At 47.5% G+C, this 227,737-nt stretch carries 215 protein-coding genes, 1 tRNA gene and 1 other RNA gene (1 of these 217 only partly in view); 126 read left to right on the forward strand and 91 right to left on the reverse strand.

Annotation, left to right across the window (positions count from 1 at the left end):
- From P2W84_RS02825 to P2W84_RS02855, 7 genes are all read left to right on the forward strand, one after another.
- Positions 1-213, forward strand: partial view of a FecR family protein gene (locus tag P2W84_RS02825; protein ID WP_276088587.1) — the end only. Its footprint begins 984 nt before the window's first position; only the last 213 of its 1,197 coding nucleotides appear in the window; its start codon lies off the left edge, out of view; the stop codon is at positions 211-213.
- Between the two features lie 186 nt (positions 214-399).
- Positions 400-3,837, forward strand: coding sequence for a SusC/RagA family TonB-linked outer membrane protein (locus tag P2W84_RS02830; protein ID WP_276088588.1), 3,438 nt, complete (start codon positions 400-402; stop codon positions 3,835-3,837).
- A gap of 9 nt (positions 3,838-3,846) precedes the next feature.
- Positions 3,847-5,340: a RagB/SusD family nutrient uptake outer membrane protein gene (locus P2W84_RS02835; RefSeq protein ID WP_276088589.1), complete on the forward strand. Its 1,494-nt coding sequence runs from the start codon at positions 3,847-3,849 to the stop codon at positions 5,338-5,340.
- An 11-nt stretch (positions 5,341-5,351) separates the two neighbouring features.
- Positions 5,352-6,206 carry a DUF4843 domain-containing protein gene (locus P2W84_RS02840; RefSeq protein WP_276088590.1) on the forward strand — a complete coding sequence of 285 codons (855 nt, stop codon included), beginning with the start codon at positions 5,352-5,354 and terminating at the stop codon, positions 6,204-6,206.
- A gap of 11 nt (positions 6,207-6,217) precedes the next feature.
- Positions 6,218-7,651: a PKD-like family lipoprotein gene (locus P2W84_RS02845; protein WP_276088591.1), complete on the forward strand. Its 1,434-nt coding sequence runs from the start codon at positions 6,218-6,220 to the stop codon at positions 7,649-7,651.
- A 16-nt stretch (positions 7,652-7,667) separates the two neighbouring features.
- Positions 7,668-8,807, forward strand: a complete 1,140-nt coding sequence (locus P2W84_RS02850; RefSeq protein WP_276088592.1) for a TlpA disulfide reductase family protein — start codon at positions 7,668-7,670, stop codon at positions 8,805-8,807.
- Between the two features lie 178 nt (positions 8,808-8,985).
- Positions 8,986-9,681 carry a hypothetical protein gene (locus P2W84_RS02855; RefSeq protein ID WP_276088593.1) on the forward strand — a complete coding sequence of 232 codons (696 nt, stop codon included), beginning with the start codon at positions 8,986-8,988 and terminating at the stop codon, positions 9,679-9,681.
- Positions 9,682-9,683: 2 nt separating this feature from the next.
- Here P2W84_RS02855 and map read toward each other — a convergent pair whose 3' ends face one another.
- Complete coding sequence (gene map, locus P2W84_RS02860; protein WP_276088594.1) at positions 9,684-10,448, reverse strand: type I methionyl aminopeptidase; 765 nt, start codon at positions 10,446-10,448, stop codon at positions 9,684-9,686.
- A gap of 130 nt (positions 10,449-10,578) precedes the next feature.
- Here map and P2W84_RS02865 point away from each other — a divergent pair, with 130 nt between their 5' ends.
- From P2W84_RS02865 to P2W84_RS02900, 8 genes are all read left to right on the forward strand, one after another.
- Complete coding sequence (locus P2W84_RS02865; protein WP_276088595.1) at positions 10,579-12,981, forward strand: heavy metal translocating P-type ATPase metal-binding domain-containing protein; 2,403 nt, start codon at positions 10,579-10,581, stop codon at positions 12,979-12,981.
- Positions 12,978-13,172 (forward strand): cbb3-type cytochrome oxidase assembly protein CcoS, encoded by a 195-nt coding sequence (gene ccoS, locus P2W84_RS02870; RefSeq protein ID WP_276088596.1) that lies wholly within the window; start codon positions 12,978-12,980, stop codon positions 13,170-13,172. Before P2W84_RS02865 ends, ccoS begins: the two co-directional genes overlap by 4 nt.
- A gap of 63 nt (positions 13,173-13,235) precedes the next feature.
- Positions 13,236-15,347: a cytochrome-c oxidase, cbb3-type subunit I gene (gene ccoN / locus P2W84_RS02875; RefSeq protein WP_276088597.1), complete on the forward strand. Its 2,112-nt coding sequence runs from the start codon at positions 13,236-13,238 to the stop codon at positions 15,345-15,347.
- 18 nt (positions 15,348-15,365) lie between these two features.
- Positions 15,366-15,536, forward strand: coding sequence for a hypothetical protein (locus tag P2W84_RS02880; RefSeq protein WP_276088598.1), 171 nt, complete (start codon positions 15,366-15,368; stop codon positions 15,534-15,536).
- A complete protein-coding gene (locus tag P2W84_RS02885) occupies positions 15,529-16,320 on the forward strand; it encodes a cbb3-type cytochrome c oxidase N-terminal domain-containing protein (RefSeq protein WP_276088599.1) in 792 nt (263 codons plus the stop codon). Before P2W84_RS02880 ends, P2W84_RS02885 begins: the two co-directional genes overlap by 8 nt.
- A gap of 17 nt (positions 16,321-16,337) precedes the next feature.
- Positions 16,338-17,678, forward strand: coding sequence for a cytochrome c oxidase accessory protein CcoG (gene ccoG, locus P2W84_RS02890; protein WP_276088600.1), 1,341 nt, complete (start codon positions 16,338-16,340; stop codon positions 17,676-17,678).
- A 3-nt stretch (positions 17,679-17,681) separates the two neighbouring features.
- Positions 17,682-18,107: a FixH family protein gene (locus P2W84_RS02895; protein ID WP_276088601.1), complete on the forward strand. Its 426-nt coding sequence runs from the start codon at positions 17,682-17,684 to the stop codon at positions 18,105-18,107.
- On the forward strand, positions 18,104-18,787 hold the full coding sequence (locus P2W84_RS02900) for a sulfite exporter TauE/SafE family protein (RefSeq protein WP_276088602.1): 684 nt from the start codon (positions 18,104-18,106) through the stop codon (positions 18,785-18,787). The genes P2W84_RS02895 and P2W84_RS02900 overlap by 4 nt, the downstream gene beginning before the upstream one ends.
- Before the next feature lies 1 nt (position 18,788).
- On the opposite strand, the gene hemN is transcribed toward P2W84_RS02900, so the two are convergent.
- From hemN to P2W84_RS02920, 4 genes are all read right to left on the reverse strand, one after another.
- Complete coding sequence (hemN, locus tag P2W84_RS02905; protein WP_346348946.1) at positions 18,789-20,153, reverse strand: oxygen-independent coproporphyrinogen III oxidase; 1,365 nt, start codon at positions 20,151-20,153, stop codon at positions 18,789-18,791.
- Positions 20,137-20,601 (reverse strand): lactate dehydrogenase, encoded by a 465-nt coding sequence (locus tag P2W84_RS02910; RefSeq protein ID WP_276088603.1) that lies wholly within the window; start codon positions 20,599-20,601, stop codon positions 20,137-20,139. The genes hemN and P2W84_RS02910 overlap by 17 nt, the downstream gene beginning before the upstream one ends.
- Before the next feature lie 81 nt (positions 20,602-20,682).
- Complete coding sequence (locus tag P2W84_RS02915; RefSeq protein WP_276088604.1) at positions 20,683-21,744, reverse strand: response regulator; 1,062 nt, start codon at positions 21,742-21,744, stop codon at positions 20,683-20,685.
- Between the two features lie 22 nt (positions 21,745-21,766).
- Positions 21,767-22,963, reverse strand: a complete 1,197-nt coding sequence (locus tag P2W84_RS02920; RefSeq protein WP_276088605.1) for a PAS domain-containing sensor histidine kinase — start codon at positions 22,961-22,963, stop codon at positions 21,767-21,769.
- 141 nt (positions 22,964-23,104) lie between these two features.
- Here P2W84_RS02920 and P2W84_RS02925 point away from each other — a divergent pair, with 141 nt between their 5' ends.
- The gene (locus P2W84_RS02925) at positions 23,105-24,898 is read left to right on the forward strand and encodes a hypothetical protein (RefSeq protein WP_276088606.1); all 1,794 of its coding nucleotides are present in this window, start codon (positions 23,105-23,107) and stop codon (positions 24,896-24,898) included.
- Here P2W84_RS02925 and P2W84_RS02930 read toward each other — a convergent pair.
- A complete protein-coding gene (locus P2W84_RS02930; RefSeq protein WP_276088607.1) occupies positions 24,847-26,109 on the reverse strand; it encodes a prephenate dehydrogenase in 1,263 nt (420 codons plus the stop codon). The genes P2W84_RS02925 and P2W84_RS02930 overlap by 52 nt on opposite strands.
- A gap of 61 nt (positions 26,110-26,170) precedes the next feature.
- Positions 26,171-27,016 (reverse strand): OmpA family protein, encoded by an 846-nt coding sequence (locus P2W84_RS02935; RefSeq protein ID WP_276088608.1) that lies wholly within the window; start codon positions 27,014-27,016, stop codon positions 26,171-26,173.
- 225 nt (positions 27,017-27,241) lie between these two features.
- On the opposite strand from P2W84_RS02935, the gene P2W84_RS02940 reads away from it, so the two are divergent.
- Positions 27,242-27,553, forward strand: coding sequence for a hypothetical protein (locus tag P2W84_RS02940; RefSeq protein ID WP_276088609.1), 312 nt, complete (start codon positions 27,242-27,244; stop codon positions 27,551-27,553).
- A 126-nt stretch (positions 27,554-27,679) separates the two neighbouring features.
- On the opposite strand, the gene guaB is transcribed toward P2W84_RS02940, so the two are convergent.
- From guaB to P2W84_RS02955, 3 genes are all read right to left on the reverse strand, one after another.
- Positions 27,680-29,155 (reverse strand): IMP dehydrogenase, encoded by a 1,476-nt coding sequence (gene guaB, locus P2W84_RS02945; protein ID WP_276088610.1) that lies wholly within the window; start codon positions 29,153-29,155, stop codon positions 27,680-27,682.
- Positions 29,156-29,307: 152 nt separating this feature from the next.
- Positions 29,308-29,604, reverse strand: coding sequence for a SelT/SelW/SelH family protein (locus tag P2W84_RS02950; protein ID WP_276088611.1), 297 nt, complete (start codon positions 29,602-29,604; stop codon positions 29,308-29,310).
- A gap of 27 nt (positions 29,605-29,631) precedes the next feature.
- Entirely contained in the window at positions 29,632-31,140 is a 1,509-nt protein-coding gene (locus P2W84_RS02955; RefSeq protein WP_276088612.1) for a family 43 glycosylhydrolase, read from the reverse strand.
- Positions 31,141-31,222: 82 nt separating this feature from the next.
- On the opposite strand from P2W84_RS02955, the gene P2W84_RS02960 reads away from it, so the two are divergent.
- Both P2W84_RS02960 and P2W84_RS02965 read left to right on the forward strand, forming a co-directional pair.
- A complete protein-coding gene (locus P2W84_RS02960; protein ID WP_276088613.1) occupies positions 31,223-33,130 on the forward strand; it encodes an AAA domain-containing protein in 1,908 nt (635 codons plus the stop codon).
- A 34-nt stretch (positions 33,131-33,164) separates the two neighbouring features.
- Positions 33,165-33,896 carry a head GIN domain-containing protein gene (locus P2W84_RS02965; RefSeq protein WP_276088614.1) on the forward strand — a complete coding sequence of 244 codons (732 nt, stop codon included), beginning with the start codon at positions 33,165-33,167 and terminating at the stop codon, positions 33,894-33,896.
- Positions 33,897-33,931: 35 nt separating this feature from the next.
- On the opposite strand, the gene P2W84_RS02970 is transcribed toward P2W84_RS02965, so the two are convergent.
- From P2W84_RS02970 to P2W84_RS02990, 5 genes are read right to left on the reverse strand one after another with little or no spacing between them, the layout of a single operon-like run.
- Positions 33,932-34,942, reverse strand: a complete 1,011-nt coding sequence (locus P2W84_RS02970) for a PfkB family carbohydrate kinase (protein WP_276088615.1) — start codon at positions 34,940-34,942, stop codon at positions 33,932-33,934.
- Between the two features lies 1 nt (position 34,943).
- Positions 34,944-35,516, reverse strand: a complete 573-nt coding sequence (locus P2W84_RS02975) for a D-lyxose/D-mannose family sugar isomerase (protein ID WP_276088616.1) — start codon at positions 35,514-35,516, stop codon at positions 34,944-34,946.
- 14 nt (positions 35,517-35,530) lie between these two features.
- On the reverse strand, positions 35,531-36,667 hold the full coding sequence (locus P2W84_RS02980; RefSeq protein ID WP_276088617.1) for a Gfo/Idh/MocA family oxidoreductase: 1,137 nt from the start codon (positions 36,665-36,667) through the stop codon (positions 35,531-35,533).
- Between the two features lie 37 nt (positions 36,668-36,704).
- Positions 36,705-37,532: a hypothetical protein gene (locus P2W84_RS02985; RefSeq protein ID WP_276088618.1), complete on the reverse strand. Its 828-nt coding sequence runs from the start codon at positions 37,530-37,532 to the stop codon at positions 36,705-36,707.
- A 51-nt stretch (positions 37,533-37,583) separates the two neighbouring features.
- Positions 37,584-39,479, reverse strand: a complete 1,896-nt coding sequence (locus tag P2W84_RS02990) for a GxGYxYP domain-containing protein (protein ID WP_276088619.1) — start codon at positions 39,477-39,479, stop codon at positions 37,584-37,586.
- 130 nt (positions 39,480-39,609) lie between these two features.
- Here P2W84_RS02990 and P2W84_RS02995 point away from each other — a divergent pair, with 130 nt between their 5' ends.
- The 4 genes from P2W84_RS02995 (at position 39,610) to P2W84_RS03010 (ending at position 42,545) form a co-directional block, all read left to right on the forward strand.
- The gene (locus P2W84_RS02995; RefSeq protein WP_276088620.1) at positions 39,610-40,326 is read left to right on the forward strand and encodes a GntR family transcriptional regulator; all 717 of its coding nucleotides are present in this window, start codon (positions 39,610-39,612) and stop codon (positions 40,324-40,326) included.
- Between the two features lie 93 nt (positions 40,327-40,419).
- On the forward strand, positions 40,420-40,845 hold the full coding sequence (locus P2W84_RS03000) for an SRPBCC family protein (protein ID WP_276088621.1): 426 nt from the start codon (positions 40,420-40,422) through the stop codon (positions 40,843-40,845).
- A 96-nt stretch (positions 40,846-40,941) separates the two neighbouring features.
- On the forward strand, positions 40,942-41,406 hold the full coding sequence (locus P2W84_RS03005; RefSeq protein WP_276088622.1) for a nucleoside triphosphate pyrophosphohydrolase family protein: 465 nt from the start codon (positions 40,942-40,944) through the stop codon (positions 41,404-41,406).
- 74 nt (positions 41,407-41,480) lie between these two features.
- Entirely contained in the window at positions 41,481-42,545 is a 1,065-nt protein-coding gene (locus tag P2W84_RS03010) for a DUF3500 domain-containing protein (RefSeq protein WP_276088623.1), read from the forward strand.
- Here the strand turns inward: P2W84_RS03010 and surE are convergent.
- Positions 42,521-43,252 carry a 5'/3'-nucleotidase SurE gene (gene surE, locus P2W84_RS03015; protein WP_276088624.1) on the reverse strand — a complete coding sequence of 244 codons (732 nt, stop codon included), beginning with the start codon at positions 43,250-43,252 and terminating at the stop codon, positions 42,521-42,523. The two genes, P2W84_RS03010 and surE, sit on opposite strands and share 25 nt — an antisense overlap.
- A 56-nt stretch (positions 43,253-43,308) precedes the next feature.
- Between surE and P2W84_RS03020 the strand changes: the two genes are divergently transcribed.
- The 3 genes from P2W84_RS03020 to P2W84_RS03030 all read left to right on the forward strand — a co-directional run bounded on the left by P2W84_RS03020 (position 43,309) and on the right by P2W84_RS03030 (position 48,272).
- Positions 43,309-44,226 carry a diacylglycerol kinase family protein gene (locus P2W84_RS03020; protein WP_276088625.1) on the forward strand — a complete coding sequence of 306 codons (918 nt, stop codon included), beginning with the start codon at positions 43,309-43,311 and terminating at the stop codon, positions 44,224-44,226.
- Positions 44,227-44,314: 88 nt separating this feature from the next.
- Positions 44,315-46,210, forward strand: a complete 1,896-nt coding sequence (locus P2W84_RS03025) for a DUF3857 domain-containing protein (RefSeq protein ID WP_276088626.1) — start codon at positions 44,315-44,317, stop codon at positions 46,208-46,210.
- Positions 46,211-46,250: 40 nt separating this feature from the next.
- Entirely contained in the window at positions 46,251-48,272 is a 2,022-nt protein-coding gene (locus P2W84_RS03030; protein ID WP_276088627.1) for a DUF3858 domain-containing protein, read from the forward strand.
- A gap of 19 nt (positions 48,273-48,291) precedes the next feature.
- Here the strand turns inward: P2W84_RS03030 and P2W84_RS03035 are convergent, their stop codons facing one another.
- Complete coding sequence (locus P2W84_RS03035; protein ID WP_276088628.1) at positions 48,292-49,566, reverse strand: pitrilysin family protein; 1,275 nt, start codon at positions 49,564-49,566, stop codon at positions 48,292-48,294.
- Complete coding sequence (locus tag P2W84_RS03040; RefSeq protein WP_276088629.1) at positions 49,559-50,803, reverse strand: pitrilysin family protein; 1,245 nt, start codon at positions 50,801-50,803, stop codon at positions 49,559-49,561. The genes P2W84_RS03035 and P2W84_RS03040 overlap by 8 nt, the downstream gene beginning before the upstream one ends.
- Before the next feature lie 42 nt (positions 50,804-50,845).
- On the opposite strand from P2W84_RS03040, the gene mqnC reads away from it, so the two are divergent.
- Positions 50,846-51,970: a cyclic dehypoxanthinyl futalosine synthase gene (gene mqnC, locus P2W84_RS03045; RefSeq protein WP_276088630.1), complete on the forward strand. Its 1,125-nt coding sequence runs from the start codon at positions 50,846-50,848 to the stop codon at positions 51,968-51,970.
- A gap of 20 nt (positions 51,971-51,990) precedes the next feature.
- Here the strand turns inward: mqnC and P2W84_RS03050 are convergent, their stop codons facing one another.
- From P2W84_RS03050 to P2W84_RS03060, 3 genes are all read right to left on the reverse strand, one after another.
- Positions 51,991-52,278, reverse strand: coding sequence for a hypothetical protein (locus P2W84_RS03050; protein WP_346348945.1), 288 nt, complete (start codon positions 52,276-52,278; stop codon positions 51,991-51,993).
- 280 nt (positions 52,279-52,558) lie between these two features.
- A complete protein-coding gene (locus P2W84_RS03055) occupies positions 52,559-53,410 on the reverse strand; it encodes a ferritin-like domain-containing protein (protein ID WP_276088631.1) in 852 nt (283 codons plus the stop codon).
- Between the two features lie 20 nt (positions 53,411-53,430).
- Positions 53,431-54,147 (reverse strand): ferritin-like domain-containing protein, encoded by a 717-nt coding sequence (locus tag P2W84_RS03060; protein ID WP_276088632.1) that lies wholly within the window; start codon positions 54,145-54,147, stop codon positions 53,431-53,433.
- A 154-nt stretch (positions 54,148-54,301) separates the two neighbouring features.
- Between P2W84_RS03060 and P2W84_RS03065 the strand changes: the two genes are divergently transcribed.
- From P2W84_RS03065 to P2W84_RS03080, 4 genes are all read left to right on the forward strand, one after another.
- Positions 54,302-55,063 carry a LytTR family DNA-binding domain-containing protein gene (locus P2W84_RS03065; protein WP_276088633.1) on the forward strand — a complete coding sequence of 254 codons (762 nt, stop codon included), beginning with the start codon at positions 54,302-54,304 and terminating at the stop codon, positions 55,061-55,063.
- Positions 55,064-58,009, forward strand: a complete 2,946-nt coding sequence (locus P2W84_RS03070; RefSeq protein WP_276088634.1) for a two-component regulator propeller domain-containing protein — start codon at positions 55,064-55,066, stop codon at positions 58,007-58,009. It begins immediately after the preceding gene.
- Positions 58,010-58,330: 321 nt separating this feature from the next.
- Positions 58,331-58,513 carry a hypothetical protein gene (locus P2W84_RS03075; RefSeq protein WP_276088635.1) on the forward strand — a complete coding sequence of 61 codons (183 nt, stop codon included), beginning with the start codon at positions 58,331-58,333 and terminating at the stop codon, positions 58,511-58,513.
- A gap of 84 nt (positions 58,514-58,597) precedes the next feature.
- Positions 58,598-59,716 carry a GNAT family N-acetyltransferase gene (locus P2W84_RS03080; protein WP_276088636.1) on the forward strand — a complete coding sequence of 373 codons (1,119 nt, stop codon included), beginning with the start codon at positions 58,598-58,600 and terminating at the stop codon, positions 59,714-59,716.
- Positions 59,717-59,729: 13 nt separating this feature from the next.
- Here P2W84_RS03080 and P2W84_RS03085 read toward each other — a convergent pair whose 3' ends face one another.
- From P2W84_RS03085 to P2W84_RS03110, 6 genes are all read right to left on the reverse strand, one after another.
- Entirely contained in the window at positions 59,730-60,059 is a 330-nt protein-coding gene (locus tag P2W84_RS03085) for a helix-turn-helix transcriptional regulator (protein ID WP_276088637.1), read from the reverse strand.
- 31 nt (positions 60,060-60,090) lie between these two features.
- Positions 60,091-61,452, reverse strand: coding sequence for a Mur ligase family protein (locus P2W84_RS03090; protein ID WP_276088638.1), 1,362 nt, complete (start codon positions 61,450-61,452; stop codon positions 60,091-60,093).
- A gap of 8 nt (positions 61,453-61,460) precedes the next feature.
- Positions 61,461-62,306 (reverse strand): 50S ribosomal protein L11 methyltransferase, encoded by an 846-nt coding sequence (gene prmA / locus P2W84_RS03095; RefSeq protein WP_276088639.1) that lies wholly within the window; start codon positions 62,304-62,306, stop codon positions 61,461-61,463.
- Positions 62,306-63,067 (reverse strand): triose-phosphate isomerase, encoded by a 762-nt coding sequence (gene tpiA / locus P2W84_RS03100; RefSeq protein WP_276088640.1) that lies wholly within the window; start codon positions 63,065-63,067, stop codon positions 62,306-62,308. Before tpiA ends, prmA begins: the two co-directional genes overlap by 1 nt.
- 11 nt (positions 63,068-63,078) lie before the next feature.
- Positions 63,079-64,248 (reverse strand): putative sugar nucleotidyl transferase, encoded by a 1,170-nt coding sequence (locus P2W84_RS03105; protein WP_276088641.1) that lies wholly within the window; start codon positions 64,246-64,248, stop codon positions 63,079-63,081.
- A 67-nt stretch (positions 64,249-64,315) separates the two neighbouring features.
- The gene (locus P2W84_RS03110) at positions 64,316-64,564 is read right to left on the reverse strand and encodes a type B 50S ribosomal protein L31 (protein WP_276088642.1); all 249 of its coding nucleotides are present in this window, start codon (positions 64,562-64,564) and stop codon (positions 64,316-64,318) included.
- A gap of 734 nt (positions 64,565-65,298) precedes the next feature.
- Between P2W84_RS03110 and P2W84_RS03115 the strand changes: the two genes are divergently transcribed.
- Positions 65,299-65,478, forward strand: a complete 180-nt coding sequence (locus P2W84_RS03115; protein WP_276088643.1) for a hypothetical protein — start codon at positions 65,299-65,301, stop codon at positions 65,476-65,478.
- A 116-nt stretch (positions 65,479-65,594) separates the two neighbouring features.
- Positions 65,595-66,071, forward strand: coding sequence for a hypothetical protein (locus P2W84_RS03120; RefSeq protein WP_276088644.1), 477 nt, complete (start codon positions 65,595-65,597; stop codon positions 66,069-66,071).
- 600 nt (positions 66,072-66,671) lie between these two features.
- Here the strand turns inward: P2W84_RS03120 and P2W84_RS03125 are convergent.
- From P2W84_RS03125 to mutT, 3 genes are all read right to left on the reverse strand, one after another.
- Positions 66,672-67,034, reverse strand: a complete 363-nt coding sequence (locus P2W84_RS03125) for a VOC family protein (RefSeq protein ID WP_276088645.1) — start codon at positions 67,032-67,034, stop codon at positions 66,672-66,674.
- A 69-nt stretch (positions 67,035-67,103) separates the two neighbouring features.
- Positions 67,104-67,673, reverse strand: coding sequence for a Crp/Fnr family transcriptional regulator (locus P2W84_RS03130; protein WP_276088646.1), 570 nt, complete (start codon positions 67,671-67,673; stop codon positions 67,104-67,106).
- A 120-nt stretch (positions 67,674-67,793) separates the two neighbouring features.
- Complete coding sequence (gene mutT / locus P2W84_RS03135) at positions 67,794-68,177, reverse strand: 8-oxo-dGTP diphosphatase MutT (protein WP_276088647.1); 384 nt, start codon at positions 68,175-68,177, stop codon at positions 67,794-67,796.
- Positions 68,178-68,215: 38 nt separating this feature from the next.
- Between mutT and P2W84_RS03140 the strand changes: the two genes are divergently transcribed.
- Complete coding sequence (locus tag P2W84_RS03140; protein WP_276088648.1) at positions 68,216-68,467, forward strand: PD-(D/E)XK nuclease family transposase; 252 nt, start codon at positions 68,216-68,218, stop codon at positions 68,465-68,467.
- A 47-nt stretch (positions 68,468-68,514) separates the two neighbouring features.
- Here P2W84_RS03140 and P2W84_RS03145 read toward each other — a convergent pair whose 3' ends face one another.
- Positions 68,515-68,940, reverse strand: coding sequence for a DUF2147 domain-containing protein (locus tag P2W84_RS03145; RefSeq protein WP_276088649.1), 426 nt, complete (start codon positions 68,938-68,940; stop codon positions 68,515-68,517).
- Positions 68,941-69,085: 145 nt separating this feature from the next.
- On the opposite strand from P2W84_RS03145, the gene P2W84_RS03150 reads away from it, so the two are divergent.
- The 11 genes from P2W84_RS03150 (at position 69,086) to P2W84_RS03200 (ending at position 81,958) form a co-directional block, all read left to right on the forward strand.
- On the forward strand, positions 69,086-70,333 hold the full coding sequence (locus P2W84_RS03150) for a sodium:proton antiporter (protein WP_276088650.1): 1,248 nt from the start codon (positions 69,086-69,088) through the stop codon (positions 70,331-70,333).
- A gap of 160 nt (positions 70,334-70,493) precedes the next feature.
- Positions 70,494-73,757 (forward strand): glycosyl hydrolase, encoded by a 3,264-nt coding sequence (locus P2W84_RS03155; protein WP_276088651.1) that lies wholly within the window; start codon positions 70,494-70,496, stop codon positions 73,755-73,757.
- A gap of 92 nt (positions 73,758-73,849) precedes the next feature.
- Positions 73,850-74,482, forward strand: a complete 633-nt coding sequence (locus P2W84_RS03160) for an alpha-ketoglutarate-dependent dioxygenase AlkB (RefSeq protein WP_276088652.1) — start codon at positions 73,850-73,852, stop codon at positions 74,480-74,482.
- Positions 74,483-74,599: 117 nt separating this feature from the next.
- Positions 74,600-75,232, forward strand: a complete 633-nt coding sequence (locus tag P2W84_RS03165) for an HXXEE domain-containing protein (RefSeq protein WP_276088653.1) — start codon at positions 74,600-74,602, stop codon at positions 75,230-75,232.
- Between the two features lie 28 nt (positions 75,233-75,260).
- The gene (locus P2W84_RS03170) at positions 75,261-75,482 is read left to right on the forward strand and encodes a hypothetical protein (protein WP_276088654.1); all 222 of its coding nucleotides are present in this window, start codon (positions 75,261-75,263) and stop codon (positions 75,480-75,482) included.
- Between the two features lie 285 nt (positions 75,483-75,767).
- Positions 75,768-76,979: an IscS subfamily cysteine desulfurase gene (locus tag P2W84_RS03175; RefSeq protein ID WP_276088655.1), complete on the forward strand. Its 1,212-nt coding sequence runs from the start codon at positions 75,768-75,770 to the stop codon at positions 76,977-76,979.
- Positions 76,980-77,007: 28 nt separating this feature from the next.
- Positions 77,008-77,421, forward strand: a complete 414-nt coding sequence (iscU, locus tag P2W84_RS03180; RefSeq protein WP_276088656.1) for a Fe-S cluster assembly scaffold IscU — start codon at positions 77,008-77,010, stop codon at positions 77,419-77,421.
- A gap of 33 nt (positions 77,422-77,454) precedes the next feature.
- Complete coding sequence (locus P2W84_RS03185) at positions 77,455-77,781, forward strand: iron-sulfur cluster assembly accessory protein (protein ID WP_276088657.1); 327 nt, start codon at positions 77,455-77,457, stop codon at positions 77,779-77,781.
- Between the two features lie 141 nt (positions 77,782-77,922).
- Positions 77,923-79,836, forward strand: a complete 1,914-nt coding sequence (locus tag P2W84_RS03190) for a long-chain fatty acid--CoA ligase (protein ID WP_276088658.1) — start codon at positions 77,923-77,925, stop codon at positions 79,834-79,836.
- Between the two features lie 95 nt (positions 79,837-79,931).
- Positions 79,932-81,653 (forward strand): lysine--tRNA ligase, encoded by a 1,722-nt coding sequence (gene lysS / locus P2W84_RS03195; protein WP_276088659.1) that lies wholly within the window; start codon positions 79,932-79,934, stop codon positions 81,651-81,653.
- Between the two features lie 86 nt (positions 81,654-81,739).
- Complete coding sequence (locus P2W84_RS03200; protein ID WP_276088660.1) at positions 81,740-81,958, forward strand: hypothetical protein; 219 nt, start codon at positions 81,740-81,742, stop codon at positions 81,956-81,958.
- Positions 81,959-82,036: 78 nt separating this feature from the next.
- On the opposite strand, the gene P2W84_RS03205 is transcribed toward P2W84_RS03200, so the two are convergent.
- Positions 82,037-82,576, reverse strand: a complete 540-nt coding sequence (locus tag P2W84_RS03205) for a DUF2892 domain-containing protein (protein WP_276088661.1) — start codon at positions 82,574-82,576, stop codon at positions 82,037-82,039.
- Between the two features lie 92 nt (positions 82,577-82,668).
- On the opposite strand from P2W84_RS03205, the gene ung reads away from it, so the two are divergent.
- Positions 82,669-83,346 (forward strand): uracil-DNA glycosylase, encoded by a 678-nt coding sequence (gene ung, locus P2W84_RS03210; protein WP_276088662.1) that lies wholly within the window; start codon positions 82,669-82,671, stop codon positions 83,344-83,346.
- Here ung and P2W84_RS03215 read toward each other — a convergent pair.
- The gene (locus tag P2W84_RS03215; RefSeq protein ID WP_276088663.1) at positions 83,343-83,813 is read right to left on the reverse strand and encodes an Lrp/AsnC family transcriptional regulator; all 471 of its coding nucleotides are present in this window, start codon (positions 83,811-83,813) and stop codon (positions 83,343-83,345) included. The genes ung and P2W84_RS03215 overlap by 4 nt on opposite strands.
- Before the next feature lie 177 nt (positions 83,814-83,990).
- On the opposite strand from P2W84_RS03215, the gene P2W84_RS03220 reads away from it, so the two are divergent.
- Together P2W84_RS03220 and smpB are read left to right on the forward strand one after the other, a co-directional pair.
- A complete protein-coding gene (locus P2W84_RS03220; protein WP_276088664.1) occupies positions 83,991-85,862 on the forward strand; it encodes an Nramp family divalent metal transporter in 1,872 nt (623 codons plus the stop codon).
- 36 nt (positions 85,863-85,898) lie between these two features.
- On the forward strand, positions 85,899-86,348 hold the full coding sequence (gene smpB, locus P2W84_RS03225) for an SsrA-binding protein SmpB (protein WP_276088665.1): 450 nt from the start codon (positions 85,899-85,901) through the stop codon (positions 86,346-86,348).
- Positions 86,349-86,371: 23 nt separating this feature from the next.
- Here smpB and P2W84_RS03230 read toward each other — a convergent pair whose 3' ends face one another.
- The 3 genes from P2W84_RS03230 to P2W84_RS03240 all read right to left on the reverse strand — a co-directional run bounded on the left by P2W84_RS03230 (position 86,372) and on the right by P2W84_RS03240 (position 89,986).
- Positions 86,372-87,028, reverse strand: a complete 657-nt coding sequence (locus P2W84_RS03230) for a protein-L-isoaspartate(D-aspartate) O-methyltransferase (RefSeq protein WP_276088666.1) — start codon at positions 87,026-87,028, stop codon at positions 86,372-86,374.
- Between the two features lie 91 nt (positions 87,029-87,119).
- Entirely contained in the window at positions 87,120-89,600 is a 2,481-nt protein-coding gene (priA, locus tag P2W84_RS03235) for a primosomal protein N' (RefSeq protein WP_276088667.1), read from the reverse strand.
- Complete coding sequence (locus P2W84_RS03240) at positions 89,600-89,986, reverse strand: DUF423 domain-containing protein (RefSeq protein ID WP_276088668.1); 387 nt, start codon at positions 89,984-89,986, stop codon at positions 89,600-89,602. Before P2W84_RS03240 ends, priA begins: the two co-directional genes overlap by 1 nt.
- Positions 89,987-90,076: 90 nt before the next feature.
- On the opposite strand from P2W84_RS03240, the gene P2W84_RS03245 reads away from it, so the two are divergent.
- The 12 genes from P2W84_RS03245 (at position 90,077) to rpoN (ending at position 99,970) form a co-directional block, all read left to right on the forward strand.
- Positions 90,077-91,651: a hypothetical protein gene (locus tag P2W84_RS03245; protein WP_276088669.1), complete on the forward strand. Its 1,575-nt coding sequence runs from the start codon at positions 90,077-90,079 to the stop codon at positions 91,649-91,651.
- A gap of 38 nt (positions 91,652-91,689) precedes the next feature.
- Complete coding sequence (locus P2W84_RS03250) at positions 91,690-93,120, forward strand: DUF5723 family protein (RefSeq protein WP_276088670.1); 1,431 nt, start codon at positions 91,690-91,692, stop codon at positions 93,118-93,120.
- Positions 93,121-93,192: 72 nt separating this feature from the next.
- Positions 93,193-93,630 carry a large conductance mechanosensitive channel protein MscL gene (gene mscL / locus P2W84_RS03255; RefSeq protein WP_276088671.1) on the forward strand — a complete coding sequence of 146 codons (438 nt, stop codon included), beginning with the start codon at positions 93,193-93,195 and terminating at the stop codon, positions 93,628-93,630.
- A gap of 213 nt (positions 93,631-93,843) precedes the next feature.
- Positions 93,844-94,578 carry a DUF5668 domain-containing protein gene (locus P2W84_RS03260; protein WP_276088672.1) on the forward strand — a complete coding sequence of 245 codons (735 nt, stop codon included), beginning with the start codon at positions 93,844-93,846 and terminating at the stop codon, positions 94,576-94,578.
- 11 nt (positions 94,579-94,589) lie between these two features.
- On the forward strand, positions 94,590-94,964 hold the full coding sequence (locus P2W84_RS03265) for a DUF4288 domain-containing protein (protein WP_276088673.1): 375 nt from the start codon (positions 94,590-94,592) through the stop codon (positions 94,962-94,964).
- Positions 94,936-96,000 carry a histidine kinase gene (locus P2W84_RS03270; protein ID WP_276088674.1) on the forward strand — a complete coding sequence of 355 codons (1,065 nt, stop codon included), beginning with the start codon at positions 94,936-94,938 and terminating at the stop codon, positions 95,998-96,000. Before P2W84_RS03265 ends, P2W84_RS03270 begins: the two co-directional genes overlap by 29 nt.
- Positions 95,975-96,715, forward strand: coding sequence for a LytTR family transcriptional regulator DNA-binding domain-containing protein (locus P2W84_RS03275; RefSeq protein WP_276088675.1), 741 nt, complete (start codon positions 95,975-95,977; stop codon positions 96,713-96,715). The genes P2W84_RS03270 and P2W84_RS03275 overlap by 26 nt, the downstream gene beginning before the upstream one ends.
- Positions 96,716-96,806: 91 nt before the next feature.
- Positions 96,807-96,965 (forward strand): 50S ribosomal protein L34, encoded by a 159-nt coding sequence (gene rpmH / locus P2W84_RS03280; RefSeq protein ID WP_013632808.1) that lies wholly within the window; start codon positions 96,807-96,809, stop codon positions 96,963-96,965.
- A gap of 68 nt (positions 96,966-97,033) precedes the next feature.
- Positions 97,034-97,459: a ribonuclease P protein component gene (locus tag P2W84_RS03285; protein ID WP_276088676.1), complete on the forward strand. Its 426-nt coding sequence runs from the start codon at positions 97,034-97,036 to the stop codon at positions 97,457-97,459.
- Complete coding sequence (gene yidD / locus P2W84_RS03290; RefSeq protein ID WP_276088677.1) at positions 97,456-97,686, forward strand: membrane protein insertion efficiency factor YidD; 231 nt, start codon at positions 97,456-97,458, stop codon at positions 97,684-97,686. The genes P2W84_RS03285 and yidD overlap by 4 nt, the downstream gene beginning before the upstream one ends.
- A 53-nt stretch (positions 97,687-97,739) precedes the next feature.
- Positions 97,740-98,423: a tRNA (adenosine(37)-N6)-threonylcarbamoyltransferase complex dimerization subunit type 1 TsaB gene (gene tsaB, locus P2W84_RS03295; protein ID WP_276088678.1), complete on the forward strand. Its 684-nt coding sequence runs from the start codon at positions 97,740-97,742 to the stop codon at positions 98,421-98,423.
- A gap of 74 nt (positions 98,424-98,497) precedes the next feature.
- The gene (rpoN, locus tag P2W84_RS03300; protein WP_276088679.1) at positions 98,498-99,970 is read left to right on the forward strand and encodes an RNA polymerase factor sigma-54; all 1,473 of its coding nucleotides are present in this window, start codon (positions 98,498-98,500) and stop codon (positions 99,968-99,970) included.
- 5 nt (positions 99,971-99,975) lie between these two features.
- Here rpoN and P2W84_RS03305 read toward each other — a convergent pair whose 3' ends face one another.
- The 4 genes from P2W84_RS03305 to P2W84_RS03320 all read right to left on the reverse strand — a co-directional run bounded on the left by P2W84_RS03305 (position 99,976) and on the right by P2W84_RS03320 (position 105,534).
- On the reverse strand, positions 99,976-101,001 hold the full coding sequence (locus P2W84_RS03305; RefSeq protein ID WP_276088680.1) for a type IX secretion system membrane protein PorP/SprF: 1,026 nt from the start codon (positions 100,999-101,001) through the stop codon (positions 99,976-99,978).
- A 1-nt stretch (position 101,002) separates the two neighbouring features.
- A complete protein-coding gene (locus tag P2W84_RS03310) occupies positions 101,003-104,503 on the reverse strand; it encodes a PKD domain-containing protein (RefSeq protein ID WP_276088681.1) in 3,501 nt (1,166 codons plus the stop codon).
- Positions 104,504-104,513: 10 nt separating this feature from the next.
- Positions 104,514-104,981: a response regulator gene (locus P2W84_RS03315; protein WP_276088682.1), complete on the reverse strand. Its 468-nt coding sequence runs from the start codon at positions 104,979-104,981 to the stop codon at positions 104,514-104,516.
- Between the two features lie 88 nt (positions 104,982-105,069).
- Positions 105,070-105,534 (reverse strand): response regulator, encoded by a 465-nt coding sequence (locus P2W84_RS03320; RefSeq protein WP_276088683.1) that lies wholly within the window; start codon positions 105,532-105,534, stop codon positions 105,070-105,072.
- A gap of 113 nt (positions 105,535-105,647) precedes the next feature.
- Here P2W84_RS03320 and P2W84_RS03325 point away from each other — a divergent pair, with 113 nt between their 5' ends.
- From P2W84_RS03325 to P2W84_RS03345, 5 genes are read left to right on the forward strand one after another with little or no spacing between them, the layout of a single operon-like run.
- Entirely contained in the window at positions 105,648-107,945 is a 2,298-nt protein-coding gene (locus P2W84_RS03325) for an Rv1355c family protein (protein ID WP_276088684.1), read from the forward strand.
- A complete protein-coding gene (locus P2W84_RS03330; protein ID WP_276088685.1) occupies positions 107,942-108,637 on the forward strand; it encodes a hypothetical protein in 696 nt (231 codons plus the stop codon). Before P2W84_RS03325 ends, P2W84_RS03330 begins: the two co-directional genes overlap by 4 nt.
- On the forward strand, positions 108,630-110,783 hold the full coding sequence (locus P2W84_RS03335; RefSeq protein ID WP_276088686.1) for a 7TM diverse intracellular signaling domain-containing protein: 2,154 nt from the start codon (positions 108,630-108,632) through the stop codon (positions 110,781-110,783). Before P2W84_RS03330 ends, P2W84_RS03335 begins: the two co-directional genes overlap by 8 nt.
- A gap of 9 nt (positions 110,784-110,792) precedes the next feature.
- A complete protein-coding gene (locus tag P2W84_RS03340; RefSeq protein WP_276088687.1) occupies positions 110,793-111,866 on the forward strand; it encodes a hybrid sensor histidine kinase/response regulator in 1,074 nt (357 codons plus the stop codon).
- The gene (locus tag P2W84_RS03345; protein ID WP_276088688.1) at positions 111,856-112,263 is read left to right on the forward strand and encodes a response regulator; all 408 of its coding nucleotides are present in this window, start codon (positions 111,856-111,858) and stop codon (positions 112,261-112,263) included. The genes P2W84_RS03340 and P2W84_RS03345 overlap by 11 nt, the downstream gene beginning before the upstream one ends.
- 28 nt (positions 112,264-112,291) lie before the next feature.
- Here the strand turns inward: P2W84_RS03345 and P2W84_RS03350 are convergent, their stop codons facing one another.
- On the reverse strand, positions 112,292-112,945 hold the full coding sequence (locus P2W84_RS03350) for an HAD family phosphatase (protein WP_276088689.1): 654 nt from the start codon (positions 112,943-112,945) through the stop codon (positions 112,292-112,294).
- A 53-nt stretch (positions 112,946-112,998) separates the two neighbouring features.
- Here P2W84_RS03350 and P2W84_RS03355 point away from each other — a divergent pair.
- The 4 genes from P2W84_RS03355 to P2W84_RS03370 all read left to right on the forward strand — a co-directional run bounded on the left by P2W84_RS03355 (position 112,999) and on the right by P2W84_RS03370 (position 114,924).
- Positions 112,999-113,072 (forward strand) — tRNA-Ile (locus tag P2W84_RS03355).
- A 73-nt stretch (positions 113,073-113,145) separates the two neighbouring features.
- Positions 113,146-113,718, forward strand: a complete 573-nt coding sequence (locus P2W84_RS03360; RefSeq protein WP_276088690.1) for a Crp/Fnr family transcriptional regulator — start codon at positions 113,146-113,148, stop codon at positions 113,716-113,718.
- A gap of 59 nt (positions 113,719-113,777) precedes the next feature.
- On the forward strand, positions 113,778-114,227 hold the full coding sequence (locus P2W84_RS03365) for a carboxymuconolactone decarboxylase family protein (RefSeq protein ID WP_276088691.1): 450 nt from the start codon (positions 113,778-113,780) through the stop codon (positions 114,225-114,227).
- Between the two features lie 145 nt (positions 114,228-114,372).
- Positions 114,373-114,924: a hypothetical protein gene (locus P2W84_RS03370; protein ID WP_276088692.1), complete on the forward strand. Its 552-nt coding sequence runs from the start codon at positions 114,373-114,375 to the stop codon at positions 114,922-114,924.
- A gap of 60 nt (positions 114,925-114,984) precedes the next feature.
- On the opposite strand, the gene P2W84_RS03375 is transcribed toward P2W84_RS03370, so the two are convergent.
- Positions 114,985-116,181 carry a proline dehydrogenase family protein gene (locus P2W84_RS03375; protein ID WP_276088693.1) on the reverse strand — a complete coding sequence of 399 codons (1,197 nt, stop codon included), beginning with the start codon at positions 116,179-116,181 and terminating at the stop codon, positions 114,985-114,987.
- 99 nt (positions 116,182-116,280) lie between these two features.
- Between P2W84_RS03375 and P2W84_RS03380 the strand changes: the two genes are divergently transcribed.
- From P2W84_RS03380 to aroC, 6 genes are all read left to right on the forward strand, one after another.
- The gene (locus tag P2W84_RS03380) at positions 116,281-116,487 is read left to right on the forward strand and encodes an RNA-binding S4 domain-containing protein (protein WP_276088694.1); all 207 of its coding nucleotides are present in this window, start codon (positions 116,281-116,283) and stop codon (positions 116,485-116,487) included.
- Positions 116,487-117,551: a 3-dehydroquinate synthase gene (gene aroB / locus P2W84_RS03385; protein ID WP_276088695.1), complete on the forward strand. Its 1,065-nt coding sequence runs from the start codon at positions 116,487-116,489 to the stop codon at positions 117,549-117,551. The genes P2W84_RS03380 and aroB overlap by 1 nt, the downstream gene beginning before the upstream one ends.
- Before the next feature lie 256 nt (positions 117,552-117,807).
- Positions 117,808-118,641, forward strand: a complete 834-nt coding sequence (locus P2W84_RS03390) for a prephenate dehydratase (RefSeq protein ID WP_276088696.1) — start codon at positions 117,808-117,810, stop codon at positions 118,639-118,641.
- A gap of 49 nt (positions 118,642-118,690) precedes the next feature.
- A complete protein-coding gene (locus P2W84_RS03395; protein ID WP_276088697.1) occupies positions 118,691-119,830 on the forward strand; it encodes a chorismate mutase in 1,140 nt (379 codons plus the stop codon).
- Complete coding sequence (aroA, locus tag P2W84_RS03400) at positions 119,830-121,083, forward strand: 3-phosphoshikimate 1-carboxyvinyltransferase (protein ID WP_276088698.1); 1,254 nt, start codon at positions 119,830-119,832, stop codon at positions 121,081-121,083. The genes P2W84_RS03395 and aroA overlap by 1 nt, the downstream gene beginning before the upstream one ends.
- 28 nt (positions 121,084-121,111) lie before the next feature.
- Positions 121,112-122,203 (forward strand): chorismate synthase, encoded by a 1,092-nt coding sequence (gene aroC / locus P2W84_RS03405; RefSeq protein ID WP_276088699.1) that lies wholly within the window; start codon positions 121,112-121,114, stop codon positions 122,201-122,203.
- Positions 122,204-122,285: 82 nt separating this feature from the next.
- Here the strand turns inward: aroC and P2W84_RS03410 are convergent, their stop codons facing one another.
- Entirely contained in the window at positions 122,286-124,718 is a 2,433-nt protein-coding gene (locus P2W84_RS03410) for an alpha-ketoacid dehydrogenase subunit alpha/beta (RefSeq protein ID WP_276088700.1), read from the reverse strand.
- A gap of 131 nt (positions 124,719-124,849) precedes the next feature.
- On the opposite strand from P2W84_RS03410, the gene P2W84_RS03415 reads away from it, so the two are divergent.
- The 5 genes from P2W84_RS03415 to P2W84_RS03435 all read left to right on the forward strand — a co-directional run bounded on the left by P2W84_RS03415 (position 124,850) and on the right by P2W84_RS03435 (position 128,454).
- Positions 124,850-125,245 (forward strand): DUF1573 domain-containing protein, encoded by a 396-nt coding sequence (locus tag P2W84_RS03415; protein ID WP_276088701.1) that lies wholly within the window; start codon positions 124,850-124,852, stop codon positions 125,243-125,245.
- A 59-nt stretch (positions 125,246-125,304) separates the two neighbouring features.
- The gene (locus tag P2W84_RS03420) at positions 125,305-126,507 is read left to right on the forward strand and encodes a pyridoxal phosphate-dependent aminotransferase (protein ID WP_276088702.1); all 1,203 of its coding nucleotides are present in this window, start codon (positions 125,305-125,307) and stop codon (positions 126,505-126,507) included.
- A 29-nt stretch (positions 126,508-126,536) separates the two neighbouring features.
- Positions 126,537-126,904, forward strand: a transfer-messenger RNA (tmRNA) gene (ssrA, locus tag P2W84_RS03425).
- 130 nt (positions 126,905-127,034) lie between these two features.
- Positions 127,035-127,712 (forward strand): hypothetical protein, encoded by a 678-nt coding sequence (locus P2W84_RS03430; protein ID WP_276088703.1) that lies wholly within the window; start codon positions 127,035-127,037, stop codon positions 127,710-127,712.
- A gap of 4 nt (positions 127,713-127,716) precedes the next feature.
- A complete protein-coding gene (locus P2W84_RS03435; protein WP_276088704.1) occupies positions 127,717-128,454 on the forward strand; it encodes a hypothetical protein in 738 nt (245 codons plus the stop codon).
- Positions 128,455-128,457: 3 nt separating this feature from the next.
- Here P2W84_RS03435 and P2W84_RS03440 read toward each other — a convergent pair whose 3' ends face one another.
- Genes P2W84_RS03440 through P2W84_RS03475 form a run of 8 tightly spaced genes read right to left on the reverse strand, consistent with a single transcriptional unit; the run spans position 128,458 to position 136,600 of the window.
- The gene (locus tag P2W84_RS03440; protein ID WP_276088705.1) at positions 128,458-129,219 is read right to left on the reverse strand and encodes a tetratricopeptide repeat protein; all 762 of its coding nucleotides are present in this window, start codon (positions 129,217-129,219) and stop codon (positions 128,458-128,460) included.
- The gene (locus P2W84_RS03445; protein WP_276088706.1) at positions 129,212-131,026 is read right to left on the reverse strand and encodes a BatD family protein; all 1,815 of its coding nucleotides are present in this window, start codon (positions 131,024-131,026) and stop codon (positions 129,212-129,214) included. Before P2W84_RS03445 ends, P2W84_RS03440 begins: the two co-directional genes overlap by 8 nt.
- Positions 131,027-131,041: 15 nt before the next feature.
- On the reverse strand, positions 131,042-131,800 hold the full coding sequence (locus P2W84_RS03450) for a tetratricopeptide repeat protein (RefSeq protein ID WP_276088707.1): 759 nt from the start codon (positions 131,798-131,800) through the stop codon (positions 131,042-131,044).
- Positions 131,797-132,828 (reverse strand): VWA domain-containing protein, encoded by a 1,032-nt coding sequence (locus tag P2W84_RS03455; RefSeq protein ID WP_276088708.1) that lies wholly within the window; start codon positions 132,826-132,828, stop codon positions 131,797-131,799. Before P2W84_RS03455 ends, P2W84_RS03450 begins: the two co-directional genes overlap by 4 nt.
- Before the next feature lie 4 nt (positions 132,829-132,832).
- Positions 132,833-133,837 carry a VWA domain-containing protein gene (locus tag P2W84_RS03460; RefSeq protein ID WP_276088709.1) on the reverse strand — a complete coding sequence of 335 codons (1,005 nt, stop codon included), beginning with the start codon at positions 133,835-133,837 and terminating at the stop codon, positions 132,833-132,835.
- Entirely contained in the window at positions 133,824-134,780 is a 957-nt protein-coding gene (locus P2W84_RS03465; protein WP_276088710.1) for a hypothetical protein, read from the reverse strand. The genes P2W84_RS03460 and P2W84_RS03465 overlap by 14 nt, the downstream gene beginning before the upstream one ends.
- Positions 134,777-135,679, reverse strand: a complete 903-nt coding sequence (locus P2W84_RS03470) for a DUF58 domain-containing protein (RefSeq protein ID WP_276088711.1) — start codon at positions 135,677-135,679, stop codon at positions 134,777-134,779. Before P2W84_RS03470 ends, P2W84_RS03465 begins: the two co-directional genes overlap by 4 nt.
- A gap of 3 nt (positions 135,680-135,682) precedes the next feature.
- On the reverse strand, positions 135,683-136,600 hold the full coding sequence (locus P2W84_RS03475; RefSeq protein ID WP_346348947.1) for an AAA family ATPase: 918 nt from the start codon (positions 136,598-136,600) through the stop codon (positions 135,683-135,685).
- 318 nt (positions 136,601-136,918) lie between these two features.
- Between P2W84_RS03475 and P2W84_RS03480 the strand changes: the two genes are divergently transcribed.
- A complete protein-coding gene (locus tag P2W84_RS03480) occupies positions 136,919-137,536 on the forward strand; it encodes a porin family protein (protein ID WP_276088713.1) in 618 nt (205 codons plus the stop codon).
- Positions 137,537-137,626: 90 nt separating this feature from the next.
- On the opposite strand, the gene P2W84_RS03485 is transcribed toward P2W84_RS03480, so the two are convergent.
- A complete protein-coding gene (locus P2W84_RS03485) occupies positions 137,627-137,938 on the reverse strand; it encodes a hypothetical protein (RefSeq protein ID WP_276088714.1) in 312 nt (103 codons plus the stop codon).
- Positions 137,939-138,160: 222 nt separating this feature from the next.
- On the opposite strand from P2W84_RS03485, the gene P2W84_RS03490 reads away from it, so the two are divergent.
- Positions 138,161-138,457, forward strand: a complete 297-nt coding sequence (locus tag P2W84_RS03490) for a Dabb family protein (RefSeq protein ID WP_276088715.1) — start codon at positions 138,161-138,163, stop codon at positions 138,455-138,457.
- A gap of 38 nt (positions 138,458-138,495) precedes the next feature.
- On the opposite strand, the gene P2W84_RS03495 is transcribed toward P2W84_RS03490, so the two are convergent.
- Together P2W84_RS03495 and P2W84_RS03500 are read right to left on the reverse strand one after the other, a co-directional pair.
- Positions 138,496-140,259, reverse strand: a complete 1,764-nt coding sequence (locus P2W84_RS03495) for a glycosyltransferase family 39 protein (protein ID WP_276088716.1) — start codon at positions 140,257-140,259, stop codon at positions 138,496-138,498.
- Between the two features lie 37 nt (positions 140,260-140,296).
- Complete coding sequence (locus P2W84_RS03500) at positions 140,297-140,707, reverse strand: GtrA family protein (protein WP_276088717.1); 411 nt, start codon at positions 140,705-140,707, stop codon at positions 140,297-140,299.
- 95 nt (positions 140,708-140,802) lie between these two features.
- Here P2W84_RS03500 and P2W84_RS03505 point away from each other — a divergent pair, with 95 nt between their 5' ends.
- The gene (locus P2W84_RS03505) at positions 140,803-142,131 is read left to right on the forward strand and encodes a HAMP domain-containing sensor histidine kinase (protein WP_276088718.1); all 1,329 of its coding nucleotides are present in this window, start codon (positions 140,803-140,805) and stop codon (positions 142,129-142,131) included.
- Here the strand turns inward: P2W84_RS03505 and P2W84_RS03510 are convergent.
- Positions 142,118-142,804: an MCP four helix bundle domain-containing protein gene (locus P2W84_RS03510; protein WP_276088719.1), complete on the reverse strand. Its 687-nt coding sequence runs from the start codon at positions 142,802-142,804 to the stop codon at positions 142,118-142,120. The genes P2W84_RS03505 and P2W84_RS03510 overlap by 14 nt on opposite strands.
- A 37-nt stretch (positions 142,805-142,841) precedes the next feature.
- Positions 142,842-144,275, reverse strand: coding sequence for an AAA family ATPase (locus P2W84_RS03515; RefSeq protein WP_276088720.1), 1,434 nt, complete (start codon positions 144,273-144,275; stop codon positions 142,842-142,844).
- A gap of 49 nt (positions 144,276-144,324) precedes the next feature.
- Here P2W84_RS03515 and P2W84_RS03520 point away from each other — a divergent pair, with 49 nt between their 5' ends.
- From P2W84_RS03520 to coaD, 3 genes are read left to right on the forward strand one after another with little or no spacing between them, the layout of a single operon-like run.
- Positions 144,325-145,152 carry a DUF3822 family protein gene (locus P2W84_RS03520; protein WP_276088721.1) on the forward strand — a complete coding sequence of 276 codons (828 nt, stop codon included), beginning with the start codon at positions 144,325-144,327 and terminating at the stop codon, positions 145,150-145,152.
- Positions 145,143-145,685, forward strand: a complete 543-nt coding sequence (locus P2W84_RS03525; RefSeq protein ID WP_276088722.1) for an RsmD family RNA methyltransferase — start codon at positions 145,143-145,145, stop codon at positions 145,683-145,685. Before P2W84_RS03520 ends, P2W84_RS03525 begins: the two co-directional genes overlap by 10 nt.
- Before the next feature lie 33 nt (positions 145,686-145,718).
- Entirely contained in the window at positions 145,719-146,180 is a 462-nt protein-coding gene (gene coaD / locus P2W84_RS03530) for a pantetheine-phosphate adenylyltransferase (RefSeq protein WP_276088723.1), read from the forward strand.
- Between the two features lie 12 nt (positions 146,181-146,192).
- On the opposite strand, the gene P2W84_RS03535 is transcribed toward coaD, so the two are convergent.
- Positions 146,193-146,804 (reverse strand): NUDIX domain-containing protein, encoded by a 612-nt coding sequence (locus P2W84_RS03535; RefSeq protein WP_276088724.1) that lies wholly within the window; start codon positions 146,802-146,804, stop codon positions 146,193-146,195.
- Between P2W84_RS03535 and pyrE the strand changes: the two genes are divergently transcribed.
- From pyrE to P2W84_RS03550, 3 genes are all read left to right on the forward strand, one after another.
- A complete protein-coding gene (gene pyrE / locus P2W84_RS03540; protein ID WP_276088725.1) occupies positions 146,803-147,462 on the forward strand; it encodes an orotate phosphoribosyltransferase in 660 nt (219 codons plus the stop codon). The genes P2W84_RS03535 and pyrE overlap by 2 nt on opposite strands.
- Before the next feature lie 4 nt (positions 147,463-147,466).
- A complete protein-coding gene (locus P2W84_RS03545; RefSeq protein WP_276088726.1) occupies positions 147,467-147,865 on the forward strand; it encodes an SRPBCC family protein in 399 nt (132 codons plus the stop codon).
- Positions 147,866-147,975: 110 nt separating this feature from the next.
- A complete protein-coding gene (locus P2W84_RS03550; protein ID WP_276088727.1) occupies positions 147,976-150,345 on the forward strand; it encodes a TonB-dependent receptor in 2,370 nt (789 codons plus the stop codon).
- Here the strand turns inward: P2W84_RS03550 and P2W84_RS03555 are convergent.
- Entirely contained in the window at positions 150,342-151,559 is a 1,218-nt protein-coding gene (locus tag P2W84_RS03555; RefSeq protein WP_276088728.1) for an MFS transporter, read from the reverse strand. The two genes, P2W84_RS03550 and P2W84_RS03555, sit on opposite strands and share 4 nt — an antisense overlap.
- Before the next feature lie 2 nt (positions 151,560-151,561).
- Positions 151,562-151,906, reverse strand: coding sequence for a DUF1801 domain-containing protein (locus P2W84_RS03560; protein WP_276088729.1), 345 nt, complete (start codon positions 151,904-151,906; stop codon positions 151,562-151,564).
- A 227-nt stretch (positions 151,907-152,133) separates the two neighbouring features.
- On the opposite strand from P2W84_RS03560, the gene clpB reads away from it, so the two are divergent.
- Positions 152,134-154,740 carry an ATP-dependent chaperone ClpB gene (clpB, locus tag P2W84_RS03565; protein ID WP_276088730.1) on the forward strand — a complete coding sequence of 869 codons (2,607 nt, stop codon included), beginning with the start codon at positions 152,134-152,136 and terminating at the stop codon, positions 154,738-154,740.
- A gap of 72 nt (positions 154,741-154,812) precedes the next feature.
- On the opposite strand, the gene P2W84_RS03570 is transcribed toward clpB, so the two are convergent.
- Positions 154,813-156,018: an MFS transporter gene (locus P2W84_RS03570; RefSeq protein WP_276088731.1), complete on the reverse strand. Its 1,206-nt coding sequence runs from the start codon at positions 156,016-156,018 to the stop codon at positions 154,813-154,815.
- A 207-nt stretch (positions 156,019-156,225) separates the two neighbouring features.
- Here P2W84_RS03570 and P2W84_RS03575 point away from each other — a divergent pair, with 207 nt between their 5' ends.
- A complete protein-coding gene (locus P2W84_RS03575) occupies positions 156,226-158,505 on the forward strand; it encodes a glycosyltransferase family 4 protein (RefSeq protein WP_276088732.1) in 2,280 nt (759 codons plus the stop codon).
- On the forward strand, positions 158,502-159,506 hold the full coding sequence (locus tag P2W84_RS03580; RefSeq protein ID WP_276088733.1) for a glycosyltransferase family 4 protein: 1,005 nt from the start codon (positions 158,502-158,504) through the stop codon (positions 159,504-159,506). Before P2W84_RS03575 ends, P2W84_RS03580 begins: the two co-directional genes overlap by 4 nt.
- An 83-nt stretch (positions 159,507-159,589) precedes the next feature.
- Here the strand turns inward: P2W84_RS03580 and P2W84_RS03585 are convergent, their stop codons facing one another.
- Together P2W84_RS03585 and P2W84_RS03590 are read right to left on the reverse strand one after the other, a co-directional pair.
- Positions 159,590-161,047 carry a glycoside hydrolase family 130 protein gene (locus P2W84_RS03585; protein ID WP_276088734.1) on the reverse strand — a complete coding sequence of 486 codons (1,458 nt, stop codon included), beginning with the start codon at positions 161,045-161,047 and terminating at the stop codon, positions 159,590-159,592.
- Between the two features lie 19 nt (positions 161,048-161,066).
- Positions 161,067-163,586 carry a DPP IV N-terminal domain-containing protein gene (locus tag P2W84_RS03590; RefSeq protein WP_276088735.1) on the reverse strand — a complete coding sequence of 840 codons (2,520 nt, stop codon included), beginning with the start codon at positions 163,584-163,586 and terminating at the stop codon, positions 161,067-161,069.
- Between the two features lie 109 nt (positions 163,587-163,695).
- On the opposite strand from P2W84_RS03590, the gene P2W84_RS03595 reads away from it, so the two are divergent.
- From P2W84_RS03595 to P2W84_RS03640, 10 genes are all read left to right on the forward strand, one after another.
- Positions 163,696-164,601: a polysaccharide deacetylase family protein gene (locus P2W84_RS03595; protein ID WP_276088736.1), complete on the forward strand. Its 906-nt coding sequence runs from the start codon at positions 163,696-163,698 to the stop codon at positions 164,599-164,601.
- A 300-nt stretch (positions 164,602-164,901) separates the two neighbouring features.
- The gene (hisG, locus tag P2W84_RS03600) at positions 164,902-165,753 is read left to right on the forward strand and encodes an ATP phosphoribosyltransferase (protein WP_276088737.1); all 852 of its coding nucleotides are present in this window, start codon (positions 164,902-164,904) and stop codon (positions 165,751-165,753) included.
- 40 nt (positions 165,754-165,793) lie between these two features.
- Positions 165,794-167,083: a histidinol dehydrogenase gene (hisD, locus tag P2W84_RS03605; RefSeq protein WP_276088738.1), complete on the forward strand. Its 1,290-nt coding sequence runs from the start codon at positions 165,794-165,796 to the stop codon at positions 167,081-167,083.
- A 12-nt stretch (positions 167,084-167,095) separates the two neighbouring features.
- A complete protein-coding gene (gene hisC / locus P2W84_RS03610) occupies positions 167,096-168,157 on the forward strand; it encodes a histidinol-phosphate transaminase (protein WP_276088739.1) in 1,062 nt (353 codons plus the stop codon).
- Complete coding sequence (hisB, locus tag P2W84_RS03615) at positions 168,154-169,287, forward strand: bifunctional histidinol-phosphatase/imidazoleglycerol-phosphate dehydratase HisB (RefSeq protein WP_276088740.1); 1,134 nt, start codon at positions 168,154-168,156, stop codon at positions 169,285-169,287. Before hisC ends, hisB begins: the two co-directional genes overlap by 4 nt.
- A 10-nt stretch (positions 169,288-169,297) precedes the next feature.
- Positions 169,298-169,891 (forward strand): imidazole glycerol phosphate synthase subunit HisH, encoded by a 594-nt coding sequence (gene hisH / locus P2W84_RS03620; protein ID WP_276088741.1) that lies wholly within the window; start codon positions 169,298-169,300, stop codon positions 169,889-169,891.
- A gap of 1 nt (position 169,892) precedes the next feature.
- Entirely contained in the window at positions 169,893-170,642 is a 750-nt protein-coding gene (hisA, locus tag P2W84_RS03625; RefSeq protein WP_276088742.1) for a 1-(5-phosphoribosyl)-5-[(5-phosphoribosylamino)methylideneamino]imidazole-4-carboxamide isomerase, read from the forward strand.
- The gene (gene hisF / locus P2W84_RS03630; RefSeq protein ID WP_276088743.1) at positions 170,643-171,398 is read left to right on the forward strand and encodes an imidazole glycerol phosphate synthase subunit HisF; all 756 of its coding nucleotides are present in this window, start codon (positions 170,643-170,645) and stop codon (positions 171,396-171,398) included.
- Positions 171,395-171,982, forward strand: coding sequence for a bifunctional phosphoribosyl-AMP cyclohydrolase/phosphoribosyl-ATP diphosphatase HisIE (gene hisIE, locus P2W84_RS03635; protein WP_276088744.1), 588 nt, complete (start codon positions 171,395-171,397; stop codon positions 171,980-171,982). The genes hisF and hisIE overlap by 4 nt, the downstream gene beginning before the upstream one ends.
- A gap of 6 nt (positions 171,983-171,988) precedes the next feature.
- On the forward strand, positions 171,989-172,888 hold the full coding sequence (locus tag P2W84_RS03640; RefSeq protein ID WP_276088745.1) for a WD40 repeat domain-containing protein: 900 nt from the start codon (positions 171,989-171,991) through the stop codon (positions 172,886-172,888).
- Here the strand turns inward: P2W84_RS03640 and P2W84_RS03645 are convergent.
- Positions 172,878-178,631 (reverse strand): alpha-2-macroglobulin family protein, encoded by a 5,754-nt coding sequence (locus P2W84_RS03645; protein WP_276088746.1) that lies wholly within the window; start codon positions 178,629-178,631, stop codon positions 172,878-172,880. The two genes, P2W84_RS03640 and P2W84_RS03645, sit on opposite strands and share 11 nt — an antisense overlap.
- Before the next feature lie 43 nt (positions 178,632-178,674).
- On the reverse strand, positions 178,675-179,481 hold the full coding sequence (locus P2W84_RS03650) for a C40 family peptidase (protein ID WP_276088747.1): 807 nt from the start codon (positions 179,479-179,481) through the stop codon (positions 178,675-178,677).
- A gap of 185 nt (positions 179,482-179,666) precedes the next feature.
- Between P2W84_RS03650 and P2W84_RS03655 the strand changes: the two genes are divergently transcribed.
- Positions 179,667-180,122 carry a universal stress protein gene (locus P2W84_RS03655; RefSeq protein WP_276088748.1) on the forward strand — a complete coding sequence of 152 codons (456 nt, stop codon included), beginning with the start codon at positions 179,667-179,669 and terminating at the stop codon, positions 180,120-180,122.
- Between the two features lie 90 nt (positions 180,123-180,212).
- Here the strand turns inward: P2W84_RS03655 and P2W84_RS03660 are convergent, their stop codons facing one another.
- Complete coding sequence (locus tag P2W84_RS03660) at positions 180,213-180,563, reverse strand: 4Fe-4S dicluster domain-containing protein (protein WP_276088749.1); 351 nt, start codon at positions 180,561-180,563, stop codon at positions 180,213-180,215.
- A gap of 76 nt (positions 180,564-180,639) precedes the next feature.
- Between P2W84_RS03660 and P2W84_RS03665 the strand changes: the two genes are divergently transcribed.
- The 9 genes from P2W84_RS03665 (at position 180,640) to P2W84_RS03705 (ending at position 189,383) form a co-directional block, all read left to right on the forward strand.
- Positions 180,640-181,665, forward strand: coding sequence for an acyl-CoA reductase (locus P2W84_RS03665; RefSeq protein WP_276088750.1), 1,026 nt, complete (start codon positions 180,640-180,642; stop codon positions 181,663-181,665).
- Positions 181,666-181,703: 38 nt separating this feature from the next.
- Complete coding sequence (locus P2W84_RS03670; RefSeq protein ID WP_276088751.1) at positions 181,704-183,617, forward strand: gliding motility-associated C-terminal domain-containing protein; 1,914 nt, start codon at positions 181,704-181,706, stop codon at positions 183,615-183,617.
- A gap of 39 nt (positions 183,618-183,656) precedes the next feature.
- Positions 183,657-183,860: a fructose-6-phosphate aldolase gene (locus P2W84_RS03675; protein ID WP_276088752.1), complete on the forward strand. Its 204-nt coding sequence runs from the start codon at positions 183,657-183,659 to the stop codon at positions 183,858-183,860.
- Between the two features lies 1 nt (position 183,861).
- Complete coding sequence (locus tag P2W84_RS03680) at positions 183,862-184,545, forward strand: ATP-binding cassette domain-containing protein (protein WP_276088753.1); 684 nt, start codon at positions 183,862-183,864, stop codon at positions 184,543-184,545.
- 137 nt (positions 184,546-184,682) lie between these two features.
- Positions 184,683-185,270 carry a nucleotide exchange factor GrpE gene (locus P2W84_RS03685; RefSeq protein ID WP_276088754.1) on the forward strand — a complete coding sequence of 196 codons (588 nt, stop codon included), beginning with the start codon at positions 184,683-184,685 and terminating at the stop codon, positions 185,268-185,270.
- A 4-nt stretch (positions 185,271-185,274) separates the two neighbouring features.
- A complete protein-coding gene (gene dnaJ / locus P2W84_RS03690) occupies positions 185,275-186,423 on the forward strand; it encodes a molecular chaperone DnaJ (protein WP_276088755.1) in 1,149 nt (382 codons plus the stop codon).
- Positions 186,424-186,549: 126 nt separating this feature from the next.
- Complete coding sequence (locus P2W84_RS03695; RefSeq protein WP_276088756.1) at positions 186,550-187,665, forward strand: AI-2E family transporter; 1,116 nt, start codon at positions 186,550-186,552, stop codon at positions 187,663-187,665.
- Positions 187,662-188,390, forward strand: a complete 729-nt coding sequence (locus P2W84_RS03700; protein ID WP_276088757.1) for a DUF72 domain-containing protein — start codon at positions 187,662-187,664, stop codon at positions 188,388-188,390. Before P2W84_RS03695 ends, P2W84_RS03700 begins: the two co-directional genes overlap by 4 nt.
- Positions 188,391-188,429: 39 nt before the next feature.
- Positions 188,430-189,383: an exopolyphosphatase gene (locus P2W84_RS03705; RefSeq protein ID WP_276088758.1), complete on the forward strand. Its 954-nt coding sequence runs from the start codon at positions 188,430-188,432 to the stop codon at positions 189,381-189,383.
- Here P2W84_RS03705 and P2W84_RS03710 read toward each other — a convergent pair.
- The 15 genes from P2W84_RS03710 to P2W84_RS03780 all read right to left on the reverse strand — a co-directional run bounded on the left by P2W84_RS03710 (position 189,359) and on the right by P2W84_RS03780 (position 200,987).
- A complete protein-coding gene (locus P2W84_RS03710) occupies positions 189,359-189,928 on the reverse strand; it encodes a Maf family protein (RefSeq protein WP_276088759.1) in 570 nt (189 codons plus the stop codon). The two genes, P2W84_RS03705 and P2W84_RS03710, sit on opposite strands and share 25 nt — an antisense overlap.
- A 67-nt stretch (positions 189,929-189,995) precedes the next feature.
- Positions 189,996-190,382 (reverse strand): hypothetical protein, encoded by a 387-nt coding sequence (locus tag P2W84_RS03715; protein WP_276088760.1) that lies wholly within the window; start codon positions 190,380-190,382, stop codon positions 189,996-189,998.
- 77 nt (positions 190,383-190,459) lie between these two features.
- On the reverse strand, positions 190,460-190,987 hold the full coding sequence (locus P2W84_RS03720; RefSeq protein ID WP_276088761.1) for an HAD-IIIA family hydrolase: 528 nt from the start codon (positions 190,985-190,987) through the stop codon (positions 190,460-190,462).
- Positions 190,987-191,229 carry a Fe-S cluster assembly protein IscX gene (iscX, locus tag P2W84_RS03725; RefSeq protein WP_276088762.1) on the reverse strand — a complete coding sequence of 81 codons (243 nt, stop codon included), beginning with the start codon at positions 191,227-191,229 and terminating at the stop codon, positions 190,987-190,989. The genes P2W84_RS03720 and iscX overlap by 1 nt, the downstream gene beginning before the upstream one ends.
- Before the next feature lie 21 nt (positions 191,230-191,250).
- Positions 191,251-191,583, reverse strand: coding sequence for a 2Fe-2S iron-sulfur cluster-binding protein (locus tag P2W84_RS03730; protein ID WP_276088763.1), 333 nt, complete (start codon positions 191,581-191,583; stop codon positions 191,251-191,253).
- 39 nt (positions 191,584-191,622) lie between these two features.
- Positions 191,623-192,384: a DUF2520 domain-containing protein gene (locus P2W84_RS03735; RefSeq protein WP_276088764.1), complete on the reverse strand. Its 762-nt coding sequence runs from the start codon at positions 192,382-192,384 to the stop codon at positions 191,623-191,625.
- 1 nt (position 192,385) lies between these two features.
- Entirely contained in the window at positions 192,386-194,854 is a 2,469-nt protein-coding gene (gene ccsA / locus P2W84_RS03740) for a cytochrome c biogenesis protein CcsA (RefSeq protein WP_276088765.1), read from the reverse strand.
- Positions 194,855-194,859: 5 nt separating this feature from the next.
- Positions 194,860-195,270 (reverse strand): cytochrome c maturation protein CcmE, encoded by a 411-nt coding sequence (locus tag P2W84_RS03745; RefSeq protein ID WP_276088766.1) that lies wholly within the window; start codon positions 195,268-195,270, stop codon positions 194,860-194,862.
- A gap of 178 nt (positions 195,271-195,448) precedes the next feature.
- Complete coding sequence (locus P2W84_RS03750) at positions 195,449-196,870, reverse strand: Glu/Leu/Phe/Val dehydrogenase (protein WP_276088767.1); 1,422 nt, start codon at positions 196,868-196,870, stop codon at positions 195,449-195,451.
- A 158-nt stretch (positions 196,871-197,028) separates the two neighbouring features.
- A complete protein-coding gene (locus P2W84_RS03755; protein ID WP_276088768.1) occupies positions 197,029-197,232 on the reverse strand; it encodes a CcmD family protein in 204 nt (67 codons plus the stop codon).
- On the reverse strand, positions 197,229-197,891 hold the full coding sequence (locus P2W84_RS03760) for a cytochrome c biogenesis protein (protein WP_276088769.1): 663 nt from the start codon (positions 197,889-197,891) through the stop codon (positions 197,229-197,231). Before P2W84_RS03760 ends, P2W84_RS03755 begins: the two co-directional genes overlap by 4 nt.
- Positions 197,892-197,956: 65 nt before the next feature.
- Positions 197,957-198,616: a heme exporter protein CcmB gene (locus P2W84_RS03765; RefSeq protein WP_276088770.1), complete on the reverse strand. Its 660-nt coding sequence runs from the start codon at positions 198,614-198,616 to the stop codon at positions 197,957-197,959.
- Between the two features lie 2 nt (positions 198,617-198,618).
- The gene (locus P2W84_RS03770) at positions 198,619-199,041 is read right to left on the reverse strand and encodes a hypothetical protein (RefSeq protein ID WP_276088771.1); all 423 of its coding nucleotides are present in this window, start codon (positions 199,039-199,041) and stop codon (positions 198,619-198,621) included.
- 4 nt (positions 199,042-199,045) lie between these two features.
- On the reverse strand, positions 199,046-199,381 hold the full coding sequence (gene gldC, locus P2W84_RS03775; protein WP_276088772.1) for a gliding motility protein GldC: 336 nt from the start codon (positions 199,379-199,381) through the stop codon (positions 199,046-199,048).
- Positions 199,382-199,670: 289 nt separating this feature from the next.
- On the reverse strand, positions 199,671-200,987 hold the full coding sequence (locus tag P2W84_RS03780) for a DEAD/DEAH box helicase (RefSeq protein WP_276088773.1): 1,317 nt from the start codon (positions 200,985-200,987) through the stop codon (positions 199,671-199,673).
- A gap of 38 nt (positions 200,988-201,025) precedes the next feature.
- Here P2W84_RS03780 and P2W84_RS03785 point away from each other — a divergent pair, with 38 nt between their 5' ends.
- From P2W84_RS03785 to P2W84_RS03800, 4 genes are read left to right on the forward strand one after another with little or no spacing between them, the layout of a single operon-like run.
- Entirely contained in the window at positions 201,026-202,360 is a 1,335-nt protein-coding gene (locus P2W84_RS03785; RefSeq protein WP_276088774.1) for a dihydroorotase, read from the forward strand.
- A complete protein-coding gene (locus tag P2W84_RS03790) occupies positions 202,360-203,430 on the forward strand; it encodes a DUF3810 domain-containing protein (RefSeq protein WP_276088775.1) in 1,071 nt (356 codons plus the stop codon). Before P2W84_RS03785 ends, P2W84_RS03790 begins: the two co-directional genes overlap by 1 nt.
- Before the next feature lie 12 nt (positions 203,431-203,442).
- A complete protein-coding gene (hscA, locus tag P2W84_RS03795) occupies positions 203,443-205,305 on the forward strand; it encodes a Fe-S protein assembly chaperone HscA (protein WP_276088776.1) in 1,863 nt (620 codons plus the stop codon).
- Positions 205,306-205,307: 2 nt separating this feature from the next.
- On the forward strand, positions 205,308-206,189 hold the full coding sequence (locus P2W84_RS03800) for a zinc dependent phospholipase C family protein (RefSeq protein WP_276088777.1): 882 nt from the start codon (positions 205,308-205,310) through the stop codon (positions 206,187-206,189).
- An 8-nt stretch (positions 206,190-206,197) separates the two neighbouring features.
- Here P2W84_RS03800 and P2W84_RS03805 read toward each other — a convergent pair whose 3' ends face one another.
- The 8 genes from P2W84_RS03805 to P2W84_RS03840 all read right to left on the reverse strand — a co-directional run bounded on the left by P2W84_RS03805 (position 206,198) and on the right by P2W84_RS03840 (position 213,534).
- Positions 206,198-206,869 carry a DedA family protein gene (locus tag P2W84_RS03805; RefSeq protein WP_276088778.1) on the reverse strand — a complete coding sequence of 224 codons (672 nt, stop codon included), beginning with the start codon at positions 206,867-206,869 and terminating at the stop codon, positions 206,198-206,200.
- Positions 206,870-206,951: 82 nt separating this feature from the next.
- Positions 206,952-207,623 (reverse strand): DUF4397 domain-containing protein, encoded by a 672-nt coding sequence (locus P2W84_RS03810; RefSeq protein ID WP_276088779.1) that lies wholly within the window; start codon positions 207,621-207,623, stop codon positions 206,952-206,954.
- Positions 207,624-207,738: 115 nt separating this feature from the next.
- A complete protein-coding gene (gene dnaN / locus P2W84_RS03815; protein ID WP_276088780.1) occupies positions 207,739-208,863 on the reverse strand; it encodes a DNA polymerase III subunit beta in 1,125 nt (374 codons plus the stop codon).
- A 35-nt stretch (positions 208,864-208,898) separates the two neighbouring features.
- Positions 208,899-210,551 carry a gliding motility-associated ABC transporter substrate-binding protein GldG gene (gene gldG / locus P2W84_RS03820; protein WP_276088781.1) on the reverse strand — a complete coding sequence of 551 codons (1,653 nt, stop codon included), beginning with the start codon at positions 210,549-210,551 and terminating at the stop codon, positions 208,899-208,901.
- A 26-nt stretch (positions 210,552-210,577) separates the two neighbouring features.
- The gene (gldF, locus tag P2W84_RS03825) at positions 210,578-211,306 is read right to left on the reverse strand and encodes a gliding motility-associated ABC transporter permease subunit GldF (protein ID WP_276088782.1); all 729 of its coding nucleotides are present in this window, start codon (positions 211,304-211,306) and stop codon (positions 210,578-210,580) included.
- Between the two features lie 101 nt (positions 211,307-211,407).
- Positions 211,408-211,935 (reverse strand): outer membrane beta-barrel protein, encoded by a 528-nt coding sequence (locus P2W84_RS03830; protein ID WP_276088783.1) that lies wholly within the window; start codon positions 211,933-211,935, stop codon positions 211,408-211,410.
- A gap of 132 nt (positions 211,936-212,067) precedes the next feature.
- A complete protein-coding gene (locus P2W84_RS03835; RefSeq protein ID WP_276088784.1) occupies positions 212,068-212,739 on the reverse strand; it encodes a porin family protein in 672 nt (223 codons plus the stop codon).
- An 84-nt stretch (positions 212,740-212,823) separates the two neighbouring features.
- Positions 212,824-213,534: an ATP-binding cassette domain-containing protein gene (locus P2W84_RS03840; RefSeq protein WP_276088785.1), complete on the reverse strand. Its 711-nt coding sequence runs from the start codon at positions 213,532-213,534 to the stop codon at positions 212,824-212,826.
- Positions 213,535-213,605: 71 nt separating this feature from the next.
- Between P2W84_RS03840 and P2W84_RS03845 the strand changes: the two genes are divergently transcribed.
- The 7 genes from P2W84_RS03845 to P2W84_RS03875 all read left to right on the forward strand — a co-directional run bounded on the left by P2W84_RS03845 (position 213,606) and on the right by P2W84_RS03875 (position 221,755).
- The gene (locus P2W84_RS03845) at positions 213,606-215,087 is read left to right on the forward strand and encodes a glycine--tRNA ligase (protein WP_276088786.1); all 1,482 of its coding nucleotides are present in this window, start codon (positions 213,606-213,608) and stop codon (positions 215,085-215,087) included.
- 254 nt (positions 215,088-215,341) lie between these two features.
- Positions 215,342-216,052 carry a CAP domain-containing protein gene (locus tag P2W84_RS03850; protein WP_276088787.1) on the forward strand — a complete coding sequence of 237 codons (711 nt, stop codon included), beginning with the start codon at positions 215,342-215,344 and terminating at the stop codon, positions 216,050-216,052.
- A gap of 72 nt (positions 216,053-216,124) precedes the next feature.
- Positions 216,125-218,053, forward strand: a complete 1,929-nt coding sequence (locus tag P2W84_RS03855; RefSeq protein ID WP_276088788.1) for an alkaline phosphatase family protein — start codon at positions 216,125-216,127, stop codon at positions 218,051-218,053.
- 4 nt (positions 218,054-218,057) lie between these two features.
- Positions 218,058-218,543 carry a GtrA family protein gene (locus P2W84_RS03860; RefSeq protein WP_276088789.1) on the forward strand — a complete coding sequence of 162 codons (486 nt, stop codon included), beginning with the start codon at positions 218,058-218,060 and terminating at the stop codon, positions 218,541-218,543.
- 75 nt (positions 218,544-218,618) lie between these two features.
- The gene (locus P2W84_RS03865) at positions 218,619-220,409 is read left to right on the forward strand and encodes an aromatic amino acid hydroxylase (RefSeq protein ID WP_276088790.1); all 1,791 of its coding nucleotides are present in this window, start codon (positions 218,619-218,621) and stop codon (positions 220,407-220,409) included.
- Positions 220,409-221,110, forward strand: coding sequence for an SDR family oxidoreductase (locus P2W84_RS03870; RefSeq protein WP_276088791.1), 702 nt, complete (start codon positions 220,409-220,411; stop codon positions 221,108-221,110). Before P2W84_RS03865 ends, P2W84_RS03870 begins: the two co-directional genes overlap by 1 nt.
- A 96-nt stretch (positions 221,111-221,206) precedes the next feature.
- On the forward strand, positions 221,207-221,755 hold the full coding sequence (locus P2W84_RS03875) for a C40 family peptidase (RefSeq protein ID WP_276088792.1): 549 nt from the start codon (positions 221,207-221,209) through the stop codon (positions 221,753-221,755).
- Positions 221,756-221,757: 2 nt separating this feature from the next.
- Here P2W84_RS03875 and P2W84_RS03880 read toward each other — a convergent pair whose 3' ends face one another.
- Both P2W84_RS03880 and P2W84_RS03885 read right to left on the reverse strand, forming a co-directional pair.
- On the reverse strand, positions 221,758-222,645 hold the full coding sequence (locus P2W84_RS03880; RefSeq protein WP_276089031.1) for a flavin reductase family protein: 888 nt from the start codon (positions 222,643-222,645) through the stop codon (positions 221,758-221,760).
- A 30-nt stretch (positions 222,646-222,675) separates the two neighbouring features.
- Entirely contained in the window at positions 222,676-223,671 is a 996-nt protein-coding gene (locus P2W84_RS03885; RefSeq protein ID WP_276088793.1) for a fumarylacetoacetate hydrolase family protein, read from the reverse strand.
- A 357-nt stretch (positions 223,672-224,028) separates the two neighbouring features.
- On the opposite strand from P2W84_RS03885, the gene P2W84_RS03890 reads away from it, so the two are divergent.
- From P2W84_RS03890 to P2W84_RS03900, 3 genes are all read left to right on the forward strand, one after another.
- Positions 224,029-225,186 carry a homogentisate 1,2-dioxygenase gene (locus tag P2W84_RS03890; RefSeq protein ID WP_276088794.1) on the forward strand — a complete coding sequence of 386 codons (1,158 nt, stop codon included), beginning with the start codon at positions 224,029-224,031 and terminating at the stop codon, positions 225,184-225,186.
- A 32-nt stretch (positions 225,187-225,218) separates the two neighbouring features.
- Positions 225,219-226,349, forward strand: coding sequence for a 4-hydroxyphenylpyruvate dioxygenase (gene hppD, locus P2W84_RS03895; RefSeq protein WP_276088795.1), 1,131 nt, complete (start codon positions 225,219-225,221; stop codon positions 226,347-226,349).
- 112 nt (positions 226,350-226,461) lie between these two features.
- On the forward strand, positions 226,462-227,361 hold the full coding sequence (locus P2W84_RS03900) for a YihY/virulence factor BrkB family protein (RefSeq protein WP_276088796.1): 900 nt from the start codon (positions 226,462-226,464) through the stop codon (positions 227,359-227,361).
- Here the strand turns inward: P2W84_RS03900 and P2W84_RS03905 are convergent.
- A partial coding sequence (locus tag P2W84_RS03905) for a hypothetical protein (protein WP_276088797.1) occupies positions 227,362-227,737 on the reverse strand: 376 nt, incomplete at its 5' end. It lies immediately after the preceding gene.

Below are 227,737 nucleotides of genomic sequence, written 5' to 3' on the forward strand. Positions count from 1 at the left end.
AAAGATATCATGCGCAATATAGCCAGGTGGTATGATGTAGATATAGCATACGAAGGCGAACTCCCCGATATTGACTTCACCGGGCAGATATCGAGGCAAACCCGCCTCAGCGAAGTGATCCGGATACTAGAGTTATACCACCTCCGCATAAAAGTCAGCGGTAAGACGCTAACCGTATCTTACCATGAACCGCAAAATACAAACCGTCCCTGAACCAAACCAACTAACTGATTATTTACCAAACCAAACCGACACCATGACCAAAAAGCTACATTAAGAACCAGGGAAATTGAAAAAAAAGCCGGAAGTCTCTTACCCTTCCGGCCTGAAAGTAAGGTAAGCAGCCGGATATTCGACCTCCCGGGCTGCTAGTTGTTCACTTAATTCCATTTCAAAAGTATGAAATTAACTTTTCTTTACAACCCCGCGCCGGAAGCGTGGAAGGTAAAGTATAAATTATTAGTAGTGATGAAGTTAACTGCTATTTTAATGCTGATAGGCACACTGCACATCCACGCAGCGGCCTTTTCACAGAATGTGACCGTTTCCAGAAAAAACACCACACTGGAAACCGTACTCAAAGACATCAGGAAACAGACCGGGTATTTGTTCTTTTACAGCGGAAAACAGAGCCTGAACAAACAACTGCTGGACGTTAACCTGAAGAATGTACCATTGCAGGAAGCGCTGAATGCTTGCTTCAAGGATTTAGGGCTTACGTACAATATTGTGGACAAAACGATCGTAATCCGGAACGAAGAGCCCGCATCCCGAATACTCGACGGCGCTGCGAGCCAGTTCATCCGTGTGACCGGATTTGTCATTGAGGAGGATACAAAAAAGGAGATTCCAGGTGTGAACGTGATGGTAAAGGGTAAAACTTCGGTGCGTACCCAGACCAATGAGCGCGGACAGTTTCAGCTGGATGTTGACAACGGGGACATTCTGGTATTTACCTATATTGGTTTCGAGCCTAAGGAGGTGAAGGTGACCAATGCAGGTCCTCTGGTTGTTGCGCTGAAGACCCAGGTGAATATGATCGAGAATGTGGTGGTGACGGGTTATCAGACGATTAAAAAGGAAAGCTATACAGGTAATGCCATCGTCGTGAAAGGGGACGACCTGAAAAGAAGCAATCCTCAGAACGTATTAAAGGCAATACAGTCATTTGACCCTTCTTTCCGGCTACTCGACAACAACCTTGCCGGTTCGGATCCGAATGCAATGCCCAGGATCAATGTCAGGGGAGCTACGGCGCTGCCATCTATCCCGGGAAGCAAGGAAGACTTGATAAACCGGGACAACCTGGCTGCACAGTTTAACCAGCCTGCATTTATCCTGGATGGTTTTGAAGTCACGTTACAGAAAGTTGTCGATCTCGACATCAACAGGATCGAATCGATAACCCTTTTAAAGGACGCGGCCGCCACTGCCGTATATGGTTCAAGGGCGGCGAACGGTGTGATGGTGATTACCACGAAAGCTCCGGTAGCCGGAAAGCTGCAGTTGTTCTACAATTCTGAACTCCAGGTGACCGCTCCTGACCTGTCTGGCTATCATGTACTGAACGCAAAGGACAAGATTGCCTATGAACAAATGGCTGGTTTGTACAGCGACCGCGGCGATCTGGGTGACGATGCCAGGGAACAGCGCGATGCACAATTGTTCAACAGACTTAGAAATGTGGCCAGCGGAGTCAATACCTACTGGCTCTCACAACCTTTACGAAATGCTTACGGCCAAAAACATTCCCTGAACGCTCAGGGCGGGGACCAAAGTTTCAGATATGGAATTGACCTGAGGTATCAGACCATGCCTGGTGTGATGAAAGGTGCTACCCGTGACCGCTACAGCGGAGGGATGAACTTTACTTACAACCCTTCAAAAAAGCTGATCTTTAGAAACGATCTGTCGGTAAACCAAACAAACGGCGTTGATTCAAAATATGGAAATTTCGAAGATTATGCACGAATGAATCCATATTTCCCCTTAAAAGATAGCCTGGGCAGGACCATACAGGAACTGGCCAACTGGCGGGTCAATACTTTCAGAAATGGCCCGGATCAATATGTGGACCGCTTCGTCTTCAACCCGCTGTATGACGCCAGTTTAAGCAACTTTAGTAAGAATTCATATTTCGAGCTCATCGATGCATTTACAGCCGATTACAGACTTTCTGAAAGTTTCCGTATCAGGTCGCTCATCAGTTTGAACAATACCATTTCAAAAAATGATGTATTTGTCTCGCCGCTGAGCAGCGCATTTTATGATTATGGAACTGACCGGCTCAATAACCGGGGAACTTACGATTATGCTACGACAAACCGGCTGGCTGTAGACGGCAACTTAACTGTGAACTATTTTAAGCAGATCAACGACCACGCTTTCAACTTCGTACTGGGTGCCAACGTCATATCTGCGAGAAGCGATTTCAAGGGATTCTCGGCACAAGGCTTTTCCAACGACCGCTTTACAAATGTCGGCTTTGCAAGAATTTACCGGGAAAACTCGAATCCTGACGGGAACGTCATCATCAGCAGGACTGCAGGTGCTTTCTTTTCTGGTAATTACTCTTATAAAAACAGGTACCTGATGGACGGATCCTTCAGAATGGATGGTTCATCAGCCTTCGGATCGGACAGGCGGTTTGCCCCTTTTTATGCTATCGGCCTTGGCTGGAATTTGCACAATGAGGATTTCATGAAAGGTTCGGTATTCAGTCAACTCAGATTAAGGGCAAGTACAGGCGTGGTCGGTTCTATTGGCTTCCCGGCATATATGTCACGTTCAATTTATACATACAACAGCAATAACTGGTACTCAACGGGCATTGGGGCGACGACACAGAATTACGGTAACAGTAACCTGGAGTGGCAGCAAACCAAGAACTATGACGTCGGTATGGACATCGGATTCCTGAACGACAGGATTGTACTCTCACCACGGTATTATTACAAACTTACTGAAGGCCTGATTACAGATATCAACCTTGCGCCTTCTACCGGATTCGTGACCTACAAAGACAATCTTGGAGACATGAACAACAAAGGTTATGAACTGTATTGGAAAGGTAATGTCTACGCCGGAAATGGCTTCACTGCTTCCCTCAACGGGAACATTGCACACAATACCAATACGCTGGTGAAATTGTCCAACTCCCTGAAAGCGTTTAACAGCAAGATCGACGACATCCAGAACGACCCCAATAATGAGCTTTATGCAATGCCGTTACTGCGGTACAATGAAGGGCAGTCGCTGAATACGCTTTATGCGGTAAAGTCACTGGGTATCGACCCTGAGAACGGGAAAGAAATATTTGTAAAGCGGGACGGGTCGCTTACTTATGACTATGATGTCAGGGACACACAACCGGTGGGAGACAGCACCCCGTCGGTGGAAGGCAATCTGAACCCGAACTTTACTTATAAGGGCTTCATGCTCAGCATGAATTTCTGGTTCCGTCTTGGCGGCCAGATCTATAACCAGACACTGGTGGACCGGATTGAAAATGCCGACCCACGCTTTAATGTCGACCGCAGGGCAATGGAACTCAGGTGGGTAAAACCGGGTGATCAGGCTTTGTACAAAAACATCCAGGACCTGTCACTGACACGTGCAAGCTCCAGGTTCATCCAGAAAGAAAGCCTGATTGACCTGCAGTCGGTTTACCTTTCCTATGATTTTAAACGCGAATTCATCCGCAGGTTCGGCTTCCAGTCACTCCGGACTGCGATTACGGCCAACGACCTGTTCAGAGCATCTACTATTGAAATAGAACGCGGAATCAATTCTCCGTTCGCAAGAAGTGTGACCTTTTCATTACAGGCATCATTTTAATTTAAGACCATGAAAAATTTTATATATCTGATCATCTTATTACTGACATGCTCGTCATGTAAAAAATTCCTCGACGTGCAACCGGAATCCGATGTCTCGAAAGAGGACCTGTTTACTTCACAGGAAGGCTTTCAGGAAGCTTTGAACGGCATCTATAACATGGCTTCGGAAATGTCGCTTTACGGGGGGAACCTTACTTTCAGCAACCATGACATCATGGCACAGAATTATGAATTTACAGATGTGAACCTGCGGAAAGTAGCTTCATTTCAGTTCAACGACCCTTTCCTGATCGGCAAAAACGACCAGATCTGGGCTACGATGTATAAAGCAATCGGTAACTGCAATGCGATACTGGAGGTGATTGACGCAAAAAAGGGTATCCTATACGATGGAAACTATGAACTGATCAAGGGAGAGGCCCTTACGCTTCGTGCCTACCTGCATTTTGATCTGCTTCGTATGTTCGCCCCTTCTTTTGCAAGTCAGCCGAATGCACCGGCCATTCCTTATGTCACAATCGTATCCATCAAAAGCACACCATTTTCGACGGTAACCGAGACGCTGGACAAGATCATTGCAGACCTGAATACGGCAAAGCAGTTATTGAAAGCGGTAGATCCTATAAGGACTCCGGCATATATCGTCGGCTATCCTGATAAAGACTATCCGCAGGGATTTCCGGAAGCTCAAAAGGAAACTGAAAGGCAAAACGGTTCGCTGTTTCTTCAGAACAGACGTCACCGCATGAATTACTTCACGGTTTGTGGTGAACTGGCCAGGGTGTATCTGTATAAAAAAGATTATCAGAATAGCCTGGCGAATGCCCTTGAAGTGATTGACGCTAAAAAATTTCCCTGGACCAAACAGGCAGACTTTTTCAATACGAATGCACAGCAAAGGGACAAAATTTTCTATCCTGAACTGATTTCTGCATGGTTTGTGCCACAATCGGTGCGCGACCATGTAAATGACCTCTTTTCAGACAATGATGCAGCGTACACGCCAAGCATTACGCAAAAAGACCTGATTTATGAAAAGGGTTCGGTGGGCGCAGACGATTGGCGCTGGAGACAATGGTTTATAGATGTTACGGGAAGTAACACTGTTGGACGCTCTTTCCTGCAGAAATACACCTGGAACGGATCTCCTCAGCGCAACCTGCACCCTGTTGTAGCTCCTGCAATGCGGCTTTCGGAAATGTATTACATTGCCGCTGAAGCAAGCTTTGACTCGGATCCGGTTAAGGCTACAGCCTTGGTAGACAGCGTGCGCGTCCACAGAGGAATCGGACAGGCCATTCCCAAAAACATTTCCCGCCCTGATTTCATCAAAAAGCTGGTTGAAGAGGCCAGAAAGGAGTTCTTCGGTGAAAGCCAGATTTTTTACATGCATAAACGGTTGAACAGGGAAATCATCAACACAAACGGGTTGATCTATCCGGCGAGTGACAAGATATTTGTGTTCCCGATCCCTGTTGATGAAATTGCTTACAGAAATTAAACTGAGAACAAATGAAACGATACTTTAATTATATCCTCGTATTGACTGCAGTTTTATTCGCCTGCAAGAAAAATGAAATATCCAGATATGAAGGTGTGACGGACAATATTTATCTGAACTATAAGGATGTTGATGGAAATCCCGATACTTCAGCCATTACCTATTCCTTTGCCGACAAGAGCGGACTTGCTAGTGACACCGTCTGGGTACCTGTAAGCATCAGTGGAAACCGCAAGCCACAAGACAGAAAATTCGTCTTGTCGGTTGTAGACTCACTGACGTCAGCTCAGTCAGGGTTGCATTATGAACCTTTAAAAGCATTTTATACCATGCCTGCTGATTCGGGCAAGATGCTGGTACCGGTAATCCTGAAAAATACCGACCCTGAATTGGCTAACAAATCTGTTGCGCTGGGCATTAGGGTGACCGCTGGCGGTGATTTTGACATCAGCCTTCCTGTACCGATACGCACGAAGAGGATCATCTATTCTAACCGGTTAGAGCAGCCGGAGTGGTGGGCATGGTGGCAGGGCCAATTAGGTAAATATAACAGGACGGCACACCGGTTATTCCTGATTTCGGGTGGCCAGGCTTTAGTGAACCCGCAAGCGCCTGACGGCTACATGGGTATCCCGCGGACGCTTTATTACCTGGAAAACCTCAGGAATTTCACCCGTGATCCTTTTACCTGGGTAGCCAGATTTCCGGAGAAAGGATATGTATTGACCAAGCGGGCCGATGGAACTGAAGATTATGACTTCTACCATGTAGACGCACCGACAATCAAGATCTACGTGAAGTTCTTTCCGCAGGTAAACGGATATTTCTTTATGGATGAAAATGGCAATCAAATCATCATTAATTAAGAATTACGATTATGAAATTGAAACTAATAGGTTTTCTGGCCTTTTTGGCCATCTTATATACATCGTGTAAAAAGGACCTGGGTAACTATGTATATACTCCACCCTCCAGTCCAGTGATCAAAGGTATCCAGGATGCCAATTTTCAGGCACTGATCGGTGATTCCCTCATCATCAAGCCAGAGATCAGTCTGGACGGTGCGGATCCGCTTAAAGACCTAAGCTTTGAGTGGCGTATCCTTCTTTTAGAAGAATTAAGAGAATTGAGTTTTACCGGTTATCCGTTCAAAATGCTGTTCAATCTGGGAACCGGAGAACGTGCTGCGACACTGATTGTCACCGATAAGCGTAACGGATTGATTTACAAATACAAGTTCAAAATCACAGGCACCACTCAATTTTCGAATGGTACGCTCGTTCTGAGTAACGAAGGCGGTAAGGCAAAGTTATCGTTTGTGAAGCCGGACAATACGGTGCTCGCCAACATCTACGAAAGCCTTCAAGATGGTGAGCTTCCTGCAAACCCTGTACAGCTGTATTATTCAAAGCCGCTGCCCTACCAGTTACTAAGTAAGGAAGAATACTGGATCTTATGTAAAGACCCTCTAAAAGGTAGCGTAATTGTCAATCCAAGCACACTGCTGCTAAAGGATAATTTCAGATCGCAATTCTTCCTGCCGCCGGCAACCATAACTCCGGGATGGCTGGAAACCTATCAAGGTACCATTTCACATGGTGTGATCAACAGCAAACTGTATATCGGCGTGCAATCAACCGCTCCGTTTGCCCCAGATTACGGCAAGTTTACGAATGAACAGCAGGGTGACTATGAGTTGTCTCCTTTTTACACCTTTACAGGAGCCTTTTATATTGGCTATGATCTAAAGTCAAAAAGTTTTGTCGTGTTTGATGGAGGAGGAACCTATGCAGGCAACAACTACGAGGTAACTACCGATCCGGCTCCTGCATTTGATCCGAAAAACACAGGATTATCCAATCTGGTATATATGAAGGCGGCTGTCTCAGGTACGACTTACGCATTCTTCAGGGAGGCTGACGGTAAGACCTATGAGCTCCGGTTTGATAACAAGTTGGCAGAAAGTCCAAGAAAAATCACCGCAACGCAAAAGCGTTTGTTTGCGGGATCTTCGCAAGTCCAGGCAGATTCAAAATGGGTAAGAAATTCTATCAATGTATTCTATTTCTCGTCCAATGACAAAATCTACAGATACAATCCGATCAACGAAGACCTGAAAGCACTGGACGCAGATTTCGGCGGCAAAAAAGTATCTATGCTCAAAATCAGCACTGACGACAACACATTGACAGTTGGTGTAGACGGTGCGGTACATATCCTAGATGTCAGCGTCGGGAAGAACGGTAATATTACAAAATCAACCACAGGTATACCTGGTGCCCCGGTTGACTTTTTAACCAGAACAAATTAAACTTGAAAAACACGAAATGAAAATAAAACTCATGATCTTTACGCTGCTCGCCCCATGGGCAGCAGCAGCCCAAAGCCCTAATTTTACCATAACGGGTAAAATCGGCAATCTGAACAAGCCTGCGAAGGTATACATTGACTATTCTTCCGATGGCCAGGGCAAAACGGACTCTGCGGAACTGGTGAACGGAACTTTCAAAGTTACCGGATATATAGACGGCATTGCCAATTCGAGAATGGTACTTTCCAGAGAAGGTATTAAAGACAAGGAAATTTACGCAACAGGCACCGGAGATGTCATTTATGTGAGTTTTGGTAAGGAAAAAATTCATATTACCTCCCCTGACTCGCTTTATAACGCCAAATGGACTGGTTCAAAAGTGTACAACGAATTACAAGCCTTCAACAAGACCGTTGGGCCTACCGTAATGACCGTGCATCACAACGCGAATGTTTTGCTCCGGAAAGCCAGTCCCGAGCAGCAGAAAGACACCTTGTATTTCAAAACGCTGGACAAAAAAGTACAGGCTTACCGCAAATCTCGCGGTGAGCAACTGCTTGAGTTTGCGAAAAATAATCCTGATTCCTATTTCGCACTTCAGGGCCTTTCTGAACTGGTCAGCGGGTATTCAATGAAGCCTGAAGCGGCCCTGCCTGTCTTCAACAAACTGAATGAAAAGCTCAGGTTGTCTTATACCGGCCAGGGCCTCTACAAGATTCTGAATGCCCATACCGTTACGGCATTGGGCTCCATTGCTCCCAACTTCACACAGAACGATGTAAATGGCAAACCGGTTTCTCTTTCTGACTATAAGGGGAAATATGTACTGGTCGAATTCTGGGCCAGTTGGTGCTCTCCCTGCCGTGCAGAAAGTCCGAACCTTCTGAAACAATATGCTGCCTATAAGGACAAGGGCTTTGAGATACTTGGCGTATCGGTAGACAATGACAAGGCCAAATGGCTGGACGCCATTAAGAAAGATGGTTTGACATGGACACAGGTATCCGATCTGAAAGGCTGGGAAAGTGAGGCACGAAAAGTCTACGGGATTTCCGGCGTACCCGCAAATTTCCTGGTAAGCCCGGAAGGGAAAATCATTGGCAGCCATCTCGTTGGAGAAGCACTGAATAAGAAGCTGGCGGAACTGATGAACTAGCGATTATTCTTACCGATCAACAAATTATTTTATAAGCGTAAGCCAGTGCCGGATAGCACTGGCTTTTTTTTATTCATTTAGCGCTGCTAATACGTTTTTGTAAATTTTTCTCTTGATTATCAACATTTAAAAACAAATATTACTCAAAAATTAATTGTTTTTATAAAATACGTTTGATATGAACAACGAAGACTTATTAAAATTAATTGACAACTGTGATGAGCCAGTTAAGAACCTGATCACCTATTTAAACTCCATAACTTCGCTAAGTGAGGCCTTTGTCTCTAACATCATACCGATGCTCAAAACCGGAAAAACTGCCAGGCCACTAAAAGTGGCCAGTACCGGAAAAAAATTTCAGACAGCCTACTGGATGGATAAAGGAGGGGCGCGCTATTATGTGATTAAACATGATAAATATGGTATCCCCTATGAAAGTACAACGTATATTTTTGGCAAGGGCAAGATACTTTTTGATTCGGAGTGTTTTTTTTATGATGCCCTCAGCCGATATCATATTGAAATTTGCCGGGATTCTGTATACGTAGAATTCAGTCGCGAATCCTTTCTGTTACTCGCCGGCGTAGCTCCTGAAGCAGTTGAACTGGCCAGCCGGCTCAAAGGCCTGCAGTCAGACGACAGGATGTCCCTGATCGAGGTGATAAGACTACCTCCGAAAAAGAAAATTACCGGATTTATTGAGCGTAAAGGCGAACATGTTATGATCCATCAACGCAAGCGTGATGTGATCAACTTTCTTTCTGTTTCAGAAAGTACGTTTAATATCAACAAAAATGGGCCCAGCAAAAAGAAAACCAACGCTGTCAAAAAGAAGACAAGCAGGCGGAAGAGTATAAGAACACGAAAGAACTGAGCTTACGCCCAGATCCCGTTCGCCTCAGTAAGAATAACCGGCCTTTCGGATGTAACCAGAATGGTATGTTCATGCTGAGCCACATATCCGCCTTTGTTTCCTGTTAAGGTCCAGCCATCGGATTGCTGTTCCGCAATAGTAGAATTTGTGGAGATAAAGGTTTCGACCGCAACAACCGAATCTTTTTTGAAACGCTGGGTCACATATCTGTCGTAATAGTTCAGGATGTCATGAGGTTCTTCATGCAGGCCACGGCCAACACCGTGTCCTGCAAGATTCTTAATGACTTTATAACCGCGTTTCCTGGCCTCAGTCTCAATCAGGCGGCCAATCTCATTGATCCTGACACCACCGGAAATGTGACTAAGCGCAATCCGCAGAATGTCTCTTGAAGCATCTACTAAATGCTGCAACTGCCTGTGGTCTTCCCCTAAAATAAAGGATCCGCCATTATCTGCCCAAAATCCGTTGAGTTCTGCGGACACATCAATATTGACCAGATCCCCCTCTCTGAGTATCTTTTGGTCAGTAGGTATCCCGTGGGCAACTTCTTCATTGACGCTGATACAAGTCCAGCCCGGAAATCCATAGGTCAGCCTGGGTGCGGACTTTGCCCCTATGCGGGCCAAAAGCATTCCTCCGTATTCATCAAGTTCCCGGGTACTCATACCAGGTCTCGCATATTTACGCATTTCATTCAGAGCATGTGCCACGGCAGCGCTTATCTGCTGCATGCCCTGCAGTTCCTGTACAGAAGTGATAGACATTAAAGATCTTTTAAAAAGCCAAATATAGACAACATCTTCCGGTCAAAGTGACAGACATCACATTTTATAAGGACAGTGATTACATATTTAATGACCAAACAGCAACAATTTTGGAGCACAAAATCAGGTTATGATACAAGAAGGCGCCATACTGACCAGCCTCCACTGTTTCCATTGTGGAGAAGAGATCATCAGCAGAGGAATATTTGTTTCCGGTGACAGAGAGTTTTGCTGTGCCGGTTGCAAAACTGTTCACGATATTCTGCATGAGCATCAGCTTGGCAACTACTATCAGTATAATAAAGTACCTGGTAAAACACAAAAAGCTGCAGGAAATAACTATGAATACCTGGATCTGGAGGATATCATTGTACAATTATTGGATTATCGTGATGAGCGTACAGGAATAGTTACTTTTTACATACCTGCAGTGCATTGCAGCTCCTGCATCTGGTTGCTGGAGCATCTTTACCAGTTGCATCCGGGTGTACAAAAATCGAGGATCGACTTCCTGAAGAAACAGGTCAGCGTTAACTTTGACATCCGGAAAATTAGTTTACGCGAACTCGTAGAACTTCTTACTTCAGTAGGATATGAGCCACTGATCAGCCTGAACGATGTAGTTAAAAAAAGTAAGGCTGAGCGTACCGAAAGCGGACTCGCTGCCAGGATCGCAGTTGCCGGTTTTTGTTTTGGAAACGTAATGCTCCTGAGTTTTCCTGACTACTTCGGGTTAAGTCAGCTTGAAAGCGAGTATAGCCGGTTCTTTGGCCTTTTAAATCTGGCGTTTTGCGTACCTGCAGCCTTTTATAGCGGCAAAGACTATTTTTTTTCGGCATGGAACAATCTGCGCGCAGGCAGGCTGAACCTCGATTTTCCACTCGCGCTGGGGATTGCCGTGATGTTTATACGGACAGCTTATGAAGTTTTGCTGCAGACTGGTGCCGGCTTTGCCGATACACTTTGCGGCCTGGTATTCTTCCTGCTCGTAGGCAGGTGGATGCAACAGCGCACTTTCCATCATATTTCCTTTGAAAGGGACTACCGTTCATATTTTCCAGTTGCAGTCACCAGGATCGAAGGTTCCGGAGAGCGGCCTGTACCACTTGCAGAACTGAAACAAGGTGACCGGATAAGGGTACGCTGTCAGGAAATCATTCCGGCTGACGCGATCTTGCTGAAAGGTGACGGAGAGATCGACTTTAGCTTTGTGACAGGTGAATCTGAGCCCGTAAAGAAAATATTGGGCGAAGTAGTTTATGCAGGAGGACGGCAGTTGGGTAGCGCCCTGGAGATGGAAGTCCTGAAGCCGGTATCCCAAAGTTACCTGACCCAACTCTGGAATAACGAAGCCTTCGCCAGGAACAAGCCACACATCCGTACATTCAGCGATACGGCAAGTAAATATTTCAGCATTGTACTGCTGTTGATCGCTTTCGGGTCTGCCGGCTTCTGGCTGATCAACCACCAAAGCGATAAGGCACTGGCCGCCTTTACCGCTGTACTGATCATCGCCTGTCCCTGTGCACTGGCACTGAGTTCGCCTTTTACGCTGGCCGCTGTGACTGGCATCTTCGACCGCAATAAATTCTATCTCAAAAATACGGCTGTGGTAGAGCAGCTGGCCCGTATCGATACATTCGTATTTGACAAGACCGGAACAATTACCAGCCCCGAAGGTGCAAACCTCAGGTTTACCGGGAGCATAGACGAAGAACAACGACAATGGATCAGCGATCTCTGCCGCAATTCCGGTCACCCGCTGAGCCGTGAGCTTGTGCGTCAGCTAGGGTTGCCACTCAGGTACCGGGCTGAGCAGTATACAGAAAAAATTGGGAGGGGCATCAGTGGCATGGTCAATGGAAATCATGTAAAATTGGGAAGTTCTGCATTCCTTGGCCTGCCACTGGTGGATTCTTCCGAACACAGCAGCGTCCACGTAATGGTCAACGACCATTACCTCGGCAGCTTTATCATCCATCAGCAATGGCGCAGCGGCTTCAAAGACCTATTGCTCCGTCTGGGCACCTGGGCAGACCTGCACTTGCTTTCCGGCGATCAGGACCGCGATAAGCAGCAACTGGTGCCCTACTTTGAAAGCGCCCGTAAAATGCATTTCGGGCAATCACCCCAGGACAAGCTGGATTATATTGCTGCACTGCAGCAAAACGGAAATAAGGTCCTCATGTTCGGAGATGGGTTAAACGACTCCGGCGCGTTGAAGCAAAGCGATCTTGGCGTCGCGGTAACGGACAACATCAACAATTTTTCTCCGGGTTGCGAAGCTATTCTTGACGGGGCCTCATTCGGAAAGATCCCGCAGTTTATCCAGCAGGCAAAAGACGCAGTTAAAATTATCCACATGTCCTTTGGGATATCGCTGAGCTACAATGCTGTGGGCCTTTACTTTGCGACTCAGGGCCTGTTATCCCCGCTCCTTGCAGCCATCCTGATGCCACTAAGCACAATAACCATTATTTCATTCACTACTGTGGCTGCACGGATGTATGCCCGGAAAAACCACCTTTTATGAACATGATATTTATCCTGATCGGCTGCAGTATCTTGCTTGCACTGATCTTTCTTGCCGCATTTTTCTGGGCGAACAATACGGGCCAGCATGACGATACCTATACACCTGGCATCCGTATTCTGCTGGATGAAGCCGATCCTGTAAACGAAGTCAGCACAGGTGACCGAGATCACATTCCTTCAAAATCCTGATCACTAACCTCCGGCCCGGACCAGGGTAACTTTACACCACAAAAACTAAACACCTCATTTGACATGATCGAGAAATTCTACTACGACAATAAGATTGTCAGAAACTTTGCCATCGCCACCATTGTCTGGGGCATCATCGGCATGACCGTAGGGTTACTGATTGCCTTCCAGCTTTTCAAACCGGCGATGAACATGGGCACACAGTATACAACGTTCGGCCGGATCAGGCCGCTGCACACCAATGCCGTTATTTTTGCATTCGTGGGAAATGCCATTTTCATGGCCGTATATTATTCTCTCCAGAGGCTGTTAAAGGCCAGGATGTTCAGCGATACGCTCAGCAAGATCCATTTCTGGGGCTGGCAGCTCATTATTGTCGCAGCAGCGATCACCCTCCCACTGGGTCTGTCAACTTCACATGAATATGCAGAACTGGAATGGCCGATTGACATTGCGATCACCGTCATTTGGGTGGTTTTTGGGATCAATATGTTCGGCACGATCATCAAACGCAGAGAACAGCACATGTATGTCGCCATCTGGTTCTACATTGCCACTTTCGTCACAGTTGCCGTGCTTCATATTGTCAATTCGTTTGAATTACCGGTGTCTGCTTTCAAAAGTTATTATCTGTATGCAGGTGTACAAGATGCGCTGGTACAATGGTGGTATGGACATAATGCGGTCGCATTCTTCCTCACCACGCCTTACCTGGGCATGATGTATTACTTCCTGCCTAAAATGGCCGGAAGACCGGTGTATTCCTATAAGCTGAGTATCCTTCACTTCTGGTCGCTGATCTTCATTTATATCTGGGCCGGCCCGCACCATCTGCTGTACACTTCACTTCCTTCCTGGGCCCAGTCGCTTGGTGTCGCATTTTCCATCATGCTCATTGCACCCAGCTGGGGCGGTATGATCAACGGGCTGCTTACACTTCGCGGTGCATGGGACAAGGTGCGTGAAGACGCCACGCTCAAGTTTATGGTAGTGGGGCTGACCGCATATGGTATGGCGACGTTTGAAGGCCCCATGCTTTCACTGAAACAGATCAACGCAATAGCGCATTTTACTGACTGGATCGTGGCTCACGTACATGTCGGTGCCCTGGGATGGAACGGCTTCCTCACCTTCGGCATCCTTTACTGGCTGATCCCCCGTATCTACAGGACCACCCTGTATTCCAAAAAACTGGCTGCTTTCCATTTCTGGATCGGCACACTGGGTATTATCTTTTATGCCGTTCCCCTGTACTTTGCTGGATTTACCCAAGGCCTGATGTGGAAAGAATTCACAGAAGAAGGGATGCTGAAATATCCAAACTTCTTAGAAACGGTTATCCAGATCATCCCTATGTATATTTTCCGCGCCATCGGCGGCACACTCTACCTGGCAGGAGTACTGGTGATGACCTACAACCTCGTGAAGACGGTACGTGCAGGAAGCCTGGTGGCCGATGAGGCTGCAGAAGCACCGGCACTGGATGTAAGCTATCAGCCGGCAGGCACAGACAGGAAGCTGCACCGCAGGCTGGAGCGCAGGCCTATGGCATTCATGGTACTTGCGCTTATCGTTATCCTGATCGGAGGAATGATCGAAATGATGCCGACGTTTACAATCAAGTCCAATATTCCTACCATCAGCAGTGTGAAGCCCTATTCGGCGCTTGAGCTTCAGGGTCGTGACCTGTATATCCGGGAGGGCTGTGTCAATTGCCACACCCAGATGGTACGTCCGTTCCGGTCAGAAACCGAACGTTACGGAGAATACAGTAAAGCAGGAGAATTCGTTTACGACCATCCGTTCCTGTGGGGCTCGAAACGTACCGGTCCTGACCTGGCCCGGGAAGGAGGGAAATATTCCAATGCCTGGCATTTCAACCACCTGCTCGATCCGCAGACCATGTCTCCGGGAAGTATCATGCCTCCTTACGAATGGCTGATCAGCCAGAAGCTGGACACAACGACTACAGCGGCAAAGATAAGGGCCATGCGTACACTTGGCGTGCCCTATGAGCTGGGTTACGAAAACCAGGCCAACCGGGACCTGGAAAATCAGGCAAAAAATATAGCAGAAGACCTGGGGAAAAATAACGTCAAGGTAAGATCCGACCGGGAAATCATTGCGATCATCGCCTATCTGCAAAGGCTCGGGACTGACATTAAAGCAAAATAAACCTTAAAAATTAATACGATGTTTAAGCAATTTCTCGAACAGACCAGCGACAAACAGGTTTACCTGATCACCTCGTTGGCCATATTTATCCTTTTCTTCCTGCTTGTTAGTATACTGCTGCTTAAAATGAGCAGGGAGCGCGTGAAATACATGAGTGAATTACCGCTAAACGAAACCGGCCATGACTGATCTTTTTATCCTTCTGCTGCTGATCGCAGCAGCATTGATCCTGATAACTGCCTTATTGGTACTGAAAGTTGTTAAGGTACTGGTAAAGGAAAGTCTTGATCCCACTATTTTTGCCAGCCCTGAGGAAAAAGCAAAACTTGAACTTCTTAAAGAAGAAACCGGAGCAGCTGCAAAGAAGAAACTTTCACTGCTGAACCGCATCATGGGCCTGAAGCCGATCGAAGAAGAAAAAGACCTGGTCATGGAACATACCTTTGATGGCATCTCAGAACTGGACAATCCTACTCCGGCCTGGTTTATGGTACTTTTCTATGGCACTATCATTTTCGCCATAGTCTATCTGCTCAGTTACCATGTATTCGGCTGGGGACCGCTGCAGGAAGAAGAATATGCCATAGAACTTAAACAGGCTGAAGAAGCCAGAACAGCAATGCTGCTCCGACCCGGAAATGCTTCCGCTAAAATTGATGAAAACAATGTAGAAGCTTCAAAAGATGCGGCAACATTACAATCTGGCGCTACGCTGTTTAAAAGCGCATGCTCGCCTTGTCACGGAGAGCAGGGTCAGGGTATTGTTGGCCCTAACCTGACCGACGAATACTGGTTACATGGAGGTACTGTAAAAGACATCTTCAAAACAATAAAATACGGTGTGCCTGATAAGGGAATGATTGCCTGGGAAAAAACACTCCGGCCAAAACAGATATCCGACCTGGCCAGTTACATCCTTTCCCTTCAAGGAAGCAATCCTCCGGGGGCAAAAGCTCCCCAAGGTAACAAATAATGAAATAACGGCGTGTCATGAAAAGACAGTGGATCTATCCAAAACACATCAGCGGAACGCTTTTCAAATACCGCAGCGCAATAGGGGCTATCCTGCTTGTATTGCTTTTCGGGGCGCCATTCATTACTTTAAATGGCGAGCAACTGGTGCTGCTGGATGTACTGCACAGAAAATTTGTCTTCTTCGGATTGGTCTTCTGGCCGCAGGATTTCTATCTGTTCGTACTCGCATTGCTCGTCTTTATCATTTTTATCGTCCTTTTTACGGTCATTTTCGGACGTGTCTTCTGTGGCTGGGCCTGTCCGCAAACCATTTTTATGGAGATGGTATTCAGACGTATCGAAATATGGATAGAAGGTGACCATAACCAGCGGAAAAAGCTTGACGAAGGACCGGTAACCCTGGAAAAAGTCATTAAAAAAACGTTAAAGCACTTTTTGTTCCTTGCCATAAGTTTCCTGATATCCAATACTTTTCTGGCTTATATCATCGGGCGAAAAGCGCTTTTTGACCTCATTACCGACCCGGTAGACCAACACATTGGCGGATTTGCGGCCATATGCATTTTCACCCTTGTTTTTTACCTGGTCTTCTCCCGTATGCGTGAGCTGGTATGTACCGTAGTCTGTCCCTATGGAAGGCTGCAAAGTGTACTCCTGGACAACCAAAGTATCGTCGTCGCCTATGATTACTCGCGCGGCGAACCCAGGGGCAGACTGAATAAGGCAATACCCGGGGCCACCGGAGACTGCGTGGACTGCAAATTATGTGTGCAGGTCTGTCCGACTGGAATAGATATCAGAAACGGTACGCAGCTCGAATGCATTAATTGTACGGCATGCATTGATGCCTGCGACATGGTCATGCAAAAAATCAATAAGCCCCTGAGACTGATCGGATTTCAGTCAGAAGAAAGCATACGGGAGAAGAAACCTTTCCGGTTGAGTAAAAGAGTATACGGTTACTCCGGGATATTGTTGCTGCTGCTTTCTGTACTGACCTATCTGCTTCTGGCCAGGACACCCGTAGAGACGACGATCCTGAGGGCAAGCGGTACACTGTACCAGCTCAATCCGGAAGACGGCACGGTCAGTAACTTGTATACCGCCGAGCTTGTAAACAAAACCAATGAACCGGTTAAGTATGAGATCAGGCCGGACGATCCGGATGCCCGCATACGTTACATTGGGAAACAGGCGGTAATTCCCGGAGGAGGAAGTTTAAAGGTTACCTTCTTCGTCATCCTGCCACAAAAGAAAATCAGGCAGTATAAGTCAGGCATCTCGTTCAGTCTGCTTTCGGGCAGCAGGACACTGGACAATTTTAAAACCACATTTATTGCACCTTTTGATCTTTAAAATATGAATTGGGGAACCAGAATCATTATCGGCATGAGCAGTTTTATGGTCTTTATCCTTGGACTGGGCTGGTTTATGGTGACAAGTGGCCAGGATGGCCTTGTAGAAAACGATTACTACGAAAAAGGCTTACAATATGACGAAGATTATCGGCTGAAACAGCAGGTTATCAAAGATAATGCTGCGCCTGAAATAAGTGTAGTCCAGGGCCTCCTGTCCATTCATTTCAGGTCGGCATCCCGCGGAGCTATACAACTGATCTGCCTGGCAGACAAAGCCATGGACAGAAGACTAAACTTCAGTACCAACAGCGATAATTCAGTTGAGATGGATGCGGACAGCTTACAGAAAGGGGCCTGGCGGTTAAAGGTCAAGTGGGAAAGCAATGGTAAACACTATCTGAGCGAAAAAGAAATCGTATTGCCATGAACAATGATAAACTGGCCTTAATGATCGGCCTGATGGGCTCTCTGCACTGCCTGGGCATGTGTGGTCCGCTGGCCTTTTCGATTCCTGTGAACAGGCCGGGATGGGCAGCTGTCCTTTCCGGCAAATTGCTTTACCAGTTTGGAAGGATTTTATCCTATTGTATCTTAGGCGCCGCAGCAGGTCTCCTGGGCAAACAGATATGGGCGTCTGGATTCCAGCAGGGTATCAGCATTCTTAGCGGATGCCTGATCCTGGTTGCCGCTATCTCTAAACTGAGGGGTGGACTGCAGACGGGCGGCAGTGTATTTGCTTTTAAGTATATACAAAACCTGATTGGCCTTGCACTGAAACACAGGGCCGGACACTTTGTGATCGGAGTGATCAATGGCTTTTTACCTTGTGGGTTTGTTTATCTCGCCCTTGCAGGAGCAATCAATATACCCGGTGTTTTTCAGGGCATTACTTATATGTTTTGGTTTGGCATAGGTACATTGCCCCTGATGTTCCTCACCGCGGTTGCAGTGGGGTTATCCAGATTTTCATTCAGAAATAAATTAAACCGGATGTTACCGTATGCCATGCTGCTGATCGGGGTATGGTTCATTCTAAGGGGGCTTGAACTGAATCTCCCCTATATTAGTCCGGGGGAACCACTTTCCCAAGGCGGGGTATGTAAATAAATCAGTCTGCCATACTGAAAAGCTGACCGGCTGGTTTTTCCGCCCATAACCTGGCATCAAAACACATGCAGATATTTCTCAGGAAACGTTTTCCTAAAGGGGTGACTGCTATTGCATGCTGAAAGACTTTCACCAGGCCGTCTTCAGCCAGCGGTTCCGTACGCTCAAGTGCCTGGCTGATCGCCTCTGTACTCCTCTCGCTATCCGACCATTTTGCCTTACCCTTACACATCAGGTCCAGAATCGTCCGTCGCAACAAAAGGTCCTCCCCATCCAGTATGTGCCCTTTAAATATAGGCAGTTGATCAGCCTGAAGCGCTTTGTGGTAAGCTTCTACCGTCTTTACATTTTGCGCAAATCCGGTCCAGCAATCGCTGATCGAAGAGACGCCAAGTCCGATAAGTACCTTTCCGGTCTGTTCGGTATAACCCATAAAATTGCGGTGCAACCTTCCCTCCTTTTCGGCGACATGAAGGTGTTCACCAGGCAACGTAAAATGATCCATCCCGATCTCCTGATAACCCGCGGCCAGCAGCTTAGATCGCCCCAGTTCATATAGACTTGCCTTAATTGCAGGCGACGGCAGGTCTTTTTCAGTGTACCTTCGCTGACCTGGTTTAAGCCATGGGGTATGTGCATAGCTATAAAAGGCAATACGGTCGGGCCGTAATTTACAGACCATATCAATCGTCTTCGCCAAGCCTTCCAGTTGCTGATGGGGCAGTCCGTAGATCAGGTCATAATTCAGAGAAGTAAAGCCCGCTTTACGGGCTGCCTCCGTAACGGCAGCAACAGTCTCATAGGATTGTATACGGTTGATCGCAAACTGCACAACGGGGTCGAAATCCTGTATACCAAGACTAATGCGCCTGAAACCCAGATTGTAAAGTTTATCCAGATGTTCCGGGGTCGTATTTGCAGGATGCCCCTCAAAACTAAAATTCGCATGATCGGGCAAACCGGAAGGACCGATTAGCCCGTTAATCAGTCTGCCGAGGTTTTCAGGGCTGAAGAACGTAGGCGTGCCCCCACCCAAATGAAGGTCTTTTATTATCGGTAAGGCGGGCAACGCATCCTTATAAAGCGCCCATTCCTTAAGCAATGCCGCTACATAAGGCTCCTCCACCTGATGATTTTTCGTGATCCGGGTATTACACCCGCAATAAGTACAAAGGCTTTCGCAGAATGGAAGATGTATATAAAGGCTCACTTCTTTTTCATTTTCCTCAAAGGAACCACGCAGCCGGTCCAGATATGCAGGTAAACTAAATTCATTGTCCTGCCAGTATGGGACGGTAGGATAGCTGGTATACCGTGGTGCGGCGATGCGGTATTTTTCAATTAAGCGATCAATGTCCATGGCTATGCACGCTTTGCTGGTCTTTGATCTGGTCGCAGGCGCGTGAACATACGCAAGCATTGCCAAGGCATTTTTTTCCCTGCCAGTTATCAAGGTTATTTATGGTTTCAATAGCCAGGGCCATCGACAACGCTTCCCCATCGAGCCCTGCTATCGAAGACTCCGGGACGTTTGCTATCCTGATGAACCTGCCGGCTGCGGCTTCGGAATCAATATGATCACAGGTTACGGAACGCGTGGCAATATAACGAATACCAAGATCTGCCAGCTGATGGACAACCTCAGCAGAAACATCATCGTCTGTGAATACAACCGCAGCATCCTTACCTTCTGCATAAAAGGCAGTTTCTGCCGACAGAGAGTTGGAGATCAGTGTGATGTCGTGTTTCTTATGGTTGGCTATGGCCAGCGGCTCTTTTTCCGCCGAACGGATACTGTAGGCTACTACTTTCATGTACTCTGGTTTAGAACACAAAGTTACCTGCCCGGCAAGATTCAAATAATGAGTCGCATCACCGGGAAATAGTGATACATATCAGTTTTTCATGTTCTGGAGCCTCTGCACATTGAGTACCTCAATATAGCTGCCTTTCCGCACGATCAGTCCTTCATCTTTGAAATCACTCAGGATACGGCTTACCGTTTCAGAAGCTATTCCCGCCATTGCAGAAAGATTGTCTCTTGAAATACTTACGGACAGTATACCAGAAACAGGTTCCTTTTGAGTTAGCCGCAACAGAATGCCTGCCATGCGCTTGCGTACTGAGTTATAGGCCAGTTCCAGAAGCTGTTCTTCTTTCGCGAGCACATTGTTGGCCATCAGCCTGATGAATTCTGCCGCTACATTAGGATACTTATGCAGCAGCGATTCGAGAAGTTCCCTGGGTAACAAGCATAGGGCTGTATCCTCTACCGCTTCAGCGGTTTCCCGGTAGTCGTCGTTAGCAAGTAGTGCGGCGATGCCAAAATACTCGTTTGGCCCATACATTCCTGTCAGCAGTTCCCTTCCGTCTGCAGCGACTTTAATGGTTTTGACCTTTCCGGAGAGTACGAGATAAGCCCCGTTAACCGTATCACCTTCATAATAGATGACCTGCTTTTTCCGGATATTCCTTACTTTACGATCCTCTATCAGCTTTCTAAGCTCCTCATTGCCACGATTGTGGTTAAGCAATGAGTTCAGCTGTTCAAGAGACTGTCCGTAAACTTGCTTCTGGCTGTCTTTCTTTCTGAGTCTGCTTTCTATAGCACTGAAAAGCTCCAGCTCATCAAAGGGTTTGGTCAGATAATCGTCCGCCCCAAGTTCCATGCCCTTACGCATGTCCTGACGCTCACTTTTTGCTGTCAGGAAGATAAAAGGGATCACTGCGGTCTGAGAATTTGCTGCCAGGAGCTGCAAAACGCCGTAACCGTCAAGTTCCGGCATCATGATATCGCATAAAATCACATCTGGCAGTTCCCGTACAGCAATTTCTATCCCCAATTTTCCATTCGGGGCCTGCAACACAGTATAGTTTGCCAGTTCAAGGATTTCAGACGTACTTTCCCTGATATCATCGTTATCTTCTATAATGAGTACTTTATGTTTATTTGACATCTGTGGATAATTTAGTAACCTGTCATATACTTGCATTGCGCACAAAAGAGATGGTAAACCGGGCTCCCTTGTGCAACTCGCTTTCAAACTCAAGAGCGCCGTTCATCAGCAGAACATAACGCTTCACAATATTGAGCCCAAGCCCTGTACCGGGAATGTTCCCGGTATTATTTGCCCTGAAAAAAGGCTGGAAAAGGTTTTTCTGGTCTTGTTCCGGAATACCTATTCCGTTATCACGAATGGTTATGATGCATTGGTTTGCATTCAGCTCGGTGTTAAACTCAATAAATGTATGCTCTCCGGAATATTTAATGGCATTAGAGATCAGGTTGATCATACAGTTGCGTAACAAGTTCTGATCAAGATCCACCAGGCTCTCTACTCCGGTATGCTGATAGATAATGTTTTGTTCTTCCTTCGCGATCAGCTGCATTTCTTCGGTCACCTCTTCAGCAAGCTTGACCAGGTCAAAACTGGAGAACGACGGCTCTACCCTGCCTGCCTCCAGCCGCTCCAGGGAAAGAAAATCATTGAGTATCGTCGTCAGATTGCCTACTGCATTCTTTATCTTGCCGACATGCTTACGTATCTGATCGTTATCATACGGCGCAGCATATTTTTCAATAAGCACAGAAGACAGTTGCACGGAGCTAAGCGGCGTACGGAATTCATGAGAAGCCATGGAAACAAATCTGCTTTTCATCTGGTTGAGTTCCTTTTCCTTTTCCAGCGAAAGGCTCACCTCTTCTTTCGCCTGGCTCAGCGCGTTCACCATCTTCTTCAGCGAAATGGTCCGCTCATCAACAAGGTCTTCAAGTTCAGCGGCATACTCCTTCAACCTTTGCTCAGCTTCCTTCTCCCGGGAAAGATCGTGGATAAAACCGGTATATATTGTCCTGTCCTTATAATGAACTTCACTTACCGCCAGTCTGAACGGAAAAGTAGTCCCATCCTTACGTAAGCCAAGTACTTCCCGGCCCTTTCCGATAATCCGCTTTTCCCCGGTACGCTGATAACGGTTAATATAGCCGTCGTGCGCACTTCTGTCCGGTTCGGGCATCAGCATAGAAATGTTATTGCCCACCACTTCATCCAAATTATAGCCAAACAGCTTTTGGGCTGCAGGATTAAGGCTTTCTACCCGTCCTTTATCATCTATCGTAATGATTCCGTCTATCGCTGTCTCAATGATCGCTTTCAGCAGCTGTACACCTTCCATAGCTTATATTCTTGTGATGTGCAAAATTACCAGATCGTTTATCGCACAATGTAATATAAATCATTCAAAAAAGTAACCAAGGTCAGTTTTTAAAAAACTCCTTATCGGCTTCTTTGCACCTGCAAAACACGTATAATCCTCATGTACCATACGCTTCACATTCCTGTACTTGGCCTCGGCTATTCTATTGACACACCTTTAAAGGTTGCCCGCTACGGTATTTCCTCTGTTGTATCCATTGTCGACGACCAATTGGCTGAACGGATGAGGAAATATCATTCCGAGCTCAATGGCATCAGGTATGTACCCATCAGCAGCAAAGAAGAAGATAGCCGGGCAAAAAGAATTACCGCCTATCTTGATCTCATGGACCAATTGGTAGCTGCGCAAATGGACAAGATGAAGCAGATGGATTTTTCAGAGATAAACGATCTCAATACTTATTTCGAATTCCTTCCTGATGATAATCCGGCAAAGAAAAAATACCGGAAGATGGTAAAAACCAATAATATATCAGCAAGAGAAAAACTTCAGCGGGAACTAAAACAGGTCTTGTCTCCCGGGAATATCGACGTCAACATTATGTCCAAAGTAGACAAAGTCAACTATTTTGACGGCGAGGCATTGTCGGCCGAGTATACAGATGCGCTCTCGGCATTAAGGGGATTTGTCAGGAGCAAGCTCAATTCATCCCTCGTAATTTCAGCAGGTATGAACCCGCGGCTGTTCAATTACATGGAGACTTTCAGTTGCTTTCATCCTGACACAAACGGCCATTTTCAAAAAAAAATCATCCTTAAAGTAAGTGACTTCAGATCCGCACAGGTACAGGCAAAAGTGCTGGCAAAAAAAGGATTATGGGTTACGGAATTCAGGATAGAATCGGGACTGAACTGCGGTGGTCACGCGTTTGCGACCGAAGGGCACCTTATCGGACCTATACTGCAGCAGTTCAAAGACAATAAGGACCATCTTTATGCAGAATTGTACCAGCTGTACATCCAGGCACTCGTCAAAAAAAACCTTGACCAGAACATTACCCGGCTTCCCCAGCAAAGAATTACCGTACAGGGCGGAGTAGGAAATTCAGATGAACATCGTTTTTTGCTGAACGAATATTTGCTGGACGCAGTTGGATGGGGAAGCCCGTTTCTTCTGGTACCTGAGGCCACCAATGTCGATGATCATACATTGAATGCACTCTCCACTGCAAATGAGGATGATTTTTACATCAGCAACGCATCTCCCCTCGGGGTTCCCTTTAACAATTTCAGAAAATGCACCGCTGAACAGTTAAGACTTGAACGAATCGGAAAAGGAAAACCAGGCAGCCCCTGCACTAAAAAATATCTTTGTAACAATACTGAATTTACGGAGCAACCGATATGCACAGCTTCAAGGCAATATCAAAAGCTCAAGATTGCCCGAATCAATGCATCGGACATATCAGAAAGTGAAAAATTAAACCAGATCAATAAGGTCACTGAGAAGGTTTGCCTTTGCGAGGGCCTTTGTGCTTCGGCATACCTAAAGGCAGACATTGTAAAACCAAAAGAAAGCAAGGCGGTCAGCATTTGTCCGGGACCAAACATCGCCTATTTTAAGGGAATTTACAGCCTTAAACAAATGGTCGATCATATTTACGGGAGGTGCAATCTGCTGAAGGGTGTTTCCAGGCCAAACCTTTTTATCAAGGAACTTGAGCTTTATATCAGTTACCTGAAACAACAATGCAATAATCTGCAGGAAGATCTGAAGCAACAGAAGTATTTATTCAGTTTCTATAACCAGCTGATGGAAGGCATCAGGTATTACCAGGAAATGGCCAAACGGGACCAGGGAAAATCTGCATTATGGGACAGCATGCAGCTTGACCGGCTAAATCAGTCGATCTCCAGTCTGCGGATCATTTCATCACTTTTCAGTTTTGCATGATCCAGCCTGTCTTTAAAAAAAAACTTTACCTGGTCAAAATGTGATTTATAGCCGTTCATATCTCCGTATACCACCAGCGAAGTCCACTCCCTTACCGCAGAATGAAACTCAAGATCATCTGCCCGGATAGACTTGTTAAAAAGTGCGGTTTCTATAGATTCTTCCAGCAGTTCTTCGTGTTGAAAAAGATACTCGGCAATCCCTAATCTAAGCCTGAAAGGTGGCGTCTGGCAGATCAGATGCTGATATGGATTAATTCCGAGATGGTACCATGCATCTACCATGCTTAACAGGCTAAGGTGAGAATTGGGCTTCCTGGGAACGTCTGCCGCTTCAGCCAGAGAAAACTCACCCATCGTCCTATCGTTCAGCAGCACCGGAATGTCATCGCTTGAAAAAACAAAATCTCTTGCTCTGTATAACCGTTTCCTGAATTCATCTTCCTCCTCCATGATCATCAGTTTAAACAGTTCGGATTCAGAACGGGCATATTGTTTTACCTGACTTGCTGCATACGGATTAAGGATGGCCAGTCCTCCGTAAATGTGCGCCTTACTACCGAATATTCTCAGCGTGGTCAGAATCTTTACATTATCTATTCCTCCCGCGTAAGACGCATTCTCCCAGGGGAAAAACCCCGCTTCCTTCCAGGCAGTACCCATGCTCTCAAATCCAAGATGCGTAACAGCCTGTGTATCGGCCACAATTTTGTCGTGAACATGATAGTCAGGAATCTCAACAAGTTCAGAGCCCAGGGCCGAAAGAACATCCGACATCCGCTGATAGGCTTCTGCGGAGGTACGGTGCGGAATGATCACCAGTTTCTGCCCCTTTGCCCCTATTGCCGGTCCATGCAGGGAATGACAGGTCACGATATGTACATCTCCGGGCAGGTGCTTTTCAAAGGCCGCGATCTCAGGATGTTTTACAGAAGTCTGGCCGGCAACTATGGCCCCGCAGCGGGTAGCAGGGCCATAGAGTCCGACAACTTCATTTATCTTTTCCGCCTCAACTGCATAAATAATGATATCGCAGGTGCGGCTCACCAGATTGCCATCTTCTGTACAGGAAATATGATCTATGATCCCGTTTTCGCGAAGAAAAGCAATACGACCCGGCAGGTCACAGCCAAGTACGTCATAACCTGTCGCCACCAACGCGCCCGCATACAGCAGGCCCATATCTCCCAATCCAATAATTCCGATTTTCATTTTACCGTAAAGCTATCGGAATCTGCGGAAATAACAATGCGGAAGTTAAATTAAGATAAGGCTACCTGACAGGTCTTTCCAGTAATTTAAAGAACTGGTCCAGCTGAGGCAAAATGACGATACGTGTTCTCCGGTTAGCAGCCTTGCCTGCATCTGTACTATTGTCATTTAACGGCACATACTCTCCCCTACCCGCAGCAGTCATTTTTGCGGGAGGTATACCATACTCATTCTGCAATATCCTTACTACTGAAGTAGCCCGTTTTACGCTCAGATCCCAGTTGTCCAGCAATACACCCTGCCTGTAGGGAACATTGTCCGTATGCCCTTCAACCATAAATTCAATTTCGGGCTGGTTCATCAATACCTTGGCCACCTTGCCGAGAACCTCTTTCGCCTGCTGCGTCACCTCATATTTTCCGGTGACAAACAGTAATTTATCTGAGATGTCAATATACACCACTCCCTTGTCTACTTTGATATTGATATCCTTGTCATTCAGGTTACCGATAGCTCCCTTCAGGTTCATGACCAGGTTCATAGTCAGTGAATCCTTCCGGGCAATAGCCGATTGCAGATTCTGGATATATGCATCTTTGGAACTCAGGCTTTCCAGCGATTTTTTAATGCTTTCTGCCTGAGACCCGGAGATCACAGAAAGATCTTTCAGCTGATTGACCATCTGGTCATTAGACGTTTTTTGCTGGGCAAGCTGGATTCCCATGCTTCTGCTCATGCCTTTATATTTAGCAGTTGAATCCTGGGCCCTTTGTAAGTCTGCCTGCAGTGCGCGGTAAGTACTGTCCAGCCTGTTGTACCTGTTGTTTGCCTCTGTTAACTTCCTGGATGTTCCGCAGGAGGCCAGAACAGCAGAGAGCGCCGTCAAGACTAAAATCCTGGTTTTCATAACTATATAAATTAATTAAAGTTCCTGTGGAGTTTTTACAATTATCAGGCCAGGAAAGATGTTTCCATTGTCAGCATTATGTGGAGAAATTCCCCAGGTCTTCATTCACGACAAAATCACAAAGCACTGAAAAACAACCATATGCCATAAAAATCCATTTCCGGCACTATTCTGTATCCTAGGTAATCACAAACAATTAATTACCGATACTAAAAATTTTAAGTTATGAAAAAGATCATTTTATCAGCAGCAATTTTAGCAGTAGCAGGAATAACTTCAGTAAAAGCCAGCGACATTAAAACTCCGGTAGTAATTACTGCCCAACAAGATAGCACCACCAAGACTCCGGTTGAACTGAAAGACCTTCCTGAAGCAGTACAAAAGACCCTGCAATCTGACCCGGTAAAAGCATGGACGCCAACAGAAGCTTTCCTGGTGACCAACGCAGATAAGACATCTTATTACCTGGTTAACGTGAAAAAGGAACAGGAAACAGGTTCCCTCAAAATTGACAAGGACGGCAAAGTCATTCAATAAGCCCTTTTACAATCCCTATATAGTTAACAGTGAAAAGGCCGGAAATTCCGGCCTTTTCTATTTATTAATTCTTTCCTTGAAAGTGGATACGCAACGGAATGCGATAATTGTATCACGCTTCCTTTACTACAATTTGCTCGAATAGTTCGGAGCCTCTTTAGTGATCGAAATATCATGTGGATGACTTTCCCGCATACCTGCGGCTGTAATCCTTACAAACTTGGCTTTCTGCAAATCAGGAATCGTAGTGGCACCGCAATAGTGCATACCCGCCCTCAAACCACCTACATACTGATAGATCACCTCAGCCAGCGTACCCTTATAAGGCACACGTCCAACGATCCCTTCAGGAACAAGTTTGGTCACGACATCGGTCTCATCCTGAAAATAACGATCTTTGGAACCCTGTGCCATCGCTTCTACAGATCCCATACCACGGTAAGACTTAAACTTACGGCCTTCGTAAATAATGGTTTCACCTGGAGACTCCTCCACACCGGCAAACAACGAGCCTGCCATGATCGCGCTTGCACCAGCAGCAATGGCCTTAACAATATCACCAGTCTGTTTGATACCTCCGTCTGCGATCACCGGAATTCCGGTACCCAGCAGTGCCTGGGCACATTCATATACTGCATATAGCTGGGGAACACCTACACCGGCAATGATTCTGGTCGTACAGATAGAGCCAGGGCCGATGCCTACCTTTACAGCATCTGCTCCAGCCGCCGCCAGGGCCCGGGCTGCTTCAGCGGTAGCGATGTTACCCGCGATCACCTGAAGCTCAGGCCATCTTTCCTTAACCGCCTTCACCATATCGATCACCCCTTTGGAATGACCATGCGCTGTATCTATGGTCACTACATCAACCCCAGCTTTCACAAGCGCGGCAACACGGTCAATATTATCTGCTGCGACCCCAACTGCAGCGCCTACACGCAGCCTGCCGTGGTCATCTTTACAGGCATTGGGATAATTCTTATACTTCTGAATATCCTTATAAGTGATCAGCCCCACTAAACGGCCATCACCGTCTACTACAGGCAATTTTTCGATTTTGTAATTCTGCAGGATCTCCTCTGCCTGAAGCAAGGTAGTACCTGCAGCCGCCGTGATCAGGTTTTCAATGGTCATCACACTTGCAATATCACGCTGCATATCTTTCTGAAAACGCAGGTCCCTGTTGGTAATGATACCGACAAGTTTATTATCCGTGTCAACGACCGGGATGCCTCCGATCCTGAACTCCTTCATGATCTGGAAGGCATCGCCAACTTTGGCGCCCTTTTGCAGGGTAACCGGATCCTGGATCATACCACTTTCGGAACGCTTGACCTTACGTACTTCCTCAGCCTGGCGTTCGATGCTCATGTTTTTGTGTAAAATACCGATCCCGCCGGCCTGCGCTATAGCAATGGCCAGGTTAGCCTCTGTAACAGTGTCCATCGCCGCCGAAACGACAGGTACATTAATTCTGATGTTTTTGGTGAGGTAACTTCCGGTATCCACGTCACGTGGCAGTACTTCGGAATAGGCAGGGACCAGTAATACGTCGTCGTATGTCAGTCCCTCGGCTATAAATTTATTAGGATCGAGTTGCATAGCAAATAAGTTTACGAGTTACTATTTGCCGGGCAAAGATACATTTTTTCATCAGATCACACAACAGATGAAAGACAGATGAACCAATAGTTTAAAAGATTACATTCAGGAAACTTTGGCTTAATATGGTCACCTGGCCATTTACCGGATGGTCATAAGGGTCTGTCTGAATGCCCCAGATGCTTGTCCGGGTTTACAATATCCCTGATCAATTGCTTCAGTTCCCTGACCTCGGGGAAACGGCCATATTCCCTGCGGTCAAAAACGACGGTTCCGTCGACGCTTACCAGATAACTACCGCCTGCCTCACTGGGAACAAGCGTCACTCCGTGCAACTCATCTGTGAACGTGGTCAGCAGCTCCTGGGCCATATAGGTCGCCCTGAGCATCCAGCCACATTTTGGGCAATACTCGATAATGACGGTTGGTTTAGTTTCAGGTATGGTCATATCGTATCATGATCAGCTTACAAAATATTATCGATGATAGTTAAGACTAAAAGCACTGAATACGGCCCGCTGATCGGCAGCACCCTTAAAGTTCAGTCCCATGCGCGGGCTCCGGTCCCACTGCGGCAGGAAGCCGAAGTCAACAGGCTGACCGATTTCCTTCCAGTGATCCGTTCCCTGCGCCCAGTAAGCGCTGCACTTTCCGTCTTTTCCTGCACTCATTCTCAAGCGGACGGCAGCTTTCGGGGTGCTCAGCTTCACCGCACCGGTGACTTTCCGCTGATTGTCCCTCACTACCCAGTATTCCACCTGATCGCCAATCACACCAACCCCTATCGCTGCGTTGGCGTCGCCGTAATAAACAAGTCCTTTCTGCGACGAATTCTGGTTAACAACGTTTACATCCATGTCCCAGGCAGCCGCTAAGGGTCTTACCGTCACCGCGATACCCGAAGGATTATCGGCCTTGATGGCACCCGAAACATACAACCGGCCAGCAGACTGCTTCAAAGAGGGCGTAGAATTCCGAAAATCCCATTGCCAGTATTTGGCCGGCGCCTTGCCCTTAAAATCATCTTTGATATTTTTGACGACATCAGCAGTACCGCTCACCTCCTTCAGTACCGGCCAGTCGTTTGCGGACCAGGACAAATCGGCCAGCAATCCCTCTCTTCCGGTATAAACTGTCGTCTGTTTATGATAAGCGTGGTGCAGGTAAGCAGTACGGCCGTCAGCGGTAGTTACAAAGGTGCCATGCCCGGAGCATTTCCAGTCTGCACTTCCCTGAAGCAGGGGATTTTCAGAAAAATCCTCATAAGGCCCTTTAAATTCTCTTGACCGCGCTACCCGCACATTATAATCACACTGGGAACCGCAGCAGCTTCCGGCAGAATAAAACAGGTAATAGTACCCGTTTCTCTTCAATATACTTTGTCCTTCCAGTCCCAGACGCTTATCATCACGAAACATTGTGAAAGTTTCGCCTTCCAGCTTCAATCCATCTGCAGAAAGCTTGCTGCCAAGGATCTCAATAGGCCTGCTGTCGAGGCCATATGCCTTAAAGCTGATATAAAGCTGCCCGTTATCATTGAAAACAAAGGCATCGATCGCCTCCTTTCCATGCTCAATAATAACCCCATGGTCCTTAAAGTCTCTGTCCGGATATCTGGAAGTTGCCACACCTATGTAAGAAACACCGTCTTTTTTCCGCCGGGCGGTATAATAGATATAATAGGTGTTGTTATGAAAATAATACTCCGGGGCCCAGAATGATCCGCTCGTCCATTCAGGTGCCTTTTCAAAAACATAACCGACCTGTTTCCAGTCTTTCAGGTTACCGGAAGTATAGATCGGAAAATGCGGCGCCCATTCGGAGGACGTACCTACCGCATAATACTGGTTTCCTTTTCTGATTACCGAGGGATCGGCAAAGTCACCACCGATCACCGGCCGGACCGGAGACTGCCCCACCGAAGAAAAAACGAACAATAACTGAAGTACCAGTGCAAAGGCAGGTAACTTAAAGGAGGCTTTCATGAGATTTGGTTACGGTTTCTGGTTTACCGGTGCAATATATCATTTTTGAATGTTCGCATTAAATAAAATATTTTTGCAGCCAATGGAATATTTCGACCGGCTGCTTGACCTGCTGAGAAAAGAGCGTAAAGCTGATTTTGAAGCGTACGAGTTTAAAACAAAACAATCATCGGCAGCGGAAAGACGGGCAGAAGGCCTTTGCTGGTACCCTTTGGCCATAAGAGGTACAGAGCTGACCAAAGGCGATTACCTGTGTATCGAACTGGAAAGAACTACCGAACGGGAACGCACTCATCAGTTCCGGACAGGTGCTGCTGTCAGCCTGTTCAGCAACCGCGATCCGGCGGTAAACCGCATTGAAGGCACTGTAAATTTTGTCAGCGGAGACCAGATCAGGGTCACCATCAGGCAAGACGAACTTCCGGACTGGAGCCATGGCGGCAAGCTGGGCTTAGACCTCCTTTTTGACAACAACAGTTACGAAGAAATGGAAGCTGCCCTGCAGCATGCCTCAAAAGTGATTTCAGGCAAAGCTAAAGGCCCGCTTGAGATAATCGAGACCCTGACCGGCATGCGCAGACCAGAGCTGTCCGGTGCCGTTTCTTTGCAGGCACTTCCAGGTCTTAACACCGCACAGCAGACTGCCGTCTCGCAGATCAGTGGGGGAAGCGAACTCAGCATCGTACACGGGCCTCCGGGCACCGGCAAGACAACTACACTTGTCCAGGCCATCAAGTTACTGGCACAGCAAAAACAGGTCCTTGTCGTCGCCCCCAGCAACACCGCAGTAGACCTGCTCAGTGAAAAGATCGCTGCTGAAGGTCTCGGCGTACTCAGGATCGGCAACCCGGCCCGGGTCTCAGACCGCCTCCTGTCCCTCACACTTGAAGGCAGAATGAGTGCCCATCAAGAAATGAAGCAGGTCAGAACGCTCAAAAAGCAAGCGGCAAACTATAAGGCCATGGCCCATAAATACAAACGGAACTATGGCAGGGCCGAACAAGAACAGAGAAAGGCGCTGTTCAACGAGGCGCACAAGGTGATGAAGGCTGCAGAGCTTACGGAGAAATACATCATTGACCATATCGTGTCCGGCGCGCAAGTCATTACTGCAACGCTGGTCGGCGCCGCCCATTACAGCATACGAGACCTGGATTTTGAAACCGTAGTGATTGATGAAGCCGGACAGGCACTGGAACCGGCCTGCTGGATACCCATTCTGAAAGCCAGAAAAGTGGTACTTGCGGGAGACCACTGCCAGTTACCGCCGACCATAAAATCTGCAGATGCCGGGGCCTGGGGGTTAAGCACAACACTCATGGAAAAGTGCTGCAGGCTGTGGCCGGATGCAGTGACCACACTTAATGAGCAATACCGCATGCACCAGCTGATCATGGCCTATCCCTCAAAGATATTTTACGCTGACAACCTCCGGGCACACCATTCGGTTGCCAGCCGCGAACTGATACCTTCGGACAAAGCAATTTCCTTTATCGACACAGCAGGGTGTTCCTTTGATGAAAAAACTGCAGAAAACAGTATCGTAAATCCAGGAGAAGCAGAATTTCTCATTAACCACCTTATCGGGTACATCTCCGCACTCCATAAAAACTATCCTGCTGATCAGTTCCCCCAGATCGGCATCATTGCTCCTTATCAGCAACAGAACCTGCTTATCAGAGAATTGATTGGAGAATCTGAAGAACTGGCACCATACACCGCCCACATCAGCGTAAATACAGTAGACAGCTTTCAGGGGCAGGAACGCGACATCATTTACATCAGCCTGACCAGGAGCAGTCCTGAACGCAACATCGGTTTCCTGGCAGATACCCGGCGGATGAATGTGGCCATGACCCGTGCAAAACAAAAATTGGTCATCATCGGCGACAGTGGTACATTGTCCAGACTGGAATTTTATAACGAACTGATTGCTTATGCTTTAAAGCAGGAAGCCTATCAAAGTGCATGGGAATATGCAACGTTTTGAGTATTTTAATGTCTTATTCATAAAAACCAACAAGATGAAAAAGCTAATTCCATTATTATTTGCTGTCCTATGCTGCACTACCGGCATACAGGCTATAGGCGCCCATGTGTCATCATCCGCATCCGGGACGTCTTTTCAGGATGACCGCACCGTAAAAAATTTCAACGGTGTAGCCGCCGGTGGCCCTATACAGGTCATCGTTACCATGGGCAATACCGAAAGCATCCGCTTTGAGGGAGATGCTGAAGCGATAGCTACACTGGTCGCAGAAGTAAAAGGAAATATACTGATCATCCGGCCGCAGATCAGCTGGAAAAGCTGGGCAAAAAAATATGAGGGGAAAAAGATTGTTGCCCATGTCAAGGCAAAAAATATTACCAGCCTGAGCATGAGTGGCGACGGCAGCATTAGTGTTAAAGGCACGGTTACCGCGTCGGAGCTTACTGCCAACCTGAGTGGCTCAGGTACTATTGAAGCGACGATAAATGCAGACAGGCTTACCGGCAATGTCAGTGGTTCGGGCAGTGTCAACATCACCGGCGAAGCTGGCGAGATTTCTGCAAACATCAGCGGTTCAGGCAAGATAGGCGGGAAAAACCTGAGTACAAAGACATTAAACGCAAAGGTCAGCGGATCGGGAACTGCATGGGCCAAAGTGAGCGGCAACATCAATGCCCTTATCAGCGGTTCAGGGGGCGTATATTACGGCGGCAACCCTTCCATCGAACAGAAAGTGATCGGTTCAGGAGGAGTCAGCAAGTTTTAAACCTGCTGTGCTGCTTTTCGGGGTTGTTCTGGCGTTCAGTGCTTCCGGAAGCCATGTATTTCGATAAGCGCAAGACAATCGTCTGCCGGAAGGATACCGTCGGAAGAAGTTCTTTCAAACAAACTGGACGCTGCCGCACATACACCGAGTATAAGGCAGCGTTCCATTTCCCAGTTTTCATGAATACCCATCAGCACCCCGGCGGCAAAGGCATCACCGGCACCTACCGCACCACCGATCTTTTCAGCGGGTAGTTGTATACTGGGCTGAAACAGTTGATGACCATCTTTACTTAAGGCAATGACCCCTTCAGGAAAATGAAGGAACACCCATTTTTGCACACCCATTTCCAGAATTCTGGATGCAGCCTCCATACATCCTGAACGATTTACCTTACCATCGTCAGTTGTCTTTATCCCGGTGATCATTCCTGCCTCAAATTCATTCACAAACAAGTAGTCGATATAGGGCAATGATGGCGGTATGATTTTGTGAAAACGCGTTGAGCGTTCGCTGACAATATCTGCAGAGGTGAGATAACCATTCTCCTTAGCCTGTTTAAATACCTTAGCCGCCCTGGTCATTCCATCCGTTTCCAACTGGTCCAGCTTGTCGAGCAACAGCAGGTATCCCAGGTGAAAGATCTTTTCCCGCGCTGAAGAAAAATCAAAATGCTCCATATCGAGCAGCGCATTGGCACCGCGCTGATGGAAAAAAGTACGCTTTCCCGTACCCTGCACAGTCATCACATCCGTATAAGAAGTAAATGCACCGGGAGCCTTCCTGATCTGGGCTGTATCTACGCCCAGCGCAGCGCAGCCGTTAATGATCTCTTCGCCCCTGGCATCGTCGCCTACAAGTCCGAGGCCGCAAAGCGGGAAATCTGCCTTCAGTTTTATCAATGCCATGACGATATTATAAGCAGAGCCACCGTTGCTGCTGCTTTCCGTTGAAATGTTCACCAGTTTTTCTTCCTCCGGAAAAACATCGATCATCTTCACCTGGTCAATGATCCAGTTACCACCGATCAATATGCCCTTTCTCATATCACTTGTCACTTAGCAGCCTGATCAGCGCGGGTTCATCTTCCTCAATTTCAGCATATCTGCCTGTCTGATTATTGGAAAAGAAGTTGTCGTTAAGGTCATCATTAGCGGTAGATACTTCTCCGATAATGCACTGTTCAGACTCCGGCCAGAACTCATGCCATATCCCAGGTTCTATGGTCACACGTTCACCAGCCTGCAATACCAGTTTGTCACCTGAAGCCAGGTTCCTGGGCGCGCCATTTACCTTAAGTACCATCATATCCTGCGCGCCTTCCTTCCAGGGATCACTTTTCCAGAGCTGCACGGCGAGCACACCCGCACGGCAAATGATGTCCTCTTTCTTTTTCTGATGCGTATGACTTGGTGTCACCTGGCCCCTGTCGGCATACATGAGTTTCTCGCAGTATTCCGCCTCTTCCGCCAGGTTGACCAGTACAAGTCCGCTGGCCCTGAAGTCGCCCAGGCCAAAGTCCGTTACATCCCAGCGCGGCGCAGGCGGCAATGTCCAACCATTGGCGCCGAAGAAAGCGGTTGCCTTCAGGATAGCCGCGTTGATTACAGATCTTTTCATATTTGGTTTAGTTATCATTCGTAAGTTACCTTTTCTACCGTCTGGTTTGCAAACGATTTTAACGCAGCAGCAAAAACATAATGGCTTTCCAGCGCCTCTTGCGGCGTTACGCAACCAAACCGGCCCTTCAGCTCACCTGCCCTTTCCGCAACATAAGCGGCCAGCATCTGCATAAAGCAATCTGAAAATCCCGGCTCAAAAATACCGCCCGTAACAGTAGGGAAAGGCACCCCTTTGAATCCGAGGTCAGTACGTTGCCATAGCTGATCATCCGCATCCAGGCGGAAAGTCCATAATGTCTTGGTTTCCTTGGTACTGTACCTCACTCCTCCCTTGGTACCCAGCACTTCAATATACCAGGTATTGGTTTCTCCCGGCGCAATACGCTTTGTTTCCAGGGTCATTGGTATGTTATGCCCGTCTATTTCAACCGTAGTATTCAATATCGCATTGTTCCAGGTATCACAGGCCGCTCTGCCACCCTTCCCATCCGGCCGTTCTGTAATGATCCGCTGTAATTGGGCATAAACTGTTTTTGGTTTCCAGCCTAATCTGAGCGGTACGTGCAACACATGCATACCCAGATCGCCCATTACACCGATCTCCCCGCAGAATTTTACCTGACGCTTCCAGTTCAGCGGTTTTTCTGGATCTATATCGCTCGAGTGCAAGAACCCCGCCCTGATCTCGATGACCTGCCCCAGCCTGCCGGACTGCACCTCCCGGATGACACGCTGAGGTCCGGGAAGAAAAGGCATTTCAGAGCTGCAACGTACAAACCTGCCCGAGGCCTCTGCAGCCGCTTTTATGGCTAACGAGTCTTCCAGTCCCATACCAAAAGGCTTTTCACCCAGCAGGTCCTTCCCCGCTTCCAGTACTTCAAGGTAAAACTTGCAGTGCAGGTGATGCGGAAGCGCCACGTAGACCACGTCGATATCCGGGTTACGCAGCAGTTCCTGGTAATCTGTGGTCAGTAACTTTACCGTGGGGACGGACTTATACCATTCGAGCACCTGCTCATTAAGGTCACAGACCGCAGTCAGCGCTACGCTCACCGGAAAATCGTTCAAGGTAAACCACCTGCCGAAAGCTCCTGCTGCCTCCTTGCCCATCAACCCACCGCCAATAATCCCAATGTTTACTGTTTTCATCTGTTCAATAATTTCTTCTTTAAAGGATCTTGATATATCAGATAAATGCCACTGCTTCTTCCGGCGTTGCCCCCTCATGTACGATCGACATCAAGGCCCTGGTCATTCCCGCGGGATTGGGATGCTGGATCACGTTTCTTCCATATACAATACCTTTTACGCCCTGCTGCATCAGTCCGTAAGTACGGTCGAGTATCTCCCGGTCACTAGCCTTTCCGCCGCCGCGCACCAGCACAGGTATGCGTCCGGCTGTTTCAACTACACGATGATATTCAGCAACATCATCGGTGGGATCTGCTTTAATGATATCTGCACCAAGTTCTACCCCTTGCCGCACCAACGGAATGATCTTCTGCGGATCGCCGTTCACCATATACCCTCCCGCTTCATGATTCGGACGGAAAACCAGCGGTTCAACCATTAACGGCATTCCATATTGTTCGCAAACTGGTTTTATATTCAGTATATTCCGGATGCACTGGTCAGTTACCTCCGGCTCGCCGGGAATACTGAACAGGTTGACCACCACACAGGCTGCATCCAACCTCAGCGCCTGCTCCACAGGGTTTTCAATCATCCTGCTGAACAAAGACCTCGGCAATTCTCTTCCATAAACATTCGCCACATCTGTGCGCAATACCAGCGAAGGCTTTTCGCGGCCAGGTATTGACTGCAGGTAATGTGCCTGCCCTACGGTAAGCTGTATGGCATCAGGCGCTGCGTCAACCAATATTTCTACTGCCCTTCCTATGTTTTCTATCCCTTGCAAAAAACTATACTCATTAAAGAAACCATGGTCGATAGCCACATCAAAGCAATTGCCCGATTTGCGGTTAAACAGTCTTTTTAGTCTGTATTCTTTCATTCTTTTATTTTTTATATCCTTTGTTCAGTTCGTTTGTATTCATCCTCATCATTAGTTATAGGGAGGTTTCCCAGCTGCCGCCTCAGGGTTTCCCTTCAGAAAAAGACGATAAAGCTCAAAAAAGGCGGGTGCGTCCAGCAGTTCAGCATCCGGGTCCAGCTTTTTTACCTCCGCCACTACCCTGACGTACCATGACGGAGATTTCAATATATTTCTGAACCAGTGAAAAGGTACCTTCCGCTGCTGCATCTGCGACACAATAATTTTCGCAGCGACTGCCGGGTCGTCCTGGTTCACATCTTCTCCGGCCCTCAGTACCGGCATATTACCATGTAAGGACATCAGCGGGGTCTTCTGGGGTACAATGCCATCCGGACTAAATGAAGCATAGGCATCAAGGCCCTGTCGGTTAAGCGCAGGTGCATGTCCGTCGATTACAAACCCGGTAATGCTAAGCCCCCATTGCCTGTAATAAGGAAGGTTGTGTCTTGCCCACTGACCGACACCGTCAGGCAACCCGGATATGGCCCTCGGCGCCTGTAACATTCCCGGCATCAGGTAGCCCGCACCATTGTCAGCAGCGGCAAAATAATCGTTCGCACTGGCCGTTTCCCTGCGGTATTCCAGGGCCATGGGCACTCGTTGCGCGAGTACCGGGCTGATACACCACATCAAAGGCACCTTACCCCTGTCCGGACTGTCCCATAAGGTCGGCGTCGTTTGCGAAACCCATGAAGAAGCGTCATAATCACCAACATAAAAGATATAAAAGTTACGTCTGCCCAATTGCAGTTTTCCGTTTTCATCCAGCAGGCCACGATCCTTCAGTTGAGCATGGGATACCCATCGTTGCGGATAAGTCTTTTTTAATGGATAATGCTGCCAGAAGGAAGCATTGGCCAACGCCCCGAATCCTATGGCATCAGCATCCTTAAACGCGTTGTATGCACTGATCACCTTAGAATACTCCCACTCGGTTTCCACATCTTCATGCTTTCCACCCGCATGCCGGGTATATTTAAAAGCCCAGGGCGGAAAGCCGCCCAGGTAGGTAAAATGGTCGCCGCTACCATTGCGTCGATAAGCCTGAAGCAGAAATTCTTTCAGTGTATTCAAGTCCTCACCCTGACGAGCTGAGGGTTCATCCGTTGCCTTTTCATCACCCCAGGGGCTCAGGTCGAAGAAAAAGCCCCGTTTACTAACAAAAAAATCATGATTGGATAACGTATGGTGATTGATCACAGCAGCGCCTGGCTTCTGGATCCAGCACTGATCAATATAATAGGCCCCGTAGCGGGTATTGCACCTTCCCGTTTTAACATATTTCTCCATAAACCAGCGGTAGGCATCATTCTTTGCGGAATGGGTAGATACCAGTTCTGTGCCCGGTATCCGGCCTTTACCGGTAAACAAGCTGCTGCCGTCCGGATTCAGCAGCCATCTTTTAACCGGCAGTCTCGGACCAGACAATACCAGCTTACTGTAAAGACTCCCTGCAGAAAGATCGTAACGGACAGCGATCAGGTCTTCCACACCCGCCACCGAAGAGGCAACATTACTTGTAGCGGGCACCCTGGGGTCGTAAACCACTACTCCTTTAACATACTTCCTGAATGCAGTCACCAACTTCACTGCATCCGTATAAATCAGGGTATCTGCACCTGCCAGCCATTTACCCGGTTTCCGGTATTTATCCCACCAGTACCGGTCAATATTGACGCTTCCGTTTTCAATATATAAAAAATACAGCCTCGGCGCATCCCGGTTCACCACTCCCTGCAAGGTAGCCAGCGTATGTACATGGTCCCAGACCTTAATGGCATTTGCGGGTTCCTTCATATCCATTTTAAGCGTGTAGCCGAGATCATACAGGGCAATGCGCCGTTGTTGCCCGGAACAGGCCAGGGAAAAGACAAAGACGAAAAAGACAAAGATCACTCGTTTCATTCAGGCAATTATTGGTTATCAGCCGGGCAAGGGCCCGCAGAACAATAATACTAAAATAAACTACAACTTGTATATACAAGATAATTTTTATGTTAAATATTTACATTTGTCTCCATACATAACCAAATTGATGAACCGGAAAGAAACCACACCCCTGTACAGAAAGATCACCGACGACCTGAAGACTGCCATCGAGAAAGGCAGTTACAGCAAAGGTGATCTTCTTCCTTCTGAGAATGATCTTTGCAAAACTTATAATACCACCAGGGCGACCATCAGGCAGGCACTTGGCGCATTAATGATCTCAGGGCACATTACCAGGAAACATGGAAAAGGCAGTATCGTAGCCGAGCCGAAGAACGGTCTGGGCATCCTTTCTCTGAAGGGCTTTACCGCAGGCATAGGCAATAAGCCACTCTCTACGGTCATCTTACAAAAGCCGTCCAAGCAGGCGTGGTCGGAAGACTTCTATTATGCACTTGAAGAAGATGAACTCGCCGCCGGATGTATTTTTTTTGTACGTCTACGTTACCTCGACCAAAAGCCTTTGCTCTATGAAGAAACGCACATCACTAATCTCAACTTGCCACACTTCACGTCAAGGAACCTCGAGAACCGGTCACTTTTCCGGATACTGGAAGAAAACTACCAGGTAAAAGTAAAGGAAGGTGAGCAAAAAATATGGGCCATTAACGGAAATGAGCCTGTCAGCAAGCTGCTCAACGTAACCTCCGGTCACCCGCTGGTCCACATGAAGAGAAGGTTGCAGACAAATATCAGAAACCTCAACATTTACTCCTCTCTGTATTGCAATACCGAAGAGTACTTTCTCCAGGACTATTTTTAACAGTCGTAAACACACCCCGAAAAAGTCGCTTTCAACCATTTGGATTCTGGCCGGCTGAGCCTACCTTTAGGTTAACAAATTTTAATCAGACATATGGAAGCGACAGCTAAAACCAACATCACCGTACAAACAACAATTAACGCTCCGGCGTCAGCAGTCTGGGAAAACTGGGTTAGCCCGGAACATATTATCAAATGGAACAGTGCATCTGACGACTGGCATACCCCATACTCGGAAAACAACCTGACTGTAGGCGGCACCTTTAAATCTACCATGGCAGCAAAAGACGGCAGCATGAGTTTCGATTTCGGTGGCGTTTACACCGAAGTAGAGGAACACAGCCTGATCGCCTATACCATGGGCGACGGCAGGAAGGTCAAAGTGACTTTCAGCGAAGAAGACGGCAAGACACACCTGGTTGAAACTTTTGAGGCCGAAAGCACTAATCCCCTGGAAATGCAGCAGGCTGGCTGGCAGGCTATTCTTGATAATTTCAAGCGCTACGTAGAAGCTAATTAAAATGGCAGGGCCATTAAGAAGAAAGCAAAGACAGCCTGAAGTTCTTTTTAAAGATTAAATCGTAATTTTATCCCGATTTATAAGAACAGCAGCGTTATGCAAGAACCAAACTCACTGAACAAGGTCGCAGAATTTCACCGTACATTCAAACATCCCATAAAAGAAACCCCAGGAATACCTTCTGTGGAGAGGGCCAACCTGAGGGTATCCCTGCTTGCGGAAGAACTGCAGGAGTTCAAGCAGGCTATCGAAGCCAACGATTTTGTAGAAGCCGCAGATGCACTTTGTGACCTTCAATATGTACTGGCCGGCGCAATACTGGAATTTGGGCTGGGAGAAAAATTCAGGCAGCTCTTCGACGAAGTACACCGTTCCAATATGAGCAAGGCCTGCAAATCTCTGGAAGAAGCCAATCAGACCATAGAACACTACCGGAAAAACCATCAGTGCGATGCCTATCACAAAGAAGAAGAATCCCTGTTCCTCGTTTACCGCAGCAATGACAACAAGACACTGAAATCTGTAAATTACTCACCTGCAGATCTGAAGAGCCTGCTGTAAGAGTTATCCGGACACGGCACCTGTTGACATAAAGGGTTTTATTGGTTAACTTAGGTTACCAAATTTCACCTGTTTTGAAAAAAACCTTACTCTTTGCGACGGCGACAGCCTGTATGCTGACCATATCCGGTTTCCGGCAAGCTGGTTTGCAGGCTGGCCAGAAACACCATACGGCAGCAAATGATGTGATCGGCCTTGTCGAATCCTTTAAGGCCCTGCTCAGTCCCGAACAACTTTCCAGGTTGGAAATCCCGTTAACCAAGGCCGCTTCAGTGAAATGGACCAATATACCGGGAGGAGCCTCCAACCGCAACGGCCTTCAGTTCAGCACCCTTAACCCCGGGCAACTTGCCGCTGCCAAAGCGATTATCAAGGCCGCCTCAGGCACCATGCCTAACGAGGGCTTCGATGAGTTCCGGCAGATCGGCCTCGCAGATGACATCATAGGTAAAAGCGGAAAAGCTGGTTATGGTTCCGGTGAATACATCATTGCCTTCCTGGGCAAACCCGGCAATTCCGGCACCTGGATGCTGCAGTTCGGTGGCCACCACTATGCACAAAACGTTGTCTTTGACAAAGGGATCGCCGTCAGTGCCACTCCCATTTTCGAAGGCGGGGACCCGAGAGAGTGGACTACAGACGGAAAGAAATATGCGCCCCTTTTTGAAGAACACGAAGCAATGGCAAACATGCTCGCAGCACTATCTCCGGAAGAATTGAAGAAAGCCAGGTCGGAGGAGAATATTACCGATGTATTGCTGGGTACAACAAAGGACGGAAAATTCCCGTCGGGAAAAAATGGTGTCCGGGTCGGAGATCTTTCACCCAAAAAGAAAAAGAAAGTGATCGCAGCGATGATGCCCTGGCTGAATGACATCGAGACAAAATTGGGCAGTAAGCTGCTCAGGACGTACAGCAAAGAACTCGATGAAACCTATATCTCCTGTTCAAGCCATACCAGGGCCAGCGCCGGAGATGCGGCGACCTTCCTCCAGTACATTGGCGACTATGCCCGCATAGACGGCCCGGGAGTATGGATAGAATTTGCCTGCCAGCCCGGTGTATATTCCAATGTTCCCCATTACCATACCGTATTTCGGGACCACCGGCTGGACTATAACAATTTGTGGGATTTCTGAGCCAGTTCAGCTTCGTTGGTCAGATCCAATCTCAGCGGCGTGATAGAAACCAGGTTATTTTCTACTGCCCAACGGTCAGTGCCTTCCTCAGCAGGCTCCAGGGGTGAAACCGTGATCCAGTAATGCCTGCGGCCCATGGGGTCTTCCCCGGGCACCACATTGCCATCATATAATCTTACAGATTGTCTTGTCCACCTTAATCCTTCAGGCTTGGGAGGAAAATTGACGTTATAAAGGCCAAGGGCATTATCTTTAAGCAAAAGCTTCAGCGACTCCTCAACAAACGGCGCGAGCCCTTCAAAATCAGGCTCCTGTTTACCTACCGGAGTACTTAGCGCAACACCCTTGATACCCAGCAGCACGGCCTGCTTGGCAGCGGCCAGCGTGCCCGAATGCCACATCGAATTTCCCAGATTAGGCCCCATGTTAATGCCAGACAAGACAACCTCTGTATCCGGGTACATGTGTAATCCCAGCGCCACACAATCCGCAGGAGTACCGTTAACCCTGAAAGCATCAATACCTTCGAAAGTAATGGGCGATTTCTTATAGGACAAAGGGCGGGAATGGGTGATGGCATGCCCCATTGAAGACTGCTCAACATCAGGGGCAACCACACGCACTTTTCCGAAATGGCCGGCAATCCTCGACAGCGCGGCTATTCCCGGGCTATATATCCCGTCATCATTAGTGATCAAAATATTCATAGGAAATTATTCAGTTAATTGCAAAACCTGATCAACCTCCAAATTGTTCATCATTAATGAAAAAAACAGGCAGACTGATCAGCTTGGTCCATAATCCGACCGCAGGAGAAGGTGAACATTCAAAAACCGGGATCATCCGGATGCTCGCGAGTCACGGTTACAGGTGCAACTACTCTTCATCAAAAAAGAAAATCCTGAAAACTATTGCGCCGGAGACAGAGCTCATCGCCATTGCAGGTGGAGACGGAACCATCCGCAAAACGGTAATGAGGCTGCTGGACAAAAAACTGAAGTATAAACGGCCGATAGCCTTGCTACCCTTCGGAACTGCGAACAATATTGCTTCCTCCCTGAACATACCTGAAGACAATAACAAGAATATCAGTTCATGGGACGGCTGCCATCTCAAGAAATTTGATGTCGGACAAGTAACGGGATTACAGAGCCCGTCTTACTTTATTGAATCTTTTGGTTTTGGTCTGTTTGCAAGGCTAATGAAAAATCTCAAAAAAATGGACACCAGCGCCATTGAAAAGCCCGAAGAAGAATTTCAGCTCGCGCTGAAAGAACTGCTCGAACTTAGCCGGAGCTATGCCGCAGTTCCGTTTAAAATGGAAATAAACGGTAAAACCATTGAAGATAAGGCGATTCTGATCGAAGTCATGAACATCAGCAGCCTGGGTCCACACCTGAAGTTAAGCAGAACGGCCGATCCGGAAGATGGCCTGTTCGACGTCGTCATCGTTACCGAAAAACAACGCAGCAAAATGGAAGCCTATATAACAGGCAAGATCCGGCAAGAAAAACCACTATTCACCATAAAGTCCGTCCAGGCCAAAAAGCTTAAAATAGAATGGCTGGGCCGCGACCTCCATACAGATGACCAGGTCCTGGATATCGAAGGCTATCCACCAATCCATATTTCCCTGCTCGATAGCCTATTAGAAGTCGTCACCCCTACCGGCAAAAAATAGGGCTAACTTATTGCAGGTTATCCTTCTACTTTGTACTTTTAACTGATACGGGAACCATGTCCCGTAAACGGTCTAAATTAATTGCTTAATGAAAAGTACAATTGCCATCTTGCTCCAGATGCTGCTTTTTCTCCATGCCGGTGCGCAGGAAAAATACGATGTCGCCAGTATCCCTGCCAACCTGCTGAAGAATGCCGCTGTCGTCATCAGGGAAGAAGAAACGGTTTATGAAGTCAAAAACCTCGGAAGCGCGGTCATGTATTGCCAGGCTGCGCTCACGATCCTCAACAAGAACGGGGAGTCCGCTTCCAACATGCATGAATTCTACAACAGACTTTCCAGCATCTCCGACTTAAAGGCAAGCCTGTACGATGCTTCCGGAAAAAAGATACGCGACTATAAGTCTGCTGACTTCACGGACAGAAGTGTAGCCTCAGAAGGAACGATGTTCCAGGACGACAGGATAAAATACCTGGAATTTACAAGTAATCAATTTCCATATACCATTGCGTACAGCTACCGCGTCGACTACAAAGGCATCCGGACCTATCCCGATTGGAAACCCGTAAAGTCATGGGGAACCGCCGTCGAAAATTCAGCCTATGTGATCCGAATGCCGGATGATATGACGTTCAAATACCTGAAAAGTGAGGGGCTTTCAACGGATTCGGTTAAAGCGAAGAACAAGACAGAATACCGCTGGAGCTGCAGTAACATCAGCGCGCTTGAATACGAACCGTTAAGTACAGGTTTTTCACGGAACAGCCCCTGGGTAATGCTTGCACCCAATAAATTTGAATACGACAATTCAAAAGCGAATATAGAAAACTGGGTCAGCCTGGGCGCCTGGATGCAGGAACTTAGCAAAGGCATGCAGGAATTACCCGAAACTGTTAAAACACGGATATTAAGCCTGGTCAGCGGTGCCAGAAACGATAAGGAGAAAATCATGTTGTTATATCGCTACCTTCAGGCCAATACCCGGTATGTAGGCATCCAGCTCGGCATTGGCGGGTACAAGCCTGCTGCAGCCGAAAAAGTTTCCCTGGTAAGTTATGGCGATTGCAAAGGACTGTCAAATTATATGAAAGCCATGCTTCAGGCAGCAGGAATACATTCAGACCTCGTGGTCATCGGAAATGGAATGCCATCACTCAACACCAGGTTTGCCAGTGTCAACCAGGCCAATCACATGATCCTCTGCGTGCCTTCCCAAAATGATACCACCTGGCTCGAATGCACGAGCCCATACGTCCCCCCTGGATATATCGGCAACGGCAATTCAGACCGGACGGTCCTGCTGATCACCGAAAACGGCGGGAAACTTGCCAGAACGCCGCGTTATGTCCCCGAAATGAATTACCAGAAACGGCAGGTTAAAGTAGCCCTTGCCGGTGAAGGCAATTCTTCAGTTTCCATAGACACCAGGTATGGCCATGCCCAGTTTGAAGAAAAGCTCGGTATGCTGACACTCGGACCCGCAGAAAAAAATAAAAGGGTAATCCAAAATCTGGGTATACCTGGCGTACAGGTCAGCAAGATCGAATACGCCCAGCAAGATAAAGACCGCCCCGAAATAACAGAACAAATCGAACTCAGGGCCCCGCAGTTGTTAACCAGGGGAGGTGACCGTCTCTTTCTTGTTCTCAACATGCTGAACCGGGAAGAAACAGCATTGGTCCCGGTAACAGACCGGAAAACGCCGTTCAGGGTAAGCTACAGTTATCTCGATGAAGATGAAATCACTTACACCATCCCAAAAGACTATAAAATCGAATTCCTCCCGGAAAATGTCCGCATCATTTCCGAATTCGGAGAGTATACCGTCGGTGTCACAGCCAAAGGCGATCAACTCATATACAAGCGGCACATGATGGTCAACAGCCGGGAATATCCACCCGAGAAATATAACGACTATGTCGCATTCAGAAAGAAAATCTACCAGGCAGATAAACAGAAAGGAATCCTGGTCAGATCAGAATAAACAAAAATTATATTACCTTAACCTATCTAAATTAACCCACATGCTCAGAATCACTCTTCTTTTCTTAGCGCTCCTAGCGGGAATACGTTCAAATGCCATCGCGCGTCAGAACAAGGAAAACAAAGCAGAACCCGTTGCAGAAAAAATCGTAAAGTTCGGCAAGGTAGACCCCGAAGAATTCAATGTCCGCCCGGCCGGTCCGGATTCATCAGCTGCAGCTATAGTGCTGTTCGACAAAGGGACGGGAAGATTTGAACTCAGTGAAAGAAAGATGGGCTTCATCTATGTATTTGAAAGGCACCTGCGCTATAAGATTATCGACAAAACCGCCTACAACCTTGCCAATATCGAAATCCCGCTATTCAATATCGGTGATAACCAGACCTCCCTTCATGACTTTGAGGCAGCCACCTATAACCTGGAAAATGGCCAAATCGTACCTGCTAAAATCGGCAGAAGTTCAAAATTTACAGAGCACCAGGACAAAAACTATACCTTTAAGAAGTTTGCGCTGCCAAACGTAAAAGAGGGTTCCATCATCGAATTCAAGTATGAAATCCGTTCAGACTTCCTGTATACCCTTATGCCCTGGTATTTTCAGAGGGAGATTCCCACACAATATTCCGAATTCGACATCAGCATCCCCGATTTTCTAAGGTATAATATCAGCCAGAACGGCCTGCTCAAAGTAAACCCCTATAAAGAAGCCGTGGTCCAGAAATTCAGGATCTATGGCAACGAGCTGCAGGGACGGGTGATCAGAAGTGTCTTCAGAGCGGGTAACCTTCCTGCAATGAAACAGGAAAAATTCATCACCACCATTAACGATTACATCGGTAAGGTAGAATTTGAGCTGAATGGCATGGCAATGCCCGGCACTTCATTCCTGGACTATGTGAAAACATGGCCAAAGATCGTAAACGAGCTCCGCCAGACCAATACATTCGGAGGCTTCCTCAGCCCCAGGGGCGAAATAAAAGAAGTGGTTGCAAAAGTTGTAAGTAAAGACTCCAAACCAGACACCATACCCTTTCTTCTGTTTGACTACGTAAAGAAAAATCTGAAATGGAATCACATGAATGCCATCTACGCTTCTTCAAAAGGCCCGGATGATGTGCTGAAGAAAGGAACCGGAAACTCGGCAGATATTAACCTTACCCTGCTGGCCCTTCTCAGAGAAGCCAAGGTCGACGCGGTCCCGATCATACTGAGCACAAGAAGCAATGGAAAACATCCGGGCCTGCCCATGATCACCAAGTTCAATAACGTGATCATCGATGTTGCAATCGGGGAAAAACACATATTCTTTGATGCCACCAACAAAAACCATACGCCAGACATCATCGACTTTGACAACCTCAACCATCAGGGACTGCGGGTTGACTTCGCCGCCAACAGCGGTACATGGGTAAACACCGATGAATTCAAGACCAGCAAAAAAGTGATCAGCAGTGTGCTTACGCTCGACAAGGACAATAAACTCAACGGCACCATGCAGGTACTGACCACAAATTATGAAGCCCTTGCCCGCAGAAACCGCCTGACAGAGGCACAGGACCGCAATGAGTACATTAAACAATTCAGTAAGGAAAATCCCGGACTGAACGTTACCGAATACAACGTAGATAATCTCGATAATCCTAATGAATCGCTGTTCGAGACCATAAAGGTCTCTATAGCCGACAATGTAGAAAGTGCCGGAAACCTGCTTTTCTTTTCGCCGACACTATTTGAACGGACCAGGGAAAATCCCTTTGCGGTACAGGACCGGAAATACCCGGTAGACTTTGGCTATCCCGTAGAGGAAGTGAACAGGATCACCATAGAGATACCTGAAGGTTATACGCTGGACAAATTACCGGAAAACGAGCGCATCAGCCTTTTACAGGATGCGGCATCCTTTTCGTTCCAGGTCAGCAGAGAAGACAACAAGATCTCCATGGTCAGTAAGATATCCTTTAAGAAAGACATTTACGACGTTCAGGAATACCATGACCTCAGAGAACTCTTCAACAATATTGTAAGAAAGCAGACCGAGCAGATCGTACTGAAGAAAAACTGAACGGCAGCTGAAAGGCAGCCTACCTCTTTCCCGCAACTACCCTGGTAAACCGGGTGGTATCCAGGTATTGCTGTGCCAGCTGTCTGAGCCGCTCTGCAGATATTGTTTTTACCGTATCTATATAGCGCTCATAATAATCGTAATCCAGCCCTGAAAAATAGATGCTCTTAAATTTATCCGCGTGAGAGAAGGCATTTTCAAGACTTCCCAGCATAGCGCCCAACATATAATTACGCACCAGGTCGAGCTCCTCCGGCCCCACAAGTTCCTGCTTCAGTAAGGACAATTCCTTTTCGATCTCCGAAAGCGCAGCGTTACAAACGTCAGCGCCCACCTCAGTGGCAATAAACAGATAACCTATATCCTTCAGCGAAGCAATAGCAGAACCGATACCATAAGTATAACCCTTATCCTCACGGATATTTGCCATCAGTCTGCTGCCAAAATAGCCACCAAGCACACAATTCAATACCTGTAAGCCCGGAAAATCCGCATGGCTCCTCGGAATGGCCAGCGTTCCCATCCTGATCGCCGACTGCAGTGATTCCGGACGTTCCACGAAAACATCACCCCCAACGGGAACCGGGACGATGAAACTGTTTGCTGCTGAATCGGCACTGTTCTTCCAGGGCTGGCCAATCACCTGGTTCAGTATTCCAAATTCTTCTGTTCCAAATTTACCGGCAACTACGATCGTACAGTGTTCCGGCCTGTAGGCAGCCCTGAAATAGGCCAGCAATTCTTCCCTGTTCAACCGGTCATAGTCCTCAGCGGCAATGTTTACTCCGTAAGGCGTATCACCGAAAAGCGCATGTGCAAAATGCTTTCTGGCCAGGAAATCATTTTTCTGCATGTTGACCTGCAGCGCCTGTTTCTGGTTTTGTACAAAAATACCCAGTTCCTGGTCCGGAAATTCGCTTTCATTCAATATGGCGTAAAGGACAGGCAGGATTTCCGCCAGATGCTTGTTCAGGGTGTACAGCTTTACAGCAGACTGATCAGCGCCGTACTCCGTTTGCAGAAAAGCACCATAGTAATCCACCTTTTCCGCAATCTCCCAGGCCGTCAGCTGCGAGGTCCCGTTATTCACCAGATGGTTTACGGCAAGTGCCTGCAGTGGTTTTGAGCCATCCCAGTTCACATTCTCAAAAATAAACTCGATCCGTACCAGGTCCTGCTGGCCAGCATTGATGACAAAGGTCTGTATACCATTGTCCAGCACGTATTTTACCGGCTTGATAAAACTAATATCTTCGATCTGTCTCGATTCAGGGGCTATGGTACGGTTAAGCATTTTCAGAAGTCAGGTAGTATAAAGTAGAACATTTTTCATGCACAAAAGTATCCTGTGCAGCCTTCATGATCTGCGCCGGGGTAACGGCCAGATAACGGTCAATCTCTGTATTCAGGGAAGCTGCATCACCCAGCAGCTCATAGTAGGCAAGGTTCATGGCCTTATCCAGCAAACTCATTTCCGCAAAAACCATGATCGATTCCGATTTATTTTTCACCTTCGTCAGCTCATGCTCCGAGACCTCCTGGTGCACAAGCTTTTTCAGCTCTGTCCAGATCGCCTGTTCGGCAGTGCCCACCGGCACGCCATGTACCAGCTTGCCTTCAACTACAAACAAACCTTCATCGATACTACTGGTAATGTACGCGTGAATATCACTGAACAATTGCTGCTCCTTCAGCAAGCTGTTATATAATCTTGAGGAATGTCCCTGCGAGAGTACATCCGACATCAGGTCATAAGCCTGGTACTCCGGGTCCAGCCTGGCCGGCATTTTAAAAGCCATATAGATCGCATTCAGCGGCACCTCTGCATGAACAGTTTCCCTGCGGCCTTCCGTCTGTACCGGCTCTGCAGGAAGGCTCCTCTGATATTTTTCACCGGCCGGTATCGGACCGAACCATTTCTCCGTAAGTATTTTGATGTCTTCCGTCTTTACATCGCCCCCAACAACCATAATGGCGTTTGAAGGATTATAGTGTTTTTTAAAGAAGGCCTTCACATCTTCCATTTTTGCATCCTCGATCTGCTTCAGGTCCTGTCCTATCGTAGCCCAGCGGTAAGGGTGCTGCTGATAAGCCAGAGGCCGCAGCCGCAGCCAGGTATCGCCATAAGGCTGGTTCAGGTACCGTTGCTTAAATTCTTCGCAGACCACATTCCGCTGTGTCTCCAGGCTCTTTTCAGAAAAAGCCAGTCCCATCATCCGGTCGCTCTCCAGCCAGAAGGCAGTCTCCAGGTTCACCGCAGGCAGGGTAATGTAATAATTGGTAATGTCATTACTGGTAAATGCATTGTTCTCTCCGCCTACACGCTGGAGTGGTTCATCGTAGACAGGAATATTTACCGAACCGCCAAACATCAGGTGCTCAAAAAGGTGTGCAAACCCCGTTCTGCCTTCCTCTTCATCCCGCGCACCCACATCATAGAGAATATTCAATACGGCCATAGGCGTCGTACTGTCTTCATGCACCAGCACCCTCAGCCCGTTGGGCAAAGTAAAACGTTCAAAATCTACCATAAAACACAAAAATATTTGCGAAGATATAACTAATTTTGTTCTATGGAAACCGGCAGTTTATTGGAAAGGGCCTTGCATTTTGATTCGCTGAGCAAGGAAGAGGGCGTGTTTTTATACCATCATGCAGCTACCGCCGAGCTTGCGTTCGTTGCCAACGAACTACGAAAAAAGCAGGTTCCAAGCGGAAAAGTGACCTGGCAGATCGACCGGAATGTCAATACCACCAATGTCTGCATCGCAAACTGCAAATTCTGCAACTTCTTTAGAAGGCCCGGCCATGCCGAGAGTTATATTACCGATATTGAGACCTATAAGGTAAAGATCGAGGAAACTTTCCGTTACGGAGGCGACCAATTGCTCTTACAGGGTGGCCACCACCCGGACCTCGGACTGGAATTCTATACTACCCTGTTTAAACAACTGAAAGAGTTGTATCCCGACCTTAAGCTGCATGCCCTCGGCCCGCCCGAGATCGCCCATGTTGCCAAACTTGAAGGCCTGTCGCACACCGAAGTCCTGAAGGCAATGAAAGCAGCAGGTATGGACTCTTTACCTGGTGCAGGTGCCGAAATCCTCAATGACCGGGTCCGCCGGCTCATTTCGAAAGGAAAATGCGGCGGCCAGGAATGGCTCGATGTCATGCGCGCTGCACATCAATTAGACATTACCACTTCAGCCACCATGATGTTCGGTCATGTGGAAACCATAGAAGAACGCTTCGAACACCTGGTATGGATCAGGGAGGTACAAAGTGAAAAACCCGAACATGCCAAAGGTTTCCTGGCCTTCATCCCCTGGCCCTTCCAGGACGACGGCACCTTGCTGAAACGCCTGAGGGGCATCAGCAACAATGTTACCGCAGATGAATATATCAGGATGATCGCACTCAGCCGTATCATGCTGCCCAACATTAAAAACATACAGGCCTCATGGCTCACCGTAGGTAAAAACACAGCACAGCTATGCCTGCATGCGGGGGCTAATGATTTCGGCTCCATCATGATCGAGGAAAATGTGGTGTCGGCTGCCGGGGCACCGCACCGCTTTACTGCAAAAGGGATACAAGCTGCCATCCGGGAGGCCGGATTCGAGCCGCAGCTCCGTGGTCAGCAATACAATTATCGCGATTTGCCGGAGCACCTGGAAGAGCAGGTCATCAATTACTGACTTTAACGGACGGAGCGCGCTCAGGGAAGGTAAAGCACGGCAAGTTGCGCCCACTCCTTTTCCAGGGAAACTTCCGGTATCTGCTGTCCGGCCCGGTTGTACCAGTAACCTGCATTCCAGAGATCTCCCTCCTTACGGTGCAGGTAAGCGTGTACATGCGCAGATTCCCTGTCACCGAGGTGATCGATCAAGTCATGCGCCTTTTTCCAGTTTCCTTTTCTGTCGTACCACAATGCCTGCACATGCAGGGGAAGGTCTGCGGGCATCAAACTTCCTTCGGTACTTTCGATGAATTCCTGTATACTCAAAATATATCTTCTTAACGCTGAACTGTAAAACTAACGATTTTTGCATTCACCGCATAAAGTCACACGGCCCCCATCCGGGAGCCGCGTGAATGAGTCAAATAAAACACCAGCCATAGTTTGGATCTTTTATGTGTTTTTTCTCACCACAGGTAAGTTTGACAGAATAATGTTTCAATACCACTACCAGAAAAACGTCCAAACCAACAAAAAAGAAGGAGGACCTTACGGTCCTCCCCCCAATCTTAAACTTAACAACCTTGACTTTTTAAGATCAGATGATCTATTTTTTCAAGAATAAACCAGCAATGTCCAGTACCGCCGTTGAAGTCAGTGGCTCATCGAAAGATTCGACGGCTTTCTTCTTGTCCACACCCGAAGCAATTCCAGTGATAGTTATTCCAGCTTGAGCTTCAGTATCCTCTCCCGCATATACAGGATCTACAGCAGGCACGCCTGAATCATTGGCTCCTCCGCTGGCACCCAGGCTTATCCAGGGCTTAATGGCAACACCGCCACCATTCAGACCACCGGAACGCATGAACCGGATGTGTGCCGCGTGACGGGCTTCTACGGAGTGAATCTGAAGCGCCACGGTGAGCACATTATTACCTTTCAATACAGCTGCCTGTCCTTTGTAGGCACGCACGCCAGTATCTTCAAATGCTTGTGCAACCGCCAGGAAAGTCTGGTAATTGGTATATACATCGGCAAATGCACCGCCAGCAGTAAAGTCAAAGTCAGCATAAGCCAGTTCTTTTATAGCAGCAGTACCCAATGCACCCTTTAACAGGTCCACATGCGCCTTTTCATGATTCCTGATGGTCGTGATCGCACCTACGGCAGGCGTTCCGGCGGGTATCAAACCAGGAGCAGCTACTACCGCATGGTTATAAAAATGGTATTCCAGGTACTCCAGGGTAAGCGCATAATTAAGCACGCCTGTAACGTCAGTAGGAGTCGACTGACCATAAGCTTTCTGGAACAAAGATCCCAGCGCCAGTGGCATTGCCGCAAGCGTAATTTTTTTGCCCATGTCAAAAAAGTCCTTCATGGCAGCCCTTCTTGGGCTCAATCTTTCATAGATCTCGCCATCGACCTTTTCTATTTCTTCGAGTATATTTACAATATTCATGTCTTTAAGTGTTGATAGGGTTAGAGATTGATCACATTAATTTTAGTCTTCACATACTTAGCCGCGATCGGAAGCACCTTATCAGGCGTAAGTGCTGCATCTAAGCCATCACTATCCTTAGCACCAAAAGTCGTCAACGTGGTCAGGTCAGCGAAACTTCCGTAAGAAACCAGGTCGCGGACGTAAGAAGCATGACGCGCCTCAACCGAAACGATCTTTCCGGCGATCAGCAGAAAATTATCATTTTTCAACCGTACACCAGCCCCGTTATAGGCGGCAACACCCAGGTCCTCAAATGCCATCGCCGCAGCCAGCACACTGCTGCGCTTGGTGAAATCAATGGAAGAAAAATCAACCTCGAGGCTGCCGATTGCCGAAGTATTCAACGCTTTCTTAAAAAACTCACGGTGTGCAATCTCATGAAACTGGATGTCCTGAAAATAAGCCTTCTCATTGGCAGACATATCTGATGGCGGGTTTGAGGCTACCTGCGTATAAAACGCCGCCTCCAATTGTTCCAGCGCATACGCGTAATTCAAAACACCGAAATCATCTTTAAAGTCGAGCATCACGCCCTCGTATGCGGGAACGTCCCTGTCCCTTTTCTTACATCCCGCTGCCAGCAGCGCAACACCCGCCGCACCGGCACCTGCATAGCGGAGGAAAGATCTTCTTTGCAGCTGCGCATTAAAAATGCTTTCCTCTTCATGCATCAATTGTTCTTGTACATTTTTCATAGGATTACTCTTTTTTAGAATAAGTTATTTATTTTTATTGGTGGTTGTTATTATGATATACGAATGATAAACCGAAATGGTTTTACCCGATTTACTAAAAAGTGAGAAATCACGTTTATTTTGGTAATTTCACAGAAAAAAACACACAACTATAGTGAATGCGATCATAGTAGATGATGAAGAATTTGCCAGGTCTTCCTTGTATTTCCTGCTCCAGGAGCATTGCGGACAGGTCAACATCCTCGGAATAGCCAAGTCGGTAGCAGAAGCCAGGACACTCCTGCAGCAAAGCGCCGTAGACCTCATCTTCCTCGATATTGCCATGCCCGGCGAAAACGGGTTCGACCTCATCCCCGCAATAAAGCAGGCCGGTGCTTATGTCATCTTCACTACCGCTTATGATCAGTATGCATTAAAGGCCATTAAGGCCAACGCCCTCGATTACCTGTTGAAGCCCATCGATATCGATGAGCTTACCGAAGCGGTCGGCAAGGCAGAAAAAGTGATCGGCGCAAACAAAGGCGAACAGCCGCAGGCAGGCAACCTCCAGAATCTCGCCGCCTCACTTTCCGATAAAGCCGAGCCCCGGAAAATCAGCCTGCCCAACGGACAGGGCTACAGCCTGGTCAGCATAGATGACATTGTCCATATTGAAGCAGACAGCAATTATTCGGTATTCTATTTTACAGGCAGGGAACAGATCACCGTCTCCAAAGTACTGAAGGAATATGAAGAGATCCTTCCACAGGACCAGTTTATCAGGATCCATAAGTCCAGCATCGTCAATCTTAACTACATCAAAGAATACAATTACCGCAACGGATATGAGGTACTCATGAAAAATGGGGAAAAGATCGCGGTTTCCAGAAGAAGGGCGAGCGACCTTGCAGAAAAGCTGCGGATATATACCAGTTAAATGCGCCTGGCCCCGAAACATATCGTCCTGACGATCCTGATTTTATCGGGTACGCTATTGGGCAACATTACCGCTATTGCCCAAACCACCTTCCTCCGCCACTTTACTACCCGAAACGGCCTGCCCAGCAACAATTGCTTTTACACACTTCAGGACTCCAAAGGCTATATCTGGGTAGCTACAGATGCCGGCATAAGCCGCTTTGACGGCAGTGTATTTGAGAATTTCTCCGTAGATGACGGCCTGCCCGACAACCAGATATTACAGATAAAGGAAGACCGCAACGGAAGGATCTGGTTTCTTGCCCTCAACGGACAGCTCAGTTACTTCTGGAACGGAAAGATCTACAACGAGACCAGTGACCAGCAGTTGCGGCTGCTGAAGTTCAATGCCATCATCGTTTCCTTCTTCCAGGATTCCAGGGGCCGCATCTGGCTGGGCACCAATAAAAACATGCTCATTATGTGGAATGGCCGGTCCATCATGAAATACATTTCTGCAGACAGCCTCAAACAGTTCATCAATACCTTTGTGCATGAAGACGCTTCAGGAAAAATATGGGCTTACAGCTATCGCTGCGCCCGGGTCCTCAAAGGAAAAAATTTTGAGATCGTACCGGGCAGCACCCTGCCCCTTTCCTATAAGACCGCATTGAACATGCAGGATGGACGTATGGCTTTCCTGGACCGCCGCGGCCTCAATATCAAGACCGGCAACCGGCAAAAACTCCGCCTCAGGATAGATACTGCTGTTCTGTACCGCGATCCCGGTTACCTGTATGCAGATAACCAGCACCTCTGGATAGCGAACAGCTCGGGCATCTACCAGATAGACCGCAACGGAGAAACAGCAAGGTACCTCAACGGCATTTATGCCAGCCAGACGATAAAAGACCTGACAGGAAACATGTGGTTTACCACAAACAACGGGATCTATATGCTGCCCCGTAAGGACGAAAGGCTTTACGTAATGAACCGGCAGAACGGCCTGAGCAGCGACGCTGTAAAAAGCATAGCCAAAGACCAGCAAAACCGCCTCTGGCTCGGCCTCGACTACGCAGGCATCAACACAGTAAACGTCCGCGACCTGTCCATCGAAGAATTCAGCATCCCTTTCCGGCAAAAATACAACCTGATCAAGCAGCTCAGTTTCGACAGTACCTCAGGACTTATGTATTTTGCTTCCGATTATGGGCTGGGCAGGGTGAGCACGGCAAAAGGCCCGCACCACTTCAGCTACCTTCGTGAGGTAAATAATTTTATGTTCGTGATCAAGGGCTTCAGCATCGGCCCCGGATCAAGCCTGTCCATGGCGCTCTCCTCGGGCGTAGTTACCCTTCCGGACCGCGAAAGGAACTTTGAATTCAGTTCCGCCTATTACAAGCAGGTTGCGGGTGCCTTCAATAACCGGGCCTACAGCGTATTTTATGACCATAGCGGCAAACTCTGGTTTTCCAATATCAACGGCCTTTCGGTATACAGCGACAGTACGTTCACCAATTTTTATGAAAAGAGCCCCTTGCTGACACGCCGTATTAACGACATCCAGCAATTGTCAGACGGCTCGGTCGTACTGGCCACAGATGGCTACGGGCTCATTTATATACGGAACAACAAGATCATCAAAGTCATCACGCAGCGGGACGGGCTGGCAGACAACATCTGTAAACGTCTTTTTATCAAAGACAATGAAACCTGGTGTGTCACCAACACCGGCATCAACAAGATCTCCCTGAATGGCCGGCGACCCGAGATCGAAAGCTTCGAATATGCCAACAGCCTGCTTACCGAAGGGGTAAATGACCTGTATATTGATGAAGACAGGGCCTATTTCGCCACCAACAACGGGCTTGTTTATTTTTCTGTTTCCCAGACCAAGACCACCAACGCCATACCCAAAGCTTACATCACTTCCATCGTAAACAATAAGGTAAAGCTGCCCCTCAATAAGGAAGTCCATGTACTGGATCCTTTCAGCAACAACATCACCTTCTACTACAGCGCCATCGATTTTCAGAGTACAGACATTACTTACCGGTACCGGCTCAAACCCGATGCGGCCTGGACGGAAACCAAAAACAGGAGACTGGAATTTTCTTCACTGGAGCCGGGCGCCTACACCTTCGAACTGAGCGCCCGTACCGGAAAAGGAACCTGGAGCCAGCCCGCAAGCCTTAAGTTTGTCCTGGAACGGCATTTCTGGCAAACCCCCTGGTTCTTCCTCATCCTGCTGACCATTTCGGGACTGGCCCTTTACAAGATAGCCGTTGTCGTTACCAAGCGGCAAAAAGACAAGGAACAGGAACAGTTGCTGCTCAGGAACAGGATCCTCATGCTGGAACAACGTGCCCTCCAGGCCATGATGAACCCCCATTTCGTATTCAATGTCATGAATTCGATACAGCACTACATCAATACTAAAGATACCGCCTCAGCCAACAAGATCCTCACCGGCTTTGCGCGCCTCATCCGCAAAAACCTGGAGATCTGTACCAAAAGTTATATTACGCTGGAAGAAGAACTTCAGTACCTGGAGCTGTACCTGAGCCTGGAAAAGAAAAGGTTCGGAGAAAAATTCAGTTATTCAGTTCAGGTCAGCCCCGATATAGACAGAGAAGATACCCTCATCCCTTCTATGATCCTGCAACCCTACATAGAGAATGCTATATGGCATGGCATCATGCCGAAGGAAGAGGGCGGGAACATCGATATCCGTATCGCGCTGGAAGATAATGACCATCTGCTCATCCAGATCGTTGACAATGGCATCGGTATCGAAAATTCACTGCGTGAGAAGAAGGGAGCCCATGTCAGCAAAGGTATGGATCTCACCCGGGAAAGAATAAACCTGCTCAACCAGGTTGCCCAGAAACCCATACAAATGTCTGTAAAACAAAACGGCCTTTCGGGCACTTTTGTCGCCCTTCGCATACCGCTGGATCAATAAAATACCGTTCACTCAAAATTTCATACCACTTACTAAGTAGGCCATACGGGTCTGACAGATTAGCCTTACAATTGTATTAGAAGTTACAACGAACAAAAGTTTGTAATGCGTTCTTAAAGAATTGATACAGATATTTTTCCTAACCTAAAAACTATATCTCAATTCAGGTTTCATTTGTGTGTTAAAAAATGGTAAAGTGAATAACTCTACCATTTTTTTTTGCCCAAAAATGATTTTATGCTATTTTTGACACAGCAAACAAAGATTTTTGTAATTTTAGATCATCAAATAAACACGTAGGGAAATTATATTTTTTTGTAAATGAAGACTCCAAAAAAACCAATCAGCAAAAGTCCGGAAGCAGAGCCCGACAACGAACTGGATGACATTCGCGATGAAAAGCCGGCAAAGAAGAATTATGATGACGAGGACGATGACTTTGACCTGCCGTTAGATGATTTGGATACCTTCGACAACTTTGATGACGACGACGACGATTACTAAACACAAATAACCTGATCATGAAAAGCATCCCCCTGCGGGATGCTTTTTAATTTAACCCCTATCACACAGCATCCAGACAGCCCTATGACGATCACTTCAGTAAGTACCAGCAAGCAGGCCCGGCAATTCCTCGACATGGTAAACCCCATTTATAAAGGAGATCCCAACTGGATCAGGCCGCTTGACCAGGATATAGAGGCAGTATTCGACAAAAGGAAAAATCCATTCTTCACCCACGGACAGTGCGAACGCTGGATACTTGCTGACGATAATGGACATATCATCGGACGCATAGCCGCATTCATCAATGAGAAAAAAGCATGGCAGTATGAAGTCCCTACGGGCGGCATCGGCTTTTTTGAATGCATAAATGACCAGCACGCTGCCGATATCCTCTTTGAACAGGCTAAAGCCTGGTTGCAGGGACGGGGTATGCAGGCGGCCGACGGGCCAATCAACTTTGGCGAGAACGACTCCTTCTGGGGCCTGCTCGTGGAAGGCTTTACCCCGCCTTCCTACGGGATGAACTACCACCCACCTTATTACCACGATCTTTTCCTGAACTACGGCTTTGAAAAGGCATACGAACAGATCACCAATCATTTGTCTGCGCGAAAGCCCTTTCCGGAAAGATTCACCAAAATCGCCGGCTGGGTAGCCTCCAAACCAGGCTATACGTTCGAGCATTTCTCCCGGAAAAACGCAGGAAAATTTGTAAAAGACCTTATGGAGATCTATAACGACGGCTGGCAGGGATTCGAAAATTTCGTCCCGATCAAAGAAGAGACCCTAATGGAATCCTTTAAAAAAATGGAAGCCATTATGGACGAGAAGCTCATCTGGTTTGCTTATGTAAACGGAGAGCCCGCGTCCTTCGTCGTCGTGATCCCCGATGCCAACCAGATGATCAGGGGCTTCAACGGCAAGCTCGGCCTTATCGAAAAACTCCGGTTTGTATACCGTCGCTGGAAAGGCGTCAACCGCATGCGGGCCATTGTTATGGGTACCAAGACCGCATACCAGAAACACGGCCTGGAATCAGCCTTATTCATTAAGTTAAAGGAATATGTATTGCCGCTCAACCGGTATGAGGAGATGGAACTCTCCTGGGTAGGCGACTTCAACGACAAAATGCTGTCAATACATCATGCAACAGGTGCCACCTTTGGGAAGCGGCACCTGACCATGCGTAAAGTATTTTAAATAGAGTGAGCTATTATCTTTCCCTGATCTCCTCGTAAAGATCGATCACCTTCTTCTGAAGCTTGATCACCTCTTCCTCACGTTGAGCAAGCTTTTCTTTCAGGCTTGCAATCTCTTCATTATTGATAGACTGAGGATTTTCTCCTTCTTTGGAGATGATGTCCATTGTTGAAACCTCAAAAAGGTTCGCGATCTGGGCAAGACGGGAAATGTTAATGTCGGTAATACCGGTCTCGATCTTTGAAAATGCAGGAATGGAAATATTCAGACGTTTCGCCACTTCTCCCTGGCTCCAACCATTTTTTTGGCGCAGTTGTCTAATGTTCTTACCAATAATGTTCATAATTAAAATTTAGGTGCGTTGGTTATTATACTTATGAAGAAACCGTATTCAACTCACGTGCCAATTTAACCAAATCCAGCCCACCAAAGTTTCCGGAACTCATCAAAAGCAGGTTGGAAGAGTAAAAATTAATATTTAATAAGTAATTTTCAAGTTCCCTGGAATGGTTAAAAAAGACGATTTCCTGATGATTAAAGGCTTCCCGCACCTCTGACGCGGTAAATGGCGTCATTTTCTTTTGTACAAAAGTCTTTTCATCTATGTAAACAATTGCCGTATCGGCTATTGTCATGGTATTGGCATATTGCTTTAAAAAGGCCTTATCCAGGCTGCTGAATGTATGCAGCTCTATACAGGCAACCAGCTTCCGGTCTGCAAACTGGCGCTTAACCGCCTCAATGGTCGCCTTCAGCTTCGAAGGCGAATGGGCAAAATCCTTATAGACATTGGTATTTCCGGTTTTCAGCAACAATTCCAGACGACGGGCCGCCCCGGTAAAGGAAGCAATAGCCGCATTAAAATCGGCCTCCGCTATACCCAGCTGCGCACATACCTTCCTGGCCGCATTCAGGTTCATCAGGTTGTGGTTGCCAAATACTTCCAGAGGTACGTGGTCGGGCAACAGATAAGTAATTCCCGCCTTCACCTCATGTTCCGGCACATCATAAGCTATTTTCTCCACCTTGGCATCAGAAGCCGCCACCAGCTCACGCAGGTCTTCATCAGCCTCACAATAGATCAGCTTACCCTCAGGCTGTATCGTATCTATAAAAATCGAAAACTGCCGTTTGTAATCTTCATAAGTAGGGAAAACATTAATATGGTCCCAGGCAATGCCGCTGATCACGCCGATATTCGCTTTGTACAAGTGAAACTTGGGGCGTCTGTCAATCGGAGAAGCCAGGTATTCATCACCCTCGATCACCACTACCGGCGCTGCATCCGTAATCCTTACCATCGTATCGAATCCGGCAAGCTGTGCACCGACCAGGTAATCAAAGTCGCGGCCGTAAAAATTGAGAACATGCAGGATCATCGAAGTGATCGTAGTCTTACCGTGGCTGCCGCCAATCACTACCCTGAGTTTGTCCCTGGTCTGCTCATAAATGTATTCCGGATAGGAAAATATCTTCAGGCCGAGTTCCTGTGCCTTCAGTAGCTCCGGGTTATCCTTCAGCGCATGCATACCCAGGATCACCGCGTCCAGGTCAGCAGTGATCCGGTTTTCATCCCATCCCATCTTATCCGGCAGCAGCCCGTAACCAGCCAGCCTGCCCGCAGAGGGTTCAAAGATCTGGTCATCAGAACCAGTTACCTGGTAGCCTTTCTTATGAAGGGCTATCGCCAGGTTGTGCATGGCGCTGCCGCCTATCGCGATAAAATGTATACGCATAACAAAATCTATGAATCAATTTTACTAAAACCGGCCGCTACCCAGTCCCCATTCTTCCTGTGGTCCTGATACACAAGCCCGTGCTGTTCACCAAGCGCCCGGATCATGTCCAGGTCCGGGGTTTCATAAAAGCCACTGAAGAAGATCTTTCCACCGGGCCGTAGTACCCTGGAATAATCCGGAATCTGGTCCAGCAGGATATTCCGGTTAATATTCGCAAGGATCACGTCAAAAACCTGGTCAGGTATTGCCTCCTTACTGCCGCACGCCGCAGTGATGGCAGGGGTACCGTTCAGTACAATGTTCTCCAGCGTACTCTGATAGCAGACCTCATCATAATCGATCGCCACCGCCGATGCCGCTCCTCGCTTCACCGCAAGAATGGCCAGGATACCGGTACCACAACCCATATCCAGAACCTGCGCCCCATCCAGCTGTTCAGCCAGAATGTATTGCATCATCATGGTCGTAGTCTGGTGGTGTCCCGTACCAAAAGCCATTTTCGGGTCAATCACGATCTCATAAGGGTACTGTGGCTGCGGCTCATGAAAAGTAGCGCGCACATAACACTGTCCGTCAATCAGTAAAGGCTCAAAATTCTTCTCCCATTCCTCATTCCAGTTCTTCGCCTCAATTTCCGTTACCGTATATTCGTAGCCGAAATCACCTTCAAAATCTGCCAGTACGCCCTCCAGCGCCTCCCGGTTAAAATCAGCTTCACCGATATAGGCAGAAAAGCCGTCCTGCGTATCTTCAAATGTATCGAAGCCCGCATCACCAAGCTCCGCGATCAGCAGGTCACGCTGATATTCTTCTATACCGCTGAAGCTGAAAGTTACCTGGATGTACTGCATTAAGCGTTGAAAGTTTTAACGATGTCCACAAAATCCCTTGATTTCAGGGAAGCACCACCGATCAGGCCGCCGTCAATATCCGGCTGTGCAAACAGTTCAGCAGCATTTTTAGGGTTACAGCTGCCACCGTAAAGAATGGTCGTACCATCAGCGATCGCCTCATCATATTTCGCCGCAATTTCCTTGCGGATAAAGGCATGAACCTCCTGCGCCTGCTCAGCAGTCGCCGTAAGGCCCGTTCCGATCGCCCATACCGGTTCATAAGCAATCACTACTTTGGCGAAATCCTCAGCGCTCAGGCCAAACAGGCCTTTTTCCAGCTGCGTCTTCAACACCTCAAAATAGCTTCCGTTATTGCGCTCATCCAGCGTCTCGCCGATGCAGAACAAAGGCACCAGGCCATTTGCCAGCGCGATATTGGTTTTTTCAGCCAGCAATTCATCCGTTTCCGCAAAATACTGGCGGCGCTCAGAGTGGCCAATGATCACATAACCGCAACCAACAGACTTGATCATCTTTGCAGAGATCTCACCGGTATAGGCACCGCTTTCCTTCTGGTGACAGTTTTGTGCACCAATACCTACTACGTCGGTTCCCAGTTGTACCAGACTGTTCAGATGAATAAAAGGTGCACAGATCACCGCCAGCTGATCGCCGTTGCGTTCATCTCTCACCATGTTCACAATCTCCGAGAACAGCGATACACCCTCAGCATATTCCAGGTTCATCTTCCAGTTTCCGGCTACAATTTTCTTTCTCATAATGTATTAATTTAGGCTCTATTAGTTTTCGTTTCTTCAAAAATATGGGTCAATATATCCCTTTCTGTCTGGTTAAATACCTCACCCTTGCGTTCAAATACCTTCTCCGTGGTTTCAAACAGCTTCTCCAGGCGGTAAGTCTCAAATCCCTGTGCCCCGCCCCATGAAAAATCAGGGATAAAGTTTGAGGGCAGGCCGGCACCGAAGACATTGGCCGCAACCCCGGCAACCGTTCCCGTATTGAACATCGTATTGATCCCGCACTTGGTATGGTCGCCCATGATCAGCCCGCAAAACTGCAGGCCTGTTTTCCGGAAGCTGCGCATGCTGTAATCCCATAGCTTTACTTCCGAATAATTGTTCTTCAGGTTAGAATTATTGCTGTCCGCGCCGATATTGCACCATTGCCCCATTACCGAGTTCCCCAGGTAACCGTCATGGCCTTTAGAGGAACACCCCCAGATCACGGCATTATTGATCTCACCGCCAACCCGGGAAAACGGGCCGATCGTCGTCTGTCCGTAAATCTTGGCACCCATCTTTACCTGGGCATCGTGGCACAGCGCAAAAGGCCCGCGGATATGAGACCCTTCCCATACCTGCGATCTTGCGCCGATATAAATGGGGCCCTGTTTACTGTTAAAGGTGGAACATTCGGCTTCCGCGCCCTCCTCCGCAAAGAAGAGATCGCCGATAAAAGTATTCGTACCGCTCAGCCGGGCAGAAGTGCGGCCCTTTGTCAGCAGCTCAAAGTCCAGCCTTATTTCAGCGCCATTATATTTAAAGATATCTTCAGGGTAAGCGATCCGCGTCAGCTCACCCGTATATTTTTTGATTGCAAATTTCTCCGGATCAGCGGTAATGTCGCCCCCCTGCACCCGGTAAGCAATCATCAGATCGTCCTTTTTCAGCGCTTCTCGCCCATTCAGCCCGGTTATTTCCTGCAGCAGCGCGTCACTGGGGCATACCGAACCGTTAATGAAGAGCGAAGCCCCGGCATCCAGAGGATATTTAACGGAAAGATAAGCCGCCGTTTTAAATCCGGCACTTTCGGCATCCAGGTACTTCCTCCATTTTTCAGCAATTGTCAGTATACCCAGCCTCAGGTCAGCAACCGGTCTTGTGAGGGACAAGGGCCTTAAGCTGAGCCACGCACCGTCATCAAAAAAATTGATCCTCATAGACAGCAAAAATAAAAAAGTCCCGCTGCTACAGCAACGGGACCTACAAATAATTTCTCGCTCAAAATTACTTTTTCGCGTAACGGCTCTTGAATTTGTCGATACGTCCTGCAGTATCAACCAGTTTCATTTTACCGGTATAAAATGGGTGCGAAGTATGAGAGATCTCTAATTTATACAGAGGATACTCATTACCATCTTCCCACTGGATAGTTTCCTTGGTATCAACACAAGATTTAGTCAGGAAAGCATAGTCGTTAGACATATCCTTGAACACTACAAATCTATAGCTTGATGGATGAAGATCTTTTTTCATATTATATAAAACTTATTATGTCGCTTATTTTAAAGGATGCAAATATCAGGATTTAATTTCTTATAATCAAGGCATAATCTAAAATACTTTGAAACACATGTACCTGCTTCCAAGAGCTAACTATTTTCATTTATCCGGATAATCTACGTTTCGCTACGCTTAGCTTATTATACTTGCAGCCGACTAGAAAAGAATATGCCCGGACAACATGATCTTAAATCCATCGGCAGCGGCAGCCTCTCCAGAAGAATGACAGATAAATTCGTGAATGGCCCGGCGCGGAAATACGCCACCGGGAAACGCCTGCTCAATCGCCCCAAGCCCCACACGCTCCGATGTACCCGAAGCCTGCGGCCTAAATTGTAGAATTGGGAAGTGATTGACTAAAAATGACCGTAAACCTTTGGCAATTAGCGGTACAAGGAAAGTGGCTTCTCAAACAGAACGCTATACAATGGTTTCAAAACCAAATTAAGATAGCTAATCGATTAATTATTAGTACAATTATTCATACAGTAACAGAAATCTCATCGACAACTTACAATATATACATGGCTTCAACTTACAAAATACATAATCTGAATTTACAATTTACATAACTTAAACTTACAATTTACATAACACTTCATCGAAAGAATCATGATAAATTCAGCCATCAAGTATTCCCTTGATAACGGCTACCCTCATTTAAAAACTATTTGAGATGCAATGTTGTTAACACCCAAAAACTCATCATGAACAAATTTTTCAGGGCAATTATAGCAGGCTGGGGCGCCAAAAAACTCGGCGGAGGATGTCTCTCCACCATTATCATCTTCATTCTGATTTACACACTTCTTGGCAAATGCAATAACAATACAGCAAAGGCCGATCAGCCCGATCCAAAACGTAAATCTGTTGCTGTTTGCCGTTAAACAATGCTAAGAGGCCTTGTCACCGCTCTCTTTTGATCTGACGCAGCACAGTCAGCGGATAAAACAATGTTTGAAACTGCCATTTTCAGCTTATATTTATATCTATATTTTTAGATATGAAGCAGATTAAGTTTGACATAAGGGTTTCCGACCCAACAACGATCTTACTTAAGTCATTTCTATTGCTTGCTTTCATCGTAATTTCCTCTTTCAGCAATGCTCAAAGCCAAAAAGGCATTCTGGTTGACACGTTAAAATCCAGTCCCTTTCCAATGGCCTGGAATACTATTGACAACTACAACCCAAATGGCAAACCACTATATATGGTAGTTTCCCGAGGGAAAGCAATGGCCTGCACTGATCAAACAAAATATCTTCCCTCCTTGCCTTTCAAGTTGCCACGACCCGGTGAATTCGAATATGCGGGATCCCCTACATGGATCAAAGTAAAAAACGGTTATCTGGTTGGTTATGACCACGGAGAATGGGGCGGTAGTCTGCGCTGGTTTTCCTTTGATGGTAAAGCACACTATAAAATTTCTGGTTCACAGGTTCAAGCGTTCGTCAAACGAAAGCAGCAGATCTATGCTTAACTGATGGCTCACACCAGGCACACCTATGGGCAGAATTGGTAGGCTCGCCCTAAAAAACGGCATCTGGACAATAGAACCTTACCTGAGAACAAACACCATTTCACATTCAATAACAGCTAGCGGAAAGACCTGTATATTATTGCCCATCAGGGGATTTTTAGGATCAATGACAAAAACGTATTAGATACGATCTCTACCAAACCAATGTGGGAGAGAACTTACATTTACAATACCTCGTTAATTAAAAAAGACAACCAACTTTACATGGGCATGTGGGAAGGGGTATATCGGTATAACCTTAAAACAGGTAAGCAAGATTGGTTTTCAATTAAGTAACTGGCCGCCTGGATAATTGTTTCCTGTTGTGCTATTTTTATTGTTTGCTGTCGTTTTAGTTTTATTATTTTGGCGGAAGGTGACGAATTCTTCTGCCCAGGAAACTCCGGTCAGCGCATAAGGCCGTAAAAGTGAAATGGACGTGCATTGAGCTCTTGATGAGCTACAATAAATTCCAGGCATTCTACAAATACTTTAGGCCCATCGTTGATATTTGCATATAAACGCTCGGTATAAGCTTAGTAAAGTTTCTTGATGATCAGATTAGCGGCTAGCGGATTGACCAAAGGTCAGCAGGTTGTTGTCCGGATCCAGCAATGCAAATTCTTTCTGGCCCCAGGGCTTCTCATGCAACGGGCCGTTGGGATGGATTTTAACTCCGCGGCTCAACATTTCCTCGTATAAAGTCTCGATCGCATCCGTACGGATATACACCTGCCCATAATTTTCAGCAGGATCCAGAGCTTTAAACAGGAAAAAGTGAATCTCGATACGATCCTTTCGGACCATCAGGTAATCCGGATAATCCGCGGTTCCGCAAATCTGAAAACCAAGACCATTTACATAATAATCAATGGTTACTGCTTTATCCCGCATGGGAATTTTAGGGTGAACGTCTGTCAGCATAATGGGGAAATATAAAATTAATTAATGACTAAAAGTGGCACAAAATCGGCGAAGATTTCTTGATTGAAATCAAGAAATGACCAACCTTGCCCGCACCCGGCTCAATGTTTCGGGGCTTATTTTCAGGTACGAGGCAATAACTTTCAGCGGAAATTGCTGAACGATCTCTGGCTTATGCTCAAGTAGATGGGCGTACTTCTGATCCGGCGACATATCCTGGTCATAAAATGCTGCTTTAAACCAACTCGGCTGGATCACCTTACCCAATTGAAAGTATGAGGCAGATTTACCGACGAGTTCATGGAGCGCATAGATGGACAATGACAGTATCTTAGAATCGCTGAACGCCCTAATGTTCTGGGAGGAAGGTTGCTGAGATAAGAAACTCCCCGGGCCGACCATGCAATCACTTTTCACATAGAGTTCGAATATGCCTTCATCTCCCCCATCTCCATCATAATGAATCGCGGCCCCCTCGATCAAAAAATGGATGGAATTACTTACAGCAGAAGGTCGCAGCAAAAAATCGCCCTTGGGGATTTCTTTGAGACAGCAACACGAAAGGATCTCCGATACCGCCATTGGGGTAAAATCACCGATTTTGTCCAGACATTTTCCAAGTTCATCTTCCAAACGCATTGTCAATTGTATTTCTGGGGTTATTTAACTGCAATCTACGATTATTCTAACGCAGATAGTCTAAATCTCAGGATAGATATGGATCGATCGGCTGAATATATATCAACTACAACCCATTTCTTAATAGGTGCCCCTTATGGCATCAATGAATGGAATATCAGCCGGAGCGAATCGATATTGGGAAAGATCCTCTGGTAAGACCCATTGTATCTCATCGTGATCGACAAGTATGAGCTCGCCGCTGGCGTAGGCACATCGGTAGGCTTTGAGTAATACTTGCTTTTCGCCGTAATCATGCAGATGTTCCCCAAGAAAATGACCAACACTGATGGAAATGCCTAACTCTTCGCGGATTTCCCGTAGAAGGCATTGCCCGGGCGTTTCACCGGGCTCAATCTTACCGCCGGGAAATTCCCAGTAGCCTGCCATATGTTTACCAGGTGCCCTACGGGCAATCAGAATCTTTTCATCCTTGTAAATAACAGCGGCTGCAACGGGAATCACGGTGCAAGATAGTATAAAAATAGTTCCTCATAACCTGATTGCCATCGTTTATATTTTACGACGGCCTGGGGTACATTTATATTGATTTGACTAACTTTACAAAGACCCTGGAGGAATGCCATACTGAGGTTGACAAGTGGATACACGAACTCATTCACATGCTCCTGCGCAAAAGCCTTCCCCCGGAGTTTAAACATACCATATTTGAAAAGTTTTACAGCATAGGCGAATACGCCAACTTAAGCAAGGAGGAACAGCATATGACCGGATCGTGGCTGATCCCCGGATGACGGCGTATTACGGTCAGTTCATTACGAAAAAGGGCGTTGCCCGGCTGCTATTTGATCCGGTGGAAGATCATACTTTTGCCGATCCACTTAAAATGCCAGTAACCTCGTACTTTGAGCAAACCTTTTTTATCCATCGAAGCGGAAGCATTCCATTCCTTACCGTGCTTGGAGTCATATACCATACCGTTTTCCCAGGTCCCTGTTTTTGCATTATATTCAAGATCTCGTAAAATACTCATACCTAAAATCGTACGGTTCCGCAGTTTGGGATCAGGATTGCGCTTATCCTTCCAATAATTCAGCGACTTACCTTCCGTATCCCTGAACCAGGTAATTTTCGCTTTGAATTCCTCATCCTCTGTGTAAATTTTGATCCGCAACGACTTCGCCTGATTTTCCCAGTCGCCGCAAATACGCTGGCTTGCAGGTAGGTTTTGCGCAACCAGACGCTGGCTGGAAAAAATAAAACACATGCAACAAATGGACAGGAGAAATAGCGATCTATGAGTATGCGACATCTATATTAGACAACTTACCTCCAAAATAGTTTGATTCAAGGCTATTTAACCAATTGTGGTATGCCGGTGGTGTCTTATCTTAGCCTTAAATCCCGGACAGATGAACATCAATGAAATTTTAACAATCACCATCGTACTGGCAGCCATATTTGCCTACATTAATCACCGGTACATTAAATGGCCGCCAACGATCGGCATCATGATTCTTTCGCTGGTCGCCTCACTGGTGCTTGCCGTATTAGGCCCGTCACATTCCCTGTTATCTGAAAAGGCGTTGGAGTTGGTATCATCAATCGACTTCCAGGAAGTGCTGATGAATTTCATGTTGAGCTTTCTGCTTTTTGCCGGGGCCATACATATTGATGCGCAGAAACTCAGGGCACAGGGGCTGCCGGTCATCGTACTGGCCACGGTAGGGATCTTATTGTCTACGTTTATAGTCGGCGGCTTAATGAACCTTGTCTTTAACTGGTTCGGTCTTAACGTTCCCTTCATCTACTGTCTCTTATTTGGTTCACTGATCTCACCTACCGATCCCATCGCGGTGCTGGGCTTATTAAAAGCCGCCAGGATACCGGCAACACTGCAGCTGAAAATTTCCGGGGAATCGTTGTTCAATGATGGCGTTGCGGTGGTGATCTTTATCACCATAGCTGAAATTGCCCGCTCGGGAGGCGCAGATGTTTCGTTCTTGGATGTTTCCAAACTATTCTTACAGGAGGCGGTTGGCGGCCTCGTTTTTGGTGCTGTCGTTGGCTATATCGGCTTCCTGGCATTACGCTCAATTGATGACTATAAAGTTGAAGTGCTGATTACCCTTGCCATTGTTATGGGGGGTTATTTCGCTGCCGGGCACTTGCATGTCTCCGGCCCGCTCGCCATGGTCGTAGCCGGGATCATCACCGGGAACAAATCGAAATTGGAAGGTATGTCAGACATGACGCGCGACTACTTGGGCAAGTTTTGGGAACTCATTGATGAAATTTTAAATGCCATCTTATTCTTATTGATCGGCTTTGAGGTATTGGTTATAAAAGTAAACTCTACCTTACTACTCATCGGCGGCATCGCTATCCTGGTGGTCTTGCTTGCCCGCTGGTTATCCGTTATTCTGCCGGTAACGGTGCTAAGGCGCTGGGTAAGATTTGAACCGAACGCGGTGACCATCCTGACTTGGGGCGGGCTGCGCGGCGGAATCTCTGTGGCACTGGCCTTATCACTCGGCAACGGCATGTTCCGGGACGAGTTTGTGCTGATCACCTATATAATTGTCGTATTTTCCATATTGGTACAAGGAATGACGATCGGTAAGCTCGCCGGTCGTTTACAGAAGCACGGCCACGCGTAGCTGCATTAACAAAAGCGCCATAAATACAATGTAATCTGGCCTTACCGTCGATATTTACTTCCTCCAGTACAGTACAGGTTAGTAATGCCATTTAAAATAAATATTTTGGTTGGGCGCATTAATACAAGCCATAAACCAAATAACCTATTACGGCGATACAATGAAAAGACTAATTGCAATTTGCCTGGCCATGACGTCATTTATGACGACTGCGATAGCACAGGTAGCCCCTATGATTCCGCCTGCTGCACAATTGAACGGCGCATTCGGTACGTACGATAGGGCTGCTTTCCTGAAGCCGGACAAAGTTTATTATCCCGAGACCTGGTTTCATCTCATTGGCGGTAATGTATCCAAAAAAGGGATCACCGCCGATTTGGAAGCTATTGCACGTTCGGGAATATCGGGAATCCAACTTTTTCACGGGCAATTTGGTGGTCCATGGCCGGGTGTTGATCCGCAGATCGCCTGCCTGAGCCCGCTATGGGAAGACGCGATAAAACACGCTGCTACGGAATGCGAACGCTTAGGCCTGCGCTTTACCATGCAAAATTGCCCCGGTTGGGCAATGTCCGGCGGACCATGGATAACACCTGCCAAGGCCATGCGCCATTTAGCCTGGAGCCGAACCGATATCAGTGGAGGTAAAGGCATCATCAAAACACGTCTGGATAAGCCGCAGCCCAGCAATGAAGTTTGGCGCGACTATAAGGAAGTTACTGTATTGGCTTTCCCGACCCCGTTGGGCGATTCCGGCAAACCACATCAAATACAAGCAGCAAAGGGTAGCGGCACCGTTGACTGGACCGGCCCTTTGTTGAGTACTCCCGAAAAGCCGGTACGTCTGGAACCATCTAATGGCAAACCACACCATGTAGAAGCCACATTCGCCGATACCGTGACCATACGAACCATCGAACTGCCAAGCGTGAACAGCATGAGCCATGCCTGGAATTATGAGCCAGGGGTGCACATTAAAGTGCAGGCAGTTTTAGCTAACGGAAAAACTAAGGAATTGCTCAACAACAACGTACCTGCTGCCAATTGGCAGGACAATAGTCCCTTGACATTAGCCTGTACCGAGACAAAAGGCGTGAAAGCGATAAAGATCTGGATAGAGAACAAACATGACCTTGCCTTAAGTTATATCCGTTTTTATGCGGCGGCACGTAAAAACAACTGGGAAAGCGAGGCCGGGTGGACCTTACGAAACATCGACCGTAATGGTGTAAATTATGCACAATCGACTAAAGCCTTTGTTGACCCCGCGCAAGTGGTTGACCTTTCAAAAATGATGGATGCTGAAGGGAACCTTACATGGAAAGCCCCGGCAGGCCGTTGGACGGTACTACGTATTGGCCACATTAACGCCGGTAAAAAAAACGGCCCGGCGCCACCTGAAGGCACCGGCTGGGAATGCGATAAACTATCGGAAGCGGGTGCTGACGCACATTTCGCGGGTTATATAGGCAGGCTTTCGGGTGATAAGGGGGCTTTAGCTAATGGTTTGTTAAAAGGAATGCTGATGGACAGCTGGGAATGCGAAACGCAGACCTGGACCGCCAGTATGGAAGCTGAGTTTAACCGTATATCGGGTTACCCATTGCGCAAATGGCTACCTGCCCTATTCGGTTACGTAATGCAAGATCAGGAAACCACCTACCGGTTTTTGCACGACTGGCGCTACGCGCTGAATGACCTTTATACCAACAAGTTTTTCGGTCGTATGGCTAAGTTGGCTAAAGCCAGCAATCTGGGTGTTACCTATGAGACTGCGGCTGGTGATGTCGTTCCGGCTGATATTCTGGAATACTACAAATTTGCTGATGTGCCGATGGCTGAGTTTTGGCAACCCTTCAACAACTACTTTGTGGGCTCATTGAATTTTAAGCCGATCAAGCCCACAGCATCCGCAGCACGTATCTATGGCAAACCAAGGATAGCTGCAGAAGCTTTAACCTCGTTCGAATTAACCTGGGATGAACAGTGGCCTATGTTGAAAGATGTGGCCAACTTAAATATGATCGAGGGAGTGTCTCACCTGGTATATCACACTTTCACGCATAACCCAAGCGTTGATTCGCTAATCCCGGGCAGTTCCCTGGGTTCAAGTATAGGCACGCCTTTTATCAGGCAGCAGACCTGGTGGAGGCATATGCCGCATTTGAACGATTATTTCGCACGTTGCAGCTATATGCTGGAGCGGGGTAAGCCTGTGTCTGACGTGCTCTGGTACCTGGGAGATGAACTAGGTCACAAGCCGGACCAAAACGCGCCATTCCCCGAAGGATTCAAATATGATTATTGCAACCCTGACGTTTTACTGCACAGGTTAACAGTAGTCAACGGTATGCTAACTACTCCAGAAGGTATTGAATATCGCGTGCTTTGGCTGCCCGAGACTACCCACATGTTGCCGCAGACAGTGGAGAAACTAAATATGCTGATCCGTGCTGGAGCAACGGTCATTGGAAATGCGCCAAAGCAGTTGGCAACCTTAAGCGGTGGTCAAAAGGCACAGATCCGCTTTACTACGGCAGTAAAAAACATTTGGGGCAAAAAAGCAAATGCGATGACGCGCTTGGGCAAAGGCATTTTACTATCAGGTATGAGTTTGGGCGACGCCTTAAATAAACTACAACTGAAACCTGATGTCACAGGTGGTAATGCCTTATGGGCACATCGTCGTACGCAGGATGCTGACTGGTATTTTATTACCGCACCTAAAGGCGGAGCTTTCAAAGGCACACTGGAATTCAGGAATACCGGCAACATAGAGGTATGGGACCCGGTAACCGGCAAAGTATCTCCGGTCGCTGGTAAACAAAATGGCACGCGTACTTCGGTTGATTTGGACCTGCCGCTCGCGGGCTCGTGCTTTGTCGTGTTCAGCCATGACGAAAAGAAAGCTGATATTAAAACTTATGCAGCTCCGATGACTATCGAACTTTCATCTCCCTGGTTCATCGCATTTCCCGACGGATGGGGTGCTCCAGACACCATCCAGACCAAAGCACTTAAGCCCTGGAAAGACTTGGATATACCGGCTGAAGCAAAGGCATTCTCGGGCACCGCTACTTACACAACTGCATTCAATTTGAGTAAGGTTGATCCGTCATCCCGCTACACACTCAACTTAGGGGAAGTAAGCATGATAGCCAAAGTAACACTTAACGGTAAGGACATCGGAACCATTTGGTGCCCGCCGTACAGCATAGATCTGAGAAATGTATTAGTGTCAGGAAGCAACACATTAAAAATCGAGGTCACCAGCAGTTGGTTCAACAGGTTGGTTTATGATGCCGGATTGCAGCAGGAAAAAAGAAAGACCTGGACCATAAGCGGACCGCCTAAGGACGCACCTTTGCGTGTCAGCGGCTTGCTTGGTCCGGTGTCAATATCCAGGGAGTCATTGATTCAATGATCAGATATACGACTAGTTAAGGATAGGATGAATCAGGGTATTAAATACTAATATTTTTAGTTTTCTTCAATGAAAACACCTAATTTTGTAGCATGAGTCTTTTTGCGGAAACCGAACTATTTGACGGAGGCATCAAGAAGTATACGGACTTCAAACTGCCAGATACTGAACTGCGCCTGTGGCAGCATTTCTTTGAAAAGCAGCAGGCAGACCGGTATTACAACATCCTGCTGAAAGAATCCCCCTGGCAGCAGCGTTCCAGGAAAATGTATGACCGGATCGTGCCTGATCCCCGGATGACTGTGTATTACGGCGGCGCAAACGGACACGCCTGGACACCTGTTTTACTGGAGATTAAAAAAGCCATCGAACAAATTACAGGAATTCGTTTTGACCGGGTCCTGTTAAACCTCTACCGCGATGGCAAGGACTCTGTGGCCTGGCACAGCGATAACCTCCCGGCAGACGGCAAGCACCACCACATCGCCTCGGTAACTTTCGGAGACACCCGCATCTTTAAAGTCCGCCACAAAAGCAACAAAGACATTTCACAGCTGGACATCCCCTTAACCCACGGAAGCCTGCTGCTCATGGGGGAAACCATGCAACAGCATTACGAGCACCACATCCCTAAAACAGCCCGGATCATCGGTCCCAGGATTAACCTCACCTTCAGGATATCGGAATCCGGCAAACCGGTGTATTACGTCAATCAACCCTCGTAAGACAGGCGACCTGATAGATTGGGCTTTGCAGGATTACTTGACAAACCCTAATTTAGCCCAGGCCGTTTTAACGAGCAGTTTTGCCGGCCTTTGTGCGATCAAATCAAACCCGAAGACATGAACATGTTAAGAAAGCATTGGTACGATATAGGCGGGTTCCTGTCAGTCCTGGTACTGATATTCATCGTTTTGAAATTTAAAACGCTGTCCCATTACCAGCTTCTGATGTGGTTGAGTCTGGTGTCACTATTTTTACACCAACTGGAAGAATACCGGATTGCGGGCACTTTTCCAGGTATGCTTAATACGGTCATGTTCAAGAGCGACTTGCCTGACCGTTATCCCCTCAACACCAATACTGCGCTGTTAATCAATGTCATGGTCGGGTGGTCCAGCTATTTTCTTGCCGCCATATTTGCGGAGCGGGTAGTTTGGCTTGGGCTGGCGACTATAGCTGTTTCTATTGGCAATGCAATTGCGCATATAGTTGTATTCAATGTCAGAGGCAAAACCTTGTACAACGCTGGGCTGGTGACCAGTTCGCTGCTGTTTGTCCCATGTACGTATTTTTTCTTTTTCGTAGTTTCCTCGGAGCACCTGATCAAATTGTCTGATTACCTGATTGGTATTCCACTTGGCATTTTTTTAAACGTAGTGGGCGTACTCAAATTCATAAAATGGATGGCCGACAGGAATACGAATTATGCTTTTGAACAGAGAAACCTATTGACCAGGGACCGTCGCAATTAATAGTAATTGGTCTGGTCGACCGCCGCAAATGGCAAAGCTCACCAAAGAAGAACGGGAAATCTACGAATCCAATATGAAGGCCAAATCCGACTATGATGCCAGCTTGAGGTGGGCAGCAAAGCAGGCAGCCACTGAAGCAGCGATTGAAACAGCGATTGAAGTCGCAAAAAAACTGAAACTGGAAAACATTTCTGTCGAGATCATTGAAAGATCAACCGGTCTTTCGGCCGCTGATATAGAAAAGTTATAGGCATTGCCCGGGCAATTCCGGGGGAAAAGCAGGGCAGGTTCGGAAAAGGGGTACTTTTTTCCGAACCCGGTCCGAAGCTGCCGTTAAGCTGCCCCAAAGCTGGAGCATGCCATGTGCTTCCCCTGCCAGTATGACAGAATAGCCGGCCGGGGTCCGGAACAGCCCCGGGCTATGTCCTGCACATGTCAAAATGCGGGCTTCTCTATAGCCCTATAACCAATATCTATAATTATTAGCAATCTTTTTTCGTAGCTTTGTCTATCAAAAAGATATAATATAATTACGATGGAACTTCCTATTTACTTAGATAACAATGCCACCACTCCCCTGGACCCCAGGGTATTGGAAGCGATGCTGCCCTATTTCACCAATAAGTTTGGTAACGCGGCCAGCCGCAACCATGCTTTCGGATGGGTGGCTGAAGAGGCAGTGGACTATGCGCGTGAGCAGGTAGCCAAACTGATCGGCTGTACTGAAAAAGAGATCATCTTTACTTCAGGCGCAACAGAGGCAGACAACCTGGGTATCAAGGGCGTGTACGAAATGTACCAGGAAAAGGGAAACCACATTATTACGGCGACGACCGAGCACAAGGCAGTACTGGATACCTGCAAGCACCTGGAAAAACTGGGCGCTAAGGTGACTTACCTGAACGTAAAGGAAGACGGCCTGATCGACCTGGCAGAGCTGGAAGCAGCCATGACCGACCAGACCATCCTGGTAACGATCATGTACGGCAACAACGAGATTGGCGTGATCCAGCCGGTTAAGGAAATTTCCGCAATCGCCCACAAGCACGGCGCACTGTTCATGACGGATGCGACCCAGGCAGTAGGTAAGATACCAGTGAACGTAAATGAGGACGGCATCGACCTGATGGCCTTCTCTGCACATAAGATGTATGGGCCTAAGGGTATCGGCGCGCTGTATGTACGCCGCAAGAACCCAAGGGTAAAGGTAACCGCACAGATGGACGGCGGCGGCCATGAGCGCGGCATGCGTTCCGGAACGCTGAACGTACCCGGCATTGTGGGTCTGGGCAAGGCCTGCGAACTGTGCCGCCTGGAAATGGACGCAGAGGCAAAACGCCTTTCTGCGCTGCGCGACAAGCTGGAAAATTCCCTGCTGGAACTTGAGGAAAGCTATGTGAACGGCAACAGGGAACACCGCCTGCCGCATGTGGCTAACATTTCCTTCAAGTACGTAGAAGGTGAAGGCCTGATGATGGCCATGAAGGACCTGGCGGTATCTTCAGGATCTGCCTGTACCTCAGCATCTTTGGAACCATCTTATGTATTGAAAAGTTTGGGCCTTTCCGATGATTTGGCACACTCTTCGATACGTTTTGGTCTGGGCAGGTTTACGACCGAAGAGGAAGTAGATTATGCGATCGAAAACACGAAAAAGGCGGTGACTCACCTGAGAGATCTTTCCCCGCTGTGGGAAATGTTCAAAGAGGGCATCGACCTGGATAAAATCGAATGGGCAGAACATTAATTGACGGGCATATTAAAGCATAAATAAAATGGCATACTCAGAAAAAGTAATAGATCACTATACCAACCCCAGGAATGTGGGTACTTTAAATAAGGACAGCAAATCGGTTGGTACAGGACTGGTTGGCGCACCGGAGTGCGGCGACGTAATGCGTTTACAGATCGAGGTAGACGATAACAATGTGATCACCGACGCAAAGTTCAAGACTTTCGGCTGTGGATCGGCAATTGCTTCTTCGTCACTGGCTACTGAATGGCTGAAAGGCAAAACGGTAGATGAGGCGCTGACAATTGACAACATGGACATCGTGGAAGAGCTGGCATTGCCGCCGGTAAAGATCCACTGCTCGGTATTGGCTGAGGACGCGATCAAGTCGGCGATCAACGATTACCGCGTGAAGAACGGCCTGGAGCCGATCGAACTGCCAAAATCACATCACTAAATTGCGGCCCCGGGCCGTGAAAAGGACAAGACTATGATTACGATAACCGATAAGGCAAAAGACAAAATTGACCACCTGATGCAGGATTCGCAACTGGGAAGTGATTATTTCCTGCGTGTTTCCGTAAAAGGCGGGGGCTGTTCAGGACTGTCTTACAACCTTGACTTTGACAACGAGGAGAAGGTTGGTGACCAGTTCTTCGAAGACAGGGGGATCAGGATCGCGCTGGACATGAAATCTTTCCTGTACCTGGCGGGTACTGAGCTCGATTTCTCGGACGGTCTGAACGGTAAAGGCTTTGCATTCAATAACCCGAATGCCAGCCGTTCCTGCGGTTGCGGAGAGAGCTTCTCCGTATAGTATCCGGAATACAAAAGCCTTAATCTTGTATAAGGCAGCAATTTTGCATAAGTTTGTAAGGGACGCCAACAGCGTCCCTTTTTATTTGTTATTGAACAGGCAGTATGCTGCCAACCAATTATTGCTAAACCGGATTGCTAAATGGTATCTTTTAACGAGTCTTCAACTGTCCCTAGTTTACTGAGAAATGTAGTGGAAAATATCCACAAGCCTGAAGAAACCTTTCTGATCGACAAGAAAAATTCAGAATGGGAAGAAATTTCCTTCAGGACGACGCTGGACAATGCCGACGCAGTTTCAGCCTTCTTCCTGGATAAAGGGGTGATAAAAGGTGACCGGATGGGCCTGATGATTGAAAACTCTCCTGAATATGTCTATTACGACCAGGGCATACAGCAGATCGGTGCCGTCAATGTATCGATCTATCCTACCCTTTCGGAACATGAGGTGGAATACATCATCAACGACTCGGGCATTAAGGCGATCCTGGTGGGCAATACTTTTCTTTATAAGAAGATACTGAAGATTGCGGCCAATTGCAGGCAGTTGCTGTACATTGTTCCTGCCTTTGAAGAATATACAAAAGTAGCGCTGCCTGAGGGGCTGAGACAGGAGGTCATTGCTTTTGCCGATATCCTGGCTACGGCCTCCACATTGGCACCGTCTGTGAAGGACCAGATCTCAGCCATCCGGAACAGTGTAAAGCCATCTGACCTCTCTTCCCTGATCTACACTTCCGGTACAACAGGCACACCAAAGGGCACCATGCTCTCGCACTATAATTTTGTAGAAAACGTGAAGGTTTGCCTGGAACAGATCCCGGTAATTGACGAAACGGAAACCTTCCTTTCTTTCCTCCCGCTTTCGCATGTGTTTGAACGTACGGCAACCTACCACGTTTGCTGCGCGCAGGGCTGTAAAATTGCCTTTGCACAAAGCCTGGAACTGCTGGCGAAAAACATGGGCGAGATCAGGCCGACGGTGATGAACTGTGTACCCAGATTACTGGAACGGATACATGACAAGGCGATCAAAAGCGGGACTGCAGACGGTGGCCTGAAGGCGAAGATATTCTTGTGGGCACTGGAAGTGGGCAGCGAATACAGAAGCGTCACTGCTTCCGGTAAAAATGCCGGCCTTATACTTTCTGCGAGGAAGGCGCTGGCGGAAAAACTGGTATTCAGCAAGATCAAGGAAAAAACAGGTGGCAGGCTGAAATTCATGATCTCGGGCGGGGCAGCCCTCCCAAGAAATGTGGGTGAATTTTTCGGCAACCTGGGCATCAAGATATTAGAGGGTTTCGGGCTGACCGAAACATCGCCGGTAATGGCCGTAACTGAGTACCATCGCCAGGTTTACGGTACCGTAGGCCGGGTAATACCTGGAATTGAGGTAGGTATACAGGACGTGGAAACGAAGGAGATCATCAGCATACAGACACACGATACTTTCCGCGAAGATTTTGAATGCGCAGAGGGCGAGATCATCGTACGCGGGCATTGTGTAATGCAGGGCTATTTTAACAAACCCGCGGAGACCGCACAGGCTATCGACAAGGACAACTGGTTCCATACAGGCGATATCGGCCGTTTCTACAGGGGTAACCTGCAGATCACCGACAGGTTGAAGAACATGATCGTGAATGCTTACGGCAAGAACGTGTATCCTACCCCGGTAGAGAATGTATACCTGAAAAGCCTGAAGATTGATCAGCTGTTTCTGATCGGGGACAAAAGGGAGTACCTGACGGCCATCGTGATCCCCAACAAAGAGAATTTACAGGAGACCTTCAAGCTTCCGGAATCTTTCTTCCAGCAACCGGAAGTGTTCATCACGGAAAAGGAGATCATAGACTGGATCGGCCAGGACATCCGGAAATACTCGGCGGAACTTGCGAAGTTTGAGCGGATCAAAAACTTTAAGGTGAAACGAAATCCATTCAGTATGGAGGAAGGTGAGATTACCCCTACATTGAAGGCAAAACGGAAGGTGATCGAAAGCAAGTATGCTCCGGTAATTAATGAGATGTATGCGGAAAGCGTCGAAGCCGATTAGCGGCTTTTAAAAAACAGTGTAATTCCCTATTTTTGCGGAAATTTATTTTTTAAACCAACAGGAATTTATGCGGCCTTCTGCTGCATATCATCAATATGAGTACAGGATTATCAGAACTAGAGCTGCTGCGCAGAAATTCGCTTGCCCAGCTGCGTGAATTGGGGATAGACCCCTACCCTGCCGAGGCATTTGAGATCAATGCCAGCGCCGCCGATATTTTAGCCAACTATGAGCGGGACAAGACCGCCTATAAGAACATCAGTATCGCGGGCCGCATCATGTCGCGCCGCATCATGGGCAGCGCATCTTTTGTAGAACTGCAGGATTCGACCGGCAGGCTGCAATTGTATTTCAGAAGGGACGACCTTTGCCCGGGAGAAGACAAGACCCTGTACAATACCGTATTTAAGAAACTGCTTGACCTGGGTGACTACATAGGCGTCAGGGGATTTATGTTTACCACACAGACCGGGGAAATTTCCCTGCACGTGACGGAGTTTAAGGTTTTAGCCAAGTCGCTGAAGCCGCTTCCGGTGGTGCGCCGCGACGAGGAGGGCAACGTATACGATGCTTTTACCGATCCCGAGCTGCGTTACCGTCAGCGTTATGTAGACCTGACCGTAAATCCGGGCTTCAAACAGATCTTCATCAACCGCTCCAGGGTGATCAACACCATGCGGAATTACTTTGACAGCCAGGGCTGGATGGAGGTGGAAACACCTATTCTGCAGCCAATACATGGTGGCGCGGCCGCGCGGCCGTTTGCAACTCACCACAATACACTGGACATGCCGCTTTACCTGCGCATCGCCAACGAGCTTTACCTGAAGCGCCTGATCGTCGCCGGTTTTGACGGGGTGTATGAGTTTGGTAAGATGTTCCGTAACGAAGGTATGGACCGGACGCATAACCCGGAATTTACTTCTATGGAGATCTATGTAGCCTATAAGGACTACGTATGGATGATGGGCATGGTGGAAGAATGTCTTGAAAAAGTAGCTGTGGCCATACATGGCCAGCCTGTGGTCAGAGTTGGCCAGCATGAGATCAACTTTGAAGGGCCTTACGAAAAACTGACCATGTATGAGTCTATTGAGAAATATACCGGCATCGATGTTTCTGCAAAAACCGAGGAGGAGATCAAAGCCGTTTGCATCAGCCTGGGCATTGAAGTAGATGCTTCCATGGGCCGCGGAAAGCTGATCGACGAGCTGTTCAGCGAAAAGGTGGAAGCCAACCTGATCCAGCCGACCTACATTACGGACTATCCCCTGGAAATGACTCCTTTGGCGAAAAAACACCGCAGCAAGGAAGGGCTTGTGGAACGCTTTGAGCTTTTTGTAAACGGTAAGGAGATTGCCAATGCCTATTCGGAGCTGAATGACCCGATTGACCAGAAGGAGCGTCTGGTAGAGCAATTGAAGCTGGCAGAGCGGGGCGATGACGAGGCAATGGCGATGGATGATGATTTCATCAGGGCGCTGGAATATGGCATGCCGCCAACTGCAGGTCTTGGGATCGGCATTGACCGCCTGGTGATGCTGATGACCAATCAGTCTACGATACAGGAAGTATTGTTCTTCCCGCAGATGAGGCCGGAGAAAAAAGCGAAGGTAACCACAGACGAGGATTTCGTGGCCGCAGGGGTACCGGCAGCATGGGTGCAGGCGATCCGTAAGATGAACATCAATACGATAGAGGACTTGAAAGCTGCCAACCCGAACAAGGTATTCAATGATCTGGGTGGAATGCGCAAGAAGCTGAAGCTGGATATTCCGATGCCGACCAAGGAAGAGGTAACAGCCTGGATCGCTTAACAATATCATAATAGAAATTTAAAGGCCCGCAGCATTTAAGCTAACGGGCCTTTTTTATTTTTATCGCGTATTAAAATCGAAATGTTATGAACAATTCATGCTTAGAAATCAATGAGAAGGAATATTGTATCAAACTGAACAAAGATACCTTTGATCTGGCCCTGGTACGCCAGCTGATCACAAGGATACAGTCAGAACAGTTATTCTTTAGCAAAAAGAAAAGCTACTTTGAAGATGATGACATCATCAGCAGAACCTCGGGTCTTGCATATGATGAGAACTTTGACAGCCTGAGTGAGAAATAATACCAGGCTGTCTTTATTATCAGTTATCGTTACGCTCCCGCCCCTTCTTAACGCCTCTTAACGACCCGACACTTTCAATTACCTGTACCTGACCTGCTGTTGTTTATCTAGCATGCCCATCTGGTCTTTCATCTGTTTGATCTGGTCTGCCAGTAATTTATTCTTATCTGCTTTTTTCGCTTCTGAAAGGTACATCTGGGCCTCACGCTTGTTTCTTTTGGCCATAGCGATACCGGCAAGGCTAAGTTTAGCGAGAGCGATATTATGGTCCATGTGCAGACCAAGCGAAATGGCTTTCTTAAAGTATTTTTCCGACTGCATCGGTGCCCTGCGGGATTCGATCAGGCCAATCAGCAGGTTGTAATAACCATGCTGCACCCGGATGAGTTGTTTCTCGTAATTGGTGATCCTGTTCAGGAAGGCTTCTGCCTTGGGCAGGTTCTCTTTTCTCAGGAACCATTGCGCCAGCAGCATATTTTCATTGAAGAAAAAAGTAACGAATACAAGGATGCTGATGAGCACGCCCAGGATGCCCCAGCCCCAGAATCCGAAGACCATCAGGGTAACCGCAGCGCCCAGCAATACAAAGCCTATAATCAGGCGGATAACATTTGGCATATACTTTAGTATTTTTCCGGCAAATATCGTGTTTATATACTAAAAAGCAGATTTAAAATGATAATTTCGGCAAAAAGAAAAAACGGAAACCTATGTCGGTAAACCTGGAAAAAGGCTGGCTTGAAGTACTGGAAGGCGAGTTTGAAAAGACTTACATGAAAAATCTGAAAGCATTTCTCCAGACGGAAAAGCAAAACGGCGCAACGGTATACCCAAAAGGCGCAGACATCTTCAATGCTTTCAACCACACGCCCTTTGAAAAGGTGAAAGTGGTCATTCTTGGGCAAGACCCTTATCACGGGACCGGACAGGCGCATGGTTTGTCTTTCTCCGTACAGAAAGGAGTGGCCATTCCCCCTTCGTTAAAAAACATCTATAAAGAACTGGAAGCAGACATTCCCGGTTTCCGGACTCCTGCTCATGGCAACCTGACGAAATGGGCGGATGAGGGTGTGCTGCTGCTCAATGCCACACTCACGGTAAGGGCGCACGAAGCGGGCTCGCACCAGGGTAAGGGATGGGAGATCTTTACGGATACCGTGATCAGCAAATTGTCTGCGCAGCGTGAAGGCATTGTGTTCCTGCTTTGGGGACGCTATGCGCAGAACAAGGCGGAACTGATCGACCAGCAAAAGCATACTGTACTGAAGGCCGCTCATCCTTCTCCATTCTCCGTGCATAACGGCTTTTTCGGCTGCAGGCACTTTTCCAAAGCCAATGCGGTTTTGGAGAAAGAAGGCCGGAAGCCAATTGACTGGCAGATCGACTAGTATTCGAGGGGGACGATCGGCTCTTTCTTGGTCGTCGACATGATCATCATGGTCTGAAAGGTCTTTACGACGGAGATTTTACTGATCTTGTCCATAATAAGCCGCTCATAGGATTTGATATCGCTGACATAGACCTTCAACAGGAAATCGGCCTGGCCGGTGACATGGTGGCATTCGGTGATCTCCTTGATCTGGTTGACCTCGTCCAGGAAGTTCTGGATGGTATTTGCTTTGTGGAAGTCAAGCTGTACCTGGATAAAGGTCTTGATGCCAAGGCCAAGCTTCTCTTCATCTACCAGTGCGTGGTAGCTTTTGATGTATCCGGATGTTTCCAGTTTGCGCACACGTTCCAGTGTAGGAGCGGGTGAAAGCCCGATCTCCTGAGAAAGGAGCAGGTTAGTCATCCTTCCGTTCTCCTGCAATAGCCTTAATATCTTAAAATCTGTTTTATCCAGTTCTGATGCCATGTTTAATTGATAATGTTCTTCAAATATAGCGCAAAGAAGCATTATCAACCAAATTTTATTCTAAATCATCTGCGATTTTTTACTGCTTATTTTATGGCAAAATTTTTAGATTTGTCTAAAAAAATTTGTTAGAGTAACAAAATCAAGATTTTTTGTGTTAAGAGTTAAGCTGAAACAATGGAACAGAAACACCGGCATACGGAATCCCTCAGTGAGGTGCACCAAAGCGTAGCGACAGACAAGCGCACTGGCTGGAAAAGGATACTTTCCTTTCTGGGGCCCGCCTACCTGGTCAGTGTAGGCTATATGGATCCCGGAAACTGGGCCACGGACATTGCCGGAGGCAGTAAGTTTGGCTACCAGCTGATCTGGGTGCTGCTGATGTCTAACCTGATCGCCCTGCTGCTGCAATCACTGAGTGCCCGGCTGGGCATTGTGAGGGGGCTCGACCTTGCACAGGCATCCAGGAACGCTTATCCCAGGTGGGTAAATTACCCGTTGTTTGTCCTGGCACAAACGGCGATCATTGCCTGTGACCTTGCCGAGATCATTGGCATGGCCATCGGCCTGAACCTGCTTTTCGGGCTCCCGCTCATTTGGGGTATCTGCATTACCATACTGGATACGGTGCTGTTGCTGTTCCTGCTCAATAAGGGCATGCGTAAAATGGAGAGTTTCATTCTCTCGATGGTATTTATCGTAGGGCTGTCTTTCCTGATAGAAATGTTCATTGTAGAACCCGAAGTTACCGAGATCATCAAAGGGCTTGAACCCTCCATGCTGTCTGGCGAGGCCCTGTACATTGCGATAGGGATCATCGGGGCAACCGTAATGCCCCATAATCTTTACCTGCATTCTTCGCTGGTGCAGACCAGGAAATTTGAGCGTACGGATGCAGGGATAAAGGAAGCGATCAAATTCAATTTTGTGGATACTGCCGTAGCCCTGAACCTGGCCTTTTTTGTCAATGCGGCGATATTGATCCTGGCGGCAGCAGCCTTCTATAAGAATGGCCTGCATGAGGTCGCCGAGATACAGGATGCCCACATGCTGCTCCGGAACATATTCGGTAACGTGGCGCCATCATTGTTTGCCATCGCACTGATCGCCGCCGGGCAAAGCTCTACCGTTACGGGTACCCTTGCAGGGCAGATCGTGATGGAAGGGCACATCAAGCTGCGCATACAACCCTGGCTGCGTCGCCTGATCACCAGGTTACTGGCTATTGTCCCTGCCTTTTTTACACTGGTCTATTTCGGGGACGACGCACTTGGCGGATTGCTGATCCTGAGCCAGGTCGTGCTGAGCCTGCAGCTGGGCTTTGCGGTCATCCCGCTGATCCATTTTACCTCGGACAAAAAGACCATGAAAGGCTTTGCCATCAAACCCTGGGTACAGGTACTGGCCTGGACCAGTTCATTGCTGATCGTTGCCCTGAACGTAAAGCTGGTAGGCGAAGAGATTGCTTCCTGGAGTGCCGGCGGTGGCTGGGCGGTGCAGATGATTGTGGTACCACTGGCGGTGCTGACCGGTCTGCTTCTGCTTTTCGTGTTTGCCTATCCCCTGATCAGCAGACACCGGAAGGAACTGAATGTCGTCCCACACGGGAATGCACTGGCGATTGAAGAAGTGGAAAAGATCCACTATGCCCGGATCGGGATTACCGTAGATTTTTCGGGGAATGACCGCAATACAATAAGACACGCCTTGATCCAGGGCGGCAAACAGGCACATTATTACCTGATCCATGTGGTAGAAACGGCAGCGGCACGCTATCATGGCCAGTCGGTAATGGACCACGAAACCCGGAGTGACACCGAGAACCTGGAGAAGTACCGCATCAACCTGGAAAGCCTGGGTTACCTGGCCAGCACACATATTGGCTACGGCGGCACCGTAAACGCGATCGTGGACATCACCGGCAAAAACCACCTGGAATTGCTGGTCATGGGTGCGCATGGGCACCAGGGTCTTAAAGACCTTTTCCTGGGAACGACCGTCAACTCGGTAAGGCACAAAGTCCGTATCCCTGTACTGATTGTAAGATAATTTTGAGATATTTGCCCCTTCATCAGGAATCCGACCATGAAAAACGACGTCCAGATCAAGAACAAACGGGCTTTTTTTGATTACCATATCATTGAGACTTTCAATGCTGGCATTGCATTGCTGGGTACTGAGATCAAATCAATCCGCCAGGGCAAGGCCAACCTGTCTGATGCCTTTTGCATGTTCGTCGGCAATATCCTGTATGTACGGAACCTGCATATTTCAGAATACAGCCACAGTTCTTTTTACCATCACGACATTAAACGTGACCGGGCATTGCTGCTGCAGAAGAAAGAACTCAGGAAATTGAGAATGAAGAGTGAGGAAAAGGGCCTGACCATTGTTCCTTTAAGGATCTTCACCAATGAAAGGGGCTTCGCCAAGATAGAGATCGCGCTGGCACAGGGTAAAAAGGAATTCGACAAACGTGACAGCATCAAGGAAAGGGAATCTAAGAGAGAACTGGACCGGGCAATGAAGGTTTAACCTCCGTTCTGCAACCCGTTTGATTACCAGGCCTGGTCGCCAACCAGGGGAACAAACCTGAAGGTATCCAGCTCTATGCGTTCGAACTCGGTTTCGCTGGCGCGGATCACAGTGACCATCTTTTGTGTCTTCTCGTCACCTACCGGAATCACCAGGATACCACCCACCTTTAATTGCTTTAACAGGATCTCAGGCACGAAAGGCGCGCCGGCAGTAACCAGGATCTTGTCGTAAGGTGCATGTGCCGCGATCCCTTTGGAGCCGTCACCATAGAAGAAATGCGCGTGATACCCCATTCCGGGCAGTACTTTAATCGTATGCTGATAAATACTCTCCTGGCGTTCGATCGTATATACATTGGCGCCGAGTTCCATAAGAACGCAGGTCTGGTATCCGGAACCGGTTCCGATTTCCAGTACCTTATCGCCTTTGCTGATGTGTAGCAACTGGCTCTGATAGGCTACGGTATAAGGCTGTGAGATGGTTTGCCCCGCCCCTATCGGAAAGGCGATATCTTTATAAGCCTGGTTCCAGAAGGTTTCGTCAAAGAAAAAATGCCGGGGTACCTTGCCTATTGCCCTGAGCACCCTCCGGTCGGTGATGCCTCTGGTCTCCAGATGGGCGACCAGCTTTCTTCTTGCACCCTGTTCCCGGTAGTTATCTACAAACTTATATGCCATAGTATCCCAAAAATAGCCTTTTTAAGGCAGAAAACCTTGCAGCAAATGCCGTCATGGAATAAAGCGCACAGATTCAGGGCGAATAAAAAAATTAATAGGGATCTACATCGGTGACCAGCAATATGCCCCGGTTTTCCTTCATGGACTGAAACGCAGTCAGCACTTCTCTGAGTACGGCTTTTACTTTAACGACAGAGGTCTCCTTGTCGCTCTTGATGATCACCTGCTTAAGGTAATAGTTCCGTACCCTGGATACCAGTGGTTGTTCGGGACCAAGCACCCTCGGGCCAAGCTGCTCGCGGAGCATACGGGCAAAGTTCTGTGCCCCGGCATTGAGTATATCCTGGTCTTTATGCTTGATGTGGATAAAGATCATCCGTGTAAAGGGAGGATAATGAAATTGCTTGCGTTCGGCCATCTCATCGTTGAACATCTCTACATAACGGTTTTCCATGACCTGCCGGATGATCCTGTGGTCGTTATCATAAGCCTGTATAATGACTTTTCCCTGTTTGTCACGCCGCCCGGCCCTGCCCGCAACCTGGGCCAGCAGCTGATAACTGCGTTCGAAAGCCCTGAAATCGGGGTAATTGAGCAAGGTATCTGCATTGATAACACCGATGAGCGATACGTTGTCGAAATCGAGTCCCTTGGCCACCATCTGTGTACCGATCAGGATATCTGTCTTCTTTTCCTGAAAATCTGAAATGATCTGCTGTAATCCGTTCCGGGTACGGGTACTGTCCACGTCTAGCCTGGCGATGTGCGCATCAGGAAAGATCAGCTTCAGTTCTTCCTCTATCCGCTCGGTACCAAAGCCCTTTTGTTCGATGTGTACTGACCCGCATGCCGGGCAAATGTTGATGCTGCTCTGGTAATAGCCGCAATAATGGCAATGCAGTTTCCCGCTGCTTTTATGATAGGTAAGGCTGACGTCGCAGTTGACACATTTGGGCGCGTAGCCACAGGTTCCGCAAAGCAGGATCGTCGCGTAGCCCCTTCTGTTCTGGAACAGAATGACCTGCTCTTTGCTTTGCAGGGCCAGTGCAATCTCATCCACCAGCCTGGAAGTAAAGTAGGAAACCATTTTCTTCCGCTTGCTTTCTTCGGCGATACTTACGACTTCCTGTTCCGGCAATGGCACACCGCCGAAGCGCTCGTTCATCGTGACCAGTCCGTATTTGCCGATACCCGCATTAAAATAGCTTTCAATGGACGGCGTAGCCGAACCCAGGATGACCTTGGCTTTGTAAAGGTGGGCAAGGTAAATCGCTACGTCCCTGGCTTGGTACCTGGGAGCAGGGTCTTGCTGTTTATAGGAAGATTCGTGTTCCTCGTCGACCACGACCAGCCTGAGGTCCTGGAATGGCAGCAAGACTGCAGAACGGGCACCCAGCACGACCTTGTATTGCCCGGTCAGTACCTTATTCCAGATCTCGACCCGTTCGTTATTGTTGAATTTGGAATGGTAGACGCCGATGGCATCGCCAAAATATCTTTGTATACGTGCGACGATCTGTGTGGTCAGTGCGATTTCCGGCAGCAGGAACAATACCTGCCCGCTCTGTGCGATGGCTTGTTCGATGAGCCGTATATAGACCTGTGTCTTTCCCGAGGCCGTTACCCCGTGCAGCAGCACCACATCCTTTTCCCCGAGTTGCCTGTTTGTCTCCGCTAAAGCATGCTGCTGGCTGTCGCTCAGTTCGAAGTTCAGGACAAATTCATCCTGGCCATCGCGGAGCCGGCTGACGGGTCGCTTCTGTAAGCTGATGATCTTTTTGTCGGCCAGGGCCTTTAATGCAGCTTCCCCGCAGCCGCTTTCTTCCAGCAGTTCCTGTTTAGATACCAGTTCCTGGTTCCTGGACATTTTAAGCAGGGCGAGCAGCGCATTAAGTTGCTTTGGCGCACGCTCCAGCACTTCAAAAAGCTGCCTGAGGTATGCTTCTTCCCTGTAGAATGGATTGAGCCCGATGAAGGACTTCATCAGCGGCCGGTATTTTTCCACGACCTCTTCCTCAATACGGACAATGCCTTTTTCCAGTAACGCATTAATGACCGGATACACCGTTTTCTGGCTAAGCAGTACCGAAACTTCATCTGCGCTCAGTCTCGGCTTGTTGCGCAGTGCATCGACAACGGCTTGTTCCTTTGCGGGCAGGTGGTCCTCTCCTTCCCTGAAATCTTCTTTAAGGACGATGATCGTTTCGCTGGCCAGCTTAAGCCCTGCGGGAAGGGCTGCAGCCATCACATCCCCTTCATTGCACAGGTAATATTCCGTCATCCAGGCCCAAAGCTGCAGTTGCATAGGTGTGACGACCGGGCTGGAATCTACTACATCGATAATGTATTTGGCTTCATAATGCTCAGGGGCCTGGGTGCTGATGCTTTTAACCAGGGCAGTATAGATCTTATGTTTGCCAAATTGTACGACTACTCTTTTGCCGGCTGCTATTTCGTCATTGAGTTCAAAAGGCACCCGGTAGCTGTAGTTCCTGGCCAGTGACAGTGGCAGTATGACTTCTACAAACAGCGTTTTCCGGTCTTCAAATGCAGCCTGTTGAAAATTCAGCATTACTTCTGCTTAAGGGCCGCAAGAAACAGACATATCCATCCTGAAATAAGCAGCAGGCCGCCGACAGGGGTTACAGGACCAATGTATCCGACGAAACCCAGCCTGCTGATCTCACGCGTAGACAACAGGTAGAGTGAACCTGAAAAAAAGAGGATCCCCAGCAGAAAGCACCAGAACGCCGAATTGACCAGTCGGGGTGCGGCATTACTGAGCCCGGCAAGAAACAGCAGGGCAAATACGTGGTAAAACTGGTATTCCACACCCTTTGCCCATATATCAAGTTCGTTTGTACCGATCAGTGTCTTTAATCCGTGGGCGCCGAAAGCGCCAAGTATCACTGCAAGTGCACCGAGCAGGGAAGCCACGGCCAGGATTCTTTTATTCATCTTCAAGCCCATTTACAATCGCTAAATTAATATTTTTTTAACGCTGAATTGAATGCTTGGCCAGTTTTATCTAGCTTTGCTATACCTCAAATGAAAAGAATCATTGTCCTGATCGTCGTATTGCTGGCCGCCATTGTAGCGATGGCTTACCTGTATTTTGCAGATCTGAACACGGAAAAGAGGGACAATAACGGGGCACTATACGCAGCTACTGCAGATGCCGCTATGGTCTTTTCCTTCCAGCAGGACAAAAGCGTCGTGGAGATCCTCAAGAGCAGTTCTTTGCTGAAGGACGTCATCGGGCCTGAAAAGACCCGGCAACTGCGATCGTTGCAAGGGCACCTGCTCAGCCTGCCGCTACCGGCACAGGCGACCAACCGTCAGAACATCTACATCAGTATACTCCCGGGTGCGGAGAAAACAGTAGAATTTCTCTATTGTACCCAGTGGGCAACGGGAACGGGACAGTCTCAGCTCATGGATGCGCTGAGGTCATCAGGATCGAAAATCACTACACGGGACAGCATTTCCGAGCTTAGTCTTCCAGACAGCAGTACCTTTTACTTCAGCTTCAGGAACAATCTGGTGATGCTGGCTGCTTCGAAGGAAATACTGGGCCGTTCGCTGGCGCATGGACGACAGGAGAACAACAAGTTCGCCGAACATATTGCCGCTACCGGCAGGTTACAGAAGAACAGCCTTGCTGAACTGTATATCGACTTTTCCAGGATACCTGCATTCCTGAAGACGTTTGTTGCCGGTAACCTCGGCGGAGAGCTTGCCGTATTTGGACATCAACAGGCTTATGCAACACTGGTTTACAATTATAGTGCAGAAAAGATACTGTTTACCGGTAGCCTGCAAGTCAACACCAGGGACAGCTATGACAGGCTTTTCCTTAAGGAAGCGCCAGGCAGCATGGACATCGTCAACCTGCTGCCCGAGCATACGGCAAATTATACGGCTTACCGGATCAACCGGTATGCTGCCTGGAAAAAGCTGCTCGACCAGGAGCTGAGGCAGGATGCATCCTTCGCTAAGGCTGCGGCGTTGAGGCGGCACATCAAGGATACCTACCGGATAGACCCTGACCAGCTCTTTCCGAAGTACTTCAACGGACAACTGATCCGTTTCCAGCTCAGCACCGGAGAGAAACTCGGTGCCATCAACCTGAGTAACGGCGAAAAGCTTGAGCAGCTCCTGCTTGACCTCAGCAGCAGCTATAACGAGGAGATCAGGATATTTAAGGATGGCGGACTGGCGGAGGCGTACTTCGGCCAGGCCTTCAAGAATTTCAGCCGTCCTTATTTCACAATAAAAGACAACTACATGGTCTTTGCAAATAATGCCAGTACGGTACAGTCATTTTTGAACAGTTATAATGCAAACCGCCTCCTGATCAACAGTCCGGGCTATATCAGTACCGCCAATCAGTTGCCGGCCACGGCTTCTGTGACCTCCTACATCGACCTCAGGAACTCTTCTTCGATCTTATTGAGAAACATTTATCTTCCCTATTTCCGCCACCTGAACAGTGCAGACGGGCTTAAGGAATACAGCTCGGTGACCTGCCAGCTGAACAGCGACCAGGATAAGTTCCAGGTTAACCTGCTGCTTTCTAAAAAACCAGCTGTAAAGACAGATACTTTGCTATTGCAACCCTGAGCTTCGATTTAATTTATTAGCTTTATATGTTGTCAGTTATGATCAGGAAAATCACGCTACTTTTCTTGCTTTTGCTGGTTTTTTTCCAGTTGAAGGCGCAGCAATACGGTCTTTTCAATACCAGGACCCTTTTTGACGGTTTCGAGAACCCCGCGCAAAAGACCTTTGTATTGGATTCTTCCCGGCAATTTGCCTCTAACTTTTTCCTGCCCTACCTGGGCATACATGCCGTAGTGAACGGGAATGAAAATGTACTCCGTACAATGCTGAAGGATGGTCTATATTCTACTGAAAATGTTCCGCTTAACCAGGGCCAGACACATAATATTTTTCAGAACACCAATATTTATCTGCTGAATTTTAAGCTGTTCAGGTCTTATAAGTATCACAAGGAGATTGGCCTGGCCTGGCAGCTCCGCGCAGATGCCGATGTGAATTACACGAATGAGACACTCGCCCTTTTTGACAACTACCTGCGCTTCATCAACGAAGACAATAACCAGTCTTATCTGAATGCCTTTAATAACAAAGGCTATGCCCAGTCCTATCATCAGTTCAGTTTCAACTACAGGGAGAATTATAACAAGCGACTCGCATTTGGCGTAAAACTCAGCTTGCTGAGCGGCATCAGTTACAATAAGATCGATGTGAACCGGTCTTATCTTGACCTGGCCTCTGCAGATGGCCCTTTGGTCCTGGGCTTAAGGGGCAGTTATGAATCTAATTTCAGAAAGGGAAGCGAACTGGGTAAAAGTGTGGCCCCACTGTTCAGGAACGTTGGGGCTTCGGTAAGCCTGGGCACCACCTATCAATCGAAAAGCGGTTTTACGCTGATGGCCAACATCAAGGACCTGGGCGGAATCCGTTGGGGCAAAAAATCCTACGTCAGCGCATTTGATAACCTGCAGAACCCACTGGTGCTGGACAGCTTACTGGATAAGGAATCTGAAGAAATCGAGGACCGGGTTACCCGGCTACTGACCAGCGACAGCAAGCGAAAGGCCTTTTATAGTCCAACCAATGCAAAGGCCGACTTCACGGTCTCCAAAACTTTCGGCTTTTATACGCCGGTCCTGATCGTTTCCAAAAACCTGTTTTTCAAAGGTGGTGACGTAGCCCTGGTCAACCGTTTTTACAGAGATGGTTTTTCGGTAAGTCTGGTCCCGGCCTATAATTTCAACAAGGTGTTGTTCATGGGTATGCAGGGCATGTACCAAACCCCGAACTTTGAGGTATTCATCGGATCGGATGACCTGTTCAAGACGGCTTCTCTTTTTTCCGGAAAGAACAATGACCACACGGCCGTCAGCAGGTCCTATACGGGTGCTTCTGCTTATCTGGGCGCCAGTATCAAATTTGGCTACGTCGTGGAACACCCGCAGAACAGCAGCTATATGCCTGGCCTCGACGACCACGAAAGAGGATTTTTCTCCAGACTGTTCGGTGCGTTTAAAAAAGGCAAAAAATAGCATATCGTTTTGCCTTTTAAAATCTATTTATTTACTTTTAGGTAGTTTACCAGAAAAACTAATTACTGAACTATGGGATTTATTAAAGAGTTTAAAGAATTTGCGATTAAAGGCAGTGTAATGGATCTTGCAGTCGGTGTGATCATCGGCGGCGCTTTCGGCAAAATCATAGATAGCGTGGTGAAGGACCTGATCATGCCGCTGATCTCAGCGGTGATCGGATCGGTGGATTTCAGCAACCTATATGTAGTGCTCAAGGGCACTGTCCAGCCGGGCCTTGCACTTGAAGACGCAAGGAAGGTTCCGGACAGCATTATCTTTGCCTATGGCAACTTCATTACCGTAGCCATCAACTTCTTCCTGCTCGCGCTGGCAGTCTTCCTGCTGGTAAAGGGCATCAATTCCCTGAAGCGTAAGCAGGAAGCCCAACCTGTTGCCCCACCTGCACCAAGCAAGGAGGAAATCCTGCTGGCTGAGATCAGGGACGTGCTCAAATCCAGGCAGCCATAGACAACTGCAGGTCATAAGAATCAGATTATCACAAGAAGCCCGGCAATATCCGGGCTTTTCTTTTACCGGTAAAATAGCGCAGTTGACCGGCTTTTTAGCGGTGTACAGAGCAGACAGATTGGGACATAGCTATAATCTGTATACTTTTGGATGTGTTTTAAAGGTACAGCGACAGGCTGCCCTTAAGCATCGGATTACTAAAAGAAATTAGAAATGAAAAATTATAACGATCAGCACAATGATCTCCATCAGCACAGCAATACCAGCCGGATATGGAGCGGCCTGATCATCCTGGTAGTTGGCCTGGTGTTCCTGTTGAAAAATCTCGGTCTTTATATTCCTGACTGGGTAGTGAGCTGGCCTATGCTGCTCATCATTATTGGTTTACTGGTAGGCTATAAACGCAGGTTCAACGGCGGAGGCTGGCTGGTGCTGCTGCTGATCGGGGGATTCTTCATGACAGAGCGGGTTACCGACTACGATTTCTCCAAATATTACTTTGCCATTGCCTTTATTGTAATCGGTCTGTTCCTGATCTTTAAGCCTAAAAGCAGGAAAAAGGAAGTCTGGATCGCAAAGTGGAAGGATAAATTCGATGACAAAACAGACAATGACATCCTGGATTCTGTAAATGTGTTTGGGGGAAGCCACCAGTATGTCTACTCCAAGAATTTTAAGGGGGGGGATGTGACCGCAATATTCGGAGGCTCGGATATCAACCTGACCCAGGCTGACTTTAACGATACGGTAACACTGGATTTAGTAGCGATTTTCGGCGGCGTAAAGATCATTATCCCTCCCGACTGGGAGGTTAAATCTGAAGTGACGGCAATTTTCGGGGGAATTGACGACAAAAGGGCCGCTGCCCAATTGGGTGTCGGGCCCAGAAAGATACTGGTACTGAAAGGTGTTGCCCTGTTTGGCGGGGTTGACATCAGAAACTTTTAAATGCCTGTACTATGAAATGGTTTTTAACAAAGTACATCTATGAGATCGTAAGTGGTTCCGGAAATTACGGTGCCCAGTTTGACGAGCAGTTCCGGCTGATAGAGGCACCCGATATACATGAGGCGCTGGACAAGGCAGAGGCACTTGCTGAAAAGTTCCATCTGCCTTTTGAGAACTGCCGTGGTGAAATGGTCACCTGGAAGTTCATATGCATAGCAGACATCCACGAAATCCAGGTACCACAGGACGGCGCTGAAATCGCTTCTATATTGCATGAGCCTGCCGACACCAGGGATTTCCTGGAGATAGTGGCCAGACGCCGGGATTTTACCTTAAAACTGATAACCAGCCAAAGCTTTGACCAACAGACCACTTTCCACCCCTAGGATACAGAACATCGCGTTGTTCATCCTGCTGGCATGGACTTCGGTGTTTGTATTGCTTTATTATTATACGCTCGATTTAGGGCTGCTGGTTTCCGTGGCAGACAGCGTGGTGACCAATGGCCTGCTTGCCGCCGGCTGTGTTAGTTTGAGCAACCTGCTTGGGTATTATCAGCCTAAAAATGAGATGATCCTGTTTATTCTTGTACTTACAGGGGTACTTGCGCTCATCATTACACTCATCAGTAAATTTGCCCTGGGTATACTTTTCCCGGCAGATAAGGTATACATTTCATTCCTGACCTCGTCTATATGGATGCGGGCGATCATCATCTACGTGTTCCTGGGCTGGTGCGCACTGGCCAATATTCTCTGGTACCGGCTGGAAGAACAGTCTGCGACCCAGGAAAGGTTGCTGGCTGCCGAGACGCTTTCCAAGGAAGCTGAACTGAACAAGCTGAGACACCAGTTGCAGCCACACTTCTTATTCAACAGCCTGAACTCGGTCTATGCACTGACCATTGTAAACCCCAAAGAAGCCGGGGTGATGATCACCAAACTTGCGTCGTTCCTGCGTGGTACACTCAAAAGGGACGACGAGGTATGGGTGAATGTAGCCGAAGAGATGGAATACATCCAGTTATACCTGGATATTGAAAAGGTGAGGTTCAGCCACCGGCTTAACCTGGATATTGCTGTTGAAGAGCAAAGCCTGGGGATGTGCCTGCCGGGCACGCTGCTGCAGCCTATCGTGGAAAATGCGATCAAATTCGGTCTTTACAACACTTCCGCAGCGATCACCATTACCATAAGGGTTTCGGTAGACCAGGGCCTGCTGAAAATCTGCGTACAGAATCCTTTTGATCCGGAGATGAAAGCTGCCGGTGGAACCGGCTTCGGCTTGTCTGCGATTAAAAGAAGGTTATATTTGCTCTTCGCAAACGATAATCTGCTGCAGGCGGCTGCTATAACAGATAATTTGTACAGAACTACGCTTAAAATACCTCAGACAAATGATAAGAACCATACTGATCGATGACGAGTCTCTGGCCAGGGATATCGTGAAGCATTATCTGAACGACTTTCCGGACATTGAAGTAGTGGAAGAGTGCAGTGACGGGTTTGAAGGCGTAAAGGCCATTGCCCGGCATCAGCCTGACTTTATCTTCCTGGATATCCAGATGCCCCGTATCAATGGTTTCGAGATGCTGGAGCTGGTGGACAATCCGCCGCCGGTCATATTTACGACTGCTTTTGATGAATATGCGATAAAGGCCTTTGAGGTCAGTGCTGTAGATTACCTGCTTAAGCCCATCGAAAAGGTAAGGTTTGAACAGGCCGTACAGAAGCTGTCCAAACGCCTGCAAAGTAAGGATATACCGGTAAACCAGGAGCTCCTGGATACGGCATCGCTGAGCCCGGCACAAAACAACCGGGTGGTGGTAAAGCAGAACGGGGTGATCAAGATCATTGCCGTAACGGACATCCATTACCTGGAAGCAGACGACGACTATGTAAAGCTGAGTACGACGGAAGGGGTCTTTCATAAGAACAAAACCATGACTTTCTTTGAACGTACGCTTGATCCCGCTCAGTTCATCAGGATACACCGTTCGTATATGATCAACCTTTCACAGGTGACCAGGATCGAGCTGAAGGAAAAAGACAGTTACATTGTGCTTCTGAAATCGGATATCTGGCTGCCGGTAAGCAAAACAGGATATGTAAAGCTGAAGGCTGCCCTGGGTATGTAACACGTTTTCAATATTGTATTTGCATTTGAAAAAAGATACCGCTATATTTGCACCTCTTATTTAAAAAAGACAGTCAAAGTATTATACAGTTATGAAAAGAACATTCCAACCTTCGCAAAGAAAGAGAAGAAACAAACATGGCTTCCGCGAAAGAATGGCTACTGCAAACGGCAGAAGGGTCTTGGCTTCACGCCGTGCAAAAGGAAGAAAGAGACTGACAGTTTCTGACGAGCGTCGTCACAAAGCATAAGTTTTGATTGCGTAGCGCAATGCGCTGGCAGATCAGGACCATCTATCTGCAACCCTGCGATCAAAAACATGAATACATTTTCTAAAGAAGAACGGTTGTGCAGCAGAAAGTTAATTGACTTGCTGTTCAAAAACGGTTCTTCTTTTTTATTATATCCTTTTAGCGTTTATTACCTCCGGATAGACCGGGCTGAGACACAGACTGAAAAACTTGCCGGGAAGCGCACCTTCCCGGTCCAGGTGGTCATCAATGTTTCCAAGAAAAGATACAAACGCGCGGTTGACCGCAATCTGGTAAAACGCCGCAGCCGGGAAGCTTACCGGCTTCAGAAAGCGGCATTACTATACAAAGGGCTAAGTGAAAAAGCAGCTTCGCCCGAACAGGACAAGCTGCTTTTGCTCTCTCTTCAGTTTGTCGGAAAGCAGATCTATGACCATACCTTTTTTGAAAAGAAGATGGCAGCGGTATTTAATAAACTCCTGTCTTTGCTATGAAATGGCTGTACTCCCTGGTTTCATGGATATTCTTGGCGCTGATCAGACTGTATCAATGGCTGCTTTCCCCGCTTTTGGGTGCCAGTTGCCGCTTCACGCCTACCTGCTCACAATATGGGATCGAGGCGATCAAAAAATACGGGCCATTTAAAGGTGGCTGGCTTACGCTGAAACGGATCGGGCGCTGCCATCCCTGGGGAGCACACGGACACGATCCTGTCCCCTGAGTTTATTATCTTTGACAATTCATCTTTTGAACCTGAAACTTATTTGATCCCGCATGGCTAAGATACTTCAACTGGAAACCGCTACCCAGACCTGCTCTGTGGCGCTTGCTGAAAATGGCACTACGCTGGCGCTGAAAGAACTTGCCCAGCCTAATATCCATGCGGGCATGCTGACCTTATTCATCGATGAGGTCATGCGGACCGCGGGCATGGGCTATGCTGACCTGGATGCAGTGGCGGTAAGTATGGGCCCCGGTTCTTATACAGGCTTACGCATCGGCGTTTCTACAGCCAAGGGCCTGTGCTATGCGCTCGAAAAACCACTGATCGGTGTAGATACCCTGCAAATGATGGCTGCCGGGTTTATTCTGGAAAATGATGGTTTTGACGGACTGGTCTGTCCGATGATAGATGCCAGGAGAATGGAGGTATTTACAGCAATATTCGACCATAGTCTGCGTAAGATAGGTGACACCGCCGCTGTCATTGTTGACGCTTCGAGCTTTTCTCACCTGAGCGCCGCGCAGCGTATGGCCTTTATCGGGGACGGGGCCGCAAAATGTGCAGCTGTACTTGAAGGCTCTTATGCTTTTTTCCCGGGAGGCAACTACAACTCTGCACGGCATATGAGCCAGCTGGCCTACAGACAATTCGAGACCGGGCAGTTTGAGGATGTTGCTTATTTTGAGCCTTTTTATCTGAAGGATTTCGTGCTGACCACCCCTAAAAAGAAATAAGCGGTTTCAAATGATGACATATGTGTCAAATTCCTTAATTTTGGCGCTGGTCAACCTTTAATGCGAGCTTTCTTATGCTGAAACAACACTTACAACAGAAATTACTACAGAAGTTATCTCCTCAGCAGATCCAGTTCATTAAACTGCTTCAGGTACCGACCGTAGCGCTGGACACCCGCATTAAAGAAGAACTCGAAGAAAACCCGGCACTTGAGGATCCAAGCCTGATGATCGCGGACGAACCAAGAGGGGAATACGACGATCTGAACGAAAACAGCGATGATTATGACCCGGGGCAGAAGGAAGACAGCATGGATGAGTTCAACGTAGATGATTACCTGCAGGACGACGGGCTGAATGACTACAGTACCTCCTATAACAACAGTGATGATGAAGAGGACAAAAAGGAAACGCCGATTGCCATCGAGCGCACCTTTTTCGAAAGCCTGCAGGAACAGCTTGACCTTGTTCCCCTTTCTGATACGGACTTTATCATCGGCAGGCAGATTATAGGCAGTCTTGATGATGACGGCTACCTGCGGCGTCCAATTACTTCCATGATCGATGATCTGGCATTTTCGCAGAATGTAATGGTGGAAGAAGAAGACGTGCTGGAAATGCTGAAGGTGATTCAGGCCTTTGACCCTCCCGGAATTGCGGCAAGGGACCTTCAGGAATGCCTGACCTTGCAGTTAAAGCGAAAGGACACCAGCAACCCGATCATACAAAAGGCTATTGAAATCGTAGCCAATTACCTGGATGAATTTACCCGTAAGCATTACGATAAACTGGAAAAGGCACTTGGATTAAATAGTGACGACCTTAAGGAAATCGTGAATGAGATCCTGAGGCTTAATCCTAAACCAGGCGACTCGAACCAGGTAACGACCAAGCAACTGCAAATCATTCCTGACTTCCACATTACGAATAACGAAGGCGTATTGATCCTGACGCTGAACTCCAAGAATGCGCCTGAGCTCAGAGTAAGCAGGTCTTACATCGATATGTTCGACCACTATGACAAAGCTGCCCAGAAGGACAAGAAAATGAAGGAGGCCGTTCAGTTCGTAAAACAGAAGCTGGATTCTGCAAAATGGTTTATTGATGCCATTAAGCAGCGCCAGCAAACGTTGCTGAAGACGATGAACGCCATTATGCAATACCAATATGAATACCTGCTGACCGGCGATGAACGTAAAATGCGCCCGATGATCCTGAAAGACATCGCAGATAAGATCGACATGGATATTTCAACCGTTTCACGCGTAGCGAACTCTAAATATGTGCAGACTGAATTCGGTACGTTTTTACTGAAGTCCTTCTTTTCTGAAGCGATACAAACGGAGAGCGGCGAAGAGGTGTCCAATAAGGAAGTGAAGAAGATATTGGAAGACTGCATCAGTAATGAAGACAAACGCAAGCCGCTTGCCGACGAAAAGCTAACGGAAATCCTGAAGGACCGTGGCTATAATATTGCGCGCAGGACCGTGGCCAAATACAGGGAGCAAATGAACATTCCTGTTGCCCGGCTCAGAAAGGAACTTTAAGCTTACTACCACATCCTGGTGGTACTCCAGACTTCATAGATGTTATTAAGTTGAAGGCCCAGCACAATTTCATGGCTTCCGTTGCTTACGTTGTTCAGCTCTGAGGTCACGAAATCGTAAGAATACGTAAGGTTGATGAGCTTACTGATATTGACGCCTGCAAGCGCCGAAAATGAATCGTTCCTGCGGTAACTGCCTCCTATCCATATCCTGTCTTTAAAAGCAAGTTTCAGATTGGTATCAAAAGAAAGTGGCGCGGGACTGACCTGCTTGAACATAACAGACGGCGTAGCTGCGATTTCATCGGATACAAAGAAACGGTAGCCTGCCGTAAAAAACCAATGTGGTACATTTTTACCCTGGTTAAAACCAGGGTCACTGGTGAACTTCAGTTTCTGGGGCAGTATTTGCTGAACAGAGGCTCCGGCAAAAAAACGTGCGCCATACAACCAGAGGCCAACATTGAGGTCCGGTTTGACCTGGCTTACAATCGCGTTGCTCACCGCCGGGTCATTCTGCGGGTCGGCAGTACCAAAATCCAGCGCGTATACATCCAGTCCGATGCGGGTTATGCCTGCAGACATCCCCAGGGAAAGATTGAGCTGCTGCCCTACCCTGAGATGATAGGCGTAGCTAAGATTGGCATCAAACCGTGAAAGCGGGCCGACATCATCAAGTACCGCAATCACCCCCATACCATGGTGTGCCGGTGATGCGGTATAGTTCTGCATATAGTTCCGGCTCATGGGATCGTCTCCGTGATCGGCCAGTGAAAGTGCATTGCGCCAGAGGTAATTATCGCCGAATTTCCAGTTGGCGGACAGAAATGAAGTTTGCGGTGCATCTTTGATACCTGTCCACTGTTTACGATAGCCCAGCTTTACATCGGTGTAGTTTTCAATGCCACTCAAAGCAGGGTTTAAAAGATAGTTGTTAAAGATGTACTGGGTATATTGAGGCCGCTGCTGTGCGACGGACCGGTAACACAACAAACCAATAAAGACGAAGGTCAGATATCTGGTTATTTTCACTTTATTTCAGAATGGTTAATGGTCCCGTGAGTGGCTTTCTGCTGTTATTCAGGTTGATAATATAATAATAAGTTCCGACAGGTAAAAACTGTCCGTTATATTTTCCGTCAAATGGCTTGTAAAAACCTTTGCTGAAATAAACGCGCTGGCCATAACGGTTGAATATCTCCACCGTGGCATTGAGATAGATTTCCATATTTTCAATCACCCAGGTATCGTTTCTGCCATCGCCGTTGGGACTGAAACTATTGGGCGGGTTGACATCGGGGATAATGTGCACATTCAGCTTTTCAACGACACTACATCCATTCTGATTGACAATGGTAATGGTATACGTTTTTTCCGTATCTGCTGTAACGACCGGATTGGGAATATTGGCATTGTCAAGACCGTCAGCAGGTTGCCAGCGGTAAGTAAGTCCGCTTCCCCTGCCGAGATCAAGCTGCCTTTGGTCGCCCGGATACATAAAGACATCCCGCGGATTACTGACCACAGGTATGTCATATACCGTAATACTTTGTGTCTTCACATCATCACAGCCCTGTGCGTTGCTAAAAGTATAAGTAATGACGTGTGTGCCTGCTCCTGCAGCACCGGGATCAAAAGTTCCGTCTTTACTCACCCCTCTGCCGCTGAACACTCCGATGCCGGCAACGCCCAGTTGCTCGCCGGCTGAACTGATTTTTACCGGACCTGTATTGAGACAGACCGGGTCGATGGCCCCGAAGACAACGTTGGGATTGGGATATATGGTAATCGTCTGCTGTGTTTCCTGATAGCAGGTCTGTCCTGAGTAAGCCCGCATCACTATGGTGTATTCCTTAGGAAGCGGGGAAGTAGCAGCGGGATAAGTAAAATCATAGGTCTTTCCCGGTTCCGGATCTTCATCGGTGATGGTCTGTGCAGGTTGGGTATGGTCGGGTATCCAGACAATCCTGACAATATTTCCCGGAGCTACCCTGGCCCTGTTCACTACGGTCACTTTTTCCCTGCTGCATAAGGCTTTGCTGTTCATGACGTCAAAGTCAGCTATAGCATCTGCTCCATTGACAAAGAGTTCCTTGTTCGTAATGGCTGCGCACCCATTTTTGGTAACAACGGTAAGGGTCACGGTATATTTGCCGGGAGCCAAGTACTTGTGTACCGGGCTTTCCTGCGTATCGGAATTCAGCGGATTACCAGCATCGCCAAAATTCCAGAGATAAGTGAGTTCAGATTTATTACCTGCATCGTCGGATGAGCGGTTAATAAACACGGCATCTTTGTCGTTCACACAAATCTCCGGAAGTGCGAAATCTGCCTTAGGAAGCGCCTCAATGGTGACAGATTTAGAAACGGTGGCACTAAAACAGCCGTCTGAAGTACCGGCAATGAGGGTAACCTGGTAGATGCCGGGCCTGGAATATTTATGCTTTGCCGCCTGTGTGGTAATTTCCGGACTTCCGTCGCCAAAGTTCCAGCGCCAGGAACTGGGCTGAATACCTCCTTCGACAATTGTCTTGTCCAGTACCACTACTTCCGAGCTGATGCATTCCGTTGAATTCATGTCAAAACCAGGAGTAATCCTGGGTTTCACCAGTACCTGTACTTCTACCGGGTCGGACAGGCAGCCCTCCTCCAGGCCCGCTGTCAGTTTAACGGTCTTTACTCCTGAAGTACTATAGGTGTAGACCGGGTTTTGTTCAGATGATGTCTGGCTGTTTTCGCCAAGATCCCATATCCATTTGTTTACCGGAACGTCTGCTATGTTAAGCGTACTTTTATCGGTTAGCGTTAATGCAGTTCCAAAGCAGATTTCTTCGGGGGCATCGAACGCAGCGACAGGAATGGGATAGACGGAAAAAGCAAACTCATAATCTACAGGTCTGCCGAGGCAGCTTTCCGTATCCGGCATTACTGCCGTAACCTTCATTGCATGTGTCTCAATACGGGCGAACGTCCGCTTTGCGGCATAGATATATTCGTAAAGTACCTGCCCGCCCGGGCTGACGATCTCTTTCGGGACGGTCATCGTGGTTACCGGGATTTCTTCGTCCAGTTGCCAGATGACCTGGTCGTCTTTCGGTCTGAAGGGAAAGACGATCTTAAAGTCTGAGGCCTGGTCCTTACAGGCATTGGGGGCATCGAAACCGGTAACGGTGTTACTGATCAGCAGGTAATTGTTTGCCGCGAGGTTGGTGCCTGCTGAATAGGCATAGGATTCATGATCCCCGAATCCGTAAGCGATGGCGTTGAATCCTTCGCTGGCCGACAGGGTCGAATTGATATCGTACACCTGCAGTTGAACATAAGAAAGAGCGGGATTGGAAGGCACTACTGACCAGTTGGCATTGGCGACTGGCTGGCCGTTCAGACGAAAACTGCCCGTCGCCGCAGTAGACATACACACATTGATGTATTTCTCCTTTATGTCTTCCTCACGGGATGAAAACAAGGTGATGTTCCTGATGTTGAATTCAACGGGATTGAGCAGCACCATCTCAGGATCTCCGTACAGGTTCGGTAACGGGCTCCCGCAATCCTGGGTCAGCGCATACTGGGCCACACTGATATTTTTATCGGCACTGATATATACCGGAACCGACATCCGGCCTGATGTATACATCTGACCCTTGTTGAGGACAACGGGGCTGCCATTATCACTTGCGTTAACTATGGTGTAATCTTCCTGGGCCAGGACACGATAGTAAAAATACCGGTTGATAAATGGTATGGCCGTGTAAGTCTTCCCCCAGCTCACCGTAGGATAAAGCTGCTGATAAAGGGGGTCGCGCGAAGAAGCACAACCGATGGACACCGAGGTACTTCCCGAAAAGGCGGCAAAACGTTTGGTGCAGTTATCTGCAGACCCCGGATCGATCTCTGCATAAGTCCCGGTAAGGTCCTCATTTCCGTCTGGCATATATTGATAGACATCACCCGCATTGGAAAGATGCACTTTAAAAGAACTACCGGATTTGGGGTGGACGAGGATGTCCGTATTGTTTTCGGATGCCACCAGGGCCAAAAAGTTCCTGTTGTTGCCGTTACCCTCCGTTGTCTGGGTAAAGTTCATAGAGAAATACTTCTGCCCGAGTGCCTCCAGGGGAAGGATAAGCGATGCCGCAGACCTGGCCCCCGCAGAAATATGCGCGTATACGGCCACTTTCGGCATGCCATCTGAAACTTTGATGAAGATCCCTTTATTGGACAGGGGCTTATTGCGGTCGCTGTAATCGATATACGCATCGGATCTTGGAACAAGAAATGGGATGGCTTTATTGGCGGGTATCAATGTGGGCTCTGACGAGTAACCGTTACAGGTAACGGTTACTTCCGACTTCACCTTTGCGGTCACATAAATGGTGATTTTAGCTTCCCTGAAAGATCCGTTCATCGTCTGTGAGGGGTCGTGAGAAGGGAACACCGCCCAGAATTGCGTACCTTCATTCGATACCTGTTGAGCGCGGGTAATGGTTACAGATAGCAGCCAGAGAAGAACGACGCAGACTATCCTTTGCATAACAGGAGGATTAAGGCTGCAGGTTCTGGCGCAAAAGGTATTCGAGCTGTTTATTGGCCAGGATCAGTTGTTCTGTCAGTTCGCGGTTCTGTTGCCGCAGAGAATAGATTTCGTAGGCTTTTTCAATGTTGATGCGCAGGTCTTCATCCATCCAGGGCTTTTGGATATACTTATAGACCTGCCCTTTGTTGATGGCGTCGATAACGGCGTTGATGTCGGCATAACCGGTAAGCAATATACGGATGGGATCCGGAAAGTCAGGAATGACAGACTCCAGAAACTCGATCCCTGTGGTCACTGGCATGCGCTGGTCAGTAATAATGACGTGGATCAATTCAGATTCCAGTATCTTTCTGCCCTCTATCGCAGAATTTGCAGTAAAAACATTGAAGATTCTCCTGAAGCCCGCCTTGAAGGAAGTCAGATTATGCACTTCGTCATCTACATACAAAACATTGATCTGATTGGCAGTACTCATAAAGATTAGCAGAAATTTGATTAAATATACAGATTTTAATATTCAGATCATTTTCTGCATATGTAAAAAAAATAACATAAGTCCCTTATCAGGAAAGCAACTTCTGCCTGAGCATAAATTCCAGTTGTTCGTTTACACGGAGTAGTTCTGCGGTAAGTGCCTTGTTCTCTTTGCGTAATCGGTACAGCTCATACGCCTTATGGAGGTTAACCCTAAGTTCATCTTCCTGCCAGGGTTTTGAGATATACTGATAAACCTGGCCTTTGTTGATGGCATCGATAACGGCGTTTATATCCGCATAACCGGTGAGCAAAATGCGGATAGCGTCCGGATAAGCTTCGATAGTAGACTCAAGGAATTCTACGCCTGTAATACCGGGCATACGCTGATCAGAAATGATGATCTGGATATCGTTGTCCTGCTTTAATATTTGAGTGGCCTCCGCAGCTGATTGCGCAATATATACCGTAAACTCCCTTCTGAATGATGCTTTGAAAGAATTCAGGTTATGTGATTCGTCATCAACGTATAAAACACTTATTTTCTCCTGCATTTTAATAGCTTATGCAAATTTATCAAAAAATAACAAAGCGCACTAATATTAGTAAATATAGCTATTTTACGCTAAATTTATCAGGTATAAGAGGATTAGTTTGCCATAGTAAAATGCTATTATTTAACAATCAACAAGATAAGGACAATCTGTGTGTCAAGCCTGAATTTTTCAGGCTTCGCGAAAAGGAAGATAAGCTCAGATTTGAAGCGCTGTTAAAGGACAAACCACACATTAAGTTTTACGATCAGATAGAAAGTCAGCTTGATGAGTTAGTTAAATCAAAACACCCTAAAAACAAACCGGAAGGGGCGAGACTTGTCGAGTTAAGAAATGAGCACCTGGGCAATTGCAGTCCCGAGGAATATGGAGTATGGGTGTATTATCCCTGGAACGAAAGGGTGGTGCACCTGCTTGATGAAACAGAGTTTATAGAAATGCGTACAAACCGCAATATCTATAAAATCACACGTGAGGAACGCGATATCCTCAGCAGGCAAAAAATTGGCGTGGTGGGCCTTTCCGTCGGACAGTCGGTATCCGTTACCCTGGCCATGGAAAGGGGCTTTGGAGAAATAAGGCTTGCGGATTTTGACGTCCTTGAACTGACGAACCTGAACAGGATCAGGACCGGGGTCCATAACCTGGGCATTCCTAAAGTGGTAATCGTAGCCAGGGAGATCAAAGAGATTGATCCCTTTCTGAAGGTTACTTTGTTTGCTGACGGATTAACGGATGAAAACATGGACCGCTTTTTTACGGAAGGTGGCAAGCTGGACATTGTGGTTGATGAATGTGATGGCCTGGACATGAAAATCCTGTTGCGGCACAAGGCCAAGTCACTGCATATACCGGTGGTTATGGACGCAAGCGACAGGGGAACATTGGATGTGGAGCGGTTTGACCTGGAACCCGACAGGCCGATTTTACACGGGTTTATAGACCATCTTGACCACACCCGCATACGCGAGCTCAAGACCAATGAAGAAAAAATCCCATACCTGATTCCGATGGTTGGCCTGACAACGATGTCGGACCGCCTGAAGGCATCTATGGTTGAAGTAGGGCAATCGATTACTACATGGCCTCAGCTTGCCTCTGCTGTGGTGTTGGGCGGAGCGTTGGGTGCAGACGTTTGCAGAAGGATCGCACTTGACCAGTATCACGAATCAGGGAGGTATTTTGTTGATCTTGAAGAATTGGTTGGCGACAGGAAAAAACCGGCGTCTGACGACTATCGCGTCAAAGCATATGATGTTGCGGAACTGACGTTAACAGAGATGGAACGCATTGCCGGGAATTACCGGATGGGCGGCGAATACCTTAGCCCTGACAAAAATGCGGTATCCGCAATCGTCACTGCTGCCGGGCTCGCGCCTTCAGGTGGAAATAGTCAGCCGTGGAAGTGGCTTTTTTACAATGACCAACTCTTTCTTTTCCATGACAGGAAGCAATCTGTATCCTGGATGGATTTCAATGATACGGCTTCTTATATCTCTTTTGGTACTTCAATAGAAAACCTGAAGATCAAAGCGGGAGAATTGGGACTAGAGACCAGCTATGAACTATTTCCGCTTGCGGATGAAAAAAAACTGATCGGTGTTTTTTCGTTCAGAAAAAGTATGGCCGCACCTTATTTAGGAGACTTATCAACCGGTCTGGCACTGAGATTGACGAATCGGAAAAAAGGCGATATGCGGCCACTTGAAGGATCGGTTATCCAGAAAATATCGGAACATGTCAGTCGCGGATCTGAAGCTGAATTACAGGTCATTACAGACCGGGAGCAGATAGAAAGGATTGCAGAGATTGTTTCCGGTGTAGAAAGATTGCGTTTTCTGTTTCCCCAGGCGCATCATGAACTTTATACGAAGGAGATCGTGTGGCCTTCGGAATCCGGCGAACCCATTGTCGAAGGTATAGATATCAATACCCTTGAGCTTTCGGAAAGTGACAAGACCGGATTGATAGTAGCTTCTAAACCAGAAGTAATTAATCTGCTGAATCGCTGGGGCGGGGGAACTGCTTTCGAAAAAATATCAAAAAGCTCTGTCGCCTCTTCTTCGGCCATTGCAATGGTGACGATGCCTGAATACAGTGACAAGAATTTTATTAAAGGTGGTGAGGCCCTGCAACGTGCCTGGATCACAGCGAATTTAAACGGTATCGCAGTGCAACCGATCAGTGGTATGCTTTTTATGTTTGACCGCCTCAATAAAACCAATGGCGAAGGTATGCCCGCAAAAATGGTCGCCGAGCTGGCGGAATTACAAAAGGCGCTATTCCACATTTTTAACGGGATTGACCAGCGTTGCCCCATATTCATATTCAGGTTGTCAAACGCCGGTCAGGCTTCTGTCCGGTCCCTGAAAAAGCCCCTTGAAGAAATCTTAAAATTCTCTGCTCAATGAGGAAGATTACATTTCAATCGTTTACCGCCATCCATGAGCCTGAACTATGCGAACGTTACCTCGAGGGGCATGTACAGGTATTGAAAGACTATGGCATCACTAATATAACGACAAACAACAGGCTGTGGATGGAACTACCGAACGTTCATGGTGTGGTCGCAATTGACGAAGAGGGCGAAATTGTCGGCGGGGTAAGGGTACATATAGCTGATGGCGTACATCCGCTTCCTGTAGAAAAAGCGGTTGGTTATATGGATGCTAAAGTAACCGCAGTGATCAATGAGTATTTTGATGAAGGTACCGGTGAACTTTGCGGCTTGTGGAATGCAAAAAGTGTAGCAGGTATCGGAATTAGTTTATTACTGGTGAGGGCAGGTATCGCTATTGTAAACCAAATCAGGTTAGGTTCACTGTTTACGATATGCGGCGATTACACGATGCCCATGGTAAGAAGAGTTGGTTTTATTGTGGAGGATTCGCTGGGAAATGGAGGCGAGTTTTTTTATCCCAAAGATGACTATATTGCGAGAGTGCTCAGAAAAATGAATGCTGAAACGCTGGAAACTGCAGATGAATATGACCGGGACCGAATTTTAGACCTAAGATATAATCCGGAACAGCATACCATTGAGCAAGGCCCCAAAGGAGAAATCGATGTTGATTATCACCTCCTGATACCGAAATATGATTAAAAGAGTATGTTTTAGCCTTCCCCTGATACTTTCGTTGTTATGGGGTATGACCGCTTTTGCCCAGCATCCGATCATTCTGAAGCAGGGCGAAGTACTGAATAACTTCGGAACGCAAATGTTGCTCTTAACCGACTCTGCCGGAGTTTTGGACATTTCACAGATAAAAAACAGCGATGGTTTTGAAAAGGTAACAGACAATGTGCCGAATCTGGGAATTACCACTTATACCTACTGGCTGAAAATCAAGGTTGAAAACCAGACCAATGATCCCAATCTCATTCTTCAGATCCCCCTCCCTACCCTTGATTTCGTTGATTTTTATCAGGTTGACCCTAGTGGTAAAGTACTTTACAGCGAATTCATAGGTGACAACCGGCCTTATTACAACCGGAAGTTTGACAATCCGTTCAGTACTTTCAGGTTTAGCGTGGCCAAAGGCGAGGCTACGACGCTCTACTTAAGGATAAAAGGAAATGAGCAATTACAGGTGCCTACTACACTCTGCCAGAGTAAACTGATCGCCCAAAAGAACGCTGATGCCTTTCTTGTGTTCGGCATATTCTCAGGAATATTCCTGGTGATGTTTACCTACAATCTGTTTCTGTATCTGTCCACGAAAGATAAGACCTATCTTTTTTACATCATCAACTTATTGTTTATCGGATTGTTACAGGCAAACTTCCAGGGGTTTCCTTTCAAATATCTATGGCCGGATAACGTATGGGTGGCAAAATATGCAGTTTACATTTTAACCCCTCTTGCAGCACTCACCGGGCTGGAGTTCATGAAGAATTTCCTGCATACCAAAGAGCTCCTGCCCAAGGCGCATAAATACTCACGGCTGTTCTATTTGTTATATCTCTTTGCCTTCATACAGCTGTTGCTCGGGCGGTTAAATACTTCTTACCAACTGCTGCAAATGGCCGCAATGACTGTGGCTATTTTTATGCTGATTACGGCTATCATTACTTACCGGAAAGGATACAGCCCTGCCAAATTTTTCCTGATCGCATGGAGCGTCTTCCTTTTGGGGCTCTGTATATTCGTTCTGAAAGACTATAACATACTCCCCTACAATACGATTACCTATAGCATGATGCCTTTCGGCTCGGCGCTTGAGGTCATCTTGCTTTCGTTTGCGCTTGCGGACAAGATCAATACTTTCAAAAAGGAGAAGGAAGCTTCACAGGAAGAAGCCCTCCGCATCTCACTGGAAAATGAACGGCTGATCACGGAACAAAATATCGAACTCGAGAAGAAGGTTAACGAAAGGACGCTGGAACTGCAAAAGTCAAATGATACGCTGGAAGTGGCCCTGAAAGATCTTAAGGAAGCTCAGTCTCAGCTTGTTGACCAGGAAAAAATGGCCGGGCTCGGCCAGCTTACCGCCGGAATTGCCCATGAGATCAATAATCCCATAAATTTTGTAACCTCTAACATTAAACCTCTTGAGTTAGATATCCTCGACCTGGACGAAGTGATCAATATGTACGAAAAGCTTGACCTGTCGGGTGATGTAAAGGAACAGATCGAAAAGATTGATTCGTTCAAGCGTCAGATTGATATCCATTTCGTCAGAGATGAGATCAAGTCACTGCTGACAGGGATAAGTGAAGGAGCAAAGCGGACAGCGGAAATCATCAAAAGTCTCAAGAATTTTAGCCGCCTGGACGAAAACGACACTAAGCCTGTTGACCTTAACGAGGGTTTGGAATCTACTCTGGTGCTCGTCAAAAATACGTTTCCGGATAACCTTTTGGTGGTAAGGGAGTTTGGCAAACTGCCCAATGTGGAATGTCTGCCGGGCAAGATCAACCAGGTATTCATGAACCTGATCACGAATGCAGTGCAGGCCATTAAATCTAAACCGGTCCAGAATGCAGAGGAGAGATTAACCATCAGGACCTGGCAGGAAGGTGAAAATGTTAAAATCAGCATCAAAGATTCTGGCACAGGTATGCCCGATTCGGTTAAACAGCGGATATTTGAGCCGTTTTTTACAACCAAAGATGTAGGAGAAGGAACAGGGCTCGGATTATCAATAGTTTTCAGGATCATTGAAAACCATCATGGTAATATTGATGTTGTCACAAAAGTAAATGAAGGTACAGAATTTATTGTTACCTTGCCTGTAAACTTCAAATAGCTGCTCAATATGTCGACCATCCGTGTTCTCTACATAGACGACGAAGAAAACAACCTGACGGCCTTCAAGGCCGGTTTCAGGCGTCAATATGAAATATATACGGCAACCTCTGCAGCTGACGGGCAAAAGATCCTGGAAAATGTCGACATCCAGGTGATCATTGCCGATCAAAAGATGCCGAAAATCACCGGCGTCGATTTTTTCAAAAGCATTTCCAAGACTCACCCCGATCCCGTCCGTATACTGCTTACAGGTTATACCGATATAGAGGCATTAGCGGACGCGATTAACCATGGTGACATTTATAGATATATTACCAAACCCTGGAATGACCTGGAGCTGCATAACTCTATCAAAAATGCTTATGACGCCTATGTCGCAAAGATAGAGCTCAGGGATAAGATTGCAGAACTGGAAAAGACAAATGACGAACTGAACAGGTTTATCTATAGTATTTCACACGAACTGCGGGCGCCGCTGGTATCTGCAATGGGAATAGTCAATGTAGTGAAGATGGAGGGGCTTTTTGATTCCTGTGGCGAATACTGGGGGCTCATTGAAACCTGTGCCAATAAGCTGGATTATTATATCCAAAAGACCTTACAATATTATAAGAACCATAAGACAACATCTGATATTTCGTCGGTTGATTTTAACAAGTTGATACAGGAGCTGATCGACTTATATTCTTATACTGACAAAGACACGCATTTTCATGTGGAGATCAGGCAGAATACTGAATTCTATGGTGATGCATTCCGTATTGAAGTGATCTTGGGCAATCTGATCTCCAATGCGATAAAATATCAGAAAGAAGACGAAACCAACAAAAAGGTCGTTATTTCCGTTGATGTACAACGTGAAGCCGTGGAAATCGTCATCAGCGATAACGGTATGGGTATCTTAAACGAACACCTGGAAAAAATCTTCACCCAGTTCTTCAAAGCGAAGACCAATCAGGGTACCGGACTTGGCCTTTTTATTGTGAAAGAGGCATTAAATAAAATTAACGGAAAGATTGCGGTAAGTTCCGGTCTTTCTGAGGGCACAACTTTTAAAATAACGATTCCAAATGGCCGGTAAGCATAAAAAAGTAATGCTGATAGATGATAACGAAGTTGACTTAAAGATCAATTCGAAAATCATCACCATTTCCAAATTGTTTGAGGAGATCATTGTTTGCCAATCGGGCGATGAGGCGCTTACCTATCTGAATAAACACCAGGATGACGATGAACGCCTGCCTGATTTTATACTACTCGACATACAGATGCCCGAAATGGACGGGTTTGAGTTCCTGGAGGTCTTCAAACGGTTCCCCGACAGGCTTAAGGAAAAATGCCTGGTGGCTATCTTATCTTCCACACTTGATTTTGGCGACATCAAAAAAGCTGAAGCTAATCCCTATGTGATCAAATTGCTGAAAAAACCGCTGTTCCCCAAAGAACTGGAACAACTGCTGGGCAAGTACTTCAGTTAGCAGGTTATTAGGGGCTTTAAGCTTTATATTACAGGATTCCGTGTTCTACCAGAAATTCCCTGAGGTATTTTGGGTTTCTGTCCATCAGCAAAGTGTGCAGGCCTGCTTTTTTCGCACCTTCAATATGCTGAGGGCTATCGTCTATAAATAGCGTCTCCTGCGGATCAAGGTCATTTTCCTTTAATACACGTTCGAATATGGCAACATCTGGCTTACGGAGCAACATCTGCTGCGAGTAATATGTCTTTTCAAAAAGGTGGTTGTTATCAGGTACATGAAAACTGGTCATCAGGTGTTCCAATATCTGCTTATAATGGATATCATTGGTATTGCTCAACAGAAATGTCCTGTATTTAGCCTTTACTTCCAGGAGTGTGTCATGCACTTCCGGTCCGGGTACGCCGACCAGCAGACTGTTCCAGGCATCATCGATGATACCATCGGCAATATCGGGGTTTCCCGCCGCTGCTCTGATCCCATCTCTGAATGCAGCAGAACTCAAGTGGCCCGTCTCAAAATCATTGAATAACTGATGGTGTGCCTTATGTGCGAAAAATTCTTCCACATTCCTGATGCCGAGTTCCAAAAAGGCTTGTTGAGCCCTTTTGAAGTCAATTTCAAAAATCACATTGCCGTAATCGAAGATGATATTTTTTAATTTTTGTCTGTCTACCGTTTCCATAATTGGATACAAATATGTAACATTGCACTCGCAAAATCGAAAAGATTTTCACTGCGCCTATAGCTCAGTCGGTTAGAGTAGAAGACTCATAATCTTTTGGTCCCTGGTTCGAGCCCAGGTGGGCGCACGAATGGCAAGTCTGCCTAATGTCTTTACCCTGTAAGTCTAAGACTTACAGGGTTTTTATTTATTTTAATTTAGTGATACCGCAACTGCTAAGTCATATCAGGAAATGTTGTACGATCCAGGTGGATAACGCCTTGATCGAGCCGTTCTTTGAACATAAGCACTATAAGAAAAAAGAGCTCCTGTTAACGGAAGGACAACATTGCTTTGAAAAATTCTTTATAATTAAGGGCTGTGTCCAATTGTGCTACCTGAAACAAAACGGAACGGAACAAACTATTGATTTTGCCATAGAAAACTGGTGGATATCGGATTTTATGGCATTCCCAAACGGCGGTATCGCACAATTTTCCATTCGCGCCACCGAGGATACCGAGGTGTTAAGCATCAGTGCAGACCGGCAAGATAAACTGCTTAAACAATTGCCGGAACTGGAGGGCTATTTTCACAGGGTGTTCCAGCGGGCTTATGCCGCGTCTCAAATGCGGTTAAGGTATTTATACGAATTTTCGAAAGAGGAATTATACTTGAATTTTCTTCAGCGATTCCCTGAGTTTACCCAACGGGTTCCACAATACCTGCTGGCTTCTTTCCTGGGTTTCACACCGGAATACTTGAGTGAATTGAGGAAGAAGTTTATTTCTTAAACAGGTTTAAGAACATCGGCATTTATGTTTCCCACCTTTGTGAAACACAACTTAATCGTATGAAAAAAGTAATTAAACACCGGTTGGATGTATGGGCTGAAGAGCCGCGCTATTGGGAGTTAATGTCCGCAATGGATAACCGCCTTCACGAGTCTACCATTACAAAAAATCTGATCGACCTGATCAAGATCAGAGTTTCTCAAATCAACAAATGTGCCTATTGTATCGATTACCATACCGAGGAAGCCTTACAACACGGTGAAACCATCCGTCGCATATTTGCCTTGTCTGCATGGCAGGAAAGCCCGTTGTTCACGGACGCTGAACGCGCGGTGCTCGAAGTGGCCGAAGAGATGACGCTGATTGCCAGGCATGGCCTTTCCGATCAGGAATATGAAAGATTGCGGTCATTTTTTACAAGTAAGGAAATGGCTGATATCATGGTCGCTATCAGCCACATGAATTTTTTAAACCGCATTGGTATTTCTACTAAAACACAAGCATTATGAAACAATAGCAGGTATTCCAATCACCGGGTGCCATACTACGCAGGCGTCAAGATTTTATTTACATAAGTTTACACTTTTATTTACAATCCAGATTCGTTGCGGCGAAAAATGTCCGCTTAGATTCGCTAAATCAATTTAAAAGGATATGAAAAATAAAAGCAATGTTTGGTACGGCCTGGCGATGCTGCTGGCTGTCGTGATGTATGTTCCGGTACAGGCTAGGCAAAAAAACAGTGCGCGATACGCTGATTTTTCGGGTGAATGGCGCGCGAGGGAATCGATATCGATGGGCGGAAATATCGTTTGCTGCTTTGATTCGGGTGACCGTATGCTCGCTGGAACGATGAGAATAGCGGCACAGGCCAATGGGCTGACCGTGGCGGTATCCAGCGGGTTTCCGGGTACGGTACCGGTGGCAGGCCTTGAAAAAATGTCCTTCGACGGTAGCGTCAGCGAAATTGACCATGGCCACGGAAGAGGAAAAAAGTTTACCGTCAGGTGGTCAGCTGACGGACAAAAGCTGACGGTGAACTCAACGGTGCGTCTGATGATTGATCAAAAGCAAACAACTGTATATGTTACAGAGGTTTGGACGCTGAGCCCCAATGGTAAGTCGATTACAGTGCAGGCAAATGCCCGGTCAGGCTTATACAGCAAGGACCGCTCCTGGAAGACTGTATTTGAGAAAGTTGGTTGAATTAAAAAAATCACACTTAAAAACTTCAGGTCTCACGGGAAGGCGGCAGACAGATTTGCCTTACTTGGTTTTACAATTATTTCTGCGGTTTCGTTCCCTGGCAATCAGGCTGAGCTCACGCCCCGTCTGCCCGGCAATAGAAGTGTTTTCCTGGGCCCTTCTGAAAAGATAAGGCATGACTGCCTTTACCGGTCCGTATGGAACATATTTTGCCACGTTGTAACCGGCATCGGATAAGTTAAAACTAAGATTATCGCTCATACCCAGCAACTGGGCAAAATAGACGTGCGGATGGTCGTGACTAATTCCATGTTCATCGAGTAACCCGGCCAGCAGTTTTGAACTGGCCTCGTTATGAGTGCCGCAAACAAAAGCAATATCGTTAAGGTTTTCCACCGAATATCGTAAGGACGCATCAAAGTCGCGGTCAGACGCTTCCTTTGTTGGCTGTATGGGGGAAAGGTATCCCTGCTCTTCAGCACGCTTACGTTCCTTTTCCATATACGCTCCCCGGACCATTTTAACCCCAAGCAGAAAACCAGCCGATCTGGCCAGTAAATGGTCTTTCTTCATACCAGCGAGTTTATCATGGCGGTACATCTGATAAGTATTGTATACGATAACTGATGACCGGTTAAAAATCCGCATCATGTCCAGTGCCAGCTTGTCTATTGTATCCTGGATCCAGCTTTCTTCTGCATCAATCATTACTGGCACCTTCCGCTCAAAGGCTGTAAGACAAATACGTTCACAACGGGCCTTTACCCGATTAAACTCAGAAATCTCAGCAGCACTCAGTTCGTGACCGGCATCCAGTTTTTCCAGTAACCCGAAACGTCCGATACCCGTTACCTTAAAAACGGTAATGGGAATGCGCTGATCGCCGTCGGCTTTCTCAATCGTAAGGATGATCTCATTACAGGTAGCATCAAAAACAGGCTCCTCCTCCTCTCCTTCCACGGAATAGTCCAGTATCGTCCCTACTTTTCCCAAAGCAAGCTGCGCAATGGTATGCTCACATTCTGCTATGGTTTCACCTCCGCAAAACTGACTGAATATCGTAGATTTGATCAGGCCTTTTATGGGAAAACCGGCATTTAACAGGAAATTAGTGATCGGAGGGCCTACTCTGGTCAGGAAATTACTGCTGATGGCCTTAAAAAGCCAGTAAGCCTTATTGAGTTGCTGATTGGTCTTATTACGGAAGGCAATTTCCGTATTGTTGAAATCCAATGTCTTTTTGCCTGGTACTTGCATCTAAATGAATATGAGTTAGTCGGTTTCGAGCGCAAAAATATGAATTCCACGCTTAGCTATACCTAAACACTATCTAAATAATTGTAAGTTTGCCAAATCATGATACAATTTAAACTGGAAGGCGAATTTATCCCGCTGATTCAGCTGCTTAAAGCAACCGGACTCGTACAAAGCGGCGGCGAGGCACAAACGCTGGTCGAAGACGGGCTTGTAAAATATAACGGTCAGGTGGATTACCGTAAGCGGCTTAAAGTACGCAAAGGAGATATAGTTGAGTTTATAAGTCAAAAAATTACTGTCATTTAATGGACACGCTAAACAGCGCGGGCCGTAACATCTATTTCGAGACCCGTCTTACACCACTTATCAGTATCCTGAATTCGGGCAGATACAGCAAAGTATTCGTATTTGCCGACAGCAACACCGCAGAAGTCTGCCTTCCGCTCTTCAGGGAGATGCTTGATGATTTCACAGGTTTTGACCTGATCGAAACTGATCCCGGAGAAGAAAACAAAAGTATAGATTTCTGTATCGGTATCTGGAAAACGCTGCTCGACTTCGGTGCTGACAGAAAATGCCTGATGATCAACCTGGGTGGTGGTGTAATTACTGATATGGGTGGTTTCGTTGCCTCTACCTATAAAAGAGGTATAGACTTCATCAACATACCGACTACGCTTCTTTCGCAAGTGGACGCTTCGGTCGGTGGAAAAACCGGCATTGACATTGACAATGTCAAGAACATGGTGGGCACCTTTGCCTTGCCACAATCGGTATTTATCGAGACGGCATTCCTGGATACGTTACCTGAACGCGAGCTGCTATCCGGATTTGCCGAGATGATCAAGCATGGGCTGATCAGGGACAGGGCTTATTACGAAACACTTAAGGCGACAGATTACAGGAAGATTACTGCACCGGCGATTTACCGTTCAGTGGAGATCAAGAACGACGTCGTTACGGAAGATCCACGGGAAAAGGGATTGCGCAAGATCCTCAATTTCGGCCATACGATAGGCCATGCTGTTGAAACCTATTCACTTATTCATGACGAAAAACCGCTTACCCACGGTGAAGCCATTGCTATCGGTATGGCCTGCGAGGCTTGGTTGTCGTACACCTGCAATACCTTGCCGCAGCAGGAACTTGAAGATGTCTCTGCCTGTATCCTTGCACTTTACCCTGCCTATGAGATTAAGGAAGCTAGTTTTGAGGAGCTGATTTCGCTGATGGAGAGTGACAAGAAAAATGAAGACGGGCAAATTATGTTTTCACTGCTCTCTACTATCGGGGATTGTGGTTTTAACTACCAGGTCAATTCGGAGGATATTGTGAGCAGCATGACCTATTATAATTCGCTGTCAAAATAATTATGGATTTTTTTAGTTAAGCCCTTGACAAATAAAATTTTGTTAGTACATTTGGCGAAACAAAAACAAGAATGCAAAATATCACTACATATTGGTTTGGTTACTTTTACTACTTTAGTAAGGGCCGGGACTAATATGCAATGATATCAAGAGATAAATGTATATAGAAAAGTCCCGGCCAACAGCCGGGACTTTTTCGTTAAAAGAAACCCATTTTTAAAACCAACATACCATAAAACAAAAAATACACACTAAAATGAAAAAGGCAACCAGGGTAGCTATACAGGGAATCAGCGCATCGTTTCATGAAGAAGCTGCCTTCAAGTTTTTTGGCAGGGACATCGAGACCATAGAATGCAACTCATTTAAGGAGACTTGCGAGGCCCTTTCCAACCAGCGATCTGATTATATAGTGATGGCGATTGAGAACTCCATCGCCGGCAGCCTGCTCCCTAACTATACCCTGATCAGAGAATATAATTTTGCTATAGTAGGTGAGGTCTATCTGCCGATCCAGCTTCACCTGATGGCGCTGCCTGGTGTAAAGTTTGAAGACATCAGGTATGCAACCTCTCATCCCATCGCCATCCGTCAATGTGTAGACTTCTTTTATGATTATCCGCAAATTCAGGTTATCGAAGGCAGTGATACTGCAGCATGTGCAAAAAAGATCAGGGATGAACAACTTAAGGATACTGTCGCCATTGCCAATACATTGGCGGCCGAACTTTACGGCCTTAATATCATAGAAAGAAGAATCGAATCCAATAAAAAGAACTTTACCCGCTTCCTGATCCTAAAAAATGACAAAGGTTTTGAAGTTCAGGGCACCAATAAAGCGTCAATCTGCTTCCAGGTAGGCAATCAGGTAGGAGCACTGGCTAAAGTCCTGAATATTTTTGCTGAGCAGAAAGTCAACCTCACCAAAATACAGAGTATGCCTGTACTCGGTAAACGCAACGAGTACTATTTCTACGTAGACATCGAGTGGAAAAACATGGATGATTATGATAAAGCCATTCGCCAGACTTTGAAATACACAGTGAATTTTAACATCATGGGCGAATACCAGAAAAATGACAAAGTCTGATTACGAAATTTTAAACCAAAATATTAACACCTATTAAAACCCCATCAAAATGAAATTACAATTGAATATTCAGCCATTGAATACCTGGCTGAACACAAACAACGAGCCATTGATCATTTCCGGGCCCTGCAGTGCGGAAACCGAAGAACAGTTGCTCACCACTGCTCATCTGCTGGCCGGGACCGGAAAGGTATCTGTACTGAGGGCAGGTATCTGGAAACCGCGTACACGTCCCGGAGAGTTTGAAGGTATTGGCAGCATCGGCCTTGAATGGCTAAAAAGAGCCAAGGCAGAAACCGGACTTCCTACTGCTGTAGAAGTTGCAAACGCCAAGCATGTTGAAGAAGCGCTGGCTGCAGGAGTTGATATTCTCTGGATTGGTGCACGTTCAACTGTAAATCCATTCACTGTTCAGGAAATTGCAGATGCATTGCAAGGTGTAGATATTCCCGTACTGGTAAAAAACCCGGTGAACCCGGACCTGCAATTATGGGCTGGCGCACTGGAACGCATCAATCGTGCCGGCATCACTAAACTGGGAGCCATTCACCGCGGGTTTTCCTCATTTGAAAAAAGCTCATTCCGTAATGAACCGATGTGGGAACTGGCCATCCAGTTGAAGACGCTGATACCGGATTTACCGATCATCAATGACCCAAGCCACATTTGTGGTAACAGAGAACTGATCCCTTATATTGCACAGAAAGCGCTTGATCTGGACATGCAGGGACTGATGATCGAGTCTCACGTTGATCCGTCCGTTGCCTGGACTGATGCCAAACAACAAGTAACCCCTGCCGCACTGGCTGAGCTGGTAGACCGTCTTACCGTACGTGAGCCGGAACCTAAAAACGGAGCTGTTACAGATCACCTTGCAGAACTTCGCAAGCAGATTGACAAAATCGACGACCTTTTACTTCAAAAACTTGGCGAGCGTATGGCCATTGTTGGCAAGATCGGTGAGTTTAAACGCGACAACCAGGTTACGATTCTCCAGGTTAACCGTTGGGATGCCATTTTGAAAAAGGGTATTTCTTTTGCAAAAGCATTGAAGCTTGACCTGAACTTCACAGAAAAATTCCTGGAACTTGTACACGGAGAATCCATCCGCAAACAAACAGAGATCATGAATGCCGGTAAGGCTGAAAAAGGGATTGCAGCTGAAGCACATACTGAAGTTAAATCCTGATGAGTAAACATGCACTTGTCTCATTCAAGAGAGATAAACATATCCGCACTGAAATTACCCTGACGGGTTCAAAGAGTGAGTGCAACAGAGCTTTGATCATCAGCTCACTGAGTAAAGGGAAGGTAAAAGTCGAAAATATGTCGGATGCGGCCGACACCGTTACGTTGAACCGCATCCTTAACAGCCTTTCTTCAGGCCATCCGCAGCGGCAAACCGTAGATGTGGGCCCTGCAGGAACGGCAATGCGTTTCCTGACGGCCTATCTTTCTGTGCAGACCGGGGATTTCCTGCTGACAGGAACTGAGCGGATGAAGCAAAGGCCAATCGGGATTCTTGCCGAGGCGTTGAAGTCTATCGGCGCCTCACTCAGTTATGCGGAACAGAATGGCTTTCCGCCTCTGGAGATCAAAGGGCCTTTCCGTCAGCGCTCAGAAAAGGTCAGCATTAAGGGTGATATCAGCAGTCAGTATATATCTGCCTTACTGATGATAGCCCCGGCACTTCCGGAAGGACTCAGGCTGGAAATAGAGGGCGAGCTCACGTCGCTTCCTTATGTAAAAATGACGCTGGACATGCTGAAAGAAAGCGGTATTTCCTATACCTGGAACAACAATGTGATCAGCATATCCTCACAACCTTTCTCCGGGGCCACGCTCACGGTAGAACCTGATTGGAGTGCGGCTTCTTACTGGTACAGTATTGCGGCCCTTTCCGAGCAAGCGGAGATCAGTTTGCCTTACCTGAAAGAAAAAAGCCTTCAGGGAGACAGCCGCATCCGGGAGATCATGACCGCTTTCGGGGTTGCAACGCAACAGACTGCCAAGGGAATCGCCATCAGTACAGCAGAAAAGCACTTCGACGGGGCTGTGCTCAACCTCAAGGACTGCCCGGATCTTGCACAAACGATTATTGTATGCGCTGCCGCATTGGGAAAAAACCTGGCATTCACTGGTCTCGAGACCCTGAAGATCAAAGAAACAGACCGCATAGCCGCCTTGCAAGCCGAATTATCGAAGATTGGTGTGGTCCTTACTGAAGACAATCTGATCTATACCTTAGATTGCAGCGGATTAAATTTTCCGCAACGTGTCCGCTTCAAAACCTATGAAGATCACAGGATGGCCATGGCCTTTGCACCACTTGCCTTGCTGATCGATGAAGTGGTGCTGGAAGAAATGAATGTGGTAGAGAAATCTTACCCAGCATTCTGGCAGGACCTGGAGAAGGCGGGATTTATAGTTAATGTGATATAGCAACACCCTTAACCTTAAAAAAATTAAAATGGCAGGTAATACTTTTGGACAACTGTTCCGCATCACTACGTTTGGCGAATCTCATGGAAAGGCGATCGGCGTTATTATAGACGGCTGTCCCGCACAACTGCCCATAGACGAGTCCTATATTCAGTCTGAACTGGACAAACGCAGGCCCGGACAATCAAAAATCACTACCCAGCGCAAAGAAAGCGATACGGTACAGGTCCTCTCCGGAGTGTTTGAAGGGAAAAGCACCGGCACTCCGATCGCCATGCTGATCCCTAATGAGGACCAGCGCAGCAAAGACTATAACCACAATACTGATGTATACCGCCCTTCTCACGCCGATTATACCTACGATGCCAAATACGGTATCCGGGACCATCGCGGAGGCGGAAGGTCTTCTGCCAGGGAAACTGCGGCCAGAGTAGCGGCTGGTGCCATTGCCAAGCTATTGCTCAGGCATCATGGCGTTGAAATATTTGCCCATGTCTCTGCAGTAGGTAAAATACAGGCACCGAACCTGCAAAGCGGAAATACTGCTGAATTGCTGGAAATCCGAGAGGCCAATATTGCCCGCTGTGCCGACCCCGCTACCGCGCAACAAATGATTGAGTTTATTGACGGAGTCCGTAAAGATGGTGATACGATTGGCGGTAAGGTCAGCTGCGTAATCAGAAATTGTCCCGTGGGGTTGGGAGAACCTGTTTTTGATAAACTGCACGCTGACCTGGGAAAGGCCATGCTCAGCATTAATGCCGTACATGGCTTCGAATATGGATCAGGATTTAGCGGCAGCGAAATGCGGGGATCCGAGCATAATGATATTTTTGTACCGGGAACAGAAAAGCCGAAAACACTGACTAACTTCTCAGGGGGCATCCAGGGTGGAATATCCAATGGCATGGAAATCAGCTTTTCTGTTGCATTCAAGCCCGTGGCCACCATCATGCACAACCAGCAGACCATTAACGCTGCCGGTGAAGCTGCAGAGATCCAAGGTAAAGGAAGACATGATCCATGTGTTGTACCTCGTGCAGTAGTCATTGTCGAAGCTATGGCCGCACTTGTACTGGCAGACCATTTACTCAGGAACAAGGCTTCCAGGCTTCAATAATGACAAACTCAGTAAAACGCTGAACGTAAAAAAGGCCGTAAATAATTCACGGCCTTTTTTTAGTTATTGATATCAGACGAAACTAGGTCAAACCTGGAAAAATAGCAGGAAACTTTGCGGCATTATGGTTATGCATTACTTCGTAGACTGCTTCTATTACGTCATCTGCAGAAGGCTTGCTAAAGTAATCACCATCTGATCCATACGGAGGCCTGTGTGCTTTTGCAGTTAATGTGCGTGGCTGTGCATCTAAATAATAGTAGCCGTTTTGTTCTTCCAGTACCTGCTGCAATATAAAGGCTGCACCTCCACCGGGGACATCCTCATCCACTACCAGTAATTTATTGGTTTTGGCGAGCGACTTTGCACACAATTGTTCTGTATCAAATGGCTGGAGCGTTTGCGGATCAACAATTTCTATCGAGATTCCCATTTGCATAAGCTCCTCAGCAGCCTCTTCAACGATCCTCAAAGTCGAACCATATGAGATGACGGTAATATCAGCTCCTTCCCGGATCACCTCGGCTTTGCCCAGCGGCACCGTAAAATCACCGACGTTCTCAGGCATCTTTTCCTTGAGGCGGTAACCATTAAGGCATTCAATTAAAAGTGCAGGTTCATCAGAACGGAACAAAGTATTGTATATACCCGCCGCCTGTGTCATATTACGCGGGACACAAATATGCAGCCCCCTTAGCGAGCCAAGGATCATAGATATGGGTGAACCCGAGTGCCATATACCCTCAAGCCTGTGCCCTCTTGTTCTGATAATTACCGGAGATTTCTGCCCGGCCTTGGTACGATAAGACAAACTGGCCAGGTCATCACTAAGCACATTCAGCCCATACAACAGATAATCCACATATTGTATTTCGGCAATAGGCTTGAGACCCCGCATTGCCAGACCCATCCCCTGCCCTACAATCGTCATTTCACGGATACCTGTGTCTGATATTCGCAGTTCCCCATATTTGGCCTGCAGCCCGGCAAAACCCTGATTTACATCTCCGATAGCTCCGAGATCCTCACCAAAGGCAACCAGACGCTTATCACGGGCAAAGTTAGCATCAAAGCAGGCATTAAGGATTTCCCGTCCATCTACCATTTTGCCATCCTCTGCATAAACAGGGTCAACGATGTCTACCTGGAAAGGACTTTCTACCCCGTCTGTAAACAGCTTTGTATTATAGCGCTCGTAATTCAGTTCCATTTGTTCGTTATACCATTCCAGCAACCGGGTTCTCGCATTGTCCTGATCATTGCGGGTAGCCCTCAGTGCCTTCCTGGCAACCGACATGATTTCTCTTCTCGACGCATCAGCCGTATTCAGCAATTGCATCGTCAGCTGCTTGAGAGAAGGATATCCTGCAGCCAGTGCGCTAACCAGTTCAACGACCTCCTTTTTCTCGACACTGATGCCATCAAGGAATTCTTCCCATGCTTCCTTCTGTGTATCACGCACAAATTTTTTGGCAACCTGTTCAATCTCCTGTGCTTCATCTTCGGTAAAAATCGCTGATTCGATCATCCATTTCCTCATTTGCAAGAGGCAGTCATATTCCCTTTCCCAGTCGAGCCTTTCCTTTTCTTTATACCGTTCGTGAGATCCCGATGTTGAATGCCCCTGAGGTTGCGTAACCTCAGTGACATGTATCATTATCGGAACATGTCCGGTCCTGCAAATATCTGCGGCCTGCTGGTAAATCTCACAAAGTGCCGGATAATCCCATCCCCTGACCTTAAATATTTCAAGACCAGCGTTGGATTCATCCCTTTGGAAACCCCTGAGCACCTCTGATATATCTTCCTTCGTCGTTTGGTATTTTGCAGGAACAGAAATGCCGTAGGCATCATCCCATATGGAGATGATCATCGGTATCTGCAATACCCCTGCTGCATTTACCGCTTCAAAAAAAACACCCTCCGAGGTAGATGCGTTACCGATTGTACCGAAAGCAATCTCATTTCCGTTAACCGAAAACTGGTCCAGCCCATGAAGTTCCGGGTTCTCCCTATACAATTTAGATGCCCATGCCAATCCTACAAGCCTGGCCATTTGCCCTCCGGTCGTAGAAATATCAGAAGAAGAATTTCTGATCTCTGTGAGGTTTTTGAAGGTGCCGTCTTCATTTAAAGACCGCGTAGCAAAATGGCAGTTCATCTGTCTTCCTGCAGAGGAAGGATCGGCTTCCACGCTCGGATTGGCATACAACTGTGCAAAAAACTCCTTCATGGTACAGATGCCCGCAGCAAAAGCAAAAGTCTGGTCACGGTAATACCCTGCTCTCCAGTCACCTTTTTTAAATGCTTTCGCCATGGCAATCTGTGGCAGTTCTTTTCCGTCACCGAAAATGCCGAATTTTGCCTTTCCGGTCAGCACCTCCTTGCGCCCGAGCAGGCTGGCCTGCCTGCTCTCATAGGCGATTCTGTAATCGTTGATAACGATAGCTTTGAAAGCTTCAAAGCTCAGCTCTGAGGTGTCGATCGGATCGGTAAACTTGATATCTTGCATCATAAGCAAATCAGTATGTCCCAAAGATAAACAAAATCTAAAGTACCGTTAAACACTGCCGGGTAATTTATATGTTGGAATACTTTTTGTTTTACCGCATAAAACTTTACATTTGTTTCATAAACCCACATTAAATGAAAAAGTTAATATTGTTATTTGCATTTGTCTTAGGGGTAAGTGTCGCGGCGAATGCCCAGGCAAAACCTGCAGAGTTCAAGTTTGACAAGGAAACATACGACTTCGGAATGATCCCGGCCGGTAAACCGGCAGTAGTAGACTTCAAGTTTACGAACGTCGGTGATGAGCCGCTGATCATCAGCAAAGTGGAAACGTCATGTGGCTGTACAGTTCCGGAATATACACAGACCCCTGTAAAAAAAGGTGGTACTGGTGTCATCAAGGTAACGTATAACCCGACAAGTACAATGCCTTTTAACAAAAGCATCACCATTCTGTCAAACGCGAAGACTACGACCAAGGTACTCTACATTAAAGGAAACGTACCTCCGGCACCGGCGAACACTAAATAGAATTATCAAATATACTCCGATGAAAACCTCGTTTTTAACGGGGTTTTTTAATATAATACATGCCAAATATATCAGAGAAGGGGGTCCGAATGCCTGCGTCCCCCATTAGGAAGCTTACCCCCTATGCTGACAAAGCTAAAGAGGAAGGCAAAACAGTTTATCACCTCAATATTGGTCAACCTGATATCAAAACTCCTGAAGGGATGCTCCGTGCAGTCAGGAATATTGACTTTGACGTATGGGCTTATACCCCTTCGGAAGGTACACTGGCTTATCGCAGCAAACTGACAGAATATTATAACCGTCAAGGCTATCACATTGCACCTGAAGACATCCTGGTGACAGCCGGGGGCTCGGAGGCGCTCACCATAGCTATGCATGCCTGTATCAATGAGGGTGACGAAGTAATTGTACCTGAGCCATTTTATGCCAATTACAATGCCTTCGCCTGCATGAGCAATGCAGTGGTAAGGCCAATACCTTCTTCTATAGACAACGGCTTCGCGCTTCCGCCCATTTCAGAATTTGAAAAACTGATCAATGAGCGCACGCGCGCCATTCTTATCTGCAGTCCCAACAACCCGACAGGATATCTGTATTCAAGAGCTGAAATGGAAGCCCTTAAGGAGCTTTGCCTTAAATACGATCTTTTCCTGATGGCTGACGAAGCCTATCGCGAATTTTGTTATGGGGGTGGTGAATTTGTGTCACCACTTCACCTGGAAGGTCTGGACCAGCATGCAATTATCTTTGATACTGTATCCAAACGCTATAGTGCCTGTGGAGCAAGGCTTGGTTGTATGGTTACCAAGAATAAGGCGGTGATCCAGTCTGCGCTTAAATTTGCGCAGGCAAGACTGAGTCCCGGCATGGTCGAACAAATTGCAGGTATTGCGGCGGTCGACACACCGGACAGTTATTTTGAGGCTGTCAATAAGGAATACACCTTACGCAGAAATACCCTGGTCAGCAGGCTTAACGCGATGGAAGGGGTTTACTGTCCTAATCCCGGCGGTGCATTTTATGTTATGGCCAAGCTACCCATAGATGATGCAGACAAGTTCTGCCAATGGATACTTGAACATTTTACCTATGACAATTCGACAGTAATGCTGGCTCCGGGAACGGGATTCTATTCCGTAGAAGACCTCGGCAGAAACCAGGTCAGAATGGCCTATGTGCTCAATGTGAACGACCTGAATAAAGCTATGGATTGCCTCGAAATTGCCCTTAATCAATATCCTGGCCGGACATTGGCATAATTTTCGCATATTTGTATCCGCATACCATTGGGGCCGTTCTGGATTTGACAGGGTGACGTTGAGTATGTAAGCATGCAGTGCGTTGTACGGAGAGCACTTTAAAGAGAACGTTCAAACAATAATTGGCGAAAATAACTACGCCTTAGCAGCCTAATTTAGAATTAGCCTAGCTTTTGTCCCTCTGACTGCTGCGACGTTAGGTCAGAATCAGGGGCATCGAAATAACATCGCTGGCAATTGTAGGGTGTGATACAATTGTGAGACTAAAGCACCTAAGGAGAAAGGCAAGGTCGGTTTCCAGCCCGTCTTATCCCGACAATTAACTGGAAAATAAGCATGTAGAAGGCATAATTTAGCACACAACTGGACAAGGGTTCGAACCCCTTCGGCTCCACAAAAAGCAACCTTACCGGGTTGCTTTTTTTATTTAGGAAACCGTCGCCGCCGATAAAAACGGAAAACTTTATTTAAAACAAGGTGTTGTACCGACAATAGCGCTAAATAGTTCATTTAATAAATCATGTGCTATGAAATCTCAGGTTTTTATCTTTTTGCTGTTAATCTGTGTAGGGCGTCAGGTCAGAAGCCAGGATATGGCTCCGTTATCCTTCGTTCACCAAAAATCCATCCAGTTCAGCTTTGGCTCACAGGGAATAGGTGTTGATTTTAACTATGGTATACTTCCACGACTGGCATTATCAGCCGGAGTGAATGCAGTTCCGCTAAAAGCAAACAATATCTTCAAAATATCCGGATTAAACTCCACTTCAAAAGTCTCGGCTGATTTCTATAACCTCCACCTCATGGGAGATTATACCCCGTTCGAACGCTTACGCTGGTTGCGTATTGTAGGCGGTGCTGCATATTTCCTCAAAGCTAAAGGCGGGCTGGACATCTATCCGTCAGACCGTTATACCTACGGGGACCTGGTCCTCAATCCCGACCAGATCGGATACGTAAATCTCCATATAGACTGGAAAGGACTTGCACCCTATGCAGGCATCGGTTTGTCTGGCCTGTTTCCGAGCAGGTCATTTAACGTCAACTTTGACCTGGGCACTTATTATCTTAGCCGTCCTGAAGCAGACATTAAAGGTACCGGCATCCTGTCGGGCAACGCTTCGCAATCAGGACAATTACAGTATAACGTAAAAGATTACCGGTGGCTACCGGTCCTGCAGATCAATTTCAACGTTAAACTTTAAGCATATGAAAAGACGATTAAAACCAGGCTTGCTAATCGTGATGATGCTTCTGCTGCAAACCTGTAAGAAACCGACCGAGAACATAAAACTGATTGTTGACACAGACATCCTTAAATATACAGCGCTGATTTATGTTACCGATGGCACTGACGGCGGCCCGGCGCCTGCAGATGCAGAAATTAAGATCACCGGCACCGCAGCAGAAGACATTTATGAGCTTTCGGGCAAAAAAGACATTAATCTCAGCGCCGGGATCGTCACCATCGGTCTGGCTCCTGATATAGTTCCTACAGAGGACAGCCCTGTTAAAGCCAATGTGGAAATATCAGCGGCTGGGTACCGTAAAGAAATCAGAGAAATTGTCTTCACCGGCGTACAGAAACAGCAAATTATTCCTATTCCTATAAGCAAAAATGGTTCTACCGCACCCCCGGTTATCGCACCACCGCCAACCGTATATGATCAGATCATTTCCTTAAACTTTACCGGGAGATGCCCGGCAAGACAGGATCTGGAAATAAGGCCCAGTGTTTACCTCTTTTTTCGTGAGCACAACATTGGAGGCAGCTTCCAATACCTGGGCTATCTTGATAAGGGCCGGATCAGTACGAAATATCTGCTTGCGGGAAAAACCTATGATTTTCAGGTCGTATTCGGTGGTGAGGTCTACCAGGTTAGCCAAAAAATCGAACAGCTTAGTTATGATCTGACTATGGATATGCCGGCTGCATGTAATCTTTAATCTTCAGATCACTTCAACCGAAGCTGCCGGTATCCAACCCTGGTTGCCGTTAGGCAGGCCCACTTCAAGCCAACCGTCAGCCCTGCACATGATATCTACCTTAAGGCCTTCGTGAATTACAAATAACGTCTTGAAACTATCCTTTGGCCCACTTTTTACATTTACAGTTCCTGCGAAGACAATTCCCGTATCAGTTCTCTCCAGGTAACTCGTCTGACGTCCCGCCAGAAACACAAACAGCAATCCCGAAATGATCACCAGCAATCCGGAATAAAAAGCAATCTTCTTCCAGCGGATCTCTGCCACAAAAAGGTAAATTGCCAACAACGTAAATCCGGCGATAACCCCGGTTACACCGAGGGCAGCAAAAGTCCCGGAAGGAAGGAAAAGAATAACGGACTTCCACCACCTATCCAGGAAAAATTCCTGTACCGGTGTAATCTGGTCGGTAATATGCTGAACTGCAAAACCAATATTTACCGCAATGTCTTCATCTGCAGGCGCAAGCTTACGGGCCCGCTCATAATTCAGCAAAGCCTTCGGATATTCAGCCGTTCTGTAATAAGCGTTTCCAAGATTATAATAAACTTTTGAGGCTGTTTCACCATTGGCCAGCAACTGTTCATAAAGCTGAGCGGCCTCCTGGTATTTCTCCTGTTTATACAGTCCATTTGCGCGGGCAAATAGTTCCGAACCCGCCTGCGCACCAGATACAAACGGCACGCAAAGCACCAGAAGCAGGTATAAAAACTTTTTCTTAAACATGGCTTTCTATATCACTAATAATCATTTTTGCCTTCTCTAATACCTCACGCTCAGCAATACCCGAAACCGGTGCATAACGCGCCATTTCACAAAGATCCAGGGTACTGTTCAGTCGGTCTAAAAGACCGGTATCGATTCCTTTCAACATCAGTTGCCCTGCTATTTTTTCCCGGCTGAGCTCAGCGATCCTGATATTTAGCTTGTCGCTTAAATATCCATACAGCCCGCGGTAAAGCGCTTCGTAAAAAGCCGGTTTATTGCCTGTCTGTAACTGAATTTCGGCATTTGCAAGATGTCTGGCAGCAACCTTGCCTGCATTTCTTCCCTTTACCTTCACCTGGTCGCGGTTTTGTTCACGGCTCCAGCTTCGATATATAAGTGCTGCAGCAAAACCCAGCGGGCCTAAAAATAACAATACAAAAAATAGAGGAGAACCATAAAAACCAGGCCCATCTGCACCAAGGGAGCCATCGGTTTTAATGTAGCGGATATCTTTATCCATTACCTTCACGTCCTGTTGCCCTCCGTAGGCACCAGCCTGACTGCCAGGCGCGGCTTTATCTACCTTTACAGGAAACGAACCGGTAACCAGCATCACATATTTTGCCGCGGCAGGGTCAAAATAAGAGAACTTAAGTTCATCAATCTTATAATGACCAGCATGTCTTGGTATTAGCAGGTAACTGTATTCCCTGCTGCCCGACACTCCATCCACAGATTCGGTAATGTTATCCGTTACCTTAGGATCATATTTCTCAATATCAGCGGCAAGCTTAAGCTCTGGTGCCTTAAGCAGTTTCAGGTTGCCCGTGCCTTTAATCTTTACGGTATAATTCATCGCTTCATTGGCACGTAAAGAAGGCTTATCTAAGGTTGCTCCTACAGAAAAGCGGCCTACGGCACCCTGAAAACCTTCCGGTCTCCCAGCTTCAGGTAATGGCCTTACATTAATGGTTACCGGTGCACTCTTAATTTTATATTTCGAATCTTTGTAGGAACCTCCGCCAAAAAACTGCTCAATCGGATCATTCGAAGGCACCACCTGCCTCACAATAAAAGTCATGCTCAACGGATCAAGCACCAGTTTGCCAAAGCGTTCAGGGAATAAGATCACCTGTTTGAGCACAGCTACATGATACCTCCTGCCATTATAATCCTCTACTTTCCATTCCACATTAGGATTCAGATTCTTAATTTCCTGGCTCCAGAAGCCATTAAAATCAGGCAATTTGTCAACGTTATTGTCTACAATCCCCACATTAGTATACAACTTGTAACTTACCGTAATCTGCTCGCCCTGGTAGACATTATTTTTAGAGGCTACCGCCCTCAAAAACAACTTTCCGGCAATGTCACCTGCATTTCCACCGGGAACTACATCATCAGGTGAGCCCGCAGCACTGTTGCCGCTCTGGCCACCCGGAGAACGGCCACTCCCTTTCACCACTTTGACCCTCACCGGGTTCGAGCGATAGGTCCTGCCACCGATCAACATCGTCGCTGCACCAATTGTATAGGTGCCTTCACGCACGCCAACCAATATATATCCTACCGACATATTGATCGTGGTATTTCCGTTTATTGAACTGAAACTGGAACTCTGGTTTGGTCCTCCCACCACCTGAAAACCACCGAAGGAAGGAGGATTAAAAGACTCCGGACTTCCGTCAGTAGAGAACTTTAACTCAAACTGCTCCCCAACCGCCACCTCGGCAGAACTGACAGAGGCCACGACCTTAATTCCCTGCCCATATCCCGACGCAACTTGCAACAGCAGCATCAGACAACCTATAAATTTCAATCTCATCTTAAACATTGCTAACTACCAGTCCTTCTCAATACGCCCCTTCACATTACCCGCTTTTTTCTTCTTCAGTTTGTCCTGCGTATTCTTTTCCTCATTCTTCAGCGCCTCCAGCATTCGCTCTGCATCCTCCTTGCTCAGTTTATCCGGTTGCGGGGACTGACCATCCTGCTGCTGATTCTTTTTATCCCGATTGTTCTTATTGTCCTTTTTATCCTGATCCTTCTTATTCTCGTCCTTGTTCTTTTTATCCTGGTCCTGCTTGTCCTTATCCTGTTTGTCTTTATCTTTATCCTTGCTTTTGTCCTTATTCTTATTTTTATCCTTGTTCTTATCCTTATTTTCCTGCTGCTTCAGCTTCTCCATCGCATAAGCCAGGTTATAGCGCGTCTCCTCATCCTTCGGATTGTTGATCAGCGCTTGCTTATACGCTTCTACACTTTCCTTCAATTTCTTAGACTCCAGTAAAGTATTTCCAAGGTTATGGTAAGCCCCTGCTTTGAGTGTCTTATCTTTCGCATCTCCGGCGATTTCTGTAAACTGCTTCACCGCATCGTCATATTTCTTTTGCCGGTAAAAGGCATCGCCCAGGTTGAAATTTCCTGGAACAGAAACCTTGGATTGCTCCAATGATTTACGGTAGCGCTCCTCAGCCTCCGCATATTTTTTTTGCCCGTACAGCTTGTTCCCTTCCTGCACATACTTCTTGTCCTTCTGTGCAAAAAGCAACCCGCAATCCAATATCCCTATCAAAATAATCGTCAGCCGCTTCATCATGATTCAAACAAATTCAACTCGCTTAACTTCCTGTTCTTTCTTGCTGAGACAAAAAACTCAACCACCAGCAACAGCACTGCTAACCCTATGAAAAACTGAAAACGGTCTTCATAATCCTTAAACAACTTACTGTTAAAAGATTTCTTCTCCATTTTAGCCACTTGATCCAGTACCAGGCCCAGACCGCTGTTCGCTTCTGAAGCCCTTACATAAACCCCGTCACCTGCTACAGCCACTTCCCGGCACATCTCTTCGTTCAGCTTTGTCACCACTGTTTGTCCCTGCTCATCCTTACGGAAACCTACAGGCTCACCGTTCTGGTAAACCGGTACCGGCGCTCCCTGGGGAGAACCCAATCCGATCACATGGATCGCAACACCCCCGGCAGCCGCCCGCTTTGCAGCACCTACCGCATCATCCTCATGGTTTTCGCCGTCCGTCATCAAAATCATCGCCTTACTGCCACCATTCACAAAGTCAAAAGACTTCATTCCCATATCTATCGCCGCACCGATCGCAGTACCCTGGGTAGGGACAATATCCGTAGTAATGTTGTTCAGGAACATCTTCGCCGCAGCGTAATCCGTAGTGATGGGAAGCTGCACGTACGCTTCTCCCGCAAAGATGATAATACCAACACGATCGTTATGCAGGTTATCGATCATCTGGGAAATTGCCCGCTTGGCATTCTCCAGCCGGTTAGGCGGGAGGTCGCCAGCCATCATACTGTTAGACACATCCAGCAAGATCATCAGGTCAGCCCCATTACGCTTCCCTTCCTCAATCTTCGTCCCGATCTGCGGATTCGCCAGCCCGACTACCAGAAAAATGTAAGCTGCAAGCCCTAAGGCAAACTTAATCACCGGCCTGCTAAACGATACTTCCGGCATCATCTTCAGCACCGTAGGCCTTTTACCCAGCCTGGCTAGCGCCCGGCGCTGCCAGCTGCGCATCAGTACAAAAACGAGTACCATTAGCGGCACTCCGGCCAGTGCCCATAAAAACCCTATATGTTCAAAACGCCACATAACCTCAATTCAAAGCTCCTTTAAACCATGTATTCCTCAGCAAAAACTCCAGCAACAGCAATACCAGCGCTGCAAGCGCAAGCGGCAGGAAACGTTCCGTCTTTTTGTGATACGAAGTCACTGCAATCTTCGCCTTCTCCAGGTTGTCGATCTGTGCGTAAATCTGTTTCAGCTTCGCATTATTGGTCGCCCGGAAATATTGACCGCCAGTGATCTTCGCGATATTCGACAACGTCGCCTCATCAATCGTTACCGGCACCTGTTGGTATTGGGTCCCGAAAGGCGTCTGAACCGGATAAGGTGCGTACCCCTTCGTGCCGACACCTACCGTATACACACGTACGCCCATCTGCTTCGCGATCTCAGCTGCAGTCGCAGGAGGGATCGACCCTGTCGTATTCGAACCGTCCGTCAGTAAGATCACAACCTTGCTTTTCGCCTCACTCTCCTTCAGGCGGTTCACGGCGGTGGCCAGCCCCATACCGATTGCAGTCCCGTCCTCAATCATCCCGTTCTTAATGTCCTTAAACAAATTGATCAGTACGTCATGGTCTATCGTCAGCGGGCATTGCGTAAAGCTCTCACCGCTAAACACCACGAGCCCGATCCGGTCACTTGGCCTATCCTTAATAAAATCAATCGCAATCTCCTTGCCCGCCTCCAGCCGGTTGGGCTTCAGGTCCTCAGACAACATACTGCCTGAAATATCCGTTGCGATAACAATATCGATCCCTTCCGTCACCGAATCCTGCCAGCTCAGTGCCGACTGAGGCCTGGCCAACGCCACGATCAGCCCCACCAGCGCCAAAGACTTCAAAACAATCCCATAGTGCCGCATTGCGCCGTAACCTCGGGCACCCGCCTTCAGAAAACCTGCTACCGAAGATACCTTCAGTACCCCCTGCAACTGACGCTGCTTCCAGACATACCAGGCCACCATCAGTGGTACCAGTAATAAAAGCCAGAAAAAGCCTTTGTTGGCAAACTCAATATCCTTAAACCACATCATTCCCAGCTCCTTTCATGGCCTGAGGGATAAAAGCACCCTTAGTATCCTCAACAAATCGCATTGCCCATTGCATACATAGTGCATTCTCAGTACCAACTGGAATCGCCTTTGCAAACTTCACCAGGTCTGCCTGCACGAGCAATTCCCTAAGCGACGTACGTGATGCGCCCGGCAATTCCTTTCCTTCCAAGCTTTTCAATATCTCATCTGTCGTCTGTTCCTGAGCGTGGATACCATACCTGCGCTCCACATACAGCCTGATAATGTCAGTTAGTTCAATATAATAACCCTTCACCTCACCCTGTTGCCATAAATTCCTTCCATCCAATGCCTGTAACTGTTCAAGTGCCAGTTCGTGGGCAGGTTTCTCTGGCTCCGCCTTCTGCACCACAACAGGTTTTTCCCGCATCAGCTTCTTCCGGTATAGCCAGAATACGACCAGCAAAGCGAACACCGCCAGCCCGATCACCAGCCAATGCCAGTTGTCACGCAACCAGTCTATGAACGTGTAAGACACCGAAATAGGCTGCTTAATGTCATAGATTGCTTTTGTGGTATCCACCGCCACACCCTTCACCTCCAGAGGCAAGGCTTCCGTAGTAAATGTTTTGTCGCCGCTCCTGAAAGTCTGCGCAGGCACTACCTGCACACCAGGTTCAAAAGCCGTGATTACATAGCTCCTGCTCAGCAACCGCGCACCGCTCTTATCCACCGTTGTATCCGTAGGGCCGGCTAAAACGACCAGCACCTTTGAAGAAAGTGTATCCGTCAGCAAGGGAAAGCTTAGTTCCGTCCCCTTAGGTACCGAAGCAGTCAGCCTTAACACCGTCTGATCACCCATCAATATGCTCGCCTTGTCCAGCTTAGCGGCCACCTTCACTTCCTGCGCTTGCCCGCCCAAAGCAACCACCAGGAAAAACCCAAGCAAAGCACCCCATCTCATCTCTTTGCCCCCCTTTTTTTAAACAAAGTCATCAAAGGCTTTACATAAGATTCATGCGTACCGATCTGCGTAAAGTCAATCCCCGACCGCTTAAAGGTATTCTCCAACCGGCCTTTACGTTCCAGCGCCGCCACTTTAAAACCATGCCTCACCTTTTTGTCACCCGTATTCACCCAAAGCAACTGCCCCGTCTCCTCATCATGCACGGGCACCAATCCCAGATCAGGGAACTCCTCCTCATGTACGTCAAACAGCCGTAGCGCCACCAGGTCATGCTTCTTCCCTGCAATTTTCAGTTCATTTTCAAAACCTGCGCCTGCATCATTCCTATGATTACCTCCATTTATAAAGTCAGAGATCAGGAAAGCCGTGCAGCGCTTTTTGATCGCACCCGTGAAATACTGCAGCGCCTGCGCAATATCCGTTCCTTTATGTTCTGGTTTAAAATTGATCAGCTCCCGGATGATCATCAGGATATGCGAACGTCCTTTCTTAGGCGGAATAAACTTCTCCACGATATCGCTGAAAAACAGCACCCCAACTTTATCATTGTTCTGAATCGCCGAAAAAGCCAGTACAGCACACAGTTCCGCGGCCAGTTCCTGCTTCACATATTCCTGGGTACCAAAGCCTTTGGAGCCGCTCACATCTACCAGCAGCATTACCGTCATTTCCCGCTCCTCGTCAAATACCTTGACATAAGGATGGTTAAACCGCGCGGTCACATTCCAGTCAATTGTACGGATCTCATCACCCACCTGGTACTCCCGCACTTCGCTGAACGCCATACCCCTGCCCTTAAATGCTGAATGGTATTCGCCCGAAAAGATCTGGTTGCTCAGCCCACGGGTCTTGATCTCAATTTTCCTGACCTTTTTTAAAAGTTCTTTAGTATCCATTGCTTAGGGTACTTCAACCGCATTCAATATTCCGGTAATGATCTTCTCTGTAGTAATGTCTTCCGCCTCAGCTTCATAAGTCAGGCCGATCCTGTGTCTCAGTACATCATGGCAGACAGCCCGTACGTCCTCAGGGATCACGTATCCCCTGCGCCTTATGAATGCATAAGCCTTAGCCGCCAGCGCCAAGCTGATCGAGGCCCTAGGCGAAGCCCCAAAGCCGATCAGATTCTTATAATCGGCCAGTTTATATTGCTCCGGGAAACGGGTCGCAAATACAATGTCTATAATATACTGCTCAATTTTCTCATCCATGTACACATCACGTACCACCTTCCTTGCCCTGATGATGTCGTCTGTTTTCAGGATTGCAGTCGGCTTCGGCATACCCTGCGGGGCGATATTCGCCCGCATAATACGTTTCTCGTCTTCACGCTTCGGATAATCGATGACTACCTTCAGCATAAAGCGGTCCACCTGCGCTTCCGGTAAAGGATAAGTACCCTCCTGTTCAATCGGGTTCTGCGTTGCCAGTACCAGGAAAGGTTCCGGCAAACGGTAGGTCTCGTCGCCGAGCGTCACCTGGCGTTCCTGCATTGCCTCAAGCAAGGCACTCTGCACTTTTGCAGGCGCCCTGTTGATCTCATCCGCCAGGATAAAATTAGAGAACAACGGCCCCTTACGTACCACGAACTCTTCCTTCTTCTGATTATAGATCATTGTGCCCAGCAGGTCTGCAGGCAGCAGGTCAGGTGTAAACTGGATACGGCTAAAACCAGCATCAATTGTCTTCGCCAGCGTATTAATGGCCAAAGTCTTTGCAAGCCCCGGAACACCTTCTAAAAGAATATGCCCATTGGCCAGCAGGCCGATCAGCAGGCGTTCCACCATATACCGCTGCCCTACGATCACCTTGTCCATTTCCAGGAAAAGCAAGTCGATAAACGCACTTTCCTTTTGTATCATTTCATTCAGCGCACGGATATCAGTCCCGTAAGATGCCTGTTCCGATGCAATAGTTGATTCCTCCATTTTTTACTCAAATTTTCCTGCGAAAATTAGAAAAAGCGAAAGTATCTTGCAAGCCTCCGAAAGCACATTCGTGTTAAAAGATGTTAAAGTCGGGGGCGCTTTCGGCGACCGATGAAGATAAAGACATTAATCTCCGCAGAATGTTACACTTCAGGCTTTGCATATAAATTCCTATTTATATCTTAGATGGTTATAACCTCAAACCAAATGAATATTAAAAAACTATTTGCCGTTTTATTACTAAGCACTTGTGCAATGACTGCCTTTTCACAGGAAAAGGGGACTTTCGAAATCGGCCTTATCGGAGGGCTCAACCTGGCAACTGCACAGAGTGGTTCGCTGACCAATAGCAGCAGCAAGATTGCATTCAACGCCGGTGTTTCAGGAGATTATTACTTTTCCGAGAAATGGAGCTTAAGAGGAAAACTGACCTATGATCAGAAAGGCTGGAATAAAGGATATATTGCTGCCAACGACAAGATTTACCAGACAGATTACACTTACAGTTACCTGACCATACCGGTGATGGGCAATTTCCATTTCGGCAAAACCAAAAACTGGAACCTTAACCTGGGCCCATACGCCGGTATTCTGCTGAGTGCCAAAGAGTCAGCGCTCAATACAGACCTGAAGTCGTTTTCAAGTTCTTTCGATGCGGGTATGGCCTTTGGCCTGGGTGTCAAGATACCGGTTGCCGACAAAATCAAGATCCTCCTGGAAACTGAACTTCAGACTGGTTTTCTCGATATTATCAAAAACAACCAGGGAAGTGCGATCAAGAATTCAAGGGGCGCATTCAATGCCGGTCTTATTTTCGCTCTGTAATTGTAAGCACACGATCGGACATAAAATGAAAAGGCCGGGAATATCCCGGCCTTTTCGATCCACTGGTAAGTGCAGTAATTCCAGATACTTCTATTGGATCACTTTACCGTCTTTATCAATATTGATTGAGGTAGTTTCCTCACCTTTCTTTGCATCGATCTGGTAATAAGTAGACTTATCTGCCTTAGTAACCAGGAATGCTGCCGCGGGAATCCATTCTTTATATTGATCTGACTGCAGGGTTGCCTTCACCGAATCGGGCAGATCCTTGAATTCTACAGCGGTTTTAGTAACACTATCTTGTTGGGCGGTAATCACTACCGGGTTAGAAACTTCGTTTGCCTTTACTGAAGCCAATCCTGCTACTGCAAGAAACGCGGCTGATAAAATGAGCTTTTTCATAACGTTTTAATTTTAATTGTTAAAGTATCCAGTTAATTACGACATGAATAGCTACAGAATAGTGCCACAAAAGCCATATATCCACAAAAAACTAACTGTCAATATCTTACAAAAAACACATCAAATTTGAATGTGGAGAAAACGGGCAAATTGTAGCGGTATGCCGCAGACTTGCCGCCAACAGTTTAAGATTTTACTTAACATTGCAAAAAAAAGAACACTATGCTGGTACACCATGTATTATTTTGGCTGAAAGCCGATACCACTGATTCCCAAAAGCAGGATTTCCGCAAGGGACTGGAATCCCTGCGAAACATTGAAACGGTAAAAACCTTCCATATCGGAACACCTGCTCCAATTGAAAGGGCCGTAGTAGACACTACCTATACTTTTTCACTGACCCTGTTTTTCGAAGACCTGGCAGGACACGACGTTTACCAGGTGCACGATATTCACCAGTCCTTTCTTGACCAGTTCAGAGCTTTGTTCGACAAGGTCGTGATCTATGACGCGAATTAAGCTTACTGGCAACAGCACGGGGCAAGCCATATTCCCCCCTATTTCACTTCCAGAGCTATCAAACTGCTGTTCCTGCTCCCCTGGAAAGGTTCGGTACGTATGGAGAAGATCAGTTTAAATTTACCCGAAGATTCAGGGGCGGTCACCGCTCCCTGAATTTCAGCCGATCCGCCTGGCTGGATGACCACCCCTTCCAGGTTGGCAGGGAACTCATAGAAGTTGCCTGCCACACCATCTTTCAGGTAACCGTATTCCAGCCAGCATTTCCATTTGCTGCCTTTATTGTCCAGGCATACAGGTAGCTGATAAGGGTTGCTGATTTTCAGTCGCAGTTTGATCATCTGTCCTTTTCCTGCGACCTGCGGAACCGTGGAAACCGGCTCAACGGATAGCTTCTGGTACATGCGCACATGATCAAGCTTTTCCCCGTAAAAAACCCCTTTATCAGTTTTAATCATATCTTCAGATCCCCCGCCCGCACTTTGTTCCCTGATCAGATATGCAGTCTTATTCTGAAGGCTATCTTCCAGCGGCCAGATGTCATACTGGTTGCGACGATAATAACGGGAATTATAAGCGAAACCTTTTGTGGATCGGGTGTAATAATTATAACGTGACGGCATCTGAAAGGAATTGAGAAAGATTACCGGAAGGTCACCCCCCTTTTTCTTGATCTGCTCCGCCCATTTTCTATTATTAAAATAATAAGCGACTACATTGATCTTCTGTAAAGCAGAGACAGGTACGACAAGGATAAGACGGACAATGATAACCAGCAGGATATTGCCCGCAGCCAGCCATTCGAACCAAAATAACCTGCCTGTTTGATCCGCCGGACGCCTGGAAAGATGAACATACGCCAGAATGAACAGGCAGATCATCCCCGGTAATGTCCAGTGTGCTTCTACCCTTCCCTTTAACGTACTGATCAGAAAGAAGATAAAGACACCTGCATAATTAAATTTGATTGCCCTCAAAAAAAGATCGGGATGTTTCTGAACAAAGTCAGGGACAGGTGTGCTTGAAATGTTTTTCCGCGCAGCTAAAGTGTAAAGGTACCAGCCCAGTAAGGGGCCTGCCAACGCAAGCTGGGCAAACAGATAATCCAGGGTAAAGCTAAACCGGTAAGGCGCAGCCGACCGGTCAATCACATGGTAATAAAAGGATGGATAATTTTGCTTAACCTGCCACCAGATATGTGGCAAAAATAATAAAGAAGCCAGTATTGCAACCAGCCAGAATGAAGGGCGGGCAAGCAACCTGAAATTGGACAATACCGTAAAACCGATAACCAGTATTGCATGGTATTTGCTGTACAGCATCGCTGCCGACACCAGCGCGAGCAGAAAAGCCCATGTCAACCGGTCCTCCTGCTGATAACGCTGAAAGAGATAAAAAAACAGGACGATAAAGAACCCGAGCGGGGCATCTGGCGTAGTAATGAAGCCGTAAACATGGAATAAAACAATACCAGAAAACAACAGGATAAATAACCTGGGCCTCAATGCATAAGGTTTTACGATCAGCCACAATAGCCAAACCGACCACGTACTGGCAATAACGGTTATCAATCTTAACCCAAGGGTATTGCTCAGCAACATATCGCCGGCCCTGATGAACAAGGCGACTGCAGGCGGATGGTCAAAATATCCCCAGTCGGGGAAGCGGGAATAAACCCAGTAATAAGCTTCATCTGCATGCACTTCAGTGAAGGCTGCCTGCAAAAGATTGACTACTGCCCATATGGCAATAAAGATCAGTACGGTAAGCTGCTGTTTTTTTTCCTTGCCTGAAGACTCCATTGTTAATGATTTAGTCAACTGTCAGGCAAAAATAGGCTTATCCGGTAAATGTGTAGAGGTAATTTGCAAAGAAGTTCCAGATCGCCACTGCGCCAATCGCAAAGATCTTGGCCAGGTAGAAATTCCATTTTAGTTTTTCACTGAGCAAAAAAATGATCAGGTTACTAAGAGCAAGCCCTACAAGTGCGATCACAAAAAACTTTCCAAACTGCAGCAGGTATTCGGGATCCTGGTTGTGAAAGGTCCAGTTCCGGTTCAGCAGGTAATTAGAAGCCGTTGCTACCAGAAAACCCAGTGAATTCGCCACATAACGGTGTACCCCCAGTTTTTCCTTGAAGATATAGGTAACACCGAAATCTACGATCAGCCCTGAAAAGCCTACTGCTCCGAACTTCACGAACTTCAAAATAAAGCCTTTATCGGACCAGGAGGCCAATATTCCTGTCATTTATATTCTTTTTTTCAAAAATAGGATATTGACCGCATAAGTTTGCCGCTATTGGTTATTTTTGTTAGGATAACCAAAGGGAATAAACCAGGGCATTGATTAACCTTTTCAGATACCGTACACCACGAAAATACGCCACCGAATTTGCTGAGGTCAGTAGCCTTACCAACATCCGGCAGGTCAGGGTATTGGCTACAACATTCCTGCTGATAGCTGCTGCCATCCGTATTGCTTCTCTTTTCTTTCAGAAAGACCTTATTGAAGTACCTAACTTCAATGAATACAACGTTAGTAATATCTTCCAGATGACGGGCAGTTTTATCTTTCTCCTGCTCTCAAACTTTGCGCTGAAGTCATATCAGTGGCGGCGCAAACAGCGTGACCTGTTTGTTACCGCCTTTGCCCTGTTTATATTAACGAGTACGTTTCTGGTTAGTTATATTTATTCTCAGCACAACACCAAGAATACACTGACTGTATTTCTTATCGGTATTGTAGTGATCAGCCTGTTCTTTTCCCTGGAAATAAACCGAATTGCCCTGCTTTCTGTGTACATAACTGTCCTGTTTGTTACCGGTATGGTTTTGCCCGGAGAACTGGCCATACGGGAGCAAGTCTTTAATGTCGTAGCTGCTGTAATACTGGCCAGTGTATTGTTCATCTGCGCGAGGTATAGTTATTACTTTAAATCCGAACATTTTATTCAATTGAAACAGTTACAGGAAAAAAATGCGGAGATATTTAAGCTGAACCAGCAGAAAAGCGAAATACTGGGTTTTGTAGCTCATGACCTTCGTGCGCCCTTAAACAACATTGAGGCCCTGAGCAACCTGATGATCAGTGAAAAAGGTGACGCCCCGGACCATCAGCCGCTTGAAATGATACTTAATTCTGCGGTACAGGCGAAGAACATCATTAATGACCTGATCGAGGTGATACAGGAAGAAAGGCAACCGATTATTGTAACCAGGACCGATATGGTTACTTACCTGAAGTCACGTTGTACAACATGGGAGGCAAATACCGGCCAGACAAGAAGGATTGGACTGACGATTGAAAAGCAGCCTTTGTTTGCCTGCATCAACGACTCCAAATTCAGCCGGGTATTGGATAACCTCATAACCAACGGGCTTAAATTCTCTCCGGTAGACAAACCCATGCAAATTACTGCCGCGGTCAAAGACAACAAGTGCGTTATAGAAGTCTCAGATCAAGGCATCGGGATACCTGAACACCTCCAGGACAAAGTATTCGATCAATTTTCTAAGGCGGGAAGACCAGGCCTTAAAGGAGAGAGCTCGTTGGGTCTGGGCTTACACATCTCCCGTAACATCATCAGGGAACACGGTGGTGATCTTACAATGAAAAGCAAGGAAAATGAAGGTACTACGTTCACCATCTCCCTGCCGCTTAGTTTAGCCTGAACTTATCGTTGCTGATCTTTACTACGTTAGAAGTAAAAACAATGCCTACAATGAGTATCCCGATTACAATGGCCAGGGCAACCTGCAATGTAGAGTAAAGCTTGCTGCCAGATACCATAAATGCAGAGCTGCGAAGTAGTTCCTCGCCTACTTGCTTCTGTATCGACATGAGTTCTGAAAGTTTACGTATGGTCTGGTCTATGGATGCCCTTCCAGTACTTTCATAAAGTTTCCTGGCACGTTTAAGGTCGTGGCCTGCAATAAACTGAAGGAGCTTCGCTTCCACATTTGCGTTATGACGTAGCCACTTGTCAAGTTCCGGCAACTGTGCTTTTTCCTGCTGTACGAGAAAAGTTCTTTTGTACTTGCCCACCAAACTGTCAATTGCCGTATTGAGGCGAGTAATACTGTCTTTCATCCGCCACGCATTTTGTTGCGCTAACGGCGCATAGAGCATAGCTTCCAGCATGGATTTTTTTGCATTTGCATTTTCCGCAATATAAAACAGGTCAGTAGCCGGAATGAGCCGGTCATTGTAAAGCGATACGAAAGATTCGTTCATACTTTTTACACTCTTGTCTTCCAGGACGCGGATCAGTATCGTGCAGGCCATAACAGCAAATAGCAATATGGCGATGCGTATTTTTTGTTTTATGGAGTAGGCAAATCTCATTTGCTTAGGTTTTTATCTGACAAGCTGGTTCACTGACTTACTCTTCCGCAGGCGTAGTAAAGAAGGTTTGGGCAAAATTTACTAAAAATAATTCGCTTTTTGCCCTGGTCACACCGGTATATAACCACCGCAGAAAGTCAAGATCAACCATATCGTCGTTAAGATAGCCCTGGTCTACAAAGACCGCATCCCACTGCCCACCCTGTGCTTTATGGCATGTAACAGCATAAGCAAACTTAATCTGAAGTGCATTGTAATAAGGATCTTCCTTGATCGCCTGGTAACGCTCGCGTTTGTTGCTGATGTGGGCATAGTCTTCATTAAGCCCTTCAAAAAGAAGGTTACTCTGCTCCTGCGAAAGGTTAGGGCTTTCAACTGTCAGTGTATTGAGCATCACCTTACAGGTAATTTCACCCGCTTCCGGGAAATCGATAAATTCAAGGCTCACCTCGCAAAAACGAAGGCCAAAACGTTCTTCTGTTCTCCGTACGCGCTTAATGACCGCCATATCGCCATTGGCGATAAAATTTGCGGATTCGTTTTCAGGGAGCCAGAAATAATTGTTCCTGACCACCATGATCTGGTCACCTCCGGTTAGTTCCTCTTCCCGGTAGAGTAGCCTAGCCCTGATCTGCTGGTTATAGGTGTTGGCCGATTTATTAGAGCGACAAACGACCAGCGTATTTTCAAGTCCGAACTTATGATAGGCATATTCCAGGCCCTCCACCAGTCTGATACCGTTCATACGGAAAATATCTTTATAATTCTTAGTGATGAATTTAGGCAAGCCGATCTTTTCATGTGGTTTCCGTTCTTTGGTGACGAGCTTACGGAGCATCGTTGCGTTGGCCAGGATGCCAGACTTCTTTTCCTGACGTACGACTTCCCTCAGTACGGTCTCCGTGACCTGCAGTCCCAAAGCCGATTCCAGGTAAGCGGGGTTCAGCGCAGGACTGTCCAGACTACCGACCGGGGGAAGCTGTGCCGAATCCCCCACGAACATCAGCCCGCAGTTCTTACGGTTTCCTACAAATTCGATCAGGTCCCGGAGCAATGAAGAACCACTTTGCATATTGAGCTCATCAGAGATCATCGATGCTTCATCGACTATGAACAGGGAATGCTCGGCCAGGTTTGGCGCCAGCTGAAATGACATGTCCGTGGCAACAGCCGATTTTTTGCGATAGATCTTCTTGTGTACAGTCAGCGCCTTTCTGCCTGAGTACATTCCCATGACCTTGGCCGCGCGGCCGGTAGGCGCCAGCAATACCGAACGCAGCCCAAACTGCCGCAGCGATTTCACCAGCGCCCCAACTGAAGTTGTCTTTCCGGTACCTGCGTAACCCTTTAGTACAAAACACCTTCCGTCCAGGGGTGTAGAAAGGAACCTGGCCATTGCTGTGCAAAAGGCAAGTTGTTCTTCAGTAGGGCTAAACCCGTAGGCACGGGCAATCTGGCTGGCATGGTGCATTTGACAAATATGCGGTGATCTTATGGAAAAAAGGTTTAATTTTGTGGATATGAACGGCAAAAATAGCATATTATTGGTAGACCCCGAGTTTGATCCGAACACTGCGGCAGACTGCCAGCTGCTGATCAGACTTGGACCCGATAGTTTCTCATATGCCATTATCGACAGAAACTGCAATCAGCTAAAAGCCGTTTATGATCAGCAGGAATGTGAAGATGCGGCGGCAAATCTGGAGGCTGCAATACGTAACGATAGTTATCTGAAACTACCGTTCGAGTCTGTAAAGGTTGCAGTATATACAGAAAACACCATAGCGGTACCGCAGGAACTGCTCGCAACAATGGAACCGGCAAGTTTTTCAGGGTATTTCAATACAGCTCAGACAGAAGTACTCTATTCACATGCTGAGACCAGCCAGAATTTTTCCATTGTCTACAATTTCAATAAGAAGATCGAAGAGACATTACAGTTATTGCCCGGTTCAAGGAAGTTTGAGCAAACAGCCCCTCTTCTGGCCCTGGCCACTGAACAGGCTCCGGAAAGCCTTTACCTGGACTTTACACCGGGCTCTTTTCACCTGGGTTATCTTCGGGGCGGAAAACTTGTCTTTAACCGGTATTTTGAAATAGAAAACGCCGAAGAGTTTAACTATTATCTATTGCTTGCTATCCAGCAGCTGGAAATCGACACGATGTTAACCGCTGTGTATCTAAGTGGTATTGTGCATGAGGAAGACCCGATTTATCAGTGTATTGCCAGATCTTTCAGCCAAGTACATTTCAAGAAAGCTGAAATCGAGCATATTGACTGCAGGTTACTGGAAGATATGCCTGCCCATTATTACAGCGGGCTGTTGGCCATTGCCTTATGCGGATAGTCGGTGGAAAACTAAAGGGCTTTCGTTTCAATGCCCCTGCCCATCTGCCAGTCCGGCCGACGACGGATATGGCTAAAGAAGCGCTTTTTAATATTCTATACAATCGTTATGATCTTGAGGACTGCGATGCCCTGGATCTGTTCTGCGGCACAGGGAATATCAGCATCGAGTTTGCCTCACGGAATATACGCAGTGTACTTGCAGTAGACAAGCATGCGGGCTGTATAAATTGGGTAAAATCGGTTGCTGAAAAGCACCGGCTGGAACAATTGGAAATGCAAAAGGCAGATGTGTTTAAGTTTCTGGAACAGCACAGCACCCGATACCATCTGATCTTTGCCGACCCACCATATAACCTGCCATCTATCCCCCGAATACCCGAACTGGTAATGCAAAGGGAGTTACTTGCCGAAAACGGAATACTGATCGTCGAACATCCCAGCCTGTTAAAGCTCGAGGGGCTGTCAGGATATACAGAAACGCGCCGTTACGGCAATTCTTCCTTCAGTTTCTTCGAAAACCAGGCCCGTTAAATATTCTGGGCTCAATATTTATTATATTTGAATATGAAAACCGCACTTTTTCCCGGCTCGTTCGATCCTGTCACTATTGCCCATGCAGACATCCTGGAGCGGGCCCTGCCGCTGTTTGACAAGATTTTTGTGGGTATTGGGTGGAATACCTCAAAACCAGGCTTTCTTCCGCTGGAAAAACGCCTGGAGATGCTCCGTGCAGTATTTTCCATTCATCCAAATGTCGAGGTTGTGGTATATGAAGGTCTGACGGTCGATTTCTGCAAAAGGATCGGAGCAGGCTATATTGTCAGGGGTGTCCGGTCTGTAGCAGACTTTGAATATGAGAGAGCTATTGCCCAAGTAAATCAGACTATGATGCCTTCGCTGGAAACCATCATTATATTGAGTAAGCCGGAATATTCTGCAATCAGTTCTACAATTGTCCGGGAAATCATGAGAAACCAGGGCAATGTAAGCCAGTTCGTGCCTTCGAAGGCACTCGAACTTATTTAGCAAATCGCAGTTTCAGATCATTCCCCCCTCTTCCAGAACCTGGACAATCGAAGGGTAGGTATTTTTAAATACAGGTCCGAGACTGGTATCATCCAGCCAAACCGCTTTCGTAATCCCTTCTTCTTTTTGGGGCACAAGCTTAGGTTCTCCTTTTACTGTCATGGCATACCAGTTCGTCTTTTTCAATACCAGTTTGTTATTGAGTGGATAGACATGGTAAGTCCTGCATATTTTCCCATCATTACGCTGGATCTTTACCCCACACTCTTCTTCCACTTCCCTTACTGCTGCCTCCTTCATCCGCTCGCCCTTTTCAGTTTTTCCCTTTGGCAAATCCCACCTTTTATTGCGGTAAATAAACAGATAATTTCCTTTCGCACTTTTCACTAGTCCTCCTGCAGCTTTGATCAGCTCACAACTCTGCCTGATCCTGCGAAACAACTGTTTGGGATCTTCAGCAATCAGGATGTATTTTTCGGCCGCATCCTTATCCAGGTTTTTATAAAATGTTTTAAAGTCAAAGCCCTGTACATCAATACTTTGTATATTTTCACCGCGTTTAGGCAGTAAATCTGATACAAACAGGGTATTATCGTTGATATATATTCTGTAATTTTGAGGCATGTATAATAAAAGTGATATTGAATTAAAGGTAGCTGAATTTTTATTACAAATAAAAGCAATAAAATTACAACCTAATAATCCCTTTACATGGGCGTCGGGTTGGAAATCCCCGATCTACTGCGATAACAGGATCACACTCTCCCACCCTTCTGTAAGAACTTACATCCGTCAAAAGCTGACTCAACTGATCCAGGAAGAGTTTGGTTCCGTTGATCTGATTGCCGGAGTGGCCACCGCAGGTATCCCTCAGGGTGCGCTCGTGGCGCAGGAGCTCGGTCTGCCTTTTGCTTATGTCCGCTCAAAAGCCAAGGAACATGGAACAGGAAGCCTTATAGAAGGTGAAATTATAGAAGGACAACGTGTCGTTGTGATCGAGGACCTGGTGTCTACAGGAAAAAGCAGTTTACAGGCTGTAGAAGCCCTGAGAAATGCCGGTGTTTCTGTTGCAGGCCTTGTGGCCATATTTACCTATGGTTTTGATCAGGCCGATGAAAACTTTAAGGCTGCCAAATGCCGCTATGTCACACTTTCCAATTACAATACGCTTATTGAATATGCTGCCGAGCATGGCTTTATCGGCACGAACGACATTGATTTGCTGACCAAATGGCGTAGAAATCCTGCTGAATGGGGAGCTGAACTAGAAAAAACCAGCTGATATCATGACCATTATTCAAAGTACTGCCCAGATCAGCCAGCCCGTAGCGAAAGTATATGCCTTCCTATCGGACATGAACAACCATCAGCAACTCATGCCTGAGAACATTTACAACTGGTCATCGACTAAAGATCAGGCCAGCTTTACCATACAAAATATGGCGAAGCTGACGGTAGCGATCGTCAGCAGAGTGGAAAACCAGGAATTGGTAGCCCTTCCTGTGGAAAAGCCGCCATTTGATGTACAATTGAAGTGGTCAGTAAAAGAGAACGCTTCTGGTGGCACCGAGGCCACACTGATCATCTCGGCGGATCTGAATATGATGATGAAAATGCTCGCTTCAGGCCCGCTTCAAAAACTGGCAGATCACCAGGCCAAAAGACTTTCTGAGGTCTTGGGCTAAGATAAATTCACCTAAAATAATTAAGAGAAAGCTGGTCAGATGACCAGCTTTTTTTATGTGTCAAATAGGGGCAAACACAAAAGTGATTGTCATATCCGTAAATCTTTGACATGAACAAACCATTTTACTTCCTCACACTGCTCTTCTTTCCAGCGCTACAGGGCATTGCCCAGACGCAGAACGTCAGCGCTAATTTCCTTCAATCCATAAAAGGCACTGTAACAGATAAAGATACCAGGGTCGGCCTGGCAGGTGTTACATTGCTTATTACTGATCTTAAGCCAGTGAAGACAGGACAGACTGATGACTCCGGTAATTTCCGGATAACTGGAGTTCCTGCCGGCAGGCATATCATATCGGTGAGCGCGATAGGTTATAAAGTGGTGCAACTTTCAGATATACTTGTCACTACAGGAAAGGAGACAGAGCTGAACATAGAACTCGAGACTACAGACAATCGCCTCAATGAAGTTGTTGTAAAGGCAGACAATAGCGGGCAACCACTTAACCAAATGGCCCTGGGCAGCGGCAGGTCGTTTTCTCCCGAGGAAACCAACAGATATGCCGGTGCGTTTTTTGATCCTGCACGCATGGCACAGACCTTTGCAGGCGTCGTCGCCGCCGGCGACAACAATGAGATCATCGTCCGGGGCAATTCTCCAAAAAGCCTACAGTGGCGACTGGAAGGTATAGAAATCGTCAACCCCAATCACTTTAGCACTGAAGGTGCGGCCGGCGGAGCGGTAAGTATGATCAATACCACAGTATTGAGTACTTCCGATTTCTATACCGGGGCCTTGAGTGCTGAATACAGTAACGCAAACGCCGGTATGTTTGACCTGAAGTTCCGCAAGGGTAACACCGATAGAAGAGAATATACCTTTAGTATCGGCGCACTTGGCGCCGGCTTTACCCTCGAAGGCCCGTTCAGCAAAGGCGGCAAGGCGTCTTATCTTGCCAGCTACCGTTACTCTTCGCTCGGCCTGTTACAGGATGCGGGCATAGAAGTATCCGATGCAGGCGTACCTAAATATCAGGATCTATCCTTCAACATCGTCATTCCGACAAAACAATCAGGCACCTTTTCACTGTTTGGAATAGGAGGTTCAGGCAGACTGGATGCAGATGCCGAGCGCAATTCCGGAAAATGGCAGGAGCGCATGGATGCATTTGATTTACGCACAAAATATCATGCGGCAAGTACCGGCATCAAGCATCTCCTGATCACCAGTCCGGACTTATATTTCAGCAATATTATCTCTTATTCCCATACACAGAACCTGAACAGCAGGGATACATTGACTGCCCGGTATGTTGCAAATCCGGCAGAGCGCAGTCGTTTTATAAACGGTGCGTTGCGCTACGCCGGTATGCTGAACTACAGACCCGGGACTACAAATACAATCCGGATGGGTGCCAATGCCGCACTGTTGAGATTTGACCTTTACGCAGCGCTACACCGCCAGGACTATAATGGGATGAAGGAATTGCTCAACCAAAACGGAAATGCGCATTCCTTCGATGCTTTTGTCCAGGACAAACAAAAAATCGGCAGTCAGCTAACACTGAACGCCGGGCTGCATGCTGCATATTTTAACCTGAGCAACAGCTGGAACCTTGAACCGAGACTTGGCCTGCATTGGTTGCCAGGCAAAGACCAACAGATAAACCTTGCAGCGGGGTTATACAGCAGGCTAGAGCCACTATCCTATTACTTTGCACATGATGCCGCTTCAGGAAGAACAAACCGGAGCCTGTCCCCTACAAAATCTGCACAAACCTCACTCAGTTATGAAAAGCGGTTCGGCAATTTAAAATTCAAGACAGAAACCTACTATCAGCACCTGCACAACGTACCTGTATCGTCAGATCCCGGGATCAATTTCTCACTGCTCAATGAATCTGATAATACGGCCATTGCTTCCTCCGGTTTTCGAAGTCTGGTCAATAAAGGGACTGGCAAAAATTATGGAATGGAGCTCTCGCTGGAGAGATCCCTTTATAATGGTTATTATTTTATGGCAACGGCGTCAGTCTTCAATTCCAAATTCAAAGCACTTAACGGACCCGAATTCAACACCACGTTCAACGGGAACTATGCAGGTAATCTGCTGGCGGGAAAAGAGTGGCCGGTTGGGCAGAGCAAAAAAAACCTGCTGGGAATGAATGTAAAACTTATCTATGCCGGCGGCCGAAGGTACTCACCGGTACTGGAAAAGGAATCTATCGAAAAGGACGAATGGATTATCGACCAGGCGAGGGTGAACACCTTACAAGCTGATGCCTATTTTCGTCTGGATTATTCTGTAAGCTACCGCATCAATGGGAGAAAGGTAAGCCATTTGCTTCTATTAGATATTCAGAACGCGACCAACAGGCACAATGTGATGGGTGTGTTTTATAATCCGAGCAAAAGAATAGTAGAAACGGCCAGATGGATAGGTATTATCCCGACGATCAATTACCGGATAGAGCTTTAGTGATGACTATTCATATATTTCATGACGAAGAAAAAACCAGCCGCTGTAAAAACCAGCGCGACAACAGTACCATACCAAAGTGTATCAAACCCATAGTGATCTGCAATACGGGTGCCTGCTAGGGGAGAGAAAATATGCGCAAATGAAAACGACAGTGCATTTACACCCATGTAGGCCCCGCGTTTGGATACGGAAGACCGCCGAAGTGTGACCGTTGACATAAAAGGCATGGCCAGGATCTCAGCCAGGCAAACGACAAATATGGAAAAATAAAGTAAAGGTATACCTTGTGACAGATTGAGTACCAGGAATGAGAAAGCACACAATAAGGTACCCCAGATCAGTATTGTAGCCACTGAAAGGCGCTGCTCTGCAATGTGTACCACCAGCATCTCCAAAGCAAAAACCACAAAGCCGCTAAATGCAAGGATCATCCCTATTTCGGCTTCCCCCATATGATATATTACCCTGTAATATAAAGGTATCGTGCTCAGTAATTGCAAAAAGCATATCGCAAAGACACAGCAAAGAAAACTGAAGAAAAGAAAAGGGATATCCCGGTAGGGTGACAAACCCGTACCTTCCCGCCCGTTTTCTGCCTCAGTGCGCTCTTCTTGATGACTACCGTCTTTTATTCTTCCGAAATAAACAAACAACAACAAACCCGAAAGCAATGCAGCAACGGCATTTCCGTAAAACAACCATGAATACGAGATGGCTGCAAGAAAGCCACCCAAGGCAGGCCCTATGGAAAAGCCCAGGTTGATCGCCATGCGGTTCAGGGAAAATGACCGCACGACATTCTCCTTTGTAGAATAATGTGCTACGGCTACTGAATTTGCAGGCCTGAACATCTCTGAGAACATACTAAGTATAAATACACCCACGGACATTGAATATATATCCTTCAGTCCGGGAAGGATAAGGAATAATGGAACAGTAGCCAGCAAACTCCCGACCTGTATACAGAAATGTCCGAACTTGTCAGTAAGCCAGCCGCCGATAAAGTTCCCCGCTACGGCACCAATTCCGAAACAGGCCAGGACAGTACCGGTATCCGTAAGAGAGAAATGCTGATGGTTAACCATATATACCCCGAGAAAAGGCACAACCATTGCCCCGCTCCTGTTGATCAGCATTACCAGCGCAAGCATCCATGCAGGAACAGAAAGGCCTTTATAGGCGTCCAGATATAATTTCAGAAATTCTTTCATTCTTAATAATTGGCGATTGCCTGGTCTAAAATTTCCCGGATCGTTTCAATCGGGATATCCTGATACGGATTTATAAGTAAGATTTTCATTTTCACCCGCTTTTCGAGCAGCAGATCAGGATGATCGATATTATTGCTCCTGGCTATGCCAATATAAGGCTTGATAAATTTCTTATGGTTCCAAAGATAGCAGAACATTTTTCCCCGATAGTAGAAAAAAGGAGTCTTATACTTCCATTCGGCAGTAATGTCGTGGTTGAACCCTAAAATGAAATCCCTGAGGGCAAGCAAGGTGCCCTTTACAGGCTCCTGTTGATTCAGGTAAAATTCATCTAGTGGTGTTAACATAAAAAATGAGTGCTTAATGGCAAAAGACGGCATATTTTAGGAAAAAGCTACACCCGATGTCGAATTTTACTACGCCGGCGACTGATCTGATAAGGCCTACGCGGACATTTTTTCAGCACAACCTATTATAAATCAGAAATTTAGTCACCAATATTTTCTGTTTGCAGACAAAATTTCAGTCCTTTAACAAAAAACTGCGATGGCATCCCCTTTGTTTGTTAAGCAGTATGAACTTCAACAACTTTACAATCAAGGCTCAGGAAGCCGTTCAACAGGCTTCTGAAATAGCCCAGGGCAACCAGCAACAGGCTATTGAAACGGCACACCTGCTCAAAGGTCTGCTCACTGTTGATGAAAATGTGGTTTCTTATGTGCTGAAGAAACTCAATGTAAACCTGAATGTACTGAACCAAAACCTGGATACACAGATCGACAAGTTCCCTAAAGTAACCGGGAGCGGCCCTTATCTGACTTCCGGGGCCAATTCAGCGCTTCAAAAAGCACAATCTTACTTAAAGGAATTTAAAGACGAGTTCGTGTCAGTAGAGCATTTGTTACTGGGCATACTTTCCGTGAATGACCAGAGTTCAAAGCTACTCAAGGACCAGGGCGTAAATGAAAAAGACCTTAAGGCGGCTATTGTTTCGCTCAGGGGCGACAGCAGGGTGACCGGCCAGAATGCAGAAGCTACTTATAATGCGCTGAATAAATATGCGCGTAACCTCAATGAATTTGCCGAATCGGGTAAATTAGATCCGGTCATCGGACGTGACGATGAAATCCGGAGAGTGATCCAGATCCTTTCCAGAAGGACCAAGAACAATCCGATCCTGATCGGTGAGCCAGGTGTGGGCAAAACGGCCATCGCAGAAGGCATTGCTTTTCGGATCATTAAAGGTGACGTGCCCAGCAACCTGAAGAGCAAGACGGTATACTCACTGGATATGGGCGCGCTGATCGCAGGTGCGAAATATAAAGGTGAATTTGAGGAACGCCTGAAAGCTGTGGTCAAAGAAGTGACTCAGAGTGATGGTGATATTATCCTGTTCATTGACGAAATCCATACGCTGGTCGGTGCTGGTGGCGGTGAAGGCGCTATGGACGCGGCAAACATTTTAAAGCCTGCGCTGGCCCGGGGTGAACTGCGTGCCATTGGTGCCACTACGCTGGACGAATATCAGAAATACCTGGAAAAAGACAAGGCCCTGGAACGCCGGTTCCAAAAAGTCATGGTAGACGAACCCGATACCCAGGATGCGATTTCCATTCTAAGAGGCCTTAAGGAAAGATATGAAACCCACCATAAGGTACGCATCAAGGATGAAGCGATCATCGCGGCAGTAGAAATGTCACAACGTTATATCGCAGATCGGTTTTTACCGGATAAAGCGATCGACCTGATGGATGAGGCCGCTTCAAAGCTGCGCCTGGAAATGGACAGCGTTCCCGAAAAGGTAGACGAACTGAACCGCAGGATCATGCAACTGGAGATCGAACGCGAAGCCATCAAGCGTGAAAATGACACGGTTAAAGTCAAGTCATTGAGCGAAGAGATCGCTAATCTTTCTGCGGAGCGTGACGAGATAAAAGCCAAATGGCAGGGAGAAAAAGATCTGGTAGACAATATCAATAATGAGATTGAGCAGATTGAAAGTTATAAACTGGAGGCTGAACAGGCCGAACGTGCAGGTGACTATGGTAAGGTGGCAGAAATCCGCTATGGCAAAATCAAAGAGGCTCAGGACAAGGTAGAGAAACTAAAAGCTGAACTGGAAACACAGCAAAGTGAAAGTCGCATGCTGAAAGAGGAAGTGACCGCGGACGACATCGCCGGTGTGGTAGGAAGATGGACAGGCATTCCGGTAACCAAACTGGTATCCAGCGAGCGTGAGAAGCTACTCAATCTGGAAGCAGAACTTCATCAGCGTGTGGCCGGTCAGGACGAAGCAATAGAAGCCATTTCTGATGCAATCCGTCGGTCAAGAGCAGGGTTGCAGGACAAGCGAAAACCAATAGGCTCCTTTATCTTCCTCGGAACTACCGGTGTTGGTAAGACTGAACTGGCCAAAGCCCTGGCAGAATTTCTCTTCAATGACGAGAACGCAATGACGCGTATTGATATGAGCGAATACCAGGAACGCCATGCGGTGTCCAGGTTGATCGGTGCTCCTCCGGGATATGTAGGATACGACGAAGGTGGTCAGCTGACCGAGGCTGTACGCCGCAAACCTTATTCCGTTGTGTTGCTGGACGAGATCGAAAAGGCCCATCCTGACGTATTCAATATCCTGTTGCAGGTCCTGGACGACGGAAGGCTAACGGATAACAAAGGCCGTGTGGTTAATTTTAAAAATACCATCATTATCATGACCTCCAACATCGGTTCACACTTGATCCAGGAAAACTTTAAATCACTGGATGAGGAAAATCATGACGAGGTGGTGGCCAAGACAAAGAACGAATTGTTTGAGTTGCTGAAACAGACCATCAGGCCTGAGTTCTTAAACAGGATCGATGAGCTGATCATGTTCACACCGCTGAACAGAGACCAGATCAGGGATATTGTGAGCTTACAGTTCAAACAAGTGCAGCGTACGCTTGCCGATATGGGCATAACCATCGAGGCGTCTCCTGAAGCGCTGGACTGGCTGGCAGAACTGGGTTATGATCCGCAGTTTGGTGCAAGGCCGCTGAAGCGTGTGATCCAGAAACGTATCCTTAATGAGCTTTCCAAAGAGATCCTTGCCGGAAAGGTGGATAAGGACAGCAAGATCAAACTGGACATGTTCGACCACAAATTTGTATTCCTGAATACGAAGGAAACGGCAGAATAATAGGCGTACCTGTTATTTATCAAGGAAAATCGTCATTGCTTTACACTGCAGTGGCGATTTTGCCTTAATTGCTTAGCCCCGTTTGACCTCAATATTCGGCAGAAAGGCAGTCAGCATACCGATCAGCGGCAGAAATGCACATATCTTAAACACATATGCTATGCTTGTGCTGTCTGCAAGCCTGCCCAGCAAGGCCGATCCGATGCCCCCCATTCCGAAGGCAAAACCGAAAAACAATCCTGCGACTAACCCAACCTTACCGGGAATCAACTCCTGGGCATAAACCAAGATCGCTGAAAACGCAGAAGCCAGGATCATGCCGATCGGTACGACCAGTAGACCCGTCCAGAACAGATTTGCATAAGGCAGCAGCAGCGCAAAAGGCGCCGTTCCCAAAATAGAAAACCAAATCACATATTTACGACCAAAGCGGTCGCCCAAAGGTCCGCCGAACAAGGTACCCGCGGCAACTGAAACCAGAAACACAAACAAATAGATCTGCGACGACTGCACCGACACATGAAACTTATCGATCACATAAAATGTAAAATAGCTGGTCAGGCTGGCCATATAGAAATACTTTGAAAAGATCAGGATAAGCAAAATCACAACCGAAATCATCACCCTTGTCCTTGAAAAAGTCTGGACAACCGACTCCATCCTTGCCGGCTGTCTGGCTTTAGTTGTTATATAACCTTTATACCAGGTCCCCACCTTGCTCAGGACTAATATTGCGATAAGCGCAATAGCAGAGAACCAGATCACACTATGCTGTCCGTTAGGAACGATAATCCAGGCAGCCAGTAAAGGGCCCAGCGAACTGCCAAAATTACCACCCAGTTGGAAGATCGATTGTGCTAACCCCCTTCTGCCTCCTGAAGCAGCATGCGCCATCCTTGACGCTTCGGGATGGAACACCGAGGACCCCGTACCTACCAGTGCTACCGAAACCAGCAGCATATAAAAGCCTGTAGACACGGACAAGGTAACCAGACCAAGTAAAGTAAAACCCATACCCGCAGCCAGCGAATAAGGTTGCGGCTTCTTATCCGTATAAAGTCCTACAAATGGCTGAAACAGTGAAGCCGCCAACTGGAAAGTGAGCGTAATCAGACCGATTTGCGTAAAAGTCAATGCATAGGAATTCTTAACTATAGGATAAATTGCCGGGATCAGCGACTGTATCGTATCGTTCAGCATATGGGAAAAACTAATCGCAAAAAGTATCGGAAAAACAGTTTTTTCAACCAGTCCACTAGAATGAGAAGCAGTATTCATCAGTTAAATCATTGAGCTGCAAAATTAACATTCAAAGATTTTGTGTTTGTCATCATTCAGACACAACATGCTCTTTCCGTAAGCGCTTATGAAACTCCCTTAAACTTAAGTTTTGTTTAACAATTACACGAAATAGATCAATAAAATAGCTCCGGTCCAGAACTTTTGGCATCAGATTTTGTTATGTTATATATTCTTATAAATAACATGAAGATCGCTTATATTTCAACTTATCCACCACGGGAATGTGGTATTGCTACATTTAACAACAACCTCCTGAAAGCCATCGGGCACAACAAGAAAATGGTTTCTGAAGACAGCTTCGTAGTGGCCCTTAGTGATTCTGACGAGCTTGATAAGTATGAGTATCCGAAAGAAGTAAAATATGTTATCCGACAGGAAAACCAGAAAGATTACATACGCGCGGCCGATTACATCAACACCAGTCTTGCAGACGCCTGTATCCTTGAACACGAATACGGAATCTTTGGCGGCGAGAGCGGCGTCTATGTATTGCCGTTACTGGCACGTCTGCAAAAACCACTGATTACCATTTTTCATACCGTTCTGAAGGATCCCAACTACATGCAGCTGACTATCCTGCGTGAAATTGCCAAATATTCTTCTCGCATCGTGGTTATGAGCCACAGGGCCGTTGGCTTCCTGACTAGCATCTATGGAATCCCTTTCCACAAGATACAACTGATCGAGCACGGGGTTCCGGACCTGGAGCCTAAGACAGACAACCCGGTTAAGAATTCGCTGGCATTTAAGGGGCGGAAAGTACTTTTTACCTTTGGCCTCATCAGCCGGAACAAAGGATTAGAAACGGTTATTGAGGCATTACCGAAGATCGTCGAAAAACATCCCGATGTGATGTACGTAATTCTCGGCACCACTCATCCGGGTGTTATCAAAAACTCGGGAGAAGAATACAGGGACAGTCTGAAGCGCCTGGCCATAAAGCTGAATGTAGACAGCAACCTCACTTTCATTAACAAGTTTGTTTCTGAAGAGGAGTTGCATGACTACCTCACCGCCTGTGACATGTACATTACACCTTACCTGAACGAAGCACAGATCACGAGTGGTACCCTGTCTTATGCCATAGGTGCCGGTGCAGCAGTGATCTCCACACCCTACTGGCATGCTCAGGAACTGCTGGCAGATCACCGCGGCCGCCTTTTCGACTTCAGAAATGCCGATCAGCTGGCAGGTATTGTTAATGAACTGCTTGATGATGGCGAAAAGTTAAAGGAACTGAAAAGCAACGCCTTTGAATACGGACTACACATCCGCTGGCCAAGAACCGGCGAGGTCTTTGTAGATGTGCTAGACGAGGCCATTGACAAATTCTTGTCAGAACAGGAAAAGGGCGGAAAACCAATTATTGATCCGGATATGATGCCCGCCTTCAGTCTGGCCCATGTGCAGCGGCTTACCGATGACACAGGTATTGTCCAGCACGCCAAATATGGCATACCCAACCTGAAGGAAGGCTATTGTCTAGATGACAATTCAAGGGCGCTCATCCTGACCATCCTGGCTTATCAGCAAAATAAGAGCAAAGCGGCACTGGATCTTTTGCCCATCTACCTGAGCTACATCCAGTACATGCAATGTGACAACGGAAACTTCCGGAATTTCCTGAGCTTTAAACGTGAATACCTTGATGAAGTTGGCTCAGAGGATTCATTTGGACGCACCATCTGGGCACTGGGCTACCTCATCAGCAATGCACCGAACAACTCCTACAGAGAGTTTGCCAGAGAACTGTTCCTGAAATCTATACCACACTTTAAAACGCTGCACCATTTGCGCGGTATTGCCAATACCATGATCGGGCTGACACATTTCCTTTCCGCACATCCGGGAGACGGGCACGTTACCGAACAGCTCAACGAACTCGTCAAACCCCTGAGGGCTGCATACCAGCAGCACCGGGACGGACGCTGGCACTGGTTTGAGGAAAAACTGACCTACGACAACGCCATACTGCCGCTGGCCTTGCTTTGTCATTACGAGGTTACCCAGGACCAGGAATCCATGGACATCGCGCTCGAGAGCATGGAATTCCTGTCTGAGAAAACACTTATCCACGGCTACCTCAATCCTGTAGGTAACGACGGCTGGCTGTTCAAGGATGGCGGCGAGATGGCCTTGTATGATCAGCAGGCCATTGAAACAATGGCTATGGTGCTGATGTACTTTAAAGCTTACGAGATCACACACGATTTGACCTATATCCGGCAGATGTACCTGTGCTACCAATGGTTTCTTGGCGAGAACAGCCTCCACCTGCCGCTGTACGACCATGAGACCAAGGGCTGCGGCGATGGCCTGCAGACCTACGGTGTCAACCGCAACCAGGGGGCTGAAAGCACCCTGGCATACTGGATCTCGCACCTGATCGTATTGAAGGCACTGGAATCTGAATATGAATTTATACAAAGTGCCGATCTGGCCGCAGCGCAGCAAACCTCATGAGGATCGCCGTATTATCACCCATAGCCTGGAGGACACCCCCCAGGCATTATGGGCCATGGGAACAGATGGCTTCTAATCTGACCGAGGGCCTGGTTAATGCAGGAATTGATGTTACCCTGTTCGCTACAGGCGACTCGCTGACCTCAGGTAAACTCAGCGCAGTCATCGAGCGGGGATATGAGGAAGACCGCGAACTGGATGCTAAGGTGGCTGAATGCCTCCATATCAGCCAACTGATGGAACAGTCAGGTCAATTCGACCTCATCCATAACCACTTTGACTTTTTGCCTCTCACCTATTCGGGTCTTATCAATACGCCGATGATTACGACCATACATGGCTTCTCATCAGAAAAGATCGTACCTGTTTATCAAAAATACAACGACAAGGGATATTACGTTTCCATCAGCGATGCCGACCGGCATCCGGAGCTGCACTACATAGCTACAGTTTATAACGGACTACAAACAACACAGTTCAGCTTTAGTCCGCAACATTATGATTATCTGCTCTTCTTTGGCCGAATACACCCTCACAAAGGTGCGGCTGAAGCCATTGAGATCGCAAAACAGGTAGGCAAAAAGCTGCTGGTCGCGGGTATAATACAAGATGAAGCCTATTTCAGGGAAAAAGTTGAACCTCATTTCAGTGAATCAGTGGTTTTCCTCGGTCCAGCCGGCCCTGAAGAAAGGGACCGGCTGCTTGGGGGTGCGGCGGCTTTGCTCCACCCAATTAGCTTTGATGAACCCTTTGGACTCAGCGTTGCCGAGTCCATGCTCTGCGGCACCCCGGTAATCGCATTCAACCGCGGCTCCATGCCCGAGCTGATCCGTGATGGAAAGAGCGGGTATCTTGTAAATAATGTAAATGAGGCTTCGGAAGCAGTGTCGTCATTGACGAACATTAGCCGCACAGCTTGCCGTGAATGGGCGCTGGCTAATTTTTCTCAGGAAAAAATGGTTCAGGATTACATCCAGCTATACGAGAAAATACTAAACTAGCGTCATTCCGAGCGGAGTGAGGAATCTCTTGATTGTGCTCAAGCAAGAGATCTCTCACGATATTCGAGATGACGGTATAAGCCTTATTGTTTCAGTCGCTCAAGAAGCACATCCAGTTTCACGCTTGCAAAGGACGAACAATAATCAGAAAGTCCATATGGAATAATCAGTTCGCCGTTATGCACGATAGCGCCGCAAGAATAGAGTACATTAGGCACATAACCCTCCCGTTCATCATTGTTCGGCATCACCAGCGGTTCACGAAGACGGCCTATCTCCCGTGACGGGTCATTAATATCAAACAGACTTGCACCCAGGCAATACTTGCGCATTGGCCCTACCCCATGCGTAATCACCAACCAGCCCGCTTCGGTCTCTATCGGCGAACCACAGTTACCGATCTGGATAAACTCCCAGGGAAAACGCGGCTCCTGCAACTTTACCGGATTATCCCACACCGTGAGCTTATCTGAATACATCAGGTAGTTGTTGAAACCATCGATACGAGACATCATGACATATTTACCATCGATCTTGCGCGGAAATAAAGCAAGATTTTTGTTCTGAGCGCCTACCCCATGCAAAGGGCTGATCTTGAAATCATAAAAATTCGTGGTCTGCAACAGCTTAGGCATGATCATAGAGCCATCATACGCCGTATATGTAGCGTAATAGATCACCGAACCATCATCCCTGATGAAACGCACAAAACGCGCATCTTCTATTCCTTTGCGCTCAAACTCAGAAATGGGGAAAATTACCCTGTCGGAAATATCGGTATCTCTTGAGAAACTGATTTCATGATACGTATCTGATAACCAGAGGATTTTGTCATATTCCAATTTCCTGAGGTCATCCTCCTGCATACTCTTTCCATCCAGGATAATCTTGCGTAGCATCGCGTAATCAAACTTGTCCTGCAGCTTGTTGCCCACTTCATCCAGCACCTCGATATTGATCTTGGAATCCGCTGCCTTTTTCAAAAAGAGGCGTTTGTTATACACCGCGTTCTTGATCACTTCAGCCTCATCTATATAGTTACCAGCTGGTATCACGGTAATGTTCTGGTTACGGTCAATCAGTGCCCTGCGGAATACCACGGAAGATATATGGCCTTCGCCCACCGCACGAAAACTGATAATTACCCGTTTCTCACCCTCAACCAGCTCATTCTGATCCGGATCTTCAACAATTGAGGGGTTAAAGAATGCCGCAGACTCTATGGAATACTCGTGGGTAAAATAAGACCCCAGTAACAGCTTGCGATCCTTATCCATATCGTCATAGTCCACACCTGCCTGCTCAATACAACTCTTTATCTTTTTACAATGCCGGGTCAATATCTTGGTAATGTTCCGGTGCCGCTTTGAATACTCCTGCAACAGTGGCGAAATGATTGCGAAAACTTCTTCATCGGAAAGCTGCATCACCTTTTTGACTACTTCTATGGATCTTTCCTCTCCATTGAAGAAAAAACGGGCAATGACACGTTTAGGGTCCGGATAAACCTTTACTGGCTTGCGTTCTACAGATATTCTCATGGACGTTATAACGCTTATCTTATCTTTTTTGTTCTATGTCCCGGTCAATCTCTGTGATGTTTACTTCCTCTGTCCTGGAGGCATCACCAATGAGATACCTGTTGAAATGATCGGCGAGCTTCCAGAACCCATACTCGGTAAGGTCTCCGAATGCGTGACGCTGGCCCGGCATGATCACAAACTCGAAACGCTTACCCGCTTTCATAAGCGCATTGGCCACCCTGATGGTATTGGCAGGATGGACGTTATTGTCTACATCGCCGGTCATCAGCAGCAAATGGCCTTTCAGGTTTTTGGCGAGGTCCGGGTTTTTGTCTATGTTGTACTGAAAAGTTGTGTCGCCCTTTGCAGAAACGATCTCCTTTACGCCATGGTGCTTCTCGCTCCACCAGCGGTTGTAAATGCTGTTGTCATGGTTCCCTGCATTAGAAACCGCAGCCTTAAAGAAATCAGGATAGACCAGCATCGCTGCGGTGGACATAAATCCCCCTCCCGAATGACCCGTGATCCCCACTTTATCGATATCGATGAATGGATATTTTGCGGCAAGCTGTTCTGCTGCTGCCTTTTTATCAGCCAGTCCATAATCGCGCAGGTTACCGTACCCATAGGTGTGGTACCATTTGGACCGCGCCGGATTACCGCCCCTGTTACCAACCGTAATCACAATATAACCGAACTGCGCCAGGCGGTCTGTTCGGTCCATCGATTTGCTGAAAGCCGTATTCACAGCTTCCGTCTGTGGTCCGGGATAAACATACTCAATGATCGGATAACGCTTGCCCGGATCGAAGTCGAAAGGCTTATACATCACCCCGTACAGGTCGGTGATACCATCATCTGCCTTCACCCTGAAGGGTTCCGGGAACTTGTAGCCAGCAGCCATCAGCAACGAGAGATCGGTAGTCTCCAGATCCATCACCTTATTTCCGCGGGTATCCATCAGCACTGATTTTGGCGCTGTGTTTACCCTGCTGAAATTATCTACAAAGAAGCGCATATTGTCATTCATACTGGTGGCGTGGTCAAAATCGCCCGGGCTGAGCAGCTTAAGCCCCGACCCATCAAAATTAACCCGGTAAAGATGCTGGTAATATGGGTTTTCCTTCGCCTCCCTGCCATTTGCGGTGAAATAAAGTAAACGTGCCTTTTCATCGATATTCACGATATCCTCGCAATGGAAAGGTCCTTTGGTGATCTGGTTCTTCAGCTTCCCGTTGCCGTCAAACAGGTAAAAATGAGCCCAGCCATCACGCTCGGACCAATGGATCAGTTCCTTGCCATCATTGACAATACCTGGCCGGTTGATCTCCACATAAGTATTGAAACGCTCCTCGATCACGGGCCTTACCTCGCCGCTCCGGATGTCGATCGTACAGATATCTACCCGCTTGAGGTCACGGCTCGTACGCGAGATGTAGAACCTTGCATTATTGCCCAGCCAGACCGAAGGGCGGAATTCGTTGTCCCGGTCTTTCGCCAGTGAAGGCGCCCTGAACACGGAAAGGCTTTGATCTTTAAAAGCAGTGGTGTTGATCTTTTTATAATTTTTTGCAGCAAAATCAAACAGGAGAATCTCATCTTGAGGGGCTTCCTTCTCCCCAGGCATCTGGTATTTGTAGGTTTCCAGGGTCGGCCGTCCCGGGGCTACGTTATTGATCACCCAGAGGTCACCCACCTTTCTTGAATCCGAGCGCTGCAACACAAAATATTTTGAATCCGGTGACCAGACGACATAAGCGCCCCTGCGCTTTTTATCATTTTTAATCACTTCCTCATTGTTTTCTCCACTACCATCTGACCCGTAGGAATAAAATTTAACTCCGTCCTTAGTCAGCTGATGCTCTACAATCGTACTATCGTCCTCGTTCTTTACCGCCTTCTTATAGTTTTCCTTATCCATCCAGTAGAGGTTATAGTTACGGGTAAAGATAATGGCTGAGGAATCGGGAGCTACCGAGCCCCAGGAAGGTTTGGCCTTGGGTTTGGTATAATTAGGCACTTCTGTCAGTTTCGAAGAAGCAATGTCGTAATTGAAAAAGAATATCTTTTTCTGCATAGAATCGGCCGCCTTCTTGTCCTTGCGATCCTTCTTTACCTCATCAATCGTACTTCGTACCTCAAAAGTGACTTGCCTTTCATCGGCTGAAAACTTCAGGTTTTCCAGTGGCAGATGCTGTGCGTCAAAAGGGTCCCTGACAATGGTAGTGATGTCAGCTGCCAGCCGGGCGATGTCAAAAAGTTTCTTTTTACTGCGCGCTACAGGATTAACAATATACCATTGCTTACCCGAAGGCGTCTCATATTCGTACCAGAAACGGTTACTTTGTTTCAGCCAGTGTGCATCTACCCCCGTCGAATATACCATCTTCTTCAGCTTCGCGGGTGAAAAACGGGAAGCCAGCTGATAATTGGCTTTCTGAGCAGCAGGCCGGTTTTCAATCAGGGTAAAGGTTCGGTCCCGGCCGTCCTTTTCCTGGGCGGCACTGTAAAAACCTGCGAACAGCGTCAGTACGGCCAGCGTGTAGAGTTTCTTCATGAATGGTCTTGGTTTAGGCGCACCTAAATTACCGATTAATTGCCTTTGCTGACTGGATTTATTTGTAATAAATTGATGATTAATGATATTTTTGCCCAAATACATAACCATGAAACGACAAGTCATCACCCTCCTGGCTGCCGCAATAATGCTTACTGCGGGCTGTCAGTCGAAATCCCAGACCAGTTCAGCAAAAGACGGCGCAGATACCACCTCAGGCACAGCGCCGGCGGGGAGCGGCGAAGCCTCTGCATCAGATGGCAACCCTGCAGCCGCAGTCGATGTCAGCAAGATCAAGCCCGCCGATCCGAAAACCATACTCGAACGCAAGCAGGTACCCATCCTGTGTTACCATCAGGTTCGCAACTGGAAGCCTACCGACGGAAAGGTGGGTAAAGATTATATCGTAGAGATCCAGAACTTCAAAGACCAGATGAAGATGCTCGCCGACAGCGGGTACCACACGATCCTACCGGATCAGTTGTATGCCTATCTCAATACCGGCGCCCCACTGCCCAGCAAACCCATCATGCTGACCTTCGACGATACCGACATGGACCAGTTCACCATTGCAAATCCTACTTTGAAAAAGTATGGCTTCAAGGCGGTGTACTTCATTATGACGGTTTCCATTGGCCGCAAGGGCAAGTTTGTAGATTACATGACCAGGGAGCAGATCAAACAGCTTTCCGATGAGGGCAACGTCATCGGCAGTCATACCTATGATCACAAAAACTTTAAAAAATATACGGGTAAGGACTGGGAAGAACAACTGGATAAACCGACAAAAAAACTCGAGGAAATTACCGGCAAGAAAATGACGGAGTTTGCCTATCCCTTCGGCCTCTGGAACAGCCAGGGTATCCCTGAACTTAAAAAACGCGGCTTCCGCATGGCCTTTGCCCTGGCAGATAAACGCGACCCCAATGAGCCGCTATATACCATCAGGAGGATTATCGCCAGCGGTTACTGGAGCCCGAAGACATTGCACAACAGCATTGTCAGGAGTTTTTAACTGTCGGTTGATTTCCTTATCCGTCAATGGAAGGGTTAAATGGACGTACAGGCTTGTTATCTTCGATTTCAATTTTACACAGTTTGTTGCATATTATCCGGAAATCCTTATATTTGCCGCACCTCGTTAATGCTAACTATTGTTGATAAGAGGGCTGATAAAAGACATGAACAACGTTTTGAACCATCATTTACATTTTCACCATCGCCTGCAGGCGATGTATATGTAGATGTTTTGTACTTCAAAACGAAATTCCGGTCATTTATTTCCTGTTTAATTCAATAATTCTAAAAGCATCAAGTGAAAACACTTAAAATAGCTATCCAGAAATCGGGTAGGTTAAATGAAAAATCAGTAGAGATCCTCAAAAATTGTGGTTTATCGTTTGAAAACTACAAAAGCTCACTCATATCGACAGTTACCAATTTTCCGCTGGAAATTCTTTTTCTGCGTGATGACGATATCCCCGAATACGTACAGGACGGGATTGCCGATCTTGGAATTGCCGGCGAGAACGTAATCGTGGAAACCGGGGCAGAGGTTACTTACCTTCAAAAGCTGGGCTTTGGCAAATGTACGCTGAAGATTGCAATACCAAATGATAGTGAAATTACCGGATTGCAGCAGCTAAGCGGTAAGGCTATTGCCACCTCTTACCCTGTGATCCTGGAAAAATACCTGAAAGAGAACAATATACATGCAGAAGTAAGGACTATTTCAGGGTCCGTTGAGATCGGGCCGGGATTAGGCCTCAGCGATGCAATCTGCGATATTGTCTCAACCGGTGGCACCTTAAGAAGCAACGGACTTAAGCCATTTTCAGAGGTTATGAAATCTGAGGCAGTGCTGATCGGCAAGGCGGGTTCGGAGATGCTCCCTGAAGTACAGGAACTCTTACAAAGGATACGTTCTGTTCTTCGCGCGAAAGAAACCAAATATGTAGTACTGAACGTTGCAAAGGACAACCTGCAAAAGATTGTTGACCTGCTGCCCGGTGTAAAGAGTCCTACTGTGGTACCGCTGTTTGATGAAAACTGGGTGGCGGTACACTCTGTTATTGCCGAATATGATTTTTGGGAAAAGATCAACAGCCTTAAAGCTGCTGGCGCGGAAGGCATCGTGGTGATGCCAATCGAAAAGATTATTGCTTAATTATAAGGAACATCTGAAAACTCAAAAAAATAATGAACAGATGAAAACCTATAACTATCGGGACCTAACGCCACAGCAGATTGAAGTACTCTGCCTGCGGCAGCTGGAGGACGATCAGGTCGTCCGGGAACGCGTACGTGAAATTACTGAACGTGTCAGGAATGAAGGTGACAAAGCCTTGCTGGACTATGCACGGCAATTTGACCAGGTGTTGCTGAATCGCCTTTACCTAGATGCTGAGGAGCTGGCTGCGATCGCAGCGGGTATACCTGATGAAGCCAGATTGGCCATCGACACTGCCTATGAAAATATACGGAGTTTCCATGCGGCTCAGATCCACCTGGATGCTGAGGTAGAAACCATGCCGGGCGTGAACTGCTGGAGGGAAAACCGTCCGATCGATAAGGTAGGCATGTATATCCCGGGGGGGTCTGCAGTATTGCCAAGTACATTCCTCATGCTGGGCGTTCCTGCTCAACTGGCCGGATGTAAGGAGATCGTGGTGTGTTCACCACCGCAGAAGGACGGTAAAACAAATTGCTATGTCGCTTACGCAGCGCAGAAACTGGGTGTAGCACGGGTGTACCTGATCGGCGGCGCCCAGGCTGTCGCGGCGATGGCCTACGGAACGGAAAGCGTGCCTAAAGTGTATAAGATATTCGGACCTGGCAACCGTTACGTGACCCAGGCCAAGCAACTGGTACAGTCTGCTGCCGGGACTGCAATTGACATGCCGGCCGGGCCTTCTGAGGTGCTGGTGCTGGCTGATGAAACTTGCGTGCCCGCATTTGTCGCGGCAGATTTACTGGCCCAGGCGGAGCACGGAGCGGATTCGCAGGCGATCCTGGTGGCGACTTCTGATGCCCTTGTGGAACAAGTGATGCAGGAACTGGAAGTGCAGCTTCAGGCGCTGCCCCGCCGGGACGTGGCGGCAAAGGCAATTGAAAATTCTTATGCGGTGGTGGTAGCAGACCTCGAACAGGGCATGGCTTTCAGCAATGCCTATGCACCCGAGCACCTGATCCTTGCGACTAATAGCTTTGAAGACCTGGTGCCGTTGGTACAAAATGCGGGTTCCGTATTCCTGGGCAACCTGACCCCCGAAAGTGCAGGAGATTATGCCTCGGGAACCAATCATACCTTACCGACAAGCGGATTTGCACGGGCTTATTCGGGTGTTTCGCTGGATTCCTTTGTAAAGAAGATCACTTTCCAGCGCATTGACCCGGAAGGTCTGCAGCAGATCGGCCGCACAGTAGAAGTACTCGCTGAGGCAGAAGGTCTGGAGGCTCACAAAAATGCGATGAGCATCAGGATGAAGAACGTTTAAACAAGCTAAAAAATGGACGTTAACGATTTACAAAGAGAAAATATTAAAAACCTGAAGCCTTATTCTACGGCCAGGGATGAATATAAGGGCCAGGCCAGTGTGTTTCTGGATGCCAATGAAAACGGGTTCGGTTCCCCGCTGGATGAATTGGACGGGCAGACCCGCAGTTATAACCGCTACCCCGACCCGCTGCAGCTTGACCTCAAGGAGGCGATCAGCAAAATCAAGGGCGTACCCATTGAAAATACTTTTTTAGGTAACGGCAGCGACGAGGCAATTGACCTGTTGTTCAGGGCTTTTTGCGAACCGGGACGGGATAATGTGATTGTCCTCCCTCCTACTTATGGAATGTATGAGGTATCAGCGGGTATCAATAATGTAGAAGTGCGCAGGGTAAACCTGATGCCCAGCTACCAGCTCGACCTTGAGGGCATCGCCGAGGCGGTTGACCAGCATACCAAATTGATCTTTATCTGTTCACCGAACAACCCCACTGGCAATTCGATCGTGAGAGCGGATATTGAGACTGTGCTTGCCAATTTCAAGGGACTTGTTGTGATCGACGAAGCCTATATCAATTATGCAAAGCAGAAAACTTTTATCCAGGAGCTGACAGAATATCCGAACTTGGTCGTAATGCAAACTTTTTCAAAGGCCTGGGGGCTGGCCGCGCTGAGGTTGGGTATGGCCTTCGCGTCACAAAAGGTGATCGATATCCTGAACAAGGTAAAACCGCCCTACAACATCAACCAGGCTACACAGGACATCGCATTGGAAGCTTTAAAAAATGTAGCACAGGTAAATGAATGGATCCGGGAAACTGTTGCGGAAAGGGAACAGTTGAGCAGAGACCTCGAGGCATTGGATACCGTTCAGCAAGTATACCCTTCGGACGCCAACTTTATATTAGCCAGGGTGAATGATGCAAAGGGCACTTACGACGCACTCGTAGATCGGGGGATCATTGTACGTGATCGCTCAAAGGTGGCCTTATGTGAAGGTTGCCTGAGGATCACTATCGGAACGCCTGAAGAAAACAAAACATTACTGGAAGCGCTTAAAGAAATCAAATGAAAAAAGTACTTTTTATAGACCGCGACGGAACGCTGGTCAAGGAACCGGAGGATGAGCAGGTAGATTCGTTTGCAAAGCTGGCCTTTTATCCTAAAGCGCTTTATTACCTTTCACGCATTGCAGCTGAACTTGATTATACCCTGGTGATGGTGACTAACCAGGACGGACTGGGGACAGCTTCTCATCCCGAGGAAAATTTCTGGCCGGTCCACAACTTCATCATGGACACTTTTGCCGGTGAGGGCGCAGTGTTCAGCGAGGTGATCATTGACAAGACTTTTGCGCATGAGAACGCGCCGACACGCAAACCGAACACCGGCCTGTTGCAGCACTTCTTTAATGAAGGCTATGACCTGCCCAGTTCCTATGTGATCGGCGACCGGCTAAACGATGTGATCCTGGCGAAGAACCTGGGTGCGAAGGCGATCTGGATCAGGAACAATGACTCCCTGGGCTCCGGCGAACAAATGGAAAAAGCGGAGACGCTGGGTGACTATATCGCCTTGCAGACTTCTGACTGGGCAGATATTTATATGATGCTGAAGGCTGGTGCGCGTAAGGTCTATCATGAGCGCAACACGAACGAAACAAAAATTGCGATCGGGATTGACCTGGAAGGCACTGGGAAGGCAGACGTACACACCGGCCTGAATTTTTTCGATCACATGCTGGACCAGATCGCACGTCATGGCAGCGTCGATCTTTTTATCCGTACCGAAGGTGATCTTCATATCGACGAACATCATACCATAGAAGATACCGGCATTGCATTAGGCGAAGCCTTCGCAAAGGCCATCGGCAATAAACTCGGTCTTGAACGTTATGGTTTTTACCTGCCGATGGACGATTGCCTGGCACAGGCGGCAATTGACTTTGGCGGCAGGCCCTGGATTGTCTGGGACGCGGAGTTCAAGCGGGAAAGAGTAGGCGACGTACCGACCGAAATGTTCTATCATTTCTTCAAGTCGTTCAGCGATGCGGCAAAGTGTAACCTGAACATCAAGGCCGAAGGTGATAATGAGCATCATAAAATAGAAGCGGTATTTAAGGCATTTGCAAAAGCGATTAAAATGGCGATCAAACGGGATCCGGAAAAACTGGTGTTGCCGAGTACAAAGGGTGTTTTATAAATCATTGAATATGATCGGAATTGTAAACTACGGCGCGGGCAATATTTTCTCACTTACCTCGGCACTGGACAGGCTGGACTTAGAATATGGCATGATCCATGAAGAGGCTGATCTGGACAAGTACAGCCACATCATTATCCCTGGTGTTGGCCATGCCGGTACTGCGATGGAAAAACTAAAGCAGACCGGACTGGTTGAGCCGCTCCGGGCATTGAAGAAACCGGTGCTTGGCATCTGTGTAGGCATGCAGCTCCTGACGGAGCATTCTGAAGAAGGTGATGCAGAGATGATGGGGATCGTACCGGTAAAGACACGGCTCTTTGACAAATCGTTGGGAATCAAGATACCACATATGGGCTGGAACAATATCCGTCACCAAAACAATTCATTGTTTGAAGGTGTTGAAAATCTGTCACAATTTTACTTCGTGCATTCGTACTTTATTGAATATAACCCTAATTTTGACATCGCAACTGCGGAGTACGGACTGCCTTTCTCAGCAGGAGTGCAGCGGGATAATTTCTATGGGGTGCAATTTCACCCTGAGAAATCAGGAAACGCAGGAGAGCGTTTATTAAAGAATTTTTCAAACTTAAAGCATTAAAATGTATATAATTCCTGCAATTGATATATTGGACGGTAAAGTAGTACGCCTGAGGGAAGGTGATTATGACCAGAAAACAGTCTACGACGTTTCTATTGAGGAGATGATCAATACCTACAGATCTAATGGGACTGAATTCATACATATCATTGATCTTAACGGTGCCAAAGGAGATTTCAGCAATCAGGCTACTTTGTTCGATGTCATCAAGAAAACGGACATGAAAGTACAGTATGGTGGCGGTATCCGTACCATTCAGCAGGTGACGGACCTGCTGGACTCTGGCGTTCACAGGGTTATTGTAGGTACGCAGGCCATTACCAACCCTGATTTTCTCAAACAGCTGAGTACTGAGGTCGGTAAAAAATATGATTATGCTAACCGGATTGTCATCGCGATCGATGTGCTGGACGAGGTCATCAAATACAGCGGATGGATGGAAAGCTCCCCGATCAAACTGATGGATTATGTGGATAAATGCCTGCAACTGGGCTTTTTCCGTTTTCTGTGCACAGACATCAATAAGGATGGTAAACTGGGCGGCGCAGCGGTTGAACTGTACCGTAAGCTACTCGACCACTCCCCTTTCATTAAACTGATCGCTTCAGGTGGTATCAGCTCTATGAAGGATATTGAAGAACTGGCTCAGCTTGATATCCGTTCGGTAGTTGTCGGAAAGGCGATTTATGAGAACAGGATCACCATCGATGAGATCAAGCAATGGAACCTGAAGCAAATGACTTCTTTATAGATGTTAAGTAAGCGCATTATACCCTGTCTCGACGTAAAGGACGGACGCACCGTTAAGGGTGTGAACTTTGTAGACCTGAAGGACGCAGGAGACCCGGTGGAGCTGGCCTGGCAATATGCACAACAGGGAGCGGATGAGCTGGTTTTCCTAGACATTACGGCTACACATGAGCGTCGGGGTACAACGATAGAAATGGTGAAAGCAGTAGCCAGACAGCTGAACATTCCGTTTACCATTGGTGGTGGCATTACTTCGGTCGCCGATGCAGAGGCCCTTCTCAATTCAGGAGCTGACAAAATATCCATCAATTCGGCTGCAGTGAGGAACCCAGGGCTGATCGAAGACCTGGCCAGGGCTTTCGGGGTCCAGTTCGTTGTTGTTGCGGTGGATACCAAACTGCTGGACGGTCGCAATATTGTGCATCTGAATGGGGGAAGACTACCTACGGAACTGCTTACGGAAGAATGGATCCGGAATGCGGAGAACCTGGGAGCGGGCGAGATATTACTGACCTCTATGGACCATGACGGCACAAAAAATGGCTTTGACTGCGGTCTGCTGGGCAAAATATGTAATGCTGTGAACATACCGGTGATCGCTTCAGGCGGTGCAGGGAAAATGGAGCATTTCACAGAAGTATTCCTGGAAACCGGTGTGGATGCGGCACTCGCTGCTTCGGTGTTCCATTTCGGGGAGATTCCCATACCTGCGCTTAAAGAAGAATTAAAAAAACACAATATTCCTGTCAGGATATGAAGATAGATTTTGAAAAGACCGGAGGCCTGGTGCCCGTAATCATACAGGATGTGCAGACGCTTGAAGTACTGATGCTGGGCTATATGAACGATGAAGCCTGGCAAAAAACACAGGCGGAAGGCAAAGTGACCTTTTTTTCCAGGTCTAAGAACCGGCTCTGGACCAAGGGCGAAGAGAGCGGCAATTTTCTGTTTGTGAAGGAAACGCATATCGATTGCGACAACGATACCCTGCTCATCAAAGCCAGCCCGGCAGGCCCTACCTGCCATACCGGGTCCCGGAGCTGCTTTAAAACGGCTTACAACCAGAATTTTGTTTTTCAGCTGGAGCAGATCATTGCTGACCGCTATGATCACCCATCTGCTGAATCCTATGTCAACAAACTGCGCAGCAAGGGATTGAACAAAATTGCGCAGAAGGTAGGTGAAGAAGGCGTAGAAACGGTCATTGCTGCCCTGGCAGAATCGGATGCTGATTTCATCAATGAAAGTTCTGACCTGATATTTCACCTGCTTGTTCTGTTAAGGGAAAAAGGAAAAACCCTTGCAGATATCGGGCTGAACCTGGAAGGGCGCCACAAATAGCCTTAAATGCTGAAGCACTTACATACTCTTCCCGGTCATCAGAACCCGGTATATGCCCTGGCGAATACTGCGGACGGGAAGGGATTTTATAGTGCCGGCAACGACAAAGGTGTTGTGGAATGGTCTCTGGAGACCATGTCTTTTGTCAAAGTACTGGTACCCGTTCAAAGCTCAGTATATGCACTCCACCGTCATGAAAACCTGCTCTTTGTTGCGCAGCGCAGCGGACTGATACTGGTATATGACCTGCTGAAACAGGAAACAATTTCCACACTATCCCATCATAAGAAGGCTGTTTTCGATCTTATGGTACTTCCTCAGAAGCAGGAGTTGCTGAGCAGTGGCGAAGACGGGGAACTGGCAGTGTGGTCGATCAGGGATTATACCTTATTATATAATTTTCCCGTGATCAGGGACACCGTTCGTTGCATCGCAGTAAACCAAGCAGGAACTGAGATTGCCCTGGGCTGTAAGGATAGCATGATCAGGATATACAATTCTGCCGATTACGGGCTTTTAAAAACATTGTCCGGTCATGGTATGCCGGTAACCTCGCTGAAATATGCTCCCGATGGCCGCTTCCTACTGTCAGGCGGCCGTGATGCACAACTAAAGGTCTGGGATTTACCGGATTATGAGCTGCAGGCCAATGTGGCAGCCCATATGTTCAGCGTTTATACAATTGCTTATCATCCGTTTGCACCTTTCTTTGCAACCAGCAGCCAGGACAAAAGTATCAAGCTATGGGGTGCAGATGATTTCAGGTTATATAAAATACTGAGCATTGAAAAAGGCACAGAGGGCCATAGGCATTCCGTCAATAAACTCATCTGGAGCGCCGACGGAAAATACCTGATCTCTACGGGAGATGACCGGCAGGTCATGATCTGGGCGTTCAATTCCTGATTTCTACTTTCTTCATCCCGTCCCTGCCGGAAAATACCGGAAAATACATCATTTCGGCCTTTGCCGGATTTAAGGTATAAGTTCCCGAATATCTCGGCAGCAGCCGGATGTCGAAAATATATTTCCCCTGTTTGAGCTTGCTGCAGAAGATGGTGGTTTTATCTTTAAAATATTCACGGTGGGTTTCAATTCCATTATGGCGCTGCGTCTTACTTTCATAAATACAGCCTGCGGGTATCGGCACTTCGATCATTACATAATCTGCATTCGCACGGACGTTTACCTCTACTTTCAGCACCGCAGCTTTCCCGGCTTGCAATACCGGGACATTGGGTGCTCCTTTCAGTACGGGCTCCTGCAGAAGGCTGGTACTGATGATAAAATCCCGGCCTGCTTTTTCCGGGGCCGTATTTTGGAACTGCTGATAGGCCGTGAAGTAAACGGGCGTATTTCCTTTCTTGGAAATCCGGATTTCACCCGGTGGCAGGATCGCCGTATAGGGGAATGTTTTGATTGTGGAACCATTTAGTGTCAGCTCGGGAGCGTTTCCTGCACGCTGTTCTGCGATCAGGTCAGGCAATATGGTTTCCAGGATGAGTGAAGACTCGTAAGTATTGCGCCATTTCCCGTCCTTTCGCTGCTCCAGGAAATAATGCCTGATGCTGTTCAGCTCCCCTTCATGACCGCCGCTGGCCTTCAGGAGCTGATAGGCCAGGAGCGTATTTTGAATGCTGTTGTCCCAGAATGAAATGCCGGGTTCTCCCCAATAGCTGTTGCCAAACATGGTTTGCTTCTTTTGCTTCAACAGCCATGCGATATCAGCAGCTACGCCCATCTGCTGACGAAGCCGCATATCCTGCAGTTGCTCAAACAAAGCAGGCTGTGAGTCGCTCCGGATGATTTTCTCGGGCAGATTGATGTCCTTGTAGCCCGGATCAATAAGTCTGAGCAGTCTGAACGTTTGCAGGAGGTCGTTACTCCCTGCCTTTTGCAGCTTCTGCCGGAGGTAATCTGACAATGCCTGTGTCTTAAGCTCCGCTTTATATCCCGATCGCTGTGCCATGAGCAATGCTTCCGTCACATGATAACTGATCCACATCTCTTCCTGGGTTCCGGTCCACCAGCCCCAGGTTCCCTGGGATGTCACATTGCCAAGTAAAGTTCCGATGAGCTTATTGACCTCCTTATCTCTGCGTAAATCCTGCTTCAGCAGCTTTCTGATCTCCTTTTCCAGCAAGAGGCCTTTCAGCTTGGAGGCCAGTTGTTCATTACACAAATATTCGTAGTTAACCAGCTGATCAATTTCATCAAGGAGTACCGGAAACAGGGATGCTTCAGCCCGCAGGCTGACCTGTCCGAGCCGGGGGTCAGCATGGTAAGTCAGCGTCGTGTCCGACCGGAGACTGCTGAAATAACCCTTGCTTTCCTTGACGCCGGTTGGCAAGACAGGAATAGCGCGGCGCTCCCCGTCTGCATAACCGTTATCCTGGCTCAGGCTGTACTCGAACTTCAGGCTGTCGGTGCTGTTTTTATAGGCAGGAGCGGTTACAATCAGCGTATCTATATGTGCATTTTTTATGCTGAACTGACGGGTTTCCGGCGTCTGCCCGTTAAAGCTGAACTGGCGGGACAAGGCTTCTTCCTTTCCGTTATAATTGACCAGCTTGCCGATCACGCTGGCCCGATCTGAAGCTAGCAGAAACTGTGGCGTGCTGATACTGGCGGTTAAGCTCTTGAAGGACGGTATATAGACGTGCGCAACTCCGGATTGCCGTTTTCCGTTCATCGCGAAGAAATTCGTGATCCAACTGGTGATGTCATCGGGGAAGGTGACTGTAAATGCAGCTTTTCCTTCCTGGTCGGTGACGAGTCTGGGCTCCCAGATGGCATAATCTGAGAAATTGCTGCGTATGCCGCTGCCACCGTCCTGAGTGCGATCTCCGGCAGCAGTATCAGGTTGTCCGTTGGTGAATACGAGTATCACGCCATTTTTCCCGGCATCACCGTAAAGGGCCATGGCACGGTCTGCTTTTAGGACTTCCACTGAAATAATGGAAGACGGGTCAATATCGCTAAGTTTACCCTGCTGAGGTTTACCATCGATGATCAGCATGCCCTGAAAATCCCCGCCCGTTGTATTTGTTCCCCGGATGTTAACGGCCGCACGCACGCCCGGAGCTCCATTTTGTTCAATATTGAGCCCGGCCACGGTTCCCTGCAAAAGCTGCTCTATGTTGGCCACGGGAACGTTTGCTACGTTTACTCGCCCTTGTCCTTCCCGCCCTACGTATCCACGGATGACCACTTCATTGAGTTCATTCCGTACTTCCATCATACGTACTTGCAGAACACCGTTTCGGGGAATCTTAAACGTTTGGCTGACGTAGCCCGTATAGGAGATGGTCAGTGTCCCTTTTTTTGGAACGGCGAGCTGCATCTTTCCGTTTCCATCCGTTTGGCCGATAGGCTTTAGCGCGCCTTTTGCTGCATAATACACAGGGGCACCCGGCAACGTCTCACCTGTAGCATAATCAGTGACTGCCAGATTCAGTTCCAGCAGCTTATCTGGCGACATGCCGGTAAAATCAAGCACTTTCGTTGCAGGTATCTTAAATTCGGCCCTGTCTTCACCCGCAGGCTTTCTGCGCCGGCTTAAGATGGACTCAGCGAGTGCCCTGCTCACGCCATCGGCAGGGTGAATCTTTACCTCAGGTATCCGCAGAAAATTTGTACCGCTGGCTTTTACGGATATACTATCGAGCACAATGTAGTCATTGTCTTTCAGGAGCAGGATGATGCGGTAGTTGCCCACCGGGACCTGGGCGAGATAGGTGGACCAACCGGGGTAGAGATTGATGGCATCCGGGTACTGATTATGGTAAAGGATGATATTCTTCAGGAAAGGAGGTTTTCTGCTTGACAAGGTGTCTACCTGAAGGTGCAAAATGCCCTGCCGTGTCTTTAGTGAGTCCGGCAGCGAACTGAATGAGAAGGATCTGGTCATCTCTTCTTCGAAATTGCTCCAGAGACTGTCTATAGTCCTGGAGGTAGCGGGCTGGTCCCGGTAGCTGTGCTTCCGCCTTCCCTGGCGCCTTGCTGAGGCTAGGTCTTGCTCCAGCGGCCTTGTGTTAAGCCCCTGTTGGGTGAATACATGGATCCGACCGGGTGATGGGGTAAACGGAACATAAAGACCACCGGCCTGAAACACGAGTTTTTTACCCGAGAATGGCCCTGCGCGGAGGATGTCGTAAGGCTGGGATTGCTGGGGTGGATTGAGCAGCAGGGTTTGTTGCGCGTCGGTTATCGTTGCCTTGTTGTCGCCGAAGTTCTTCGCAATATACAGCATCTCCGCATCAATTTCGCGAAGGTATTTGATCATCTCACCCGATTGGAGCACAGATACAGTTGCCCTGGTGCTGCTGGGGTCGGGAACGATGCCGAGAATGGTTTTATAATTAGCAGAAAACTCGTCTTCTATGATGATCTTGTTGTAGTCTGTAATGAGCGTAAGCTTATGCCGCCCCGGGCTTACTGTAAATGCATAAGGTTGATACTGATCTGTAGCGCTGTAGTAAACGATGCGATCGTCAATGTACACGAGCTTGGCGGGAAACGCAGTGCCCCGGGAAACCAAGAACGGCACGACAACGGCTTTTCCATCGCCGGTAAAGGTTCTGGAGGTGTATAGTTCGTCCGGGTAAATGAACTGATAATAGGGTATTTGGCCCAGCTGCATCTGGCGGTTCCAGTGCGCATAGTCCAGGGCATCACTGCCGCCACCGGAAGCAGTCCGGCCATTATAAGGCAAAGGTCTGGTTTGACGGGAATAATGATTGTCGGGCAGAAAACGCACAGGCAGAACTGCAGCTGCCGAACTACCGAATTTGTTGGTATAAGCCCAGGAGGTAAGATCTGTTCCGGGAGAGGGCCTGCCAAAGGCATCGGTTACCTGCAATTGGAGTTTGGCTCTTTGCCCCGGATAAACGGCGCCCGGCACGGTCAATTTGATGTCGAGGTTTTCCGGGTCAAAAAGGCCCTTGGCTTCCTTTTGCAAGACATCGTCTCCCCAAAGGTAATGGACGACGACGAAGGCCGATTTTGCGGGGAGAACGGACATGCTGGTATCCAGGTTAAGGCAGTATCCCCGTGTCCTGACTTTATTTCCCTCAAAAATGGTGTACCAAAAGGGGGTTTGCTGAGGGTTAGCTATGAGGAGCCTGAGGCTGCCGGGACGGCGTTCCGTGCGGATATTGAACTGTGGTTGAGTTTGATCCTGGGGAACTTCATGGTGTTGCCCGTCCGGCGTCTTTAAGGTGTACATACTTACTTGTGGATCGATTTTTACCACAGCAGGAAGGTGCACTTGAAGCGAATCTTTTGCCTGTCCAAACCTCGTGCGGTAGCGGTAGAGGACTGCGTCTCCTTCCACCAGCCTGCCGTTCACTTCCATTCCGAAAAGGATACTGTCTGCGGAGAGCTTGGCTATTACCTTTCGGGTTTCATAACTGTAGCTGAAGCTTCGCCTGGTATCGAGCTTTTCGTTGTCGCTGCTCCTGAAAATGACCTGCACGCTGAAACCCAGGTTTGCCCTGGGAAAAATGCTGTCCGGAAGCGTAAGCGGGGTTTCGCCTTCGGGGTTAAGACTGATGTCACGCTGCCAGAGGAATTTTGGTATAAATTCACTGTCGCTGAAAAACTTTTGGGCACCTTCAGCAATGACATATACCTCTGCCCTGCCATCCGGAAGCGTAAAGCCATTTTCATCAGTTGCTTTAATGTAAAGCGTAACGGGACTGCCCGGGTAGTGGATGGAACTGCTGCTTCGTAAATGCAATGCCGATTTGGAAAGCTGATAGTCTTCAAACTCGAAATAACTGGAAAAAATGACCTGACGCCTTTTGGCGTGTACATCGATCAGGTCGAGGCGATATCGATGATCGAGCGTGAGATCCAGGCTGTCCGAAAGAACGAAACTGCCCTCAAAGCCCCCGTTGCAGTAGGACCTCAATGAAGACAGTACAGGAATGGTGTCCATGTCGGCCACCAGTTCGGCGCGCAGGAGTTTGTTTGGAATGGCCTTCCCATTGGCCTTTACAATATACGCCTTGAACTTGACGGTGTCCAGTGGCTTGTACTTAGGTTTGTTGAAAATCAGGTTCCCACGGTATTCCGGTTGTTCCGGTTTCCGTCTCCTGGAATCCGACTCCCATCGGGCTGTACTTGCCGGATTGTAGGAGAAATAATTCATGACGCCCTGATACCTTATGTGGATCAGCGGGAATTTTGACTGAGGGCTTGCCCTGTAGAGCCGGGCCTGCTGATCATAGCGGACTTTTGAGGACCTGCCCTGAACCGCATTGAGGCCATCCACGAACCGTCCGAGACTATCGAGCAGGATAAACTGGAAATCTTTTCCGTCATTAATGACCCTGATGCTGAGGTTCTGTCTGGGTTGAAGGGTATAAACCAGACGGTTCTGTTCGGCGCTTACATAGACATACACCCCGTAGGGCAAGCTATTTTTATATTCACCGATGCGGCCGTTGGGGAAACTGTCCACAGGATTTTTGAGTAACTCCTGCAGGGGCTTTGCGGCTTTATCTGTAAACTGCTGATAAGCATCCTGTTCGCTGAGCAGGTAAACATAGGTCATTTTACTGCTGCTGCGGCTTGTAACCAGCGTATTTTGGGCAAGCGCCAGGCAGCTGTAACAGGAAAAAAGAAAGAATAAGAGCGGTTTCATCGGATTAGCTTAGGTTGAGGACTAAGCTAAATATAACAAAATCTTAGGTAAACCGCTTAATAATCCTGAGCTTGTGGGTATAGCGCCCCAGTTCCTCGTTATAGATGCCCTGATTGTCTATGTAGTCCTGACGTACCTTTCCGGATGCGTGGAGAATCTTATCGTTACTGATCATGATGCCAACATGGATGATACGGCCTTCGGCATTGTCGAAAAAGGCAAGGTCGCCTGACTGCGCTTCCTGGAGAAAATCGACTACTGTACCCTGTTCTGCCTGTTGCCAGGCATCTCGGTTCAAGGATATACCATTGAGTTTGAAAACTACCTGTGTAAGGCCCGAACAATCTATTCCGAACAGGTTCCGCCCCCCCCAAAGGTATGGTGCATTCAGGAAGAACTGCGCGTCGGTGATGATTGCTTCAGTCCTTTCACCGGAGGGCAAAGCTGTGGAATCAACTTGCTTAGGTTTAAAGTCAAGCTCAAAAACTTCATTACCAATCAGACAACGACCATCCTGGTAATCCGGCAGGCTGCTGCCCGGGGAAAGATAATAACAATTTCCCCGGTTGTCTTTTGCAACGTTAAGGGGTGCTACAGGAACGAGGTTTTTACAGCGGTGAGCAGCGGCATACTGATCAGACGAAAGAGGAGCAAGCTGCTTTGGATCTGACCATCCCTCATAACGATCAAGAGCACTTCGCAGGTGCCACCAGCGCTCCTGCTTTTCCATCACTTCCACATGGTCTCCAAACAGCAGTTGAGAACCAATCTCCGCTTTGTCTGAAGGTTCTGTACGCAGGGGTGCTACAGCAACCCGGCAAATGGCATATTGTTGTTCCATATATTCCATAAAGGGCTTAAATTTAAACTTTTTCGTGTTTAATTTGTTTTGACAACAAGATCTTTCTGGTGTATTGTGAAATGTTTTCAGGAAGTATGCACTCAAAGATCAGCTGCCTGCCCGAAAAAGATAAGAAGATCGGCTGAGCGGCACAAGCTGACAAACAAACCTGATGATCATTAAAATCTAAAACAATGAACCTCAAAAAAATCTTAATCGCTGTTGACAACAGCACCTGCTCTGAAAAAGCTGCCCGCGTGGGTTATGGTGTAGCCCGGACATTTGGTGCAGAAGTAGCCCTGGTCAACATCATCGAACCTGTTCCGGCGAATGTAAACCCGGATCTGACACTTGCGCCGGTTTTCCTGGAGGCCTATGACAACAGTGAAGAAAACAGCCATTTGCTGCTAAAGGAAATTGAAAATAAATATGGGCAGGGTATCCCCACAAAATACATGAGCGTAGTGGATAGCGCAGCGCATGGCATCATTCATCAGTCAGATGAATATGGTTCCGACCTGATTGTCATCGGCACCTATGGCCGTACTGGTCTTTATCATTTCCTGATGGGTAGCGTCGCAGAACATGTCGCCCGAAAGTCCGCTTGTCCTGTACTGATCGTACCTAACAAGTATGAAGAAAAAGAATAATGCGTGTTTTAATTGTGTTTCGGTCTTACCGTAAACAAAAAAAGGGGTGTCTTGACAGCACCCCTTTTTTTATATCTGCTTAATATTGTATTACCCTTCCTGGTGCAACCATGCCTTCTTGGCTAACAGTTCTTCCTCTGTCTCCCGTACGTCCTCATCATCCACACAGCAGTCTACAGGGCAAACCGCAGCACATTGTGGTTCATCGTGAAAGCCTTTACATTCAGTACACTTATCGGAAACAATATAATATACTTCGTCAGATCCGGCATCCTGAGCCGCATCGGCATCAATCTCTGCACCGCCGAACTCAATGATCCCGCTAAGATTAGTACCGTCTGAAAATCGCCATGCAGTACCTGCATCATAAATTGCGTTATTAGGACATTCAGGCTCACATGCCCCGCAATTAATACATTCGTCTGTTATTTTAATAGCCATGTCTTCGTCTAAATCTAATTGGTAAGTTACCTTTGTAACGCAAATATAATATTTAAACTTTAATTTCGCCGAATTTATGCCATCGCTGACTGCCGAAAACTTAATTATTGCATTAAAAAAACTTAATACTTTTATCGGCAGTCCTGATGAAGCATTCCAGGCAAAAATAAGGCTGGCTGCACTTGCCAACAGCTGGTTCACACCCGAGGCAGTCGAACTGGCACTAGGCGGCATCCGGGAGATGCTGAATGAGGAAGACCTGCATCAGTGGTTCTCAGGCATCCGGATCGCTGCACGCCCCCAACGCATTGGACTGATTCTGGCCGGCAACATTCCCATGGTAGGTTTCCATGACGTGTTGTGCGTCCTTGCAACAGGTAACACTGCGTTGATCAAGCTGTCTTCGTCTGATGACAAACTATTGCCTGCAGTGCTCGATAAACTGACCGGATTTGAACCGGGGCTGCGGGAACGGATCGTATACACAGACAGGCTGAAGGATTTTGATGCGGTAATCGCCACAGGCAGCAATAATACTTCACGCTATTTCGAGTATTATTTTGGAAAAGTACCAAACATCATCCGCAGGAACAGGAACAGTGTAGCGATACTCACGGGGGAGGAAAGTCCAGAGGAGATCGCTGCGCTGGGGCATGACATTTTTGATTACTTCGGAATGGGTTGCAGAAATGTATCTAAGGTTTATCTCCCTTCAGATTATGATGTCTCAAAGCTCTTTGTTCCGCTCGAGTCTTACAAAGGGATCATCAACCATTTCAAGTACAATAACAATTACGACTACAACAAGTCTATCTACCTGGTCAACCAGACCCTACATTACGACAACGGCTTCCTTTTGCTGAAGGAAGACCAGGCTATTGCTTCTCCCCTTGCCGTAGTTTATTTTGAGTACTATGACACGCTTGACAGTGTGATTAGTGCATTAAACGAAAGACGTGACGAAATACAGTGCGTGACCGGAAGACTTTCGGGAGACTGCGGCCTGCCCATAGTAAATTTCGGGCAGAGCCAGCATCCCAGGTTATGGGATTATGCCGACGAGGTAAATACCATTACCTTTCTGTGTGCATTGCAGGATTAGCCTGAAAATGTTATCTTGTATGGTCAATCCTAAACAAATTGACATGCAGGGACCTGAAACCACTTATCTTACTTTTTTCACTGATTTTTTGCGCTTCCTTTGCCGCTCTTGCTCAGGTATGTACCGGTTCTTTGGGCGATCCTGTAGTCAATATTGATTTCGGAAGGGGTTCGTCTCAGTTTGGACCTCCTTTTAGCAACAGTAATTATAAATTTGTCACGAAAAGCCCCGAAGACGGTGAGTACACCATTGCACAATCCACGATAGGCATGAACCGGGGCTGGTACACGATTTATAATCATACTCCCGGAGATTTTAACGGCTATATGATGATCGTAAACGCAGATTACGATCCTGGTGTCTTCTATGAATCCAGTTCCGCTATTTCCCTCTGCCCTAATACAACCTATGAATTTGCGGCCTGGGTGATCAATATGCTCCGGAATGAAGGCGGCAATAAACCGAATATTACGTTCTCCATTCTTTCGGTAGACGGCCAGGTATTGCAGACGTACAACACGGGTGACCTTCGCAATAACAACCCGGTATGGACCCAATACGGCTTTCTGTTTACCACTACCAGCGGTGGCGAGGTAAAGATCAGGATGGTCAACAATGGTCCGGGGGGCGGTGGCAATGACATTGCCATTGATGACATTACGTTCAGGCCATGCGGCCCTTTGATCACCGCCAGGGCAGGCACAAGCAATACTGCAACCACAGATATCTGTGAGCATTCCAATTCGTCGGTAAAACTAAGCACAGATATAGAGGGGGGATCTGCCACATTAAAATACCAATGGCAACGGTCCGCCGGTGCAGACTGGATAGACATCCCAGGTGAAACCGGGACAGAAATGGAAGTAAAATTTACGGATGCCCAGCTGGGTGTCTACCAATACCGTATGGTAGTAGCCGAACCTCAGAACTTCAACTCCCCTGATTGTCGCACGTCATCGCCAACATTAACGATCCGTGTAAATAAGCCCCCGGTACTGGAAGCAATGAGCAACGGGCCAGTTTGTGTAGGAGATAATATTATCCTGGATATCAACATTATACCTAATAAAATCGAATGGAGGGACCCTGCGGGGAAAGTGATCGCAGACACCAGGACACCCGTCATCTATAATGCGACACATGGAATGCAGGGAACCTATACCGCTTATGCAAGGATCGGCGGATGCGATGTCAGCGCCGCTGTCGATGTCAAAATTGTGGACCCGCCGGTTCCGAAAGTAACCGGAGACACACAGGTATGCACCGGTTCCCAGGTACAACTGGAGGCTTCCGGCGGAGACCATTACAGCTGGGAGCCTGCACTTGGGCTTTCTGATCCGAATATTGCAAATCCTATGGCGTCCCCGCCCGTGACCACGGTATATACGGTAAAAGTGTACAGGGGTACCTGCTTTCGCACGGCGCAGGTAAGGGTACAGGTCAATAAATCTCCGGTGGCAGATGCCGGTCCGGACAGAAAATCCCTCCTGGGCAATTACACCACGCTGAGCGGAAAGGCCAGTGGTGACGGCATCTATTTTTCCTGGAGCCCGGAGACAGGTGTAGCCGACCCGAGATCGCTGAATCCTAAGGTGACGCCGCCGCAAAGCATGACTTATACGCTCAGTGTATATTCCAGCCTGGGTTGTGAAGTGGCCAGAGACGAGGTCTTCGTACAGGTATATGATAAGATGGTGATCCCCTCTGCCTTCAGCCCGAACAATGACCAGGTAAACGATACCTGGAATATTACGGCGATAGACGCTTTTGAAGAGCCTGTGGTGAAAGTGGTAAATCGCTACGGCGAAACTGTATTTGAAAGTAAAGGTTATTTAAAGCCATGGGACGGCAAGCGCGGGGGACAAGACCTTCCGACGGGGGTGTATTATTATTTCATCCGTCTGCGCGAAGAGGTAGAACCGCTCACCGGATCGGTGATGATCATCAGATAGATGCCTTATTTCTCATTTGGAAATACTATTTTTGACCTGATGTATGTTATTAAAGTCAAGGGTATTGCCAAAATACCGGATTATGTGCAGTTAAGGGACGAAAAGTTCACCTTACTCGCGTATTTCCGTGTGGACCGGCCAGACAAATCACTGGACAAGCTGGGACTGGGCGATAAACTTGGTTATATTATGGAAGTCGTTCATGATCTGCCCTTTGGCAAGATCGCTAAAATTGATATTTGAAATGACAGGAAACGCAGTTATCAACCTGAGGAAAGTAGACGTATTTCAGCAAAAGCACCTGGTGCTGTCGGATGTTAATCTGAATATAGATAAGGGAGAGTTTGTATTCCTGATCGGACAGACTGGTTCGGGAAAGAGCAGTTTATTGAAGATCATCTACGGCGACCTGCACATCGGCAATGGTGACGGTATTGTAGCCGGCTTTGATCTTCGCAATCTTTCTAATAAGGAGGTACCCTACCTGCGCCGCAAGCTGGGCATCGTTTTCCAGGACTTCCAGCTGCTGACTGACCGTACGGTAGAAAAAAACCTGGAATTTGTGCTCAAAGCAACCGGCTGGACGGACAAGGCACTGATCGCCGAGCGCATAAAGGACGTGCTCGAAAAAGTAGGCCTGAGGTCTAAGATAAAAAAAATGCCGCACGAGCTTTCGGGTGGTGAGCAGCAGCGTGTGGTAATTGCCAGAGCTTTGCTGAATACCCCCGAGATCATTCTGGCAGATGAACCCACAGGCAACCTGGACCCTGATACCTCTGAGGAAATTGTACTGCTGCTGAAACAGATCAGCCAGAGTGGCACAGCTGTACTAATGGCCACGCATGACTACCATATCATCAGGACCATGCCTTCCCGGATTATCAAATGCGAGGGTGGCATCGTACACGAAGATGCCCAGATTGTATAACCTGTCCGGCCAGGGCATCTGACAAAACATTCGTTTTCAGCATTATCGTCAGTCAGCTGCAGTATAAACTGACAGCATGGCCTGAAAATGACCATTGGCAAAAATTTTGAACTTCATCAAAAAATTCTACTGATACTATGTTTGGCAAGAAGAACAATCCTAACGAAGATAAAGTGAACCAGAACGAGACACCATTGAATACAGATGAGCAAACTGTACCGGAAGAAGAAACGACTGCCGGGGAAACGGCAACGGAAGAAAAGGCTCCAGAGTTGTCCGCTGAAGAAAAATTACAGCAGGAAGTAGCGGCACTGAATGATAAATACCTGCGCCTGTTTGCAGAGTTTGATAATTTTAAGCGCCGCACGCAAAAGGAGCGTATTGAATTATTGCAGACCGCAGGAAAGGATGTGATTGTTGCTCTTCTGCCCATACTGGACGACTTTGACCGTGCAAATAAAGCCATGGAAAGCGCCACTGATGTAGCTTCGATCCGCGAGGGCGTCTCACTGGTCCATACCAAGCTGAAGAGCGTACTGGCACAGAAGGGCCTTAAAGAAATGGAAAGCATCAACCAGGTTTTTGATACCGACAACCACGAGGCGATCACTAACGTGCCGGCACCTGCTGAAGAACTGAAAGGCAAGGTGATCGATGAGCTGGAAAAGGGTTATACATTGAACGATAAAGTGATCCGCTTTGCCAAAGTGGTAGTGGGAAGTTAATACTATGAGCAAGAGAGACTATTATGATGTATTGGGTGTAGCCAGAAATGCATCTGCCGACGAGATCAAAAAGGCTTACCGCAAGCTGGCCATCAAATACCATCCTGATAAAAATCCGGGCGATAAGGCAGCTGAGGAAAGCTTTAAAGAAGCAGCCGAGGCCTATGAAGTACTGAGTAATCCGGAAAAGAAGCAGCGGTATGACCATTACGGCCATGCCGGTGTAGGTGGTGGAGGATATAGCGGCGGAGGTATGAACATGGAAGATATTTTCAGCCAGTTTGGTGATATCTTCGGAGGTGGAAGCCCTTTTGAAAGCTTCTTTGGCGGTGGTGGCCAGCAACGCGGCGGAAGGCGTGTTGCTAAAGGCAGTAACCTCCGAATTAAAGTAAAACTAACGCTTGAGGAAATTGCCAATGGCACTGAGAAAAAGATCAAGGTAAACAAGCAGATTACCTGCAAGACCTGTGACGGTACAGGTGCCAGAGACCGCAGTTCAATAAGTACTTGCTCAACCTGTGGCGGAAGCGGTGCAGTGCGCAGGGTGACCAATACCATACTTGGGCAGATGCAGACCACATCTACCTGTCCTACCTGTAACGGAAGCGGACAGCAGGTCACTGCCAAATGCACTGCATGTCATGGAGACGGAACAGTCAGGGGCGAAGAAACCATCACGATCAATATACCTGCGGGTGTAAGTGACGGCATGCAGTTGAGCATGAGTGGTAAGGGCAATGCAGCACCTAATGGCGGCATTCCCGGTGATCTGATCATCCTCATTGAGGAAATCCCGCACGAGACATTAAAGCGGGAAGGCAACAATATTGTTTATGACATGCACATCTCTATTGTAGATGCTGCCCTGGGTTATAGCGCAGAGGTACCAACCATTGACGGAAAGGCCAAGATTAAGATTGAACCGGGTACCCAAAGTGGCAAGCTGCTGCGCCTGAAAGGAAAAGGTATCCCGGAGATCAATTCTTACCACCGTGGGGATGAGATCATCCATGTAAACATCTGGACACCCAAGGCACTGAATGCTGAGGAAAGGGCTATCTTAGAGAAATTACGTGACTCTCCAAACTTCAAACCACAGCCGGGAAAACATGACAAGAGCTTCTTTGAAAAAATGAAGGAGTATTTTGAATAAATAAGTAATGCATAAAAAAAGCCGCCTTTAAAAGGTGGCTTTTTTTATGCACCAAACTTTCGGGGCCCGCAAGTTGTTCTAGTCATCGGTCTGCGCTTATGGCAGCATTAAGCGGGCATTAACAATATGACTAAACTACAGCGAAGTACCTATACATTACTGTTTCTCTTCCTAGGATTTGCAGGGCTTTATTTTGGCAGGGAATTCCTGATACCTGTCGCACTCTCCGCAGTATTTTCCATGCTGTTCATCAGACTTTGCAACTGGCTGGAGAACAACAACCCTGCCAACGGGCGGCGCAGCAGGCTACGCCTCAGCCGTCCCGTGGCGGCATTGATCTGTATCCTGCTCTTTGCAATTGCAATCGGGCTGATCGTCTTCCTCCTCTCCTGGCAATTGAATGGCTTCGCTGAAAACGTTGATCAAATGAAACACCGGCTTACCGAGATGTTATCTTCTCTGCAGAGATGGCTTCAGGAAAAAGTAGGCATTGATCCCCGGACACAGGAAGAAATGGTTAAAACACAGGCCGCAAGTGCTTCCGGGAATCAAAACATAGTGGCTGGTTTTGCTGCAAAGCTATTCAGTATCCTGGTAAATTCTGTTCTGCTGCTGGTGTACATGTTTCTCTTCCTGTTATATCGCTCACACATTAAGAAGTTTATAATGAAACTGGTAGCTGCATCCGAAAAAGGAGAGACGCAGGACGTCGTACACCAGGCTGGAAAAGTTGCTCAGCAGTACCTAAGCGGACTGGGAGCCATGATTGTTATACTCTGGATCATGTACGGGATCGGCTTCTCACTTGTTGGTGTCCGGAGCGCACTATTCTTTGCAGTACTTTGTGGTATATTAGAAATAGTACCCTTTGTCGGCAATCTTACGGGAACTTTCATTACCATATTGGCCGTAGTCGCCCAGGGTGGAGACAGCCGCATGATGATCGGGGTTGTTTTCGTATATGCAATGGTACAATTCATACAGACCTATATTCTAGAACCTCTTGTTGTCGGCGGGCAGGTGCGCATTAACCCGTTATTTACCATCATGGGTATCGTATTGGGTGAAACACTGTGGGGCATTGCTGGCATGATCCTGGCGATACCAATGCTTGGCATCGTAAAGATTATCTGCGATCATATAGAAGGATTGAAACCCTACGGATTCCTGATCGGCACCCCTGATCCGGGAAAAAAACAGATGGATTTCTTAGGTTGGGCAAAAAAAATCCTTATAAAATGACCACAGAATGGAAGATTGGTTGCTCCGGCTATCATTACCAGGATTGGAAAGGCCCCTTTTATCCTGAAAGCATGCCACAGCGCCTGTGGCTGGAATATTATTGCAGACATTTCAATACGCTGGAGATCAATTCTTCATTTTACAGACAACCAACAGTAAAGACTTTCAGCAACTGGTTTGACAACAGCCCTGCAGATTTTCTCTTCAGTGTAAAAGCCCCCAGGACAATTACGCATTATAAAAAATTTGTAAGCGTTTCAGAGGAACTGAATGTATTTTATGATACCATGACTGAAGGGCTTGGACACAAGCTTGGTGCCGTATTGTTTCAAATGCCCCCAGGTTTCTTCTATACAAGGGAAAGGCTTGACCTGGTCATCAGCAGTATGCGGCCCGGTTATGAAAATATATTGGAGGCCCGGCACGAAAGCTGGTGGAATGAGGCCGCATTCCGTGACCTGGCAGCTTCCGGCATCACTTTCAGCGGGATCAGTTATCCGAGTCACCTTCCGGATGCCATTATACAAAATAACGATCCTGTATATTACCGTTTCCACGGCAGGCCGGTACTTTATAAATCAGCATATACGCTGGCTGAACTGGAAGGATTTATTAAAGAGACCAGTAAAGGGCAAAAAAAGACATATGTCTACTTTAACAATACCTGGGGCGGAGCAGCCTTAAAAAACGCACAGGAACTCATCCGGCTGACCCGGCTAGCATAGATTGCCAACTGATTTAATAGCTTTGCAAAAAAAATCATTATGAAAGCTGCCGTTATCGACCTTGGGACCAATACCTTTCACCTGATCATTGCTGAACTTTACCCACCGGGAACAAGCCAAGACGGTTCTTTACCGCAAACATCAAAATCCTTTAAAGTACTTTATAAAACCAATATTCCGGTCAGGCTCGGCCAGGGCCGCATCAACGACAATGTCATTATTCCTGAAGCTTTCGAAAGGGGGCTGGAAGCACTTAAAGCTTTCAGGAAAGAAATAGACAGGTATCAGGTAGATAAAGTACGTGCGATCGCCACCTCAGCCGTCCGTAATGCGTCAAACGGAAAGGATTTTGTCACTGCAGCAAGTACAGAAACCGGTATTGTCATTGAAGTCATTACCGGTCAGCAGGAAGCAGAATACATCTATCACGGTGTCGAAGCCTCCGGAGCGATAAACGATACCTCACTGGTTATGGACATTGGCGGTGGAAGTACAGAATTTATCATTTGCAGTCCGGGGGAGCTTTTATGGAAAGACAGCTACGATATAGGCGCTGCCCGCCTGATGCAGGCATACTTCAAAAGTGATCCGCTGAGCACGGCTGACCGCAGCCTCATCATCGACAAACTCGATGTCAGTCTAGAAGGACTAAAATCGGCATGTATGGTCTACCAACCATCCAGTCTGATCGGATCAGCCGGGGCATTTGAAAGTTTTGCCGCCATGATCGATCCGGCATTGCAACTGGAAAAAACAGCCGCGGTGCTGCTGGACCTCGGGGAATACCACAACCTATCCACACGATTGCTCAGCTCCAGCCATGCAGAAAGAGAAAAAATGGAAGGGCTCATCCCACTGCGGGTAGATATGATCGTTATGGCATCGCTGCTCACCAGTTTCGTGACCGGGTTCGTACAACCAAAGCACCTTTACCTGTCTACCTATGATCTCAAAATGGGTGTACTGGCTCAGATGGCCATCAATGCACGGTAAAGCCGTTCGGTAGGTAGACCCATTACATTGGTATAAGAGCCTGTGATCTTCTCTACCGCTATCATGCCGATCCAATCCTGAATACCGTAGGCTCCTGCCTTGTCAAAGGGTTTAAAGGTATCAATATAGTATTCAATCTGTTCACTGGTCAGACCGCTGAAATAAACTTCGGTCAGGTCATAAAATGAGGTAGTCATACCCTTGTAAGCCAGTGTTACCCCGGTATATACTTCGTGCCTGGAACCAGAGAGCTGGCTAAGCATCCTGACGGCATCTGCCCTGTCCGAGGGCTTGCCCAGAATTTCACCTTCAAAGGCGACAATGGTATCGGCGGTAAGCACAATATGATCATCATCAGTTCCCGCAAATGCCCTGGCCTTTTTATCAGATATGTAGACCGCTATATCTGCCGGGGAAAGTTCCTCAGGATAACTTTCATCTACCTCTTTTAAAACGATACTGAACTCGAGCCCCATAGCCCGGAGCAATTCTTGTCTGCGGGGTGATTTGGAAGCAAGTACGATGGGTAAGGTCTGCTTGTACATGGTGCTAAAATAATAAAAGCGGACTTGATAAGCCCGCTTTTATTTGAATTACTCAACCTGTAAACAGTTAGTTGTTGCCTTCGGCACGTTTCTTCATCGCTTCCCTTCTTTCCTCAGTCCAGGCTTTAAAAGCTTTCTTCTGATCATCGTTCAGTACGGCAGCAATCTTTACCTCATTTTGCTGGCTAACCTTTGTCATAGCACCTCTCCAGGCTTCGCGGTCATTACCCAGAGAGTCACGCATTTTTCTCATCGCTGCCCCTTGTTCCAGGAAAATAGCCTGTACTTTTGCTTTCTGGTCATCGCTCAGCTTCAGCTTTTCAGCCAGCATCTCGGTCTGCCTTTTTGCGCGTTCTTCTGGGTTGCCACCCCCACGGCGGCCCTGACCATCCTGTGCATTTGCGAAAGTTACTACACTGAATAACAATCCGCAGATCATCAATAATTTCTTCATGTTGCTTTAAGTTTTGTAGGGTTTAGAGCATTTACCCTTACAAAAGTTTAACCACCTAAAGTAACAAGTATGTGATATTATTTGCCTGAATCGGCAGCAGAAGGATTTTCATCAAACCATTTTTCCTGAATACGCAATACCTTCTCAATTACGTCTCTTGCGGCCATGCGCCCCCCCTCATTTGGTGAAACATAGATGGAAACGGCCTTGATTTCAGGCACTGCATCGGCAGGACAAACGGGAAGGCCAACCAATTGCATTACTTTCAGGTCCGGGACGTCATCTCCCATATATAATACATGTTCAGGGCTTATCCCATATCTTGACAGCAATGCATTCAGTACCTGGACCTTGTCCGAAACACCCAGGAAAACCTCCTGTATACCCAATCCTTCAAACCTGCGCTGCATGGCCTGACCTCTTCCTCCTGAAATGACTGCAACAACCAAACCTCTTTTCACGGCAAGCTGCAGGGCATACCCATCCTTAATGTTAAAAGTACGCAGAAACTCTCCGCTGTCCGAAGCAATGATATCTCCGTTGGTCAGCACGCCGTCTATATCAAAGACAAGCGCAGAAACATCCTTTAATCTCTGCAGGAACATCAGTCCTGGTTGTCACGCCATTCATAAACCCAGGCACTCTGGATCTGTTCCAGATGACCTTCATTGCTTTCCTCACGGGTACCTTTAAAATTAGGCAGGGAGAGCACCCACTCTAACAGGTCGGTAAACCGGATGCGATAGATTCTGGCCTCATCAAAGTCATCGCCAAATTTCTCATAAAGCTCTTGCGCAATGTCTTCGTGATCATTCCAGTAGATTGGCAAAGCGAATTTTTCCTGCATTTTATTGAATATTTGAATTGGTTAATGGCCTAAAAACTGTGATTGGTCAGGAATCTTTACCTCAATATCTCCATCTATGACCACGCATTGACATCCTAGTCTTGAAGTAATCCTCGGACGAACTGCCCTGTCAATAAAATCCTCTTCCTTTTCAGAGATCTCCTGGATATTGTCCATTCCTTTGAGTACATATACATGGCAGGTACTACATCCGCAGACTCCGCCGCAGTTGTGCTGTAGCTCTATTCCATTATCGAGGCAGGCATCCAGTACCGATTCACCGCCGGCAATAGGCAGTTCAACCGGTTCCTTCCCCGCTTCCTCAAAACTTATCTTTAACTTAAAAATACTCATAATCGTCTTCAAAAATACGCACCAAAAACCGCAATCGCATTATCCTTGTGATTTTTTAATGCTGTTACTCAATAGCTGATAGATGTGTGCCAGCTCCGGCCGGTCCTTTAACATGGTCAGATGAGCAGCCATCGTCTTTTCATCACCCCGCATCGCCGGTCCGGTCTGGGCTTCCAACGGCCTGTAGTTGCCTACCTTGTTTGCTGTTTCCATGATCAGCGGCCTGATGAGGTCAAAGTCCAGTCCGTTTTCACCCAAGATGAGGTCACCCAATGCATAGAGATGGTTCACAAAATTACAGGCAAAAGCAGCAGAAAGGTGTAAGATCCGACGCTGTCCGCCATCAATTTCATATGCAGGGCTGCCAAGCTTCAAAGCCACGGATTTTAACGTATCCATTATCACTGTATTCCCCGCTTCAAGACACAAGGGTACATGCTTGAAGTCCAATATTCTCTTTTTGGAAAAAGTCTGCAGTGGATAAAAAACCCCGTGATTTCCAAAGCGCGAAAGTGCCTCTGCGGAAGTTATACCGGAAGTATGCACCACAATACCTTTCACTGCCGGCATTGCTTCACACACCGCAGCTATGGCATCGTCCTTTACAGATATAATATAGAAATCGGCATCAACGGTAATTTCCGAAAGCTCGGCTACAGCTTCGGCTTCCAGGTCGGCCGCAAGTTTTACGGCATTGGCAAAGGTATTGCTCCAAACCTGTATCAAGCGGAAACCTGCGACTTTCAGGGCCATTGCCAAATGAGTAGCAACATTACCCGATCCGACACAGACCACATTCATTTTATGCTGCCCCCACTTCTTTCTGTCTCCTGAAAATAGACAACAGGAAGCCAATTACCATTACTATCGTACCCAGCCAGTAAAGATTTATATAAGGAAATTCGATGGATTTAAACACCACCCAATCCTTAGCCTGCTGTGGCTTTTCATAAACCTGCAATTCCATCTTCTGCTGTTCAGGTAATACTCTTGTAAAACGCAGCCTCAGCCCCAGATCATCAATATTACGCGCAAAGTCAAAGATATTGTTACCCTTTACCAGGAAAATAGGCTCTGCATTATAGACCTTGCCGCTTACGTTTACTTGTATTGGCATGCCCACCGCAATATCACCCTTGGCCAACACCAGGTTCTTAGCTTCCGGCTTTGGATTAATTGCTTTAATGGTCAGTATACCACTGCTGGTATGCAGTGTATCGCCAACACTCACATTCACAATTCGCGGGGCCTTATAATTCTCCTCTTCACGATGGCCATCGTGTGCCTGATGCTCCTCCTCAGGCTGCGGGGCACTGGTAATGTGCGTGTAAATATCATAAGTAAGGTAATGTTTAGTATCTGGAGATGCGATCAGCCCCATCTTCTCATTGGACTGGATATGCGGATTCAGATCGAAATCCTCCTTTACCGAGCCATCCTTCTCATCGTACACCTTAAAGTTCAGTTTAAAAAATGTATTGGGAGCAATAGTCGTATCACTTACATAGGTTACCGTATAACGACCCATTTTCTTAGGCTCATTCTTATAAAGCATAATGTTCTCACCAGGCTTCTCTGCTTTTTCAAAATCCTTTACCGGGATAAAGTTGGAAGCATTCAGCGAGATCGACTCGTTTGTCGCAGCGGCGACCAGTGCCCCAAGCAACAGCAGTGCAAAGCCGATATGCGATACCGCCGCACCGACAAGCTTTTTCTTACCGCCAAAGGCCTGCCCAAGCATCTTTCCGTTAGAAAATATCGCAAAGAGACAACTAAAGGTCAGCAGGATGAACATCAGGTTATGATAGATGTTCGTGATGTACACAAAACCCGCAGTGACCACCATCGAAAAGACCACAGCGGCCACCAGGTTGCTGTAAAACTTACGCGGGTCTGTACGTTTGTACTTCATGAATTGTGAAAATCCCGAAATGATTGTTACCAGCACCGCAAAAGGTGCTTGCCATTGATTATAATACTTAACTACATCAACCGGGGGAGCAAAATTAGTTCCGAAAGCTGCGTTAAACACGGGGACCGAGGTGACAAAGATAACCTGTACACAGGCGATCGTTACCACCAGCGAACCGATAAACATCCAGAATTCGCGCGAGTAGGTTTCCTCATCCTTGTTGGTGATCGGAAGTTCCTTCCATCGCAAGACGAGTAATATGGTCGGAATCACCAGAAAAACCACATTATAAAGTACCAGGTGGCCAAACATGCCCAGATCAGTAAATGAGTGCACCGAAGTTTCCCCAAGAATACCACTTCGGGTAAGGAAAGATGCATAAAGTACCAGTATAAAGCTCAGGAACACTAAAACTACCGCTGTAAAATACGCATGCCCTGTATTCTTGAACGCGATCATGACATGAATACCGGCCACAAGGGTCAGCCAGGGAATAATGGATGCGTTTTCAACCGGGTCCCAGGCCCAGAAACCTCCGAAATTAAGTGCTTCGTATGCCCAGAAAGAGCCCATAATGATACCCGCCCCCAGGATCATTACTGCAAACAAAGCCCAAGGCATTGCCGGCTTAATCCATTCTTTATATTTCCTCTGCCATATCCCCGTTACCGCATACGCAAAAGGGACGATCATACTGGCAAAACCAAGGAACAATGTAGGCGGATGGATCACCATCCAGTAATTCTGCAACAATGGGTTCAGCCCCCTGCCATCTGTAATAAAAGACAGGTAATTTTTATAATTCTGCGGATCCGCAAATACTACCGGGGCCATTTCTTTCAGGTTCACCGCTTCCCGCAGCAAAATAAAAGGTGAGCTGCCGATACGGGCACCAAACACCTCTACCCCCAGCAACATCGACGTCAGGAAAACCTGTGAGAAAGCAACAACAGTCATTACCCCATTTTCCCAGGTCTTCGCCTTCCAGATCACTACTGCCCCAAGCAGTGACTGCCAGAAGGCCCATAGCCAGAAACTGCCCTCCTGGCCTTCCCAAAATGCCGAGACAATATAATAGACGGGGAGCTCCTTTGAAGAGTGCGAATAAACGTAATAATACTCATTATAGTGGTTAAGGATCAGAAAGAACAGCACAGCGCCTATTCCGATCACACTTGCCCAGTTGATCAGGAAGCCAATCCGGCCCAGACCAGTCCATGATCTTTCGGAACCATCTTTACCGGTTGTTGCAAAATAATAAGAAATAGCAGAAAACAGTGAAGCAGCAAACGCAAGCACGATAAAAAACTGCCCGATTTTACCCGGCAGAAGGTTCTCTCCGATAAATTGTATATCCATTAAGATCAATTGTATTTTTCCACCTTGCCATCCTGTTTGACCTCGACGAGATCATTATTATATTTAGACGGGCACTTCATCAGGATCTTGGAAGCATAAAAGGTACCTGATTTCATTTCCCCGATCAGCACCAGCTTTTCCGAGCGTTCAAAATCCTGGGGCTTTGTACCGTTATAAACAACCTTACCGAGCGCTCCATTCTGGTCCTTCATATAAAACGCAAAGTGATTGGCATCCTTCTCTGCATCATAATACGTCCCCTTACTCTTTTCCCAGTATCCCATTACATGAAACTCCCGCGCATCCTTGGCTGCTTCGGCAAATGTGGCATAAGTACTGGTATCGGCGTTGAGACTTACCAGGAAGCCCACACACATCGCAATTGTTATCAGACCTATAATGGCACTTTTCTTCATGTTAACATTTAAACCTTAGATAGGGTACAAAGATAGAAATTAAACCTGCCTGGCCCCTTTCCGGCCAGAGATACAAGTGTTTATTGATAGTTCTCTGACAAAAAAGCTAATGCCTGACATTTTTAAAACAAAAAGGTCCGTGTTTACCGCACGGACCTTTTTGTTATTACCTGTTATCTTAGGGCCAGACGCCCAGGCTCATATATGAAACGGCAATTTTATCTATCGCGCCAACAAAAGCTGCCGTTCTGAGCGTTTTCGTCCCCGGTTTCGCCAGCAGTGTATCCCTGATCTCGTGATAAGAATGAATCATAGTATCCTCCAAACCGGAATTCACCAGTTCAAGTTCCGAGGCACCCTTCACAATCATGAGCCTGTTCTCAGCTGGGATCGTTTTACCGGTAAGGCCCTCAAGCGTATTGATCAGATTGGCGTTGGAATTCTCCGCATACCTGTTTTCCATACGGCCAAAAGCCACATGTGACAGGTTTTTCAACCATTCAAAGTAAGACACCGTCACACCACCGGCATTACAGTACATATCAGGTATGATCATACCGCCCATTTCAGTGAAGATCGCCTCTGCCTCTGGTGTTACCGGACCATTGGCCCCTTCAGCAATCACCTTCGCCTTAATGTTTCTGATATTTTCCCTGGTGATCTGGTTTTCCAGGGCTGCAGGCACCAGGATGTCGCAAGGCTGCTCCAGACCCTCACCCGAACGCCTGAATTCTGTAGCTCCCGGGAATCCCAGTATTGAGCCCGAACTCTTCCTGTGCGTAAATACCTCATCTATATTAAGGCCATCTGCATTATAGATCGCACCCTCAAACTCACATACACCCACAATCACTGCCCCGAACTCCGCCAGGAACTTGGCCGAGTGATACCCTACATTACCCAATCCCTGTACAATTACCCTTTTTCCGATCAGACCGGGCTCCAGTCCTATTTTCTTCATATCTTCTGCAATGCCAACGCATTCGCGCACCGCATAAGCCACTCCCCTGCCGGTAGCTTCTTTACGTCCCCTGATGCCGTGCAACGCGATCGGTTTGCCGGTTACACACCCCAGCGCATCGAGCTGACCCGGATGCATAGTCATATAAGTATCGGCAATCCAGCTCATTTCACGTTCACCGGAACCATAATCCGGTGCGGGGACATCGATGCCCGGCCCGATAAAATTCTTTTTGATCAGTTCTGTAGTATACCTCCTCGTAATGGTTTCCAGCTCAGCTACCGTATAGTTTTTAGGATTGATGCAAATACCGCCTTTGGCACCTCCAAAAGGCACATTTACGATCGCACATTTATAAGTCATCAGGGCAGCCAGGGCCATCACCTCATCCTCATTGACCATTTCACTATAGCGGATACCACCCTTAGTCGGATTCATGTGCTGAGAGTGTTCTACACGCCAGGCATCGATTACTTCAAATCCATTACCCTTGCGGATCGGGAACTGGAAACGGTAAACACTGTTGCAAGCCTTGATCTGGTTTAACAAACCTTCCGGGTGGGAGGTAAATTGAGCGGCATGATCGAAGTTCATGCATACATCTGCAAAGAACTTTGTCTCGTTTGCAATATTGGCCATAATTGTCTTTTTAGAATTATAATAAGTTGTCAGTTTTCAATGCAAAATTGCAGTAAAAAAAACGACTATTCCAAATCCTGAAAAGCTTAGTGTAAAGCTTACACCAAACCAAATCAGGCCATTTGACCAGGGAAATCAGCAGGAGAACTGAGTATTAGCTAAGCATTGCGTTCCAGTTTCTTCAGCCTTCTGTCCATTGAAAAAAGAAAGAAGATGAGGCCCAGGAGGATCAGCACCACACATACTACAACCACATATATCTTGCCCGATGCATATAAACTGTCAGCAGTGATGTTGCCCTGGGCATACAAGCCTAGACAGGACAGTAACATCAGTAAAGTAGCGGAAATCTTTTTCATCATGCGGATATTTGTTTTTTCTCAAGTGTGCGTATGCGGTATTTCAATGTATAGATCCAGTAACCGATCAGTATCCAACCCAGGCAGGCCGGATAGAAAACCATCCTCATCCTGCTGTCCAGATCATAGGCATTAAAGCCCGGATTTCCTCCGTTGCCGGGATGAAGCGAATCCGACAGGCGTGGCAGGACAAATAACAGCACGACCATGATCGGGAAGGCAAAAATATTGTAAATAGCAGAAATCTTTGCCCGCTTTTGTTCTTCGTCAATCGCATTACGCAAAATCAGATAAGCGAAATACAGCAGAAGTGCAATCGCCGCAAAATTTTGCTTTACATCAAAGCTCCATGCTTGTCCCCAGGTAAACCGGGCCCATATTGCTCCAGTCACTATGCCAAGCATACCATAAACTATACCTACGTTTACACTTTCCACAGCCCTGATATCATCCTCAGCCTTTCCGCTACCGAGATATTTCACACTGTAAAACACGGAAATACTGAACAACACGATCATCCCAAACCACATAGGAACATGAAAATACAGGTTGCGAATGCTCTCGTGCAGTATAGGCAGTTGCGGCGTACTCGAAAGAAAACCCCAGACCGTTGAATAAATGACCAGCACGGAAGCGATTATTTTCCACCAGGTTTTATACATTGTTAGAATTTAGAACGACAAATGTAATCACTCATCCAGTTATATTTATCAAAAAGTGTAAACTACTAATCCCGCCACAGATAAGGGAAGAGCAGCAATGTCACTGCCGTTACGAGCACATTCACCACCACCAACAATCCGATCTCGTCCAGACTCACACTACGATCAAGGCCGTCAATGGCATTCTTGGTAAGCTTGATCAGTAAAATGATCACCGGGATGATCACAGGAAAACTCAGGATCGCCATCAGCATCCCGCCATTTCCAGCTTTAGCGGCTATGGCCGAGATCATGGTAAAGATCGTGGAAAAACTCAGACTGCCCAGCATCGTAGCTACCAGGTAAAGTCCGAGGTCCTCAGGCACATAACTGAACACCATCATATAAAATCCGAGGGCGATCAGCGTCAGCAGTGTCATCAGCAGCACATTATAGATCGTCTTTGACAAAATCAGGGCCAACGGACTCGCAATGGTATATATATAAAGATGCCTGCCCCTGCTTTCCTGCAGGAAACCTTTGGACACCGCGTTGATCGAGGCAAAGAGCATGATGATCCAGAACAATGCGTTCCAGGTAACTGGCTTTGTACTCACGAAAGAAAGGAAACAGACAAATACGGTAGAAACCACATAAAGCAACACACCATTCAGTGCATACTTTGAGCGCCATTCCAGCAGCACTTCCTTTTTGACCAGATATTTTACCTGCATGAGAAGCTCCATAGTTACGGGTTTTGTACCGGAGGTTGCGCTACATCCAGCACGACAGCTTTCCGTTTGCGTATCAGCGCAAGTGCAAAGGCGCCCGCCATGATCACATACCAGCCCCATTTATATTTCACCATTCCGGCAGCGAAATTGATCAGCTTTCTGAAGTGCAGGAAGCTAAAACTATCGTGTGCCTTAAAATAAATACCCGCGAGCGTGACCAAGGCCAGTAAAATCCCTCCCCATCCGGCAAACCTCATCAGACCCGCCTTTCCGGCAAAGGCCCCGATGAACCCGAGTCCGGCCATCAAATAAAAGGCGACTGCCAGGCGCAGATCAATATCAAAATAATTCCAGTTACCAATAATCGGCAAATGCATCAATGGGCTCAATCCACCTATAGCCATCAGCGCTGACCCGATAATTCCCTGAACCTTCATCCTGTTATTTCCTGGTATCAATACCCATTTTTTCAGCAAAATGCGCACAGTAATCGCGCAGGTCTTCCACGATCAGGTTTTCCCCTGTAGCCCTCAGGAAACTGTCACCCATGGTCTGCAGGGTCTCATAAAAGAAACGTTTCATTTCATCGACAGGCATATCCTTCGTCCAGAGGTCTATTCGCATGGAATTCTTGTAATTGTGATCCCAAAGGGCCAGCATCATCGATTTAACCGGCACCTTCTCCTGTCCCTGCGCATCGGTAGATTCCCACAAAATATTCTCAGGAACATTCTTTTCGTCCAGCTGGACCGTGATCTTAATTTCTGCTTCTCTCATTTTTCTATGTATGCGGAACTAATATATATACTAAAACAATCATAAAAACAATCAACACGCCTTCTATAGCCCAAAGCTTCATTAAACTGGGGACAAACTTCCTGAAGACCAGATCAGATACAAAAAATACGGCTGCCGAGATCAGACAAAAGCCAGCCAGCAACCCCGGGGCGCTAACCGGGAGCGGTCGTTTCATTTCTGGACCCTGCTCCCACAGTATAAAGATGCCAAAGACCAGGCATGCGGCAGATACGATGTTCAGCGGGGTCAGTTTAACTTTCAATTCCGGTTATCTCTTTGTTTTCTTCTTTTTCCAGGGTGGTGTCTTCCGTTGTTTCCTTTTATCGGCAAGCGGCACAGCGTGCTTCTTGTCATGAAAAGCACCTTTAAATTCCGGGTCTTCCTTCCTGCGCTGTTCATCGATCGCCCTGGCTATAGCCTGGCGCTCCTCATAAGGAGTTTCCTCCACAAATACCTCCCGTGGCAAAGGTACAACAGGAATTTCCTGGCGGATCAGCTTCTGTATCTTTCCAACGTAATATTTTTCGGCAGGTGTACAAAACGTCAGGGCATCGCCCTTGGCAAAGGCCCTCCCCGTACGTCCGATACGGTGCACATAATCCTCAACCACGATCGGCACATCAAAGTTGACCACATGGCTCACCTCCGTTACATCGATGCCCCTCGCTGCTACATCTGTAGCCACGAGGATACGTACATTCCCTTCGCGAAAGCTGTTGATCGAATTGATTCTTGTATTCTGACCCTTGTTGGCATGGATCACGCGCACGGCATCCGTCCCAAATCTCCGTTCCAGGAAACGATATATATTATCGGCCACCAGCCTGGTCTTACAAAAAATGATCAGGCGCTTAAAAGCCTCATCATCCTTCAGCAGATGCTGCAGCAGGTTGATCTTCGTTTTAAAATTAGGCACCTCATACAGGACCTGCGCCACGCTCGGTGCCGGGGTCGCCTGTTCGGCCACTTCGATCAGAGTGGGGTGTTTGAGGAAATCGCCCGCAATCTTCTGTACCAGGTCGCTCATTGTTGCCGAGAACAGCAAGTTCTGCCGTTTGCGCGGCAGCACTTCCAGTATCCGGTGGATAGCACCGATAAAGCCCATGTCCATCATCTTGTCTGCCTCGTCAAGTACAAAAAATTTAAGGTACTTGGGATTGATGTGCCCGGCAAGATAAAGATCCAGGAACCTGCCCGGGGTCGCTACCAGCACGTCTGCACCTGCTTTTATCTGCTCGATCTGCGTCTTTGGTCCAAGCCCCCCGTAAACCACTACCGTGCGCAGATCAGTATATTTCGCAAACAGCTTTACATTTTCAGTGATCTGCATGGCCAGCTCCCTCGTCGGCGCCAGGATCAGGGCACGGGGGTCCTGGCCCTGCGCGTATTTCAGCTGCATCAGCACCGGCAGTACATACGCGGCTGTCTTGCCCGTACCCGTCTCCGCAATACCAAACAGATCCTGGCCGGAAAGCACCGGGCCGATCGCCTTTTCCTGTATAGGTGTAGCTTCCGTAAAGCCGGCATCTTCCACCGCATTCAGTAGCTGTCGGTTCAGTTTAAACTCATCAAACTTTTTGGGCATCCCGCAAAAATAGACATTTTTTTTCTAAGTTTGACTTCATGAACACCATCCTGATCAAAGCCGTATCCCTTGTCAATGAAGGTAAAATCACTGTTTCAGACCTGCTGGTCAAAGATGGTTTTATTGAAAAGATCGCCCCTGTCATTGACCGGTCCGCAGACCTTGAGATCAATGCCGAGGGCCTGCACCTGCTGCCCGGGATGATCGACGACCAGGTGCACTTCCGCGAACCGGGGCTTACCCACAAAGCCGATATTTTTTCCGAAAGCATGGCTGCTGTGGCCGGCGGCATCACCTCGTTCATGGAGATGCCCAATACCGTACCCAATACGCTTAGTCAGGATCTGCTTGCCGACAAATACCAGATTGCGTCAGGCGTCTCCCTGGCCAACTACTCCTTCTTCATGGGTGCTTCCAATGACAATATCTCGGAAGTTTTAAAAACCGATCCGAATAACGTCTGCGGGATCAAAGTGTTCATGGGCTCCTCTACCGGCAATATGCTGGTCGATAATGAAACCGTCCTGGAAAATATCTTCCGGGAAGCCCCGATGCTGGTTGCGACCCATTGCGAGGACGAACAGACCATCCGCCAAAACCTGGCCATTTACCGGGAAAAGTACGGAGACAACATTACACCTGACATGCATCCCCTGATCCGCAGTGCAGAAGCCTGTTACAAGTCTTCCTCTCTTGCGGTGGAGCTGGCCAGAAAATACCAGACACGGCTGCACATCCTGCACATTTCCACCGCCAGGGAAGTCGGTTTATTTGACAACACCATTCCGCTGACAGAAAAGCACATTACTGCAGAAGCCTGTATCCACCACCTCTGGTTCGATGACAGCGACTATGCAGCCAAAGGCAACTGGATCAAATGGAACCCCGCCGTAAAAACCACGGCAGACCGGCAAGGCATCCTAAGAGGTCTGCTTGACGGGCATATTGACGTGGTAGCAACCGACCACGCACCCCATACCATTGCCGAAAAGAAACAGCCTTATCTGCAGGCACCTTCAGGCGGTCCTCTGGTACAGCACGCACTGCCGGCCCTATTGGAAATGTACCATCAGGGTAAGATCAGCCTCGAACAGATCGCCGAAAAATCTGCACACAATGTCGCTACCTGTTTCAACATAGACCGCAGGGGCTTCATACGCGAAGGCTACTGGGCAGACCTTGTCCTGGTCAACCTCAATGACCCCTTCAGGGTAACCCGTGCCAATACGCTGTACAAGTGTGGCTGGTCGCCGTTCGAAGGCCAGACCTTTCAGGCAGAGATCAGCCATACCATTGTCTCAGGCAACCTGGCCTATCAAAAAGGCCGGTTCACGACCAACGAAAAAGGACAAAGACTTGCTTTCAACAGGTAATGGTGAACGGTAGCATACCTAAATTGTTAAGGCAATTTATCCTGCTTTCCGTTACGTCACTGCTGGTTTACATGATCAGCTACAGTGATCTCGCTGTAGAACTGCTCTACTCCAGGGGCATATACCAGCTGACTTCGATAACCCAGCGTTTTCTGACCAACCTGCTTCCCTTTTCTACAGGCGACCTGTTTTATGCGCTGCTCGTCATTTATCTCGTCAGAAGATTGCTCAGTTTCTGCCGCCATCTTAAAGGAAAGGACACACGCAAAACCGCGATCCGAACCGCATTACCAAATACAGTCAATCTGCTCCTCGGCCTTTACCTCGCTTTCAAAATTCTCTGGGGCCTCAACTACGCCCGTTTACCGATAGCGGCCCAGTTGGGTATCAGCAATGAAAAATACAGTACTGCTGAACTTGTCAGACTGGGAAGCTTTTTCATCAAAAAAGTGAACCACCTGCAAAAAGTAAACATGCCGGCCTATGAACTCCGGCAATTGCGCGAGACTGCGACCGCGGCTTATCACCGACTGCAAAAGAAAAATGCGTTTTTCAGTTATCCTGCCCCTTCCGTAAAACCTGTATTGTTCAGCTGGATCGTTACAAAAATGGGCATTGAAGGCTATTATAATCCGTTATCCGGTGAAGCCAATGTCAATATGCGGTTGCCACGTACCGAACTTCCCTTTGTCACCTGCCATGAGATCGCACACCAGCTGGGCATCGGCCGTGAAGACGAGGCCAACCTCATCGGCTATCTTACGGCCAGTAGCAGTAATGACCCCGGCTTCCGCTATTCGGCAGCCTATGCGGTGCTCAAAAACATTTTGTTTGAAATCCGGATCAAATCGCCTGAAGATTACGAAAAACTTTACGCGGAGGTCAACCCCCGCACCATCGCCGATTTCAGTGCAGACCGCGATTTCTGGCGCCGCTATAACGGCCAGATGTCAGCCTATACAGGCTTCGCTTTTGACCGCTTCCTGAAGTTCAACAACCAGCAGAAAGGTACCGGCAGCTACCAGGATATAGTACTTTGGCTTTACAATATCCATAAAAAAGATTTGTAATTTTGCCTGCCTATGGCAAAGATATCCATTAACCTGGCAACAGGTTCATTGCAAAAAGAAGAGATCATCGTAGGCATCGACCTGGGTACAACCAACAGCCTGGTCGCCTTCATCAATCCCGATAAAAACCCCCAGGTCATCAATGATACGGGCAAAGGCGTACTGGTTCCTTCTGTAGTGCACTTCAATGCCCAGGGAGATGCCATTGTCGGTAATGAAGCCAAAGCGTTCCTCATTACCGACCCGGCAAATACCATCTTCTCTGTGAAACGCCTGCTTGGCCGTTCCTATAAAGACGTCGCCGGGCACCAGGATACTTTTTCCTACAAGATCATTGACGACGAGACCGAAGCCCTCGTCAAGATCAGGGCAGGCGGCAAGTTCTATACTCCTATCGAGCTTTCCGCACAGATCTTAAAAGAGCTCAAAGCCAGAGCGGAACATGCGCTGAAAACTCCGGTTAACCGTGCGGTGATTACCGTCCCGGCTTATTTCAATGATAGTCAGCGCCAGGCTACCCGCGACGCGGGCCGTCTCGCAGGCATCGATGTGTTGCGTATCGTCAACGAACCTACCGCCGCCAGCCTCGCTTATGGACTGGGGCTTGACCCCAACCAGCAAAAGACCATTGCTGTTTATGACCTGGGCGGCGGCACTTTTGACGTGTCCATCTTGTCCATTCAGAACGGCATTTTTGAGGTATTATCCACTAACGGGAATACCTTCCTCGGCGGCGACGATTTTGACCGAGCCATTGTTCATTACTGGATTGAAAAGAACCGGCTTGACACGCATATCCTTCAGGAAGACAATGCCCTCATGCAGTCACTGAGACTACAGGCTGAAGCCGCAAAAAAAGCGCTCAGTAACCAGAACCTCTATAACGAAAAGCTGGGCGACATCTGGTGTACCATTGACAAGCAGACATTTGAAAGCCTGATCGCGCCTAAGGTAACCGAGACCATTGATTCCTGTGCACAGGCACTCAGAGATGCCAGACTCAGTATTACTGACATTGACGAAGTCGTACTGGTTGGCGGTTCTACACGTACGCCCTATGTTAAACAACAGGTAGCCGAATTTTTTGGCCGCGAACCGCATGACCAGATCAATCCTGATGAAGTTGTTGCCTTGGGCGCAGCCATTCAGGCAGATATCCTCGCCGGCAACCGTTCAGACATCCTGCTCCTCGACGTCACCCCGCTTTCCCTGGGCATCGAAACCATGGGAGGCCTGATGGACATCATTATTCCCCGCAACGCCAAAGTTCCGACCAAGGCAGGAAGACAATATACCACCTCGGTAGACGGCCAAGTAAACATGAAGATCTCCGTCTTTCAGGGCGAGCGCGATCTGGTTGCTGAAAACCGTAAGCTGGCAGAATTTGAGCTGAAAGGTATTCCTGCTATGCCTGCCGGGCTGCCTAAGATAGACATTAACTTCCTGCTCAATGCTGATGGTATCCTGACCGTGCAGGCCATAGAACTGCGTTCTGGTGTAAAACAGGAAATCGATGTAAAGCCCAGCTATGGCCTGACCGATGAAACTGTGGAAAAAATGCTGATCGATTCAATTACCTACGCAAAAAGCGATGTGGCACAGCGCATGCTCATCGAAGCCCGGAGTGAAGGCGAACAACTGGTTTATACCGCAGAACGTTTTATTGAGAAGCACGGCAGCTACCTGAGTACCGAAGAGATCAGCAAAACACGGAAGCATATCGAAGCACTCAGAACCGCATTGCAGCAACCTGAAAAAGACGAAATCCTGAAGCGTACTGATGAGCTTAACGAATACACCCGTCCTTTTGCTGAACGTGTAATGGATGTAGCCGTTTCCGCAGCCATGAAAGGGAAAAGTATAGACAGAGAGTAGCAGTGTCCGGCACCCGTCTGAAACCGGCACGTATTGCCTTTGGCCTGCTGCTGGCTGCTATAAGCTTATGCTTTTTCTGCTCCTGGGGCTTCTTCGCCCATATAGAGATCAATCGTCTGGCGGTCTATACGCTTCCTTCAGAAATGGGGTCATTCTTCAAACGCAACCAGGAGTACCTTTCCGAACACGCTGTCGATCCGGACAAACGGCGTTATGCAGATACCGCAGAGGCACCAAGACATTATCTGGATACCGAACTTTACGAAACCCATATCGACAGCATCCCCAGGAAGTGGGAAGATGCGCTGAATCGCTATGGTGCACAGAAATTCCATCAAAATGGTACACTACCCTGGCAGATCATTAAAAGTTATTACCGTCTGGTCCACGCATTCCAGCAAAAGGATTCTGCCAGAATACTGATATATGCTGCCTACCTTGGCCACTACGTTGCCGACGCACACGTGCCCCTGCATACCACACAGAATCATGATGGTCAGCTCAGCAACCAAAAGGGCATACATGCCTTCTGGGAAAGCAGATTGCCGGAACTTTTCAGCAAAGATTACAACTACCTCACCGGGCGGGCTACTTATATAAACAGTCCATTAAAAACAACCTGGGAAATCATCAGCCATACCCATACTCTGGTCGATTCCGTCCTTAACTGCGAAGCCAGTATCTCAGCTGATTTTTCAGGGAGGCAGAAATATGGTTTCTCTAAGCGGAACGGTCAATTGCTGAGACAATATTCAGAAAATTATTCCCGGGCCTATCACCAGCGGCTGAATGGTATGGTAGAAAGGCAGATGCGTGCCTCTATACAACAGATTGGCTCCTTTTGGTATTCAGCCTGGATTGATGCCGGCCAGCCTGATCTTTAAAAGCGGGATCAAATCTGTCCCCGCTCCTCAGCAACACGCTTTTTGCCAAATTTTGCTTTAAGGGCTGCATATATCGCCGGGAAGAAAGTAAACACTGCTATCGCCACGATCACGATCTCAAAGTTGTTCTTTACAACAGGGATCTGCCCCAGCAGGTATCCCGCCATCAAAAGACTAAATATCCAGGCGACACCACCGATTACGTTAAAGAACGTAAAGCGCGCGAAAGGCATTTTGGCCACTCCGGCCACAAAAGGGGCTATTGTCCTGAAGATCGGCAGGAAACGGCTAAAGATAATCGCCTTACCGCCATGCTTTTCAAAGAACTCATGAGACTGATGATAGTATTCCAGTTTCAGTATTTTGTTCTTTTCCTTAAACACCTGCATTCCCAGGTAGGAACCCAGCTGGTAATTAAGGGAATTACCAAGGATCGCCGCAATTATCAGCAATACTAGCATCACCCAAATGCTCAATCCGGTATTTCCACCTGCGATCAGGGTACCCATCGCAAAAAGCAGCGAATCCCCCGGGAGGAATGGTGTGACCACGAAACCAGTTTCGGCAAAAATGATCAGGAAAAGAATACCATAGGTCCAACCCTGATAATCCCTGATGATCTCCTCCAGGTGCTTGTCAATGTGGAGGATAAAATCGAGTAAGAAGCTAAAAAATTCCAAGTTGTTCAGATTAAGCCCAAAAGTAAAAATATCATGGCAATAACCATGATATTTCACTGAAGATATTTATTCCTTATAAGGACTATTGGATGATCACATGGCTGACCAGTTCCTTCTCAGAATCGCCGTCTATCCATATGGTATAATTTTTTCCTGCTTCCAGGTTCACATTGATCAGCAAATCTTCGGGAACATCGACAGCCCTGGCATAGAGCTTTGTTCCAGGATCCAGTTCATAATACTTAGATGCGTCAGAAAACGCTACTCCCGCATCAATAGCAGCCTTACTGTCCCCGTTTTCTCTTAAAAAGCTGATGAAGTTATTCAGGTGATAATTCAGGTGAACAAATCTCACCTTGGCCTTACCTGCCACTTTATTATTGTCGTCCCAGACAAAGCCGGCGGCAATTTTGTTGTCTTTAGAGGGCAAGGTATGGAAATAAAATACAGTAATGTTGTCACCGATTGCCAGTTTTCCGGCAACCCCTGCGTTTGCAGCACCGTCCGTAGCGCCCTGATCGGCAAAAGCAAAGGCGATATCTCCAGAGGTCGTTGTAAAATAAGGTGAATTCTGACCATAAATTAAAGGCAGGGAATTGGGCACCTTTTGCCCCCGAATGAACATATCCTGGTTATTCGATCCCTTCAGCGCATTTACAAAACGTACCTTCACTTCACCCACGGGTTCCGGCGGATCTTTCTTAACACAGGAAACCATCAATGCAACAAGCCCTAACAATAGTATTTTTTTCATAATCAGTTATATTTCGTTGGTTACCAAGACAGCAACATCAGTTAAAACAAATATACCAAAAACAACAATGGCCCGGTATTTTACCAGGCCATTTTACATTTTTTAACAATTTCCCTTAGTTATAGCTGTTCAGCATAACCGGCATCACCAACATCAGTACATCTTCGTTTTCGTCGTTGGTCTGCGGGATCAGCAGTCCTGCACGGTTTGGTGTGGACAACTCAAGTGTTACTTCCTCCCCGCTCAGGTTATTCAGCATCTCGATCAGGAACCTGGCATTAAAGCCGATCTCCATATCTTCACCTTCATACTGGCAACTCAGCCGCTCATGCGCCTCATTGGCAAAATCCAGGTCTTCAGAAGAAATGTTCAGCTCGCTGCCGCTGATCTTCAAACGCACCTGATGCGTGGTCTTATTGGCAAAGATCACTACCCTGCGCAGTGTATTCAGGAACAATGCGCGGTCAATGACCAGCTTGTTCGGATTATTAGCGGGTATCACCGCTTCATAGTCAGGATAACGCTCGTCAATGAGACGGCAGACCAGGTTGATGTTCTCAAATTTAAAGAAAGCACTGGTCGCGTTATAGTCAACAGATACATTTACATCGCTTGAAGGCAGGGCTGCTTTCAGCAGCGTAAGCGCCTTTTTCGGAAGGATAAAGGAAGAAGCCTTATCGCCCTTCGCATCCTTACGGCGATAGCGCACAAGCTTATGCGCATCCGTAGCGACAAAGGTGATGTGCTGGTCTGAAAGCTGACAGAACACCCCGGTCATGGCCGGGCGAAGTTCGTCATTGCTTACTGCAAATATCGTCTTGGTGATCGCCTCACTCAGGACTGAAGCAGGAACACTTACCGAAGAAGCATTCTCCACTACCGGGATCTTCGGGAAGTCTTCGCCATTTTCACCGCTCAGTTTATATTTTCCGTCACCTGCACTGATCTCGATCGCAAAGTTATTGTCATCGATATTGAATGAGATCGGCTGGTCAGGCAAGGTCTTTAAGGTATCCATCAGTATCCGGGAAGGCACAGCCACCTTACCACCTTCCTTAGACTCCACAGCCAGCGAGGTCGTCATACTCGTCTGAAGGTCTGTCGCGGAAATGATCAGGTTACCCTCTTTGATCTCAAAAAGGAAATTCTCAAGTATAGGCAACACCGTACTGCTGCTCGAAGCACCGTTAACAGTCTGCAAGTGTTTCAGGAGTGTTGAAGTGGATACAATAAATCTCATGATATGATTTAGTCAGTTCTCAAAAATAGAAAATTTTACCTTGCATACTTGCGCCTGCGGTAATAATGTTGAAAAATCGCAAACAATATCAACACCCCAAGCGGGGCTGTGATGTTAACTACCTGCCAGACCAGTCTTTCCGTTCGCACGCGTGCTTTATCCAGCAATCTCATCCGGACTTCCCTGCTCCTTAACGCAATAAGATCTTCCCCGCCACAAAGGTAATCTGTCAGGTTCAGCAGAAATATCCCGTTACCATAATTATTGCCGGAAAAACGATCAAAACCAAGGGGAAATGCAGATCTGTCCCGGCTACTTACCTGGTTCTTAAAGATATCTCCATCTCCGATCACCACCATCTTGTCCGGTTTGCCGCGCTCGGGTAAAGGATACCCTTCAGCCAGTCCTTCCGGCACCGGCCGGTTAAGGAATACCGAGGGAAATTCACCTTCGATCAGCACCGCCGCCATTCTGGGCACACTCGCATAATCCCTCGGATCAGGTTGTTCTGCCACCATTTGAAGGGAAAGTAACTGCGGTGTCTGCACCAACTTATTAAAAGGTGAAGTCCATAACAATGCGTGCTTACGCAGCCCCCTGACCCCGATGGTATCTACAGAACTCACAAACTCGGATCTGACCCCATCGATATGCCGGGTAATATTACTGGAAGTATCCGGGATCAGCAGGGGGTAGTACACCCATGGTGCCATCTGGATCTGCCCTGGCTTCCCGGCATTGCCCGTGCTTATCGGAATCTCCGTACAGTTTGCATCAGCCAACAGGTTATAGTTTATCCGTGCACCATACATAAACAGCATATCATCCAGGTTCAGCTTCCCGTTAAAAGCCAGTTGCTCTCCAGTCCTGCCCATACTGTCCAGGTCAGCTCCAACCTGGTCGAGGCTCCAGATCACCCTGCCCCCATTCATCACGAAATAATTCAGTTTATACTTCTGTGCCTCGGTAAATTCCTGCTGTGGCTTGGCAATGACCAGCAATTTCAGCTTATCCAGCCCGGCCCTGTCGATCAGGTCAAGGTTTACGCGTCCTACCTCATAACTGCCCGAGAGGCTTTTGATTGCGCCATCGAGCTGTGCATCGGAAAGCTCCCCGTTCCCTTCGGTAAAACCAATGCGCGGATTTCCGCCGCTTAGTACCTTTTCTATCGCGGAAGTAAAAGCATATTCCAGGTTCTGTACTGAACTATTGATCTGCTCCTCATAGTTAGCCCCAACGGATTGGTTCAATAATAGCTTTACCGGCAATTGACGGTCCCCGGCACGGACCAGTGCCATCGGGAACACTATTTTTTGAGCAAAACCGTCATCATTCCTGATATTCAGTGTAGTAGGCTCGATACCTGCCTCATATAAATTGTTCGTCACTGTATCCTGCTCCCGGGTATCTAGCCCTTCCAGCGGATTTGAAAATACGACCCTGATCCGCCCGCCCCCATAAGCCCGGTAATCTTCCAGCAGGTCCCGGGCAGCGTTACGCAACTTCCGGAATGCCGACGGGAGTTCACCATCGAGAAAGACTGTCACCTCCACATCCTGTCCGGCCCGTTTAAGCACCGATTTTGTTTGTTCCGTGAGTGTATAACGCTTTTCACCAGTCAGATCGATACGGGTATATACGCTCCCGGCCAGCAGGTTCAGCAAAACCAGGCACAGCAAAAACAGCATTCCCTGCAACCATCTGTTCTTTAAGTTCACCATTTTCGCCCCCCCAACACCAACCTGGTCATCCCCAGGAAGAATGCAGCTACCGTAATGAAATAGACCAGGTCCCGGGTATCCAGTACACCCCGGCTCAGTGAGCGGTAATGTTCACTTACACTCAGGCCAAGTAACAGTCCCTCCAACGCCCTCAGGCCAAAAATACCGCTAAGGGCGTCCAGGCCACTGAACAAAAAAAAGCAAATGAATACAGCAACTGCAAACGCCACCACCTGGTTGCGTGCAAGCGAAGAGGTAAAAATACCAATTGCGGCGAAAACACCGCCCAGCAGTAATAACCCCACATAAGAGCCAGCTATAGCGCCACTATCCACGTTACCGGTGGGTAAAGCCAGATGGTATACGGTAAAATAACAGAGCAGTGTCGGTATGAGTGCCAGCAAAACCAGCGCAAGGCAAGAAAAATATTTTCCGGATAAGATCTGCCAGTCCGTTAGCGGCCTGGTGGCCAGCAGCACAAAGGTGCCTTCCCGGCGCTCCTCTGCAAAGGAACGCATGGTAATGGCAGGTACCATAAATATAAAAAGAAAAGGTAACAGTTCGAAAAATCCGGTCAATTCAGCATAACCATAATCCAGTACAGAGGTTTGGGGAAAAACCCAGAATAACAGACCTGAAGCCAGCAGGAAAATCCCAATGGTAATGTAAGCCATCATGGAATTCAGCAGACCGAAGAGTTCTCTTTTAAAAACCGCGTACATTCATCCTGTTTTGACGCCGAAGTTAGAAAAATTTCATAAAAAAAGCCCCGGTAGCTTTACCGGGGCTTCAACTATACCAATTGACTAACGCCTAAATCTGCCTACAGGCCAAAGTTCCAGGCCAGTCTCAAGCCGATGAAAGACAAAGTGCCATTATTTGACCAGCCTTCGTAGCGGCCGGAAAGTTCCAGCGTAGATTTGTCAGCTACAGGAAATTCAACACCTACTCCTGGAGAATAGGCAAATGCAGTTCCTGCACCATCAGATGTTCCGAATGCAGCGCCCAGTTCACCGGCTACAAAGATATTCTCAGCCAGGAAATACCTCAATCCAGCCTTTACCGGAATAAAGCCGGTGTTGGCGAATTTAAGGCCGGTACCTTCGATATCCTTACCCTGGAAATTCAGGTAACCTGCACTTCCGGTAACGTTCAGCTTGTTAGCGATAGGATGCTGGTATTGCAAAGAACCACCTACACCAAACTTAGACACATCACCGAAATTCCCCATAGGGAAAGCGAATTCGGCTCCGATACCCAGTTTAGGTCCTGACATCGCTGCATCCTGAGCTTTTGCACCAGAGAACGCAAAAAATCCTGCAATTGCTGTTAGTAAAAATAACTTTTTCATGCTTGTTTAATTTAAATGAGTTATTTGAATTAATTGTAACCTTAGATGCAAAAACGCTGCCAACAGTTACAACTGTGATGCAACAATTAAACAGAATTCTGTCATAAAGACATATTTGTTTAAATATCAGGACTATATGCCGATGGTCATCCCAAGGGAAATCACACTGTGCTTATATTTGATCAGATCATCATCTCTGTTTATCGGCGATAGCCCCAGGTCATAGCCAGCCTGGATACCCACCCCCGAAGGAAACCGCATGCCTACTGTAAGGTTTAATCCAGCATCAATGCGACGGTACACCCCGTCACTTCCGAAATCAACCTCATAGTCGCCAGACTCAGCGGGCTGTTGCTGCGAGCCATACACGCTATTTTTATATTTGGTACGTCCGTATAATGCGATTCCTACATATGGGCCCGCGCCTAAGCATACTGTATTTTTGCCGGCCGGCAGGTTGGCGATCAGGTTTAAGGGTATCTCTGCATAGATAATATCGTCCTTTACCATAGCAGATCCCTTAGTGCCATCATGGTTAAAAGATGCTTTGTCTTTGTAGCCTTTGCCGCTAAAAATAATACCGGGTTGTACAGATATCAGTCCGCCTGCCGGAATATCGGCTGTTACACCTGCATAGGCCGAGATATTCCGCCCGATATCGCTTACTGCAATGCCGGGTTCCGCAGAATGGGTGTATGTCGGAAAGTTCAGTCCGGCCCTGAGGCTGAACTTAACGGGACCTTGGGCCGCAGCAAGCAGCGAGAAGCCTGCAAGCAGCAAGCCAAGCGATAATTTTTTCATCATAATACGTAATTCAGATAGCTGTCTGCGACTATCCGCAGACCGGCGCAAAGATATATCTTTCAGCTCGAACTGCAAGTAGAATGATCAGCATGCAGTAAGCTTCCTGAAGATAGCCTCCAGCGGGAGTCCTTCATGTTCTGATTTTAACCCTGACAGGGAATCGTCGGCAACTACCCGTCCCCTGCTGACCATCACCACATCATCGCATAAGGCCTCCACCTCCTGCATGACATGTGTAGACAGGATAACCGTCTTTTCTGAGCCCAGCTTCCTGATCAATTCCCTGATTCCGGCCAGTTGGTTCGGATCAAGCCCTGAAGTCGGCTCGTCCAGGACCAGCACTTCAGGATCATGAATAATAGCCTGGGCCAGGCCTACCCGCTGCCTGTATCCCTTTGACAACAACTGTATCTTCTTATGCGCCTCATCCTGCAAGCCCACCCGTTCAACAACGTCATCGACAAGCGTCCTGCGCCCATGCAATCCATACGCAGCCGCCACAAAACCGAGGAACTCCCGGACGTACATTTCTGTATACAGCGGTGTATGCTCCGGCAGATACCCAATCTTTCTCCGTACGGCTACGGCCTGCTGCCGCACATCCAGCCCACAGATCCAGGCATTGCCCCCATCGGGCCTGAGGTAGGTCGTCAGCATCTTCATGGTTGTAGACTTACCCGCCCCGTTCGGTCCCAGGAAGCCCAGCACACGGCCAGGTTCCGCGCTGAAGCTGACTCCGTCCACAGCCCGCTGGCTGCCATATACTTTCGTTAAGTTACTGACCTTGATGCTCACGTCCCAAAAGTAGAAAAATCACTTCTGCGATCATGAAAAGCAATGAAATATTTTAATAAGTTTGCATCATTATGGCAAAAAACACTAACGACGAGCAATTTAAGAATGTAATATCCCATGCAAAGGAATATGGATTCATCTTCCCGAGCAGTGAAATATATGACGGGTTAAGCGCCGTTTACGATTACGGACAGTTGGGTGCTGAACTGAAGAACAACATCAAGACCTACTGGTGGAAAGCGATGGTACAAATGCACGAAAACATCGTTGGCATCGACGCTGCCATCTTTATGCACCCGAAAGTATGGAAGGCCAGCGGTCACGTAGATGGATTCAACGATCCGATGATCGACAACAAAGATTCCAAGAAGCGCTACCGTGCCGACCAGCTGCTTGAAGACAAAATAGAGCGCTATAAAAAGGACGGCAAAACCGAAAAAGCAGAAAAGCTTCAGCAGGATATGGACGATGCCCTTAAAGCCGAAAACCTACCCCTGCTGAAAACACTTATAGAAGAACATGAGATCGCCTGCCCTGTCAGCGGAACCAGGAACTGGACCGAGGTAAGACAATTCAACCTCATGTTCAGCACTCAGTTCGGCGCCATGGCAGAGGGTTCTGAAGAAGTATACTTAAGGCCGGAGACAGCACAGGGTATATTCGTTAACTTTCTGAACGTCCAGAAAACCGGCAGGATGAAGATTCCCTTCGGCATCGCTCAGATTGGTAAGGCCTTCCGTAACGAAGTGATCGCGCGCCAGTTCATCATGCGCATGCGCGAGTTCGAACAAATGGAAATGCAGTTTTTCGTGCGCCCCGGAGAAGACGCAAAATGGTTTAAATACTGGAAGGAAGCGCGCCTGAAATGGCACCAGGCCCTGGGCACCGATCCGGAAAAATACCGCTATCATGACCACGTAAAGCTGGCCCACTATGCGAATGCCGCTACTGACATCGAGTTCGAGTTTCCTTTTGGTTTTAAGGAAGTAGAGGGCATCCATAGCCGCACCGACTTCGACCTGTCCCAGCACCAGGAGTATTCCGGCAAGAAAATGCAGTATTTTGATGCCGAACTGAATGAAGAAGGCAAGCCTTACGGCAATTATATCCCTTACGTAATTGAGACCTCCATAGGCCTGGACCGCATGTTCCTGCTCACACTGATCAATGCCCTTGAAGAGGAAGACCTGAGCGAAGGCGACAAGCAGGACAGCCGTACCCTCTTGCGCCTGCACCCTTGCCTTGCTCCTTACAAAGTGGCTATTTTCCCGCTTACCAAGAAAGATGGATTGCCAGAAAAGGCACGTGAGATTATGAACAGTCTTAAACTGGACTTTAACTGTATCTATGAAGAGAAAGACGCCATTGGCAAGCGATACCGCCGCCAGGACGCTATCGGCACGCCTTTTTGCCTTACAATAGACCACCAGACGCTGGAAGACAACACCGTTACGATCCGCCATCGCGACACCATGGAACAGCAGCGTATTGAAATCAAGGACCTACACTACATTATCGGCAATAAGGTAAGCTGGAAAAACCTGCTGAGGTAAATTCAGACAGACTTACAGGAGTAAACACAAAAGCCGGGTATTTCACCCGGCTTTTTTATGCATCAGCAGCCACTCCGAAGCACGTTGACGCACGGTTAACGCTCCCTATACCTACCCTATACCTACCCTTAACGCACCCTAGTGGTAGGTTAACCCTCTGTCAATGGTACGCAGATGCAGGGTATAGCAGCATAATATATTATTGCTATGAGCTGATATTATATAAATGGTTTGGCTTTTGCGTTATATAAAATATGAAGTTGAGTTTGTTTCTGTTTTTATCTCTATCGCCCCTTGCCGGTTTTTTTCCATTTACCAAGAACCCCGGGGCTGCAACCGTGAGCAAAACCGAAAACGCCTGGTCTAAGGAAGAGCTGACTAAGGCCAATACCGCAGGAGGTAAGACCTACCTCACCCCTGAAGAGCGTGACATCGTCCTGTATACCAACCTTGTCCGCATGAACGGTGAGAAGTTTTTCAATACCTTCTTCCAGGATTTTGTGGAAAAGCACAACCGGGACATGCAGCAATACAGCAACTATAATACGCTAAAGATCTCCCGGTCTGACAAATACTACACAAGTCTGGAAAAAGACCTCAGAAAAATAAAAGACCTTCCTGTCCTCTGGCCAGATGAAGCCTTAAGCTGGGTTGCCCGGCAACATGCGAAGGACATGAACAAAAGAAACTATGCCGCGCACAATTCCCCGGAAGGGAAAACTCCCAAAGACCGCATCAGCCAGATGTACCCGAGACGTTCAATGGGAGAAAATCTCTCTTTTGGTTTTGCGACCGGCCTGGGCAATGTATGTATGCTGCTGCTTGATAAAAACGTACCTGACCTTGGACACCGGAAAATGATTCTGGATACCAGTTATGGTGTTAATTTCGTCGGCGTGAGCATACAACCTCACAAGAGTTACCGCTACTGTGCAGTGATGGATTTCGTGTCCCTGCCCAGGTAAATTCACGCCGGCAGCCCGTTAAAATTACATTAACTTTATGTAAATTTGTGCCCGAAAAATTACGGGCACAAATTGAAGACAACCGACAAGGCTGGCATCGGCCTATACCTCGCACTTGCTTACCGCTTTCTGGTTATCCTGTTCATTTATACCTTCTGCAGAATAGGCTTTTATATGTTTAACCGGGACCTGTTCCACGACATAGATGCTGTACGTTACCTGCGTATCCTGTATGGCGGGCTAAAATTTGACATCTCTGCACTGTTGTATATCAACCTGCTGTTCATTGTTTTACACGTACTGCCATTTCAATTCAAATACCATCAGTCCTTTCAGCGCTTTTGTAAATGGCTGTTCATCATCAGCAACAGTATCGGCATAGCCGCAAATCTGGCCGACTTCGCCTATTACCGTTACACACTGAAACGTACGACTGCAACAGTTTATGGCCAGTTCAGGCACGAACAGAATAAATTGAAACTGGCCTGGGATTTCCTGCTGGATTACTGGTATCTGCTCTTGCTGCTGGCTGCACTTATCTGGCTTTTCAGCAAGGTCTACGATCTGGTAAAAATCCACAGAACGCCTGTATTCAACTGGAAGACCTATGTGCTGCAGACCGTATTGCTGGTCGCCGTTGCCTTCGGTACACTGACCGGAATACGCGGGGGCTGGGGTTTCGGTACCAGACCGATCACCCTGAGCAATGCCGGAGAATTTGTGGAAACCCCTGACCAGATGGCCCTGGTACTGAATACCCCGTTCTGTATCTTCAGGACATTAAAAGCGCAAAAGCTCCGGACGCTGGATTATTATGACGAGCAGACACTGCAGCAGATGTACAATCCCATCCACCTCCCTGCTGATACCGGCAAATTCAAAAAACTGAACGTAGTCTTCCTCATCATCGAGAGCCTGGGCAAGGAACATGTGGGAGCACTCAACCGCGACATCAATGGAGGCCGCTATAAAGGCTTTACGCCTTTTCTGGATTCGCTGGTTAATGAGAGCTACACCTTTACCCATACCTATGCCAACGGACGTAAGTCCATTGACGCTATCCCTTCGGTCATTACGGGTATCCCTTCCATTCGTGAGCCCTTCATCTTATCTATCTATTCCGGAAATAAAACAACCAGTATCGCCAGGTTGCTTGGAGACAAAGGCTATGAAACGGCTTTCTTTCACGGTGCGCCCAACGGATCTATGGGTTTTTCTTCCTATACGCACCTGGCAGGCATTAAACATTATTTCGGTCAGAACGAATACCAGAAAAAGGGCGATACCGACGGGACCTGGGGTATCTGGGACGACCCTTTCCTGCAATACATGGCACAGACGATGAATACCCTGAAACAACCGTTCTTTGCCGGTTTCTTTTCCCTGTCTTCACATCATCCCTTCCGCCTGCCGGACGAGTACAAGGGAAAATTCCCGAAGGGTCATCTGCCCGTGCAGGAAGTGATCGGTTACACAGACATGGCCCTGCGTAATTTCTTCCGGACAGCCTCAAAGATGTCCTGGTACAAGAACACACTGTTTGTGCTCTGCGCTGACCATGCCACTGTTTCCTGGCTGCCCGAGTACCGCACCATACCGGGTTATTTCTCCATTCCTATCCTCTTTTATTATCCCGGAGGACAACTCAAGGGCAAGTCGGACAAGCTGGTACAACAGATCGACATCATGCCGACTGTACTGAACTATTTACATTACGACAAACCGTATTTTGCGCTTGGCTTTGATGCATTTGCAAAAGGTAATGATAACTTTGCCGTTAACAACAATGACGGGACCTTTAGCTTTTACCAGGGCGATTACCTGCTGCTCAACGACGGCATACAGAACACTGCCCTTTACAATTTAAAGACGGACCGGCTGACGGAGCACAACATTCTGCGGCAGGAACCGTTAATGGCTGGTAAACTGGAGGCAAACCTGAAGGCGTTCGAACAGCAATACACCAACAGAATGATCAACAATAAATTAACGGTAGAATAGGACGATGCGTAAGGCCCTGCTGAAGATCATCGACTTCTTTTATCCGCCATTTTCACGCTGGCTGCCATTGCATACATTCAGATATATGGCAACCGGTGGCGCCACCGCCTTATCAGGCATTATTGGTTTCTACATTGCGTATAACTGGATATTAGGCCAGCGCAATATTTATGTTGACTTTCCCCTGCTGCCAAAAATGATCACTGCGCATGTGGCGGCCCTGATCATTAGCACCTTCGCAACTTATCTGATCGGTTTTACACTCAACAAATACCTGATCTTCACGCAGTCTAACCTGAAAGGCAGAAAACAATTGTTCCGCTATGGAGTTGTGATGGCCTTCAACCTGGTGCTCAACTACGGGCTTATGAAATATCTTGTGGAAGGCCTGCATTTCTATCCCTCTGTTTCACAGGCGTTCATTACCGTTACCCTGGCACTGTGCAGCTATTTCCTGCAGAAGCATTTTTCTTTCCGGGTCAAAAAATAGCCTGTTTTCAGTATATTTAGCCGTCGATAAAGATCCGCACCTCTTGACGGCATTTATAAAAAAACTGAAACAACGATGAGCGATTTTAACGACTTTAACAATCCTCAGGTGGCCGGTCTGCCCGATCATCTGAAGCAATTTATTGTAGAACAACATTACGGGCACTATACCCCCGTGGACCAGGCGGTGTGGCGTTATGTGATGCGCCAGAATTACAGTTACCTGAAAGATGTGGCCTATTACCCTTACATCAGGGGACTGCAACGTGCAGGACTAAGCATAGAGCGCATTCCCGATCTGCAGACCATGAACGACAACCTCGGCAAGATCGGCTGGGGCGCAGTAACGGTAGACGGTTTCATTCCGCCTTCAGCCTTTATGGAATACCAGGCTTACCGGGTGCTGGTAATTGCCGCAGATATCCGTCAGCTTAATCACATTGAATATACACCTGCGCCCGATATTATACATGAATCAGCAGGGCATGCCCCCATCATTGCGGATACCGATTACAACAATTATCTGAGCTACTTCGGTTCTATAGGTGCTAAAGCGATGTTCTCTTCCAGAGACTTTGAACAATATGAAGCCATACGCCACCTTTCCATACTAAAGGAATCTTCTGACGCAGATGAATCAGAAATCGCAAAGGCGGAAAAGCTGCTTGAAGAAATCTCTGCCAACATGGGCGAACCCTCTGAAATGGCATTGCTGAGCCGCCTGCACTGGTGGACGGTAGAATATGGGCTGATAGGCTCCCTGGACAACCCAAAGATCTACGGTGCCGGGCTGCTTTCCTCAATCGGGGAAAGTGCTTCATGTATGCGCCCGGAAGTGAAAAAACTGCCTTATAACATCGATACAATCAACTACAGCTATGATATTACCAAACCACAGCCGCAGCTTTTCGTAACCGGGACCTTTCAGAATCTCATTGACGTACTGGAAACTTTTGCCAATACCATGGCTTTCCGTACCGGGGGAGCGGCAGGCATCCGCAAAGCCATCGAATGTAAAAATACCGCCACGGCAGTGTTCAGCTCAGGCCTGCAGGTCAGCGGGATGTTCAGCGAATTGAGAACAGATGCAAATGGCGGTATCAGCTTTATCCGCACCTCAGGCCCTTCGGCCCTTGGAAGTGAAGGCAAACAATACAGCGAACACGGCAAAAAGGCACATCCCGACGGGTATTCCTCCCCAGTGGGCAAACTCAAAGGGATCGGTACGCCTATTGAACACATGACCACAAGGGAACTCCTGAATGCAGGAATCCGGCCGCAACACACGGCGGTCCTGGAATTTGAAAGCGGCATTACTGTGAAAGGAACCGTATTCTCCATACTACAGGAAGAGGAAGGGCACAACCTGATGATCACCTTCAGAAGCTGTATGGTCACTGACAGCGACGGTACCATCCTCTTCAAACCAGAATGGGGAAGGTATGATATGGCCCTCGGTGAAGAGATCGTTTCCGTTTTTAACGGTGCCGCGGACAAAAGCGCCTTTGAAGAGATAACACCAATAAGTAAAAAGCTGACCCACAAAGCGGAATATGACCTGCATACACTCAAACTGCATAAAATATACCACGATGTCCGTACTATCCGCGAGTCGCAACAGGGTTTTGAGCGGCTACCCGGCCTGTTTACCGAGTTAAAATCGTCATATGGAACGGACTGGCTGGCATCACTGGAAATACTTGAAATAACCGTACATTACGGGCAATTACCGGAACTGGAAAACGAACTTCGCTGTTACCTGACAGCAAAGGCAGCTTCCGATCCGGAGCATAACAAATTGATCAATGACGGGTTGAATGTCATCGCCAATCCAGTAACACAACTGACAACAGAAGAAGAAAGCTAATGAATATTGTACTTACCGGCGCCAGCAGCGGGATCGGTTTTGAAGCCGCCCTGGAATTTACACTCAGCAAAGAAAATAAAGTAGTATGTATTGCGCGGTCTGCAGAGCGGCTGCGCAAGCTGCTGGAAATAGCCAGGGGAATCAATCCTGACTGTACCCTGCTGCCGGTAGCTTTTGACATTGTCAATGACGATTATGCTGCGCTGATGCCTTTCCTCAGGGAAAAACTCGGCACCGTCGATATCCTGATCAATAATGCGGGTGCGCTGATCAACAAGCCTTTTAAAGAAACGACACCTACCGATCTTTACCAGATGTTTGAAAGCAATGTGATGGGACATTTCAACATGATCAGGCATTTATTGCCCTTAATGGGACCCGGTGGCCACATCGTGAACATTGGCAGTATGGGCGGCTTTCAGGGCAGTGTAAAGTTCCCGGGACTATCGGCTTACTCGGCCAGCAAATCGGCCTTGCATACCCTCACGGAATGCCTGGCCTATGAACTGTCTGAAACAGGCATTCGCATCAATTGCCTGGCCCTGGGATCGGCGCAGACCGAAATGCTGGAAATGGCTTTTCCAGGTTATCAATCTCCGGTAATGGCATTTGAAATGGGCAAATACGTAGCAGATTTTGCACGGACCGGTCATAAGTTCTTCAATGGAAAAACATTGCCTGTAGCGGTAACGACGCCTTAACCTGCGAGTAAACACCAAGTTATCAACATATTTAGGGCTAAGAGATAATTTTAATATCTTAGCCCTCAACCGATCCTGCAGGATTAAAGATAACCGATGAAACAAACCATTCTTCTGTTAGGTATGATCTTTTTTGGTGTTCCGGCCGTCAGGTCACAGACCACCATTCCCTTGCAGTACCAGAAAATGGTACAGGAACTTTCTCAACAGCTACCCGCTGAACAGAAACCGGAAATGGTAAAGGAGGAAACCAGTCCCAACCGTTTACTGGAATTTGCAAAATCGATGCTTGGCATCCGCTACCGGGCAGCTTCCAGCAATCCTAAACGTGGCTTTGATTGCTCAGGATTCGTAAACTATGTATTCAGCAACTTTGGGTTTAAGGTCCCGCGCTCTTCAAGGGACTTCGCCGCCAGCAACAGTGCGGTAAAACTCCAGGATGCAAAGATCGGCGATGTGATCGTATTTACCGGTACCAACAGTCGTTCGCGCACGCCTGGCCATGTGGGAATTATCTATTCCATAGATGGTGAAGGGATCAAGTTCATCCATTCCTCATCGGGCGGAAAAAAGGGGGTTACGATCACGAGCCTGAACGAAGGCTTTTACCGGAAGCGCTTTCTGAAGATCATCAGTATACTTTAGCATTAAAGCAAAACGATCCTCAGCGCTTCACTGACCTTACCCTCGTTCAGGAATATCCTGGCCAGTTCATGCAGCTCCCGCTCACGATTTGCCACATCGCCAATAGTGGCATCAAAGATTTCCTTTACACGCGGATCATTAGCCATACTGTCGATCTCTTCGGGGCCAGGAAGAACTTCGAGGTTCCCCAGCATCCCAAGGTCATTGCCCGTAAGTACCCTGGAATTCCTGACCGCGGTGGGCAGACTGTCTACGCCAATCCCTAATGTGGTCAGTGGCTTGGTAACCTTAAACAGGCTTTCAGGCGTCACGCGGCAATACCAATCGCCGCCAAGCCTGGCTACCAGGTCAATCTTTGCCTGATCTATTTTTCCATCAGCATCGAGGATCTCCTCTTTGATATGGATAAGTCTGATCTCGGCCAGCACCAGGTTACCTGCGCCCGGGTTTTCACCTAAACTGATAACTTCCCTGACCGTACATTCCAGTTGCACGGGCGCTTCAGCTACACGCGGCGGCCTGACCAGTTGCGACGGAAGCATCGTCAGACCCGCCTTTTCGAATTCATTGACACCTCTGGCATATTCGGTACTGGCGAGACTGGTCTGCTGCACCATGTCGTAATTGACGATGTTAATTACGCATTCTGACACTGCTAACACATTCTCCAGTGTATGCTTGGTTGTGTTGTCGCGCACCCTGCGGGCCGGTGAGAACACACACAATGGCGGGTTGCTGCTGAACAGGTTAAAGAAGCTGAAGGGGCTGAGGTTGACATTGCCGGCAGTATCTATCGTGGTAGCAAAGCAGATAGGCCTTGGCGCTATGGCATATTGCAGGTAATTCTGCAGTTGCGCAGGCCCTGCCTCTGACACATTTATCGTTTTCATCATGTTTCAGGATTTATCCGCCAATTCATCTTACTTCTTCAGGGCCAGAATGGAAAAATCTGAACTGGCTGCCTTAATGGTATTGCTCAGGCGCCCAAGACCGGTAATTTCCATTTCTACGATGTCTCCGTCCTGCAACCACTGCGGCTGATAAGCGGGATCGTTCAGCAAACCGGTACCGTTCAGTTCCAGGAAGCAGCCCGTGCCTACGGTACCTGATCCGATCACATCCCCGGGCAGAATATCTGCACCATAGGCACAACGCTCAATGATCTCCGCAAACGTCCAGTACATATCTGCCATACTGCCTGAAGACACCTGTACCCCGTTTACGGTGCAGGTCATTTTCAGGTCGTAGGTATTGCCCGTATGCCCCGGCTTAGGGCTGGTCCGGTAAGGTTCCAGTTCGTCCGGTGTCACCAGCCAGGGACCGGTCACAGTGGAAAAATCCTTTCCCTTGGCTGGACCAAGGCTGAGCAGCATTTCTTCCATTTGCAACGTGCGTGCGCTCATATCGTTCATGATCATGTAACCGGCAATGTAGCTGTCGGCTTCAGCGGCCCTCACATTACGGCCTTTCTTACCGATAACCACCGCTGCTTCCAGTTCAAAGTCCAGTTTCTGAAAGTGGTCGGGCATACACTCAATTTCACCTGGGCCCTGTATAGCATTGTGATTGGTGAAATAAAAGATCGGATACTGATCAAACTCGGGGATCATCTCAACTTTGCGGTTACGGCGCGCAGCAGCGACATGCTGTCTGAAGGCATAGCCATCACGACAGGAAGATGGGTGCGGTACCGGGGCCAGCAATTCATAGAATACTTCCTCCTTTGCCTCCAGGCTGCCGGCGATAATTTGCTCATTGACACGCTTTGCACGCTCCATAAGTACTTCTCCGCCCAGAAGAAAAGCATTCATGTTATCAGGCAGTTGCTTGTCGCAGGAATTCAGGTTATAGATGTGGCCGTTTACAAACACGCCCAGGTGTTCAGTGTCTTCCGTTTTGTAAGATACCAGCTTCATAAGTTTATGCTCAGTTTTTTATGTCGTATCAAAGCTATACAAAATACGCTAGTTATAACCAGTAAAATAATTTCTGAAAAGATTTATCTGCGGAGATGTTGTGGGTTACAGTCCGGATTGTTTACTTTAGCCATACATTAACAAGTAATGAGAATCAACAGGCATATAGCGAATGACCAGGTTGCCAGACAGGCACTCACCTCGTTCCGGTATGCCATGCTCTCGGCACTCATTTTTGCCCAGTATTCTTTATAGGACCCGGACAGTTCAGGCTGCTTCCCACTCTCATTTTGCTGTAAACGCACCCTGCGTTTAAACTGTAATTGTTTTCACCTGTTTTACATAAAAACCTATGTTATGCCTATATATCATACGCTAGGAACTATACCGCCGAAACGGCATACGGTATTCAGAAAACCAGACGGAGGACTTTATGCTGAAGAACTCGTCTCTACGGAAGGCTTTTCCAGCCTCTACTCGCTGGTCTACCACTGTCATCCGCCTACTATCGTCAAATCGCTTGGTGAACCCTATTCTGTCGAACCGAGGATAGCACGGGAGAAACACCTAAGGCACACCAGTCTTCTTGGGTTTAGTATCAATCCAGAAGATGATTACCTGCAAAGCAGGAAGCCGGTACTCGTGAACAATGACCTGCACATTTCACTGGCTGCGCCACGGAAATCTATGACGGCTTACTTTTATAAGAACAGTCAGGCCGACGAGGTGGTCTTTGTCCATGAAGGTACAGGGATACTGAAAACTGGTTTTGGTAAGATCAGGTTCAGCTACGGCGACTACCTGGTCATTCCCAGAGGCACCATATACCAGGTCGAATTCGAGACGGAACAGAACAGGTTGTTCATCATCGAGAGCTTCAGTCCCATCCGCACCCCTAAACGCTACAGAAATGCCTTCGGACAGCTGGAAGAGCATGCTCCGTTTTGCGAGCGGGACATACGCAGGCCGCGAGACCTGGAAACCTTTGACGAAAAGGGTGACTTTAAGGTACTGATCAAAAAACAGGGCATAATGTATCCTTACGTTTACGGAACACACCCCTTTGACTTCATCGGTTGGGACGGCTTTCATTACCCGTATGCCTTTTCCATCCATGATTTCGAGCCGATCACCGGGCGTCTGCACCAGCCACCACCCGTACATCAGACCTTTGAGGGTCACAACTTTGTGATCTGCTCTTTTGTACCCAGGAAGTACGATTATCATCCCCTCTCCATTCCGGCTCCGTATAACCACAGCAATGTGGACAGTGATGAGGTGCTTTATTATGTGGATGGGGATTTCATGAGCCGAAAAAGTGTAGAAAAGGGACAGATCACCCTGCATCCCGGTGGCATACCCCACGGACCGCATCCGGGGACGGTCGAAAAATCCATTGGCAAGGAGCGTACGGAGGAACTTGCAGTCATGATCGACCCCTTCCGCCCGTTGATGCTTACAGAAGACGCGTTAACAATTGAGGATGAGCATTATTTTAAAAGCTGGCAAGAATAGAGACTAACTGACTAACCATAAAAAAACTGAATATGTCTACAATAACATTTGCGGAAAAGATCGCTGAAGCGCAGGATTTCCTGCCGATCAACGGTACGGACCATATCGAGTTCTACGTAGGTAATGCCAAGCAGGCCGCCCATTATTACAAAACTGCCTTCGGCTTTCAGTCGCTGGCATATGCCGGTCCTGAAACCGGTGTACGTGACCGGGCATCTTATGTGCTGCAGCAAGGTAAGATCCGGATCGTACTGACCACCGCATTAAAATCCATCCATCCGATATCGGACCATGTAAAACAGCATGGTGACGGTGTTAAAATACTGGCCCTCTGGGTAGACGACGCCTACAGTGCGTTTAAGGAAACGACCAGGCGCGGAGCAATGTCCTACCTTGAGCCAGAAACCAGGACCGACGAACATGGTGAAGTGCGCATATCGGGCATTTATACTTACGGTGAAACAGTACACCTGTTTGTAGAACGCAAGAATTACACAGGTTCCTTCCTTCCTGGATATCAGCCGTGGAAAAATGACTACAACCCAACAGAAACCGGACTATTGTACATTGACCATTGTGTCGGCAACGTAGGCTGGAACAGGATGAATGAAACTGTAAAATGGTATGAAAGGGTAATGGGCTTTGTAAACATCCTCTCTTTTGACGATAAGCAGATCAATACAGAATACAGTGCGCTGATGAGCAAGGTCATGAGTAATGGCAACGGCTATTCGAAATTCCCGATCAATGAACCCGCAGAAGGCAAGAAAAAGTCGCAGATAGAAGAGTACCTGGAGTTCTATGAAGGCGAGGGTGTACAGCACATTGCGGTAGCAACAAAGGATATCCTTGCTACTGTCGGTGAATTAAAGGCCCGTGGGGTCGAATTTTTAAGCCCGCCCCCTGAAACTTATTATGACCTGATGCCGGAAAGGATCGGGGAAATCGACGAAGAGATCGAAAAACTTAAAGCACTCGGCATCCTGGTTGACCGCGATGAGGAGGGTTATCTTCTGCAAATATTCACCAAGCCCGTGGAAGACAGGCCAACGCTGTTCTTTGAGATCATACAGCGCAAAGGCGCGCAATCCTTTGGTGCAGGTAACTTTAAGGCCCTATTTGAAGCGTTGGAGCGTGAACAGGAAAGCAGGGGCAATCTGTAAAAGAGTCTATTCATTTAAAAACGAGAGGCATTCCGGGTAAAACCGGGTGCCTTTTTTTATCTCAAATATCAGGTATCTGTTTTTTTAAGTATTTTCGGCGAAAATGGCGTTAATGTCCGTTAGATTCTTTTTGCTGTGTTTCAGGACTGCCTTCAGGCTCCTTCAGAAAAATGACCCACTCCGGCTGGCCGGGGCAACGGCTTTCTTCACTAATTTCGCCCTACCGCCAATCCTTCTGATCCTGATCAGGCTCTTTGGCTTTTTCATCGACCGGAAAATACTGGCTTCCAGGCTCTTTGAGCGTCTTGCTGGTATCTTGGACGATAGCAGCACGCTTCAGATCAGACAGACATTACGTAACATCAGGGGGATTGACCACCAATGGTATGCTACGCTGGTCAGTTTTATATTCTTTATTTTTGTTGCCACTACGCTGTTCAGCATTATTAAGAATTCAATGGACCAGATCTGGTCTATAGCCAGTAAAGAGCATACAGGCTTTTTATTCAAATTGAAGTTGAGGGGCCGCTCTATGGTCATTATCCTGCTGGCAGGTGTCCTATTCATGTTGGGTTTTGTCACTGACAGCATACAGGCATACATTGGCGAGTATATCAATACTGCTGCACCGACCTTCGGGCGGGTATTTCTTTATATCCTGAACCAGCTGGTATTTATTGCAATTGTAATGACCTGGTTTACGGTATTGTTCAGATACCTGACCAATGGCAGACCGACGTGGGGTGCTGCACTGCGTGGTGGTTTGCTGACGTCTATCCTGTTCACCTTAGGAAAATATATTTTACGCGTCATGCTGCCACTTAGCGGAATCGGCAATATTTACGGCACCTCAGGCGCGATCGTGCTGATCATGCTGTTTGTATTTTATTCTTCCTTTATTTTCTATTTCGGGGCCTGCTTTGTAAAGGTACTGAGCGATGAAAAAGGAACACCTATAAGACCCATCAAAGGCACATACAATTATGAGATCAAAGAAATTGAAAGACGTTAGCTAGCGGGTCGCTGTAGTTGCCGGCAATTTCTCAAATCCCTGCATTTCAAAAACGGCAAGTTTATTCCACAGATTCCAGTGCAGTGTGCCAAAGAAATTAACTGTACTACCTTCATTATTCCTTCCTTCTATACAGATATTTTCCTTATAGATGGCTCTATGTGCTAAATTCTGATCGCTCAGGATGATTTCCTCATCCTGTATTCTTACATTTTTCACATCGATAGAAAACTGACTAAGCAATTCTGAGAAGTTGTTACCGTTTAGCAGGAGTTCAATGATTTTCATGGCAGTATTGTATAAGTTAGGGAAGATAGAGTCATCAATTATAGCGCCAAAAAAAAGCGACCGGCATTTCTTTTGAAATGCCGGTCGC

It is taken from the genome of Pedobacter sp. JY14-1 (assembly GCF_029269825.1).
In the GTDB taxonomy this organism is placed as follows: Bacteria; Bacteroidota; Bacteroidia; order Sphingobacteriales; family Sphingobacteriaceae; genus Pedobacter.

Bases quoted from the DNA above. Each gene is read 5' to 3' on its own strand.
- P2W84_RS02830 (WP_276088588.1), top strand. From the start codon at position 400: ATGAAATTAACTTTTCTTTACAACCCCGCGCCGGAAGCGTGGAAGGTA.
- P2W84_RS02835 (WP_276088589.1), top strand. From the start codon at position 3,847: ATGAAAAATTTTATATATCTGATCATCTTATTACTGACATGCTCGTCA.
- P2W84_RS02840 (WP_276088590.1), top strand. From the start codon at position 5,352: ATGAAACGATACTTTAATTATATCCTCGTATTGACTGCAGTTTTATTC.
- P2W84_RS02845 (WP_276088591.1), top strand. From the start codon at position 6,218: ATGAAATTGAAACTAATAGGTTTTCTGGCCTTTTTGGCCATCTTATAT.
- P2W84_RS02850 (WP_276088592.1), top strand. From the start codon at position 7,668: ATGAAAATAAAACTCATGATCTTTACGCTGCTCGCCCCATGGGCAGCA.
- P2W84_RS02855 (WP_276088593.1), top strand. From the start codon at position 8,986: ATGAACAACGAAGACTTATTAAAATTAATTGACAACTGTGATGAGCCA.
- map (WP_276088594.1), bottom strand. From the start codon at position 10,448: ATGTCTATCACTTCTGTACAGGAACTGCAGGGCATGCAGCAGATAAGC.
- P2W84_RS02865 (WP_276088595.1), top strand. From the start codon at position 10,579: ATGATACAAGAAGGCGCCATACTGACCAGCCTCCACTGTTTCCATTGT.
- ccoS (WP_276088596.1), top strand. From the start codon at position 12,978: ATGAACATGATATTTATCCTGATCGGCTGCAGTATCTTGCTTGCACTG.
- ccoN (WP_276088597.1), top strand. From the start codon at position 13,236: ATGATCGAGAAATTCTACTACGACAATAAGATTGTCAGAAACTTTGCC.
- P2W84_RS02880 (WP_276088598.1), top strand. From the start codon at position 15,366: ATGTTTAAGCAATTTCTCGAACAGACCAGCGACAAACAGGTTTACCTG.
- P2W84_RS02885 (WP_276088599.1), top strand. From the start codon at position 15,529: ATGACTGATCTTTTTATCCTTCTGCTGCTGATCGCAGCAGCATTGATC.
- ccoG (WP_276088600.1), top strand. From the start codon at position 16,338: ATGAAAAGACAGTGGATCTATCCAAAACACATCAGCGGAACGCTTTTC.
- P2W84_RS02895 (WP_276088601.1), top strand. From the start codon at position 17,682: ATGAATTGGGGAACCAGAATCATTATCGGCATGAGCAGTTTTATGGTC.
- P2W84_RS02900 (WP_276088602.1), top strand. From the start codon at position 18,104: ATGAACAATGATAAACTGGCCTTAATGATCGGCCTGATGGGCTCTCTG.
- P2W84_RS02910 (WP_276088603.1), bottom strand. From the start codon at position 20,601: ATGAAAGTAGTAGCCTACAGTATCCGTTCGGCGGAAAAAGAGCCGCTG.
- P2W84_RS02915 (WP_276088604.1), bottom strand. From the start codon at position 21,744: ATGTCAAATAAACATAAAGTACTCATTATAGAAGATAACGATGATATC.
- P2W84_RS02920 (WP_276088605.1), bottom strand. From the start codon at position 22,963: ATGGAAGGTGTACAGCTGCTGAAAGCGATCATTGAGACAGCGATAGAC.
- P2W84_RS02925 (WP_276088606.1), top strand. From the start codon at position 23,105: ATGTACCATACGCTTCACATTCCTGTACTTGGCCTCGGCTATTCTATT.
- P2W84_RS02930 (WP_276088607.1), bottom strand. From the start codon at position 26,109: ATGAAAATCGGAATTATTGGATTGGGAGATATGGGCCTGCTGTATGCG.
- P2W84_RS02935 (WP_276088608.1), bottom strand. From the start codon at position 27,016: ATGAAAACCAGGATTTTAGTCTTGACGGCGCTCTCTGCTGTTCTGGCC.
- P2W84_RS02940 (WP_276088609.1), top strand. From the start codon at position 27,242: ATGAAAAAGATCATTTTATCAGCAGCAATTTTAGCAGTAGCAGGAATA.
- guaB (WP_276088610.1), bottom strand. From the start codon at position 29,155: ATGCAACTCGATCCTAATAAATTTATAGCCGAGGGACTGACATACGAC.
- P2W84_RS02950 (WP_276088611.1), bottom strand. From the start codon at position 29,604: ATGACCATACCTGAAACTAAACCAACCGTCATTATCGAGTATTGCCCA.
- P2W84_RS02955 (WP_276088612.1), bottom strand. From the start codon at position 31,140: ATGAAAGCCTCCTTTAAGTTACCTGCCTTTGCACTGGTACTTCAGTTA.
- P2W84_RS02960 (WP_276088613.1), top strand. From the start codon at position 31,223: ATGGAATATTTCGACCGGCTGCTTGACCTGCTGAGAAAAGAGCGTAAA.
- P2W84_RS02965 (WP_276088614.1), top strand. From the start codon at position 33,165: ATGAAAAAGCTAATTCCATTATTATTTGCTGTCCTATGCTGCACTACC.
- P2W84_RS02970 (WP_276088615.1), bottom strand. From the start codon at position 34,942: ATGAGAAAGGGCATATTGATCGGTGGTAACTGGATCATTGACCAGGTG.
- P2W84_RS02975 (WP_276088616.1), bottom strand. From the start codon at position 35,516: ATGAAAAGATCTGTAATCAACGCGGCTATCCTGAAGGCAACCGCTTTC.
- P2W84_RS02980 (WP_276088617.1), bottom strand. From the start codon at position 36,667: ATGAAAACAGTAAACATTGGGATTATTGGCGGTGGGTTGATGGGCAAG.
- P2W84_RS02985 (WP_276088618.1), bottom strand. From the start codon at position 37,532: ATGAAAGAATACAGACTAAAAAGACTGTTTAACCGCAAATCGGGCAAT.
- P2W84_RS02990 (WP_276088619.1), bottom strand. From the start codon at position 39,479: ATGAAACGAGTGATCTTTGTCTTTTTCGTCTTTGTCTTTTCCCTGGCC.
- P2W84_RS02995 (WP_276088620.1), top strand. From the start codon at position 39,610: ATGAACCGGAAAGAAACCACACCCCTGTACAGAAAGATCACCGACGAC.
- P2W84_RS03000 (WP_276088621.1), top strand. From the start codon at position 40,420: ATGGAAGCGACAGCTAAAACCAACATCACCGTACAAACAACAATTAAC.
- P2W84_RS03005 (WP_276088622.1), top strand. From the start codon at position 40,942: ATGCAAGAACCAAACTCACTGAACAAGGTCGCAGAATTTCACCGTACA.
- surE (WP_276088624.1), bottom strand. From the start codon at position 43,252: ATGAATATTTTGATCACTAATGATGACGGGATATATAGCCCGGGAATA.
- P2W84_RS03020 (WP_276088625.1), top strand. From the start codon at position 43,309: ATGAAAAAAACAGGCAGACTGATCAGCTTGGTCCATAATCCGACCGCA.
- P2W84_RS03025 (WP_276088626.1), top strand. From the start codon at position 44,315: ATGAAAAGTACAATTGCCATCTTGCTCCAGATGCTGCTTTTTCTCCAT.
- P2W84_RS03030 (WP_276088627.1), top strand. From the start codon at position 46,251: ATGCTCAGAATCACTCTTCTTTTCTTAGCGCTCCTAGCGGGAATACGT.
- P2W84_RS03035 (WP_276088628.1), bottom strand. From the start codon at position 49,566: ATGCTTAACCGTACCATAGCCCCTGAATCGAGACAGATCGAAGATATT.
- P2W84_RS03040 (WP_276088629.1), bottom strand. From the start codon at position 50,803: ATGGTAGATTTTGAACGTTTTACTTTGCCCAACGGGCTGAGGGTGCTG.
- mqnC (WP_276088630.1), top strand. From the start codon at position 50,846: ATGGAAACCGGCAGTTTATTGGAAAGGGCCTTGCATTTTGATTCGCTG.
- P2W84_RS03055 (WP_276088631.1), bottom strand. From the start codon at position 53,410: ATGAATATTGTAAATATACTCGAAGAAATAGAAAAGGTCGATGGCGAG.
- P2W84_RS03060 (WP_276088632.1), bottom strand. From the start codon at position 54,147: ATGAAAAATGTACAAGAACAATTGATGCATGAAGAGGAAAGCATTTTT.
- P2W84_RS03070 (WP_276088634.1), top strand. From the start codon at position 55,064: ATGCGCCTGGCCCCGAAACATATCGTCCTGACGATCCTGATTTTATCG.
- P2W84_RS03075 (WP_276088635.1), top strand. From the start codon at position 58,331: ATGAAGACTCCAAAAAAACCAATCAGCAAAAGTCCGGAAGCAGAGCCC.
- P2W84_RS03080 (WP_276088636.1), top strand. From the start codon at position 58,598: ATGACGATCACTTCAGTAAGTACCAGCAAGCAGGCCCGGCAATTCCTC.
- P2W84_RS03085 (WP_276088637.1), bottom strand. From the start codon at position 60,059: ATGAACATTATTGGTAAGAACATTAGACAACTGCGCCAAAAAAATGGT.
- P2W84_RS03090 (WP_276088638.1), bottom strand. From the start codon at position 61,452: ATGCGTATACATTTTATCGCGATAGGCGGCAGCGCCATGCACAACCTG.
- prmA (WP_276088639.1), bottom strand. From the start codon at position 62,306: ATGCAGTACATCCAGGTAACTTTCAGCTTCAGCGGTATAGAAGAATAT.
- tpiA (WP_276088640.1), bottom strand. From the start codon at position 63,067: ATGAGAAAGAAAATTGTAGCCGGAAACTGGAAGATGAACCTGGAATAT.
- P2W84_RS03105 (WP_276088641.1), bottom strand. From the start codon at position 64,248: ATGAGGATCAATTTTTTTGATGACGGTGCGTGGCTCAGCTTAAGGCCC.
- P2W84_RS03110 (WP_276088642.1), bottom strand. From the start codon at position 64,564: ATGAAAAAAGATCTTCATCCATCAAGCTATAGATTTGTAGTGTTCAAG.
- P2W84_RS03115 (WP_276088643.1), top strand. From the start codon at position 65,299: ATGAACAAATTTTTCAGGGCAATTATAGCAGGCTGGGGCGCCAAAAAA.
- P2W84_RS03120 (WP_276088644.1), top strand. From the start codon at position 65,595: ATGAAGCAGATTAAGTTTGACATAAGGGTTTCCGACCCAACAACGATC.
- P2W84_RS03125 (WP_276088645.1), bottom strand. From the start codon at position 67,034: ATGCTGACAGACGTTCACCCTAAAATTCCCATGCGGGATAAAGCAGTA.
- P2W84_RS03130 (WP_276088646.1), bottom strand. From the start codon at position 67,673: ATGCGTTTGGAAGATGAACTTGGAAAATGTCTGGACAAAATCGGTGAT.
- P2W84_RS03145 (WP_276088649.1), bottom strand. From the start codon at position 68,940: ATGTGTTTTATTTTTTCCAGCCAGCGTCTGGTTGCGCAAAACCTACCT.
- P2W84_RS03150 (WP_276088650.1), top strand. From the start codon at position 69,086: ATGAACATCAATGAAATTTTAACAATCACCATCGTACTGGCAGCCATA.
- P2W84_RS03155 (WP_276088651.1), top strand. From the start codon at position 70,494: ATGAAAAGACTAATTGCAATTTGCCTGGCCATGACGTCATTTATGACG.
- P2W84_RS03160 (WP_276088652.1), top strand. From the start codon at position 73,850: ATGAGTCTTTTTGCGGAAACCGAACTATTTGACGGAGGCATCAAGAAG.
- P2W84_RS03165 (WP_276088653.1), top strand. From the start codon at position 74,600: ATGAACATGTTAAGAAAGCATTGGTACGATATAGGCGGGTTCCTGTCA.
- P2W84_RS03170 (WP_276088654.1), top strand. From the start codon at position 75,261: ATGGCAAAGCTCACCAAAGAAGAACGGGAAATCTACGAATCCAATATG.
- P2W84_RS03175 (WP_276088655.1), top strand. From the start codon at position 75,768: ATGGAACTTCCTATTTACTTAGATAACAATGCCACCACTCCCCTGGAC.
- iscU (WP_276088656.1), top strand. From the start codon at position 77,008: ATGGCATACTCAGAAAAAGTAATAGATCACTATACCAACCCCAGGAAT.
- P2W84_RS03185 (WP_276088657.1), top strand. From the start codon at position 77,455: ATGATTACGATAACCGATAAGGCAAAAGACAAAATTGACCACCTGATG.
- P2W84_RS03190 (WP_276088658.1), top strand. From the start codon at position 77,923: ATGGTATCTTTTAACGAGTCTTCAACTGTCCCTAGTTTACTGAGAAAT.
- lysS (WP_276088659.1), top strand. From the start codon at position 79,932: ATGAGTACAGGATTATCAGAACTAGAGCTGCTGCGCAGAAATTCGCTT.
- P2W84_RS03200 (WP_276088660.1), top strand. From the start codon at position 81,740: ATGAACAATTCATGCTTAGAAATCAATGAGAAGGAATATTGTATCAAA.
- P2W84_RS03205 (WP_276088661.1), bottom strand. From the start codon at position 82,576: ATGCCAAATGTTATCCGCCTGATTATAGGCTTTGTATTGCTGGGCGCT.
- ung (WP_276088662.1), top strand. From the start codon at position 82,669: ATGTCGGTAAACCTGGAAAAAGGCTGGCTTGAAGTACTGGAAGGCGAG.
- P2W84_RS03215 (WP_276088663.1), bottom strand. From the start codon at position 83,813: ATGGCATCAGAACTGGATAAAACAGATTTTAAGATATTAAGGCTATTG.
- P2W84_RS03220 (WP_276088664.1), top strand. From the start codon at position 83,991: ATGGAACAGAAACACCGGCATACGGAATCCCTCAGTGAGGTGCACCAA.
- smpB (WP_276088665.1), top strand. From the start codon at position 85,899: ATGAAAAACGACGTCCAGATCAAGAACAAACGGGCTTTTTTTGATTAC.
- P2W84_RS03230 (WP_276088666.1), bottom strand. From the start codon at position 87,028: ATGGCATATAAGTTTGTAGATAACTACCGGGAACAGGGTGCAAGAAGA.
- priA (WP_276088667.1), bottom strand. From the start codon at position 89,600: ATGCTGAATTTTCAACAGGCTGCATTTGAAGACCGGAAAACGCTGTTT.
- P2W84_RS03240 (WP_276088668.1), bottom strand. From the start codon at position 89,986: ATGAATAAAAGAATCCTGGCCGTGGCTTCCCTGCTCGGTGCACTTGCA.
- P2W84_RS03245 (WP_276088669.1), top strand. From the start codon at position 90,077: ATGAAAAGAATCATTGTCCTGATCGTCGTATTGCTGGCCGCCATTGTA.
- P2W84_RS03250 (WP_276088670.1), top strand. From the start codon at position 91,690: ATGATCAGGAAAATCACGCTACTTTTCTTGCTTTTGCTGGTTTTTTTC.
- mscL (WP_276088671.1), top strand. From the start codon at position 93,193: ATGGGATTTATTAAAGAGTTTAAAGAATTTGCGATTAAAGGCAGTGTA.
- P2W84_RS03260 (WP_276088672.1), top strand. From the start codon at position 93,844: ATGAAAAATTATAACGATCAGCACAATGATCTCCATCAGCACAGCAAT.
- P2W84_RS03265 (WP_276088673.1), top strand. From the start codon at position 94,590: ATGAAATGGTTTTTAACAAAGTACATCTATGAGATCGTAAGTGGTTCC.
- P2W84_RS03275 (WP_276088675.1), top strand. From the start codon at position 95,975: ATGATAAGAACCATACTGATCGATGACGAGTCTCTGGCCAGGGATATC.
- rpmH (WP_013632808.1), top strand. From the start codon at position 96,807: ATGAAAAGAACATTCCAACCTTCGCAAAGAAAGAGAAGAAACAAACAT.
- P2W84_RS03285 (WP_276088676.1), top strand. From the start codon at position 97,034: ATGAATACATTTTCTAAAGAAGAACGGTTGTGCAGCAGAAAGTTAATT.
- yidD (WP_276088677.1), top strand. From the start codon at position 97,456: ATGAAATGGCTGTACTCCCTGGTTTCATGGATATTCTTGGCGCTGATC.
- tsaB (WP_276088678.1), top strand. From the start codon at position 97,740: ATGGCTAAGATACTTCAACTGGAAACCGCTACCCAGACCTGCTCTGTG.
- rpoN (WP_276088679.1), top strand. From the start codon at position 98,498: ATGCTGAAACAACACTTACAACAGAAATTACTACAGAAGTTATCTCCT.
- P2W84_RS03310 (WP_276088681.1), bottom strand. From the start codon at position 104,503: ATGCAAAGGATAGTCTGCGTCGTTCTTCTCTGGCTGCTATCTGTAACC.
- P2W84_RS03315 (WP_276088682.1), bottom strand. From the start codon at position 104,981: ATGAGTACTGCCAATCAGATCAATGTTTTGTATGTAGATGACGAAGTG.
- P2W84_RS03320 (WP_276088683.1), bottom strand. From the start codon at position 105,534: ATGCAGGAGAAAATAAGTGTTTTATACGTTGATGACGAATCACATAAC.
- P2W84_RS03325 (WP_276088684.1), top strand. From the start codon at position 105,648: ATGCTATTATTTAACAATCAACAAGATAAGGACAATCTGTGTGTCAAG.
- P2W84_RS03330 (WP_276088685.1), top strand. From the start codon at position 107,942: ATGAGGAAGATTACATTTCAATCGTTTACCGCCATCCATGAGCCTGAA.
- P2W84_RS03335 (WP_276088686.1), top strand. From the start codon at position 108,630: ATGATTAAAAGAGTATGTTTTAGCCTTCCCCTGATACTTTCGTTGTTA.
- P2W84_RS03340 (WP_276088687.1), top strand. From the start codon at position 110,793: ATGTCGACCATCCGTGTTCTCTACATAGACGACGAAGAAAACAACCTG.
- P2W84_RS03345 (WP_276088688.1), top strand. From the start codon at position 111,856: ATGGCCGGTAAGCATAAAAAAGTAATGCTGATAGATGATAACGAAGTT.
- P2W84_RS03350 (WP_276088689.1), bottom strand. From the start codon at position 112,945: ATGGAAACGGTAGACAGACAAAAATTAAAAAATATCATCTTCGATTAC.
- P2W84_RS03365 (WP_276088691.1), top strand. From the start codon at position 113,778: ATGAAAAAAGTAATTAAACACCGGTTGGATGTATGGGCTGAAGAGCCG.
- P2W84_RS03370 (WP_276088692.1), top strand. From the start codon at position 114,373: ATGAAAAATAAAAGCAATGTTTGGTACGGCCTGGCGATGCTGCTGGCT.
- P2W84_RS03375 (WP_276088693.1), bottom strand. From the start codon at position 116,181: ATGCAAGTACCAGGCAAAAAGACATTGGATTTCAACAATACGGAAATT.
- P2W84_RS03380 (WP_276088694.1), top strand. From the start codon at position 116,281: ATGATACAATTTAAACTGGAAGGCGAATTTATCCCGCTGATTCAGCTG.
- aroB (WP_276088695.1), top strand. From the start codon at position 116,487: ATGGACACGCTAAACAGCGCGGGCCGTAACATCTATTTCGAGACCCGT.
- P2W84_RS03390 (WP_276088696.1), top strand. From the start codon at position 117,808: ATGAAAAAGGCAACCAGGGTAGCTATACAGGGAATCAGCGCATCGTTT.
- P2W84_RS03395 (WP_276088697.1), top strand. From the start codon at position 118,691: ATGAAATTACAATTGAATATTCAGCCATTGAATACCTGGCTGAACACA.
- aroA (WP_276088698.1), top strand. From the start codon at position 119,830: ATGAGTAAACATGCACTTGTCTCATTCAAGAGAGATAAACATATCCGC.
- aroC (WP_276088699.1), top strand. From the start codon at position 121,112: ATGGCAGGTAATACTTTTGGACAACTGTTCCGCATCACTACGTTTGGC.
- P2W84_RS03410 (WP_276088700.1), bottom strand. From the start codon at position 124,718: ATGATGCAAGATATCAAGTTTACCGATCCGATCGACACCTCAGAGCTG.
- P2W84_RS03415 (WP_276088701.1), top strand. From the start codon at position 124,850: ATGAAAAAGTTAATATTGTTATTTGCATTTGTCTTAGGGGTAAGTGTC.
- P2W84_RS03420 (WP_276088702.1), top strand. From the start codon at position 125,305: ATGCCAAATATATCAGAGAAGGGGGTCCGAATGCCTGCGTCCCCCATT.
- P2W84_RS03430 (WP_276088703.1), top strand. From the start codon at position 127,035: ATGAAATCTCAGGTTTTTATCTTTTTGCTGTTAATCTGTGTAGGGCGT.
- P2W84_RS03435 (WP_276088704.1), top strand. From the start codon at position 127,717: ATGAAAAGACGATTAAAACCAGGCTTGCTAATCGTGATGATGCTTCTG.
- P2W84_RS03440 (WP_276088705.1), bottom strand. From the start codon at position 129,219: ATGTTTAAGAAAAAGTTTTTATACCTGCTTCTGGTGCTTTGCGTGCCG.
- P2W84_RS03445 (WP_276088706.1), bottom strand. From the start codon at position 131,026: ATGAGATTGAAATTTATAGGTTGTCTGATGCTGCTGTTGCAAGTTGCG.
- P2W84_RS03450 (WP_276088707.1), bottom strand. From the start codon at position 131,800: ATGATGAAGCGGCTGACGATTATTTTGATAGGGATATTGGATTGCGGG.
- P2W84_RS03455 (WP_276088708.1), bottom strand. From the start codon at position 132,828: ATGTGGCGTTTTGAACATATAGGGTTTTTATGGGCACTGGCCGGAGTG.
- P2W84_RS03460 (WP_276088709.1), bottom strand. From the start codon at position 133,837: ATGATGTGGTTTAAGGATATTGAGTTTGCCAACAAAGGCTTTTTCTGG.
- P2W84_RS03465 (WP_276088710.1), bottom strand. From the start codon at position 134,780: ATGAGATGGGGTGCTTTGCTTGGGTTTTTCCTGGTGGTTGCTTTGGGC.
- P2W84_RS03470 (WP_276088711.1), bottom strand. From the start codon at position 135,679: ATGGATACTAAAGAACTTTTAAAAAAGGTCAGGAAAATTGAGATCAAG.
- P2W84_RS03475 (WP_346348947.1), bottom strand. From the start codon at position 136,600: ATGGACAAGGTGATCGTAGGGCAGCGGTATATGGTGGAACGCCTGCTG.
- P2W84_RS03480 (WP_276088713.1), top strand. From the start codon at position 136,919: ATGAATATTAAAAAACTATTTGCCGTTTTATTACTAAGCACTTGTGCA.
- P2W84_RS03485 (WP_276088714.1), bottom strand. From the start codon at position 137,938: ATGAAAAAGCTCATTTTATCAGCCGCGTTTCTTGCAGTAGCAGGATTG.
- P2W84_RS03490 (WP_276088715.1), top strand. From the start codon at position 138,161: ATGCTGGTACACCATGTATTATTTTGGCTGAAAGCCGATACCACTGAT.
- P2W84_RS03495 (WP_276088716.1), bottom strand. From the start codon at position 140,259: ATGGAGTCTTCAGGCAAGGAAAAAAAACAGCAGCTTACCGTACTGATC.
- P2W84_RS03500 (WP_276088717.1), bottom strand. From the start codon at position 140,707: ATGACAGGAATATTGGCCTCCTGGTCCGATAAAGGCTTTATTTTGAAG.
- P2W84_RS03510 (WP_276088719.1), bottom strand. From the start codon at position 142,804: ATGAGATTTGCCTACTCCATAAAACAAAAAATACGCATCGCCATATTG.
- P2W84_RS03515 (WP_276088720.1), bottom strand. From the start codon at position 144,275: ATGCACCATGCCAGCCAGATTGCCCGTGCCTACGGGTTTAGCCCTACT.
- P2W84_RS03520 (WP_276088721.1), top strand. From the start codon at position 144,325: ATGAACGGCAAAAATAGCATATTATTGGTAGACCCCGAGTTTGATCCG.
- P2W84_RS03525 (WP_276088722.1), top strand. From the start codon at position 145,143: ATGCGGATAGTCGGTGGAAAACTAAAGGGCTTTCGTTTCAATGCCCCT.
- coaD (WP_276088723.1), top strand. From the start codon at position 145,719: ATGAAAACCGCACTTTTTCCCGGCTCGTTCGATCCTGTCACTATTGCC.
- pyrE (WP_276088725.1), top strand. From the start codon at position 146,803: ATGTATAATAAAAGTGATATTGAATTAAAGGTAGCTGAATTTTTATTA.
- P2W84_RS03535 (WP_276088724.1), bottom strand. From the start codon at position 146,804: ATGCCTCAAAATTACAGAATATATATCAACGATAATACCCTGTTTGTA.
- P2W84_RS03545 (WP_276088726.1), top strand. From the start codon at position 147,467: ATGACCATTATTCAAAGTACTGCCCAGATCAGCCAGCCCGTAGCGAAA.
- P2W84_RS03550 (WP_276088727.1), top strand. From the start codon at position 147,976: ATGAACAAACCATTTTACTTCCTCACACTGCTCTTCTTTCCAGCGCTA.
- P2W84_RS03555 (WP_276088728.1), bottom strand. From the start codon at position 151,559: ATGAAAGAATTTCTGAAATTATATCTGGACGCCTATAAAGGCCTTTCT.
- P2W84_RS03560 (WP_276088729.1), bottom strand. From the start codon at position 151,906: ATGTTAACACCACTAGATGAATTTTACCTGAATCAACAGGAGCCTGTA.
- clpB (WP_276088730.1), top strand. From the start codon at position 152,134: ATGAACTTCAACAACTTTACAATCAAGGCTCAGGAAGCCGTTCAACAG.
- P2W84_RS03570 (WP_276088731.1), bottom strand. From the start codon at position 156,018: ATGAATACTGCTTCTCATTCTAGTGGACTGGTTGAAAAAACTGTTTTT.
- P2W84_RS03575 (WP_276088732.1), top strand. From the start codon at position 156,226: ATGAAGATCGCTTATATTTCAACTTATCCACCACGGGAATGTGGTATT.
- P2W84_RS03580 (WP_276088733.1), top strand. From the start codon at position 158,502: ATGAGGATCGCCGTATTATCACCCATAGCCTGGAGGACACCCCCCAGG.
- P2W84_RS03585 (WP_276088734.1), bottom strand. From the start codon at position 161,047: ATGAGAATATCTGTAGAACGCAAGCCAGTAAAGGTTTATCCGGACCCT.
- P2W84_RS03590 (WP_276088735.1), bottom strand. From the start codon at position 163,586: ATGAAGAAACTCTACACGCTGGCCGTACTGACGCTGTTCGCAGGTTTT.
- P2W84_RS03595 (WP_276088736.1), top strand. From the start codon at position 163,696: ATGAAACGACAAGTCATCACCCTCCTGGCTGCCGCAATAATGCTTACT.
- hisD (WP_276088738.1), top strand. From the start codon at position 165,794: ATGAAAACCTATAACTATCGGGACCTAACGCCACAGCAGATTGAAGTA.
- hisC (WP_276088739.1), top strand. From the start codon at position 167,096: ATGGACGTTAACGATTTACAAAGAGAAAATATTAAAAACCTGAAGCCT.
- hisB (WP_276088740.1), top strand. From the start codon at position 168,154: ATGAAAAAAGTACTTTTTATAGACCGCGACGGAACGCTGGTCAAGGAA.
- hisH (WP_276088741.1), top strand. From the start codon at position 169,298: ATGATCGGAATTGTAAACTACGGCGCGGGCAATATTTTCTCACTTACC.
- hisA (WP_276088742.1), top strand. From the start codon at position 169,893: ATGTATATAATTCCTGCAATTGATATATTGGACGGTAAAGTAGTACGC.
- hisF (WP_276088743.1), top strand. From the start codon at position 170,643: ATGTTAAGTAAGCGCATTATACCCTGTCTCGACGTAAAGGACGGACGC.
- hisIE (WP_276088744.1), top strand. From the start codon at position 171,395: ATGAAGATAGATTTTGAAAAGACCGGAGGCCTGGTGCCCGTAATCATA.
- P2W84_RS03640 (WP_276088745.1), top strand. From the start codon at position 171,989: ATGCTGAAGCACTTACATACTCTTCCCGGTCATCAGAACCCGGTATAT.
- P2W84_RS03645 (WP_276088746.1), bottom strand. From the start codon at position 178,631: ATGAAACCGCTCTTATTCTTTCTTTTTTCCTGTTACAGCTGCCTGGCG.
- P2W84_RS03650 (WP_276088747.1), bottom strand. From the start codon at position 179,481: ATGGAATATATGGAACAACAATATGCCATTTGCCGGGTTGCTGTAGCA.
- P2W84_RS03655 (WP_276088748.1), top strand. From the start codon at position 179,667: ATGAACCTCAAAAAAATCTTAATCGCTGTTGACAACAGCACCTGCTCT.
- P2W84_RS03660 (WP_276088749.1), bottom strand. From the start codon at position 180,563: ATGGCTATTAAAATAACAGACGAATGTATTAATTGCGGGGCATGTGAG.
- P2W84_RS03665 (WP_276088750.1), top strand. From the start codon at position 180,640: ATGCCATCGCTGACTGCCGAAAACTTAATTATTGCATTAAAAAAACTT.
- P2W84_RS03675 (WP_276088752.1), top strand. From the start codon at position 183,657: ATGTATGTTATTAAAGTCAAGGGTATTGCCAAAATACCGGATTATGTG.
- P2W84_RS03680 (WP_276088753.1), top strand. From the start codon at position 183,862: ATGACAGGAAACGCAGTTATCAACCTGAGGAAAGTAGACGTATTTCAG.
- P2W84_RS03685 (WP_276088754.1), top strand. From the start codon at position 184,683: ATGTTTGGCAAGAAGAACAATCCTAACGAAGATAAAGTGAACCAGAAC.
- dnaJ (WP_276088755.1), top strand. From the start codon at position 185,275: ATGAGCAAGAGAGACTATTATGATGTATTGGGTGTAGCCAGAAATGCA.
- P2W84_RS03695 (WP_276088756.1), top strand. From the start codon at position 186,550: ATGACTAAACTACAGCGAAGTACCTATACATTACTGTTTCTCTTCCTA.
- P2W84_RS03700 (WP_276088757.1), top strand. From the start codon at position 187,662: ATGACCACAGAATGGAAGATTGGTTGCTCCGGCTATCATTACCAGGAT.
- P2W84_RS03705 (WP_276088758.1), top strand. From the start codon at position 188,430: ATGAAAGCTGCCGTTATCGACCTTGGGACCAATACCTTTCACCTGATC.
- P2W84_RS03710 (WP_276088759.1), bottom strand. From the start codon at position 189,928: ATGTACAAGCAGACCTTACCCATCGTACTTGCTTCCAAATCACCCCGC.
- P2W84_RS03715 (WP_276088760.1), bottom strand. From the start codon at position 190,382: ATGAAGAAATTATTGATGATCTGCGGATTGTTATTCAGTGTAGTAACT.
- P2W84_RS03720 (WP_276088761.1), bottom strand. From the start codon at position 190,987: ATGTTCCTGCAGAGATTAAAGGATGTTTCTGCGCTTGTCTTTGATATA.
- iscX (WP_276088762.1), bottom strand. From the start codon at position 191,229: ATGCAGGAAAAATTCGCTTTGCCAATCTACTGGAATGATCACGAAGAC.
- P2W84_RS03730 (WP_276088763.1), bottom strand. From the start codon at position 191,583: ATGAGTATTTTTAAGTTAAAGATAAGTTTTGAGGAAGCGGGGAAGGAA.
- P2W84_RS03735 (WP_276088764.1), bottom strand. From the start codon at position 192,384: ATGAATGTGGTCTGTGTCGGATCGGGTAATGTTGCTACTCATTTGGCA.
- ccsA (WP_276088765.1), bottom strand. From the start codon at position 194,854: ATGGATATACAATTTATCGGAGAGAACCTTCTGCCGGGTAAAATCGGG.
- P2W84_RS03745 (WP_276088766.1), bottom strand. From the start codon at position 195,270: ATGAAGAAAAGTGCCATTATAGGTCTGATAACAATTGCGATGTGTGTG.
- P2W84_RS03750 (WP_276088767.1), bottom strand. From the start codon at position 196,870: ATGGCCAATATTGCAAACGAGACAAAGTTCTTTGCAGATGTATGCATG.
- P2W84_RS03755 (WP_276088768.1), bottom strand. From the start codon at position 197,232: ATGATGAAAAAGATTTCCGCTACTTTACTGATGTTACTGTCCTGTCTA.
- P2W84_RS03760 (WP_276088769.1), bottom strand. From the start codon at position 197,891: ATGTATAAAACCTGGTGGAAAATAATCGCTTCCGTGCTGGTCATTTAT.
- P2W84_RS03765 (WP_276088770.1), bottom strand. From the start codon at position 198,616: ATGGAGCTTCTCATGCAGGTAAAATATCTGGTCAAAAAGGAAGTGCTG.
- P2W84_RS03770 (WP_276088771.1), bottom strand. From the start codon at position 199,041: ATGAAGGTTCAGGGAATTATCGGGTCAGCGCTGATGGCTATAGGTGGA.
- gldC (WP_276088772.1), bottom strand. From the start codon at position 199,381: ATGAGAGAAGCAGAAATTAAGATCACGGTCCAGCTGGACGAAAAGAAT.
- P2W84_RS03780 (WP_276088773.1), bottom strand. From the start codon at position 200,987: ATGCCCAAAAAGTTTGATGAGTTTAAACTGAACCGACAGCTACTGAAT.
- P2W84_RS03785 (WP_276088774.1), top strand. From the start codon at position 201,026: ATGAACACCATCCTGATCAAAGCCGTATCCCTTGTCAATGAAGGTAAA.
- P2W84_RS03790 (WP_276088775.1), top strand. From the start codon at position 202,360: ATGGTGAACGGTAGCATACCTAAATTGTTAAGGCAATTTATCCTGCTT.
- hscA (WP_276088776.1), top strand. From the start codon at position 203,443: ATGGCAAAGATATCCATTAACCTGGCAACAGGTTCATTGCAAAAAGAA.
- P2W84_RS03810 (WP_276088779.1), bottom strand. From the start codon at position 207,623: ATGAAAAAAATACTATTGTTAGGGCTTGTTGCATTGATGGTTTCCTGT.
- dnaN (WP_276088780.1), bottom strand. From the start codon at position 208,863: ATGAGATTTATTGTATCCACTTCAACACTCCTGAAACACTTGCAGACT.
- gldG (WP_276088781.1), bottom strand. From the start codon at position 210,551: ATGCTGTTTTTGCTGTGCCTGGTTTTGCTGAACCTGCTGGCCGGGAGC.
- gldF (WP_276088782.1), bottom strand. From the start codon at position 211,306: ATGTACGCGGTTTTTAAAAGAGAACTCTTCGGTCTGCTGAATTCCATG.
- P2W84_RS03830 (WP_276088783.1), bottom strand. From the start codon at position 211,935: ATGAAAAAGTTATTTTTACTAACAGCAATTGCAGGATTTTTTGCGTTC.
- P2W84_RS03835 (WP_276088784.1), bottom strand. From the start codon at position 212,739: ATGATGAAAAAATTATCGCTTGGCTTGCTGCTTGCAGGCTTCTCGCTG.
- P2W84_RS03845 (WP_276088786.1), top strand. From the start codon at position 213,606: ATGGCAAAAAACACTAACGACGAGCAATTTAAGAATGTAATATCCCAT.
- P2W84_RS03850 (WP_276088787.1), top strand. From the start codon at position 215,342: ATGAAGTTGAGTTTGTTTCTGTTTTTATCTCTATCGCCCCTTGCCGGT.
- P2W84_RS03860 (WP_276088789.1), top strand. From the start codon at position 218,058: ATGCGTAAGGCCCTGCTGAAGATCATCGACTTCTTTTATCCGCCATTT.
- P2W84_RS03865 (WP_276088790.1), top strand. From the start codon at position 218,619: ATGAGCGATTTTAACGACTTTAACAATCCTCAGGTGGCCGGTCTGCCC.
- P2W84_RS03870 (WP_276088791.1), top strand. From the start codon at position 220,409: ATGAATATTGTACTTACCGGCGCCAGCAGCGGGATCGGTTTTGAAGCC.
- P2W84_RS03875 (WP_276088792.1), top strand. From the start codon at position 221,207: ATGAAACAAACCATTCTTCTGTTAGGTATGATCTTTTTTGGTGTTCCG.
- P2W84_RS03880 (WP_276089031.1), bottom strand. From the start codon at position 222,645: ATGAAAACGATAAATGTGTCAGAGGCAGGGCCTGCGCAACTGCAGAAT.
- P2W84_RS03885 (WP_276088793.1), bottom strand. From the start codon at position 223,671: ATGAAGCTGGTATCTTACAAAACGGAAGACACTGAACACCTGGGCGTG.
- P2W84_RS03890 (WP_276088794.1), top strand. From the start codon at position 224,029: ATGCCTATATATCATACGCTAGGAACTATACCGCCGAAACGGCATACG.
- hppD (WP_276088795.1), top strand. From the start codon at position 225,219: ATGTCTACAATAACATTTGCGGAAAAGATCGCTGAAGCGCAGGATTTC.
- P2W84_RS03900 (WP_276088796.1), top strand. From the start codon at position 226,462: ATGTCCGTTAGATTCTTTTTGCTGTGTTTCAGGACTGCCTTCAGGCTC.